General features: G+C 65.1%; 193 protein-coding genes, 1 tRNA gene, 1 pseudogene and 1 riboswitch (1 of these 196 running past the window's edge). Of the genes and pseudogenes, 89 read left to right on the plus strand and 106 right to left on the minus strand.

The window, feature by feature from the left end; genetic code table 11:
• Nucleotides 1-105, minus strand: partial view of a hypothetical protein gene (locus A3E1_RS0128995; protein ID WP_020524308.1) — the 5' portion only. The gene continues 609 nt to the left of window position 1, outside the view; 105 of the gene's 714 nt are visible here — the first part of the coding sequence; it begins with the start codon at nt 103-105; the stop codon falls past the left edge of the window.
• 89 nt (nt 106-194) lie between these two features.
• Here A3E1_RS0128995 and A3E1_RS0129000 point away from each other — a divergent pair, with 89 nt between their 5' ends.
• A complete protein-coding gene (locus A3E1_RS0129000; protein ID WP_026208949.1) occupies nt 195-929 on the plus strand; it encodes an SDR family NAD(P)-dependent oxidoreductase in 735 nt (244 codons plus the stop codon).
• On the opposite strand, the gene A3E1_RS47420 is transcribed toward A3E1_RS0129000, so the two are convergent.
• On the minus strand, nt 926-1,648 hold the full coding sequence (locus A3E1_RS47420; protein ID WP_020524310.1) for a class I SAM-dependent methyltransferase: 723 nt from the start codon (nt 1,646-1,648) through the stop codon (nt 926-928). The two genes, A3E1_RS0129000 and A3E1_RS47420, sit on opposite strands and share 4 nt — an antisense overlap.
• Before the next feature lie 18 nt (nt 1,649-1,666).
• Between A3E1_RS47420 and A3E1_RS47425 the strand changes: the two genes are divergently transcribed.
• Complete coding sequence (locus tag A3E1_RS47425) at nt 1,667-2,314, plus strand: HAD family hydrolase (RefSeq protein ID WP_026208950.1); 648 nt, start codon at nt 1,667-1,669, stop codon at nt 2,312-2,314.
• Entirely contained in the window at nt 2,311-3,102 is a 792-nt protein-coding gene (locus tag A3E1_RS0129015) for a PhzF family phenazine biosynthesis protein (protein WP_020524312.1), read from the plus strand. The genes A3E1_RS47425 and A3E1_RS0129015 overlap by 4 nt, the downstream gene beginning before the upstream one ends.
• Here A3E1_RS0129015 and A3E1_RS0129020 read toward each other — a convergent pair.
• Together A3E1_RS0129020 and A3E1_RS0129025 are read right to left on the minus strand one after the other, a co-directional pair.
• On the minus strand, nt 3,071-3,754 hold the full coding sequence (locus A3E1_RS0129020) for an MOSC domain-containing protein (protein WP_040392123.1): 684 nt from the start codon (nt 3,752-3,754) through the stop codon (nt 3,071-3,073). The two genes, A3E1_RS0129015 and A3E1_RS0129020, sit on opposite strands and share 32 nt — an antisense overlap.
• Entirely contained in the window at nt 3,733-4,692 is a 960-nt protein-coding gene (locus A3E1_RS0129025; RefSeq protein ID WP_020524314.1) for a pyridoxal-phosphate dependent enzyme, read from the minus strand. The genes A3E1_RS0129020 and A3E1_RS0129025 overlap by 22 nt, the downstream gene beginning before the upstream one ends.
• 18 nt (nt 4,693-4,710) lie before the next feature.
• Between A3E1_RS0129025 and A3E1_RS0129030 the strand changes: the two genes are divergently transcribed.
• Both A3E1_RS0129030 and A3E1_RS0129035 read left to right on the plus strand, forming a co-directional pair.
• Complete coding sequence (locus A3E1_RS0129030; protein WP_020524315.1) at nt 4,711-5,187, plus strand: GNAT family N-acetyltransferase; 477 nt, start codon at nt 4,711-4,713, stop codon at nt 5,185-5,187.
• A gap of 84 nt (nt 5,188-5,271) precedes the next feature.
• Nucleotides 5,272-6,084 carry a hypothetical protein gene (locus tag A3E1_RS0129035; RefSeq protein ID WP_020524316.1) on the plus strand — a complete coding sequence of 271 codons (813 nt, stop codon included), beginning with the start codon at nt 5,272-5,274 and terminating at the stop codon, nt 6,082-6,084.
• Here the strand turns inward: A3E1_RS0129035 and A3E1_RS0129040 are convergent.
• From A3E1_RS0129040 to uppS, 3 genes are read right to left on the minus strand one after another with little or no spacing between them, the layout of a single operon-like run.
• Nucleotides 6,081-6,743 carry an SRPBCC family protein gene (locus A3E1_RS0129040; RefSeq protein WP_020524317.1) on the minus strand — a complete coding sequence of 221 codons (663 nt, stop codon included), beginning with the start codon at nt 6,741-6,743 and terminating at the stop codon, nt 6,081-6,083. The two genes, A3E1_RS0129035 and A3E1_RS0129040, sit on opposite strands and share 4 nt — an antisense overlap.
• Nucleotides 6,740-7,321: a winged helix-turn-helix domain-containing protein gene (locus A3E1_RS0129045; protein WP_020524318.1), complete on the minus strand. Its 582-nt coding sequence runs from the start codon at nt 7,319-7,321 to the stop codon at nt 6,740-6,742. Before A3E1_RS0129045 ends, A3E1_RS0129040 begins: the two co-directional genes overlap by 4 nt.
• A gap of 43 nt (nt 7,322-7,364) precedes the next feature.
• Nucleotides 7,365-8,126, minus strand: a complete 762-nt coding sequence (gene uppS / locus A3E1_RS0129050; protein ID WP_026208952.1) for a polyprenyl diphosphate synthase — start codon at nt 8,124-8,126, stop codon at nt 7,365-7,367.
• A 71-nt stretch (nt 8,127-8,197) separates the two neighbouring features.
• Here uppS and A3E1_RS0129055 point away from each other — a divergent pair, with 71 nt between their 5' ends.
• Complete coding sequence (locus A3E1_RS0129055) at nt 8,198-8,527, plus strand: DUF952 domain-containing protein (RefSeq protein ID WP_020524320.1); 330 nt, start codon at nt 8,198-8,200, stop codon at nt 8,525-8,527.
• Here A3E1_RS0129055 and A3E1_RS0129060 read toward each other — a convergent pair.
• The gene (locus A3E1_RS0129060) at nt 8,502-9,251 is read right to left on the minus strand and encodes a hypothetical protein (protein WP_020524321.1); all 750 of its coding nucleotides are present in this window, start codon (nt 9,249-9,251) and stop codon (nt 8,502-8,504) included. The two genes, A3E1_RS0129055 and A3E1_RS0129060, sit on opposite strands and share 26 nt — an antisense overlap.
• Nucleotides 9,252-9,359: 108 nt before the next feature.
• On the opposite strand from A3E1_RS0129060, the gene A3E1_RS0129065 reads away from it, so the two are divergent.
• The 4 genes from A3E1_RS0129065 to A3E1_RS0129080 are packed head-to-tail and all read left to right on the plus strand — an operon-like array spanning nt 9,360 to nt 13,568.
• A complete protein-coding gene (locus tag A3E1_RS0129065) occupies nt 9,360-10,457 on the plus strand; it encodes a phosphotransferase family protein (protein WP_211216015.1) in 1,098 nt (365 codons plus the stop codon).
• A gap of 3 nt (nt 10,458-10,460) precedes the next feature.
• Nucleotides 10,461-11,570 carry a hypothetical protein gene (locus A3E1_RS0129070; protein ID WP_020524323.1) on the plus strand — a complete coding sequence of 370 codons (1,110 nt, stop codon included), beginning with the start codon at nt 10,461-10,463 and terminating at the stop codon, nt 11,568-11,570.
• Between the two features lie 13 nt (nt 11,571-11,583).
• Entirely contained in the window at nt 11,584-13,029 is a 1,446-nt protein-coding gene (locus A3E1_RS0129075; protein WP_020524324.1) for an aldehyde dehydrogenase, read from the plus strand.
• A gap of 8 nt (nt 13,030-13,037) precedes the next feature.
• On the plus strand, nt 13,038-13,568 hold the full coding sequence (locus tag A3E1_RS0129080; protein WP_020524325.1) for a DUF6609 family protein: 531 nt from the start codon (nt 13,038-13,040) through the stop codon (nt 13,566-13,568).
• Nucleotides 13,569-13,611: 43 nt separating this feature from the next.
• On the opposite strand, the gene pepN is transcribed toward A3E1_RS0129080, so the two are convergent.
• Nucleotides 13,612-16,137 (minus strand): aminopeptidase N, encoded by a 2,526-nt coding sequence (gene pepN / locus A3E1_RS0129085; protein WP_026208953.1) that lies wholly within the window; start codon nt 16,135-16,137, stop codon nt 13,612-13,614.
• 108 nt (nt 16,138-16,245) lie between these two features.
• On the opposite strand from pepN, the gene A3E1_RS0129090 reads away from it, so the two are divergent.
• Together A3E1_RS0129090 and A3E1_RS0129100 are read left to right on the plus strand one after the other, a co-directional pair.
• Entirely contained in the window at nt 16,246-17,181 is a 936-nt protein-coding gene (locus tag A3E1_RS0129090) for a sporulation protein (RefSeq protein ID WP_020524327.1), read from the plus strand.
• Nucleotides 17,182-17,323: 142 nt separating this feature from the next.
• The gene (locus A3E1_RS0129100; RefSeq protein WP_020524329.1) at nt 17,324-18,094 is read left to right on the plus strand and encodes a TSUP family transporter; all 771 of its coding nucleotides are present in this window, start codon (nt 17,324-17,326) and stop codon (nt 18,092-18,094) included.
• A 29-nt stretch (nt 18,095-18,123) separates the two neighbouring features.
• Here the strand turns inward: A3E1_RS0129100 and A3E1_RS42665 are convergent, their stop codons facing one another.
• Entirely contained in the window at nt 18,124-19,143 is a 1,020-nt protein-coding gene (locus tag A3E1_RS42665; protein WP_020524330.1) for a winged helix DNA-binding domain-containing protein, read from the minus strand.
• 9 nt (nt 19,144-19,152) lie between these two features.
• On the opposite strand from A3E1_RS42665, the gene A3E1_RS42670 reads away from it, so the two are divergent.
• From A3E1_RS42670 to A3E1_RS0129125, 4 genes are read left to right on the plus strand one after another with little or no spacing between them, the layout of a single operon-like run.
• Nucleotides 19,153-20,742 (plus strand): IucA/IucC family protein, encoded by a 1,590-nt coding sequence (locus A3E1_RS42670; RefSeq protein ID WP_051105184.1) that lies wholly within the window; start codon nt 19,153-19,155, stop codon nt 20,740-20,742.
• Nucleotides 20,739-22,187: an IucA/IucC family protein gene (locus A3E1_RS42675; protein ID WP_020524332.1), complete on the plus strand. Its 1,449-nt coding sequence runs from the start codon at nt 20,739-20,741 to the stop codon at nt 22,185-22,187. Before A3E1_RS42670 ends, A3E1_RS42675 begins: the two co-directional genes overlap by 4 nt.
• Nucleotides 22,180-23,241, plus strand: coding sequence for a type III PLP-dependent enzyme domain-containing protein (locus A3E1_RS42680; RefSeq protein ID WP_020524333.1), 1,062 nt, complete (start codon nt 22,180-22,182; stop codon nt 23,239-23,241). The genes A3E1_RS42675 and A3E1_RS42680 overlap by 8 nt, the downstream gene beginning before the upstream one ends.
• Before the next feature lie 44 nt (nt 23,242-23,285).
• A complete protein-coding gene (locus A3E1_RS0129125) occupies nt 23,286-25,007 on the plus strand; it encodes a substrate-binding and VWA domain-containing protein (RefSeq protein ID WP_020524334.1) in 1,722 nt (573 codons plus the stop codon).
• On the opposite strand, the gene A3E1_RS42685 is transcribed toward A3E1_RS0129125, so the two are convergent.
• Nucleotides 25,000-26,055, minus strand: coding sequence for a chorismate-binding protein (locus tag A3E1_RS42685; RefSeq protein ID WP_407637396.1), 1,056 nt, complete (start codon nt 26,053-26,055; stop codon nt 25,000-25,002). The two genes, A3E1_RS0129125 and A3E1_RS42685, sit on opposite strands and share 8 nt — an antisense overlap.
• A 246-nt stretch (nt 26,056-26,301) precedes the next feature.
• Here A3E1_RS42685 and A3E1_RS46400 point away from each other — a divergent pair, with 246 nt between their 5' ends.
• Nucleotides 26,302-26,502 carry a DUF5999 family protein gene (locus A3E1_RS46400; protein WP_083929689.1) on the plus strand — a complete coding sequence of 67 codons (201 nt, stop codon included), beginning with the start codon at nt 26,302-26,304 and terminating at the stop codon, nt 26,500-26,502.
• A gap of 35 nt (nt 26,503-26,537) precedes the next feature.
• Here A3E1_RS46400 and gcvP read toward each other — a convergent pair whose 3' ends face one another.
• The 14 genes from gcvP to A3E1_RS0129205 form a co-directional block, all read right to left on the minus strand.
• A complete protein-coding gene (gene gcvP, locus A3E1_RS0129140; RefSeq protein WP_020524337.1) occupies nt 26,538-29,312 on the minus strand; it encodes an aminomethyl-transferring glycine dehydrogenase in 2,775 nt (924 codons plus the stop codon).
• Between the two features lie 80 nt (nt 29,313-29,392).
• A riboswitch (glycine riboswitch) is annotated at nt 29,393-29,484 on the minus strand.
• A 28-nt stretch (nt 29,485-29,512) separates the two neighbouring features.
• A complete protein-coding gene (locus A3E1_RS0129145) occupies nt 29,513-30,433 on the minus strand; it encodes an alcohol dehydrogenase catalytic domain-containing protein (protein WP_020524338.1) in 921 nt (306 codons plus the stop codon).
• A 50-nt stretch (nt 30,434-30,483) separates the two neighbouring features.
• Nucleotides 30,484-31,062, minus strand: a complete 579-nt coding sequence (locus A3E1_RS0129150) for a MerR family transcriptional regulator (protein ID WP_020524339.1) — start codon at nt 31,060-31,062, stop codon at nt 30,484-30,486.
• Between the two features lie 146 nt (nt 31,063-31,208).
• Nucleotides 31,209-31,679: a bifunctional nuclease family protein gene (locus A3E1_RS0129155; RefSeq protein ID WP_020524340.1), complete on the minus strand. Its 471-nt coding sequence runs from the start codon at nt 31,677-31,679 to the stop codon at nt 31,209-31,211.
• A gap of 74 nt (nt 31,680-31,753) precedes the next feature.
• On the minus strand, nt 31,754-32,497 hold the full coding sequence (gene ftsR, locus A3E1_RS0129160) for a transcriptional regulator FtsR (protein ID WP_051105185.1): 744 nt from the start codon (nt 32,495-32,497) through the stop codon (nt 31,754-31,756).
• Nucleotides 32,466-32,903, minus strand: coding sequence for an oxoglutarate dehydrogenase inhibitor Odhl (odhI, locus tag A3E1_RS0129165; RefSeq protein ID WP_020524342.1), 438 nt, complete (start codon nt 32,901-32,903; stop codon nt 32,466-32,468). Before odhI ends, ftsR begins: the two co-directional genes overlap by 32 nt.
• A gap of 130 nt (nt 32,904-33,033) precedes the next feature.
• Nucleotides 33,034-33,411: a glycine cleavage system protein GcvH gene (gene gcvH, locus A3E1_RS0129170; RefSeq protein WP_026208955.1), complete on the minus strand. Its 378-nt coding sequence runs from the start codon at nt 33,409-33,411 to the stop codon at nt 33,034-33,036.
• A gap of 16 nt (nt 33,412-33,427) precedes the next feature.
• A complete protein-coding gene (locus A3E1_RS0129175) occupies nt 33,428-34,297 on the minus strand; it encodes a DUF881 domain-containing protein (protein ID WP_020524344.1) in 870 nt (289 codons plus the stop codon).
• 13 nt (nt 34,298-34,310) lie between these two features.
• Nucleotides 34,311-34,643, minus strand: a complete 333-nt coding sequence (locus A3E1_RS0129180; protein ID WP_020524345.1) for a small basic family protein — start codon at nt 34,641-34,643, stop codon at nt 34,311-34,313.
• Nucleotides 34,640-35,515: a DUF881 domain-containing protein gene (locus tag A3E1_RS0129185; RefSeq protein WP_020524346.1), complete on the minus strand. Its 876-nt coding sequence runs from the start codon at nt 35,513-35,515 to the stop codon at nt 34,640-34,642. Before A3E1_RS0129185 ends, A3E1_RS0129180 begins: the two co-directional genes overlap by 4 nt.
• A complete protein-coding gene (locus A3E1_RS0129190) occupies nt 35,512-36,075 on the minus strand; it encodes a CDP-alcohol phosphatidyltransferase family protein (protein ID WP_020524347.1) in 564 nt (187 codons plus the stop codon). Before A3E1_RS0129190 ends, A3E1_RS0129185 begins: the two co-directional genes overlap by 4 nt.
• A 115-nt stretch (nt 36,076-36,190) precedes the next feature.
• A complete protein-coding gene (locus tag A3E1_RS45210; RefSeq protein ID WP_020524348.1) occupies nt 36,191-37,195 on the minus strand; it encodes a tetratricopeptide repeat protein in 1,005 nt (334 codons plus the stop codon).
• Nucleotides 37,196-37,213: 18 nt separating this feature from the next.
• Nucleotides 37,214-38,155 (minus strand): hypothetical protein, encoded by a 942-nt coding sequence (locus A3E1_RS0129200; protein WP_020524349.1) that lies wholly within the window; start codon nt 38,153-38,155, stop codon nt 37,214-37,216.
• Between the two features lie 14 nt (nt 38,156-38,169).
• The gene (locus A3E1_RS0129205; RefSeq protein ID WP_020524350.1) at nt 38,170-38,967 is read right to left on the minus strand and encodes a class I SAM-dependent methyltransferase; all 798 of its coding nucleotides are present in this window, start codon (nt 38,965-38,967) and stop codon (nt 38,170-38,172) included.
• Between the two features lie 68 nt (nt 38,968-39,035).
• Here A3E1_RS0129205 and A3E1_RS0129210 point away from each other — a divergent pair, with 68 nt between their 5' ends.
• Nucleotides 39,036-39,458, plus strand: coding sequence for an OsmC family peroxiredoxin (locus A3E1_RS0129210; RefSeq protein ID WP_020524351.1), 423 nt, complete (start codon nt 39,036-39,038; stop codon nt 39,456-39,458).
• Between the two features lie 61 nt (nt 39,459-39,519).
• Here A3E1_RS0129210 and A3E1_RS0129215 read toward each other — a convergent pair whose 3' ends face one another.
• Both A3E1_RS0129215 and rfbA read right to left on the minus strand, forming a co-directional pair.
• A complete protein-coding gene (locus A3E1_RS0129215) occupies nt 39,520-40,110 on the minus strand; it encodes a dTDP-4-dehydrorhamnose 3,5-epimerase family protein (RefSeq protein ID WP_020524352.1) in 591 nt (196 codons plus the stop codon).
• Nucleotides 40,111-40,116: 6 nt separating this feature from the next.
• Nucleotides 40,117-40,980 carry a glucose-1-phosphate thymidylyltransferase RfbA gene (gene rfbA, locus A3E1_RS0129220; protein WP_026208958.1) on the minus strand — a complete coding sequence of 288 codons (864 nt, stop codon included), beginning with the start codon at nt 40,978-40,980 and terminating at the stop codon, nt 40,117-40,119.
• A 60-nt stretch (nt 40,981-41,040) separates the two neighbouring features.
• Here rfbA and rfbB point away from each other — a divergent pair, with 60 nt between their 5' ends.
• The 8 genes from rfbB (at nt 41,041) to A3E1_RS0129260 (ending at nt 50,296) form a co-directional block, all read left to right on the plus strand.
• Nucleotides 41,041-42,018 carry a dTDP-glucose 4,6-dehydratase gene (rfbB, locus tag A3E1_RS0129225; protein WP_020524354.1) on the plus strand — a complete coding sequence of 326 codons (978 nt, stop codon included), beginning with the start codon at nt 41,041-41,043 and terminating at the stop codon, nt 42,016-42,018.
• A gap of 70 nt (nt 42,019-42,088) precedes the next feature.
• Nucleotides 42,089-42,934, plus strand: a complete 846-nt coding sequence (gene rfbD, locus A3E1_RS0129230) for a dTDP-4-dehydrorhamnose reductase (protein WP_020524355.1) — start codon at nt 42,089-42,091, stop codon at nt 42,932-42,934.
• Between the two features lie 4 nt (nt 42,935-42,938).
• Nucleotides 42,939-44,210 (plus strand): lipopolysaccharide biosynthesis protein, encoded by a 1,272-nt coding sequence (locus tag A3E1_RS0129235; protein WP_020524356.1) that lies wholly within the window; start codon nt 42,939-42,941, stop codon nt 44,208-44,210.
• Nucleotides 44,207-45,235: a glycosyltransferase family 2 protein gene (locus A3E1_RS0129240; protein WP_020524357.1), complete on the plus strand. Its 1,029-nt coding sequence runs from the start codon at nt 44,207-44,209 to the stop codon at nt 45,233-45,235. The genes A3E1_RS0129235 and A3E1_RS0129240 overlap by 4 nt, the downstream gene beginning before the upstream one ends.
• 57 nt (nt 45,236-45,292) lie before the next feature.
• Complete coding sequence (locus A3E1_RS0129245; protein WP_020524358.1) at nt 45,293-45,982, plus strand: glycosyltransferase family 2 protein; 690 nt, start codon at nt 45,293-45,295, stop codon at nt 45,980-45,982.
• Nucleotides 45,982-46,386 (plus strand): DUF2304 domain-containing protein, encoded by a 405-nt coding sequence (locus A3E1_RS42695; protein ID WP_020524359.1) that lies wholly within the window; start codon nt 45,982-45,984, stop codon nt 46,384-46,386. The genes A3E1_RS0129245 and A3E1_RS42695 overlap by 1 nt, the downstream gene beginning before the upstream one ends.
• Complete coding sequence (locus tag A3E1_RS0129255) at nt 46,383-48,263, plus strand: arabinofuranosyltransferase (RefSeq protein ID WP_020524360.1); 1,881 nt, start codon at nt 46,383-46,385, stop codon at nt 48,261-48,263. Before A3E1_RS42695 ends, A3E1_RS0129255 begins: the two co-directional genes overlap by 4 nt.
• The gene (locus A3E1_RS0129260) at nt 48,260-50,296 is read left to right on the plus strand and encodes an arabinofuranosyltransferase (protein WP_020524361.1); all 2,037 of its coding nucleotides are present in this window, start codon (nt 48,260-48,262) and stop codon (nt 50,294-50,296) included. The genes A3E1_RS0129255 and A3E1_RS0129260 overlap by 4 nt, the downstream gene beginning before the upstream one ends.
• Here the strand turns inward: A3E1_RS0129260 and A3E1_RS0129265 are convergent.
• A complete protein-coding gene (locus A3E1_RS0129265; protein WP_245571442.1) occupies nt 50,253-51,500 on the minus strand; it encodes an MFS transporter in 1,248 nt (415 codons plus the stop codon). The genes A3E1_RS0129260 and A3E1_RS0129265 overlap by 44 nt on opposite strands.
• Nucleotides 51,501-51,552: 52 nt before the next feature.
• On the opposite strand from A3E1_RS0129265, the gene A3E1_RS0129270 reads away from it, so the two are divergent.
• The 4 genes from A3E1_RS0129270 to narI are packed head-to-tail and all read left to right on the plus strand — an operon-like array spanning nt 51,553 to nt 57,717.
• Entirely contained in the window at nt 51,553-55,008 is a 3,456-nt protein-coding gene (locus A3E1_RS0129270) for a nitrate reductase subunit alpha (protein ID WP_020524363.1), read from the plus strand.
• Nucleotides 55,009-56,517, plus strand: coding sequence for a nitrate reductase subunit beta (gene narH / locus A3E1_RS0129275; RefSeq protein WP_020524364.1), 1,509 nt, complete (start codon nt 55,009-55,011; stop codon nt 56,515-56,517).
• Nucleotides 56,504-57,007, plus strand: a complete 504-nt coding sequence (gene narJ / locus A3E1_RS0129280; RefSeq protein WP_020524365.1) for a nitrate reductase molybdenum cofactor assembly chaperone — start codon at nt 56,504-56,506, stop codon at nt 57,005-57,007. Before narH ends, narJ begins: the two co-directional genes overlap by 14 nt.
• Complete coding sequence (gene narI, locus A3E1_RS0129285) at nt 57,004-57,717, plus strand: respiratory nitrate reductase subunit gamma (protein WP_020524366.1); 714 nt, start codon at nt 57,004-57,006, stop codon at nt 57,715-57,717. The genes narJ and narI overlap by 4 nt, the downstream gene beginning before the upstream one ends.
• Here narI and A3E1_RS0129290 read toward each other — a convergent pair.
• The 10 genes from A3E1_RS0129290 to A3E1_RS0129335 all read right to left on the minus strand — a co-directional run bounded on the left by A3E1_RS0129290 (nt 57,714) and on the right by A3E1_RS0129335 (nt 65,860).
• Nucleotides 57,714-58,331: a hypothetical protein gene (locus A3E1_RS0129290; RefSeq protein ID WP_020524367.1), complete on the minus strand. Its 618-nt coding sequence runs from the start codon at nt 58,329-58,331 to the stop codon at nt 57,714-57,716. The two genes, narI and A3E1_RS0129290, sit on opposite strands and share 4 nt — an antisense overlap.
• A 41-nt stretch (nt 58,332-58,372) precedes the next feature.
• A complete protein-coding gene (locus A3E1_RS0129295; protein ID WP_020524368.1) occupies nt 58,373-58,585 on the minus strand; it encodes a PspC domain-containing protein in 213 nt (70 codons plus the stop codon).
• A gap of 61 nt (nt 58,586-58,646) precedes the next feature.
• A complete protein-coding gene (locus tag A3E1_RS0129300) occupies nt 58,647-59,441 on the minus strand; it encodes a metallophosphoesterase family protein (RefSeq protein WP_020524369.1) in 795 nt (264 codons plus the stop codon).
• Entirely contained in the window at nt 59,438-60,163 is a 726-nt protein-coding gene (locus A3E1_RS0129305) for a tyrosine-protein phosphatase (protein WP_026208959.1), read from the minus strand. The genes A3E1_RS0129300 and A3E1_RS0129305 overlap by 4 nt, the downstream gene beginning before the upstream one ends.
• A gap of 15 nt (nt 60,164-60,178) precedes the next feature.
• Entirely contained in the window at nt 60,179-62,554 is a 2,376-nt protein-coding gene (locus tag A3E1_RS45215) for a DUF4132 domain-containing protein (RefSeq protein ID WP_020524371.1), read from the minus strand.
• Entirely contained in the window at nt 62,551-62,868 is a 318-nt protein-coding gene (locus tag A3E1_RS0129315; protein WP_026208960.1) for a hypothetical protein, read from the minus strand. Before A3E1_RS0129315 ends, A3E1_RS45215 begins: the two co-directional genes overlap by 4 nt.
• A 39-nt stretch (nt 62,869-62,907) precedes the next feature.
• Nucleotides 62,908-63,621, minus strand: coding sequence for an EcsC family protein (locus tag A3E1_RS0129320; RefSeq protein ID WP_020524373.1), 714 nt, complete (start codon nt 63,619-63,621; stop codon nt 62,908-62,910).
• On the minus strand, nt 63,608-64,318 hold the full coding sequence (locus A3E1_RS0129325; protein WP_026208961.1) for a helical backbone metal receptor: 711 nt from the start codon (nt 64,316-64,318) through the stop codon (nt 63,608-63,610). The genes A3E1_RS0129320 and A3E1_RS0129325 overlap by 14 nt, the downstream gene beginning before the upstream one ends.
• A complete protein-coding gene (locus A3E1_RS42705) occupies nt 64,315-65,256 on the minus strand; it encodes a cation diffusion facilitator family transporter (protein WP_020524375.1) in 942 nt (313 codons plus the stop codon). The genes A3E1_RS0129325 and A3E1_RS42705 overlap by 4 nt, the downstream gene beginning before the upstream one ends.
• Nucleotides 65,257-65,272: 16 nt before the next feature.
• Nucleotides 65,273-65,860 carry a histidine phosphatase family protein gene (locus A3E1_RS0129335; protein ID WP_026208962.1) on the minus strand — a complete coding sequence of 196 codons (588 nt, stop codon included), beginning with the start codon at nt 65,858-65,860 and terminating at the stop codon, nt 65,273-65,275.
• Between the two features lie 32 nt (nt 65,861-65,892).
• On the opposite strand from A3E1_RS0129335, the gene A3E1_RS0129340 reads away from it, so the two are divergent.
• Genes A3E1_RS0129340 through A3E1_RS0129375 form a run of 8 tightly spaced genes read left to right on the plus strand, consistent with a single transcriptional unit; the run spans nt 65,893 to nt 72,081 of the window.
• The gene (locus A3E1_RS0129340) at nt 65,893-66,543 is read left to right on the plus strand and encodes an HAD family hydrolase (protein ID WP_020524377.1); all 651 of its coding nucleotides are present in this window, start codon (nt 65,893-65,895) and stop codon (nt 66,541-66,543) included.
• Nucleotides 66,544-66,585: 42 nt separating this feature from the next.
• A complete protein-coding gene (locus tag A3E1_RS0129345; protein ID WP_020524378.1) occupies nt 66,586-67,125 on the plus strand; it encodes a cysteine hydrolase family protein in 540 nt (179 codons plus the stop codon).
• Nucleotides 67,122-68,042 carry a GlxA family transcriptional regulator gene (locus A3E1_RS0129350; protein WP_020524379.1) on the plus strand — a complete coding sequence of 307 codons (921 nt, stop codon included), beginning with the start codon at nt 67,122-67,124 and terminating at the stop codon, nt 68,040-68,042. Before A3E1_RS0129345 ends, A3E1_RS0129350 begins: the two co-directional genes overlap by 4 nt.
• Before the next feature lie 53 nt (nt 68,043-68,095).
• The gene (locus A3E1_RS0129355; RefSeq protein WP_020524380.1) at nt 68,096-68,875 is read left to right on the plus strand and encodes an ABC transporter ATP-binding protein; all 780 of its coding nucleotides are present in this window, start codon (nt 68,096-68,098) and stop codon (nt 68,873-68,875) included.
• Entirely contained in the window at nt 68,872-69,648 is a 777-nt protein-coding gene (locus A3E1_RS0129360) for an ABC transporter permease (RefSeq protein WP_020524381.1), read from the plus strand. Before A3E1_RS0129355 ends, A3E1_RS0129360 begins: the two co-directional genes overlap by 4 nt.
• Nucleotides 69,606-70,709, plus strand: a complete 1,104-nt coding sequence (locus A3E1_RS0129365) for a sensor histidine kinase (RefSeq protein ID WP_051105186.1) — start codon at nt 69,606-69,608, stop codon at nt 70,707-70,709. The genes A3E1_RS0129360 and A3E1_RS0129365 overlap by 43 nt, the downstream gene beginning before the upstream one ends.
• Nucleotides 70,706-71,326 carry a response regulator transcription factor gene (locus tag A3E1_RS0129370; RefSeq protein WP_020524383.1) on the plus strand — a complete coding sequence of 207 codons (621 nt, stop codon included), beginning with the start codon at nt 70,706-70,708 and terminating at the stop codon, nt 71,324-71,326. Before A3E1_RS0129365 ends, A3E1_RS0129370 begins: the two co-directional genes overlap by 4 nt.
• Before the next feature lie 2 nt (nt 71,327-71,328).
• Nucleotides 71,329-72,081: a GNAT family N-acetyltransferase gene (locus A3E1_RS0129375; protein ID WP_020524384.1), complete on the plus strand. Its 753-nt coding sequence runs from the start codon at nt 71,329-71,331 to the stop codon at nt 72,079-72,081.
• Between the two features lie 42 nt (nt 72,082-72,123).
• On the opposite strand, the gene A3E1_RS0129380 is transcribed toward A3E1_RS0129375, so the two are convergent.
• Nucleotides 72,124-73,302 (minus strand): M23 family metallopeptidase, encoded by a 1,179-nt coding sequence (locus A3E1_RS0129380; protein WP_245571443.1) that lies wholly within the window; start codon nt 73,300-73,302, stop codon nt 72,124-72,126.
• A gap of 97 nt (nt 73,303-73,399) precedes the next feature.
• On the opposite strand from A3E1_RS0129380, the gene A3E1_RS0129385 reads away from it, so the two are divergent.
• Entirely contained in the window at nt 73,400-74,146 is a 747-nt protein-coding gene (locus A3E1_RS0129385) for a FadR/GntR family transcriptional regulator (protein ID WP_020524386.1), read from the plus strand.
• A gap of 159 nt (nt 74,147-74,305) precedes the next feature.
• Nucleotides 74,306-74,719, plus strand: coding sequence for a low affinity iron permease family protein (locus tag A3E1_RS0129390; RefSeq protein ID WP_026208965.1), 414 nt, complete (start codon nt 74,306-74,308; stop codon nt 74,717-74,719).
• A gap of 60 nt (nt 74,720-74,779) precedes the next feature.
• Here A3E1_RS0129390 and A3E1_RS47785 read toward each other — a convergent pair whose 3' ends face one another.
• The 3 genes from A3E1_RS47785 to A3E1_RS0129405 form a co-directional block, all read right to left on the minus strand.
• Entirely contained in the window at nt 74,780-74,923 is a 144-nt protein-coding gene (locus tag A3E1_RS47785) for a GPGG-motif small membrane protein (protein ID WP_020524388.1), read from the minus strand.
• A gap of 61 nt (nt 74,924-74,984) precedes the next feature.
• On the minus strand, nt 74,985-75,410 hold the full coding sequence (locus A3E1_RS0129400) for a CBS domain-containing protein (RefSeq protein WP_020524389.1): 426 nt from the start codon (nt 75,408-75,410) through the stop codon (nt 74,985-74,987).
• A gap of 62 nt (nt 75,411-75,472) precedes the next feature.
• Nucleotides 75,473-76,741, minus strand: a complete 1,269-nt coding sequence (locus A3E1_RS0129405; protein WP_020524390.1) for an MFS transporter — start codon at nt 76,739-76,741, stop codon at nt 75,473-75,475.
• An 88-nt stretch (nt 76,742-76,829) separates the two neighbouring features.
• Here A3E1_RS0129405 and A3E1_RS0129410 point away from each other — a divergent pair, with 88 nt between their 5' ends.
• The 5 genes from A3E1_RS0129410 (at nt 76,830) to A3E1_RS0129430 (ending at nt 81,007) form a co-directional block, all read left to right on the plus strand.
• The gene (locus A3E1_RS0129410) at nt 76,830-77,222 is read left to right on the plus strand and encodes a phage holin family protein (protein ID WP_020524391.1); all 393 of its coding nucleotides are present in this window, start codon (nt 76,830-76,832) and stop codon (nt 77,220-77,222) included.
• A complete protein-coding gene (locus tag A3E1_RS46405) occupies nt 77,215-77,391 on the plus strand; it encodes a DUF3618 domain-containing protein (RefSeq protein ID WP_020524392.1) in 177 nt (58 codons plus the stop codon). Before A3E1_RS0129410 ends, A3E1_RS46405 begins: the two co-directional genes overlap by 8 nt.
• Nucleotides 77,388-77,648, plus strand: a complete 261-nt coding sequence (locus A3E1_RS0129420; RefSeq protein WP_020524393.1) for a DUF4235 domain-containing protein — start codon at nt 77,388-77,390, stop codon at nt 77,646-77,648. Before A3E1_RS46405 ends, A3E1_RS0129420 begins: the two co-directional genes overlap by 4 nt.
• Nucleotides 77,649-77,783: 135 nt before the next feature.
• Complete coding sequence (locus tag A3E1_RS0129425) at nt 77,784-78,899, plus strand: glycosyltransferase family 4 protein (RefSeq protein WP_169454467.1); 1,116 nt, start codon at nt 77,784-77,786, stop codon at nt 78,897-78,899.
• On the plus strand, nt 78,896-81,007 hold the full coding sequence (locus A3E1_RS0129430; RefSeq protein ID WP_020524395.1) for an amylo-alpha-1,6-glucosidase: 2,112 nt from the start codon (nt 78,896-78,898) through the stop codon (nt 81,005-81,007). The genes A3E1_RS0129425 and A3E1_RS0129430 overlap by 4 nt, the downstream gene beginning before the upstream one ends.
• On the opposite strand, the gene A3E1_RS0129435 is transcribed toward A3E1_RS0129430, so the two are convergent.
• The 4 genes from A3E1_RS0129435 to A3E1_RS42715 all read right to left on the minus strand — a co-directional run bounded on the left by A3E1_RS0129435 (nt 81,004) and on the right by A3E1_RS42715 (nt 83,324).
• Nucleotides 81,004-81,777 carry a SigB/SigF/SigG family RNA polymerase sigma factor gene (locus A3E1_RS0129435; RefSeq protein ID WP_020524396.1) on the minus strand — a complete coding sequence of 258 codons (774 nt, stop codon included), beginning with the start codon at nt 81,775-81,777 and terminating at the stop codon, nt 81,004-81,006. The two genes, A3E1_RS0129430 and A3E1_RS0129435, sit on opposite strands and share 4 nt — an antisense overlap.
• A gap of 61 nt (nt 81,778-81,838) precedes the next feature.
• Nucleotides 81,839-82,585 carry an ATP-binding protein gene (locus A3E1_RS45220; RefSeq protein ID WP_020524397.1) on the minus strand — a complete coding sequence of 249 codons (747 nt, stop codon included), beginning with the start codon at nt 82,583-82,585 and terminating at the stop codon, nt 81,839-81,841.
• Nucleotides 82,586-82,612: 27 nt separating this feature from the next.
• Nucleotides 82,613-82,921, minus strand: a complete 309-nt coding sequence (locus tag A3E1_RS0129445) for an STAS domain-containing protein (RefSeq protein WP_020524398.1) — start codon at nt 82,919-82,921, stop codon at nt 82,613-82,615.
• Between the two features lie 4 nt (nt 82,922-82,925).
• Nucleotides 82,926-83,324, minus strand: coding sequence for a YbjQ family protein (locus tag A3E1_RS42715; protein WP_157631799.1), 399 nt, complete (start codon nt 83,322-83,324; stop codon nt 82,926-82,928).
• Nucleotides 83,325-83,423: 99 nt separating this feature from the next.
• On the opposite strand from A3E1_RS42715, the gene A3E1_RS47430 reads away from it, so the two are divergent.
• Nucleotides 83,424-83,834: a hypothetical protein gene (locus A3E1_RS47430; protein ID WP_020524400.1), complete on the plus strand. Its 411-nt coding sequence runs from the start codon at nt 83,424-83,426 to the stop codon at nt 83,832-83,834.
• 46 nt (nt 83,835-83,880) lie between these two features.
• On the opposite strand, the gene A3E1_RS42725 is transcribed toward A3E1_RS47430, so the two are convergent.
• Nucleotides 83,881-84,915, minus strand: coding sequence for a glycosyltransferase (locus A3E1_RS42725; RefSeq protein WP_169454460.1), 1,035 nt, complete (start codon nt 84,913-84,915; stop codon nt 83,881-83,883).
• Between the two features lie 78 nt (nt 84,916-84,993).
• Here A3E1_RS42725 and A3E1_RS45225 point away from each other — a divergent pair, with 78 nt between their 5' ends.
• From A3E1_RS45225 to A3E1_RS42735, 4 genes are all read left to right on the plus strand, one after another.
• Complete coding sequence (locus A3E1_RS45225; protein WP_157631800.1) at nt 84,994-85,713, plus strand: hypothetical protein; 720 nt, start codon at nt 84,994-84,996, stop codon at nt 85,711-85,713.
• Between the two features lie 4 nt (nt 85,714-85,717).
• Nucleotides 85,718-86,845: a glycosyltransferase gene (locus tag A3E1_RS0129470; protein WP_020524403.1), complete on the plus strand. Its 1,128-nt coding sequence runs from the start codon at nt 85,718-85,720 to the stop codon at nt 86,843-86,845.
• A gap of 10 nt (nt 86,846-86,855) precedes the next feature.
• Complete coding sequence (locus A3E1_RS0129475; RefSeq protein ID WP_020524404.1) at nt 86,856-88,166, plus strand: metallopeptidase domain-containing protein; 1,311 nt, start codon at nt 86,856-86,858, stop codon at nt 88,164-88,166.
• A gap of 63 nt (nt 88,167-88,229) precedes the next feature.
• Complete coding sequence (locus A3E1_RS42735) at nt 88,230-89,492, plus strand: choice-of-anchor A family protein (RefSeq protein WP_020524405.1); 1,263 nt, start codon at nt 88,230-88,232, stop codon at nt 89,490-89,492.
• Here the strand turns inward: A3E1_RS42735 and A3E1_RS45230 are convergent.
• Both A3E1_RS45230 and A3E1_RS0129490 read right to left on the minus strand, forming a co-directional pair.
• Nucleotides 89,489-89,956, minus strand: a complete 468-nt coding sequence (locus tag A3E1_RS45230; RefSeq protein ID WP_157631801.1) for an SRPBCC domain-containing protein — start codon at nt 89,954-89,956, stop codon at nt 89,489-89,491. The two genes, A3E1_RS42735 and A3E1_RS45230, sit on opposite strands and share 4 nt — an antisense overlap.
• A gap of 82 nt (nt 89,957-90,038) precedes the next feature.
• Nucleotides 90,039-91,688, minus strand: coding sequence for an Hsp70 family protein (locus A3E1_RS0129490; RefSeq protein ID WP_020524407.1), 1,650 nt, complete (start codon nt 91,686-91,688; stop codon nt 90,039-90,041).
• A gap of 107 nt (nt 91,689-91,795) precedes the next feature.
• On the opposite strand from A3E1_RS0129490, the gene A3E1_RS45235 reads away from it, so the two are divergent.
• On the plus strand, nt 91,796-92,356 hold the full coding sequence (locus tag A3E1_RS45235; RefSeq protein WP_026208969.1) for an EF-hand domain-containing protein: 561 nt from the start codon (nt 91,796-91,798) through the stop codon (nt 92,354-92,356).
• Here the strand turns inward: A3E1_RS45235 and A3E1_RS0129500 are convergent.
• Nucleotides 92,350-94,095 (minus strand): VWA domain-containing protein, encoded by a 1,746-nt coding sequence (locus A3E1_RS0129500; protein WP_051105195.1) that lies wholly within the window; start codon nt 94,093-94,095, stop codon nt 92,350-92,352. The genes A3E1_RS45235 and A3E1_RS0129500 overlap by 7 nt on opposite strands.
• A 111-nt stretch (nt 94,096-94,206) precedes the next feature.
• Here A3E1_RS0129500 and ligD point away from each other — a divergent pair, with 111 nt between their 5' ends.
• Nucleotides 94,207-95,442: a non-homologous end-joining DNA ligase gene (gene ligD, locus A3E1_RS0129505; RefSeq protein ID WP_020524410.1), complete on the plus strand. Its 1,236-nt coding sequence runs from the start codon at nt 94,207-94,209 to the stop codon at nt 95,440-95,442.
• Here the strand turns inward: ligD and A3E1_RS42750 are convergent.
• Nucleotides 95,408-95,974, minus strand: coding sequence for an alpha/beta fold hydrolase (locus tag A3E1_RS42750; protein ID WP_020524411.1), 567 nt, complete (start codon nt 95,972-95,974; stop codon nt 95,408-95,410). The genes ligD and A3E1_RS42750 overlap by 35 nt on opposite strands.
• Nucleotides 95,975-96,043: 69 nt before the next feature.
• On the minus strand, nt 96,044-97,363 hold the full coding sequence (locus A3E1_RS0129515) for a glycoside hydrolase family 18 protein (RefSeq protein ID WP_020524412.1): 1,320 nt from the start codon (nt 97,361-97,363) through the stop codon (nt 96,044-96,046).
• A 94-nt stretch (nt 97,364-97,457) separates the two neighbouring features.
• Here A3E1_RS0129515 and A3E1_RS0129520 point away from each other — a divergent pair, with 94 nt between their 5' ends.
• Nucleotides 97,458-97,949, plus strand: coding sequence for a flavin reductase family protein (locus A3E1_RS0129520; protein ID WP_020524413.1), 492 nt, complete (start codon nt 97,458-97,460; stop codon nt 97,947-97,949).
• A 10-nt stretch (nt 97,950-97,959) separates the two neighbouring features.
• Here the strand turns inward: A3E1_RS0129520 and A3E1_RS0129525 are convergent, their stop codons facing one another.
• The 3 genes from A3E1_RS0129525 to A3E1_RS0129535 are packed head-to-tail and all read right to left on the minus strand — an operon-like array spanning nt 97,960 to nt 100,178.
• A complete protein-coding gene (locus A3E1_RS0129525) occupies nt 97,960-98,358 on the minus strand; it encodes a VOC family protein (RefSeq protein ID WP_020524414.1) in 399 nt (132 codons plus the stop codon).
• 10 nt (nt 98,359-98,368) lie between these two features.
• Entirely contained in the window at nt 98,369-99,346 is a 978-nt protein-coding gene (locus tag A3E1_RS0129530; RefSeq protein ID WP_020524415.1) for a Gfo/Idh/MocA family protein, read from the minus strand.
• A 16-nt stretch (nt 99,347-99,362) separates the two neighbouring features.
• The gene (locus A3E1_RS0129535; protein WP_020524416.1) at nt 99,363-100,178 is read right to left on the minus strand and encodes a MerR family transcriptional regulator; all 816 of its coding nucleotides are present in this window, start codon (nt 100,176-100,178) and stop codon (nt 99,363-99,365) included.
• Between the two features lie 73 nt (nt 100,179-100,251).
• Between A3E1_RS0129535 and A3E1_RS42755 the strand changes: the two genes are divergently transcribed.
• The gene (locus tag A3E1_RS42755; RefSeq protein WP_211216016.1) at nt 100,252-101,463 is read left to right on the plus strand and encodes an MFS transporter; all 1,212 of its coding nucleotides are present in this window, start codon (nt 100,252-100,254) and stop codon (nt 101,461-101,463) included.
• The gene (locus A3E1_RS0129545) at nt 101,460-101,891 is read left to right on the plus strand and encodes a hypothetical protein (RefSeq protein ID WP_020524418.1); all 432 of its coding nucleotides are present in this window, start codon (nt 101,460-101,462) and stop codon (nt 101,889-101,891) included. Before A3E1_RS42755 ends, A3E1_RS0129545 begins: the two co-directional genes overlap by 4 nt.
• Nucleotides 101,892-101,907: 16 nt before the next feature.
• Here A3E1_RS0129545 and A3E1_RS0129550 read toward each other — a convergent pair whose 3' ends face one another.
• The 7 genes from A3E1_RS0129550 to A3E1_RS0129580 all read right to left on the minus strand — a co-directional run bounded on the left by A3E1_RS0129550 (nt 101,908) and on the right by A3E1_RS0129580 (nt 112,139).
• Nucleotides 101,908-105,120: a hypothetical protein gene (locus tag A3E1_RS0129550; RefSeq protein ID WP_020524419.1), complete on the minus strand. Its 3,213-nt coding sequence runs from the start codon at nt 105,118-105,120 to the stop codon at nt 101,908-101,910.
• Between the two features lie 2 nt (nt 105,121-105,122).
• Nucleotides 105,123-106,001 (minus strand): IPT/TIG domain-containing protein, encoded by an 879-nt coding sequence (locus A3E1_RS0129555; RefSeq protein WP_020524420.1) that lies wholly within the window; start codon nt 105,999-106,001, stop codon nt 105,123-105,125.
• An 11-nt stretch (nt 106,002-106,012) separates the two neighbouring features.
• Entirely contained in the window at nt 106,013-109,066 is a 3,054-nt protein-coding gene (locus tag A3E1_RS0129560; protein WP_020524421.1) for a hypothetical protein, read from the minus strand.
• A gap of 82 nt (nt 109,067-109,148) precedes the next feature.
• The gene (locus A3E1_RS42760) at nt 109,149-110,153 is read right to left on the minus strand and encodes a M20/M25/M40 family metallo-hydrolase (RefSeq protein ID WP_020524422.1); all 1,005 of its coding nucleotides are present in this window, start codon (nt 110,151-110,153) and stop codon (nt 109,149-109,151) included.
• Between the two features lie 24 nt (nt 110,154-110,177).
• Nucleotides 110,178-111,086: a phosphotransferase gene (locus A3E1_RS42765; protein ID WP_020524423.1), complete on the minus strand. Its 909-nt coding sequence runs from the start codon at nt 111,084-111,086 to the stop codon at nt 110,178-110,180.
• 40 nt (nt 111,087-111,126) lie between these two features.
• Nucleotides 111,127-111,456 carry an AzlD domain-containing protein gene (locus A3E1_RS0129575; RefSeq protein WP_020524424.1) on the minus strand — a complete coding sequence of 110 codons (330 nt, stop codon included), beginning with the start codon at nt 111,454-111,456 and terminating at the stop codon, nt 111,127-111,129.
• On the minus strand, nt 111,453-112,139 hold the full coding sequence (locus A3E1_RS0129580) for an AzlC family ABC transporter permease (RefSeq protein ID WP_020524425.1): 687 nt from the start codon (nt 112,137-112,139) through the stop codon (nt 111,453-111,455). The genes A3E1_RS0129575 and A3E1_RS0129580 overlap by 4 nt, the downstream gene beginning before the upstream one ends.
• 66 nt (nt 112,140-112,205) lie before the next feature.
• Here A3E1_RS0129580 and A3E1_RS0129585 point away from each other — a divergent pair, with 66 nt between their 5' ends.
• The gene (locus tag A3E1_RS0129585; RefSeq protein ID WP_020524426.1) at nt 112,206-112,754 is read left to right on the plus strand and encodes a helix-turn-helix domain-containing protein; all 549 of its coding nucleotides are present in this window, start codon (nt 112,206-112,208) and stop codon (nt 112,752-112,754) included.
• Here A3E1_RS0129585 and A3E1_RS42770 read toward each other — a convergent pair.
• Genes A3E1_RS42770 through A3E1_RS0129600 form a run of 3 tightly spaced genes read right to left on the minus strand, consistent with a single transcriptional unit; the run spans nt 112,751 to nt 114,354 of the window.
• A complete protein-coding gene (locus tag A3E1_RS42770; RefSeq protein WP_020524427.1) occupies nt 112,751-113,587 on the minus strand; it encodes a carbohydrate kinase family protein in 837 nt (278 codons plus the stop codon). The genes A3E1_RS0129585 and A3E1_RS42770 overlap by 4 nt on opposite strands.
• Complete coding sequence (locus A3E1_RS0129595) at nt 113,577-113,960, minus strand: MmcQ/YjbR family DNA-binding protein (RefSeq protein WP_020524428.1); 384 nt, start codon at nt 113,958-113,960, stop codon at nt 113,577-113,579. Before A3E1_RS0129595 ends, A3E1_RS42770 begins: the two co-directional genes overlap by 11 nt.
• Before the next feature lie 10 nt (nt 113,961-113,970).
• A complete protein-coding gene (locus A3E1_RS0129600; protein WP_020524429.1) occupies nt 113,971-114,354 on the minus strand; it encodes a PPOX class F420-dependent oxidoreductase in 384 nt (127 codons plus the stop codon).
• A gap of 72 nt (nt 114,355-114,426) precedes the next feature.
• On the opposite strand from A3E1_RS0129600, the gene A3E1_RS0129605 reads away from it, so the two are divergent.
• Together A3E1_RS0129605 and A3E1_RS0129610 are read left to right on the plus strand one after the other, a co-directional pair.
• Nucleotides 114,427-115,200 (plus strand): hypothetical protein, encoded by a 774-nt coding sequence (locus A3E1_RS0129605; RefSeq protein WP_020524430.1) that lies wholly within the window; start codon nt 114,427-114,429, stop codon nt 115,198-115,200.
• A 52-nt stretch (nt 115,201-115,252) separates the two neighbouring features.
• Complete coding sequence (locus A3E1_RS0129610) at nt 115,253-115,609, plus strand: hypothetical protein (protein WP_157631802.1); 357 nt, start codon at nt 115,253-115,255, stop codon at nt 115,607-115,609.
• Between the two features lie 4 nt (nt 115,610-115,613).
• Here the strand turns inward: A3E1_RS0129610 and A3E1_RS48870 are convergent, their stop codons facing one another.
• On the minus strand, nt 115,614-117,893 hold the full coding sequence (locus A3E1_RS48870) for a family 20 glycosylhydrolase (RefSeq protein ID WP_157631803.1): 2,280 nt from the start codon (nt 117,891-117,893) through the stop codon (nt 115,614-115,616).
• 260 nt (nt 117,894-118,153) lie between these two features.
• Here A3E1_RS48870 and A3E1_RS42780 point away from each other — a divergent pair, with 260 nt between their 5' ends.
• Together A3E1_RS42780 and A3E1_RS45240 are read left to right on the plus strand one after the other, a co-directional pair.
• Nucleotides 118,154-119,413, plus strand: a complete 1,260-nt coding sequence (locus A3E1_RS42780; protein WP_020524433.1) for a toll/interleukin-1 receptor domain-containing protein — start codon at nt 118,154-118,156, stop codon at nt 119,411-119,413.
• An 8-nt stretch (nt 119,414-119,421) separates the two neighbouring features.
• On the plus strand, nt 119,422-120,735 hold the full coding sequence (locus A3E1_RS45240) for a toll/interleukin-1 receptor domain-containing protein (protein WP_020524434.1): 1,314 nt from the start codon (nt 119,422-119,424) through the stop codon (nt 120,733-120,735).
• Here the strand turns inward: A3E1_RS45240 and A3E1_RS0129630 are convergent.
• On the minus strand, nt 120,732-121,976 hold the full coding sequence (locus A3E1_RS0129630; RefSeq protein WP_020524435.1) for an ATP-grasp domain-containing protein: 1,245 nt from the start codon (nt 121,974-121,976) through the stop codon (nt 120,732-120,734). The two genes, A3E1_RS45240 and A3E1_RS0129630, sit on opposite strands and share 4 nt — an antisense overlap.
• A 132-nt stretch (nt 121,977-122,108) precedes the next feature.
• Here A3E1_RS0129630 and A3E1_RS42790 point away from each other — a divergent pair, with 132 nt between their 5' ends.
• The gene (locus A3E1_RS42790; protein ID WP_020524436.1) at nt 122,109-122,975 is read left to right on the plus strand and encodes an SGNH/GDSL hydrolase family protein; all 867 of its coding nucleotides are present in this window, start codon (nt 122,109-122,111) and stop codon (nt 122,973-122,975) included.
• Nucleotides 122,976-122,997: 22 nt separating this feature from the next.
• Entirely contained in the window at nt 122,998-123,882 is an 885-nt protein-coding gene (locus tag A3E1_RS0129640) for a DMT family transporter (RefSeq protein ID WP_020524437.1), read from the plus strand.
• 58 nt (nt 123,883-123,940) lie between these two features.
• On the opposite strand, the gene A3E1_RS0129645 is transcribed toward A3E1_RS0129640, so the two are convergent.
• Genes A3E1_RS0129645 through A3E1_RS0129665 form a run of 5 tightly spaced genes read right to left on the minus strand, consistent with a single transcriptional unit; the run spans nt 123,941 to nt 127,651 of the window.
• Complete coding sequence (locus A3E1_RS0129645) at nt 123,941-124,651, minus strand: ABC transporter permease subunit (RefSeq protein WP_020524438.1); 711 nt, start codon at nt 124,649-124,651, stop codon at nt 123,941-123,943.
• A 10-nt stretch (nt 124,652-124,661) separates the two neighbouring features.
• On the minus strand, nt 124,662-125,573 hold the full coding sequence (locus A3E1_RS0129650) for an ABC transporter ATP-binding protein (RefSeq protein ID WP_020524439.1): 912 nt from the start codon (nt 125,571-125,573) through the stop codon (nt 124,662-124,664).
• Nucleotides 125,570-126,409: an ABC transporter permease gene (locus A3E1_RS0129655; RefSeq protein WP_020524440.1), complete on the minus strand. Its 840-nt coding sequence runs from the start codon at nt 126,407-126,409 to the stop codon at nt 125,570-125,572. The genes A3E1_RS0129650 and A3E1_RS0129655 overlap by 4 nt, the downstream gene beginning before the upstream one ends.
• A complete protein-coding gene (locus A3E1_RS0129660; RefSeq protein ID WP_020524441.1) occupies nt 126,402-127,319 on the minus strand; it encodes an ABC transporter ATP-binding protein in 918 nt (305 codons plus the stop codon). Before A3E1_RS0129660 ends, A3E1_RS0129655 begins: the two co-directional genes overlap by 8 nt.
• Before the next feature lie 26 nt (nt 127,320-127,345).
• Complete coding sequence (locus A3E1_RS0129665; RefSeq protein WP_040392131.1) at nt 127,346-127,651, minus strand: 4a-hydroxytetrahydrobiopterin dehydratase; 306 nt, start codon at nt 127,649-127,651, stop codon at nt 127,346-127,348.
• Between the two features lie 102 nt (nt 127,652-127,753).
• Between A3E1_RS0129665 and A3E1_RS42795 the strand changes: the two genes are divergently transcribed.
• Genes A3E1_RS42795 through A3E1_RS0129685 form a run of 4 tightly spaced genes read left to right on the plus strand, consistent with a single transcriptional unit; the run spans nt 127,754 to nt 131,366 of the window.
• Nucleotides 127,754-130,018 carry a nitrate- and nitrite sensing domain-containing protein gene (locus A3E1_RS42795; RefSeq protein WP_083929694.1) on the plus strand — a complete coding sequence of 755 codons (2,265 nt, stop codon included), beginning with the start codon at nt 127,754-127,756 and terminating at the stop codon, nt 130,016-130,018.
• The gene (locus A3E1_RS0129675; protein WP_020524444.1) at nt 130,015-130,425 is read left to right on the plus strand and encodes a roadblock/LC7 domain-containing protein; all 411 of its coding nucleotides are present in this window, start codon (nt 130,015-130,017) and stop codon (nt 130,423-130,425) included. The genes A3E1_RS42795 and A3E1_RS0129675 overlap by 4 nt, the downstream gene beginning before the upstream one ends.
• Before the next feature lie 55 nt (nt 130,426-130,480).
• Nucleotides 130,481-130,813, plus strand: coding sequence for a DUF742 domain-containing protein (locus tag A3E1_RS0129680; RefSeq protein WP_245571445.1), 333 nt, complete (start codon nt 130,481-130,483; stop codon nt 130,811-130,813).
• Entirely contained in the window at nt 130,791-131,366 is a 576-nt protein-coding gene (locus A3E1_RS0129685) for a GTP-binding protein (RefSeq protein ID WP_020524446.1), read from the plus strand. Before A3E1_RS0129680 ends, A3E1_RS0129685 begins: the two co-directional genes overlap by 23 nt.
• Here A3E1_RS0129685 and trpD read toward each other — a convergent pair.
• From trpD to A3E1_RS0129700, 3 genes are all read right to left on the minus strand, one after another.
• Nucleotides 131,359-132,345, minus strand: coding sequence for an anthranilate phosphoribosyltransferase (gene trpD, locus A3E1_RS42800; RefSeq protein WP_020524447.1), 987 nt, complete (start codon nt 132,343-132,345; stop codon nt 131,359-131,361). The genes A3E1_RS0129685 and trpD overlap by 8 nt on opposite strands.
• Nucleotides 132,346-132,446: 101 nt before the next feature.
• Nucleotides 132,447-133,289, minus strand: coding sequence for a trypsin-like serine protease (locus A3E1_RS0129695; protein WP_026208974.1), 843 nt, complete (start codon nt 133,287-133,289; stop codon nt 132,447-132,449).
• Nucleotides 133,290-133,364: 75 nt separating this feature from the next.
• Nucleotides 133,365-133,781 (minus strand): organic hydroperoxide resistance protein, encoded by a 417-nt coding sequence (locus A3E1_RS0129700; RefSeq protein WP_020524449.1) that lies wholly within the window; start codon nt 133,779-133,781, stop codon nt 133,365-133,367.
• 79 nt (nt 133,782-133,860) lie between these two features.
• Between A3E1_RS0129700 and A3E1_RS0129705 the strand changes: the two genes are divergently transcribed.
• Nucleotides 133,861-134,418 (plus strand): TetR/AcrR family transcriptional regulator, encoded by a 558-nt coding sequence (locus tag A3E1_RS0129705; protein WP_020524450.1) that lies wholly within the window; start codon nt 133,861-133,863, stop codon nt 134,416-134,418.
• Here A3E1_RS0129705 and A3E1_RS0129710 read toward each other — a convergent pair.
• Genes A3E1_RS0129710 through A3E1_RS47790 form a run of 4 tightly spaced genes read right to left on the minus strand, consistent with a single transcriptional unit; the run spans nt 134,401 to nt 138,991 of the window.
• The gene (locus A3E1_RS0129710; protein WP_245571462.1) at nt 134,401-136,320 is read right to left on the minus strand and encodes an ABC transporter ATP-binding protein; all 1,920 of its coding nucleotides are present in this window, start codon (nt 136,318-136,320) and stop codon (nt 134,401-134,403) included. The two genes, A3E1_RS0129705 and A3E1_RS0129710, sit on opposite strands and share 18 nt — an antisense overlap.
• Nucleotides 136,321-136,322: 2 nt before the next feature.
• Nucleotides 136,323-138,170, minus strand: coding sequence for an ABC transporter ATP-binding protein (locus tag A3E1_RS0129715; protein ID WP_020524452.1), 1,848 nt, complete (start codon nt 138,168-138,170; stop codon nt 136,323-136,325).
• Nucleotides 138,171-138,182: 12 nt separating this feature from the next.
• Nucleotides 138,183-138,689, minus strand: a complete 507-nt coding sequence (locus A3E1_RS0129720; protein ID WP_020524453.1) for a mycothiol transferase — start codon at nt 138,687-138,689, stop codon at nt 138,183-138,185.
• Nucleotides 138,686-138,991: a hypothetical protein gene (locus A3E1_RS47790; RefSeq protein ID WP_020524454.1), complete on the minus strand. Its 306-nt coding sequence runs from the start codon at nt 138,989-138,991 to the stop codon at nt 138,686-138,688. The genes A3E1_RS0129720 and A3E1_RS47790 overlap by 4 nt, the downstream gene beginning before the upstream one ends.
• Nucleotides 138,992-139,197: 206 nt before the next feature.
• On the opposite strand from A3E1_RS47790, the gene A3E1_RS0129735 reads away from it, so the two are divergent.
• Nucleotides 139,198-140,178, plus strand: a complete 981-nt coding sequence (locus A3E1_RS0129735; protein WP_020524456.1) for an aldo/keto reductase — start codon at nt 139,198-139,200, stop codon at nt 140,176-140,178.
• A 9-nt stretch (nt 140,179-140,187) separates the two neighbouring features.
• Nucleotides 140,188-140,583, plus strand: a complete 396-nt coding sequence (locus A3E1_RS0129740; RefSeq protein WP_020524457.1) for a hypothetical protein — start codon at nt 140,188-140,190, stop codon at nt 140,581-140,583.
• Here the strand turns inward: A3E1_RS0129740 and A3E1_RS0129745 are convergent.
• On the minus strand, nt 140,564-141,064 hold the full coding sequence (locus tag A3E1_RS0129745; RefSeq protein WP_020524458.1) for a hypothetical protein: 501 nt from the start codon (nt 141,062-141,064) through the stop codon (nt 140,564-140,566). The two genes, A3E1_RS0129740 and A3E1_RS0129745, sit on opposite strands and share 20 nt — an antisense overlap.
• 114 nt (nt 141,065-141,178) lie before the next feature.
• On the opposite strand from A3E1_RS0129745, the gene A3E1_RS0129750 reads away from it, so the two are divergent.
• Nucleotides 141,179-141,251: transfer RNA gene (locus A3E1_RS0129750), tRNA-Glu, on the plus strand.
• 3 nt (nt 141,252-141,254) lie between these two features.
• On the opposite strand, the gene A3E1_RS0129755 is transcribed toward A3E1_RS0129750, so the two are convergent.
• Entirely contained in the window at nt 141,255-142,427 is a 1,173-nt protein-coding gene (locus tag A3E1_RS0129755; protein ID WP_020524459.1) for a cytochrome P450, read from the minus strand.
• A 76-nt stretch (nt 142,428-142,503) separates the two neighbouring features.
• On the opposite strand from A3E1_RS0129755, the gene A3E1_RS0129760 reads away from it, so the two are divergent.
• Nucleotides 142,504-143,523: a S66 family peptidase gene (locus A3E1_RS0129760; protein WP_020524460.1), complete on the plus strand. Its 1,020-nt coding sequence runs from the start codon at nt 142,504-142,506 to the stop codon at nt 143,521-143,523.
• Between the two features lie 79 nt (nt 143,524-143,602).
• Nucleotides 143,603-144,886, plus strand: a complete 1,284-nt coding sequence (locus tag A3E1_RS0129765) for an HNH endonuclease signature motif containing protein (protein WP_020524461.1) — start codon at nt 143,603-143,605, stop codon at nt 144,884-144,886.
• On the opposite strand, the gene A3E1_RS0129770 is transcribed toward A3E1_RS0129765, so the two are convergent.
• Together A3E1_RS0129770 and A3E1_RS0129775 are read right to left on the minus strand one after the other, a co-directional pair.
• Nucleotides 144,883-145,407 (minus strand): GNAT family N-acetyltransferase, encoded by a 525-nt coding sequence (locus A3E1_RS0129770; RefSeq protein ID WP_020524462.1) that lies wholly within the window; start codon nt 145,405-145,407, stop codon nt 144,883-144,885. The two genes, A3E1_RS0129765 and A3E1_RS0129770, sit on opposite strands and share 4 nt — an antisense overlap.
• 97 nt (nt 145,408-145,504) lie before the next feature.
• Nucleotides 145,505-146,341: an EamA family transporter gene (locus A3E1_RS0129775; protein ID WP_020524463.1), complete on the minus strand. Its 837-nt coding sequence runs from the start codon at nt 146,339-146,341 to the stop codon at nt 145,505-145,507.
• A gap of 162 nt (nt 146,342-146,503) precedes the next feature.
• Here A3E1_RS0129775 and A3E1_RS0129780 point away from each other — a divergent pair, with 162 nt between their 5' ends.
• Together A3E1_RS0129780 and A3E1_RS0129785 are read left to right on the plus strand one after the other, a co-directional pair.
• Nucleotides 146,504-147,475, plus strand: coding sequence for a LysR family transcriptional regulator (locus A3E1_RS0129780; protein WP_020524464.1), 972 nt, complete (start codon nt 146,504-146,506; stop codon nt 147,473-147,475).
• Between the two features lie 43 nt (nt 147,476-147,518).
• Nucleotides 147,519-149,009 (plus strand): S1 family peptidase, encoded by a 1,491-nt coding sequence (locus tag A3E1_RS0129785; RefSeq protein WP_020524465.1) that lies wholly within the window; start codon nt 147,519-147,521, stop codon nt 149,007-149,009.
• Here A3E1_RS0129785 and A3E1_RS0129790 read toward each other — a convergent pair.
• The gene (locus A3E1_RS0129790) at nt 148,994-149,467 is read right to left on the minus strand and encodes an Lrp/AsnC family transcriptional regulator (protein ID WP_020524466.1); all 474 of its coding nucleotides are present in this window, start codon (nt 149,465-149,467) and stop codon (nt 148,994-148,996) included. The genes A3E1_RS0129785 and A3E1_RS0129790 overlap by 16 nt on opposite strands.
• 74 nt (nt 149,468-149,541) lie before the next feature.
• Between A3E1_RS0129790 and A3E1_RS0129795 the strand changes: the two genes are divergently transcribed.
• Both A3E1_RS0129795 and A3E1_RS0129800 read left to right on the plus strand, forming a co-directional pair.
• The gene (locus A3E1_RS0129795; RefSeq protein WP_026208975.1) at nt 149,542-150,735 is read left to right on the plus strand and encodes a trans-sulfuration enzyme family protein; all 1,194 of its coding nucleotides are present in this window, start codon (nt 149,542-149,544) and stop codon (nt 150,733-150,735) included.
• Between the two features lie 13 nt (nt 150,736-150,748).
• Nucleotides 150,749-151,084 carry an MmcQ/YjbR family DNA-binding protein gene (locus A3E1_RS0129800; protein ID WP_020524468.1) on the plus strand — a complete coding sequence of 112 codons (336 nt, stop codon included), beginning with the start codon at nt 150,749-150,751 and terminating at the stop codon, nt 151,082-151,084.
• Here the strand turns inward: A3E1_RS0129800 and A3E1_RS0129805 are convergent.
• Nucleotides 151,081-151,545 (minus strand): hypothetical protein, encoded by a 465-nt coding sequence (locus A3E1_RS0129805; protein ID WP_020524469.1) that lies wholly within the window; start codon nt 151,543-151,545, stop codon nt 151,081-151,083. The genes A3E1_RS0129800 and A3E1_RS0129805 overlap by 4 nt on opposite strands.
• A gap of 10 nt (nt 151,546-151,555) precedes the next feature.
• The gene (locus tag A3E1_RS0129810; RefSeq protein ID WP_020524470.1) at nt 151,556-151,966 is read right to left on the minus strand and encodes a DUF3224 domain-containing protein; all 411 of its coding nucleotides are present in this window, start codon (nt 151,964-151,966) and stop codon (nt 151,556-151,558) included.
• 187 nt (nt 151,967-152,153) lie between these two features.
• On the opposite strand from A3E1_RS0129810, the gene A3E1_RS42805 reads away from it, so the two are divergent.
• Nucleotides 152,154-152,567, plus strand: a complete 414-nt coding sequence (locus A3E1_RS42805) for a winged helix-turn-helix domain-containing protein (protein ID WP_020524471.1) — start codon at nt 152,154-152,156, stop codon at nt 152,565-152,567.
• Here A3E1_RS42805 and A3E1_RS0129820 read toward each other — a convergent pair.
• Entirely contained in the window at nt 152,564-153,913 is a 1,350-nt protein-coding gene (locus A3E1_RS0129820; protein WP_020524472.1) for a condensation domain-containing protein, read from the minus strand. The genes A3E1_RS42805 and A3E1_RS0129820 overlap by 4 nt on opposite strands.
• A gap of 123 nt (nt 153,914-154,036) precedes the next feature.
• Here A3E1_RS0129820 and A3E1_RS48615 point away from each other — a divergent pair, with 123 nt between their 5' ends.
• Both A3E1_RS48615 and A3E1_RS0129830 read left to right on the plus strand, forming a co-directional pair.
• Nucleotides 154,037-156,355 (plus strand): cellulose binding domain-containing protein, encoded by a 2,319-nt coding sequence (locus A3E1_RS48615; protein WP_083929701.1) that lies wholly within the window; start codon nt 154,037-154,039, stop codon nt 156,353-156,355.
• Between the two features lie 45 nt (nt 156,356-156,400).
• Nucleotides 156,401-157,210 carry an NAD-dependent epimerase/dehydratase family protein gene (locus A3E1_RS0129830; RefSeq protein ID WP_020524474.1) on the plus strand — a complete coding sequence of 270 codons (810 nt, stop codon included), beginning with the start codon at nt 156,401-156,403 and terminating at the stop codon, nt 157,208-157,210.
• 54 nt (nt 157,211-157,264) lie between these two features.
• Here the strand turns inward: A3E1_RS0129830 and A3E1_RS0129835 are convergent, their stop codons facing one another.
• Complete coding sequence (locus tag A3E1_RS0129835) at nt 157,265-158,089, minus strand: IclR family transcriptional regulator (protein WP_020524475.1); 825 nt, start codon at nt 158,087-158,089, stop codon at nt 157,265-157,267.
• Nucleotides 158,090-158,170: 81 nt separating this feature from the next.
• Here A3E1_RS0129835 and A3E1_RS0129840 point away from each other — a divergent pair, with 81 nt between their 5' ends.
• The 4 genes from A3E1_RS0129840 to A3E1_RS0129855 all read left to right on the plus strand — a co-directional run bounded on the left by A3E1_RS0129840 (nt 158,171) and on the right by A3E1_RS0129855 (nt 163,863).
• A complete protein-coding gene (locus A3E1_RS0129840) occupies nt 158,171-159,505 on the plus strand; it encodes a sugar ABC transporter substrate-binding protein (RefSeq protein ID WP_020524476.1) in 1,335 nt (444 codons plus the stop codon).
• A gap of 11 nt (nt 159,506-159,516) precedes the next feature.
• Nucleotides 159,517-160,377: a carbohydrate ABC transporter permease gene (locus A3E1_RS42815; RefSeq protein WP_020524477.1), complete on the plus strand. Its 861-nt coding sequence runs from the start codon at nt 159,517-159,519 to the stop codon at nt 160,375-160,377.
• Entirely contained in the window at nt 160,374-161,237 is an 864-nt protein-coding gene (locus A3E1_RS0129850) for a carbohydrate ABC transporter permease (RefSeq protein WP_020524478.1), read from the plus strand. Before A3E1_RS42815 ends, A3E1_RS0129850 begins: the two co-directional genes overlap by 4 nt.
• 64 nt (nt 161,238-161,301) lie before the next feature.
• Nucleotides 161,302-163,863, plus strand: a complete 2,562-nt coding sequence (locus A3E1_RS0129855) for a BTAD domain-containing putative transcriptional regulator (RefSeq protein ID WP_020524479.1) — start codon at nt 161,302-161,304, stop codon at nt 163,861-163,863.
• A gap of 3 nt (nt 163,864-163,866) precedes the next feature.
• On the opposite strand, the gene A3E1_RS0129860 is transcribed toward A3E1_RS0129855, so the two are convergent.
• Nucleotides 163,867-164,670 (minus strand): hypothetical protein, encoded by an 804-nt coding sequence (locus A3E1_RS0129860; protein WP_157631805.1) that lies wholly within the window; start codon nt 164,668-164,670, stop codon nt 163,867-163,869.
• Between the two features lie 97 nt (nt 164,671-164,767).
• Here A3E1_RS0129860 and A3E1_RS0129865 point away from each other — a divergent pair, with 97 nt between their 5' ends.
• Nucleotides 164,768-165,613, plus strand: coding sequence for a hypothetical protein (locus A3E1_RS0129865; RefSeq protein WP_157631806.1), 846 nt, complete (start codon nt 164,768-164,770; stop codon nt 165,611-165,613).
• A gap of 26 nt (nt 165,614-165,639) precedes the next feature.
• Here A3E1_RS0129865 and A3E1_RS0129870 read toward each other — a convergent pair whose 3' ends face one another.
• A complete protein-coding gene (locus tag A3E1_RS0129870) occupies nt 165,640-166,269 on the minus strand; it encodes a M23 family metallopeptidase (protein ID WP_040392236.1) in 630 nt (209 codons plus the stop codon).
• Nucleotides 166,270-166,423: 154 nt separating this feature from the next.
• Between A3E1_RS0129870 and A3E1_RS48620 the strand changes: the two are divergent.
• Nucleotides 166,424-166,966: pseudogene (locus A3E1_RS48620) on the plus strand (M23 family metallopeptidase); the annotation flags it as partial.
• Between the two features lie 323 nt (nt 166,967-167,289).
• Nucleotides 167,290-167,730: a VOC family protein gene (locus tag A3E1_RS0129880; protein WP_020524484.1), complete on the plus strand. Its 441-nt coding sequence runs from the start codon at nt 167,290-167,292 to the stop codon at nt 167,728-167,730.
• 9 nt (nt 167,731-167,739) lie between these two features.
• Here the strand turns inward: A3E1_RS0129880 and A3E1_RS0129885 are convergent, their stop codons facing one another.
• The 4 genes from A3E1_RS0129885 to A3E1_RS0129895 are packed head-to-tail and all read right to left on the minus strand — an operon-like array spanning nt 167,740 to nt 172,518.
• Nucleotides 167,740-168,660 carry a DNA polymerase domain-containing protein gene (locus A3E1_RS0129885; RefSeq protein ID WP_020524485.1) on the minus strand — a complete coding sequence of 307 codons (921 nt, stop codon included), beginning with the start codon at nt 168,658-168,660 and terminating at the stop codon, nt 167,740-167,742.
• A 12-nt stretch (nt 168,661-168,672) separates the two neighbouring features.
• Nucleotides 168,673-171,843 carry a glycosyltransferase gene (locus tag A3E1_RS42820; protein WP_063825175.1) on the minus strand — a complete coding sequence of 1,057 codons (3,171 nt, stop codon included), beginning with the start codon at nt 171,841-171,843 and terminating at the stop codon, nt 168,673-168,675.
• Nucleotides 171,844-171,847: 4 nt separating this feature from the next.
• Nucleotides 171,848-172,009, minus strand: a complete 162-nt coding sequence (locus A3E1_RS47435; RefSeq protein WP_157631807.1) for a hypothetical protein — start codon at nt 172,007-172,009, stop codon at nt 171,848-171,850.
• Between the two features lie 44 nt (nt 172,010-172,053).
• Nucleotides 172,054-172,518, minus strand: a complete 465-nt coding sequence (locus tag A3E1_RS0129895; RefSeq protein ID WP_020524486.1) for a hypothetical protein — start codon at nt 172,516-172,518, stop codon at nt 172,054-172,056.
• A gap of 196 nt (nt 172,519-172,714) precedes the next feature.
• Between A3E1_RS0129895 and A3E1_RS0129900 the strand changes: the two genes are divergently transcribed.
• Complete coding sequence (locus tag A3E1_RS0129900; protein ID WP_020524487.1) at nt 172,715-173,287, plus strand: DUF1684 domain-containing protein; 573 nt, start codon at nt 172,715-172,717, stop codon at nt 173,285-173,287.
• Here the strand turns inward: A3E1_RS0129900 and A3E1_RS0129905 are convergent.
• From A3E1_RS0129905 to A3E1_RS0129940, 8 genes are all read right to left on the minus strand, one after another.
• Nucleotides 173,256-174,347 (minus strand): anhydro-N-acetylmuramic acid kinase, encoded by a 1,092-nt coding sequence (locus A3E1_RS0129905; RefSeq protein ID WP_211216018.1) that lies wholly within the window; start codon nt 174,345-174,347, stop codon nt 173,256-173,258. The genes A3E1_RS0129900 and A3E1_RS0129905 overlap by 32 nt on opposite strands.
• A complete protein-coding gene (locus tag A3E1_RS42825; protein WP_169454462.1) occupies nt 174,347-175,336 on the minus strand; it encodes a serine hydrolase domain-containing protein in 990 nt (329 codons plus the stop codon). Before A3E1_RS42825 ends, A3E1_RS0129905 begins: the two co-directional genes overlap by 1 nt.
• Nucleotides 175,326-176,339, minus strand: a complete 1,014-nt coding sequence (locus A3E1_RS0129915) for an ABC transporter ATP-binding protein (protein WP_020524490.1) — start codon at nt 176,337-176,339, stop codon at nt 175,326-175,328. Before A3E1_RS0129915 ends, A3E1_RS42825 begins: the two co-directional genes overlap by 11 nt.
• The gene (locus A3E1_RS0129920; protein WP_020524491.1) at nt 176,336-177,331 is read right to left on the minus strand and encodes an ABC transporter ATP-binding protein; all 996 of its coding nucleotides are present in this window, start codon (nt 177,329-177,331) and stop codon (nt 176,336-176,338) included. The genes A3E1_RS0129915 and A3E1_RS0129920 overlap by 4 nt, the downstream gene beginning before the upstream one ends.
• On the minus strand, nt 177,331-178,218 hold the full coding sequence (locus tag A3E1_RS0129925; RefSeq protein WP_020524492.1) for an ABC transporter permease: 888 nt from the start codon (nt 178,216-178,218) through the stop codon (nt 177,331-177,333). Before A3E1_RS0129925 ends, A3E1_RS0129920 begins: the two co-directional genes overlap by 1 nt.
• On the minus strand, nt 178,215-179,153 hold the full coding sequence (locus A3E1_RS0129930) for an ABC transporter permease (protein ID WP_211216019.1): 939 nt from the start codon (nt 179,151-179,153) through the stop codon (nt 178,215-178,217). Before A3E1_RS0129930 ends, A3E1_RS0129925 begins: the two co-directional genes overlap by 4 nt.
• Nucleotides 179,154-179,218: 65 nt before the next feature.
• The gene (locus A3E1_RS0129935; protein ID WP_020524494.1) at nt 179,219-181,033 is read right to left on the minus strand and encodes an ABC transporter substrate-binding protein; all 1,815 of its coding nucleotides are present in this window, start codon (nt 181,031-181,033) and stop codon (nt 179,219-179,221) included.
• Between the two features lie 108 nt (nt 181,034-181,141).
• Nucleotides 181,142-182,260: an exo-beta-N-acetylmuramidase NamZ family protein gene (locus A3E1_RS0129940; protein WP_020524495.1), complete on the minus strand. Its 1,119-nt coding sequence runs from the start codon at nt 182,258-182,260 to the stop codon at nt 181,142-181,144.
• A 110-nt stretch (nt 182,261-182,370) separates the two neighbouring features.
• Here A3E1_RS0129940 and A3E1_RS42830 point away from each other — a divergent pair, with 110 nt between their 5' ends.
• Both A3E1_RS42830 and A3E1_RS0129950 read left to right on the plus strand, forming a co-directional pair.
• Entirely contained in the window at nt 182,371-183,792 is a 1,422-nt protein-coding gene (locus A3E1_RS42830) for a serine/threonine-protein kinase (RefSeq protein ID WP_051105188.1), read from the plus strand.
• A gap of 149 nt (nt 183,793-183,941) precedes the next feature.
• Nucleotides 183,942-185,213: a condensation domain-containing protein gene (locus A3E1_RS0129950; protein WP_157631809.1), complete on the plus strand. Its 1,272-nt coding sequence runs from the start codon at nt 183,942-183,944 to the stop codon at nt 185,211-185,213.
• Here A3E1_RS0129950 and A3E1_RS0129955 read toward each other — a convergent pair.
• The 4 genes from A3E1_RS0129955 to A3E1_RS0129970 are packed head-to-tail and all read right to left on the minus strand — an operon-like array spanning nt 185,195 to nt 187,443.
• Entirely contained in the window at nt 185,195-185,611 is a 417-nt protein-coding gene (locus tag A3E1_RS0129955; RefSeq protein WP_020524498.1) for a PRC-barrel domain-containing protein, read from the minus strand. The two genes, A3E1_RS0129950 and A3E1_RS0129955, sit on opposite strands and share 19 nt — an antisense overlap.
• 13 nt (nt 185,612-185,624) lie before the next feature.
• Nucleotides 185,625-186,137 carry a hypothetical protein gene (locus A3E1_RS0129960; RefSeq protein ID WP_020524499.1) on the minus strand — a complete coding sequence of 171 codons (513 nt, stop codon included), beginning with the start codon at nt 186,135-186,137 and terminating at the stop codon, nt 185,625-185,627.
• 23 nt (nt 186,138-186,160) lie between these two features.
• On the minus strand, nt 186,161-187,051 hold the full coding sequence (locus A3E1_RS42835) for a GNAT family N-acetyltransferase (protein WP_020524500.1): 891 nt from the start codon (nt 187,049-187,051) through the stop codon (nt 186,161-186,163).
• Complete coding sequence (locus A3E1_RS0129970) at nt 187,048-187,443, minus strand: NUDIX domain-containing protein (RefSeq protein WP_020524501.1); 396 nt, start codon at nt 187,441-187,443, stop codon at nt 187,048-187,050. The genes A3E1_RS42835 and A3E1_RS0129970 overlap by 4 nt, the downstream gene beginning before the upstream one ends.
• Nucleotides 187,444-187,598: the final 155 nt, after the last annotated feature.

The raw sequence follows: 187,598 nt of genomic DNA on the forward strand, positions 1-187,598 counted from the left end.
CTGGCCCGCGATTTGGCCCGCCGATTCGGTGAACATCACGCGCGGCCGTTTGCCAGCGGCGAGGGTCTCCTTGATCTGCGTAAGCTCTTTGGCGGAGAGTCCCATGACCTCGCCTCCTCCTCCATTATTGATACGCATGTTCTACCAGAGCCCTCCGACAAGGCGGGCAGCGACACTCGTGATCTACTCACCTCATGCGGAAAGTGACTGTAGTGACCGGAGGGTCGCGCGGCATCGGAGCGGCCACCTGCCGCCAGCTGGCCGCGGCGGGTCATGACCTTGTCATCGGCTATCACAGCGAGAAAACAGCCGCTGAGCAAGTCGCCGCCGATGCCGTGTCGCACGGTGTGCGGGCTGTTGTAGCACAGCTGCGGCTGGAAACCACGACATCCGCCGAGGTCAGCGTGTTCTTCGACGCCGCTGCCGAACTCGGCCCCCTCACCGGGTTTGTGAACAACGCCGCAGCGATCAGCCGTCCGGGCCCGTTCACGGAACTGTCCGAAGCCGACCTGCGCCGGGTCATCGACGTGAACGTGACCGGTGCGATCCTGTGCCTGCAGGAAGCGGTCCGCCGGATGAGCGGCGGCGGAGCCATCGTGAACGTCTCCTCCGGTGCCGCCACGCTGGGCTCACCCGGCGAATACATCCACTACGCCGCTTCTAAGGCCGCGCTCGACACGGTGACGCTCGGGCTGTCCAAAGAGGCCGGCCCGGCTGGCATCCGGGTCAACACGGTGCAGCCCGGCACCATCAAGACCGAGATCCACGACCGCTCCGGCATGCCCGGCCGCCCGGAGATCACCGCCCCGGGCACGCCGCTGCGCCGGGCCGGGGAGCCGGAAGAGATCGCGTCAGCGATCGCATGGCTGCTCAGCGACGAAGCCTCCTATGTGACCGGTGCCGTGCTGCGTGTCGCCGGTGGCCGTTAAGGACGCCGCGCGAGGACCAGGGTGGTACGCAGATCCAGCGCCACCGAGCCGCCGAACCCGTCGATAGTGGACTTCAGCACGGCCAGCACAGTCGCCTGCTCCTCGGCCGGGCGGCGCAGGAACGGCGAGAACGTGCCCGTCAGCGTGAGGAATTGCTCGGTCGTCAGTGTCAGGTCCCGGCTGAGCACGTGACACTGCACGCCGGTGAACAGCCCGCTGCCGGTCACGTCGTCGTAGACCCAGAACTGCGGCCGCTCCCGGTGATAGTTGCCGCCCGCGGCATAAGCGGGATCGAGGGCGGCGGACTGGGCCGGGTCAGCGAAGCAATACTTGTGCCCGAACACAGCCAGCGTCCCGCCCGGAGCGAGTGCGTCAAACGCTTGGGCGCATCGCGTTTGCGGGTCGAGCCAGTGCCACGCCATCGCGCACGCGAGCAGGTCGACACCGCCGGGCGGGGGCGTCCAGTCGGTGAAGGTTCCCGTGAACACCGTCGCCGCTGAGGGCAGAAGAGCGCTCATGCGCGGGTCGGGCTCGATGCATGTGACGGGGGCGCCGAGCGGCAGCAGCACTGCTGTGCCCAGGCCCGTGCCGGCTCCGATTTCCGTCACCGACGTCAGCGGGCCGCTGTGATAGGCCTTGATGTAGCTGGTGAGGTTTTCAGAGTACGCGGGGCGGATGTCTTGATATGAGGAAGCGACGTCACCAAAAACCGTTGTCACGACAGCTATCCTGGCACGGTGATCAGAGCTGTGGTGTTCGACGTTGGCGAGACCCTGATTGACGAGACGCGCATTTGGAGCCGGTGGGCTGACCGGCTCGGCGTGCCGCGGCTGGCGTTCCTGGGGGTTCTCGGCGGGATGGCCGCGCTCGACCGGCATCACCGCGACACGTTCGAGATTTTGCGGCCGGGCACCGATGTCGAGGCTGAGATCGTGAAGTGGCGTGAAGAAGACCCTGACGGGCTGCGCGAGAACTTCGACGCCGGCGACCTGTATCCCGACGTCCGCGACGCCCTGGAAAAGCTGCAGCGCAAAGTGACCGTCATCATCGCCGGAAATCAGCCCCCGCAAGCGAAAGCGGCGCTGGAAAAAATGCGGCTTCCCGCAGACGCGATCTTCACGAGCGCCGAGTGGGGCGTGGAGAAACCGGATCAGGCGTTCTATCTCAAGGTGGCCGAGGTCGCCGGGGTCAAGCCGCAGGAGATTCTCTATGTGGGCGACCGGCTCGACAACGATGTGCTCGCCGCCGGGCAGGCCGGGATGCGCACGGCGCTGATCCGCCGGGGCCCGTGGGGTTACCTGCACTCGCAGCGGCCACAGGCCACGAAAGCCGATGTGGTTATCGACAGCCTGCATGAGCTGCCCGATATCGTGGAAACCCTATGAGAATCCGCATTATTGACGCGTTCGCTGATGGCCCGTTCACGGGAAACCCGGCCGGGGTCGTGCTGCTCGACCGCGACGACTGGCCGGACGAGCAGTGGATGCGCGACGTCGCGATGGAGCTCAACCAGGCCGAGACCGCGTTCGCCCATCCGCTGACCCAAGACGACGCCGACTGGGCGCTGCGCTGGCTAACCCCGGTGTCCGAAGTGGACCTGTGCGGGCACGCCACTCTCGCAGCGGCGCACGCGATCGGGGCCGGGACGATCAGGTTCGCGACCCGCAGCGGTGTGCTCACGGCGACGGTCAAAGCCGATGGTTCGATCACGCTCGACTTCCCGGTGAACCGGCCCGTTCCGGCACCCATCGACCCGGAAATCGCCAAAGCGCTGGGCGCGCAGGTGCAAGCCGCCTACACCACCGGTGCCTTGGGCGATCTGCTGGTGGAGCTTGAGGATGAGGAAACGGTCCGGGGGCTAAAACCTGACCTGCTGGCACTATCCAAAGTCGACGTGCGCGGCGTCATCGTCACGGCCCGCTCGACGGCCAACGGCTCCTACCACTTCGTGTCGCGGTTCTTCGGGCCCGCGGTCGGGGTGCCCGAAGACCACGTGACCGGCAGTGCCCACACGGCGCTCATGCCGCTGTGGGCTTCCCGTCTGGGTAAGACGACGCTGACCGGGCTGCAGGCTTCCCCGCGCACGGGGCTGGTCCACTGTGTTCTCACCGGCGAGCGGGTGGAGCTGACCGGCCGGGCGGTTACGGTTCTCGACGGGCAGCTGCTCGCTTAAGCGCGTAGGCTCTGGTTTCTTCGTCGAGCTCGGGGACGGCGGCCAGTTCGTCCAACAGCGACGGTTCGAGTGTCCACGCGCGAAAGAACTTCTCGATGGTCATGTGGTGATCCGGCCGGTGCACTATCTCGACCGGGTCATCCGCTCGCACCTCACCTGCCTGCACGACGCGCAGATAGGCGCCCGGCCGGGCCCCCGCGGTGAACCGCTTGACCCATTGCGGCACGGCCATTTTGGCCTGGAACGTGGCGCACGGGATGCGCGGCGACGTGGCTTGCAGGATCAGCTGCGATCCGATGCGCCACTGCTCACCGACCAGCGCCCCGTTGACATCGACTCCGGCCGTGGTCAGGTTCTCGCCGAACTTGCCGCCCGGGATCTGCTGCCCCACTTCGGTTTCCCACCAGTCGAGGTCTTCGCGGGCGTAGGCGTACACAGCCTGGTCGTCGCCGCCGTGATGCTTGATGTCAAAGATCTGGTCACCGACGAGCCCGGAGTGCAGCCCGGTGGTCTTGGGTCCCGGCGGCCGCACCAGCACGGGATAGTCCACGGGACGTTTGTTGATTCCGGTCATGCCAACGTCTTTGGCGTTGCTGACCTCTGGCACGGCCAGGTTCACCGACAGGATTCTCACAGTTGCCCGCCCATCCATTGCGTGTAGCGGCTGGCCAGCAGCCCGGGCAGCCCACCCGTGTGCACGAAGACGATCCGCTTGCCCGCCAGTTTCCCGTTACGTGCCAGCGTAATCAGGCCCGCCATCGCTTTTCCGGTATAGACCGGGTCCAGCAGCAGCCCTTCGGTGCGGGCCGCCAGCAACAGGGCTTCTTCACACCCCTTTGTGGGTACTCCGTAAGCCTCCCCCACATGGTCATCGTCGATCTGCACCACTCCGGCCGGCGCGTCGTGCCCGAGCGCGGTGGCCGTGTCGGCGGCCAGGTCGGTGATGAACTCAGCGACGCCGTCCTGCGCGCCGACGTTGATGCCGAGCACCCGGCTGTGATCGCCTAGCCCGGCGGCCAGCCCGGCATGGGTGCCGCCTGACCCGATCGCGACCACCGCGAGGTCAAAGTCGAGCTGCTCGTTCAGCTGTGCGCCAACGTGGGCATAGGCTGTCGCGCCGGGCAGTGACGAGCCGCCGATCGGGATCGCGAGCGCCTTACGTGGATGGGCTTTGGCCGCGTCTTCGATGGCCTGGTTGAGTTCGCCGAACGGCAGGGCGCCGACCCAGGTGATGTTCGCGCCGAGCATCCGGTCGAGCAGCAGGTTCCCGCTCGGGTGCACGTCATCGGGCCACCTCGGGTCCGGGCGGCGTAGCACCAGCTCGCACTCCAGGCCCAGCAGCGCGGCCGCGGCGGCGGTGATGCGGGCGTGATTGCTCTGCGGCCCGCCGCCGGTGACGAGCACCTCGTACCCGCCGGAAGTGGCCTGCTCGGCGAAAAGCTCGAGTTTGCGGGCCTTGTTGCCGCCACCGGCCAGCCCGGTCAGGTCTTCGCGCTTGATCCAAAGCTGGTCTTTACCGAGTCCTAGAGCGCTCGCGAGCCGGGGCAGCGGGTGCACCGGGGTATGGGGCACGGCGACGAGTGGATGCATGGGTGGACAATATCTTCTGTGATCAGACCCGCTACCCCGGCCGACGTGCCCGCGATCGTCACCTTCATCAAAGAGCTGGCCGACTACGAACGTGAGCTCGACAAGGCGATCGCGACTGAAGCCCAGCTGCACACAGCGCTATTCGGCCCGTCCCCGGCGCTCTACGGCCACATGGCCTGCGACGGCGAGACCGGTGAGCCCGTCGGGTTCGCGTTGTGGTTCCTCAACTTTTCGACGTGGCGTGGCGTGCACGGCATCTATCTGGAAGACCTCTACGTGCGGCCCACCGCCCGTGGACACGGCTACGGCAAGGCGCTGCTCAAGCAGCTCGCCCAGATCGCGGTCGAGCGGGGTTACTGGGGTGTGGCGTGGTCCGTGCTCGACTGGAACACCCCGTCCATCGACTTCTACAAGTCCCTTGGCGCGCAGGCTCAGGATGACTGGACGACCTACCGCGTGATGGATGACAGCATGCGCGCTTTGGCGTCTTCATAGCTGTACAGGAAACGACAGCACTAGATCCGTTGTGGCTGTAGATTGCGGCAACCCTTATCCCGCATCAGGTTTGCTGAGGCCACAATGGACAGTGCGCGCAAGGTGCTCACCGCCGTGATCATCGCTGGGGCGATGATAATCGGGGTGGCCGCACCAGCGGCCGCCGCGGCCGGAACGCTAACGGTCACCGCCCCGACGGCGCCGATAGCGTTCAACGCCACCTTTTCCATGAACATCAACTACGCGAACAACGGGGCCACCACGATCGTCGACCCCGATATCGCGCTGTACATCATGGCGAAGAACGGCGCCGGGGTGGCGCAGCCGCTCGCCCCGGCCAACGTGACCATCACCGCGCCGAGCATCCCGGTATACAAGTGGGACACCGGTGCTGGCACACAGGTGGGGGTGAAGTTCTTCCCTGACTCTCACGCCAATCTGGCGCCAGGCTGGAACATCAACTACGTCTTCTCCGTGGGTGTGCAGATGCCGCCTGGCACAGCGAGCCTCGGACTGTCCGCGCGGGTGTGGAAGAGCAGCAACTCGGCCACCGTTTACGCGACCTGGGCCGGTCAGGTGACAGTGACACCGTCGCCTGCACCCACGACGGCTTCACCGACGCCGCGGCCGCGCCCGAGCACGCCGGCGCCACCGACCGCATCACCCACGCCCTCGGCTGAAACGTCAGTGACACCAAGCGAACCGGCGCCTAGCGAACCGGTGATCACGGCGGAGCCCACGTTCACCGAACCGATCGTGACGTTGCCAGCCACCAGTTCCAGCTTGAGCATGTGGGTGTGGTTAGCCGCGTTCTTGATCGCCGTGGCGATGGCGATGCTCGTGTGGGTGATCTTCCGGTGGCGCCAAGACGACGACGGGGAGCCCGCCGAAGGTTAGGACCACCAAGCGCGCCAGGACGGTTCGTCAAAGGTGCTGCCGGGGAACGTGGTGGCGATCAGCATCTGCCCACCATCCGGGTGGGTCTGCGACACCGGGACGGTGCCGATGATGAGCAGCCCATCGCCCCAGCCTGACACGGTGAGGCCCAGCTGGTTCGGGGAACGGAACCACACTTCCCCGGCGAGCTGCTCATCCGTGGGAGCCGTTAGCGCATAAGGCTTTCCGGGCTCGATGTCACCGGCGAGCGCGAACAGCTCGCGCACTTTGGCGTCTCCGGCGTCCCCGCTGAGGTAGGCGGTTTCCCGGTCGGCGCCCGGGTGACGTTCGAGCGCGAAGCGCAGCTGCTGCAGGAACGAGGTCCAGCCTTCGTTGACGTCTTCGTAGTAGGCGTCCCACTCGGGGTTGTTGCCCTTAGGCGCGCGCACCATGCGCACCAGCGTCCGTCCATTGTCGTCGGTCAGGGTGAACGTGTCGCCCGTTCCGAGCGTCAGCGTGTGGCCGTCTTCGGTCGCGTGCGTGAAGTAGATGAGGTCGATCTCGGCGTCGAGGCTGTCGAGGTGCCACCCGTGCCAGCGGCGCAACTGGTCCTTGTCGCGAAACGCCTGCCACACCGTGTCGATGTCAGCGTCGACAAAGACCTCATATTCGAACGTCATGATGCTGCTCCTAACGCGGATGCCGCCGGGGCGGGATGCCCACCGGCGATGAGGCGGTAAGGCCGCCCGCCCTCGGTATCGAACGTGGCCACCACCTGGGCGATGGCTTCGGCGAGCGCGTCGGTGAACCGGTGCACGTCGGCAGGCTCGGCGAAACGCACCCGCGCCTCGGCGGCGAAGGTCAGCAGCCGGGTGCCCTGCTGTTCGGCACCGGCTTGCATGCGCGCCACCTGACGGACCGTCTCGGACGCCACGGCCAGCAGTTGTTCTGCCGCGACCCGGTCGCCGGTGTGCGCGTCGGTCATGACCTGCGGGTCAACGACGAAGTCGGCCGCGGTGGTGCGCATGAGCCGCTCCTGGCAGCCGCGGCGCTGGCGCTGGCCGGTCTGCTCGATGAGCCCGGCTTGCTCCAGCAGGCGCAGGTGATAGCCCACGCGCTGACGCGGCAACGACAACTCGGCGGCCAGCTGGGCAGCCGAGCCCGGGGTGCGCAACCGCTCCAGCAACTGCCGGCGCAGCGGTGACAGCGCCAGGCGCACCTTGTCTGGCTGCTCAAGCAGGGAAACGGCGGCACCCATGACCGCAGTTTCCCATTAGACAGAAAAATTTGTCAAATGAGGTTCAGGCTCCCAGCCTGCGATGACGGCTGGAGTAGGAGCGCAGCGCGCGCAAGAAGTCAATCTTGCGGAACCCGGGCCAGTAGACGTCGCAGAAATACAGCTCGCTGTAGGCCGCTTGCCACAGCAGGAACCCGGACAGCCGCTGTTCCCCACTCGTGCGGATGATGAGATCCGGGTCTGGCAGCCCACTGGTGTAGAGATGCGCGGCGATGGCGTCGGCGGAAAGCTGGTCGGCCACGTCCAGGAGCGGAGTGCCGGCGAGAGCGTGAGTGTCCAAAAGCGACCGTACCGCGTCGACGATCTCGTCGCGGCCGTCATAACCGACCGCCACCGTGAGCTTGAAAGGGCCATCGGTTTGCGAGACAGCCCGTTTGAGGGCTTCCCGTGTCGAGTCCGGCAGCGTGTCCAGACGGCCCGCCACGTGGACCTGCCATTGGCCGCCAGGACGGGCCAGCCGCTCCGCGACCACTTCCTCGATGACCCGCATCAGGTAGCTGACTTCTTCAGAGCCGCGCTTGCGCAGGTTATCCGTTGACGCGACGAACACCGTGACGTGACCGATGCCCAGGCTCGCACACCAGCTGAGCACCTCCTCGACATGCTCGGCACCGTAGCGGTGCCCGACGCTGGGATTGCCAAAACCTTGCTGCCGGGCCCAGCGGCGGTTGCCATCCATCACCATCGCGACGTGCCGGGGCAGGGCGGCGTCGCGCAGTGCCCGGGTCAAGCGGCGCGCATAGGCGGCATAGAGCAGCTGAAGCATGCCGCTGAGGTAACCAGCCACTTGCGGAGATCCGGCGCGACCGGAGTGAAGAACCTGTGTAGCCTTCCGCCATGATCTATCACATCGCCCTGCCCGGTGACTGGATGGCGGCTCAGGCCGAAGGCGTTTACACGGTCTCGACGCGCGGCCGGAGCCTGGCCACTGAGGGCTTCATCCACGCCAGCGATTCACTGGAGCAGGTCGAAGCCGTGCGGCAGTTCGTCTATGACGATCTGGAAGACTTGCTGCTGCTGGAGATAGACGAGTCCAAAGTGGACTCCCCCATTGTGCGGGAGATCCCGCCAGGAGCGGATCAGGAGTTCCCGCACATCTACGGGCCGTTGCCGCTGTCGGCCGTCACCGGCGTCCGCAAGCTCACGGCTTTGCCACCACGGCGATAAGCCGGTCGTGTTCGGCCTGGGTGCCGATGGCCGTCCGGTGTTCGGGATGCTCGGCATACCAGCGGATCGCCCCGGCCAGCAACCACGGGTGCACCGGTGTGGAATGCGGAACGTAAGGCCGCTGCGGCGTCCCCGCGCCGAGCACGCCACCGCTTTGCTTGATGAGCGAAGGATCCGTGACAGCCAGTTCGATGGCGTTGATGACCGGCTTGGCGGGTGGCGCAGGCGGCCCGCCTGGGGCGAGCGCGACCCACGGGATGAGCCGGCGAAACGTGGGCAGCCGCTGCTCGATGCCCTCGGGCGTGAGCCGCAACGTCATGCCCCGGGCGGCGAAAACCCCTGCCACAACGGCGAGAGCGCTGACGAGCAGGCCAGCGATGCCGAAGACGGATGCCTCGATGACGTCGCCGCGATACGCCGCACCGCTGACCCTGGCCGCGAGCAGCGCCACGAATAGGAACAGCGCCCCGGCCTTGAACGCGATAGTCGGCATCGGGATATCGAATCCGCCTGGCACCAGCCAGAATCGCCATTGTTTGGAGCGCTTCCAGAACCACACGCCCTGAGCGAGGCCGGCGACGATGACAAGGACGATCGCGACGCACGGGATCGCCTCCGGGCTCATACCCCAACGGATATTGGCGAGCGCCGAGAAGATGGCGATGAGGACGGCGGCGGCCGCCAGTCCAATGACGAGGGTCCGGCTACGCGAGGGCTCGGCCATGCCACAGCATAGAACAAGCTATCAACTCAGCCATGGACAGCCGTTTGAACCACGTGCTCTAATGCGCTAGAACGTGTTTCAGAAATGGCCATGATGGAGGAGGTAGCGGTGCCTGGTGAACACTCAGGAGTAGCGCGTCCGGCCGGCACCCACCGCGACCCTGAGGAGATCGCCGCCCGGCTGCGGCCATGGCTGTCCGGGCACGCCGGCGCCGAAGCCACGATCACGGACCTGCAGATCCCGGAGTCCAACGGCATGTCCTGCGAGACCGTCCTGTTTGACGCGTCGTGGGACGGCGCCAAGCACCAGCTCGTGGCCAAGATCGCGCCCGACCCGGGTGCCGTGCCGGTCTTCCCCACCTACGACATGGGCCGCCAATTCCGCGTCATGCGCGCTGTGGCTGAGCACAGCCAGGTCCCCGTGCCGCAAATGCGCTGGCTCGAAGAGAACACCGGTGTCCTGGGCGTGCCGTTCTTCGTCATGCAGCGTCTCTACGGTGAGGTGCCGCCCGACGTCATGCCCTACAACTTCGGCTCCTGGCTATCGGAGGCCAGCGAGGCAGACCAGCGCCGCCTGCAGGACAACTCCGTCAACGTGCTCGCCGGACTGCACGCCATCGATGTGAACCAGGTCAGTTTCCTTAGCCCCGCTGGACTGTCAGCGCACGTGGCCTCGCAGCGGGCCTTCTATGACTGGGTCTGCGGTGACGGCATTCGCTCCCCGCTGATCGAGCAAGGGTTCGCCTGGCTGATCGAGCACTGGCCCGCCGGCGAGGGTGATAGCGTGCTCAGCTGGGGCGACGCCCGCATCGGCAACATCATGTACCAGGACTTCACGCCCACCGCGGTGCTCGACTGGGAAATGGCCGCGCTCGCGCCACGGGAAGTCGACCTCGGCTGGTTCATCTTCCTGCACCGCTTCTTTGAAGACATCGCCGCGGGCTTCGACCTGCCAGGGATGCCGAACTTTCTACGGCGGCAAGATGTTTGCGCCACCTATGAGCGGCTCACGGCGTACCAGCCGAAGGATCTGGATTTTTATCTGGTCTATGCGGCATTGCGCCACGCGATCATCATGTTCCGGATCCAGGCACGTGCCATCCACTTTGGAGAGGCCGAAGTCCCGGCCGACCCCGACGAAATGATCATGCATCGGGAGACGCTCAAAGCGATGCTCGCCGGCACCTACTGGGACGGGGTGAAGTAGTTCGTGCTGTCGCCGCTTGACGACTATCCGGTGCACCAGGTGCCGGAAGTGATGCGCCATCCCGGCACGTCGGACCGCAACTTCTACGACCGGTACTACTTCAACGCCTACTCCCCCGCCGCCGACCTGTTCCTGCTGGCCGGGCTCGGGCAATACCCGAACCTCGGGGTCATGGACGCGTTCGTGCTCGTGCGGCAAGGCACCGATCATCTCGTGTTGCGCTCCAGCAAGGAACTCGGCGCCGACCGCATGGACCTATCTGTCGGGCCGCTGAAACTTGAAGTGCTGCAAGGACTTTCGACGCTGCGCCTGACAGCTGAAGCAGGTCACGGCCTATCGGCCGACCTGACCTTCAACGGCAACATCCCGGCCACCCTCGAACCCCGGCATTTCAAACGCGAACTCGATCGCGTCATGTTCGACACCGTCCGCTTCGCCCAGACGGGCCACTGGACCGGCACGCTGACCGTCGACGAGGTCACCCACGAGGTGAAGGGCTGGCGCGGAAACCGGGACCGGTCGTGGGGGATCCGCCCGGTCGGTGAGCCAGAACCCATGGGCCGCAAGGCAGGTGGCGGCCGCGACGCCTTCTTCTGGATTTACAGCGTCATGCAGTTCGACGATTTCTCCGTCGTGGTCATCGTCCAGGAAGACGCCCAGGGCCGCCGCGTGATCGAAGAAGGGCTGCGTGTGTGGACTTCGGGTGCCTCCGAATGGCTAGGCCGCCCCGAGCACGTCTTAGGCTTCGCGCCCGAAACCCGTGACGTCACCTCAGCTTCGCTGACCTTCCACAAACCCGGCACCGAGGTCTTGACCATCGACGTGGACCTGCTGCTGCCCGCGCATCTTGGCGTCGCTACCGGCTACGGGCACCTGGAAGACGAGTGGCGCCACGGCATGTGGCAAGGCCCCGACGTGCGAACCCAGACGGTCCGCCGCGACACCGCTGGCTTTGAGTTGCCAGAACGCATGTTCTGCCCCGTGGATGTGCTCAGCCGCTTCGACTTGCACGGCCGCGGCGAAACCGCCACCGGCACCGGACTGTTCGAGGTGGCGGTCATCGGCCCACACCCGGGCTACGGCTTCACCGGATTCCTTGACACCGCTGCCTAAGGGAGGGCATCACATGCGCGAGTACAGCCAGCTTTTCATCGGCGGCACCTGGGTTTCGCCATCGTCAGACGGCTTCGTAGAGGTCTTGTCGCCCGCCGATCAGGCGTTCGTCGGACGGGTTCCCGCCGTCACGACCGAGGACATCGACCGGGGCGTTGCCGCCGCACGCGAAGCCTTCGACAACGGACCGTGGCCACGGATGTCGCCCGCGGAACGGGGCGCGGTCATCGCCCGTGTCTCGGAACTGCTCGCCGAACGCGGCGACGAGCTGGCCCACCTCATCTCCGAGGAGATGGGTGCCCCACTGTCCACGGTGTACACCCTGGGCAACACGCCCTCGCACGCCGTCCTGGACTTCTACGCCGGCCTGGCCGACTCGTTCCCGTGGGAAGAAACCCGCATGGGCCAGTTCGGGCAAACCCGTGTCGTCAAAGAGCCTCTTGGCGTCGTCGCGGCCATCACGGCGTGGAACGTGCCGATGTTCGTGGTGTTCAACAAGCTCGCCCCGGCCTTGCTCGCCGGCTGCACCGTGGTTATCAAGCCAGCACTGGAAACTCCACTGTCAGCCTTCCCGCTCGCGCAAATGTTCGCCGACGCGGGCCTGCCCGAAGGGGTGCTGTCGGTGCTGCCGGGCGGCGCGGCTGTCGGCGAGCACCTGGTGAACCATCCCCTCGTCGACAAGGTCACCTTCACGGGCAGCACCGCTGTGGGCCGGCGCATCGGCGCCCTGTGCGGCGAACGGCTCAAGAGCTGCTCCCTGGAGCTCGGCGGCAAGTCCGCGGCCATCGTGCTGCAGGACGCCGACCTCGACATGTACATGCCGATGCTCACCATGGCCTCGCTCATGAACAGTGGCCAGGCGTGTGTGGGCCAGACCCGCATCCTCGTGCCGCGCTCACGTGCCGCCGAGATCACCGAGGCCTACGTGGCGGCGGTCGCAGAAATGAAGATGGGCCATCCGTCCGAAATGGACACTGAACTCGGCCCGCTGATCTCGGCTCGCCAGCGCGACCGGGTTGAGGGCTACATCGCTTCGGGTAAAGAACAAGGCGCCCGTTTGGCCTTGGGCGGCGGCCGGCCGGCCGGCTTCGACAAAGGCTTCTACGTCGAGGCGACCATCTTCGATCAGGTCGACAACAGCATGAAGATCGCCCAGGAGGAGATCTTCGGTCCCGTGATTTCCATCATCACGTATGACACCGAAGACGAAGCCATCCGCATCGCCAATGACTCTTCCTACGGCCTGGCCGGTTCGGTGTGGACGTCCGATGTGGACCACGGCATCGAGGTGGCAAAGCAGGTGCGCGCAGGCACTTACGGCATCAACTGGTACGCCTTCGACATGGGCTCGCCTTTCGGGGGCTACAAAAACTCTGGCATCGGCCGCGAAAACGGTCCCGAGGGCCTGGACGCCTTCTGCGAAACCAAGTCCATCATCATGCCGATGGGCCACGTATAGTCGCCCGGGTGATCGCCCTTCTCGACACCGCCGCTCTGGATCATCCCTATCCGCTAATCCGGGGCGGCGGCCTGTTCCTCATGTGCGTCGGTGCTGGCTTCCTGCTGTGCTGGATCTTCCCCAAGCACTGGATTCCGTTCGCGATCGGCGGCGGCGTGGCCGGCTTCATCGCCAGCGGGCTCTCAGCGCTGCTGCCCAGAATCGGCACCATCGCCCCGGTGCACATCATCGCCCTCGTCGGCTCGATGGTGCTGGAAATGGGGCTCATCTACCTGGCGATCACCCGGTTCAAAGACGCGGGAACCCGCAAGCTCCTGATGGCCATCCTGTTCGTTGTCGGCCTGCACTTCATCCCGATGGGCCTGGCCCATGGCCCGCTCATCCTGACCCTCGGCGTGCTCTGCTGCCTCAACGCTTTCATCGGCTTCCGCGCTGAGCGCGTCGACTGGCGCGTCTTCGGCGTCATAGACGCGCTTCTCAAGCTGGGCTTCGGGCTCTGGATGTTCCTGGCCTACCCCGCTTTCACGTATCCCTTCTGACACCTACGTTTGGGGCCGCTTTACCAGCGGCCCCAAACGGGCTTTACGCGGCGTCGCGGGCGCGGGCCTTGAGGGCACGGGCGACGCGGTCGCGGCCTTCGGCGACGATGCGGCGCAGCGGCCCCGGATGCCCTTCTTCAGCGAGCCAAGCCTCTGATGCCGCAAGCGTTTCCTCGGTAATCACCAGACGAGGGTAGGCGTGGATGGCGAACGTCCGCTGCGGCTCACCCTCCAGCCGGTCCCACACGCTCGCGACCACGGCGAAATAGCTTGCGGCGTAAGGCGTTAGCAGATCGGCGTGCCCTGGCTGCTGGAATCCGTCCACGAGCGCTTCTTGCAGCCAGTTGGGCAGATCCGGCTCCTCGGTCAGGCGCCGCCACACTTCGGCCTTCACCGCGGCATCGGGCAAGGCAGCGTGCGCGGTCGCGGCTTCGCGACGCCCGCCAGCGGTGTCGTCACCCGCGAGCGCCGCGTCAATGTCAGCCGGGCTTGCCGCGCCGTTTGCCGCTAGCGACTTGACCACCAGCCACCGCAGATCCACGTCAATGTCCAGCCCCGCCGGGACGTCCTGCCCGTCGAGCCAGCCCTTGATCGCGGCGAGTTCAGGGGACGTGCGGGCGGAGACGGCGAACAGCCGGGCCCACTGCAGCTGGCGATCGCTGCCAGGCTCAGCGTCGGCAATAGCCGTGCCTGCGGTCGCGTGCAACAGCCCCCATCCCGTTGCCGCCCAAGCCGGATCGGCGAACTCCGTTAGCGCGCGCTTCGCCGTCGTGAGCGTCCCCTCGACGATGTTGACGTTGCGCTCACCGGCCAGCCCGGCGGCCACCTGAGCGAGATAGGCGCGGGCGGGCAGCTCAGCGTCGCTCACCATGTCCCACGCCGCTGACCACACCAGCGCCCGCTGCAGCGCGCCGGGGAAAGCCGCCACGTGACGCATCACGGTCTGCGCCGAGTGCTCATCGAGGCGCAACTTGGCGAACGTCAGATCGTCGTCGTTGAGCAGCAACACATCAGGACGCCGCTCACCGAGCAGCTCGGGCAGCACCGTCCGGGCACCCGTCACGTCGGCGGCGACGAGCTTACGGCGTACCAACACTTGATCCTGAAGGTCGTAAAGTCCAATGTGGATGCGGTGGTCCCGAAGCGCCGGGTGCGATGCAGGCGCCTCCTGAAGCACAGCCACCTCGGTCAGCAGACCGTCAGCGTCAACCGTTACCTCCGGACGCAGTGTGTTGACCTGAGCCGTGCGCAACCACCGCTCGGCGAAGCCGGAAAGGTCACGGCCACAAGCTTTCTCCAGCGCGCCCAGCAGATCGGCGAACGTCGCGTTGGACCAGGCGTGCGCCGCGAAATACGACCGCAGCCCGGCGAGGAAAGCCTCCTCGCCAACGCTTGCCACGAGCTGCTTGAGCACACTGGCGCCCTTGGCATAGGTGATGCCATCGAAGTTCAGCACTGACGACTCGACGTCGGTCACTTCGGTGTAGACCGGGTGCGTGGAGGACAGCTGGTCCTGCCGGTAGCCCCAGTTCTTCGTGGTGGCAAGGAAAGTCGCCCACGCCTCGGTGTAGCGCGTCGAGCCCTCGGCCGCCCAGTAACACGCCCACTCCGCGAACGCCTCGTTGAGCCACAGGTCATCCCACCAGCGCAACGTCACCAGGTCGCCAAACCACATGTGCGCCATCTCGTGCAAAATAACCGCCGCGCGGTCCTCGTACTGAGCGTCGGTCGCCTTGGCGCGGAACAAGAACCGGTCCTCGGCGAACGTCACGCAGCCGAAGTTCTCCATCGCGCCCATGTTGTACTCGGGCAGGAACAGCTGGTCATACTTCGGCAGCGGATAGGCGATGCCGAACTGGCTGGCATAAAAGTCCAGGCCCTGCTTGGTGACCGTGAGGATGTCGTCAGCGTCCAGATGCGGCGCCATCGAGGCCCGGCAATAGACGCCGAGGTCGACGTCACCGTGCCGGTCCCGCACCACGTGATAAGGCCCCGCGCACACCGCGCCGAGATAGGTGCTCATCCGCGGCGACCGGGCAAAGTGGACGGTCCGCGAACCTTGCTTTTCCTCCGAGTGCGAGGCGGGCATCGTCGAGGCGACCTGCCAGTGCGCGGGCACGGTCACCCGGAACGTGTGCTCAGCCTTGAGGTCAGGCTGATCGAAACACGCGAAGACCGCCTGCGCATGAGCCATGCACAGCTGCGAGTAGAGGTAGACCTCGCCATCGGCCGGGTCGGTCAGCCGGTGCAGCCCCTCACCGGAGGTGCTGTACGGGAAGTCACCCTCAATCACGAGCTGGTTTTCCTCCCGCAGCTCGCTCAATGTCAGCCCCGCGTCCGCCGACCAGCCGGCCAGATCCAGCGGCTCCCCGTTCAGCGTCGCCGACCGCAAGACCACCGGCGCGACTTCGATGAAGGTGACGCCCGACGTTCCGCGATAGGCGAAATCGACCACCGTGCGCGAGGCGAACGTCGCGCCGTCGCCGGTCAAATCAAGCGTGATGTCATAGTGCCGGACCTCGAGGACCGCGGCTCGGTCAACGGCTTCGGACTGGGTGAGGTTACGAATCGCGGCCATAGCCTGGAGATGCTAGCCGTCAATGGCCGCCAGCATTAGGGGGTTTTTCGGGGCCGTGGGGTCACGGAGATAGTGGCAAGAGCCTGCTAAACATGACGCATGGTGTTTAAGAAGATGCTCGCCGCCCTCGGCGTCGGAGGCCCGTCAGTAGATACCGTCCTGGCCAGCCCCAGCGTGCAGCCAGGCGGCAAGCTCACCGGCCAGGTGCACATCAAGGGCGGCGACCGCGATACCCAGATCGAATATGTCTCGCTTGGCCTGGTTACCCGTGTCGAAGTGGAAAGCGGCGACTCCGAATACAGCAAGAACGTCGAGTTCCACCGCATACACGTGGCCGGGGCCTTCACGTTGCCCGCGGGAAGCACCCAAGCGCTGCCGTTCACCCTGGAGATCCCCTGGGAAACTCCCATCACGTCGATCTACGGCCAGCACCTGCACGGCATGACCATGGGTGTGCACACCGAGCTGTCCGTGGCCAAGGCCGTCGACAAGACCGACCTCGACGCCGTGGCCATTCAGCCGCTGCCCATCCACGCGGCCATCCTCGACGCGTTCCTGCGCCTGGGCTTCCGGTTCAGCCGGGCCGACCTTGAGCGCGGCCACATCTACACCGTGCAGCAAACGCTGCCGTTCTACCAGGAGATCGAGTTCTACCCGTCCCCCGCTTACAGCGGGCGTATCCGCCAGCTCGAAGTCACCTTCGTGACCAGCCCCACCGGCGTCGACATCGTCTTGGAGTTCGACAAGCGCGGATTCCTCGGCAGCTCACACGACAGCTTCAGCCGCTACCACGTTCGTCACGACGAAGTCGGCAGCAAAGACTGGACCTCCGTCGTCGACGGCTGGATCCGGCAGGCCGCTGACAAGCACGGCTCCTTTGGCGGGCACGCGCCGCACCAGGGCCACGGCCGCCGCGGCGGCATCGGCATGGGTGGAGTGGCCGCTGGCGTCGCCGGAGGTGTCGTCGGCGGCATGCTGCTCGGCGAGGCTTTCGAAGAGGTCGGCGAAGCCGTCGACATGGACTTCGACTTCTAAGCGCAGTTTTCTGCACGATCACGCCGCCGGCCCCGGGCCGGCGGCGTTGCTATTGTTCACCTCGTGTTCAAGGCCCTCGTCTGCTTCATGCTCGTCTTTATCGCCATCGGCGCGATAGGCATGTTCCTTGCCACCAAGCGCCGTGGACGCGGGTGACTTAGCCCTCCTGCTGATCGCCGCGACCGCCGCCGGGTGGATTGACGCGGTCGTCGGCGGCGGAGGCCTGCTCCTCATTCCGGCCATGTTCGTCGCGGCGCCACAGCTGCCGACCGCGACCGTTCTCGGAACCAACAAACTCACGGCCATCGCGGGTACGACGAGCGCCGCGATCACGTTCGCCCGGCGCACCAAGATCCCTTGGAAGACGGTCTTGCCGGCTATGGCGCTGGCCGTGCCGGTCTCGGGCTCCGGCGCCTGGCTCGCCGGAAGCATTCCCGCCAGCGTCTTTCGGCCCATCGTGCTAGCCGTGCTGGTGTTCGTCGCCGTCTTCGTGACCTTCCGCCCGGCCATGGGCACGATCGCTCATCCGTCGCGCGACACCGTGCCCAGGCGGACCCTCGCCATCGCGGTGGCCGGGGCGGCAATCGCCTTCTACGACGGCATGATCGGCCCTGGCACGGGAACGTTTCTCATCCTGACGTTCGTCAGCACCATCGGCGCCGACTTCCTGCACGCGTCAGCCATGGCCAAACTCATCAACCTCGCCACCAACTTCGGCGCGCTGATTGTCTTCTCCTTCAACGGCCACGTCCTGTGGACGCTCGGCTTGGCTATGGCCGCGGGCAACATCATCGGCGCTCAGCTGGGCGCCCGGCTCGCGATCCGCAAAGGTGCCGGTTTCGTGCGCCTCATCCTGCTGACCGTCGTCTGTGGACTCATCGCCCGCCTCGCCTATGACCAGTGGTTCAGCTAGCGTCACCACCTCTAAGTGATCCTAGGACGCTAGGAGTTAACGAAGGTCAGCAAGCGCTCGCCTTCTTCGTCGACGGCTGCCTGCTCCGCTTTGGACAGGGGCGAAAACGGTTCTACGTAAAAGTTTCCGTCCGTGATGCGCCAGTCGGCCCGGTAGAAGCCATCCACGAGGACGCTGCCGAAGCCCGCCCCGTGGCCAGGTGGCAGCGGCACTCGCCGTCCGTCGGTGATGAATCGCGTGCGCACAGCGTGGGACAGCAGCAGGTTGTCGTACTGCGGGAGAAAGCGCACAGGAGCTGGGGTGTCCTCGGGCGGGCGCGGCGCGTCAGGCAAGTCGTAGTAACCGTCCCCCAAGGACATGAGCGGCAGCCGTTCCACGACTTCACGAAGCCGGGTCAACCCCGACCACTGCTGTGCGTCCTTGACGGTCGCCGGGCCGAAGGCACCGAAGTAGCGCAGGATCAGATCGTCCACAGACGACGGTCCGAGCTCGCGGCCGAGCCAGTCCTGCGCCAGGCTCAGCTTCGCGGGGCCGGACGTGGGCCAGAGACCGCGCGGGGGCACCTGAATCAACGGCACCAAGAACGCGATGGCGTAACCGAGCGCCTTGGGATCGTCGGACGGGAATAGCGGCGCCAGGCCGGCCGACAGTTCAGTCAGCGAGAGCGGCCTTGAGGCAAGCAGCTCCAGCCCGGCGGCGACGACCGCGGCCGGGTCGGCGACCTGTTTGCCGAATGGCCCGTTGGTGAACTGGCGCGCGATCACCGGTGCCGTGAGCGGGCGCCAGCTCACGTAGTCGGCGACGGGAACGAGGTGAACGGTCGAGCGCATCAGCAGTCCCCGTACGACTTGGCGGTCAACCAGAAGTGACGCAAGTGACGTTGGCTCGAAGGCATTCAGCCGCGTCCACAGGCCGACGTAGGGTGACAGTGGCGCCTGCGCCTGGATCCCGCCGAGACGCGAAATCGCTTCTAGCGGGGTTATGTCGTGGCGGCGCAGTAACATCTGCCGGTCCAGGGTGGCCCGGTTGAGGGCTCGAATGGTGATCACCCGTCCATAATGGACCGCAGAAGGAGGAGCCCCATCAACGCCCACGACACGGACCGGGAGTTGCCCGGCGCGAAGGCCGCGGTCCTGGCCCGGCTCTGGGGAGCCCTCGTGCGCGAGCCGATCGCCGGGATAACCGGGCGGCAGCGCTACGGCGAAGACGTCATGGTGACCCTAGCCAGTGGACAGCGGCTCATGGGGCGCGCCGCGATGGCCGAGCCGTTCACTCAGGCAGGCGACGACTTCCGGGTCACGACGGGCGAGGGGCAGTTCGCCGATCCCTCGGCACTCATGCGGTCGTTGACGTTGCCGGGTGAGACCGGGCGGCTGGCTGCCGAGCTAGAGCAGAGTGTGGCGTTCCTGGCCCTGGCGCGAGCGGGGCAACCCGAGCCCACCAACGGCGACTACGCCCTGACATCGCTTTCCGGGCAGGCCGGCGGCCTGGCGTTACTGGAACAGGCTGTCGTGGATGGACATCCGCTGCACCCGTGCTGTCGCACCCGGACGGGCATGTCGGCGCAGGAGGTGCTGGCTTACGCGCCGGAGCACCGGCCGACTGTCGCCCTTGAGATCTATGAAGTCCCCCGTGGCCGCTGGCTGAGCACCGGTGCCGGGCTGGCGCCGCGGCTTCCGGTGCACCCGTGGCAAAGTGAGCACGTGCTCGGCGCGTTTCCGTTCCTCAAGCGCACCGGCAACAAGATCCCGGCCCGGCCGCTGATGTCTTTGCGGACGCTCGCGAGCGTTGCCGACCCGACCCAGCATTACAAGACGGCCCTTGGCGTGCAGATGACGTCAGCGGTGCGGATCGTTTCGCCTGCGGCCGTGCGCAACGCGCCCGTGCTGAGCAGTCTGCTCACCTCGCTCGTCGCTGGCATGGGGCTGACGATCTGGCCCGAGCCCGCGGCCGGTGCGGTCGTTGGCGACGATGGCATGCTGCTCAAGGACCTGGCTGTCGCGACGCGGCGGGCGACACTCCCCCGCGATGGCGAGGTCATCCTGCCTATCGCCGCGCTCGCGGCTCCCTCCCCCGCCAATGGCAGGCCGCTCATCAGGGAAGCGGTCACCCTCGGCTATGGCGGGCACCCGGCGGGCTTCATCGCCGACTTCGCTTCCCTTGTGCTGCAGCCGTTGCTGGTGCTGCTGCACCGTGGGGTGGCGCTGGAAGCCCACGGGCAGAACCTGCTCGTGACCCTGACCCACGGCCGGCCTACGGGACTGTCCTATCGCGACGTTGGCGGCGTGCGGGTGAGCCCGGCAAGGTTGCGCCGCCACCATCAAGACGTGCCGCCGTTGCATGGCGACATCGCGAGCGATGACGATGCGGAGTTGCGGGCCAAGGTGTTCGCCTCAGGGATCGCGGTCGCGCTCGGTGAGCCGATCGCGGTGCTAGCACGCGAATATCACCTCGATCCCGAGCAGCTGTGGCGCATCGTGCGAGACCGGGCCGAACAGGTCTTCGACGCTCTGCCCCCGAGCTCGGGCGCTGACGCGCACGCGTTGTTCCGCACCCCGTTGCCCCTCAAGGCCACCACCGCGATGCGCCTTGCCACCAACCCGATCCAGGACATCTGGGCCACCGTGGATAACCCGCTGGCACGATGAGTCACACGCGCACCGAAGACAGAGCACGCTCCGCCGTCGCCACCAAACTGGCCGAAGCGCTGTGGCGCGAGGACATCGGCACCGCGCGGCAGCGCTTTCACGGTGAGGTGCACGCGTTTGACCGGGTGGTGCTGCCGCCCGTGGACGCCGATCCCATGTCGTTAGTGGACGATCCAGGGTTGCAAGCGGAGCTTGCCAGTGCGGTGACCGGGCTGGCCCTGGCCTACGAGCGCCGTGAACTGGCTGACGAACAGCACCGCCTCTCCGGGCACGCCGACATGCTCAGCTATGCCGCCGCGCTCGGTGCCGACGCTGGCACCGCCAGGCTGGAGCAGCTCGCCACCGAGGGGCACAACCTGCATCCGTGTGGGCGCACGCGACTCGGCTGGACCGTCGCCGACATGATCAGCCACGATCTGGAGACGTCTTATACAAAGATCAAGGCTTTGTGGGTACCAGATGAGCATGTCCTTGGCGATGACCTGAGTGAGCGCCTCGGATTGCCGGCGAAAGACGGCTATGCGGCTTTGCCCGTTCACGCGTGGCAGTTCGGGCACTTGCGGGCCAAATACCCCGAGCTAAAACCGGCTGAGTTCGAGCGAAACGCGATGCCGACCGCGGCCCTGCGCACGCTGCTGCTCGACGACGGCACCTATCTCAAGCTCTCGTTGGACGTGCAGATCACCTCCACCCGGCGCACGATCTCGATCGCGTCGACCCGCAACGGCCCGGTGCTGTCGGCGTGGGTCAGTCAGGTGCTCAAAGGCGAGCCGGTCGTGTTGCTCGCCGAAACCGCGGGGGTCGCCAGCACCGTGGGCACCGGACGGGAACTGAGCACGATCGTGCGTGAGGGGCTGGCCGGGGTGCTGGAGCCCGGCGAGCTGCCGGTGCCGGGCATCGCGTTGACCCAGCTCGATCCGATCACCGGCCGGACCGTCATCGACGGCCTCGTGCGCCGCTGCGGCTTGAGCCCGCTGGAATTCTTCAGCCGCTACGCGGCTTTGCTGCTGGGCCCGGTGCTGCGTGCGGCGGCCGAGCACGGCATCGGCCTGGAGGCACATCTGCAAAACTGCGTGCCCACGTTCCTTGACGGGCACCCGCATCGCATGGGGCTGCGCGATTTCGCGGGCATGCGCGTGTTCACCCCGCTGGGGCCGCGGCTGTATCCGGGTTCGGTTATCGGCACCGATGACCGCACGGTCGTTCTGTCCAAAGTGGCCTATACCGCGTTCCAGGCACACCTCGGGGAATTAGTGCTGCGCATGGGTTTGCCCGCCCGGCAAGCGTGGGCGAGTGTCCGCGCGATCGTCGACGAGGTGCTGCACGGGCATCCAGACCACGCTTTCTACACCGCCCCAACGGTTCCGCACAAAGCCCTGACCCGGATGCGCTTGGCCGGGCAAGGCGATGTCTATGTCCCGGTGAGGAATCCACTGTATGGCTGAGTACACATTGGACACCCGGGTCGCGGTGGCGCGGGCGAAGATGCTCAAGTCCGCTGTCCCCCAGGCCACGATCTTCTATGCGATGAAGGCCAACGGGCACCCGGCGATCGTGTCCGCCCTGGCGACGGTTTGCGACGGCGTCGACGTGGCTTCCGCGGGCGAGCTGGAGATCGCGCTGGCCCATGGGTTTTCACGTGTCGTGTGCAGCGGCCCGGCCAAGTCGCTCACGTTCCTGCGGGCCGCGGCCGCCGCTGGCGCGACGGTCAATGTGGAGAGCATTCAGGAGCTGCACGCCCTTGGCTCCCTTGGGGTCGCGGTGACGGTCTGCTTGCGGGTCAATCGCCGGATCGCGTTACCTGCCGGTATCTCGCACCGGATGAGTTATCAATTTGGTATAGACGAGACGCGGCTTCCCGAGGCGTTCGCCGTCGCGGCGTCGTATCCGCTCATTGACGTGGCCGGTTTCCATCTGCACGCGATGTCCGGAAATCTAGATGTAAATGCGCACAACGTCTTTATTAAAGAGTCGCTAGAGTGGGCGGCTTCCTTCGGGTTGCGGCAGGTCAACCTAGGTGGCGGGTTCGGCGTGGACTACACCGGGCCGTTGCAGTTCGATCCGTTCGGCCTCGACGTTCCCACGCTGCCGGGAGTGGAAGTCCTGTTCGAGCCGGGCCGGTGGCTCGTGGCGGACGCCGGGCACTATTCGGCCGAAGTAGCTGATATCAAGCAGAACCACGATAACTGGTATGTCGTCATCCGGGGTGGTATGCATCAGTTCCGGACTCCAGTCGCATATGGACAATCGTTTCCCTTTTTGGTGGCACCCCGAGAAGAGTGGCCCCATCCCTGGCCCCGCCCAGAGGTCCGTGACTCACGGGTCACCATCGCCGGGGAATTGTGTACTCCCAACGACATTCTGGCTCGTGACGCCCAGGTGAGCCTGGTGCGCGCCGGTGATGTGATCGTGTTCCCAAAAGCTGGCGCCTACGGCTGGGACATTTCCCCTCATCAATACTTACGGCACCCCTCGCCGACGTTTGTGATCTTGTCTTAGACTGTGGCCGATCTGTTGCGCTCCACCACCCCTGGAGGCCCTCAATGCCGACCGGCCGCAGCTCTGCTGTCCGCTCGCACCGGCGTGTCACCCCGCGCCGCAAGGTCCTTCCGTGGGTCATCATCCCGCTCGCGTTAACGCTGGTGGCAGGCGGTTTGACGGCCGGTTACATCTATTTCATCAAAGACCTGTGCTCCGGGTCGGTCACGGCTTCCGTGGTGGCTCCCCCGCGCACCGCTTCGCTTTTGCGCGGTCTGGCCACCCAGTGGGAGCAGACCAAGCCGCAAGTCGAAGGCACCTGCGCCAAGGTGGACATCCGCGACGAGGAAGCTGACGTCACGGCGAAATCGCTTACCCAGGAATGGAATGGCACCGTCACCACGATGCCCGATGTCTGGGTTCCGCAATCCAGCGCCTGGGCTCGCGCGACCGCCGCGAATAGCTCGATCGCCGACAAACTCATGCCCGACCGCCTGCCCAGTGTCGCCCGCACGCCGGTCGTCATCGCGATGCCCCGTGCCCTGGCCGAAACCTATGGCTGGCCACAAGCGACACTCGCCTGGCGGGATCTGCTCGACAAACTGGCCGCTGACGGCAACGTCAAAGTCGGCATCAGCGACCCGGCCACCTCGACCGCTGGCCTCCTAGCGCTGTCGTCGATCATCGACGCCGACGACAACTCCGAAGTGGACTCGGAAGAATTCAAGCGGGTCTACGCTTTCCAGCAGCGCATCGCGGTCTACAAGCCCACAAGCGAAGAGCTGTTCGCCGAATACGTTTCGGGCAAAGGCGAGACGCTGACCGCCTTCCCCGCGTTCGAGCAGGACATCCTCAAGCACAACGAGACCAACGCCTCGCTGCCGCTCGTCGCGGTCTACCCGACGAACGCCACGACGGAAGCCGACTACCCGTTCCTGCAATTGGCTTCCGCCCCGTGGACCGACGCCAAACGGCAAGGCGCCGCCGAGAACTTCCTGTTGTTCGTCAAGGGTGACGCGGGCCGTTCCGCCGTACTGGCCGAAGGTTTCCGCGACTCCAACCGCATGGCCGGGTCGCAGCTGACCCCGGCCAAGGGCGTCGTGAGCAAGCTCAGTGCCCTGCCGCGGCCGCTGCTGCTGCCCGAGGCGATCTCGCGCACCGTGCGCGCGTGGAACGGTCTGACCCGGCCGTCCAATGTGCTGCTGGTGCTCGACACATCGGGCTCGATGGGCAGCATCGTGCCCGGCACCGGCCAGACCAAACTGGACTTGACGAAGGCGGCGGCCGATGGTGCCGTGAACTTCTTCAGCGACCAGTCGTCCGTTGGCCTGTGGAGCTTCTCCTCCGCTGACCGCAACGCCGGTTCCCCGCACAAGGAACTCATCAAGACGGTCAAGCTGAACGAGAACAACCAGCGCGCCAAGCTCAAGAGCGAGCTGGCCAAGCTGGTTCCTGGTGGCAACACGGGCATGTTCGACACCGTCTGGGCCGCGCATCAGCATCTGCAGCAAAACTTCCGGGCCGACGCCGACAACCTCGTCGTGGTGCTCACCGATGGCGCCGACGACGACAAGGTCAGCACGACGAAACTGGCCGACCTCATCGGCAAGCTCAAGGGGGCCGACCCGTCGAAGCCGGTGAAGGTCGTGACGATCGCACTAGGCCGTGACACCGACAGTCAGGCCCTCAGTGAGATCTCCCGCGCCACCGGCACCGAGCCGGAAAGTGCCGCGCGCTCTTTCGACATCAGCAGCGTGCTGCTTGAGGCCATCTTCGATATCAAGTAGCCAGAGCGGCTTTGACCGGGCCGAGTTTCGCGTCAGCTTCAGCGACCTCGGCCCACGGGTCAGAGTCGATGGTGATGCCGCCGCCGGCCCACACGTGCACCCGGTGCTCGTCCACGGCCACGGTGCGGATCGTCAGTCCTAAATCGAGGTAGTCCGCGGCGATCCAGCCGAGCGCGCCCATAGCAGGTCCACGGCCAACGGGCTCGAGTCGCTCTATTTCGGACAGTGCGGCGAGCTTGGGCGCACCCGTGACGGACCCTCCCGGGCAGACAGCGCGTAGCAGCTCCGCCAGCGACGTGCCCGGACGGACCTGTGCCTCCACCTCGGACTCCGCCTGCCACAGCCCGGCCCACCGCCGCACGGCGAACAGCTCGGTCACCTTGACCGAGCCGGTCACGGCGACGTGCGCCAGGTCATTTCGTTCCAAGTCGACGATCATCACGTGCTCGGCCCGCTCTTTGGCGCTCGCCAGGAGCACCTCGCGGCCCTCGGGCGTCGCCGGGGCCGTGCCCTTGATCGGGCGGGTGACGATGCGGCGTCCGCGCTGCTCAAGCAGTGTTTCCGGGGAGGCACACGCGACCGCCCAGCCTGCGCCCGACATGAGGCCGGCGTAACGCGCACCCTGGATGGCGGCTACTCGCTGTAACGCCCGGCGGGGGTCGCCCGCGTACTCGGCTGACGCGTGCCCGACGACGTTCACTTGATAGACATCCCCGCGTGCGATGGCTTCCCGCACTCTCCCGACGGCACGGGCATGCCCTGCGGGCGTCCAGCTGGCCCGCCAAGGCCCTAACTCCCAGTTACCTAGGGTCGCTATAGGCTCGGGCGTCCCGGCGCGGTAAACGACCGCTGCGACGTCTGGAACCGTGGGGGCCGGACTGGGTGCCCCAGTCGCTCCGCCGATCATGGCGGCACCGGCGGCCGCGGAGATCAGAACCGCGGCGCCACACACCGGGTGCCCTGATAACGCTGCGTTACGGTGAAGGAACTCCTCTAGGAGAACCGCTGGATCGCCCGGGTCTCCCTGGTGCCATTCGAAGCGGGCCACCTCGACGGCGTGCGCACGGCAGCTCTCAGGAATCCTTGAGGCGGCGCTAGCTGGATTACGGAGCGCTACTAGGCTGACCGGTTTCAATGGCATCGTCCAAAGGGCTGATTCGTCAGCAAGATACCGAACACTTGCTCGTAATTGACTCGTTTTGATTGGTAGCGTGCGTCACTGTTCATGTGACTAACTCCACACGTAGATCATCCGTGGAGCGAGCCCCTAACCGAACAAGCGGAGAAACCAACAATGTGCCAGCACCAACCCCCGTGCCCCTCGGCTGACGCCATCGACCATGACGCGGCCAAAGTCGTAGCTTCCTTCCCAGAGCAGGGATGGAGCCTCCTGTGCAACGGCGTCATCGTCTTCGAAGACACCGGCGAGCTGCTCCCCGACGGCTCGAGCGTTTCCCCTCACCGCGGTCCTGCCCTGCACGCCCTGGCAGGCTAACTCGATAGCCCACCAGGGACGCGCCAAGCTTTCCCCTAAGCGTAGGCCTCCGGCGGCGGGCAAGAGCACACCAGGTTGCGGTCACCAAACGCGCCATCGATGCGGCGCACCGGTGCCCAGTATTTGCCTACCGGGCTGATCCCGGCCGGGTAGGCGGCGACTGATCGCGCGTAGGCGTGGTCCCAGTTGTCACCACTCACCATCGCCGCTGTGTGCGGCGCGTTGACCAGTGGATTGTCCTCCCCAGGCCACTGGCCCTCTCCCACGGCGGCGATTTCCCGCCGGATCGCGATCATCGCGTCGGCGAAGCGGTCCAGTTCCGCGAGATCTTCACTTTCCGTTGGCTCCACCATGAGCGTCCCGGCGACCGGGAACGACATCGTCGGCGCGTGGAAGCCGTAATCGATGAGCCGCTTGGCCACGTCATCGACCGTGACGCCGGTTTCCTTGGTGATCTGGCGCAGGTCCAAGATGCACTCGTGCGCGACGAGCCCCTTGTTGCCCGTGTAGAGCACCGGGTAGTGCTCGCGCAGCCGGGCCGCGACGTAGTTGGCGGCCAGAACCGCGATTCCCGTCGCTGAGGCCAGGCCGGTCGCGCCCATCATCCGGATGTAGGCCCACGAGATCGGCAGGATGCCGGCGCTGCCGTGCGGTGCCGCGCTGATGGCCTTGGTCGCCTGGGTGCCGGGCAGATAAGGCGCCAGGTGCTCGCGCACGGCCACCGGGCCAACACCAGGGCCACCGCCGCCGTGCGGGATGCAGAACGTCTTGTGCAGGTTCAGGTGCGAGACATCCGCGCCGAACTTGCCCGGCTTGGCGAAGCCGACGAGGGCGTTGAGGTTGGCACCGTCCACATAGACCTGTCCGCCGGCCTCGTGCACCTTCGCGCACAGGGCCGAAATCCCCGTCTCGTAGACACCGTGCGTCGACGGGTAGGTCACCATGATCGCCGCGAGCGCGTCCCGGTGCTGATCGATCTTGGCGTCGAGGTCGACGAGGTCGACGTTGCCGTCGCTGTCGCACGCCACCACGATCACGCGCATGCCGGCCATCACGGCGCTGGCGGCGTTGGTGCCGTGCGCACTCGACGGGATCAGGCACACATCACGGTGCTCGTCGCCGTTAGCCAGGTGGAAGGCGCGAATGGCGAGCAGCCCGGCCAGTTCGCCCTGCGATCCAGCATTCGGCTGCACGCTGACCGCGTCATAACCGGTGATCTCGGCCAGCCAGTCCTCGAGCTGGGCGATGAGCTCTTCGTAACCCTTGGCCTGATCCTTGGGCGCGAACGGGTGCATGTTCGCGAACTCGGGCCACGTGATGGCTTCCATCTCGGCGGTGGCGTTGAGCTTCATCGTGCACGAGCCGAGCGGGATCATGCCCCGGTCGAGCGCGTAGTCCAGATCGGACAGGCGGCGCAGGTAACGCAGCATCGCCGTTTCCGAGTGGTGCGTGCGGAACACTTGGTGGGTAAGGAAATCCGTCGTCCGTTTGAAGGCCGGCGCGCTGTCCACGGCGTCCACTTCGGACACCCCGAACGCTTGCCACACCTTGCGGATGTCGGCCAGCGTCGTCGTCTCGTCGCAGGCGATGCCCACGTGATCGGCGCCGGTCAGGCGCAGGTTGACGCCCAGCTCCTCCGCCTTGCCCACGATCTCGGCCGCGCGCTGCGGCACCACCGCGGTGACGGTATCGAAGAAGTCGTTGTGCTGCAAGGAGATCCCGCCGTCGCGGAGTCCCTTGGCGAGCGTCGCGGCCATGTTGTGCGCCGTCTGGGCTATGCGGCGCAAGCCATCCGGGCCGTGGTAGACGGCATACATGCTCGCCATCACGGCCAGCAGCACCTGCGCGGTGCAGATGTTGCTCGTCGCCTTCTCACGCCGGATGTGCTGTTCACGCGTCTGCAGCGCCAGCCGGTAGGCCCGGTTGCCGTCCGCGTCCTTGGAAACCCCGACAAGCCTTCCCGGCAGCGAGCGCTCCAGGCCCGCGCGCACCGCCAGATATCCGGCGTGCGGGCCGCCATATCCCATGGGTACGCCGAAGCGCTGCGCCGACCCACAAGCGATATCCGCGCCGATCTCGCCCGGTGCGCGCACGAGCGTCAAAGCCAGCAGATCGGCCGCCACGCTCACCAGCGCCCCGCGCTCGTGGGCCTGCTTGATGATCTCCGCGTGGTCGCGCAGCCCGCCCGAGGCTCCGGGGTATTGCAGGTGCACGCCGAAGCAGTCGGCGGGCAGCTCGCCGTCGAACAGCTCGACGGTGATGCCCAGGGGTTCGGCCCGGGTCTTGATCACGTCGATGGTCTGTGGGAACGCGTCGGCGTCCACGGCGTACACACTGGATTTGTTCTTGGACGTGCGGCGCGCGATGGTCATCGCCTCGGCGGCGGCCGTTCCTTCGTCGAGCATCGAAGCATTGGCCGTGGCCAGCCCGGTTAGGTCGCAGACCATGGTCTGGAAGTTCAGCAGCGCCTCCAGGCGGCCCTGGCTGATCTCAGGCTGATACGGGGTGTAGGCGGTGTACCAGGCAGGGCTTTCCAGCACGTTGCGCTTGATGACACCGGGCGTGTGGGTGCCGTAGTAGCCCAGCCCGATCATGCTGGTGAAGACCTTGTTCTTGGCGGCCAGCGCGCGCAGCTCGGCGATGGCTTCCGGCTCGGAGGCGGCCGCAGGCAGCCGCAGCTGCTCGTGCCAGCGGATCACCTCGGGAATGGCGGCATCCATAAGCTCATCGACTGAGCTGTAGCCGATGGTGCCGAGCATGCGCTCAGCATCGGACGCGTTGGGGCCAATGTGACGGTCGGCGAAGGTCATGCGGCGCGCTCCCTGGCTATGAAGGAGAGGACAAAACAGCGTCCTCCCCCTCTGTCGCGTATAGCTCGCTCCAGAGTCGCCAACACACCGCGCTCCGTTTGCCTGAGAGGTTCCGGGGAGGAATTGCCCCTTCGGCGCCGCCCTAAACGGCGGACTCTCGCGCATGTGTTACCAGCGTGAGCAACGCTACCAGCCGCGTGTTACGGGATCAGCACCGTCTTACCGACAGTGGCTCGTGTCTCGATGGCCTCGTGCGCTTGCGCCGCCTTGGCCAGCGGGAACGCTGTCAGTGTGATCTTCCACCGTCCCTGCGCGGCCTCCTGTAGCGCCCGGGTGGCCAGCACCTTCTGGTCGAACGGGCGGCCCAGGGCACCGATGGCCGTGATGCCGAACAGGTCCTCGCCCTTGAGGTCGACCGGTTTGCTGTACATGACGATCCGGCCGGTGGGCTTGAGGAGTTTCAGCGCGGCCCGCCCGATCTGGCCGCCGACGCCGTCGAGCACGACAGTTGGCTTGAGGGTCACGTTTTCGGCCCAGTCCGCAGCCGTGTAGTCGGCCTTCTCGTCAGCGTCGACCGTCGCGAGCTTGGCTGCCCCGCCAGCCGCCGCGATCACCTTAGCTCCGGCGTGCTTGATGGCTTGCACGAAAATCGAGCCCAGCCCGCCCGCGGCTCCCGTCACGAGGACGACGTCGGTTTGGCTGAGCTGAGCCAAGTCAAGAATGCTGATGGCCGTGCGGCCGGTGCCTACCAAGGCGACAGCTTCTGGTTCGGTGATGCCCTCAGGAATCGGCAACAGCGCCTCGGCCGCCGTAACGGCCTGCTCGGCATATCCCCCGCTCGCCATGCCCAGGTGCGCGACGACCCGCTGCCCGAGCCAGCCACTGTCCACATCGGACCCTAGGGCGTCAACGACTCCAGCGACTTCGCGACCGGGTGTCATCGGCAAGTCTGGCCGCGGAAACGGTCCCGGCCCGCCTGAGCGGATAGTCGTGTCGATCATGTGAACCCCAGCGGCGGCAACGGCAATGCGCACCTGACCGGGGGCGGGCGAAAGATCGGGTACCTCTTCGAAACGCAGGACATCTGGTGCGCCAAAAGCGTGCTGGCGGATGAGTCTCATGCCAGGAAACGCTAGGACCTCAAGTTAACTTGAGGTCAACGGTGATGTCGCTAACTGGCTTTACGGCGGGCGCGGCGGGCGGCGAGTTCGTCTTCCACGACGCCTCCCGTTTGCCAGGACTCGGTTTGCGCCGGAAAGGGAGCGGGCTGCAAATCCGGCCCCTCACCTCGCTCGGCCGGCAAGTGCGACAGCGAGCCTTGCACCTCTTTGAAAGCACCACCGATGGCGATGCCGAAGACACCCTGGCCGCCTTGGAGGAGGTCGACTACCTCTTCCGGTGACCGGCACTCGTAGACGGACGTCCCGTCGGAGATGAGGGTGATCGTCGCCAGGTCCTCCGCGCCATAGACCCGCAGCGTCTCAATCGCCCGGCGGATGTTTTGCAGCGAAACCCCGGCGTCTAGCAACCGCTTGACCACCTTGAGCACCACGAGATCGCGGAAGGAATAAAGCCGCTGTGTGCCCGAGCCCGAAGCGTCGCGGATGCTTGGCACCACCAGCCCCGTGCGCGCCCAGTAGTCAAGCTGCCGGTAGCTGATGCCCACCGCGTGACATGAAGTCACACCACGATAGCCAACCGCTCCGTCCACATCGGACGCCGCAGCCACCTGCTCATGGGGCTCGACCATGGAGAACCTCCCGCTGGATTTGCTACGGCAACCCTATAGCTCTGAGCGCACAGATGAGGGGAAGAGAGCCCGCGACACGCCACAATCGTTGCCGCAACCGTCACCCGGTGACGATTCGCTCGTTAGTAGACGCTCCGGGCCAGATGTCAGCTAGCGAAATCCTCTGGGCGAACCTGCTCCAGGAACTCGCGGAACTTCTCGACTTCGTCTTCTTGCTCATCGGGAATGATGATGCCGGCCTCGTCGAGGACTTCGTCGGCACAGCGCACCGGCGCACCCACCCGCAACGCGAGCGCGATGGCGTCACTGGGCCGGGCCGATACCCGGACCGCGCCTGCTTCCCCGAGCAGCAGATCAGCGTAGAAGATGCTTTCCCGCAGCTCCACGATCTCGACCGCTTGCAGGGGCGCTGACAGCGCTTCAAGCAAATCGCGCAGCAAATCGTGCGTCAGCGGGCGAGCAGGCTTAACACCCTGCTGCTCATAGGCGATGGCTGTAGCCTCCACCGCGCCGATCCAAATCGGCAGGTACCTGTCCCCGTCGACCTCTCGCAACAGCACAATCGGCTGGTTGGTCGGCAACTCGACCCGAACACCGATCACGCTCAGCTCGCGCACTTCGCTGCCTCCCTCATTGCCGTGCTCTCTATTGCACGCTACACGCCTCTACCCGCTCAATGCTGCGGCGAGCTTCAGGGACCTAATGTTTCGCTTAGACCCGACCGTAACAAGGCCAGGTGAAGCCGCTGCGAGAGCAACATCAGTTCGCGCAGAGCGTCATCAGCGCGGGCTTCCCGGGCGGGCGACTGCTGATGCAGCAAAGGCGCGACCACCTGGGCGAAAAGCCCGGCTTCCCGGTCGGCGGCCACCTTGTAGGGCCGCAGATGCCGAGCCTGAATCCCATATGCCGCAAGCATTTTGGCCACTTCGGCGACCGTCAGGGCGTCAGCGTCGTACCAGCCGCCGGCCCGCTCGGTAATCAGGCCGTGCCCTTCCAGATCTGCGAGCAGTGCCTCGTCGATTCCCGCCCGTTCACACAGGTCTTCACGGCGAATGCGGGCGTCCTGAGACACCGGGCGGGGAGCCGCGTCGGGAACGGCTACCAGCGCTGGCCGCGCGGGTGGCAGATGCGCTCCGTCGTCGAGCTGCTGGCGAATGACGCGCAGCGGCAGATACTGGTCCCTTTGAGCTGCCAGGACGAAACGCAGGCGCGCGACATCGTCCCTGCTGTACTTGCGGTAGCCCGAAGGCGTGCGCTGCGGCTGAACCAGCCCTTCTGTCTCCAGAAAGCGCAGCTTCGAGATAGTGGTGTCAGGAAACTCGGGCCGCAGCTGAGTCAGCACTTCACCGATGCTCAGCAGTGCCGAATCCTTTACGGCAGGCTCAGCCGCCACCGGCTCGCCCTCACCCCTCCTCGGTGCGCGGCCCTGCGACATAGACCAGGCGGAACTTGCCGATCTGCACCTCGTCACCGTTGTTCAAGGTCGCTGATTCGACCCGCTCACGGTTGACATAAGTCCCGTTGAGGCTGCCGACATCCCGAACCGTGAACGTCGAACCATCACGGTGGAACTCGGCGTGACGGCGGGAAACGGTGACATCGTCAAGGAAGATGTCACTGTCAGGGTGCCGGCCGCTCGTGGTCACGTCGTGATCGAGCAGGAAGCGAGCCCCGGCATTGGGACCCCTCCGCACGACGAGCAACGCCATCCCGGGCGGAAGCTGGCTCGAGACACGGCCCGGCACGACATCAGCGTCAGGACCCTCAGGAATCTCGTCCAAGCCGAGATTCAGGGTAGACGTGACGTCGAGCTGGGGAAACTCGTCGTCTGGACGCGTCATCGGACCACCTCGTGCCTCAAAAGTTCACCTGATAATCGTGGGTAGTAGTCGTTACCGGCCGGGCTCACCTTGCTGGCGAGCCTAGCCATGACCGATTTGAGTGGTCAACCGCAACGCGCGGCGACCAGGGCTAGCCCTTGGTCAGCTCGCCGTAAGCAGCGGCGTCCAGGAGAGCGGACAGCTGCGCGGGGTCATCGACCTGGATCTCTACGAGCCAGCCTTCTTCGTACGGGTCCGTGTTGATCAGATCTGGCGAATCGGACAGTGCTTCGTTGCGCGCCGTGATCTGACCGCTGAGCGGAGCGTAGATCTCCGAGACGCTCTTGGTCGACTCCACCTCACCGAACGAATCTCCAGCGCTAACCTTAGCCCCGATCTCGGGCAGCTGGACGAACACGATGTCGCCAAGGGCGTCCTGAGCGAAGTCGGTGATGCCCACACGCACTTTGCCGCCTTCTTCGCGCACCCACTCGTGCTCAGCGGTGTAGCGCAGGTCCTCAGGAATCATCATCGGTGTTGCCCTTTCAGGAAACTGGTTCCGCGTATACCAAGGACGACGTGGTCCGGGTCGCTTTGATCTCCACCGGGTCCTTGATTTCGACGATCAATTTACCGCCGGTACTCGTCAGCCGCGTCACCACCCCACCGGCAAACTCAACCGCGCCTTTCAGCAGGGCCGGTTCGCCGATGGCGAGCAACGTGTAGGGACCCGTCAGCCGGATGCCATCCACCCGCACCGCGCCGTCAGCGTCCACAAAGGAAGTTCCGGCCACGATCCGGACCTGAGCCTCGCGGCCGTTGATCTGAATCGCTTCCGCGTCACCGATACGCAGCAACTGCACCACGGTCAGCAGGTCGCTCGCGTTCACCGGCTCGCTGCCGGCCACGATGCTGATCTCGACTCCTTGTCCCGTGGCGGGAAGGGTGCCGGCGAGGATCCCCAGCGCGTCGGCTCGTTTGCGTGCTTCAGCCTGAGCCGCGGCCTGGTTCGAGGCACCTGACTGCAATTCGCGCCGGGCGTCCTCAAGCGACTCGATGTCATCGTTGAGCCGGCGTTCGGCCGAGTCCAGATCGGACATGATCTGCACGAGGTCGCTTTCACGCTGTGAGGCGAACGCGGCGTCGGTGGAGTTGCTCTTGACCTGAACGACGAGCGTGAAGCCGAGCACGGCGAGCAGAACCGCGATGGTGATGCCGGCCCCGCTGAAACGGCGCTTCTTGGGCGCGGCCGCGATGAGTTCCGTTGACTCCTCGTCTTCGCTGGCCTCAACGCCTTGGCTGCCGGCGTTCTCTTCCTCTTCCGGCTGCACCTCGTTATCCGCCTCTGGGTTGTACCAGGTCGGTTCGTCGGCGACCTCGGGAAGTTCTTTGTCGTCCTGCGGTTCTTGCGTCATGTGACTCCCCCTGTCACGCCCGGAACAGGTGCCGGCGGATCGCGGCGACGTTTCCGAAGATCCGGACGCCGAGCACGACCACGACGCCCGTGGACAGCTGCGTGCCGACGCCGAGCTGGTCGCCGAGGTAGACGATCAGCGCCGCGACGAGCACGTTGGAAATGAACGAGATGACGAACTGCTTGTCGTCAAAGATTCCGTCGAGTTTCGCGCGCACGCCGCCAAAGACCGCGTCGAGCGCCGCGACGACGGCGATCGGAAGGTAGGGCTGCAGCGCGAGCGGGACGGTCGGTTCCAGGAGCACCCCTGCCACCACTCCGGCGATCAGGGCGAGAACAGCGATCATCTGCCACCTCCGGATGGTGAGGACGACGGCGTTGCCGACGGCGATCCGGCCGGTGCCGGAACTTTGGCGTGGGTCAGCTCCGGCGGCAGCACCGCTGCCGGAAGCGTTAAGTCATCTTTGGCCTCGACGGAGAACCCGAACCGGAATCGCGGGTCGTCGCGATACTGGAGGTAGACCCCGCCGATGACCGATTTAGTAAACCGCCTGTCCAGGTCGGACGGTCCAACCGCGACTATCTCATACGGATTGACGACCAGTTCGGAGCCCACCGAGATGCCGCTGCCGGAACTGATCTGCGTCAGCGAGGTCAGCCGCTGCCCGTTGATGGCGATGCCGTCGGCGCCCAGGGCCCACAGCTGGTTCACGATGATCATCAGGTCGTAGTGGTTGATCTGCTGCTGGCGGACCGTGGCGGCGTGCGGGCCGTCAGAAATCTTGATGACGACACCATCGCCGGTGATCTTGCGTTGTCCCGTGATCGCGTCCAGCTGGCGCAGCGCCTCGATCTGCGCCGGGTCACCGATGGCCGCGTCACGCAGCGCGGCGACTTCGGCCTGAAGCTGCTCGGCGGTTTGGGCCAGCGCACGGGTGCTGTCGCGTTTTTGCAGAATCTGCTCGATGAGGCCCGCACGAACCTTTTCTTTGTCCGGGGCCTCCCGGATCACCTGCTGATAGGCGACGGCGAGCAGCGCACCGATGATGGTCAGCACGATGAACGTGACGGTCTTGCGCACCACCAGCTGTGGCTTTTTGAGCGGGCCGTTGCGTTTGCGGGCTTCGGCCGCCTGCTCGTAGGCGGGGTCCAGCGGATGGCGGAACAGCTCGGTGAGGAAATCCGCCTGGTAGATCCGCGGCTCTTTCTTGACCGTCATGCTGACTTCTCCCGCATGACGGTGGCGAACTGTTGCAGGTAAAGGAAACCGGCGATCCAGTAAAGCGCCAGGCCCCACAGCGCCAGCGCCCACCCGGAGGCGTAGGACAGCGTGTGCAGGGTGCCGGTCGTGGCCCACGCGAGCAGCAGCACGGGGAACGCGAACAACAGGATGAACGTGCCGGTCTTGCCAACGTAATGCACCGGCGGCGGGCCAAACCCGTTGCGCCGCAAGATAATCAGCGTGACGAGCAGCACCGCTTCGCGGGCCAGCAACGCGATGGTGAACCACCACGGCAGCACGCCTTTGAGCGTGAAAGCCAGCAGCGTCGCCAGAATGTAGAGCCGGTCAGCCAGCGGGTCGAGCAACTCCCCCAGCCGGCTCACCTGCCCGAGCTTGCGGGCGAGATAACCGTCGATCCAGTCGGATGTGCCGCCGATGGCCAGCACCGCGACCGCCCAGCCGTAAGACTCGCTGACCAGGAAGAGATAGAGGAACAGAGGCACCCCGGCGAGCCGGGCGAAGCTGATGAGGTTGGGTATGGTGAGCACCCGGCCCATGGCGTTATGTGATGATTCCACCTTCACCGGCCCTCCCCTCCCACAGTGCGCCGGTCATGCGATGCAAGTTCTATCACGCGAAGCACCGCATCCCGCGCTAGGAGCACTTGCGCCTTCACGATGTCTTCGCCGCGGAAACCAGCAACAAGAACAAAACCGTTATGGCAACTATGCCAATAATCGCCGCGACCAGGGCCATCGTCGCGGGTGAGAGGCGCCACGAGGGTTCGGGCGCGTCGTCATCGGTGCGCGGCGACGGCTCCCACGCCACGAGTTCCGGATGAGCGGGCAAATACGACAACGTGCTGAAGGGACGGCCAAACGGGCTTTCGGCCACCGGCATCAGCAACGTATCTTCATCGATCGGCCCGGGGACTTTAAGCACCGCTGGTGGCAGCGGGACCTCGGGCAATGGCTGTCCGCTGCACACATGAGCTTCCGCGGGCGGGGCGGTCTCGACAGCGGAGAGAAGATCGTGGATTTCCGGCGGGAGGCCCGTGGCGAAGGCGCGCGCCTGCGTGAGCAGCGCCTGAGCGTGATCAACCTCACCGCAGTCACGCCACATGGCGGCCAGCCGCGCGATCATGCGGATGCCGACCGGGTGGCGCGTGCCGAACACCTGCTGATGTTGCTGGATCACCATGGACAGCCGGGCCCGCCCCGCCTGGCACTGACCGCGCGCGTGCTCGACGGTCGCGAGGTCCGCCTGCGCGGCGAGGGCACGTTCCGATTGCGGCCCGTCGAGCTCGCTGAACAGCTCGATGAGCTCCTGATAGCGCTGCACCGCCCGGCTGTGCGCCCCAACGCGGGTCAGGACCGCGGCAAGCAGGCCGAGCGAGTGCAGCGTCCGGCGGTCACGATCGCCATAGAGGCGCCGCAAACACGTGTGGCCGTAAGCGGCCCAGCCGCGAGCGGCGTGCGGCTCGCCGAGGCTGAGCAGCACGCCGGTTTGCAGGACTACCGCTTCGGCCTCGGCCGGGCGGGCTTTACGTGGGTCGGCCGGGATCTCCGCCAGAATCTCGCTGAGCAGCTCCTGCGCGCCGGGGAGGTCGCCAGCGTCCACGTGGGACCTAACCCGGGTGAGCACGGCGAGGCCGTGGCGGCGCTGCAGGGGTGACATGGCAACACAGTATGCGCCCTACACGTAGCCATTGCGCACGTAGGTCAGCGCGAAAGTTCCCTCGTTGCCAAAGTAGATCGACACGAGTTTGGCGGGGTCGGTGGCCAGAAGCCCACGTTGCAGATCGGAACCGTCGTTGCCGTCATCCCAACCCCAGGGGGCGTTGGCGGCGTTGTCTTTTCCGTTGTCGCCACGGAACGTGCCCCAGCTGGCGAAGGTCAGGGCGTTGTTGCGGTTGGCCCACAGGCCGCCGCTGGCGAAGACCGGCACCAGACGGTACGCCACGGAACGGTCATTGCCGCTAGACGGAACTTCCCCGGCTCCGCCGGACGGGAAGTAGACCACGCCGTCGCCCAGATCGCCGCCGCCCCAACGGTAAATGCCGTGTCCCTTGGCTTCCTGGAACGTGGTCGGCCGCGAGAAGCCGCCGTAGTTCTGCATGATGATCGTGCCGTCGATGTTCTCGCGCCCGTCGGTGTACGGGCTTCCAGGTGGCGTGTAGGAGTAGAAGTCGCTGTGCGCCACGGTCACCATCGACTCGAGCACGCCGTATTCCGAGCCGTCTTTGCGTACCGTGAGCAGCACGCCTTCCATGTCGTTCTCGTGCGTGAACTGGCTGAACGGGTCCGGGAAGTCTTCCCAGTCGCGCGGGTGATAGAACGCGTAGACCAGGTGCCAGTGCGTGCCCGTCTCCACCACGGAGTAATAGACAGCGCCGGAAAGCCAGGACAGGTTGTCGTCCTGGCGTTCCCAGTTGTTCTTGGCGTCCCAGTCGCTGTCGAAGTTCACTGTGGACAGATAGTCCGCGTCGTAGTCGGAGCTATCGGTGTCCTGGTAGTGCACGGGCGCCCAGCGCAACGCCAAGGCGGCATCGGTGGGCACGGCCGTGGCTGGCGTGGCCACAGCGAGGACGGTCGCCGATACGGCGATGGAGGTAAATATAGCAATGCGAGCGAACATGCCCGCACGTTAACTCAGCCCGGGTTACGGCAGATAGTGAGCAAATGTGAACTGGAGCCAAGCAATCCGGGTTCTTCCTCGACCCGGCGTAGCCACGACAGCAACAGTTCCTCATCGTCGGCGAGCCAGCTGTCGAGGCGGTCCGCCAGCATCCACAATGGACCTTCCACAGACACGACCCGCTTGACCGCGAGCCCCGCGTCGGCGGCTTCCTCGGCCGCCTCGTTGGGCAGGTGGAAGTAGGCCGTGGTGAACCACTCCGGCTTGCCGCCACCGAGATTCTCATGCACGCCCTCAGCGAGGGTGCGCTCCAGCATCTCGCCGAACGCGGGCTCGCGCAGATAACCCTTGACGAAACCATCGAGCATGGAGGCGTACCGGGAAATGGTCGCCGCGACGATCACAGCGCCCGGTTTGGACACTCGCGCCGCCTCCTGCCACGCCCTGACCCGGTCGGCGCGTTCGGTCAGGTGATACAGCGGGCCGAGCATGAGCACCGCATCGGCACTCGCGTCCGGCACGGGCAGATCCCTGGCGTCGCCAAGGGTCGCGGTCGTGCGAACCAAAATGGACGCCATCGCCACGTGTTCGTCCAGTGGGTCGATCAGGTGCACGTCGTAGCCCATCCCACCCAGTGGCGCCGCGTAGACACCCGCGGCACCCCCGACGTCGAGAATCTGGGCCGGTGGTGCGGGCAGTTCCCGCATGAGCACATCCCATGTGCGCAGATACTCCAGCTTCCCCCATGGTGTGGCGCCGAGACGCCCAGGTTCGGCGAGCCGTTCGTAATAAGCCGTGATCTCGCTCCGCATGGGCGGATGTTTGCACAACCCGAGGTGCCACGGCACGCGGTTTAGGCGCGATCCCCTAGGCTTTCGCCATGCCTATTCGCAAAGCATCCGCCCGCTGGCAGGGCACCCTCAAAGAGGGTTCTGGAACCATCCACACTGGTCTCGGTGCCGGAAACTACTCGTTCTCGTCCCGTTTCGAAGAAGGTGAAGGCACCAACCCGGAGGAGATGATCGGCGCGGCTATCGCTAGCTGCTTCTCGATGTTCTTCGCCAATAAGCTTGATGGCGCTGGGTTCACGGCGACGTCGGTGGAGACGACCGCCAACGTTCACCTGGAGAAGACCGACGCCGGGATGACGGTCACCAAGATCGATCTGATCAGCGACGTTGTCGCCCCCGGGATCGACAAAGACGAGTTCGAGAAGCTGGCTCAGGAATCCAAGGCCGGCTGCCCGATCTCACGGCTGCTCTCACCGGGCGCCGAGATCACGGTCGCGGCCACACTCGCGTAACCACTAACGGCCCATGCGAAGAGTTCTTCGCATGGGCCGTTAACGTTTGCCCTAAAGGGACTTAAAGCGAAGCGACGTAGTCCTTGCACACCTGATAGTCAGGCAGCAGGCCCCGCTCAGCAGCCTGTTCCAGCGTGGGAGCCTCGGCATCGCGCGGAGACAGCTGCGGGTTGTCCACCGGCCACTTGATGGCGACCTGAGGGTCGAGCGGGTGCAGCGTGTGTTCCTTAGCCGGGTTATAGACCTCTGAACACAGGTAGAGCAGAGCCGAATCGTCTTCGAGCGCGCAGATCGCATGACCCAGGCCCTCGCCGAGGTAAATCGCCCGCCGGTCGACCTGGTCCAGCAGCACGGAATCCCACTTGCCAAACGTCGGCGAGCCGACGCGCAGGTCCACGACGACGTCGAGGAACGAACCGCGCACACACGTCACGTATTTCGCTTGTCCCGCCGGCACTTCGGCGTAGTGGATGCCCCTGATCACGCCACGCTGCGAAATGGACAGATTCGCCTGACGCAGATCCAGTTTGTGGCCGATCGCCTCGGCGAAGGGCTCAAACCGGTACCACTCCATGAATAGACCTCGTGGATCGCCATGCTGGACCGGAGTGATCTCCCAGGCGCCCTCGATCTCCAACTGCCTGTACTTCATGCGCGCTTAGCCTTCCAGCAGGTCCATCAAGTATGTGCCATATCCGCTCTTGACCAGGGGCTCAGCCAGCCGGCTCAGCTGCTGATCGTCGATGAGCCCGGCTCGCCAGGCGACCTCCTCGATACAGCCAATCTTGAAGCCCTGGCGTTCCTCGATCACGCGGACGTATTCGGAAGCCTGCATCATCGAGTTCACGGTGCCGGTGTCCAGCCACGCCGTGCCGCGGTCAAGCACGGTGACGTGCAAGGTGCCGCGGCGCAGGTATTCGGCGTTGACCGCCGTGATTTCCAGTTCGCCCCGGGCGCTCGGCTTGAGGTCGCGGGCGATGGACACCACGTCATTGTCGTAGAAGTACAGGCCGGGCACGGCATAGCGCGAACGCGGCGCGAGCGGTTTCTCCTCGATCGAGAGGACCTGGCCGCTCGGGGCGAACTCGACGACACCATATTCACGCGGGTTGGCGACCGGGTAGGCGAAGATCCGCCCGCCCTTGAGGTCACTGTGCGTGCTGAGCTGGGTGCCCAGGCCGCCGCCGTGGAAGATGTTGTCGCCCAGGATCAGACCCGCCCCCTGGTCGCCGATGAAGTCGGCACCGATCACGAAAGCCTGGGCGATGCCCTCGGGACGGGGCTGGGTCGCGTATTCGAGCCGAAGCCCGAGTTCCTGCCCGTCGCCGAGCAGCCGTTTGAATTGCGCCTCATCCTCGGGGGTGGTGATGATGAGAATCTCGTGAATCCCCGACATGATCAGCGTCGTGAGGGGGTAGTAGACCATCGGCTTGTCGTAGATCGGCATGAGCTGCTTAGACACAGCTTTCGTTACCGGCCACAACCTCGACCCGGTCCCACCCGCCAGGAGTATTCCGCGCATGGTGGCCTAGCTTAACCAGCAGCTTGGAACTCTCTGGGGTCAGGCTAAACTCCACGTCTTGTGAGGATCCTCGTTACCGGCGGCGCCGGATTCATTGGCTCGGAATACGTAAGAACCGTTCTGAACGACCCCCAGGCGGATGTTTCAGTAACTGTGTTCGATAAGCTGACATACTCCGGCAATTTGGCCAATCTTGATCCGGTCGCCGAGGACTCTCGCTACACCTTCTTTCAGGGCGACATCTGTGATCCGGAGGCTGTCGACGCGGCCGCGGCTGGTCAGGACGCCATCGTTCACTTCGCCGCCGAGTCGCATGTAGACCGCTCGATCGCCGGTGCCGGGCCCTTCGTGGTAACCAATGTTGTCGGTACTCAGGTCCTCCTCGACGCGGCGCACCGCCACGGCACGGGCCGCTTCCTGCACGTGTCGACCGACGAGGTCTACGGCTCGATCGACGAGGGCGAGTGGACCGAGGACTACCCGCTCATGCCGAACTCGCCTTACTCGGCCTCCAAGGCGAGCTCAGACCTGCTCGCGCTGGCCTACCACCGCACGCACAAGCTCGACGTCGTGGTGACCCGCTGCTCCAACAACTACGGTCCGTACCAGTTCCCGGAGAAGGTCATCCCGCTGTTCGTCAGCAACCTGCTCGACGGGCACCAGGTGCCGCTCTACGGCGACGGTGGCAACGTGCGTGACTGGCTGCACGTGGCCGACCACGTGCAGGGCATCTCGCTCGCCCTGGCCAAGGGCCGTGCTGGCGAGGTTTACAACATCGGCGGTGGAACCGAACTGTCCAACAAGCAGCTCACCGAGAAGCTGCTCGAAGCCTGCGGCGTTGGCTGGGAAATGGTGCGTCAGGTGGAAGACCGCAAGGGCCACGACCGCCGTTACGCCATCGACTGCACGAAGATCTCCACGGAACTCGGCTATGAGCCGCGCATGTCCTTTGAGGCCGGCCTCAAGGACACCGTCGCCTGGTACCGGGAAAACCGGGCCTGGTGGGAGCCACTCAAGAAGCGGGCAGCCCTATCATGAACGAGGGCTTGCCCGAGTTCATCACGGGGCACAGTTCTGGCGCCAGTGCCGACCGAAGGGAGGCGCTGGCGTGAAGTGGCTCGTCACCGGCGCGGGAGGCATGCTCGGGCATGACCTGCTGAAGGTGCTGGCGCACGAGGACGTCACGGCGCTGACCCGCTCGCAGCTCGACATCGCCGACCCGGCCGCGGTCAGCCAAGCCGTCGCGGGCCACGACATCGTCATCAACGCGGCCGCGTGGACTGACGTTGACGGTGCCGAGACCGCCGAGGAACAGGCGACGCTGATCAACGGCGTCGCCGTTGGCTATCTCGCGCAGGCGTGCGAAGCCAACGGCGCCAAGCTTCTTCAGGTGTCCACGGACTACGTCCTCAATGGACACGCGACGTCGCCTTATCCGGAAGACGCGCCCACCGGGCCGCTGAACGCTTACGGGCGGGGCAAGCTCGTGGGTGAGACGGCGGCGCTGTCCATCGCGGGCGGTTATGTCATCCGCACCGAGTGGCTCTATGGCGAACACGGCAAGAACTTTGTCTCCACGATGCTGAAACTGTCCGCGCAGCGGGAGTTCCTCGATGTCGTCGACGATCAGCTGGGCCAGCCGACGTGGTCGCTGGCGCTCGCGGAACAGCTTGTGGCCCTTGGGCTTAGCGATGCCCCGCCCGGGGTTTATCACGGCACGGCGGCTGGAGAGGTGACGTGGCACGGCTTGGCGCAGGCGGTGTTCTCGCTCGCTGGCCTTGACCCGCAACGGATCCGGCCGGTCAGCTCCAGTGCGTTTCCCCGCCCCGCGCCACGGCCGTCCTATAGCGTGCTCGGCCACGGCAGGTGGCTAGCGGCCGGGCTGGCGCCCCAAGCGCCGTGGGAGGATCAGCTCAAGGCGGCGCTGCCCGCTCTCCTGAGCCAGGCGAGGTAATCACGTGACGACACAGGCCGCCGAGCCAACGGTGCTGAGCAAGAAAAGCATGACCGGCACCATCTGGGTGGCCGGTGGCTTAGGCATCCTTGGCGCGGCGGGCTACGTGTTCCTCACCGTCACCGCGGGAGTACCAGGCTATGCCGCCGCGTTGGCCAGCCTCTATCTGCTGACCGCGATCGTCGGCCCCGGCGTTTTCGGTGCGCTGGAACTGGAAACCAGCCGTCTCGTCGCCCACAGGGGCGCGACCGCTGCAGGCGCTGGGGCGGTGACCCGGCAACTGGGCCTGCTTTCCGCGAGCGTGCTCGGCGTCGTGCTGATCGTCCTGTTAGCACTGTCGCCTGTGCTCGTTCCCCGGGTCTTCAACGGCAACGTGGCGTTGCTCGGCAGCTTGTGCGCCATCGCGGTCGGCTACGCCGTCATGGCGTTCCCGCGCGGTGTGTTCGCCGGGCAGCAGAAGCTCAACGGTTTCGCGCTGACCTTGGTCGCCGAAGGGTTGCTGCGCCTCATCCCGACGCTTCTGTTTTTCGCCCTCGGGGTGAAGGCCGCCTCAGCGTATGGCTGGGTGTGGGGGCTCGCCCCGCTCGCCGCCGCTTTGGTCAGCCTCAAGTGGGTGTGGCCGGACCGTTCCGGGCCGCGCACGCCGTGGCGTGAGCTCATCAGCGCCGTGGGCTGGCTGATGGCCTCATCGTTCCTCGCCCTCGGCATGGCCAATCTGGGCCCGGTCATCACGACCGCTCTTCTCACCGAAGACGTTCAGCGCGCTGGTGTTTTCGCGTTCGTCTTCGTGCTGTTCCGGATTCCGCACTTCATCTTCGTCAGCCTGCAAACCGTGCTGCTGCCGATGTTCAGCCGGGCCGCCGCCCGCGGTGATGTCGCCGGGCTCCGCAAGGCCATCAAGCAAGCCATTCTCATCGTGGTCGGCTTCGGCCTGCTTTCCGGTGCCGTCATTCTCGTGGCCGCACCGTACATTGTGGACTTTGTCTTTAAGCCCGGGCACAACCTTTCCTTTGGTGTCATGGCTTTGCTCGCCCTGGGGACAGCGGCCTTCATGCTCGTGCAGCAGGTGCTGCAGCAAGGGTTGCTTTCGGTGGCCGGGCACCGCTGGGTGGCTGTCGCCTGGTTCTGCGGGATGATCGCGTTCGGCGCCTCGTTCCTGCTGCCCATCGACCCGGTGGACGCCGCGATAGTGGCGCAGTACACGGGCGTCGCCGTCACTGGCATACTGCTGATCTGCGGGCTTCGCTCGTCATTCAGGAAGGCAAACGGAGCATGACTGAAGGACTCCCCAGGGTCACCGCGATCGTGCTGGCTTACGCCACCGAGCCGTGGCTGCCGCGGTGCGTAGAAGCCTTGCTCGCTTCTGAGAAGGCCGCCGTCGATGTCATCGTCGTCGACAACGGCTGCACCAATGACGACGTGGAGAACCTGCGCGGCGTTCCCGGCGTGACCGTGCTGGATCCGGGAGCCAATCTCGGCTTCGCGGCCGGCTGCAATTACGGGGCGGAACGCGCTACGGGCGATTTCATCGCATTGGTGAACAACGATGCGATTGTTGAGCCGACCACCATCGCGTCCCTCGTGTCCGAGGCGTCCGCTCCTGGCGTCGGCATCGCCGGGGCAAGTGTCCGGCTGTCCGAGGACCCGAATCTGATCAACTCCGCCGGCAACCCGATGCACGTGCTCGGCTTGAGCTGGGCCGGGCGGATGGGGCAGACCGAGCACTTGACGGCGCCGCAAGACGTGACGATCGCCAGCGGCGCGTGCCAGGTCACCTCCAAAGCGCACTGGCAGCGCCTCGGCGGATTCGATCCCGAATACTTCATGTACCACGAGGACGCGGAGCTTTCGATCCGCACGTGGCGTCAGGGTTTGCGCGTGGTTTACGTGCCGGACGCCATCGCGGTGCACCGCTATGAGTTTTCCCGTAACTCGCGCAAGTTCTACTACATCGAGCGCAACCGGCTGCTCCTGCTCGGCACCATCTGGGGTGGACGGTCGCTTCTCGTGCTGTCTCCTGCTCTCCTCAGCCTTGAGGCGGCGATGTTCTTGCTGTCGATCAAGCAGGGCTGGGTGCGGGAGAAGGTGCGCGGCTGGGGCTGGCTCTGGAAGAACCGGGGTCACCTGCGCAGCCGCCGCAAAGCCCTCAAGGCCGAGAAGGCCGTCAGCGACCGCGTATGGATGCGGCAGATCCTGACGTCCCGGCTTGAGGTCGGTGCTGAGCTCGCCCCCGCTGCCCTGGTCAAGCCACTAAATGTGGTGATGTCCGGTTACTGGGGAATCGCACGGCACTTGATTTAGCATCCCATCCGCGAACTGGTTAGCATGGCCGGCGACCCTGAGTGCGAAAGATTGCAGATGACATCAACTAACGACGATACGTGGATACTCATCCCCGTCTACAACGAGGCACCGGTAATCGCCGATGTCGTTGACGAGGTGCTGGCAACGTTTCCTAACGTCGTCTGCGTCGACGACGGAAGCCGCGACGGCTCCTCCGCCCAAGTCCTTCGCACCAAGGCTCATCTGGTGCGCCATCCCATCAACATGGGGCAGGGCGCCGCGTTGCAGACCGCGCTCAAATACGCCCTCAACCGGCAGGGCGCGAAGTACTTCATCACCTTCGACGCCGACGGTCAGCACCGGGTGGAAGACGCCCAGAAGATGCTTGAGGTCGCCCGCAGCGGTGCGGCCCAGATCGTCATCGGCTCACGCTTCCTGGAGCAGGTGAAGAACGTCCCGTGGATTCGCCGCCTGATGCTGCGCACGGTGGCCTGGCTCGATCCGTCATCGCGCAAGCTCGGTCTCACCGATGCCCACAACGGTCTGCGGGTCCTGAGCCGCGAGCCGGCCGAAGGCCTGAAGATCACGATGAACGGCATGGCCCACGGCACCGAAATCATCTCGCTGTTCACCCGCGGCGGCTGGACCGTCAAAGAGGTTCCGGTCACGGTGCTCTACACCGAATACTCCCGGGCCAAGGGTCAGTCCCTGATGAACGGGGTCAACATCCTGTTCGACCTGTTCTTCTCGAAGCGAGGCAAGTGATGGCCCAGATCTGGATCAAGATCCTTCTCATCGCGCTGGTGCTTGTCGCGCTGCTGTTCTTCGTGCGCCGCGAGCACGGTCACAAGCTTCAGGCCAACAAGCGCATCGGCTTCATCCTGTTCATCGGCATGAACATCTACGCGATCGCCCGCCCGCAGGACGTCACCTGGGTGGCCCAGCAACTCGGCGTCGGCCGTGGTGCTGACCTCATCCTCTACCTGCTGGTCATCACGTTCGTCTTCGCGGTGTTCAACTTCTACCTCAAGATGCGCGAGGCCGACCGCCGCGTGACCGAGCTGGCCCGTGCCATCGCGGTCCGTGACGCGGAGTTGGTCAACCGCGAGCGCGGGCTGCTCTTCGAGTGGTCAGCAAACAGCCCGGAACAGGCAAGGAACGCTGAGTGAGCACGATCAGCGCCGGGGTTCCGGCCGCTGATACCGAGGCTTCGCCCGCGCCGCCGAAACGCCCCTCGTGGCTGCTGTCGCCAGCGGTCATGGCGGTCGCGGCGTGGGCCATCGCGACCCCGCTCGCCTTCGCCGTGCCCCGCATGCTCGCCTTCAACGGTGCGGGGCAACGGTCGTGGGCCGGTCCGATCGCGGCTATCCTGGCCGCCGCCGTGGTGCTCTTCGTCATCGTCCGGCGCACGGCACCGGGCTGGCTCGCGGGACTGACCGCCGGGCTGCTCGCCGCCTGGGTGGTGCTGATGCACGGCACGATCACCCGGGGTACGCCCTTCCCGATGTTTGGCCTTCTTGGTGACTCCGGCCGGATAACAGCCATGGCCACGCGGTACTCCGTAGAGGTCGCCAGTTCCGACGCGTGGATCAAGGGACTGCCCGGCGAATATCCTCCGCTGTTCCCGTGGCTCATCGGGCGCACGGCGTCGCTTTTGGACGTTCCCGCGTGGAGCATCGTCGGCGCGGCCGAAGGTCTCGCGACCGGTGGCGCGATCGTGGCCGCTTTCCTGATGTGGCAACGGCTCGTGCCCGCGTGGGCGGCGCTGCTGACGTCGCTGGCCACCTTCATGACGTTCGCCAACTTCGCCAAGTCGTACGAGCTGATCACCTTGCTGGTGCTCATCCCCTGGACTCTGGCTGTATTCGGCCGCCCCGACCGGGGCCGCCTGCACTGGATCCCGGCGGGAATCGTTGGCGGGCTTATCTTCCTGACCTACTACGGCTGGTTCGTCTTCGCCCTCATCGGCGCCGTCGCCTTGCTCGTCGCGACGTGGCGGCAAGAGGCCGCCAAACGAGCCTTCCTGCTCTACCTGGCGAAGGTGGCCGCGGTCGCGCTAGTTCTGTCGTCGTGGTTCATCGTCCCGTATTTCTACGCCCGCTTCACGATGGGCTCGGAGATGCTGGGCGACCTTTACGGCTCGCCCGAGTTGTTCACCGGGTTCTTCCCGTTCCTGGAACTGTCCGTCATCGGTGCGGTTCAGCTCATCGGGCTCGTGGGGATGCTGTGGCTGCGTAACGATGTCTGGTGGGCCAAGGGTCTGCTCTACCTGACCGCCGGTGCCTACATTTACCGCGTCTTTTACCTGCTTTTCTTCGTGGCCACCTGGCACACGGGCCTCGGGCCTTACGCGGCAAGGCTTTCCAACGCCGCCCTGGCCGCCGCGGGTGCGCTGACGCTTTTCCACGTGGTGCCGAGATTGTTCAACGCGATGGCGTGGAAGGCGCCCAGGGACGCGCTGGCGCTCGGGCTCACGGTCGCGGTTTCGTGGGCCGGGCTGACCTTCACCTTGGCCTGGATCCCCGGACTGGAAGGCCGTTGGGCCAACTACACCGAGCGGGCCTACCGGGAACCACTGCCAGACGGCAGGTACAACACCGATTCCATCGCCGAGGAGGAGCGCACCGAATATTTCCCGGTGACGCCGATTCAGCAAGCGGTGGAAAGCGTCTACGGGCCGGGCACACAACGGGTCTCCCTGTCCATTGACGAACGGCTCTACGCCTATCTGCCGTGGCACGGTTACCTCAACAACGACCGCAACGGTTCGTTCGTGCAGTGGGACAAGCGCTATGCCGAGCTGCAGAAGCTAGCCGCCACAACGGATCCCACCGCTTTCGCCCGGCGGTCGGCGAACACCGCATACGGCCCGATCGACATCTTCGTGCTGCGGGAGAAGACCCCTGACCGGTGGTCCTGGACCGCCGCCAGCGGCTTCAACCAGTCCGATGTGGACCTCGACTTCAGCCGTGCGCAATTCGATCCAGCCCACTGGGTCATCTTTGACAGCCTTCCAGAAAACGTCGTAGTAGCGGTCAGGCGATGAGTGCGCTCAAGGACAAACTGAAAAACCCGGGCCTGCTGGCCACTTTGATCTTCGTCATCGGCTGCCCTCTGGGCATCTGGGCGACCCGCCTTCCAAAGTGGACCGGCTTCGGCCTGCGCACATGGGCGGTCCCGCTCACGGCCGGCCTCGGCGCCATGGCCGTCGTCCTCTTCCTCGCCTGGCGCGAACAACGCCGCGTCACTTCCCGCGGTGCCATGCAAGGCGTTGCGGCATCGGGGATCGCTGGCGGATCAGACCACGGCAAGACGGCACTTGCTGCCACTAAGCCCGCCGGCAGCAAGGGGGTTATCGCTTCCGAGGCTGGCGAAGCGGATGCCAGTCACGCGGAACAGGCCGCTGCTCAACCAGTCAGCGCGGCGCGAGCAAGTAACCCAACGGCATGGCGCTCTGGGGATTGGGTCGCCGGGTTGGCGGGCGGGGCGTTCGCCGTCTGGATCTCGATGATTCTGACGGCGGCATTGCGGGGCACACCGTTTCCGTTCAACGGGCTCATCGGCGACGCCGGGCGCCTGGCCGCTATGGCCACGCGCTACAGCACGACCTGGGCTAGCTCGGACACGCTGCTTCCGGGCGTGCCCGCTGAGTACCCCCCGATGTTTCCCTGGAGTATCGGCCGCGTAGCCGCGCTGACCGGGCAAGAGGCCTGGCAGCTCGTCGGGCAGGCCGAAGCCATCTACACCGGGCTGGCTTTGCTCATCGGATTCGTGCTGTGGCAACGGCTTGTCAAGCCGTGGACGGCACTGGCCGTCACGGTCATCGGGTTCATGGCGTTCGCGATCGCGGCCAAGTCCTATGAGCTGCTGACCCTGATGGCTTTCGTCCCTTGGGTTCTGGGCACCTTCGGGCGTCCCGAGCGCGGGCGCCTGCACTGGCTGGTTTCCGGGCTCATCGGTGGCCTGATCGTGCTGACCTATTACGGCTGGGTCATTTTCGGCATCTTCGGCATCCTGGCTCTGCTTGGCCGCAGCTGGTTCCTGGCGGACAACCGCAAGGCCTATCTGCTCTATCTGGCCAAAGTGGCCGGTGTCGCGTTCGTGGTGTCGAGCTGGTTCATCGTGCCGTTCTTTGTGGCACGCCAGCGATACGGCGGCGCGACCCTCGGCGATCTTTATGGCACGGCGAGCATTCTCGACCAGATGTTCCCGTTCCTGGACTTCACGCTCCTCGGCACGGTTCAGCTCATCGGCCTCATCGGGCTGATCTGGTTGCGTGGCAAGCAATGGTGGGCCAGTCCCCTACTCGCGCTTGTGGTCGGCGCCTACCTCTACCGGGCTGTCACCGCGGTCATGTTCGTGGTGACGGATCACACGATGCTCGGCCAGTACGCGCCGCGTCTATACACGACGGTGCTTGTGATGGCAGGCGTGCTGACAGTCATTCATTTCGTGCCGTGGCTCATCGAGAAGCTGGACGTCAAGGCACCCGCCTTCGCCGGCCTGATCGCGCTGACCGTCGCGGTCGCCTTCTCTGGCTTCACGTTCACGAAGAACTGGATGCCGAAGCTGGGCGGGGTTTACGCGTCCTATACCGAGCGTGCCTATCTCGAACCATTGCCAGACGGGCGCTATCTGGTTGACACGACCGGGGAGAACCCGACGCCGTGGTTCCCGGTCAAGCCGATCGAGGACGCGGTCGAGAAGGTCTACGGCGCTGACCCCCAACGGGTCGCGCTGACAGCCGATGAGCGGTTGTTCTCCTACCTGCCGTGGCCGGGTTACCTGGGCACGGACTTGGGCGGAGCCTTGGCCAATACGTTCGAGCGGCACGCCGAGCTCGACAAGCTTGCCGCCACAACGGATCCCGCGGCCTTCAGCCAGGCGTCAGCCAACACGCGCTATGGCCCGATCGACATCTTCGTGCTGAAGAAGAAGGACGGACTGTGGACCTGGACGACCCACATGGGTTACTCCAAGGCACCCAAGACGGTCAGCTTCTCCCCCGCCCAGTTCGACCCGAAGCTATGGGCGGTCACGGATTTGCCGGAAGACTACGTGGTAGCGGTGCGTCTTTAGGGTTGCGGAAGGCTAGCCACGTGAACACCAGCGCGGCGAAGGCCACATCGGACAGCAGCATCAGCCCGATGTCATAGCTGCCCGTGAGGCCATAGATCAGTCCCATGACGAGCGGCGGGAAGTAGCCCCCGAGGCCACCCGCCGCTCCGACCAAACCGGTGACGGTGCCGACGCGGGCGGGCTCGACAAGCTTGGTGATGAAGGCGAAGACCGCTCCGGTGCCCAGGCCCAAACCGAACGCCAGCGGGATGTATACCAGCGCGGTGCCAATGTCGGGCTTGGGTGAGAAGGCGGCCGCGATCGCCAGGACACCGGTGATCGCGAGCGAGGTCATCAGGACCGTACGCGGATGGAACTTGTCAGAAAGCCATCCGCCCACGGGACGGCCGATGACGGCGGCTAAGGCGAAACCTGCCGTGCGCGCGCCAGCGTCGGTGATGGAGAACCCGTACTCAGACTTCAGCAGCGTCGGCAGATAGGTGGAGAAGGCGACGAACCCGCCGAAGGTCACCGCGTAGAGCACCATCATCTGCCACGTGACTTTCAGCTTGAGCGCCGACTTGATCCGCGGCATGGCCGGTTCAGTGGCCGGTTTCCAGGACGCGGCGTTGCGCGCGAACAACAGCGCCAGCACGCCGCAAGCGGCAAGGGCGATGGCCACGATGAGATGGGTTTGGAACCGGCCGAACTCGTTCACTATCCGTGGTGTGAAGAAGGCCGAGAAGGCTGTGCCCGCCATGCCAGCGCCGAAGATGCCGACCGCGGTGCCGCGTGACTCCGGCGGGAACCAGCCGTTGACGAACGGCACACCGGTGGCGAAGACCGTGCCGCCGATCCCGAGGAACAGCCCGCCGATAAGCAGTAGTGGGTAGGAGCTCACCGCGCCGACGAACAGCACAGGGGCGATGGTCGCGAAGAGAACGATCGCGAAGACGAGCCGTCCACCGAGCTTGTCGGTCAGCGCGCCCACCGGGATGCGGCCGAGTGAGCCAACGAGCACGGGCACGGCGACGAGCAGCGAGAGGGCGCCGGGCGAGAGCCCCAGATCGGTGGCATAGGACGGTCCTAACGGGCCGATCAGTGACCATGCCCAAAAGCCAATGAAGAAGAACAGCGTCGCCAACGCCAGCTGAACCCAGGCGGCACCCGGAGTGCGCACCGGCGTGGAGGCGGAACCTGAGCCCGCAGGCCGAGTTCTTTTCACAATTGCTACTGTTTCATGGGGAAGCGGCCGTTATGGTCCAAATGTGGCAGTTGTGGAAGACCTCCTTTTGCAGACCGGGCGTTACTTCACCCGGGACGCCAGTGAGGACCTGCGCGCTGTCTACAAAGTAGGCGGGCGGGAAGGCGACGTCTTCTACCGCGACCGCTGGAGTCATGACAGAGTCGTGCGCTCAACCCACGGCGTCAACTGCACCGGCTCGTGCTCGTGGAAGGTTTACGTCAAGGACGGCATCATCACGTGGGAGACGCAGCAGACCGACTACCCGAGCGTCGGCCCGGACAAGCCCGAGTACGAACCCCGGGGCTGCCCGCGCGGAGCGGCGTTTTCCTGGTACACCTATTCGCCCACGCGCGTGCGCTATCCCTACGTGCGCGGCGTGCTCCTGGAGGCGTATCTAACGGCGCGCAAGACCGCCGACCCAGTGCAAGCGTGGGCCTCCATAAAGAGTGACTACAAGAAGGCCCGCGGCAAGGGCGGTCTCGTGCGCACGGACTGGCAGACCGCTATAGAGATCGTCGCCGCCGCGCACGTGCACACGATCAAGAAGTACGGCCCGGACCGTATCGCCGGCTTCTCCCCCATCCCGGCCATGTCGATGGCGTCGCACGCGGCCGGGGCACGGTTCATCAGTCTCATCGGCGGGGCGATGCTGTCGTTCTACGACTGGTATGCCGACCTTCCGGTCGCGTCACCTCAGGTCTTCGGCGACCAGACCGACGTGCCGGAATCAGCGGACTGGTGGGACGCGGCCTACCTGATGATGTGGGGCTCCAACGTGCCCGTCACCCGTACGCCCGACGCCCACTGGATGGCCGAGGCACGTTATAGGGGGCAGAAAGTCGTTGTCGTGTCCCCTGATTACGCCGACAACGTGAAGTTCGCCGACGAGTGGATGCCGGCCCGCCCGGGCACCGATGGCGCGCTCGCGATGGCGATGGGACACGTGCTCCTCAAACACCATCTCATCAACGAGGACTACCTGAAGAAGTACACCGACGCACCGTTTCTGGTGACCATTGTGGACGGTCAGCCGTCGAAGTTCCTGACCGCCAAGGATCTCGGCGACGCTGGCGAGGGCTCAGCGTTCAAGACGGTGCTGTGGGACAGCAAGGCCGACACAGCGGTGGTGCCTAACGGGTCGCTCGGGTTCCGTTGGGCCGAAACGGGTTTCGGCAAGTGGAACCTGGACTTAAACGGCATCGATCCCTCGTTAACCGGCGGAGAACAGACCGCAATCATCAAACTCCCCCACTTTAGGGAAGACCACGGCGTCAGCGAAACAACGGTTCAGACCCGGCGGGTCGGCCCGCATACCGTCACGACGGTTTTCGAACTGCTGAAGGCTCAATACCGCGACTACACGCCAGACTGGGCACACGGCGTCACGGGAGTCAACGCGAACCAGATCGAGCGGGTCGCCAAGGAGTTCGGCCGCACCGCGCTCAAGTCCGGCGGCCGCTGCATGATTCTGATGGGCGCGGGCACGAACCACTGGTTCCACTCCGACACCATCTATCGCGGATTCCTGGCTCTGCTCACGCTCACCGGTTGCCAGGGCCGCAACGGCGGCGGCTGGGGACACTATGTGGGGCAGGAGAAGTGCCGCCCTGTCACCGGATGGGCAACCATCGCCAGCGCCAGCGACTGGTCCCGCCCGCCCCGGCACATGGCCGGAACACCTTACTGGTACTTGAATACGAGCCAGTGGCGCTACGACTCCACGAGCGTCAGCCAGCTTCGCAGTCCTCTGTCCAAACAGGACACCCGGCACACGGCCGACCTGATCGCCCTGAGCGCCCGCCTGGGCTGGATGCCGTCCTACCCAACCTTCAACCGCAATCCCGTCGACCTCGGCGAGCAGGGCGTAGATCTCACGCTAGAGGGCATCAAGGACGGCACTATCAAGTTCGCCGCCGAAGACCCCGACGCCCCGGAGAACTGGCCCCGTGTGCTGACCGTCTGGCGGGCCAACCTGCTCGGCTCCAGCGCCAAGGGCAACGAATACTTCCTCAAACACCTGCTAGGCACCGATTCCAACCTGCGTGCCACGCCCGCCGAGCCGGGCCACCGGCCACGTGACGTCGCCTGGCGGGAGACGGCACCGGAAGGCAAGCTAGACCTATTGGTAGCACTGGACTTCCGGATGACCAGCACGACGATGTTCGCCGATGTCGTCTTGCCTGCCGCGACGTGGTACGAAAAACACGACCTCTCCAGCACCGACATGCACCCGTTCGTGCACGCGTTCACGCCCGCGATTCCGCCACCGTGGCAGACGCGCACCGACTTCGCCATCTTCCACGACATCGCGGAGAAGTTCAGTGAGCTGGGCGCCCGCCACCTGGGCGTGAAGCAAGACCTTGTCGCCACGCCACTTTTGCACGACTCCCCCGCCGAGATGGCGCAACCCGGCGGCCACGAAAGTGACTGGCGCGCCGGGGCTCCCGCGATTCCGGGCAAGACGATGCCTCTGCTCACGGTTGTTGAGCGCGACTATGGGGCGATCGCTGACAAGATGAAAAGCCTTGGCCCGCTGCCAGACAAGCTGGGCGTCACTACCAAGGGCATCACCTATCACGTCGGCCAGGAGATCGCCGAACTCAAGAGACGCAACGGTGAAGTCAACGGACGGCCGTCCCTGGCGACCGACATCGCGGTGTGCGAAGCGATTCTGGCCTTATCTGGTACCACCAATGGGCGTTTGGCTTTGCAGGGTTTTGAAACCCTCGAAAAGCGCACCGGCACCGGCCTCAAGCACCTCGCGCTCGAAAACGAGGGCAAGCGCATCGTGTTCGCCGACACGCAAGCTCGCCCGACGCCGGTGGTGACGAGTCCGGAGTGGAGTGGCAGCGAGACCGGCGGCCGTCGCTACAGCGCTTTCACCATCAACGTCGAGCACGACAAGCCGTGGCACACGCTCACGGGACGGCAGCACTTCTTCCTCGACCACGACTGGATGCATGAGTACGGCGAGACTTTGCCGACCTATCGCCCGCCGCTAGCCATGGCACGACTGGAAACCGGGCCGGGTGAGCTGCAGGTGCGCTATCTCACGCCGCACTCCAAGTGGTCGATTCACTCGGAGTATCAGGACAACCTGTTCATGCTGACGCTTTCCCGTGGCGGACAGTCGATCTGGATGTCCAACGAGGACGCTGAAAAGCTCGGCATCGAGGACAACGACTGGATAGAAGCCTTGAACCCCAACGGGGTGGTGGCCGCGCGGGCGATCGTCTCGCACAAGATGCCACCCGGAACGGTTTACATGTATCACGCTCAGGACCGCCTCGTCGGCGTCCCGAAGACGGAAACCACCGGCAAACGCGGCGGCATCCACAACTCGCTCACGCGCCTGCTCATCAAGCCGACGCATCTCATTGGCGGTTACGCCCAGCTGAGCTTCGCGTTCAACTACCTTGGCCCGACAGGCAATCAGCGTGACGAGGTCACCATCATCCGCAAACGCCAGCAGGAGGTGACGTACTAAATGCGCATCATGGCTCAGATGGCGATGGTGATGAACCTCGATAAGTGCATTGGCTGCCACACCTGCTCGGTGACATGCAAACAGGTGTGGACCAACCGCACGGGGATGGAATACGTCTGGTTCAACAACGTGGAATCCCGTCCCGGGCAAGGATATCCGCGGCGTTACGAGGATCAGGAAAAGTGGCAGGGCGGCTGGAAGCGCACACGCAACGGTGGGCTGAAACTCAAGGCGGGCGGGCGGTTCAAGAAGCTGCTGACCATCTTCTCCAACCCCACACTGCCGTCGTTAGAGGACTATTACGAACCCTGGACCTACGACTACCGCACGCTGACCGATGCCCCGGCCGGCGACGATGTTCCTGTCGCGCAACCGGTTTCGCAGATCACGGGCCGGCCGATGGCGGTCACGCGCGGCGCGAACTGGGATGACGCGCTCGGCGGGCCGGTCAACCAGGACCCGATGCTGGAAAAGCTGAACGAACAGGTCAAGCTCGAATACGAAGAGGCGTTCCTGTTCTATCTCCCGCGACTTTGTAACCACTGCCTAAACCCGTCTTGCGTCGCGTCCTGCCCGAGCGGAGCGATGTACAAACGCGCCGAGGACGGCATCGTGCTCGTCGACCAGGACCAGTGCCGTGGCTGGCGCATGTGTGTGACGGGCTGCCCCTACAAGAAGGTCTACTTCAACCACTCCACCGGCAAGGCGGAAAAGTGCACGTTCTGCTATCCGCGCATCGAAGTGGGGCTGCCGACGGTGTGCTCCGAGACGTGTGTCGGGCGCCTGCGCTATCTCGGGCTGCTGCTCTATGACGCCGATCGGGTGACCGCCGCGGCATCCGTCGCCGATGAGCAGGATCTGTACCAGGCGCAGCTCGACGTCATCCTCGACCCCAACGACGACGTGATCGCGGCGGCGGCTCTCAACGCCGGGATTCCGCAGGACTGGCTGGACGCCGCGCGCAAATCGCCCGTCTATCAACTCGTCAAGGAGTACCAGGTAGCGCTGCCCCTGCACCCGGAATACCGCACGCTGCCGATGGTCTGGTACATCCCGCCGTTGTCGCCGATGGTCAACGCATTGGCCCAGACGGGTCATGACGGTGAAGCGCAAGGCAATCTGTTCGGGGCGATCGGCTCGCTGCGCATCCCGGTGGAATACCTCGCCTCGCTGTTTTCCGCGGGTGATCCCGCGCCGGTGACCTGGTCGCTGCAAACCCTGGCCGCCATGCGTGCCTACATGTCCAAGAAGAACCTGGGCGAGGCCGCAGACAGCGACCCCGCGATGGACCGGCTCTATCGCCTGCTGGCCCTCGCGAAATACGAAGAGCGGTATGTCATTCCGGCCGCGCACACCGAGCAGGCACACCAGCTGGAAGAGGCGGTGTGCAGCGTCGCCGGTTACGAGGGTGGTGAAGCGGCGTTCGGCAGTGACTCGGGCCGTCCCGTGCCGGTGTCGATCGAAAGCTTCCACCTCACCAAGGAAAGGCAGACCCGTGACCAGCCTTGACCGTCTGCTGTGGCAGGCCGCGTCGGTCTGTCTTCGCTATCCGGTACGCGATGACCTGTCCCTGGTCCGCGATATCCTGCCGTCGTTCGTGGATCTGGCGCTCACATCGGAAAACCTTGAGTGCCACTACGTGGAGACGTTCGACTTCACCAATCGGCACAGTCTCTACCTCACGTGGCACGTCGATGGCGACACCCGGCGGCGGGGCGGCTCCCTTGTCACGCTCAAGCGCGCCTATGCCCAGTCGGGCCTGCTGCTGACCGACGCCGAGTTGCCTGACTTCCTGCCGGCCGTGCTCGAATACTCCGCGCGCACCGGTGACAGCCAGTTCCTGTCGGCCTATCGTCCCGCGATGGAAAACCTGCACCGCGCGTTGCAAAAGGCCGGCACGATCTATGCCGTCCCGGTCGAGGCGGTGATCCGCAGCGTTCCGCCCGGCCCGCCAATGGAACAGCAGCAGCCGCCGCTAGAGATGGTGGGGCTGCGATGAACCTGTTGCTGTGGGGAGTCCTGCCCTACCTCGCCATCGGGCTCCTGGTGGGCGGGGCGATCTGGCGTTACCGCTACGACAAGTTCGGCTGGACGACCCGTTCCTCGCAGCTTTACGAAAGCCGGCTGCTGCGCATCGGCAGCCCGCTATTCCACTTTGGACTTCTCCTCGTGGTCGGCGGGCACATCATGGGCCTGGTGATCCCAGAATCCTGGACCGCCAAGGCCGGCATCAGTGAACACGGCTACCACCTAACAGCGGTTGTCCTCGGCGGAATCGCTGGCGTAGCAACGCTTGCTGGCATCACGATCCTCATCTTCCGCCGCCGGACGGTCCGGTCGGTGTTCGCGGCGACGACCAAGAACGACAAGCTGATGTACGTGGTGCTCGTGCTCGCTCTCGTCGCGGGGCTCGCGACCACGGTGCTAGCCAACGGTTCCGGCGATGGATACAACTACCGGGCGACGGTCGCGCCGTGGTTTCGCAGCCTGTTCATCCTGCAACCCCGGATAGCGGACATGGCCGCGGTGCCGTTCGCGTTCAAACTGCACACCCTGATCGGCATGGCCCTGTTCGCGATCTGGCCGTTCACGCGGCTCATCCACGCCTTCGCCGCCCCCGTGCAATACCTGTTTCGCCCGTACCTCGTCTACCGCAGCCGCGACGACAAGACGGGCCTGCGCCCGGCCCGTCCCGGCTGGGATCGCTAGACGCTGTCGCGCTTGAGTTCCACCGCTTGACGGCGAGCGGCGACAGCCCGGTCCCACTCGTCGTCGGGAGCTGGTTCCGACCTGATGCTCAGGAATTCGCCGACGGCGGGCTGGAAGGTCAGGATGAACGCGGCGATGCCGAGCACTAGCGTCGCTATTTGGGCGGTAAGCAACACACCCAGGTAGGCGGGATGGATGAGCAGCGAGTTGACGAGGTCCGCCCGTGCGCCGTTGTCAACATCATCAACGAAGCGCAGTCCCACATTTTCGCTCATGAGGAGCAGCTGCCCGGTGGCCAGGGAGATGCCGCAGACGGCGGCGATGAAACGGGCCTTCCATCGGGCTGTGTAGACCATCCAGGCCAGGAGCCCACCGCTTAGGCCCAGTATTCCGAGCACCAGCCCGAGCTCCGCGGAGGCGGTCAGCGAGCTGATGGCCCGTTCGGCGTCGGCGAGGCCTTGAGCCGCTTCCCGGGCTGCGGCCAGGTTTGCCGTCAAGTGGGCGCTCTGCGACATCGCCGCCACTGCTTGGGCCGCGCCAGCCAAGCCCACGCCGGCGAGACTGGCCGCCAGCCAGCGGGCCTGGCGTGGCCGCCGGTGTCCTATCTGATCCATGGGCAAGAAGGTAGCGCCTTCCTGCCCATGGCGCCTTCCCGTTACGCGTGGGAGTAGACCTTGTCCTCATTCGGGACGATGATCCACAGGGCGATGTAGATGATGAACTGCGGGCCGGGAAGCAAGCAGGACAGGAGGAACAGCAGCCGCATCATGAACGGTGAGATTCCGAACCTGCGGGCCAGGCCGGCGCAAACGCCAGCGAAGACGCGGCCATGACGTGGGCGGACAAGACGCGGACGATTCGCATTCATGGACTCAACGGTAGAAGGTCCATGCACGCCTGCCCTCAGGATTGCCCCTTAGTGGAACCAGCTAGTCGGAAAACACGAGCCCTTCCGCGTGTGCCGTCACCTCTGCCGAGGTCGGTGGCTTCGTGAGCAACTGCGCGATGGTGTCCGCGCTCGGGTCGCCCGCCTCGTGTGCTCTCGCGACGGATTCACTGACGTCATAGCGTGTTTGGCGCAGCTCCACGTCAGGCCCGAAGAGTGCCCAGTAGGCCGTGCCGGGCGGGCCCTCGTGATAAGGCAGGCCAACGCTTCCCGGGTTGACGCTGCGCCGCCCGGCCACGCGCCGGTCGAACTGAAGGTGGGTGTGCCCGGTGACGATGATCTGCTCACTGACCGACGCCGACAGCTCCTCGAACCGCTCGGCCGGTGTCGCCGGCGTCACACATTCCGTATCACTGCGCGGTGACCCGTGACAGAAACGGACCGCCCCGAGGCCCGTCACCTCGACCACGAGCGTGAACGGCATCTCCGCGAGATAGGCGACGGCCTCCTCGGAATGCTGGCCGGGCATCCACGGGTCACGTGGCCGGTCCCCCGGCTCGCGCAGCCCGCGAGCCAGCTCCACCACGGCCCGGTCAGCGTTGCCACGCACGCACACGGCTGGCAGATCACGCAGGAGCTTGAACGTGCGCTCCGGTTCCGGTCCCCAGGTCAAGTCTCCACAGTGGACGATCAGATCAACGCCCAGAGCGTCGATCTCGGCGAGCACAGCCTCCAGCGCGGGGATGTTGCCGTGCACGTCGGCTATGACGGCCACCTTGGCCAAGGCGCCGTATCGTGGCGCGGCCCCTTCTCCCGGCCACGGGCCGTGCAGCGTCATGACAACAGCCGCGCACGGATCGCGTCGACGTCGGCCTGGGTCAGCCCGACCGTCCGCGTCAGATAGTCCTCCACCGAGCCATGCGCTGCCTTGAGTTTGGCTAAGAAAAGCTCCATCAACGCGGCCGGGGCGGTGCCATAGCCGGGCCACAGATAGGCGCCTTCTCCACGCTTGGCCCGCATCCGCTCCACTAGCCGCTGCGTGGCCAGCTCCGTGAGCGCGAAGTCAGCGATGATGTCCTCTTCGGACACTCCGAGGATCGTCAGCAACAGCGCGCCAATGATGCCCGTGCGGTCCTTGCCAGCGGCGCAGTGGAAGACGAGCGGCCCCGGTGCCGTGGCGATGGCCCGCAGCACCTGCCGGATCTCGGCCACCCCATCTTCGGTGACCTCCAGATACCTTTCCGCCAGATAGGAAACGGCATCGACGTCCTCGGCGAGGTCGCCTTGCATATAGGGCCGGTGCTCAATGCTCAAGTTGTGGTAGGTCAGCCCATCGGCGTGCGGAACGCGGCCATTGCGCTCGATCTCCGACGGGTAACGCAGGTCGATCACCGTGGTGATCCCTAAGTCCTGAAAGCGTTGCAGCCCTTCACCTTCGAGCCGCCCTAAGTTGCCCGAGCGGTAAAGCACACCCCACGGGATCGTGCACCCGTTGTGTCCTGTGTATCCGCCCATATCCCGGAAGTTGATGACCTCACTGAACTCTATGTGCCTCGCCACGCCACCCACCCTAGGTCAGTAGGACAGTTGCCGCAGGATGGTTTGGTCTGTGATCTTGTCATCAGCGGCGAGCAGGAAAGCCTTGGACAGGATCACCGACAGCACCGGATCCTCGTCAAAGGGCAGGTGCAGCTTGGGTCCAGCCTTGCCGGACGGCACAATGCACAGATACACGTCGTTGGGCTCCATCAGGATGTTGCCAGAACCCACATGAATCTTGTACTCCCGGCGCGTTCCCTTGACACGCAAGAACTTTCCCTCGATCGCTGCCACGGCCGCGAGTTTGGTGCGGGGAATGAGCCGTTCCAGCGCGTCGCGGCGGATCTCCGCCGTCGCGGTTAGCTCACCAAAGGTCGTGCTCTGCCAATAGTCGAGGAAGCGGTTCTCGCCCCGGTCTGCCCACTCCGGGTCGCCCGCGATCGACGTCACGCCAACGAAAAGATCGACGTCTCGCATCGCCTCGCTGAACACCAGCGGTGGAACGTCGTTGAGCGGCACCCAATCCCACGCCGCACCGCAGCGGCGGTGAAACCGCACCTGATCGGTGGAGCAGTAGTGCACGGTGTAGTCGTGGCGGTCCTCGTTTTCGACCAGGCTGTGGAAGAAGACCGCGCGCCAGTCACCGCCGCCAAACTCTTTGACCGCTTCACTTTCATAGCCACCGTCCCACGTGCCGAGGTAACCGGCGTGCCAGCCGCGCACGCGCATCAGCGCGTTGGCCTGGCGGTAACGCAAGATGTGTGAGGCGAACCGGTTGGAGTAGCGGCCGGTCTCGACCTCGGCCGGGGTCAGCAGGTAGACCTCGCGGAACGCCTGCTTGAACGGCTGAGCCAGCCCACCCTCGGACACCAGCGCTCGCCAGCGCTCCACCTCGGCGGCCGTCGCGCGGGCCGGATGCCACAGCCGCACACGCCCACCCCTGGCACCGGATAGCTCCCAGCCGTGATCACCGCGGACGGGAACCCCCGCGTGCCACGACACACCGTCCGTTGTGGACTCCCAGATCAGCTGGCGCCCGAAGACGGACGTGACCGGATGGGTCAGATAGCGCTGAACCCATGTTTCCCAGGCCCACTCCCGCTCCTGCGACAGCAGTCCTTCGACGCGCAGCCGTTCGGTGGCCAGTGTCTTGCCGATGTCCTTGACCCGCTCGCGCAACCGCCTGACCGTCGCGTGCTCTTTCACCGCCGCCGGAGCGGACAGTTTCGCCTTGCCGTCCACGATGCTGACCGTGACCACGTGACCATCGGCCTGCTCGGTCAGCGTCGCTTCGGCATCAAGCCCGTGCTCGTCAACGGCGAGCTCCATGACCTCGTCAGCTGACCAGCCCCGCAGCGCCGCTAGCTCGCCCAGCGCGGCCCGGACCCGCGACAGCAAAGCCTTATTGCGCACCACCAATGACGTGCGCGCCATTGCCATCAGCGGCGTGTCCCCACGACGCGGCACCAAGGCGGCCACGGCTGCCGCCGCGGTCTTGGGCGCTCGTGGATAACCCGGTCCTCTCGGTGCTTCAGCCGCCGCGGTGAGCACCTGCGAGAGCAGCTCGGTGGCTTCCTTGCCCTCATCCCCGGCGGCCACCCAGATCATGCCCCGCAGCAGGCAGTCGGTGTCGTCATGCACTCCGCCAGGGAACGTGATGAACTTGCGCAGGATCCCCCGGACCAAGGCGTGCGCGTCCATGCCGGACAGTTCGCGGGCACGTTTGAGCCACTTGGCGGGTGGCACCGGCTTGCTCAGATCGACGCAGTGCTTAAGAAGGTCAACGACCCCAGGGGCGGCCAGCTCGGCGCCGAGATCCTCGCGGACGCCACGCCCGAAACCGTCGCCATCGTGAAACAGCCACGCGGGCAAGCCCGCGCCCTTTGCCGTCGCGATAGCGATGCCGAGCCACGGCGTCAGGCGCCGGTGGGCTTCGGCACTCACGAAATAGTCGTCGTGAATCTCGGCCATCAGCGCCGACAACGCCGGCTCGATCGAAAGTAGCGAAGATGACGAGAGTTTGGAAGCGATCGCGGCCGGCAGCGAATAGTGCAACGTGGCCTGGTCGGACGCCCGCATCCGCGCCGCCCGGTGCAGGGCCCAGATCAAATCCGCCCGGGTCCACGGAAGGTCTAGCCCGCACAGTCCATTGAGGACAGCGCCGTGCTCCGACATTCCCAGCAGGCCGCCGCAGGCCATCTCATGCAAGGCCAGAGCGCAAGCGCGCTGCCGCTGCGCCGGCCAGGCCTCTATCGCTCGCCACACCTTCAGCGAGGAGGCCTTGCCGCCGTAGTGACTCGCCGTGGTGCCCAGGATCTCGACGACGAAGGGCCGTCCCAGCGCCGCTGCCTCATCGATCGGCGCGGCTGCTTCGGCCGATTGGGCCGGAATCAGGTCACTCCAGGAACTCATCCGCCCACCAGCGGCACTAGTTTGATGAACGAGACGGTGTGCTCGACGGTCAGGTCGATCACCTCGTCGAGGCTGTCGATCTGGCGCTGGCCGGCCAGCAGCACGAAAGCGTTGCGGTAGAAGGCTTCGCACGCGGCGTCTGCTTGCTTTTCCCAGCTGAGCGCCGCTCCGGAAACGTTGGCCCGCGCGACTTCTTCCCGGACTCGCAGCCGCACGAGCTCCCGCGCGGTTATCGACTCGGGCAGGTCTGGCAGCACCCACGTGGCCAGCTCCCGCCCACTCATGCTCTCTTCTCGCACCAGCACCTGCGCCATGGCCGGCATCATGGCACCAGGGACCGACAATTTCTGACCCTAAGCCTCTTCTTGCTGGGGCGCTCGCTGCTCCAAGGACGGCCGCTGGACCGGGATCGCGAAGGCCACCTGCCGGTAATGTGCCCGTGCCCGGACAGCCAATTCCTTTGTGGCGGAACGGTTTGCCCAGTGCCCGAGGATGATGCCCAGGCCCGGAATGACTTTTCCGGCGATCCGCTTGACCGCACGCATCCCGGCCATCTTGGCCAGTTTGACGCTGAGCTGGCCGATCAGGGCGGCTTTGCCGGTGCCCTTGCTGGATTTCTGAATCGCCCCGCCGATCGTTTCCCGGCCTCTGGCGACGTCGAGCGCCAGGCGCGCCGACTCGGCGTAGGTGTGAACCCGTTGCAGCACCAGCAGATCCAGTGCCCGGTCGGGGTGTGCCGAATCAATGCCATAGGCGGCCGCGATGTGCAGCACCATCCGCGCTTGCGTCCACGCGAGGAAACCGAAGTCGGCCACCGCTCCTGGCAAACCAGCTGCGCCTGACACAGCGCCACTCAGGCCAGCGATATTCGTGAACTTCTTCTGAGCGATCTCGGCTATCTGTTCGGGGTGCAGGTGTGGCTGACCATTGCGGACATACCTCACCCAATCACCGGCAGCCGGGCCAATCCGCTGAACAGCTTCCAGGGCAAGATGTTCCGGGGCATATTGCGGATCCTGGCGCATCCGCTCCCACAGTCCACTCGGGACGGCATCAGCTTCGGTCACGCACCGAGAGTAGCTGTTCGGCCAAAACCCGCGGTGCCTGCGCCAAGCTCGGCCCGTGCCAGGTCAAGTGCCTTCCAGAAACCAGGACATAGGGTGTACTAGGAAAGCACTCCGGCCCATCGTTCAAAGTAAACAAATACGGCTCATCCGGGAAAACAATCAGCGGTGCCGTCATCTCGCCCAAAGCTGGCCGGGGATAGCGTTCCGGTGACGTCCCAAAGACATTCGTGATGCCCAGCCGGTCAAGCACATCCCCCGCGAAGGTTCCCGAGCCCAGCACGATCCACGGCCGCCGCCACACCGGGATCACGGCCTCACGCCGCGGCAAGTCAGGCAGGTCAGCCCAGGCCCGGCGAGCATCCGCCAGCCACGCCGGATCCGGGTGCCCCAGCAGTTGCATCAGCTCGCTTAACTGCGCTAGTGCCTGGTCGACGGTCAGTGGAAACGTCACGTGCACGGCCACTCCGGCGGCCCGCAACGCTTCGGCGTCGGAAAGCCGGTTCTCTTCCTCGTTCATCAGCACGAGATCGGGCTTGAGGGCGAGCACGGCGGGCAGATCGGGGTATTTGCTGCCACCCACGCGCGGTACATCCAAACCGGCCGGATGCGTGCAATAGTCGGTCGCTCCGGCAAGCAGCGAAGGGGCGGTCAGCGCGACGGCCTCGGTCAGCGACGGAACGATGGACACGACTCTCAATGCGGCCGCACCGGTGGTTTGTTGATTTGCAGCAGTTCCTCGCCCACGTGGTCGACCTGCAGTGTCGTGTGCGTGATGTGGTAGTCGTCGCGCAGCAACGCTTCCAGCTGCACCCGCGCGCCGTGACAGTCCGCGGACGGTTCGACGAGAATGTGTGCTGACAGGGCGGGCTGACTCGATGTGATCACCCAAACGTGCAGGTCGTGAACCTCCACAATGGACGGCTGGGCGAGCAGTTTGTCCGCGAGCGCGTCGGGATCGATCCCGGCCGGTGCGGCCTCCAGGAAGATGCGCCCCGAATCGCGCAGCAGCCCATAGCCCGCCTTGACCATCAGCACCACGACGATGAGTGAGGCGATCGCGTCAGCGCGTGTGAATCCGGTGAACACGATGACGGCACCCGCGACCGCGGTCGCGATGAACCCGTAGAGGTCATTGAGGATGTGCTGATAGGCGCCTTCGACGTTGAGGCTCGAACGGTTCGCTTTGCTGATCGCCCACGCGGCGAGGATGTTGATGCCAATGCCCGCGATGGCCGTCACCACGACGGGCCAGCCGACCACGTCAGCCGGATGGATCAGCCGCTCGATGGCCTCATAGGTCAGCCAGGCCGCCAACAGCAGCAGGGTAAGCCCGTTGGCCTGGGCGGACAGGATCTCGGCCCGCTTGAACCCATAGGTATAGGTCCCGCGCGCGGGCCGTTTCGCCAGCCCGATCGCGATCAGCGCCAGCACGATCGACACGGCGTCGGTCAGCATGTGCGCCGCGTCGGAGATCAGCGCGAGCGACTTGACCGCCACACCGATCACGACTTCGATCGCCATGAAGCCGGTGATCAGGATCAGGGCCAGCCGCAGCCATCGCCGGTCCGCGTCGGCACTCACTCCATGGCTGTGCCCGGCATGTGCGCCTTGCGCGTGCTCGTGATCGTGACCCACTCGAGTGAGCCTACCCTTACTTGTTCTCCACGGAAGCTAAGCCGGGACCGGAAGCCAGGGGAACGCCATCAAGTGCCGTGAACGTCAGCGGATACACCGCTGGCATGGTCATCTGGAGGAAGGAATCCTCGCTAAACGGAATGCCCAGACCACGCAACGCCATCGAGATGAACGTGCCGTGGCTGCCCACCAGGACGGTCCGTCCCTCGTAGGCCGACGCCAGGGAACGGACCGCCGATGACGCACGGGCCGCGAGCGCATCGAGGCTTTCGCCGCCGGGGCGGACCGACGACGGGTCAGCCCAGCTCGCGCGGACGAACGATAGCCAGTGTGGCGACGGCTCAAAACCGTGATCCCACTCACGCAGATCCTCGCGGGTCTCGACGGTCAGCCCGAGGGCATCAGCGACCGGCTGCACGGTCTGGATCGCCCGCAGGTAAGGGCTCGACCAGACCGCGTGGGGCTCCAGCAAGGCCAGCGAGGGCACGAGTTCGGCCGCTTGCGTGAGGCCCAGCGGTGCCAAAGGACGCGTGTATTCATCCGGCCCGCCCACGACCGGAATCACTGACTGCGCATGGCGAACGAGCACGATCCGCGTGTGCATCCGGGTCACGCTAGCCGGCTAGGGTTCGCCGCGTGGACCTGATCATCTTTGACTGCGACGGGGTGCTCGTCGACAGCGAACGCATCGCCATCCGGGCCAACATCGAAGCTCTTGCCCAGCACGGCTTTACGGCCACCGAAGCGGTGGTCATCGAAAACTTCGTCGGCAAGTCAACGCCGTCGATCCTGGCTATCGCCACGGATTGGCTCGGGCCGCAGCGGGCTCCACTTTGGATGGACGACTTCCGGGCGCTCTACTATCGCGTCCTCGCCGAAGAGGTCGTCGCCGTCGACGGCATCGCCGAAGCGCTCGATCAGATCAGCCTTCCCGTTTGTGTGGCCTCATCTGGTACCCACGAAAAAATGAAAATGACCCTGGGCCGCACCGGGTTATATGACCGGTTCCAGGGCCGGATCTTCTCGGCTTCTGAGGTCGAGCATGGCAAGCCCGCACCTGACCTGTTCTTGCACGCGGCCCGCAGCCTCGGCGCGGACCCGGCGCGGTGTGTGGTCGTGGAGGACAGCGCGCCCGGCGTGCAAGCGGCGATCGCGGCTGGCATGCATTGTCTGGCTTACGCGGGCGGAGTGACGCCTGCCAGCGCTCTGGAAGGCTACGGCGCGACCCTGTTCTATGACATGCGTGACTTGCCGAAGCTGACCGGATCGTTCCGCACTGCGGCATGATGGTGCCTGGTGGCAGGTATTCACGGGCGGGAGGATCAGGTCATGAATAGCGCGCTTCTCGTCATTGACGTTCAGGAATCGTTCCGCGCCCGCGCCTCGTGGGCCAACTCGTCCACGCCCGATGTCGCTGATCGCGTCAATCAGCTGGCTGAGGCGACCCGGGCCAAGGGCGGCCAGGTGATCTGGGTGCTGCACATCGAGCCGGGCACGGGCACGGTCTTCGATCCGGAATCCGGTCACGTGCGGCTCATGGACGAGCTGATCGTCAAGGACGGCGAACCGGTGCTGCGCAAGACCGCCCACAATGCCTTCACCACAACGAACTTGCAGCAGTTGCTGGTTTCCCACGGCGTCACCGAAGTCACCGTGTGCGGCATCCGCACCGAGCAGTGCTGTGAGACCACCGCCCGCGTCGCCTCGGATCTGGGCTACAGGGTGAACTTCGTGACCGAGGCGACCGCGACGGAACCCATTGAGCGCAACGGAGTCACACTGTCCACATCGGACATCATCGCCCGCACCGAGTTCGTGCTCGATGGCCGGTTCGCCACGATCCAGACCCTGGCGGAAGCCATCGCATGACCCGCATCGTCTTCCTGCTCCTGCCCGGCGTGCACTTGCTCGACCTGGCCGGTCCCGCTCAGGTGTTTTCCATCGCGGCGAATTACGGCCTGGGCTACGAGCTGCATTACGTGGCGGAGCAGGAAGAGATCCGGTCAGCGCAAGGCCTGCCCGTCAAGGCTTCCGTGGGCATGCCTGCTTTAGACCCACAAGACCTTTTGTGTGTACCAGGCTGGCGCGCGCCAACCCTGAAAACCAGTGGCCCCATGACCAAGGCGACGGCCCGCTGGATCGCGGCGCACCACGACAACGGCGGCACGGTGGCGAGCATCTGCGCGGGTGCCGACGCGCTCGGCCGGGCGGGCCTGCTCGACGGCCGCCGGTGCACGACACACCATGAGCTGCAGGACGAGCTGGCGATCCGCTACCCGAAAGCACACGTGATCCGCGACGTCTTGTTCGTCGTGGATGGACGCATCGTCACCTCGGCCGGGATCGCCAGCGGCATCGACCTCGCGCTGCACCTCATCGCGACCAGGCACGGTCCCGGAGCGGCCGCCCGCATCGCCCGCAACATGGTCGTCTACGCCCGGCGTAATGGCGAGGAGCAACAGGACAGTGTGATGCTGAGGTTCCGTTCGCACCTGTCGGACACGGTGCACCGGGCACAGGACCACATCGACGGCCACTTCACCGGACGGCTCGCCCTGGCTGACATCGCCGCCTTCGCACAGGTCAGCGAGCGCACCCTGACCCGTCAGTTCACCGAGGCGACCGGCCTGACACCGTTGCGCTATCAGCAATTGCTGCGCGTCGAGCGTGCCGAGCATCTCATCGGCCACGGCGCCACGGTCGAGGCGGCGGCCCGCGCGGTCGGTTTCACCGACGCCCGGATGCTGCGCCGGCTGCGCGCTGTCCACCGGTCGGTGGACAGCTGAATTCAGTGACCTGAGCGACGCGGGCTCGATGGCCGCGGCGCCACGATCAACGCATGACCGAAAAAGCTATCCACGTCAAGGGATTGCGCAAGAGTTACGGGGGCAAGGTCGCTGTCGACGGCCTCGATCTGGATGTCGCCTATGGCGAATGCTTCGCCCTGCTCGGCCCGAACGGCGCGGGCAAGACGACCACGGTGGAGATCCTGGAAGGCCATCGCACCAAGGACGCGGGCACCGTCGAGATTGGACCGCGCAAGGATGAGATTGGCATCGTCTTGCAGGAAGTCGCCGACGCCGCTGATCTGACCGTCCTGGAGATGGTGTCGCACTTCGCGAGCTACTACCCGAATCCGCGTCCGCCAGCGGAAGTCATTGGATTCGTTGACCTGCAACCGAAGGCACGCATCCGCACCCTGTCGGGCGGGCAGCGGCGCCGGCTCGATGTCGCGATCGGCATCGTCGGGCGGCCCCGGCTGCTGTTCCTTGACGAACCGACCACGGGATTCGATCCGCAGGCGCGACGGCACTTCTGGGCACTCATCAAGGCGCTTGAGGACACCACGATCGTCCTGACGACGCACTACCTGGAGGAAGCCGAGGCGCTCGCCAGCCGTGTCGCCGTCATCGCGCAGGGCCGCATCGTCGCCGAGGGCGACCCGAAAACCCTTGGGGGAAGGGCGACCGCCAAGGCGACCGTGCGCTGGGACGGCGGCGAAACACAGACCGACGACCCAGCGGCTCTCGTCGCTTCACTCGGTGAGGTCAAAGGCCTCACGGTCACCCGGCCGTCCCTGGAAGACGTTTACCTGCAGCTGATCGGAGAAGGCAAATGAGACGCGGCATCCTCGAGCTGAAGCTCTTCTTCCGCCAGCGTGACGCGGTGGTGTTCACCTTCGCGTTACCTACTGTCCTGCTCTTGTTGCTGGGCAGCATCTTCGACGACGAGATGCGCAACACCGGTGTCACGGGAAGCCAGATGTTCACAGCGAGCATGCTCGCGGCCGGGATCGCGTCGACAACGTTTGTCAATCTGGGCATCGGCATCGCCATGGACCGTGATGACGGCACCATCAAGCGACTGCTCGGGATTCCCATGCCGCGCATCCATTATTTCCTCGGCAAGCTGATCCTCGTGCTGGTCGTGACCCTGGCCGAAGTCGTCATCATGCTGACCGCCGGTGTCCTGCTCTTCGACGTTGACCTGCCAAACGACGTCAGCAAATGGGCGACCTTCGCGTGGGTGTTCCTGCTCGGCGTAACTGGGTGCAGCCTGCTGGGCGTGGCCGCCAGCAGCTTGCCCCGCACGGCACGCAGCGCGCCAGCCGTCATGAACCTGCCCTATCTGGTGCTGTGCTTCATCTCTGGCGTGTTCGTCATCCCGGCCAAGAACCTGCCCGAGTGGCTCGTCGACATTGGAGCGGTGTTTCCGCTCAAGTGGATGGCTCAGGGTTTCCGGTCGGTGTTCATGCCCGACAGCTTGCTGGACCACGAAATCACGGGATCGTGGGAGCATGGTCGCGTCGCTCTGGTCTTGGCGGCCTGGTGCATAGGAGGGCTGGTGCTGTGTCTGGCGACGTTCCGGTGGCGCAGCCGCCAAGCGGGCTAGAAGCCTGGCAGCGCAGCTTGCCCTGGTGGGAGCTGTATTTCGGGGTAGTGGCGGCCGGGACGATGTTCCTGGCCGTCAACCGCCCAGCGGCCATCACCCTGGCGGTGATGGCCGCGTGGTACCTCGTCGTGGGCCGGCGCTGCATTGACGGTGACCACCCGACGGTCCGCTCAGTGGTCTTCTTCGCCGGGGCAGGCGTCATCCTCACCGTCGCGCTGACGTTCGACACGGGTGCCTCGTTCATCCTGTTCGCGTTGTCGCCGCTGGCCCACATGGCCCTCGGGTTCCGGTGGGGCACGGTCGCCACGGTGGTGCTGAATCTGCTGCCGGCCGCGGTCCAAGCGGTGACACGCACGGGACCGTGGATTCATCCGCTGGCCATCGGCGTCCTGGCCATCGTTTTGACAACCACCATTGGGTACTCGTTAGACAAGGTGATCGATCAGGGAATCAAACTGGCGCAAAGCCAGGCGGAGGTCGCGCGGCTGTCCCGCGAAGCCGAGCGGCAGCGCCTCGGCGCCGACCTGCACGACACCATCGCGCAGGGACTGTCCAGTGTGGTCATGCTGGTGCAAGCCGCCGACGCCGCACTCGATCGCGATGCCAGCGAAGCCCGGCGCCACCTCGACCTGGCCGCACTGACCGCTCGCGAGAACCTCAAGGAAATCCGGGCGGTCCTCGATGCCCTCATGCCTTCGGGACAGGATTTGCCTCAAGCCTTGCACCGCCTGGCGGACCGTTATCTGACCACCATGCAGGTGCACGGTCTGCCCCGCCCACTGCCGATTCCGGCCGAGGTCGTGTTGTTGCGGGCCGCTCAGGAGTCGTTCGCCAATGTGCGACGGCATGCTGAAGCGAGCGAGATCAGCGCCTCACTGCAATACACGCCAAGCACTGTCCGGCTCCAAGTGCGGGACAACGGCAAGGGATTTGACCCGTCTTTGGTCACGTCTGGCTACGGCATACCTGCTATGCGATCGCGAGTCACCCAGGCGGGCGGTCACGTGTCGGTGACGTCGGCACCCGGCGAGACCACCGTCACCGTGGAGGTGCCGACATGATTTCCATCCTCATCGTTGACGATCACCCGGTCGTCCGCTCCGGGGTGCGTGGCATGCTCAGCGGCGAAGCCGATATCGCCGTCACCGGCGAAGCCGCCTCTGGAGACGAAGCCGTGACAGCGGTTCAGGCGTTGCGTCCCGACTTGGTGCTGATGGACTTGCGGATGCCCAACGGCGACGGCGTCACCGCGACGGCACGCATCGGCGCCCTGAATCTCGGCACTCGCGTGGTTGTTCTAACGACACACGAGACCGACGCCGACATCCTGCGCGCGGTCGAGGCCGGTGCCGCCGGTTACCTGCTCAAAGACGCGTCCCGGCAAGAATTGCTGACCGCGGTCCGTGCCGCGGCCAAGGGAGAGACCGTGCTCGCCCCCTCCGTCGCGGGAAGGCTGTGGCAGCACCGCACCCGGCCCGGGATTAGCTTGTCAGCACGGGAAACCGAAGTGCTGGCACTGGTCGCGCGCGGGCTGTCCAACGCGGAGATCGGGGCGGCTCTGCACGTGAGCGAGGCGACCGTGAAGACCCACCTCTTACGCACCTTCACCAAACTCGGCGTGTCCGACCGCACAGCCGCCGTAACCACCGCGATGGCACAAGGCCTGCTATCCCTATAGCTATGCGCAGTCTCCACGACCGGGATGAGCTTTCCGCGCTGCTGAGCCGCGATCCGGCCCTGCACGCCTATGAGCTCGGTGACCTCGACGACTTCTTCTGGCCCTTCACCACCTGGTATTCCAGCGGACAGTCGGTCGCGCTCATCTATCACGGCGGTGGTTTCCCGGTGCTGCTGTGCCTGGGTGCGTCGCCATCGTTCGTGGGTGACCTCGCTCCCCTGCTGCCGCGGCGCTTCGAGGCGCACCTGACACCCGGGCTGTCCGCCGCCTTGGAACCGCACTACACGGTGGCCGATAACGGGCTTCACCTGAAAATGAAACTCGCGATGTTGACGGGTTCAGACGGCGAGGGCGAAGTGCTGTCCGGAGCCGACCTGCCCGAGATCCTTCAGCTCTACGCCGAGGCTTATCCAGGCAACTGGTTCGACGCACGGATGCTGCAAACCGGGCAATACATCGGCATCCGCCGTGACGGCATGCTGGCCGCCATCGCCGGAATCCACGTCTACTCGCCTCGCTATCGGGTGGCCGCACTGGGCAATGTGACGACACATCCCCAGTGGCGCGGCCGAGGGCTGGCAGGAGCAGCGGTCACCCAGCTGTGCCGGCGGCTGCTGTCCACTGTGGACACCATCACCCTCAACGTCAAAGCCAGCAACACTTCTGCCATTGGGGTGTACTCGCGGCTCGGCTTCACGCTTGCCGCCGAATACCACGAGTACCACGTGTCGGACCCGCCGAGGCGGTCCGGCTAGCCGGCGTGGCGCAGCTAGCCGGACCGTTACCAGTAAAAGCAGTTAGCAGGGAGGAGCGACGGGATCGCTGGTCCCGGTGTCGACGAAGGCGTCACTGATGTAGCCGCCGTCAGGCATCCGGTCCCACAGATCTGTGGTGCCCAGTGGCCCGGTGACCGTCGAACCCCTTGCGGTGCAAGAGATTTGGATGACGTCACCGTCGTAGGCCTGGCGCACCACGCTATAACTGGTGCCCGGCCCGGACCGCACGTTGACCGAGCTAAACGTCCCCGAATCGACCGTCCCCGTCGCGGTGCCCGGTGGCGTCGTGTCGCCCGAGCCGTAGTTGATGATCGGGCAGCAGTTACTACGGTAGACCTTCACGCCGTTGCGTTCCCCGTAGCCTTGGTAGGCCTGGCTGCCCGCGTACCACGTCCAGCCACCGATCGTCTTGCCGACGACGGTCACCGCCGTGTTTCCTTGCCACAGCGTCCAGTGCACGTGATCGCCATTAGCCGAACCGCCACAGGGCAGCTGTTCGGCGATCATGCCGAGGTATTCACCTTCGGTCACATTGGACCCGTCGCCCTTGGTGGTGGTGTTACGCAGGTGGTAGTAGCCGGTCGTGTAACCGTTGTCGTGCACCACCTTGATGAACGGCCACGTTCCGCTGGTGCAGAACCGGTACATCTTGCCGGCCCGTGAAGCGAGCACGCGACCGTCTCCACCGTAGAAGTCGATGGAGTTGTAGGGCGTCGACGTCCCGGAGTTGCCGTGCACTCCCCAGTGCGCCCAGCCTTGTCCCTGCTTCCAGGGCAAGCCGAGACCGGTCGGGGCAAGGGCGGTCACTTCCTGGTTGCCAAACAACCGCTGTTCGCCCGCGTCGAGCACGGGCGACTGACGCGAAGCCGCTTTGAACCCGGGCGTTCCCTCAAGGTGCACCGTCCACTTAGCACCGGTGCGCTTGGCGAGGAACAAGGCCGTGATGGGGGAACCGTGCACTCCGGATGGCACCTTGATCACGCTGCCGCCGAACGTCCACCCGCCTTCGCTGCGCTTGGGCTCAACGAGGGTTTCCAGAGCCGTGGTGCGAAATGTCTCCCTGGCCTGACTGCCGTGCAGAGCGATCAGCTCGGCGGCGACGGCTTGCGGCAGATCGGGTTCTGCCTGGGCCGGCGCGGCCGGGATCACCAGCGCCGCAACGGTTGCGATAGCCAGGGCTATCCTTCGAGCAAGAGCCACTTTGGACTCCTTCCGGTAAAATGGATTAATGCTCGAACCATTTAGAGTTTTTCGAATAAACACAAATATGTCAATGGATGTTCATTAAGGTGAGGCGATGGTCATTCAGCTGCGCCCCGGACCAGGGTTTTCTGAGTTCAAGGCGAAGACGGCGGCCGAGCAGCTGGTGGACCGGCTGATCACGGCGGTCGCCCTTGGCGAGCTCGTCATAGGACAGAAGCTGCCGCCGGAGCGGGAGTTCGCCGCCCGTCTGTCGGTCAACCGGGCGACCCTGCGCGACGCGCTGCATCAGCTCGCCTCGCTCGGCTACGTGACCATCCGGCGTGGACGGTCGGGCGGAGTGTGGATCAACTCCGCCTGGGGGCCGTCCTCCCCCGGCCACATCCGTGATCTGCTGCTGCCCAGGTGGCAGCAACTGCAGTGGCTGTTCGACCTGGCGAGCACCATTTTGCCGCTGATCGCCCGGATAGCCGCGCAACGCCGCACCGACAGCGACATCCTCGCGATCGAAACCGCAGTCGCGGCCTATGCCAGCGCCATCGAGCGCGACGAGCTGCGCCAGGCCGACCACGCCATCCACTCAGCGATCGCCGAAGCCACACACAACCCCTATTACGTGAGCATGGACAGCCAACTGCGCGATCAGCTCACGTTCGGCACTGGAGCCCTGCCATTCGACCAGAACATCCGGGCACGAGCACTGGAAGATCACCGGGCGCTGGCCGAGTCCATAGTGGATCAAGACGGTGACCGGGCGGCGGCTCTCGCGCGAGCTCACTTCACGGATTTAGCCGAGGTTCCCATGCTTCAGCTGCGGGAAAGGGTGCTCAGCGGGGAAAGCTAAATCAGGTGTTTAGACCATACGGAGCCGGGTACTTGCTGGTTATCCGGCTTGGTTGCTGGTGGGGAATGACCGGGGCCCTAAGGGGTGGCCCCGGCCGTGATAGGGCGGTCAGAGTCGGCAAGGGCTTTGGCCGCCCTTCCAGCTGAGGTGGAGGGCTCGATGAGTACCGGCCATAAAGAAGATATGCCCTCTTCGGTTACCGGGGAGGTTTCCTTTTTCGACAAGTTCGCCAGTGCGGCGAGCAAGTTCGCTTCGCGCCCCTGGTTTTTCGCCATCTGTGTGAGCCTGGTGCTCGTCTGGGCGCCGAGCTATTTCCTCATCCAAGACGTAGACACCTGGCAGCTCATCATCAACACTGCCACCACGATCGTCACCTTCTTGATGGTCGCGCTGCTCCAAAATAGTCAGCGCAGATCCGATGAGGCGACCCAGCACAAGCTCAACGCCATCGCCGATGGCCTGGCCGACTTCATGGAGTCCATGGCCCACCGCAGCCCGAAGTCCACCCTGCTGCGTCAAGACCTCCAGGAACTGCGGCAAGCGATCGGTCTCGAACATCGCGAAAGCGCGTAAAAAACCAGGTGCCGCACGGGAAAGCCTTTCCCGCACGGCACCTGGAGCTTGCGTACAGCATCAATTGAAGATGCTGTAACCGCCCGGGCCAACCGCCAGGCCCAGGATGATGAGCACGATCCCCCACAGCAACTGGCTGCGGAAGAGGGCGACAATGCCGGACACCACGAGGATGACGGCAAGAACCCAGAGCAGCAACGACATCACTAACCTCCAGAATCGATGGGGTACTTACGTGTTGCCCATCCGGTCTGGTTCCTAAACGTCAGTTGTTGGGCGGTGCGGCACTGATGTCGGACAGTGCCGAGGCTGGGTCTCGCTCGGTCGCGAGGTCGCCCAGCGACACCACGCCGACTACCTGATTTCCTTCGGTGCACACGGGAAGCCGGCGCAAAGCGTGCTCCCGCATGAGGCTCACCGCGTCCGAAGCAGACTGTTCGGGTGTTAGGCAGATGGCCCTTGAGGTGGCTATTTCGGACAGTGTGCTGCGTGTGGGATCAAGTCCCATCGCGATCGCGCGAACCACGATGTCGCGGTCGGTGATGATTCCCGCCAGCTCGGTCCCGCGGGTGACGATGACATCGCCGATGTGCTGCGCCCGCATCGCTTCGGCGGCCTGAGTAAGCGTCGCCGAGGGCGGCAGGCAGACCGGGTTAGGCGTCATGACGTCGCGTACCAACAGGTCCTGCATGATGGCATGCCTCCTTGGCTATGAAATTGCTGTCCCCGTGGGGGTACCCGGGAACGCTACGGCTAACCGCGTGGGGCTCCGTGGTATTTGACGAGCACCGGAACCGTGAACGCCAGCACCGCGACGAAGATCATGACGAGCACGCCGCCCCCGGTGACCGCCACGGCCGCTCCCGTCCCCGCCGCCGCTACGCCATGGAAGAGGTCGGCCAGCCGGGGACCGCCTGCCACCACGACCGTATGGACGCCCTGCATCCGGCCGCGCATCTCATCGGTCGCGGACGCTTGCAGGATCGTTCCGCGAAAGACCATCGACACCATGTCGGCTACACCGGCGAGAGCGAGGAAGAAGACCGCGAACCAGATCGAGCGGCTCAGGCCGAAGCCAGCGATGGCGGCTCCCCAGGCACCGACAGCCAGCACGACCATCAGGCCGTGGCGGCGGATGCCGGAGAACAGGCCAGAAAGCAGCCCGCCCACGAGGGCACCGATGGGAACCGCCGCGAAAAGCAGGCCTAGCGCGAAATCGTTGCCGACACCTGGATAACCGGTCGCGGCCAGCTCGGGGAAAAGCGCCCGGGGCATCCCGAAGACCATCGCGATGATGTCGGCGGCGAAGGACGCGAGCAGCAGCCGGTTCATTGCCAGATAACGGAATCCATCGAGGACATCCCGCAAGCGGGCCCGCCGGGTCTCGCCGTTGAGCGGCGCGAGTGAGGGCAGCGCCCAGACCGCCCAGAGCGCGGCGCACAGCGCGAGGGCGTCCACTAGGTACAGCATTGGCAGACCGGCCAGGGGAATCAGCGCTCCCGCGAGCAACGGTCCGCCAATCTGGCCTCCCTGCATCACCGTGGAGTTCAGAGCGACAGCCGCCGGAAGGTCCGCCGCCGGAACAAGCCTCGCCACCGAAGCGGTCCGCGCCGGCATGTTCATCCCGAACAGCGCCTGCTGCACCGCGACGAGCACGAGCAGCAGCGGAATAGAGCCGAAATCGAACGCGGCTTGCAGCCAGAAGACGATGAGCAAAAGCGCGATGCCCGAGTTGGTGAACAGCAGCATCTTGCGCCGGTCAACCGTGTCAGCGATCGCCCCACCCCACAGCGCGAAGACGATGAGCGGCACAAGCCCGGTGACGCTGGCGATGCCGACCCAGGCCGACGAGCCCGTCATGTCATAGATCTGCTTGGGCACAGCGACGGCGGTGAATTGCCCGCCAATCGCGGTGACGATGGTCGACAGCCAAAGGCGGCGGAACGCCACGTGCCGCAGCGGGCGGGTGTCAAGCAGGATGCGCCGGCGGGGCTTGGTGGAACTGGTGTGCGGGGGTGTCACGTGATCAGACTCTACTGGCGGCCGCTCAGGGCGGTTATCAGTGACCTTTGCCGGGTATCAGCCTGTGAGAGCGAGAGGAGCTCAACCGATGACCGATCTCACCGGGCAATCGACGGCGGCGTTGGTACGCCAGGCAGCAGAACAGATTTCCGCGCTCGCCAGGGACGAAATCCGGCTCGCACGGGCGGAAATCACCGAGAAAGGCCGGCACGCGGCACGCGGTGCCGGAATGCTGGGTGGTGCGGGCTTGACCGCTCTTTATGGTGTCGCTGCCCTCATTACGGCGGCGGGATTGGCCTTGGCGCTCGTCATGCCGGGCTGGGCGGCCGCGCTCGTGGTGGCAGCGGTCCTGTTCGTCGTCGCCGCGATCCAGGCGGTGGCGGGGCGCAACCAGCTCAAGCAGGTTCCACCGCTGGCTCCCACGCAAGCGATGGAGAGCATGCAGGCCGACCTTGACACGCTAGGAGGAAAGCATGGGTGATACCGAGGCCCTACGGGCTGAGATCAGCCAGGAACGCGAAGAACTGGGCCGCACGCTTGACGCGCTAACCGTCAAGACACAGGCGACAGCACAGTGGCTATTGCTCGCCGCGGCTGCCGCCGCCGCGGTAGCGATCATCATCGCCGTCACAAGGAGCCGCCGAGCATGACGAAGCTGGTCTATAAGCCGCTCGGAATGGTGGCCGGAGCGCTCGCGGGCATCGCCGCGGGCGTGGTGTTCAAGCAGGTGTGGCGGCTGATCGCCGACGAGGACGACACTCCGAACGCGACAGACGAAGACCGCACCTGGACGGAAATCCTTATAGCGGCTGCGATTCAGGGCGCCATCTTCGCGATCGTGAAAGCCGCGGTCGACCGCGGGGGCGCGACAGGGATCAAGCAGCTTACCGGCAAGTGGCCAGCATAACCGGACAAGCCACGCAAAATAATCCCTCTTTTGGGGCATACCGGACCAGAAATGATTTGAATATCGCCAATCGGGGTAGGTCTAAATCCCGTGAGGAATACAGGCTCCAGAGACCGGGTCTCCGGCTCATCGCATTTGTTTCTGGCCCACGAAGACGAAGAGATACCGTCTAGACCGCTACGTGTAGCGCTGATCGCTCCGCCGTACTTCGACATACCGCCGCAGGCCTATGGAGGGGTCGAAGCAGTCGTGGCCGACCTCGCCAACGGCCTGGTGGCGTTGGGGCACGACGTCACGCTCATCGCGGCCGGGAAGAACGGCACCGCAGCCAGGCACAGGACGGTCTGGGATCGCACGATCCCCGAGCGGCTCGGCGAACCGTTTCCAGAAGGCATGCACGCCATCCTCACCCGCCGCGAAGTCGAACTTCTGATGGCTTCCGGCGAACTCGACGTGATTCATGACCACACGTTCGCCGGGCCGCTCAACGCCTCGCACTACTCGGCTTTAGGCGTGCCGACGGTCGTCACGGTGCACGGGCCGGTCGATTCGGATCTGCGCCGGTTCTATCGCGCTTTGGGCACCGACGTCTCGCTGGTCGCCATCAGCGACCGGCAGCGAAGTCTGGCCCCAGAGCTGAACTGGATCTCAACTGTCCACAATGGACTCGACCCGCAGCACTGGCCGTTCGCCAAACAAAAGCAGGACTACGCGCTCTTCCTCGGGCGGTATCACCCGGACAAGGGCGTGCACCTGGCGGTCGAGGCGGCACACGCCGCTGGGCTGCCGCTGATCCTGGCGGGCAAGTGCGCCGAGCCGGTCGAACAGCGCTATTTCGCGTCCGAAGTGGAACCACGGCTCGGCGCGCAGGACCAGGTTGTCGGGGTGGCTGACGCGAAGTACAAACGCGAACTGCTGGCCAATGCCAGGTGCCTGCTGTTCCCGGTCCAATGGGAAGAACCGTTCGGCATGGTGATGATCGAAGCCATGGTGTGCGGTACGCCAGTCGTCGCCCTGCGTGGCGGTGCGGTAGCCGAAGTCATCACCGACGGTGTCACCGGGTTCATTTGCGACACGCCGGAGGAGCTGCCTGAAGCGATCGCCAAGGTGTCCACATTGGACCCCGAGGCGTGCCGTGCGCACGTGGACCGGCGCTTTAGCGCCAAGCGCATGTCGGCCGGTTATGTTCTGGCGTTTCGTCGCGCGATTGCGGCCCGGACTCGCGCGCATTCGCGCAAGATGAGGGTATGACTACCGGCCCCGCGCCCTTCAATGCCGGAGAACCGGTCCCGCTGGCCCCACCCGGGCGCGATTACGTGACGATGGTGGAAGGCACCACGTTCTGTATCTGCGCGGCCAGCGGCGACATCGAACCCGGCACACCGCAAGGGCTCTTCTTCAGGGATTCGCGGATCATCTCGCGCTGGCAGCTTCGGCTCGACGGGCTGCCCGCACAGGGGCTGTCCGTCGCCAATCCCGATGCCTACCAGGCCCGGTTCGTCTTGCGCCGGGCCCCGGCCGCGGGCCTGGCCGACTCGACCTTGCTGGTCGTGCGCCGCCGGGTCGTCGGTGACGGCATGAAGGAGATCATCACGCTGCGCAATGTCGGCCGTGAGACCACGGTGGTGAAGGTGGAGCTGCAAATCGCGGCCGATTTCGCCGACCTGTTCGCGGTCAAAGAGGGCCGGGCCGGCGCCGGTGAGGGCTATAGCTCATCGGCGCCCGGCACGGAGCTCATCTTCAGCCGCTCTGACGGCCAGCGCGGCATCTTCATCCACGCGACCAGGGAACCGGTGTCCAGTCCAGCTGGCCTGCTCTGGGAGGCCATCATCGGGCCGCGAGAGGAGTGGGAAGCCGAGATCATCACGCAAGCCGTGGTGACTGGGCGCCCGGTCCAGCCCCGGTTCCGTGGCTGGGGCGGGCGCGCGGCGATCGGAAAGTCGCCGTGGCTGACCGGGGTGACGTCGGTCAAGACGCACCATGCTGGGCTCGGCCAAGTGTTGCGGCAAAGTCTGCACGACCTCGACGCGCTGCGCATGGAAAGCGCCGCCGACCCGCGCCGTGTCTTCATGGCCGCCGGTGCCCCTTGGTTCATGACGCTGTTCGGGCGGGACAGTCTGCTCACGGCATGGATGCTGCTGCCCCTGGACACCGGGATCGCCCTAGGCACGCTGCACACCCTCGCGTCACTGCAAGGCACCCAGATCGATCCGCAAACCGAACAGGAGCCAGGCCGGATTCTGCACGAGTCCCGCCTCGGTCCCGACAGCGTCAGCGCGATCGGCGGGCACAACTATTACGGCACCGTTGACGCGACACCGTTGTTCGTGGCTCTGATCGCTGAAGCGTGGCGGTGGGGAGCGCCCGAAGCCGAAATCAAGGAACTCCTTCCGGCGATGGACAAGGCACTGTCCTGGATGGAGCAGTTTGGTGACCGCGATGGCGACGGTTTCCTGGAATACCAGCGCGCCACCGATCGTGGGCTAGCCAACCAGGGCTGGAAAGACAGCTGGGATGGGGTCACCGACTCGTCGGGCCGCCTCGCGGACACCCCTATCGCTTTGGCCGAAGTGCAGGGCTACGCCTACCTGGCGTGGCTGGCTCGTGCCGAACTGGCCGCGCACTTTGGGGATACATCCACGGCGGAGCGTTGCACCGTCAAGGCGGCCGCGTTGCGTAAGCGCTTCGCCGACGCCTTCTGGCTCCCCGAAGACGGCTACGTCGCGCTTGCCCTAGACGGGCACAAACGCCCCGTGGATTCGCTGACGAGTAACGCCGCGCAATGCTTGTGGAGCGGGATTCTCAGCGACGAACATGCCGCACGCCTCATCGCCCGGCTCAGTGCCTCCGATATGGACAGTGGCTTCGGCTTGCGCACGCTCTCTGAAGAAATGGGCGCCTACAACCCGATGAGCTATCACAACGGTTCAGTCTGGCCCCATGACACCGCGATCGCGGTGGCCGGGCTCATGCGCTACGCCCACGTGCCGGGCGCGGTTGAACTCGCTCACCGGCTGGCTCAAGGTTTGCTGCGCGCGGGTCTCGCTTTTGGAGCGCGGCTTCCCGAGCTGTTTTGCGGGTTTCCCTCCGACTCATTTGAATCGCCGGTCCCCTACCCGACGTCATGTTCGCCGCAAGCCTGGGCCAGCGCCGCACCTTTCATGGTGCTGCGCGCCTTCCTCGGCCTCGACCCACACGTCCCGCAACGGACCGTCAAAGTCACGCCGCACCTTCCGCACGAGTGGGGAGCCGTCACGCTCGACCGGCTGACCCTCGGCGGAAACCGAGTCAGAATAACGGCCTGCGCTGGCCAAGCACAGGCCGTCGAGTTGCCACCGGGTTGGGTGGCCGAAAGCTAATCGTCTTGCACCAGCATTTCTTTAAGCTCAGCAAAGGCTTTGGCCAGAAGCCGGGACACGTGCATCTGTGACACGCCAATGAGATCGGCGATGTCGGCCTGGGTCAGGTTGTCTTCAAACCGCAGTTTGAGGATGTGCTGTTCCCGCTCGGGCAGCCGCCCGATCACGCCGCGCAGGGCGAGGCGGTCGGGGACCATTTCGATTTGCTGGTCGAGTTCTCCCATGAGTTCGGCCAGCTGCGTGCTGTCGCTGCCGGGCACGGTGTCACTCAACGACCGCGTGGAATAGGCGCCAGCGCAACGCAGTCCACTTTGGATGTCCTCTTCGGTCTCACCGAGATACTCCGCCAGATCTTCGGCGGATGGCATGCGCTGCAACCGCTGACTCAGCTCCGGCACGGCTTTCGCTATGCGCAGATGCAACTCTTGCAGACGCCGGTTGACCCGCACGGACCATGCACGGTCCCGGAAATGCCGCTTGAGTTCGCCGGTCATCGTCGGGACGGCATAGTGCACGAATTGGATTCCCCGGCTCGGATCGAACCGGTCGACGGCTTTGATGAGGCCAACCAAAGCGACCTGAACGAGGTCGTCGAGTTCTTCGCCACGGTTCTGGAATTTCAGCGCCGCACGGCGCGCGAGCGGAGCGAACGTGGCGATGACTTCGTCTCGTAGCTCCGCATAACCAGGCTCGCCTGGCGTCAGCTCATGCATCCGCTCAAGCTCGGCTTGTGCTTCAAGTTCCGTTAGTGCTGTGTCGTGAAGTTTCACGGCTCACCGCCACGACCAGGGCCGCCTCAACGCACGCCACCGCGCGCCACTATCCGGCCGGTTAGGTCAATTGGCTCAGGCGCCCGCCTTCTGGAGCGCCTTCCTTTGACCCTACGCCGGTCAGCTTCGTCCACACAACCTTTCCGCGGCCTGTCCGGGCGATCCCCCAGTCCTCGGACAACGCTCCCACCAGCTGCAGCCCGAATCCACGCGGGTCGCCGGAGCTATCTGACGGCATGACCGGATTGTCATCGCGGACACTGATTTCGATGCCCGCGTCCTGTCTGCGGACCGTCACGGCAAGCGGAGTCTTGGCATGCATCACGCCGTTGGCGACCAGTTCCGAGACGACCAGTTCCGCCAGGCGGGCCGAACGGCGAACGCCCCACTTAGCGCACGCGGCGGCGACGAATTCGCGGGCGCGCCCGCACGAGGACGGATCTGGGGGCAGGCCAATGTACTCACGGGCGGAAACCACGACACCGGCGAGCGCCTCACGGGCGGCGGCGACGGTCGGCACGCAAATCAGGTAACGCCGGCAGGGCGTGACGTCGAATTCTGGCCCGGCCAGCACCACAGGCACCCCGGGCCACTTCGCTGAGGACTCGGCTAGCTCGCCGAGGCGATCCAGGCCATCGTCAGCGGCGGCCGTGAGCTCGGCCGCGTCCAGGACGAGAGCGGCGGGCATCGCGGCGAGGCTGTCAAGGATGATCTGTTCAGCGTCGCCTAAGTCGTGCGCCGTGAGCTCTCCGGATAGCGATAGCACCGCCACCGGGAAGGTTTCCCGGACCTGCCAGGTCAGCGCCATTTAGTGTTCCCCCAGGGTGGGTGTGGGTCATTCGGCTGGAGCGGACAGCAACGGCCCAACCCCAGTAACATCAAGCACTTTCGCGACCCAGTGCTTAGCTCCGAAGACGTGCAACGAGCCACCCTTGCTCGAGGCCAGCCGGTAAGCCTGCACCAAGGCCCGGATGCCGGTCGAATCGAGGAACGTCACGCCGGATAGGTCGACCCGTACGTTAGCGGAACTTCCCAGGGCCGAGGCAAGGGCGTCGCCGACCTTATCCGCTGTCGCTAAATCGATGTCGCCCGAGATCTTGACCGTTACCGCGCCATTGCCCGAGACCTGCTCCACGCCGAACATTCCCTTAACCTACGCTGCCGGCGGGAGCATCGTTTAGTCTGCTCCGCGGAATTCCTGTCTGGCGTTCGGGTGTCGCGATGACCGCGGTGCCATAGGCACATATTTCATTCCACGATTCCGTCACCGAGCGATGATCAAACCGCATGCCGACGACCGCGTTCCCTCCAATTCGCGCCGCCTGGGCGAGCATGCGTTCCACCGCCTCCGCCCGGTAATTCATGAGCACCTCGATGCGATGTGCTGGATCCACACCGTGTCCATCAGTTAGTGACTTCAGCCCCTCGGAGTAAGGGCTGAACGATCGCGCGGCGATACCAATTACCGGCCCGAGCACCCGGTCGACCCGGAAGCCCGGCAGCCCTTCTGTCGTGGTGACCATCACCTCGGCGGGATACCCAGGCACAACGTTCGGCAAACCTGGGTTTGGCACCGCCCACAGCGGGTACGCCAAAAGCATTAACCCCCGCCAAAAAGGGTTGACCGGGCATGGAAGGAGAACATCGTGTTTGGCAGCAAGCAGGCACACGACGCGCAGCACCATGCGGCAGCTGCCTGGAACGAGCTGGTTGAAGCGCTAGGGTCCACTCGCGACACTGCAACCGAGCGGGCGAAGGGCCTAAGTGGTGAGGCGAGCCGCAGAGCTATCGCTGCCTGGGATGTGCTGGCCGGACGGCCTCAGCGGTCTTCGGTATGGCCAGTGGCCGGCGCTTTGGCGGCCGGTCTGGCAGCGGGCTGGATCGCTTCGGAGATCGCGCGCCGGCGGCGGCCGGAAATTGACCGGGCGGTGTCGGCGGTTAGCAGTGAGCTGAAGCACGCGAAGCAGAATCTCGATGACCGGATCGCACGCGCGAAATCGGTCCAGGCCAGTCCTGTAGAGAAGGCCAAGGCAGCCGTTAATAGTGATCTCAGCTAAACCACGTTAGACCGGTCCCGTGGACACCTGTCCGCCACGCATCGTCTCAGGTGTTCACGGGACTTTTATGTGCCTGCGTGCTGGCGACCGCTGCGCGGTAGACCCGGGTGACCTGCCCGGCGATTCGTGGCCAGCTGAACTGCTCTTCGGCCCGCCTGCGGGCGGCGTTTCCCCAGTGGACCCGGGTCATGCGGTCTGATAGCGCACAGCTGAGAGCCTGTGTCAGCGCGAAGATGTCGCCCGCGGGAGTTAGCAATCCCGTGCGGCCGCTCACGACGGTGCGCTGAGCGTTTTCACTGCTGTAGCCCACGACCGGCACGCCACAGGCCATGGCTTCCTGCATCGCTGAGCTGAATCCACCGCTGGTGCGCACAGTGACCATCGCGTCGGCCGACCGGTAGAGCGCGGGCATGCGGTCGCGAGGAACCTGCCCCAGCATGAGGAGCCGGTTTTCCACCCACAGGTCCTTGGCTAGCGCGATGAGCCGCTGCACGAGCGGGTCGGTGGTGAGCCGTCCCCGCTCCGGGCCACCGGCGATCGTCAGTTCCGCCTCAGGCAGCTGGGGCAGGGCGCGGATCAGACTGAACAGACCGTCTCCGGGCGTGAGCCCTACGGCGAGGATGCGATGCAACGGTCCACTTTGGATGTCCACGTGGCCGGGCTGAAAGCGGTCTGTGTCGACTCCGGACGGGATAATGGAAATCCGGTCCTCTTCCACACCGAGACGGCCGAACCCGTCGGCCTGCCGGCCGTTTTGCACGATGACGTGGTCGGCGGCGCCGCAGACGGCGTCCTGCGGAATGGGATCGACACTGTGAGCGGTCATCACGAGGGGCAGCCGGGTCGCGGCAAGGGCGACGGCGCAGTCCATCCACGAGTGGACGTGCACGACGTCGGGCGCTCCTTCGTCGGCCCAGCGAGCGGCGAGCCGTTTTCCGAACCGGCCCAGGTCGGCGACTTCCGAGGCCCGTGGGGTGTGCCGGGTGGCCTGGTGGCCCAGCCCGGTCAGGGCTCTGGTCAGCTGCGCCACATACTGTTCCTGACGCCCGGCCCGGCCAGCCGAGATCATGGCTATGCGCATGCGGCTGTGGTTACCCGCCCGCATACACATCCAACCCTTCATGTTTGGAATTGATGTCCCGCGGTTATGGCCGTGTGCGTGCAAAGTCAATCTGCCCTGTCGTTGCGGGCCCTCGTCGCGGGCAATGTGACCCGGTTGCGCCAGCAGGCGCACGTCGCCGTCGAGTCAGTCGCGCAAACGGCCCAGCTGGTGGGTATGCCCTGGACCGCGAACTGGGTGTCGTCTATGGAGCACGGCACGCGTTCCCTTAGCGCCGAACAGTTACTGGCGCTGCCGGTTGTGCTGAGCATGGCACTCGGGCACCGCGTTTCGCTGGCGGATCTGCTCGCCGGGGACAGCCCGGTCGCGCTGGCGCCCGATCATGATCCGCTGCCGCCGGGCTACGTGCGCGACATCGTCACCGGCACGCCTTATCACCGTCCATTCGCGACAGTCGGCGCTGACGCGACCACGTTGCTGATGGCTGCCAACGTCGCGGCGGTGGAGAAGATGCGCCAGATCCGGGCGGCGAACCTGGGCGACGTCGACGTTCGCACCCTTGGCACCGCCGAGGCCGGTGCTGGGCAGGCCGAGGCCCGGCTCGCCAAACGGCTGGGGGTGCCGGAAATCATCGTCATCGCCGCGGCGGCGAGTCTTTGGGGGCGGTCGATGTCTGACGAGCGGGACCGTTTGCTGCGCGAGGCCGAGAGCGCCACCGCCGTGAACCGTCAGCTGAGTCACGCCATCGCCGAGCGGATCAAGCAAGCACGGGCCGGATCGGAATCCGCTAGCCAGCCTTCGGACCCCCTGGCAAAGTGATCATGTGCGGATACTGTTCACCTTCTCCGGCGGCAATGGCCACTTTCAGCCACTCGTTCCCCTCGCGCGCGCCGCGGTGGAGGCTGGGCATGAGGTAGCGGTCACTGGACGGCCCAAGGTCATGCCGATGGTGCGGTCAGCTGGGTTCACTGGTTTTCCCAGCGGCGGTGATGGTCGGACCATCACCGAAATCGTCGCGCTCGAAGCGCTTGACCTCGACCGCGAGGAACGAGCGTTTCGCAACGGGTTCGCCGGGCGGATGGCCCGAGAACGGGCCGCTGACGTGACGATCCTGTGCCAGGACTGGCAGCCAGACTTGCTGATCTGCGACGAGACTGACTTCGGGGCGATGATCGCAGCGGTTAAGCTCGGGCTCCCGCACGCCACCGTCATCACGCTCGCGGCCGGATCGTTTGTGCGCCCTGATCTCATCGGCGACACCCTCGACGCGGTCCGTGCCGAGTACGGCCTGCCACCCGACCCACAGCTGCGCATGGTTAGCGAACACGCCGTCCTGGTCCCGTTTCCGCCCGGCTACCGTGATCCGGCGTTCGCGTTGCCCAGCGATGCCCTCTTCTTCCGGCCCGCGACGGCAGCCGTGTCCACGGCGGACACTGCCCGGCCACTCGTCTATCTCACCCTCGGCACCATCTTCAACGTCGAGTCCGGAGACCTTTTCCCGCGCGCGATCGCGGCTGCGAGTTCGCTGCCTGTTGACGTCATCGTGACCACGGGCGCCGATCTGGACCCAGCCGCCCTCGGCGCGTACCCGGCGAACGTCGAGGCACACAGATACGTCGATCAGGCTGAACTCCTGTCCCGCTGCCAGGCGGTCATCTCGCACGCCGGATCGGGCAGTGTGCTCGGGGCGCTGGCGCACGGTGTGCCCATGGTGCTGTTGCCGATGGGTGCCGATCAGCCGTCCAATGCGCATCGATGCCATGACCTGGGTGCCGCGATCGTGCTGGACGCACTGACCGTGACCCCCGGCGCCATCGCCGCGGCCCTGAACGAGGTGCTCACGCGACCGTCCTATCGCGACAGTGCCCGCGCGATGGCCGCCGCGTTCGCCGCTCTTCCCGAAGCGAGTTCTGTCTTGCCCCGGCTCGAAGACCTTCTAAAACTCCGGTAACGTCCCGGGCATGCGCCGTCCCCTCGCCGTCGCGCTAGCCACTGCCGCCCTGCTCGTGCTCACGCCTCTGGCCGGTCCGGCCAGTGCCCAAGCACCCGTCACCAAACGGATCGCCGTCGTCGTCATCCAGAACGGTGATACCGCCAACGAGCGCACGCAGCTGGCTGACACGGCTTACTACCGCAATGTCTTCTTTGGTGGGTCCGATTCCCTGGCGACGTGGATGACAGCGGTGACGCACGGTCAGCTGACGTATGTGCCCGCGGGCGATGGGGTGTTCACGGCGGCGCCCAGCACCGAGCTGGCTAACGCCGACAAAGGCGGCTGCCACACCGGCCTCGCCCGCACGAACGCGGAGAGCCACCTGTCTGCGGCCGGGGTGAGCTGGGACGCGCTCGCGGTCGTCTATGACATCGCGTTGTGCGGCTGGGGCGGGCTCGGCCAGGTGCCCGGAAAGATCACGTGGTACCCGCCGCGGCCCTCGCTATCGGCGATCGTCCACGAGATCGGCCACAACCAGGGCTACCCGCATCAGTCCAAGAAGGACTGCGCCAAAGGCGATCTGGCGGTCTGCAAGGACAGTGGATACAGCGGCAACACCCCGATGGGCTCGGGCGGTTCTGGGCGCGGATACTCCTCTGTCGAGATGCTGCACTCGGGCTGGGCCCAGCCGGGCTGGAAGCAAACGGCGACAAGCCCGGGAACCTTCTCCCTCAAGCCCTTACACGCCGCCGTGAGCGTGACGGGCGTGCGCATTCTGGAATACAAAGCCTCGTCAACGGTCACCTACATCGTGGAGACGCGAGCGCCAGCGTCCGGAGTGGACAGCGCGATCAGCAACCCCGGTGTGCGCGTCTATGTCGTGACGCGAACGGACTACCGCAATGGGTCACTCATCAACCCCGGCACGGCGAGCACACCTTTCGCGCCAGCGGGGACCGTCATCAAGGACATGGCGAACAAAATCAGCATCACGGTCCGCTCATCGTCATCGTCGGGTGCGCAGGTGTCGGTCGAATCCCTGTCCCCCAAGCCTTCCAGCCCTGCCGCGTCCAAGCCGGCCGCACCGTCGCCGTCAGTGACGCCGTCCCCGGAGGAATCACCTTCCAGTTCGGCGAGCGCTGATCCCGTACCAGATAAGGAATCTGATCTTATCGATGCCGCTGGTGCGCCTCCCCGTAAGAGTGGCCTGAGCGCCGGCACCATCTTCCTCATCATTGGTCTCGGGATGGTCTTGGCGCTGGCGACCGTGACCGGATATTTCCTGCGCCCGGGGCGGCGCAAAGCCCGCCATCGTAAGCCACTCTTCGAGCGTCTTTAGCGCGTTGATCACTGGCCGAAGCCGGCCGCAATGCTACCTTTTCCCCGCACCAGAGGGGGAAAAATGGGCACCAAACACATCGTGGCCGGATTGGCGGCCGGGCTCGCGCTCATTCCGGCGGGCGCTGGACTGGCCGCACCTTTGCCGGGAGGTCTTGGGCCCTGCGTTCCGGGCAATTGCGGTCCCTACCCCTATCCGCCGCACAACGGGTCAACCACGTTGCGCGACAACGCCATCAGTGTGTACGCCGGCGGCGACTACCAGGTGCGGGAGAGCGCCGCCGAAGCCGAGGGCCGCATCGTCGTCTTAGGAGACTTCGACCAGAACAAAGCCGCCGTGTCCGGCGGTGCTTACAACGTCGGCATCGTGGGCGTGGGCTCGCAGGTGCGGCCGGAAGCGGGCACCGACTTTCTGGCCGTCGGCGGAAACATCACGGTCGCGCCTACACAGCGCATCATCGCCGAGGGCGGGAAAGTTCGCTACGGCGGCACCGTGACCGGCACGGTCAGCGTGCTCGTCCCCGCGGATCTGATTCAGGATCCCAACGCGACCGCGCCCTACACCTCGCTGCTGACCGAGCTTGAGGAAGCGTCGCAGTGCTATGCCGACGAAGCCCTGGTGCCGGAGACCGGTTCGATCGTCTATCCCAACCCGATGGACCCGTTCGGCGTCATCTTCTCCGGTGACGGCACCTCGGCGCTGCAGGTCTTTTACGTCGACCGGGATCTGGTGGCGCTCAACGGCACCGGCCAGGTCGATCTGCGCTTCGTCGGCATTCCCGCCGGGGCGACCGTTCTCATCAACGTGACGAAGCCGGACTGGCATGCCAACGTCAGCGGCGGCTTCGACGGCACGTGGGAGGCGCTGCGCGAGAAGACGCTGTGGAACATTCCCAGCGCCACCACACCCCGCTTCGGCGGGACGGCGCAGTTTCAGGGAAGTGTCCTGATCGGAGACCCCGCCAGCACGGCGACTGTCACCAACGCGGGCATGAACGGCCGCTTCTTCACGGCAGGAAGCATCGTGCACGGCGGGACCGGTGGGGCGAGCGGCAACGAGTTCCACAGCTATCCGTTCACGGGCGATCTGCCGTCCTGTGACAACGTCGTTCCCACACCGAGCGCGTCTCCTAGCGCCTCTCCCAGCGCATCACCCACTGCCAGCCCGACGGCTACGGCTTCGTCTAGCGAAGACGCGCCAAACCCGGCTCCGCTGCCCACTACGGGAAGCCGGGTAGTCCCGTTGATGGGACTTGGTTTCGGGCTCGTCGTCGCCGGCGTGCTCCTGCTCTTCGGCTCGCTGCGCAGACTGCGCGACAATCCCTAGGCTGACGCTTCCGCCCTCTTCTTGAGGGCGGCGGCGTGCCGTTCGAAACCGTCCTGCACTGAACGCACCGGCGTGTACTTGGCCATCAAGCCATGGAAGCGTTCTTCCGTGCGGTAACGGGTCGCCCCACTGGCGTCTTGTTCCAGCCACTGCGCCCGCCGGCCGCGGATCATCCAGGTGCGGTGCAGGAAGCCGTAGAACTCGTATTCCAGCCGTGCCTTGGTTACGGCGCCATCCAGGGCAGGCGGGTCGATCAGGGTGATGCGTTCCGGGCTGGCCACCAGTTTCCCGCCGCGGAAACGCACGTGCAGCACGAGCTTGTCGCCGACCTTCGCCGGGCCGGCGGCGCGGCGGTCGACACGTTCGATGAACGGGTTCCATTCTTGGTAGGAATCGAGGTCCATCATCACGTCCCAAACCGTCGCGATGGGAGCGTTGATACTGACAGCGGTCTGCGCGAACACCATGTCTCCTCCGGGCCGCCAATTTTAGAACACGTTACAATGTATGACCCGTGTCCCGGCAGTCCGTAGTTTGCGCTAAGCCTCAAATCCGCCAGACATCAAGGCACGAAACGTCCCGTGTGGACCAGTTGCCCAGCAGATATTGCCCATCCGCGCTGAAAGCCGAGCGAGCCGGTTCAGCGGTGCTGAGGTCAGCACGAAACAGCTCCTCATCCGTGTCAGCCTGGTGCAGCCAAATGGCGGCGTGCCCGTTGCGGCAAGTCGAACCAGCTCGCAGCCGGCCATCCGGGCTCCACGCCTCGGCGGCGAAACCCGGTGCCGTGGTGCGCCTGGTGAACCCGGCGAACCGCCGTTGCAGATCGTCACCGTGGATTTCCTCGATCAGCCCGCCGGTCCGCAGATCCCACACGACCGCGACATCGCGGCGGTAGCGGCCGACACTGACTTGCTTGTCCACTTCGGACGCGAGCTGCCACTGGTTCTCGTTCACCACCACCGTCAGCGGGCGGGCCGGTGTGCGGAATTCGGCGAGCTGGCGTCCCGTCGGCACCTCCCAGACCGCGAACTGCCCAGCGTCAGTCCAGGTCACGAGCGCCATCGAGCCTCCGGAACCGACGAACAGCCGCCCGTTGCCCGGGGCGGCACCGTTGGCTGGACGGACCTCCTCGACGATCGACCCGTTGGCGATGGAGCGCACGCGCACGTAGGCACCGGAATCCGCGCACTCGGCGACGTACTGATGGTCTTGCGTGAGCACCCACTCTCCACTGACTTTCATGGCAAGGCGTTTCGTCGGCCGGTCATTCTGAATCAGCTGAGCCGACCGCGCGAAGCCAAGCACCGCACCGGGAACCGCCGGTGAGCCCGGCGCTGTCCGTTGCTCCAGCAGGATTCCCTCCCGGGCGGCGGTGAGGTCGAACACCCGGTCGTCGGCGGTGCGCAGCTGGGCGATGAGCGCACCGTGCCCGAACGACTGTCCTTCTTGGACGGTCCAGCGCAGCAGCCGGGAATCCTCAGGAAATCCGCTCCAGCACAACGGCTCGATCCGCCACGTGGCCGGTTGTGAGACGAGCCGCCGCCGCTGGCCTTGCATCGCCCAGCGGGCAGCGCCCCGGATAACGGCATACTCGGGGTCGAGCGGCACGAGCAGCGGCCGCCCCAGCTCCTGCCGCAACGTCGCGGGCACCTGGGCGATCCGCGCTCCGCCACCGGTCACGAGCACGGCGGTGACGTCAGCCAGACTCACGCCCGCCCGCGCGGCCAAGGCACGGCAGCTCGCCGCTAGCCAGCGCAGGGCCGCGTCGGTGACGCCGTCGCGCGTGAGCGTGTGGCTGGCGCTTTCCTCGGCCAGCGACACCGAACCCTGTGGATCAAGCCGGACGAGCGCGGCCGACCAGGCCTCATTCAAATCGCAGACCAGGACTAGCGCGTCGTCCGGCAGATCCGGCCTGGCCTGCGGATCGGCAGCAGCGGCCACGGGCTGGCTGACCAGCTCCGCGTCCGGGAACCCGGCTGCCGTCGCGGCCGCCAGCAAACCAGCTCTCGCGGTGCCGCTCGGCACCGTGAGCACGAGCTTGCCGATCTGGGCCTGTAATTGCCTTTCCGCGTGAGCGGCCAGCCCACGCAAATCAGCGGCCTGTGTCCAGGTGAGGTAATGGACCTGTTCCGCGGCGACCACTGCCGCGACGGCCGGGCTAGCACCAACGTCAACAACCAGCGAACTGAAAGTCATGGCAGACCCCACTCTCGTGGGCCAGACCATAGATGGCTCTCATTGCGGGCTGATTTCCTGCACTGAACGGGAACGTTTCTTCACTATCCGTGACTACCATGTTTGATATGGTTAGCGACGTTGCTGCCGAAAAACACGGGCAAACATTCGATTTTCTGGATATCAACCGAAACGGATACCTCCAGCGGGGCGACTTCGAGGACATCGCCAAGCGCCTAGCCCGCTCCGCCTCCAACGAAGACATGCATATCGTTGTCTCCGCCTATCTTCAGTTCTGGGAAGACCTGTGCCGCAAGCTAAAGGTCGCCGATGACGGACAGATCAGCCGTGACGAATACATTGAAGGCATTGAGGCGGTAGCCAAATCGTCGCCCCATGGTTTCGACGAGGGAATCGCGCAAATGCCGCGAGCGATTCTGGTCCTGTATGACGCCGACGGCGATGGCCGGTTGAGCGCCAAGGAGTTTCTAGCCTTTCAAACCGCGTTAGGGGTGGCGCCCGAGCAGGCCAGCATAGGCCTGCTCGCGATCGACCGCGACGCTGACGGTTTCGTGACCGCCGAAGACCTCATGCAGGCGTGCCGTGAGTTCGTCTGCAGCGACGACCCACACGCGCCAGGCAACTGGCTCTTCGGCGGCCTCAAACCGCGCCCCATCAGGTACTACTGAGCGGTCCGCAACGAGATCGCCTTGAGGAAGATCTCGCCGATCTTGGCGGGGTCCGGGGTCACGAACACGCCACCACCGGTCTGCTTGGTGATCTCCTCCAGCGGACCGGGAACCACGTCTGGCCCGATGCCGATGAAGATCACCTGGATCGGCTTCTTCGGATCCTGGATCTGCTTGAGCTTGGCGAGCAGGTCGGCATGGGTGATGCCATTGGCGTCGTCGTTACCGATGCCGTCGGTCATGAGCACGAGCGAGTTGACCCGGCCCGGATCCCAGTCCTTTTGCACCGCTTGGTACGCCGCCAGGACCGTGTCGTAAAGACCCGTGTCGCCCTGTGGCTTGGCCTTGATGGTGCTCAGTGCCTGCAACAGTTTCGTGCGCTGCAACGCGAGCGGCTCGATCGGCGAGAGTTCCTTGTAGTCCTTGGCCCCATCGAGCTCGGTGGAGAAGACCCACAGGCCCACCGCCCACGAGTCGTCGAACAGGCCAACACCACGGCGGGCCGCCTCGAGCGTGAGATCGATGCGCGTCATGTTGCCCGCGCTGGGAACCTTGGCGCCCATGGTTCCGGAGATATCAATGACGGCGAGCATGCGAGCGGGCAGCGTCACGGCGATCCACGACGACAGTGCCTTCTCTACGGCAGCGGCGGCGGCGGCACGCTCGGTCGCGGTCGGGGCGGGCGTCGCGGTGGGCATGGGCGCCGCTGACGGCAACGCGAAGCCGTCGGTGGTCCGGCCTTCGGCTGTGCGCAGCCCGTCTGCGGCAAGGCGGTTGCGGAACTCGCCGCCCTGCAGTTCTTCGAGCAACCGGGCAGCCACGTTGCTGCGGCTCTGTTCGATGCCCGGCAGCACGGCGTAGGGATAGTCCAGGGCCAGCGGCGCCGGGTCCAGATAGAGAGCAGCCAGGCGGACCGGCGGCTTAGCGGCGTTGAAGGCGATGACGGACTGCTCCGACAACGCCGCCGCGCTCAGCCCGGAGGCGATCGCGGCTGGTTCCGACGACCGTGGGAAGCGCGCGAGCACATCCTGCTTGAGCGCGGACCGTCCAGCGGCCAAGGCACGCAATGCCCCGGTCGCGGCAGCCTGGCCGTTCGGGTTTGCGCTCATCGCCGCGCCCAGCGCGAGCAGGCCCGACAGGGCTGCCGCGTCACGGGTCGGCTCTACAGTGCCGATCTTCATCTTGGTGTCGGTGGTCATCCGCTGCAGCAGCGCTTGCCACGTCAAAGCATTGGTAGGCCAGCCGAGAGTGGCCGCGACGGGTTCTGGCATCGCCATGACGACAGGGCTGCGCGCGATCGAAGGCGCGTCACCGATCGCGAGCACCGGCGAGGCGCTAGCCAGCCGGGCGAGCCACATGGACGAGTCCGGCACCCAGACATCGGGTACTTCGATGTTCCCGCTCGCCTGACCGACTCCGGCCATCGCCACGTTCTGTTTGCCCGCGAGAGCGGCCGCTATGTCGGCCGGATCGGCCGCGGTGACCTCGATCTGGACACACGCACCGTCCACTTCGACCTTGCGCGCGGCCAACGCTGCGGCCGCCTGCTTGATCGCTGGCGCGATCTCGGCTGCCGCGGCAACCTTCAGTGGGGCGGAGCCGGAGCAACCGGGCTTGGCGACGAACTGGTAGGCGACGACAACAACCCCGGCGATGGCAGCGACGGTTAACGCCACTCCCGCTGCGATGGCTCCAGCGCCGAATGGCTGTTTACGTCTATTACGGTGGCGGCCTGACACGAGTGCCAATACTTCTTTAAGGCAGCCTTGCTTGACCACATACGAACGGCTTAAAGTTACCAATCAGAAACATAGCCAGCGGTGGATCTAGCTGCTGCTTAAGATGCTCTTGTGGCCAAGTCACGAGTTCTGCAAGTCGCGAACCGGGAAGTAACAATCACTAACCCGGACAAGATGGTCTTTCCCGTGCCCGGAATTACCAAGCTTGACCTTGTTAACTACTACCTTGCGGTGTCTGATGGTGCTTTGCGAGGTGTATCCGGCCGGCCGATGATTCTCAAGAGATTCGTCAAAGGAATTGACGAGGAAGCGTTTTTTCAAAAACGCGCGCCGTCGACCCGCCCAGACTGGATTGAAGTAGCCGAGCTGCATTACGCATCGGGCAGATCGGCCGAAGAGGTCGTTGTGCGAGATAGCGCGCAATTGGCATGGGTCATCAACCTCGGGTGCATAGACCTCAACCCCCATCCGGTACGCGCTGAGGACCTCGATCGCCCCGACGAACTGCGCATCGACCTTGATCCCATGCCCGGGATCGAGTGGTCCCAGATCGTTGATGTCGCCTATGTCGCCAAGGCGGTGCTGGAAGACCACGGGCTCGCCGCCTGGCCCAAGACCTCCGGCTCCAAGGGTTTCCACATCATCACCCGGATCGACCCGCGATGGTCCTATCAGGACGTTCGCCTGGCCGCCGAGACAGTGGCCCGCGAAGTGGAGAACCGGGCGCCCGAGCTGGCGACGGCCAAGTGGTGGAAGGAAGAACGCGGCGAGAAGGTCTTCGTCGACTTCAACCAGAACGCCAAAGACAGGACCGTCGCCTCCGCCTACTCCGTGCGTGCCGTGCCGGACGCCCGGGTTTCGGCGCCGCTGGCGTGGGATGAAGTGCGCGACTGTCATCCGGAGAAGTTCACAGCGGTCACCATGTTGCCGCGTTTCGCCGAGATAGGCGATCCGCACCGGGACATCGAAGAGGCGCCCGGCTCACTGACAGCGCTGCTGGAGCTCGCTAAGCAAATGGGTCCCGCGGAGAAACCGCCGAAGGGTCAGGGCAGGCGGCAGCAAACGATGCCGCTGATCGAAGTCGCCCGTACCAAAACCAAGCCTGAAGCCCTGGAAGCACTGGAGCGGTGGAAAGCCAAGCACCCCAAGGCGGTGGAGCACCTGGAGCCGGCCGACGTCCTCGTTGACGGCATGCGTGGCCGCAGCTCGCTGTGGTACCGCATCCGTGTCAACCTGCAGCACGTCCCCGAAGCGGAACGTCCCGCACAGGAACCCTTGGAAGCCAATTATGACCCGTGGCAGGGCTTCGTGCCTAACCCAGGAGCCGGGCCAGCCAAGCCGTCATAGCGCTGGTGTAGACCTCGCTAACGGTCTCGCCGTTAGCGGGCCAATAGGTGCAGCCAGGCAGTTCCACCGACTCCGAGTCGGGCTGGCTGGCGCTTAGCAGCGTCTTGCCCTGAAACTCCAGCACCGGGATCGACAACCGGAAACCCCCGCCGGGCACGGAAACCGCGATGACGAAGTCAACCTCGGCGGGATAGGCGATCGCGGCCGCAGCGGCGGCGAGTGCTCCCGTTCCCAGCCCCCACAGCCCCATCGGGACGTCGCCAGCCTGATCACGCAGAAGCCGGATCGCGGCGACCGCGTCGGCGGCCTGGTGTCCTACGTGGACGGTGCCGTTAGAGCTTGTCCGCCGGTCATACCGCAGCACCGCCACCCCGATAGAGGTCAATGCCTCACTTAAGTGCTGGTAAAGGAAAAAAGACCGTTCGCCTGCTTCCGCCGCGTGCAGCACTACAACCCCGCCACGCGCCGCGCGCGCTGGTTCGTCCAATGTGGCGGGTAGGGAAAGACCGGAAGCGTCGACGGTGAATTCCATGGCGAGATGGTATCGATGCGGCCGCGCTCACCCGAGCGAAAACGCCGGGGCGGCGCGACCGCATCGACGCTAGCTAAGTCCTAAATGGATAGTCTTAGTCAGCGTGGCGTTGCTGTCGTCGCCGTCAAGCGACCACACCATGACGCCGCCTAGCCCCTGTGACCGAGACCAGAGTGTCTTCTGCAGCACGACGAGCGGGTCGTCATAGGTCCAGAAGGTGGTCCCGTTGAAGAGCCATGCGTGGCCGGCCTGCCAGTCCCGGTAAACCGGGTAACCCAGGGTCTTGAGGGCCTTGTAGTCCTCGAAACCAGCCTGGTGCGTGGCGGGCGCGGGCCCGGTCGCGGGCTTGAACAAGCCGTTACCGCCAGCGGTGATCCCGGTCCAGCCTTGGCCGTAATACGGGATACCGATCACGATCTTCTGCCGTGGAGCTCCTCGCTCAATCCACGACTTCACGGTGCGTTCCAGGGTGAAGTCAGGATTGTCCGGTGAGCCAGCGGGACGGCGCAGAGCCGACTGCTGGTTGGTCACCGTCTCCCAAGTGCCGTGGAAGTCGTACCCCTGCACGGTAGCGAAGTCCAGGTACTTGAAGATCTTCTTGCCTTCGAAGCCAGCGTCCATGGCGGCCGGGTTGGCCGGCAGGAACGCGCTCAGCTCGTACTTCTTGGCGTTGCTCTGGCCCAGTGCGTCGAGCTGCTTGCGGAACTCGGCGACCAGCCCGGTGAAGTTGACCTTGTCTTCCGGGCGGATCACGTTGCCTGGTTCACCGTTCCAGTTCGGCCACTCCCAGTCGAGGTCGATGCCATCGAAGACACCGGCCGCGGCTCCTGGTCCCCCGCTGCCACCGTCCAGAATGGGCAGATTCCCCTTGAGGAAAATGTCGATGCAGGAGGACACGAATGCGGCCCGGTTCTCCGGGAGTGCCGCGTTCGAAAAGTAGGTGGACCAGGTCCAGCCGCCGATCGAAATCATCACCTTGAGGTTCGGGTGCTTTTGCTTCAATTTGAGCAGCTGGCCGAAGTTGCCGTTGAGCGGTTCACCCCAGGTGTCACCGACGCCGTCCACCGATTGCTCAGCCGGAACAGTGCGCTGATAGTCAGCCCACGCGTCGCTCTCACCGGGGGTCGCGGACTGGAAGCAGAGCCCTTCGGGGCTCACGTTGGCGAACGCATAGTTAATATGCGTCAGCTTCGCTGCCGCCCCTGAGGTGTCCAGGTCTTTCACATGGAAATTGCGGCCGTAGATACCCCACTGGGTGAAGTAGCCAACCTGGCGCAATTTCGGCCTAGTCGAGCCGGAACTCGCAGCCTGCGCGGCGGGTGCCGCGATCCCTGCCGCCGCCACCGCAGTCGCGGCCGCTAGCAGAGCAATTAGTGGTCGTAGGCGCATTCACACTCCTAATCATCGAACACTAATGATTAGGAAACTTATCTAATAGAATTCCCTTACGCAATGCTCGAAACTTTTCCTTACACTGCACGGCATGACGCAGACGACCGACGCGCCCACTGGCATCGACCCGCACACGTTCCGCGCGGTCCTGCGCAACCAGGCCTCCTCAGTCACCATCGTGACCGCACCCGGCCCAGCCGGCCTGACGGTCACGTCGTTCACCTCGGTATCGCTACGCCCGCAACTGGTTTCGTTCATCATCGGCGACACCGCCTCAGCCCGCCCCGCGATCGAATCAGCCTCCTATGTGGCCATTCACCTGCTGCGCGCGGGCCAGGAAAACGTCGCCCGCGTCTTCGCGACCTCCGGCATCGACCGCTTCGCCGACCAGTCTCTGTGGCGTCCCGGCCCCTACGGCCTGCCCATGCTGCACGACGCCCTGGCCGTCCTGATCTGCTCCGTCACCGGCCGCCTTACCGTCGGCGATCACATCGTCGTCCTCGGCACCCCCGTCAGTGCGAGCCAAACTCCTGGCGAGCCCCTGCTCTACCACCGTGGCAGCTACACCACCCTGACCCCCTGAACCGCCAGCCCTAGCCGGTGTAGAGGCAGAAGGGGTGGCCTGCGGGGTCAAGGAGCACGCGGACGTTTTCTTGCGGTTGATACTCGGCGAGGGTGGCGCCGAGGGCGATGGCGCGGGCGGTTTCGGCGGCGAGATCGGTGACTTCGAAGTCCAGGTGCAGCTGCATTTGCTGCTGCCCGGGCTGCGCCGGCCACGACGGGCGCACGTAACCGGGATTGCGCTGGACGCTGAGGTAGGCGATACCCTCGCCGGCGTCGAGGGACGCGTCGCTCTCGTCTATCTTGTGGATCTTCCAACCGCGCAGTTCAGCGTAGAAATGGGCGAGCTGTGCGACATCAGCGCAGTCGAGCACGACGCCCCACCAGTCGTTACGCTTCCACCGGTCGTTTTCTGCGGCAGGCTCGTTCATGGACAAGATGTTAGCCCCGCACCGGAAGACCAGCGGCCAGGTAGGCGGCGTCAATCAGTTCCATCGTGGCGATCGAGTCCGAGGGCGGGGTCAGGTTGGTGTCCTCGCCACGGACAGCGTCGGCGAAGGCCTGCAGCTGATAGGTGTAAGTCGGCGTCTTGCTGAACCGTTCCCGCCGCGTCGCGCCGCCGGTGCGGACAGTGAAGTGGTGGAAGTATTGTGGCGCAACGAAATTCACCACCCGCACCGAGCCGAGCGTGCCCGTGACGTGTGCGGTCAGTTTGAGCAGCGCCGACGACCACATCGAGGTGGTCACGTGACCGGTGGCTCCGCCCGGAAATGACAGCGAGATTTGCATCGCCCGGTCGACACGAGGGTCGCGGCGCAGGGTTTTCGCCGACGCTGACACGACAGTTGGGGTGCCGGGGCCAGCCAAACGCAAGCAGCGCAAGGCATAACAGCCAGCGTCCATGAGGGCGCCGCCCGCGAGACCGAAGTTGTAACGGATGTCGCCGAAGCGCGGCAGCGGAAAGCACATCGCCGTTTTGACCTGTGTCACGGTGCCGATCTCTCCACTGTGGACGATCTCAGCCAGGCGGCCGGCGAGCGGGTGATAGCGGTAGTGAAACGCCTCCATGACGGTCAGTGAACCGGCGGCGGCCGCCACAGAACGGGCCTCGGACGCGTTGGCCGTGAACGGCTTCTCGCCCAGCACGTGCTTTCCGGCCTGCAATGCGGCGATCGTCCACGACGCGTGCAGGCCGTTGGGCAACGGGTTGTAGATGGCGTCGATGGAAGGGTCCGCGATCAGGGCGGCATAGCTGTCGTGCACGACGGGGATGCCATGCCGGCGGGTGAAAGCCGATGCCCGGGAGCGATCGCGTGCCGCGACGGCCGTCACGGTCACCCCGTCAACGGCGGCCGCGGGTTTGATCAGCGCGGTGGGAGTAATGCGGGCAGCGCCGAGCACGCCGATGCGAAGGGTCACCCGCGAAAGATAGCCCCTACCGCAACGGCTCCTGCAACTCCGTGACCCACGTGGACTTATCGTCGCCCACTTGCAGGTAGAGCTCACGGTTGTAGCCAGCCGACTTGTAGCCACTGGCGTCGATCCAGAGGGCGAGCTCCTGGATCGTTGACATCACGTTGTCCATCGCTCCACGGTGGACGATCGTGGCGGCCCGTTCGATCGCGGGCAGGTCGACGACCTTGAAGTCATAGTCGCCATCTGCCGGGATGTTCACCGGGAAACACGCGTGCACGATGATGCCGTCGCTGTTTGGGGCGTCTTCGTAATATGCGATCGCTGGGCCGGCGACCTGAATGTCGCGCCGATCGAGGCGTACCCACAAATCGTCATATAGCGGGCTGATGGCCGGCCCCACCGATTCCGGCTCGAAGCTGGCCGCCGGGGCGGAAAGTTCGGCGACCCGCACCGCCGGGATCGTCTTCACCTGGATGTCCTGCTGCGGCATGATGCCTTCCTTCTCGATGATCAGGAGCCTCGCCTCAACCTGTCCCAGCCGGGCCGTGTCCTGCGCTATCTGCGTATGCAGGTCGGCCAGGCGCAACCGCAGCATGCCGCGCAGTTCCTCCACGCTGATCTTGTCGTGAAGGATGCTCTGAACCTGTTGTAACGTGAAGCCCAGATCTTTAAGCGCCACAATGCGGTTCAGCAGTGCCAGCTGAGCAGCGTCATATGACCGGTAACCGGTCGCCTCATCGACATAGGCCGGAGGCAGCAAGCCGATCGCGTCATAGTGCCGCAGCATGCGGACCGAGACGCGGCCGTGCCGGGCGAAATCTCCAATACTGAACATGATGCCTCCAGGTGTAGCCCCTCACACTGTGTCAGGGTCAACCCGCGGGCACGAACCGAATCGGGGAAGCTCCTTGGGCTACGGAAGGCCGTTTCTTACTTTTCTTGCGGTACAGACACTTTCCGCCACCGGCAGCTCGTTCTCCCTGATCGCTATTCCCCTGCTCGTGTTGCACACGACGGGTTCCGTGCTGCAGATGGGCCTCATCACCGGTCTCGGCGGGGCGGCCTCGCTCATCATGGGTGTCTTCGCCGGGTTCATCGCCGACCGGGTCAACCGCCGTGCCCTGCTCATCGGCAGCGACGTGGCCCGCTTCGTCTTGCACGCCAGCATTCCGGTGGCCTGGCTGTTCGCTCCGCAGCTGTGGCTGCTGTACCTGGCCGTCCCGCTTTCGGCCGCGTGCGGCATGCTCGCCCGCGTCACGCAGGTGACCGTCGTGCCGGGGCTCGTGCCCAAGGATCAGATCATCAAGGCAAACGGCCATCTATTCGCTTCGACGGCGACCGCTTACCTGGCCGGGCCCGCGCTGGCCGGTCTCGTGTCTGGCTCCCTCGGCCCACAGACCGCTATCGCCGTGGATGCCGCCAGCTTCGCGTTATCCGCTGCCGGGCTCGCGTTCATCAAGCTGCCCCGCCTGCAACGGGAACCCAGCACCGAAAGCAAGACGGCGCAGTTCCTCGCCGGCGCGAAATTCCTTTGGCACCAACCCGTCCTGCGTTCGCTGACGATTTTGCTCGCGGTGTTCACGTCGATCACGATGGGACTGACCGACGTCTTCATCTTCCGGCTCAAACACGACCTGGCTCAGCCGGATCGCGTCATCGGATTCGTCATGGCGGCAAGCTTCGCTGGTACCCTCGTGGCATCTTTGGGAGTGGCGCGGATCAGGCACCGCTTCGCGTTCGGCACCACCTGGATAGGCGCGTGTGTCCTTTGTGGACTCTCGGTCCTCGGCATGGCCTGGTCCACGAGCGCCGCCATGATCGGGCTCATGGCCGCTGGCATGGCGCTCGCGACGGGGATAGCTGGCATCTCCTCGATGTCGCTACGGCAGGAAATCACGCCCAGCGATCTGCTCGGCCGGGTCACGTCTGCGTTCTGGACCCTGCACGGTGCCCTCAATCCCCTCGGCATCGCGCTTCTCGCCGCGGCAGCGGGCAAATATGGCACGACAGCAACACTTTTCGTTTCCGGCGCGGCCTGTGTGCTGATCGCGCTTTCGGCTCTGCTCACACCCGTCTATTCTCACCAGCGAGAACCCCAAAAAGCATTGGCGGAAACATGATTACGCTCGCCCTGGCGCAAGAGAAACTGGCGGAGCTAGAGCCTGCCATCCGTGCCGACTTCACCAAGGTCCTGCAAGCGGTGGTGGACAAGGCCAATCGCGACTTCACGCTGCCGGCGCACATCTTCCTGCACCGCATCGCGCTCGATGGCGACACCGTCCACATTACTTACGACGACTTGTCCGGCGCTGGGCCGCTCTATTTCGACGAGGGTCGCTGGACCGGTCCCCTCCTCGCCCACTGGCGCAAGCAGGATCAGCAGAAATATGCCAAACACCGCACGACGGGGCTTTACAAAGGCACCACCGTCGAACCCGAGCTCAAAGCCTTCCGTTATGACACTGTGCCGTCGGAGCACCTCGTGGTCACCCTGATGCACACCGGTCTGCCTCCGGCTGGGAGCGTCAAGACGTTCTGGCTGTCCTGACACTCCCGAAGGCGAGCTAGATGCGGATGACGTCGGAGTAGATCAGCCTGCCGCCGCCGCTGTTGCGTTCGTGCTCCACGATGACGAGCCGGTGTGGCCGCAGGAGCCGGGAGATGCCCAGATTCAGCGTGCCTGTCCACGTCGTGAAGCCATCAGGTGACACCGTCGCCGTGAGCTCGGTTCCCGTTGCGGGAGCGGAGATCTGCCAGTCGAGGTCGCGCGGGTTGAGGCCAAACGCCGTCTGCACGATCACGGAAACCCGGTTGGGGCTGGTGTTCGCGGCATCGGTGCCGGTGCCGGACTGTCCGGCCACGGTTACCTTGACGCGTGTCAGGTCAAGCATGTCCATCGCGACCGTCGCGGTCCGGTCGGGGGCGAGTTGTGCCCACTCGACGTTGGCGATCGGTGACAGGTGCATCTTCGCGATGGAGTTCGGCTGGAACCGGGCCAGCATCAGGCTGACGAAGGGCTGATAGACCTTTTGCGGTGGCAGCACGAGGTCGCACGCCCACCGCCGCCGTTGCGCGTCCCAGACGACGTCGTGAGCGGCGACCGAGACCAGTGAGGTGTCCAGTTCGGCGGGCACGATGTCTTTGTGCGCCGTGCCAAGCGTGAACTCTGTCGCCACTGGGAACCGTTGCGCCGCATTCGTTTTCACGGTCGGGTCGGCGCCGGCCTGGGTCAGCAGTGCCAGCAGCCGCGGATCCGATGGCGTGCCGCCGTTGCTGAGCACGACGGCCAGCTGCTCGCCGACGCCGGAGGAATACCAGCCGCGCTCGAGGAACACCCGCAGCCCGCCGCCGCTTCGGGTCTTGGACTTCGTCCGGCCGAGGTTGCTGCTGGACTCCTTCCATCCAAACGTCGGTACGATCCAGGAAACCTTGGGCGGCAAGGGCCTTGCCGTGCTGGGCAGGTCGCGCGTGATTGCCGCGGCCGAGACGCGGCTCACCGGCAGCGCGACGATAGCGACGTTAACCGTTGCCCCGTCGGGGATCTCACTCAACGGTGTCCGTGCGATCTTGCCACCGGTCACCGTGTAGTCCTGGTCGCGGCGGAACGTCTTCGTGTCATCGAGAGACTTCACGACATCGCTTCCGGTCGCGATGCCCGACTTGGCCACCTCCACCGCGGCCGTGCCCGTGAGCTTAATCTTGCCCCGCTGCACGAAATATTCCATGTAGCGCGTCGTGCCTTCGATCGTGTAATCCACCTTGTGCCGCTTGGTATCGCCGAACGCGTGCTTGGCTGGGAAATCCATAGTGGGCGCGGTGCCGTAGTCGACCGGCAGGACCAGTGGTGTGGCCTTCGCCGTGACCGTGGACGGACCGTCCTGGGACAGGTCATCAACCGGATCGGTCCACTTGGCGTGCAGGCTAAGCAGACCAGTGCTCTGCTGATGCAAGCTCGTCTTAACGGTCAGTTCCTGTTCCGTGGAGCCTTCGGGGCGCGCCTTCGGCTCTACGGCGGTCAGGGCCGGGGCCGTCACCGGTACGCGGACGGCGTTCACGAGCGTCAGCGTGCGGTACGGCGTGATCTGCCACGCCTGTCCCTTGAGAATGTCAGCCGATGCGGCGTTCAGTTCCGCTTGGGTCGCTCCGCTCTCGGCCAGCCACGCGAGCTGACCGAGCAGCGCGAGGTCAGCGTCGTTGAGATAACTGCTCAAGCGCACAGTGCGCATCTCGCCTGACGGCATGTAGATCGTGAGCATGCGGGTGCCACTGGCCCATTGCGGCGGCTGGTTGCCCGACTGCAGCCGGATTCGCAGCGACTTGCCGTCAGGCCACGTCTCGAAGCCGAATTTCAATAGGCCCGTCGGCAGCCCAGAAAGAGCGGCACCGCGCGAGAGCGGATCGGGCAGCCACGTGACGGGCACGGAGTTGGCCGAGACGTAACGCTGGTTCGGCCGGCCCGGGTCGAGCTGGCCCATCGTTTCCACGCCAGCCGCGTCACGCGTCGCGATCATCTGGTACTTGGCCGGATCGGGTGTCCCGTTAGGACGGTCGAACTTGCCGTGCTCCTCGCACAGCAGCACGGGCACCTTCGGCGGCACGATGTGGCGCATGGGCTGCGCGTTGGGAATCGGCGACAAGTCGCTGCCTTGCGAACCACCGGCCCACGGTTCTGGGCGGTGTACCAGCGTTTCGATCGATTCGCCTTCTGTCATCGGCGCGGCGGCCACGACGATGGGCGACACGACCGGCTCGAACCGGCGGTATTTCACCAGCGGTGTCGCGCGGCTGAAATCGGTGGACGTGGGCACGAGTGGGTCGGCCCGGCCCACGAGATCCATGCGGCGCAGCTGGAACCGGTACCCCACCCCAAACCTCAGTGTGGGAAGCGATCCCGGCACGGGTTCGAACGTTGGCTCGAACCCTGGCAGCGCTGGGTCGCCGGGATCCGGCTCGATCGCGTCATCTTCGGGCACGGGCTTGCCCGGCCGGGGCGCGACAAGGCTCCATCCTGTCCAGCGCACGAGCGACTGGTGCAGGAACATCGTCGAGAAACTGTTGGCGTCCTCTTTCGCCGTCGCGCCAAGGGAAATGGAACCTTCGTCGTCGAGTGTGAAGGTCGCACCACCCGGCAGCTTGTAGGTCCCGCGCCGCGCGCACACCGTGTGCCACCGGCTCGTGCGGTCGTCCCACACATCCAGAACTTGCCCCATATAGCCCTGCTGCGGGTTCGCCAGGGTCTTGGGCCCGATGGCACGGTGGAACGGCTGCCCGTCCACCAGTTGCTGGCGTAGCTCCGACGCCCGGTCCCCTTGCGCGAGCGCGAGCCCCGCGTTGCGCATCGGCGGAAGGGCGAGCTGCTTTGGTTTGTTCATGGGCGGCAGCAAGCCCGCGTCGCTAGCCTCTTCATTGGCCTGCTCCGCGTTGACGACCTGCCGCGCGAGGTCTAGCAAGCGAGCGGCCGCGCTGTCACTGTCCACTTCGGACACTGTGATTTTCGCGGTGGCCAAGTCGATCCGGCTGTCTGGCGTGAGCGCGAACTGCGTCGCCGACAGGTAGGCCGGCGTCGTCATCGGAGCGGGGAAAAGGCGGTCCCCCTCGATCTTCTTTGTCCACGTAGGAGTCGCCGTTATCTTGGCCTCCCCTGCCGTGGCCGGATTGATCTGCGACCCGGCCAGGTCTATTTCCAGCACCCGGATTACCCCGAAGCGGCGCAGCACCGCTGGATAGTCCGCCATCGCCGCGAGGGCGCGCTGCACATCAAATTTTGGCTTGTCCATGGCTACTTCGGATCCGTGTCTGGGGTGTAGGTGAAGGTGACGCCGTTGCTGATCAGGTCGCCCAGGCGGACGAAAACGTTGACCTTGCCGGTCGTGTGCGCCGGTGTCTTGCAGCTGATTTCGTCTTCGCCGGCGCTGATGGAGATATTGGTGGCTTCCAGCCCATCAAAGAGCGGAATGCTGCCGAAGCCGAAGTTGCTGCCGAAGATGGTGACGGTCTCGGCGCCATCGCTCTCACCTGAAGTTGGCGAAATGGAGTCGATGTGCGGGACCGGCGATGACGATTCCGAGCAGGCCCTACTGCCGTGAAATCCGCTGGCAAGCCCAAAGGCGTCCGCGATGCCGCGTTCCGAGTCTGACACGGGGCCGCCGAGCTGAGTGCAGACGACCTCATCGGTGAACCCTTGATTCGCCGCCTGTTTCAGCTCCTGGAAACTGTCAAACGCCTCTAGGGCTTCCAGAGACGGAAACTCCGTCCGGTGTCCTTTGAGGACCTTCGCGTGCAGATCCTTCGCCGTGTCAATGACTTTCTTCACCGGGTACGAGAAGATCGGCGCCTTGGATTTGTCATCCGGCTGATACGGAATCACTTTGCTGGTCCCGGGAAACATCTGCTGCCACGTCGCGAAGTCATACGCGGCGTCTTTGATCTCGGTCGCGTCGAAGACAACCGTCTTGCCCCCGTGCTGAACCTGAACCTTCCACGTAGGACTGATGCTCGGCCAGTCCCGGGCATCGGGCCAGTTGTTCAGATCCGCCTCGGCTGACGCCAGGTCATCGCTGGATAGCCGGGGACTGACCAGCACCGCGATGCGCAGTTTGGTGCCGTCCTTGCCTGCCGGAAGCGGCGTGAACAAGAATGTCTCAGTATAGATTGCCATCGAATTCTCCTCTAGGCCGCCGCGTAGGCGGAGCAGTACTTGGCCCAGTCGCCCGAGGTGATCTGCTGGCCGAACCCTGGGTCCTCGCCGGCCGCGAACTCCTTGCGCATCGTCACGCTGACCGAAGTGCTGAAGAAGAGCACCTCGACGCGAACCGACAGCGTCGCGACACCTTCGACGCGGCTGCGGCCGTCTTGCTTCACGTAGCTCAGGCCGAGGTAGAACTCGAGTGAGACGTGGATGAGCCCGAGCACGGACAGTTTCCCGACCGCGCGCACATAGCCTGTAATGACAAGCGTTTTGCCCGCCGGCCCACTGGGCTGCCCGTTCGGCAGCTGCTTCTGGGCGTACTTGAAGTAAATGCCGGCCATGATTTCGACCGAGCCGCTAGCGACACCCAGGTCGATCGCGACCGCGGCACCGAACTCAATCGACCCCTCGATCTGCTGAACCCCGCGCGTACCAAGTCCAACCGCGAAGAATCCCCCACCGCCCAGGGCGCTGACCGTCACCTGGAACGGATGCTCCCGCGTCGCGAAACTGAACGTGAGCACGGCTTGTTCGCCGGTGAACGGCAAGTCGAGCAGGATCCCGATCGACAAGTTGCGCACCAGCAAGACACCGATGCCGACCGCGGGCACGGCGATGGTCAGGCCAGCCTTGACCCCCGACGGACTCGCGTCGATCTTCACGCCACCCGGCAGCGAGGGAAGGAAACGCTGCAAGTCGGTCAGGAAGCCAAGGTCGCCAACGAATTCGGACTTGCCGAGCTGCAGGTCGATCGAGGGTTTCGCGCCGTTCTGGCTCTCAAAGTGCATCCGCGTGACGTGCTGCGTGATGAAGCGCAGGTCTTTGCCGACGAAGTTGAGCTTGAAGTTGCGCAGGTCGCCTGTGACCTTAGTCGTGGTCTGCCCGGTGCCGAGATCGGTGTGGAAGACCGCCTTGAGGTCAAGACGTTTGTCCGGCTCGGTCGTGGCCGGTTCGAAGAGGCCGTCGAGCGTGTTCTGCAGCTCGGGCTTCCAAGTCACGATGGTCTCGACGTATTGCGGCGTTCGAACCGTGATCACCTTGGGCGCGTCGTCCCCGGTACGCGGGTTGGGAATCTCGGGAACCAGCTTGAGCACTGTCCTGAGGGGAATCCCGCCGAGCAGCGTGATGTCCAGATCTGGGAAGTACTTGGTGGGGTCAAACGTTCCGGCCGCGATGGTGTCGATGTCGGCGACCGGACCGTGTGCCAGCGACAGTCCCGCCAGGTTCAGCGCCGGAGCGGCGAGCCCGCCACCGGTCTGTTGCGGGACGGTCAGTTTGGGCAACGGTCCCGCTTCGGGGGCGATGATTTTCGCCCAGACCTCGCCATGGTTATGTGGAGCGTCGAACTTGTGCGCGACATACTTCGGCTCGATCTGAATGCGCGTCTGGCTTGCCGCCGCACCGCCAACTGTTGCCAGAGCTTCGATGTGCACGTTGGCGTGCCCCATCGCCGGGAAGGCGGCGAGTTCGAGGTCGGCCGCGGTGTTCGCGGTCGCGGGCTGCGCCGTGAGCACTAGGTCGAACACCGGCAGCGAAGAATCCTCGGCCTTCGGTGGCACGAAGGAGAACCGCTGGCCGCCAAAGGCGAACCGGCGCCGTTGCAACGGCAGCCCGTTGTAAAGCCCAATCGTGCCGCCCAGACCTGAAGGATCAAAGGCATCCGCGGCGGGAATGAAGACGAGCGGGATGTGCGCCGAGACCGGCTCGCCACCTTTACCCGTCAGCAACACGTGATACGGCAGGTCCTTCTTCTGCCCTTGAGCGTCGCGGACCTGAACCCAGTAGCCCTTGCCGAGCTTGTCGGCGTCGTCTGGGTGCACGATGGGTGGCGACACGATCGTGGTCGTCTCAGCCGCCGTGAACGGCCACTCCCGGCCTTCGTCTTTCTGCTTGGCCCCGGGGTACGGCGCAAGCGGCACCTTGACGACAATGAACATCCGCTTGCGCAGGTGGGCGACGCCCTCGGTGTGCACACGCTCGGTGATGCTCACCTGAACGGCCGGGAACCGAAGCGGGAAAAGGAATCCGCGCCGCTCCACTTTGACATAGTTCTCGCGGCCAAGGTACATCTTGTGACGCCAGGCGGTCAGGTCGACAGCCTTCTCCCACGAGCCTTTGACGTCAAGCGAAGCGCCCATCGGCGAGACGAGAAGCAAGTCGGCGTTCGCCGGGGCCACGGCATTCGAGCCCGGCCCACCGGTCGTCGCCGCGACGATGTCGGCACGATCCTTTTTAGACAGTGAGACGGTTTTGTCGTCTTCAGCCCACGGCGCGCCCTCGATCGGTGTGCCGCCGGGCAGGTCCGGGCTCCAGATCGCCCGGACCGGAACCGGTGCCGGGTCGAGCACCGGCACGCCTTGGTCGTCACGGATGACAGCACGCGCATGCCACAACTCGGTGCGCCCATTGCGCACAACCGGGGCGGTCAATGCCGTGAACGCCGCATTCGCCTGGGGCGAAAGGAAAAGCCGGTGCGGTGCTTCGATCGCCGTGTCATTCGGCCCCGGCTCGGGCGGAGTGTCCTGACCCGTGCCGTTCTCAGCGGCGTCACTGACCGCGAGCGTGAAGTCATCTAGATCGAGCAGGGTGTCCAGGTCGTAGTCGATGGGATCGCTATTTGCCGCCATCTTCAGCACGATGCGGCTCGGTCCTGAGGCCAGCGCTGGGATCGGCGGCACGGGCGTGGGGAAACCCAGCCCCTCGTCAAAGACGGCCGGTTCAAGCACGCTCTGCGTTTCGAGCGTGATGACCACGTACCCATCGATGGTTTCATCAATGAGGGCGAGCCGCGGCCCGGTGAAAATCCCCCCAGGCCTGATCTCCACGTTGCTCAGCGACAGCGAGAACAGCAGACCATCCTGCGCTCTCGCGACGAGCACCGCGGCGCCCGCCTCCGGCTGCCCGCCGATGACTTCGCCTGCCCAGCCGGCCGCCTGAGCCGGAATCTGATCGAGCGCGCCTGCTTTGCCAGCGGCCGCGACGCCGCCTCCTGCGGCAAGCAGCGCTAAAACCTGCCTGCGGCTTATGTCAGCCATGTATTTTTCCCCCGGTTTACCCCGCCTACGCAGATTTCTACGGGTTCACCAGGGGAAACGTCCTGCCGACACGCACGGCTATTTACGCTCTGAGCTTGGAAAGCTCCAAAGTGGCATGCAGAGCGGCGTTGGCGTGGTGCAGATATACCTTCTCGTTCACGTTCGCGTTCGTGTCGCAAGCCCGGTGATAGCAACGATCGAACGGCACGTTGGCTTGGCCGCCCCATTGCTGGGCGAGGAACTCCGGCATCCACTCACTCGTCCCCGTTAACATCCCGCCCGCGGGAATGCCGACCTTCAAAAACGAGGCGTGGTCGCTACGGCCGCCAAAATCCAGCTCGAACGGCACGATGTTGACCGAGGTGTAGTAGTCGGTCAGCGCCTTTTCGATGCGGTCTGACCCAGCCGGGCCTGGTCCCGCTCCCTCGCGTTTGGAGTCATCGCCGTCATAAATGAAGTAGCCGCCGTTGGGACCGCCGATCATGTCGACGTTGAGATAACCCGTGATGGCCGCTCTCGCTTCTGGCGTAAGGGTTTTGGCGTAGTGATCCGAGCCGCGCAGGCCGACTTCCTCAGCGCCCCACCAAATGAACCGCAGCTTCACCGGCGGGCGGTGCCCGGCTTTCGTTATCGCGAGCGCGATGGCGAGGATCGCCGCGCTGCCCGTCGCGTTGTCGTTGATCCCAGGCCCCGTGCGCACACTGTCCAAATGCGCGCCCACGACGAACACCCGGCCCGGGTCGCCGCCGGGCAGTTCGGCGATGAGATTGGCCGTGACATCGTTGCCGAACACGAAGTCCTGCCGGCCCGTGACCAAGCCCGCTTCCTTCAGCTTGCCTTCGACATAGTCCAGTGACGCGCCATAGCCGGGCGTCCCATGTGCGCGGTTGCCGCCGTTGTCCTTGGCGATCTGCTCGAAGGCCTCAAGGTGTGGCCGCAGGTCGGTCATCGCTAGCTTCGGCACGACCGCCTCACGCGGCAGCAAACCGGTGGAGCCACTCGTTTCCTGTGGCGGAAACAAGAGCACCGCGATGACGACAAGCGATGTCGCTACCCCAACCACACGAAGGTTCCACCCCGTCAGCATCGCTCTATCCTGCCATGCTCAGGCTTACGGGTGTCCATCCAGGAACATGCGCAGCCGGGTCAGCGTCGCCTTGTCATCGCCCGGGATGTGGCCGTTGATGGCCCGGCACACCCAGCCCAGCCGCAGCGCCGGTTTGACGGCGGCGGCGAGGTCGCCACCACCAAACCCCGACAGGTAGGCATCGCGGAACGGTGTGGTGTCAACCGAATCGGCGATGTCATCGAGTCCCCACGACAGGACGCCTTCAAGCGTCACCGATAGCGTGAAGAACGGGTGCGAGATACACGCGTCGCCCCAGTCCAGCACCCGGTACTGTCCATTGTGGAAGAACACCTGCCCGTCGTGCAGGTCGTCGTGCTGAAGCAACTCCGGCAACTCGTAGGACGCGAGTTCGGCGCACAGCTGCGACACCATCGGTGCCGCGTCACGGAAACGCTGCTCCGCCCCGACCTCGTCCAGCAATCGCGAGTAGGCCTCAGGCAAGACAGCCAGCCGCATGTCCGGCACGCCAGCCTGGAGCAGGTCTTCCACGTCCGCGGCGAGGTCGAGCTGCACGCTGGCGTAGAGCGGCAGGACGTCGAGCCAGCGGTCCAGGCTGCGTTCGCGCTCGACCAGCGCACGCAAGCTGTCTCCCGCGTCGTCCAGGAGCATCCAGCCGGTGGCCGCGTCGGAGGCCAGCAGCGGCGGGCCGGCCTCGGGGCGGCGGGCCGCGAGACGCTGCGCGATAAGAGCTTCGTGCCGCAGTGAATCGTCGTTGGCCTTGAACCAGACGTCGCCGCCTTCGGCGGGCACCCGCAGCACGGTCGACCACGGATAGACATGCGGCTGACTGGGCTCGCCGGTGCGGGTTATGCCTAGTTCGCTGAGCCGTTCGTCGATCCACACCTGTGCCGCGGCCAGAAAGCCGGGATCACGCCAACGCTTGTCATCCACGGCGCGAGACTAGTGAGCGGCTGCCCGCCGCGACACCGAATTACTCGACGCCTATGGCACGCAGCCCGGCCGCCGTTACCGCCGCGACGAGCACCACCACGATGAACGGGGCTTTACGCCAGGCCAGCAACGCCCCGGCCAGCACGCCCGCCGGGCGGGCGATCCCGAGTTCCCACTTGTCGCCGTTGGTGAGCACGGCCGTGGCGATCAGCGCCAGCAACATCGTCGTCGCGGCGACGGGCAGCAGGCGCAGGACGCCTTCGGGCAGCTTAAGCTTGTCGCGCAGCATCACCCCGCTTACCCGGATCGCGTAGGTGCCCACGGCGAGGGCCGCGATGACCAGGGCCACCGTCGAGTTGGCGAGCTTCATACCGTCACCGGCTGTCGTGATTGGACGAGCGGGATGAGAAGAAGGCCAAGCAGTGAAGCCAGGATCGGCAACCCGGCGGGCAGCACCGGGGTCGCCAAGACGGCGATCGCGGCTCCTGCCAGAGCGGCCGTTCGCGTGACTTTGTCCTTCAAGGACGGAAGAACCAAGGCCAGCAGCGCCGCCGGGAACATGGCATCCAGGCCGAAGGTCGCCGGGTCACCCACCATGCCACCGACCACGACCCCGAGGACGACGCCCGCGTTCCACGTCACGAACAACAGCGCGCCCACGAGCCAGAACGCCTGGCGCTGGCGCCGTGGATCGGTCTGTGCCATCGCGAACGCCGTGTTCTCGTCGATCAGGACGTGACTGCCCAGGAGCCGGGTCCACGTCTTGTCCCCGATCACGGGACCGACCGCCAAACCGAACGGCAGGTGCCGGGCGTTGATCAGCAGGCCACCGAGCACCGCCGCGAGCGGATTGCCGAGCGCCAGCAGCCCAACGGCGAGGAACTGCGATCCACCAGCGAAAATAAATAGAGACATCGCTATGGGTACCCAGTAAGCCAGCCCAGAAGCGGTCGCGATCGCCCCGAACGACAGGCCAATCACCCCTGCCGCGACACTGAGTGCCGCCGCGTCGCGGATCAGATCCGCGTCGGGTGTTCGCCAAATGCTCCGCATAGTCCACAATAATGAACAGTCCCGTTGGCGTTCGTCAAGCCGAACAGATCGTCGGATGGAGCGAACATGAGTTCCCCATTGGCCACCATCGCTGAAGCACTGCGCCGTGAGCGCGCCCGCACGGGCATCAGCCTCACCGAGCTGGCCCGCCGCGCGGGCATCGCGAAATCCACGCTTTCCCAGCTCGAAGCCGGTTCCGGCAACCCCGGCGTGGAGACGTTGTGGGCGCTGGCAGTGGCGCTGAACGTCCCCTTCAGCCGGCTCATTGAGACGCCGGCCACACCGGTGCGGATCATCAGGGCGGGCGAAGGGGTGCGCTATCCCGCGGAGGAGGCGAACTTCGCCGGTACGCTCCTGGCCAGCAGTCCCCCGGGCGTCAGCCGCGAGATCTACCAGCTGCACATCGAGCCCGGCGCGACACGGCACGCCGAGTCGCACATCCCCGGCAGCGTCGAGCACGTGATCGTCGCGAAAGGACGGTTGCGCACCGGCCCCACGGGCAGCGAAGTGGAACTGGCCGAAGGCGACTACGCGACATTCCCCGGCGACATCCCGCACATCTATGAGGCGCTAGAGCCGCACACCTGGGCCGTCCTGGTGATGGAACACCGCTAACGCACGGTGCAGGCGTGTGCCCCCGCGACGGCACCCGCCCGGGCACTGTCCAAAGCGGACGCTCCGGCGAGCCAAGCGTGCAGGAAACCCGCGACAAACGCGTCGCCAGCGCCGTTTGAGTCAACGGCGGGGCCGGGCAACGGCGCGGCTGGAACATGCACCACCGCCCCGTGCGCACGAGTCAGCACGAAGCACCCGTCGGCACCGGCCGTGGCCACCGCGACCTCGGCCTTGCCGTTGTCGAGGATCCGCCGCAGCACCCTCTCGTGATCGGACAGCCCAGCCGCCGACAGGAACACGATGTCAGCCCGGTAGGCGAACTGCTCGTGATAAGGATTGTGGCCATCCCAGTTGTGCAGATCGGTCGAGACGGTCAGCCCCGTGAGGTGGTCAAGGGCGAACTGGCACGGGTGGGTAATGGAGACGTGCGCGTGCCGGGCTTGCCGCACGAGCGCGGTCAGCTCAGCCTCGGGCAAGCGGTCGTCATCGTTGCCACGGCTGATGTCGTATAACGACAGCCGCTGGCCGCCCGGCCCGACCAGATTGACGGCCCGCTTCGTCCCCGCGCTCGTCAGCACCGGTGTGAACGGCACGCCGTTGGCACGGTGTAACTCACGGAGCAGCTCGCCCTCGTGATCGTCGCCGATCACATCGAGGTGGTGCACGCGCAGGCCAAGCCGGTGCAGCGCAAGAGCGACGTTGTCGCCAGTCTGCCCGGGCCGGGCCTCAATCGCGGGAACCATGTAGCTATCCGCGTAAGGCAACGGAAGCTCCGGCACGTAAACGATCGTGTCGACCCCGCAGCCGCCGAGAACCAGGACGTCAAAGGTCACGGTTGCTCAGGAACTCCTTGGCCACCCGCTTGGGCGCGAGCACAAGCCAAGCATCGGTCACCAGCTCTTCAAGCTCCGCCGCGTCAAGCTTTTCCAACTGGGCCAAAATCGCTGGGTACCCATGAAAGTGTGGCGTGGTGAAGAAGACCTCGGGCTTATCGGCGATGAGCTCGAACTTCACTCCCTCGTTCGCCACGCGGATGCCGACGATCTCGCCCTCGGGCGCGTCATCGCCGAGCACCTTGTAGTCGGCCGCGCGCAACGGCCGCTCCCAGACCAGCAACTTGTCCTTAACCCGCCACTCATGGGAGGACCGTTGCGCTGTTTCTGGCAGCCCCTCGACAATCCGCCCTACATCCACCCACGTCGCCATGGCCTCTACCCTATTCCGCGGCGGCGACGATTTTTATACCTATGACGCCATCCTTGCCCCGCCGGATGCGGCTGCCAAGCAGGGTTAGCCTGCCGACAAGGCCATACTTGCGCCGGATCGCGGCACGCACCTGTTGCGTGCCCGCGAAGTCCAAAAGGGACGCCGTGCCGCTCATCGACGGGCCGGCGTTGTTGCCCCGAAGGTCACAAGTGGCCACGGTGACAGCCGGATTCTTGCGGATGCGCTTGACCTTGCCGAAATGCGGCACCGTCCAGACCCCGAGCCCGTCTTCGAACGGGACGATCCAGACCGGCGTCGGCACCGGGTTCCCGTTCTTCCGAAACGTCGTCACCAGGGCATATGGGCTCTTCGCGATCTCTTCCAGCAGCGTCACGGAGCCAGGTTAGCGCGCCTGCCCGAAAGCTGGCTCTAAAAAATGTCGTACATAGGTTCTATCGTGGTATCCATGGCTATCGAGATGCCGGAGTGGTGCGGCGCGTGTGATCCCCTCACACGCCGCTTCAACCTGGGTGACCTCGAAAAACGCTGCCCAGACTGCCACCCTTACTGGGCCTTCGGGCACTCCTCCATCGATCCCACATGTGTCCCGGCGACCCGCCTTGAGCAGGAACGGGCCGCCCGCTGGCTGATGTATGAAATGGTCAGCTTGCGCGCTCTCGCGGTGGTGGAGTTGCGCCGCCGCACCCGCGCGTTCTTCGAGCAGGGCTGGACGCCCCTCGATGTCATCCACGCCCTCGACTTCGATCCCGACGGCAGCCGGGTGCGGGCGGTTGCGTCCACAAACGACTCCGCCGACCTCCTCGAACGCCGCGTCCTCAATTTGCTGTCGTCCTGGTGCGACGAGCACGGCCGGCCATTGCCGTCTCCTTCGCAGCAAGCGGCTGCCCGCAACCGGCGGCTGCGCGAGCGGCAGCGGCTGACGCGCACCAAACTGGCCGAGATCGCTTCCCGCCCACCAAACCCGCAGGGGTCAGCCCGGTCCGGAGCGCGGCAAGTCGCGGCCGAGGCGATAGCCAAAGGCCGGGCGATCAAGGCCGAAGGCCGGCGGCGCGAGCAAGCCGCGCTCGACCGGCAGCAGTCCGACGACGTGTCCTACGAGCGCCGGGTGCAGCAGACGATGCGACAGCTCGACAAGTTCCGCTTTGGCGTCTTAAGTGGATCGAGCGAGACGGCGCCACGCGCCAAGGGCGACGAACACGATCACCGGGCGGTGGCTTAAACTAAACCGCTCCCGGGGTGCGGCCGGCGTATGAAGGAGTTTGATGAACACCATGGCTTTCACAACGCCAGCACAGCGCATCACGGATCTGGAAAGCGAAGTCTTCCAGGGGACGCATCAGGTCGGCCGGCTGACCGCTGACGTCACCGCCCTCAAAGAGCAGGGCAAACTGCACGCCGAGCTGCTTTCAGAAGCCCTGCAAGACTTGCGCGACCTGCGCATCGACCTCGCCGGTTTCAAAACCGAGGTCCGCGATCGCTTCGACGCCGTCGACAAGCGCTTCGACACCGTGGATGAACGGTTTACGAAGGTGGATGCGACGCTGGCGCGGCAAGGTGCGCAGCTCGACGCGCTCATGGCGCACTTCGGGGTGCAGTTGCCCGCCACGCAGCACGCGGCGAGCAACTGACCGTTCACTGCACTTCGAGGTAGTCGAGGTTCGGGCCGCCGTTCGCGGTTGTCGCGGTGGCCCGGATGAGGTTCGCCCCTGCATTGAGGTTCAGCGTCAACGTTCTAGACGCCCACGTCGACCACGCCCCTGTTCCGGCGAAATCGAGCATGGTGCCATTGACGTTGAGCGGCCGGTTGATCGACGCTCCGTTGGCATAACGCAGCAATATCGTGGCCGGGCCGCTGGCCGTGCGGTTCACGGTGAATTCCACATAGGAGCCGGAGACGTTGTCGTAGTTGACGAATCCGGTGCCGCTGAAGCCAGCGTGATTCGACTCGACGACACCTTGTGAGATGACGGCGTTCTCAGCCTCAGACCGGGTCGTGGGCACGACCGGGTCGACTTCGAGGTAATCCACGTTTGGCCCGCCGTTGGCGGTTGTCGCCGTCGCCCGAATGGTGTTGTTGCCTGCCACCAGGTTCACGGTGAGCGTGCGCGTAGCCCACGTCGTCCATGCCCCGGTTCCCGTGAAGTCATGGACCGTACCGTTGATGTTGAGCGGCCGGTTCGCCGACGTCCCGTTGGCGTAACGCAAGCGGACCGTCGCCGGTCCCGCTACCGCCGAGTTGACGGTCCATTGGATGTATGAACCTGTGACGTTGTTGTAGTCCACGAATCCGGTCCCGCTGAATCCCGCGTGATTGGAGGCGACGACGCCCTGCGAGATCGTGGCGTTTTCCGCCTCGAAACGGTTGCCAGGCCCGGGCGGCGATGCCCAGGGGATCTGTGGCGAGCGGTAGAAGTCGATTCCCATGATCGTCCAACGTGGACCTTGGGCGCCTAGCCGCGTGCGGAACGCGGTCCAGCTGTGCGTCGACCACGGCGACCAGCCGAGCTCGGCGATCGCTGGCAGGCGCGGGAACGCCATGTACTCGATGTGATCGGTGGTAACGATCGTCTCCGCCCACAACGGAGCCTCGACGCCCAGGACGGCTGACTGCGCGACGCCACTGAGATGCGTCCCCGGGTTCCACTCGTAGGCGGTCTGCACCTCGATGTATCCGGCCCAGCTCAGGCCGAGTGGGGTCTGCGCGTTGTACTTCATGTCCAGGTAAGCCTTGTTCGCCGGAGACATGATGACCTTCGCGCCACGGTTTACGGCACTGGTGACGTCGGTGTCGGAGGTGGTCGTTCCCCAGTACTGCACGATTCTGCTGGCGGAATGATTCACCGCCGGATCACCGATTTGGTGCCAGCCCATGACGGTTTTGCCTTGCCCCGTAACGATCGGCTGCACCTGGTTCATGAACGTGGCATATTGCGCCGGGCTCGTGGCGTCGGCCTCATCGCCGCCGAGATGGAAGTAGGGCCCGGGCGTCATCGCGGCGATCTCGCTGACCACGTTCTGCACGAACGTATAGGTCACCGGCAAACTCGTGCACAGTGAGCTGAACCCGACGTTGGTGCCGGTGTAGAGCGGTGGCGCGACGCCGTTGCAGTTGAGGCTGGCATAGGAAGCCAAGGCGGCATTGGTGTGCCCAGGCATGTCGATCTCCGGCACGACGGTGATGAACCTGCTTGTGGCATAGGCCACGAGATCCTGGTACTGCGCTTTGGTGTAGTAACCACCCGGTCCCCCACCGACTTGGGTACTCCCGCCATATGTCGCCAAGCTCGGCCAGCTGTCGATCACGATCCGCCAGCCCTGGTCATCGGACAGGTGCAGGTGCAGATAGTTGATTTTGTACAGCGCCATCTGGTCGATGTGCCGCTTGACCGCGGCGACGGGATGGAAATGCCTTGCCACATCAAGCATCGCGCCCCGGTAGGCGAAGCGCGGATAGTCCACGATCTGCCCGCCGGGAATCAGCCACGGTCCGGGCTGGACAGTCGCGCTCTCGATGTTGGCCGGGACCAGCTGACGCAACGTCTGCACACCGTGGAACAGACCCGCCGCACTCGACGCCTGAATCACGACGCCGCCCGCGGTGATATTCATCGTGTAACCTTCTGCCGGGTCAGACCCGTTGAGCCGCAACGCGATTCCCGTCCCGGCACCTGTGGCCACCGGCAGGGCGTAGCCCGTTGATGGCCGCAGGATCCCGGCAAGATAGTTGCCCACGGCCAGGGAGTCGGTGAAGATCCCGGTTCCGGAGCCCAAGGTGAACGTGACACCGGAGGCCGGAGTCGCGGTGACCGGCACGGGCACGATCTCGCTGAAGCTGGCCGCATTCGCCGGCACGGCTGGCGCGATCGCGGCGAGCCCGCCCGCCAACAGCACCCCCGCCATTAGTCGTCGCATATGGACACTCCCTTCTGTTAGTTAGTTTTCCTAACAGGATCCACCCACAGTCGTCAATAAGACAGAAGAGAAGCGCGTAGGGCATACGCCCTTGCTTTTCACCCGAACGGCACTGAATTCGCGTCCGCTGGACGAGACATCCGGGTATGGCCCACCGGTCCATAATGGACGAATGCTGGCCAGGTGTGTAGCCAGCGAATGACGATGATCGATCAGCGACGCTGGCTGCAGCGCGGGAATCCGCGGGCAAGGAGGCAAAGATGTCCGGGTATGCGTTCATCAGTTACGCCCGTGAGGACGGCGAGTATGTCGAGAAGCTCGCGAAACACCTCCAAGCCGAAGGCGTAAACGTCTGGTTCGACGCCCACCTGATGGCCGGCAGTCGTTATGACGACGAGATCGTAGAAAAGATCGGCCAATGCTCCGCCTTCATTTTGGTCATGAGTCCCGCTGGCAGGAAGTCAAACTTCGTGCGCGACGAGTTCGACTACGCCATGGAGCAAGAGCGGGACTTGATGCCGATCTCCCTGTCTGGCGAGAAATTCTTCGGGCTGGGGCCGATCCAGTTCGAGCTAGTCCAGGACAGCGCGCTTCCCGGCGACGATTACGTCAAGCGGCTGCGACGGCTCGTCGGAGAAGGCGAGCTCCAGCACGAGATGAAGGCACACCAAGGTCACGTGCGCTCAGTGGCGTACCCGTCGGGAAACCCGGCCCTGGTCGCGAGTGCGGGCCCCGAAATGTGCGTGCGGATCTGGAACCCCGGCACCGGAGAGCTAGTACGCGAGATCCAGGGCGCGACCTGGCCTGTCTCATTCAGCCGCGACGGCGACTACATCGCCACCGGCGGCCCTAACCATGCCGTGCATGTATGGAACACCGAGACCGGTGAACTGATCAAACAGGTTGGCGCACATAAGAAAGCGCTCACCTCGGTCGCGGTCTCTCCTGATGGATCCGTGCTCGTGACGGGCAGCGGCGACACCTCGGAACATTTATGGGACCTGCGCACGGGTGAGCTGATCCGCACCCTCACCGGCAGGGTGAAACCAGCCTCACCTCTGGTTATCTCGCCAGACGGCACCTGGCTCGTCGCGCCCACCGAGTCTGGAAGCAGGCTCGGCGCCGGACTTTGGGACATGCAGACCGGCAACAAGATCGGTTCGCTGAAAGGCCACAAAGGACCGGTGCATGACGTGACCGTGTCCTGGGATGGCCGCTTCGCCGCGACCGCGGGTGAAGACCACACCGCACGGATCTGGAACGCCAAGACTGGCGACGAGATATTCGTGCTCGGCGCACATCTCAAGGCGGTTCGCGCGGTTGCCTTCTCCCCCAACGGTTACCGCCTCGCCACGGGCAGCACCGACCAGACTATCCGCTTGTGGGACGCGACCACTGGGGCGCACATCATGTGCATTACCAACCGCGCGGGCGGCATCTACGATCTGGCTTACTCGCCAGACGGGCGGACGCTGGCTTCTGGTCACGGTGATGGCGCGATTCGCATTTGGAAGGCCTGACACATCGCATGAGTGAGCGGCACATCTTCATTAGCTACAGCAGGAAAGACTCGACTTACGTCAAGGAGCTGGCGGCTTTTCTCGCGGGTGCTGGCGTGAGCGTCTGGATGGACGGCGACCTCGATTACGGCGACCGGTGGGCCCGGGTGATTCGCGATCAGATCGACGCGTGCGTGGCTGTCGCGGTGGTGATGACGCCGGATGCCGAAGAGTCCACGTGGGTCGAGCGTGAGCTGGCACGTGCCGAGGCGATGGGTAAGCCGATCTTGCCGTTGCTGCGAAGGGGCGGTGTGTTCTTCCGGCTGTCGCACACGCACCACGAAGATGTCACCGACGGTCGCATGCCGCCACCGCGCTACATCGCGAAGCTGCGCCAGCTGGCGGGAACGGCGCCGGTCGTCGCTGCCGCACCGCCGCAACGGGACGAAAGCCTGTTCGAGGAAACCGATCTCATGCTGCGATTTAGGGGCCATTTACTCCAGGTGATGGACCATCCGGACATGGTGTTAGCCATGGCCTGGACGCCAGACGGTCAGACGCTCGCGACCGGTTGCGCCGATAACGCGGCTCGTTTGTGGAGCCCCGACGGGCAGCTGACGCGCACATTTACCGCGCAGACCGACGATATTCGCGCGATCGCCTGGTCGCCCAACGGCCGGCATTTGCTAACAGCGAGCGGCACAGCGGCCCGGATCTGGACGCCCGGCGGCGAACAAGACCGGTTCCTCACCGGCCACGGCGACACTATCCGTTCCGTGGCCTGGTCGCCCGACGGGCAGTACGCGCTGACAGGCAGCGCGGATGAGACAGCGCGCGTCTGGCTTAGTCACAACACCATCAGTGTCCTCAGCGGACACTCGGGCTGGGTGATGGGCGTGGATTGGTCGTCGCGGAACCTGATCGCGACGGCGAGCGGAGACGGCAAGGCCCGCATCTGGACGGCTGACGGCACGCTCAAGCACGTCCTGAAGGGACACCACGGCAATGTCATGGCCGTCAGCTGGTCCCCCGACGGGCAGTATCTAGCGACAGCGAGCCATGACCGCACCATCCGGATCTGGACCAGAACGGGGCTTCACGTCCGCACGATCACCGGCCACACCCAAGAAGTCATCGACGTCGCCTGGGCGCCAGATGGCGCCCATCTCGCGAGCGCGAGCTGGGACAGGACAGTCAAGATCTGGCATGTCAATGGCGCACAGCTCGCCACCCTGACCCAGCACACCAACAACGTCATCACGGTGGCCTGGTCGCCCGATGGCAGGCGCCTGGCCACCGGCAGCGTCGACAAGACGGCCCGGCTCTGGCAGGCCTTCGTCTAGCTGATCTCCAGATCGGACCGCAGGCGGTCGAGCAGGAACCTGGCTTCGGGCCGCAGCCCGTGACCGTCGGGTGTGGACAGACTTCCCGGCGACTCAAGGCGGGCGAGGATCGCTCCGGGAAGGATGGTCCCGCCGAGCGCGGGCAGTCCGCTCACGCCTTCGAGACCGTCTGGCACGTGACGGATCGTTCCCGCCGGCCCGGTCCAGCGCACGATGAGATGACTGCCGGTCCCCACCGCTGCCGGACCGGTCCGGGTGCTAAGGGGGGCTCCCAGGATGGCCTGCACATGTTCCTCAAGGCAAGCGTCCTGGCCGCTTTCCCGCTGAAGTTTGCTCAGTAGCCAAGACGAGCCCTGGATGCGCGGGTTGACTTCGAGGAAAGCGATCTCGTCACCGTGAACGGCGATGTCAGCGCCGAACAGGCCAAGGTGACCCTGGCCGCGCAGCCACTCGCCGACCACGGCCGCGTGCTGAAGCGCCTGGGCCGTCACACGGTAAGGAAGCTGTTGCGCCGCACCGAAATCGCTGCCGCAGTAGCTGCCAAACGATGCGCCCACTTCGGCTATGCCGCTCGACTGCACGGAGATCGGCAACAGCTGAACGCCGTCGGCGTGCACGACGCCAGCGGCGTTGATGGTGAGCGACCCGGCGAACCGCGACAGCAGCCACTTTTCCACGTGCGGCTGTTCACGCAAGGCCGCGAGCAGTCCGGCTTCGTGCAAAATCAGGTGGGTACCCTGTCCGCCCGCCCCATTCGGCGACTGCATCACGAACGGCACGCCGAGCCGGGTCCCCGTCAGTCCAAAGTGGATCTCGGCCGATGGCAACACCACCGCCTCGGGCACCGGAACGCCAAGGGCGGCAAGCTGTTCGCGTACGAAAATCTTGTCCTCGGCGATGCGGCTGGTCACCACGGCTGGCCGGCCCGCCAGCTTGACCTCGCCCGGCCAGGCGGCCGCGGCGGCCTCCCACGCCATGCTTGAGCGCGGCGGCACGAGCAGCAGCGGACGTTCGTCCGGCGGCGTTTCGGCCAGCAGCTTGGGCACGAAGTCGGCGAGCCGGGCCACGTCACCGAAGCGCCAGCGCCGCCGGACTCCGTCGAGCGACTCCAGCGACAGCGCGCCGGGGGCGGCATCCCCCGACATCACACATACGCACGAAGGATGCCCGGTCAGCGGCGCCATCATGCCGGGATAGGCGCTCGCGGTCACCAAGCGGTAGTCGTGCAGGTCCCACGTCATAGCAAAAGCGTGACGCCACTGCGGTCTTAACGCCGGGTTTGATGGTCATATAGCGGGCGAACAGCAGGTTAATCCTTGGACATTCATCCGCCGTTCAGTCGCCCCTCAAACTGATCTTCGTACCCTGCGGCCATGGCCCGCATCGCCGCGCTCGGCGACTCCATCACGTTCGGCATGGGCGACCCGGCTCCAGTTGGTGGCTGGCGCGGCTGGGCCGCTCTGCTCGCCGCTTCGTATCCGTCCGCCGAGTTTCGCAATTTCGCCGCCTCCGGCGCGCTATCCGGCGATGTCGCCGGACCGCAACTCCATCAGGCATTGGCGTTCCGGCCGGCGCTGACGACCGTTCTCGTTGGCGTCAACGACTGCCTGCGCGGAACGTTCAGCATCAACACCATCGGCGAGCGCCTGCACGCCACGGTCGATGCCCTCTGCGCGTCCGGCAGCCGGGTGGTGCTGGCGTGCCTGCCCGAGCCGGGCCGCATGCTGGGTTTACCGCAAGCTCTCGCGCGCCCCCTGGCCCGCCGGGTGCACGCCATCAACGCGATCATTCATGCCCTCACCAGGGGGTACTCCGTGACGCATGTTCATTTGACGAGTGATGAGATCGTGGCGGACCGCCGGATGTGGAGCATCGATCGCTTGCACCCCAGTGAACGTGGGCATCGCTGGCTCGCCGCCATGGCCTATGACGCGCTCGCGCGCGACGGCTGGCCCGGCCACGTTCGTCCAGGGCTCGAACCGCTGAACCCGGTGCCCAGCCGCCGTGCCCAAGCCTGGTGGATGGCGACGAAAGGCACACAGTGGCTTTACGCGCGGTCGACTGATCTGGTGCCGCAGTTGATGGGACTGGCAGCGCACGAGTGGCGGCTGATGCGGCGCGGGTTAGCTAGCCAGCTCGACCTGCAAATGGCGGCTGAGGTGCGCGCGGTTCTGCAGGCGTTAACGCCGCACGGCAAGGAGATTCCGCCGTCGTTCACGGCCCGGCCAGCTGGAAGCTGATCAGCAGATCCATGCTCAGCGCGTGCTGGCTGGCATCATTCTCGCGCTCGTTTCCGCCCTGTGCTTCGCCGCGGCGGGTGCCTTGCAGCACTCCGTGACCCGTGCCGTAGCCCGGGAACGCGGTGACAGCAAGAGTTTGCTGCCCGTGCTCGGGATGCTGCCGCAGATGCTGAGCCGGCGTGTGTGGTGGGCCGGATTCGCCTGCAACGTGGGCGGTTTCGTGTTCCACTCGATGTCGCTCCACTTGGGATCGATCACCATCGTGCAGGCGTTGCTGTGTGTGCAGTTGCTCTTCGCCCTGCCGTTCGCCACGGCTCGGGCGCGGACCCTCCCGCTCGGGCGCGACTGGACGGGCACGATCGCTGTCTGTGCTGGGGTGGCCATGCTCGTCGCCGCGCGCGGATCGGTGCCGCAGACGCAGTCGCGCCATCACTTAGTACCAGCTATATGTTTGCTGGGTTTGCTTTTGATCGGGATATTGCTGGTGGTGGCCCGGCTATTACGGGCCACAGCCCGAACTGCCCTGATCGGCATAGCCTCCGGGACGGGATTCAGCCTGACCGCCGTTCTGATCATCGTCGTCGCCGATCAGACCGTCCGGCTCGGGCCTGCCGCCGTCTTCACCCACTGGAATGTTTACGGGCTGGCGCTTTCCGGCCTCGTCGCGGCGATCCTGGCGCAGGACGCGTTCGCGAGCGGGTCTTTTCCCGCCGCACTGACAGCGATGACCGTCGCTGACCCGATCGTCAGCTGGCTATGGGGCGCCATCTTGTTCGACCAGATCCCGCCTGAAACCCCTGCCGCTGTGGGCACTTTGGCATTGGCCGGAGGGCTGCTCGCGGTGGGCGTGGGGCTATTGGCCCACTCCCCGACCATGTCTCGGTCTGCGCAGTTCGCTCCACGTTAGCCAGCTGGGTCCCGGGCCGCGAGGCGTGGCGGCAGGCGGCCCGGGGAGTCAGCGTGCGTTAGCTGGTCTCGCCCGCGACCGAGAACGAGCGCAGGCGGGTGATGGCTAGGTAGAGCCCGCCCAGCGTGACCACCACGGTCATGATGATGGCAGCAGGCAGTTTCACCGTGCTCATCAGCAGATCCGTGCCGGCCAGCTTTTGCGCCAGAGTCACGACGTATTGCTGTACCGACAGCACCCGCGTACCACTGACCACATTGGACAGCAGGCCTTCCCAGATCGCGATGTAGAGCAAGCCGATCAGGACGGGACGCCGGGACACCACACTGAGCGCGAGGAACAAGGAGCAGTAGGCGATCGCGCCGATCACCATCGCCGCGGCCAGGGCTAGCCCCAGCTTCGGGCCGTCGGTCATCCATCCCGCGACGAACGCTGAACCGCCGGCCACGAAAGCGGTCACCGCGGAGGCGACCACCATTTTGGACAGTACGATCTTCCAGCGCGGCACCGGTTTGGTGAGGATGTGCACGATCGTGCCGTCGTCGATCTCCGAACCGAGCACGCCCGTGCCCACGATCAAGGCGACGAGCGGCAGGACGACCGCGACCCCGATACCAACGAGCACCGGCGTCGCGAACTCGTCCGCGGTGTCGATGGAGGCGGCGAGTGCCGTTATACCAATGAAAATCAGCGGCAGCGGGAACAGCAGCAGGAACCGGCGGCGGCCGAACAGCCCGCGAGCCGTGATCCAGGCGATTGTTGAATTCATGATGATGCCCCTATGCCGAAACCAGGTAGGAGAACACGCTTTCCAGCGATTCGTCGGATGGGACGAGCTGGCGCACGCGAATCCGCTCCGCCAGCGCGATCCGCGGGAGTTCCCGGGTGAATGTGCCGTAGTCGCTCGCGTGGACGGTCAGCCCGGTGGCGTCGAGGGATACCCCGGCCACGGACGGCGAACCCATCAAGGAAACGGCCAGTTTGCGGTCATCACTGCTGCGGACCGCGAACACGTGTGGCCGGTGGGTCATGAGCCGCCGGATAGTGCGGTAATCCCCAGACGCGGCAAGGCGCCCGGCGACGATGACCTGAACGGTCCCCGACACCTGCTCCACTTCTTCCAGGATGTGTGAGCTGAACAAGACGGTCCGGCCCGCGGCGCCGAGGTCGTGCAGCAACGCCATCATGTGCATGCGCTGCCGTGGGTCCATGCCATTGAACGGCTCGTCGAGCAACAGCACGCTCGGTTCGTGGACGAGTGCCGCCGCGACCCGGATCCGCTGGCGCATGCCTTTGGAATAGGTGCTCAGTTTGCGGTCCTGCGCTGGTGCCATCTCGACGAGCTCGATGGCCTTGCGGGCCGCCGCACGCGGATCGCTCAGGCCGTGCAGTTTCGCACTGGCGTAGACGAACTCCCAGCCCGTCAGGAACCCGTGCGCCGCTTCCCTTTCGCTCACGAGGCCCAAGTGGCGGTAGATCTCCGGGTTGCGCCAGGTGGGCTGTCCGTCTAGGACGACCTCACCCCGGGACGGGGCAAGGAATCCCGCCATCATGTGCAGCAATGTCGTCTTGCCCGCCCCGTTAGGGCCAAGCAAACCCGTCACGCCCGGCCCCAGGCTCACCGTGATGTCGTTTACCGCCACGACATTGCCATACCAGCGGGATACCCCGCGAAGGTCCAAAGTGCTCACAGCGACACCTTCTTGTAACGCAGGATCAGCTGCAGCGCGCACAGCGCTGGCACGAGCACGCCAGCGGCCAGGTAAACCGGGCCGTAATTTCCGATGGGCATGTTGTCGGCCGGGAACAAAGCCTCGCGAACGCCTTCTGGAAGCATCGTCGGCGACGCCAGTGGAGCCAGCGACTCCAACGTCTTGTTGCCCAGAGACATAAGGACTCCCGCGACCGGCAGCGTCACCAGGAAGACCGCCGCGATCGCACCGGCCGCGAAGGCACGACGGCTGGCGAGGGAGGCGATCAGCACGCCGAGGCCGCCAAAAACGAACGCGTAGACGGCGGCGACGAGCCACCCGCCAAGCAGACCGCGCAGTTCCCCGAACACATCGCCCTGGCCGAACGCGCTTGCCGCGAAGATAAGGGTCTGCGGGCCGGCCATCATCAGCCAGATCGCCGAAACCACCGAGAGCAGCTTGGCTCCGGCATAGGCCGCGCGGCTCACCGGGCGGGCGAAGTAGAGCGGGAGCAAGTTGTTGCGCAGATCCCGCGACACCAGCTCGGGGGCGACGATAGCGAGGAAGACCAAGACCACCACGCTCGCGATGGAGGGCAGATCGGCGTACCCGACGTCATCGGAGCCCTGCGACCGGGCGATGGCGATGACCAGGGCGATGACCCCGATGAGCCCGACCGCGATCCACGGGAAGATCTTGGCTTTGGCGCTGCGGCCCAGGCCGAAGGCGGCCCGCAGGCCGTGCACGTATAGCGCGCCAAAGATCGAGCGGGGACCGAGGCGCTGGCCTTGATACCGCTGGTAACCAATATCGTGAATCATCGACTGCTCAGACATGAGCGGCCTCCCGGTCCTGAGCGAACAGCTCCGCCACGCGATGGCGGCGCTGGTCGAGACGGTGCAGAGGAAGATCTAGCTCCGCCACCGTGCGGAGGATCAGGTCATAAGTGTCCTCATCGGACAGCCGGACCAGCAGCGCCCTGCCGTCGGCCTGCACCACAAGCCCTTGCCGTGTCAGCGCTTCGCTGAGCTCGGCCGTGCCTTCGGAGACCTCGATCGCGAGCACATCGATGCCCTGGGTCATCGACTCGATCCGGGCGGCCCGCAACAGCCTGCCGCCTTCGATGGCCACGAGCGAGTCACAGATCCGCTCGACCTCACCCAGCAAGTGGGAGCAGACGACCACGGAAATGCCGAACTCGGTGCCAATGCGGTGAATGAGGCTCAGCATGGCGTCACGGCCAGCCGGGTCAAGCCCGTTCGTCGGCTCGTCGAGCAGCAGCAGATCCGGGTCATGCACGAGCGCTTGCGCCAGCTTGACCCGTTGCTTCATGCCCGTCGAGTACCCACCGATCTGGCGGTAGCGCTCTTCGTAGAGCCCGACGTGACGCAGCGCCTCAGAGGCCCGCTCGCGGGCGACCGTTCGCGGCAGGCCGGTCATCCGGCCCATGTGCGTCACGAACTCTGCCGCGATCATGTCGGGCGGCAGGCAATCGTGCTCCGGCATGTAGCCGACCCTGGCTCGCACCGCGTTTCCGTCGCTAACCGGGTTGAGGCCGAGCACGCTGATCTCGCCGCTCGTCGGCTCAAGCAGGCCCAGCAATGTCTTGATCATGGTGGATTTCCCGGCGCCGTTAGCGCCCACGAGCCCGATCACGCCCGGCTCGACCTCTAGCGTGAGGTCTTGCAAAGCGGTCACTCCACCTGGGTAGGTCTTCGTCAGCGACCTGGTCGAAATGAGTGCCACGACGTCACGCTAGACGTCTGACCGGCTCAGTTGCCTCCGGTGAAACCCTTAATAATCTCGTCGATGCGGGTGGCGAGCCGGAAATCACGGGCGGTCACACCGCCCGCCGAGTGCGTGACGCAGCTAAACGTGACGGTCCGCCAGCGAATGTCCATGTCGGGATGGTGGTCCAGCTCTTCCGCGACCACGGCCACCCGGTCCACCAACGTGATCGCGTCCGGGAAGCCGCGCATCTCAACGGTCCTGGTGATCGCCCCGTTAGCCAAAACCCAGCCGTCCAGTTCGGACAGCCGCTGGCCGATTTCGCTTGCCCCCATTACCTCAGCAACCATGTCGCCAGCTTACATTTTGTTCCACATTGGGGCTTCGTGCCTCGCGAAAGGCAAGATACTATCCCCTGCGAGCGGGGGCGTAGGCGTTGCAGAAGAGGACAGATGAAGAAACGAAGCTGGTCCATACGTACCCGGATTCTCGTGCTGCTCCTCGCACCATTGCTGCCTCTAATCGGCATCTGGGTGTTCAGCACGGCAGGTTCCTTCGACTCTGCGGTGAGCCTGCTCAATGCCAAGGTGGAAGCGGATAACGCCGGAACTCCCTCGAACCCTGTCGTGGTCGAGATCCAGGCGGAACGCAAGCTGTCGATGGTCGCCGTCGGCACCCCTAAGGGCGGCGGGCCAGACCTTAAGGTGCAGCGCGGCCGGACCGATGCCGCGATCAAAGAATTCCGCCGGCTGTCGGCCACCGACTCGCTCCAGGACACCATCAGCGACCTCACGCGCCACCACCTGACCCGGCTCAACGAGGCGCTAGACCAGCTTCAGGTCGGCCGCGACGCCGTCGATGACCGCAAGTTCACGCGCCTTGACGCCATGAACTTCTACTCCGACATCGTCGACCGGACCTACGTCATGTACACCACGATCTCCACGATCGACAATCGCGAGCTGACCCGCCAGGTCGACGCGGTCATGGGGCTCACCTGGGCGCGCGAAATTATGAACCGCGAAGACGCCCTGATCAACGCGATCCTCAACGGGCCCAAGCCAACCGGCCCCGAGCTGGTGCGCCTGACCGAATACATCGGCCTTAACCGCCATATGCTCAACGATGTCGTACGCAGTCTCACGCCCGAAGAAGCCGCCAGTTACCGCGCGCTGCAAGGCACGACCGCCTACTCAAATCTGCGGGCCATCGAGGACAAAGTCCAGCACGAAGGTGTCGCGGGAGCCCCGCTGCCGGTGGATGGGCTGTGGTGGAAGGACACCTTCACCGAGGTCGACAACGCCCTGTTCAAAATCGGTGACGAGGGTGCGCAGCGAGCCCTGGGCGCGGCCACTCCGATCGCCGTGGGTGTCATGCTGCGGCTCGGGATCGCGGGTGGTCTCGGCCTGATCATCATCATCATGCTCATCTGGGTGTCGAGCCGCATCGCCCGCTCGCTTATCCGGCGCATCAACGACGTGCGGCAAAAGGCGCTCAACCTGGCGCACGAGCAGTTGCCGATGACGGTCGCCAAGCTGCGCCGCGGTGAAGACGTCGAGATCCCGCCGCCACCGGCCGCCGAAACGCAGACCGATGAGCTAAGCCAGCTCAGCAGCGCGTTCAGCGCCGTGCAGCAGACCGCTATCGAGTCCGCGGTGCAGGAAGCGGCGCTGCGCAGCGGGCTGAACCAAGTCTTCCTTAACATCGGGCGGCGCAGCCAGACACTGGTGCACCGTCAGCTGTCGCTTTTGGAGACGATGGAACGGCGCATCAGCGACCCGCACCACCTCGAGGAAATCTTCAAGGTCGACCACCTCGCGGTGCGCATGCGCCGTTACGCCGAAGACCTTGTCATCCTCGCTGGCGCCGTGCCCGGCCGCGGCTGGCGCAACCCGGTGCCGCTGGCCGACGTGCTGCGCTCGGCGATGTCCGAAGTAGAGGACTACACCCGGATCACGGTCGTGCCCGCCCCACCCGCGTCATTGGCGGGCCGGGCGGTCAGCGACGTCATCCACCTCGTGGCCGAACTGCTGGAAAACGCCACCGCGTTCTCACCACGCGACACCCGTGTCAGGCTCGCTGGCCAGGTCGTACCAAACGGATTCGCCATCGAGATCGAAGACCGGGGTGTGGGCTTGCCGGCCGAAGCGCTCGCTGAAGCCAACGAGCGCCTCAACAACCCGCCCGACTTCGACCCGGCGCAAAGCGCACGGCTCGGCCTGTTCGTGGTGGCGCGGCTCGCGGCCCGGCATGGCATCAAGGTGACGCTGCAAGCCTCGCCCTATGGCGGCGTGACCGCGGTGGCCTTGCTGCCCAACGACATCATCGTTTCGTCCAGCGAACAGTCCAAACTGGACAGCACCGCGCCGAAGGCGATCGCTCCGGCTCCGGTGCATGCTCAGGTCACCACGCCCGCACAGGCGCGGGCCTTGAGCCCGGCAGAAACCCCGACTCTGGCCACACCCGTGCTGGCCCGCCGGGAACCAGCGCCGTCAGCGGCACTTGATGGGCTTCCGGTGCGTGCCCGTCAGGCCAGCCTGGCGCCGCAGTTGCGTGAGCCGCTAACAGAACCAGCCGCCGAGCCCATCCCGGCACCACGCGCACCCTCGCAAAGCAGGGCACTGCTGTCCTCCCTGCAAGAGGGGGTCAACCGGGGCCGGCAGGCCTCAGAACACATCACCGCACCGGACCACAGCAATGGGGAGGAGGGCCAATGACAGCCCGGCAAAGCCAGGATTGGCTGCTAAGTGACTTCGTTCAGCGGGTGCCGTCGGTCAAACGGGCCGTCCTGCTTTCCGTCGACGGCATCTTGATGGCTGCCTCGGCCGGCATGGAACAGGCCTCCGCCGAGCACATGGCCGCCGTGGCGGCAGGGTTCGCCAGCCTTGCCCGCAGCGCCGGCCGCCATTTCGAAGCAGGCCCGGCCCGGCAGTCGATTATCGAGCTGGAGTCAGCTTTTCTGCTCGTCACCCCGGCAGGCGCTGGGGCCTGCCTGGCCGTCCTCAGCGCCGCGGACTCTGACATCGGCATGGTCGCCTACGAAATGGCGCTGCTCATCGAGCGGATCGGGCACAACCTGACCACGCCACCCCGGCCCGTCCCCCAGCCGGCCGATGTCCACTGAGGACAGAGGCGAAGCGAACGCACACAACTGGATGGATCAGGACGCTGGTCCTCTGGTGCGTTCCTTCGCGCTCACCGGAGGCCGGGCAAGCCCTGGCTCGGAATCATTTGAGTTGCTGACTTACGTGGTGACTGTGCCGTGGTCGTCGGGATACTCCGGGCTGCACCTGCAGCCGGAGCATCTCAGCATTCTTGAGCACGCGGAGCGGCCCGCTTCCGTGGCCGAAATCGCGTCGCACCTCTCCCGGCCACTTGGTGTGGTGCGGGTGTTACTCAACGACCTACAGGAGATGGGTGCCATCACGAAATACTCCCCCACTCCGACGGCGAATCGTCCCGACGACCGGATTCTTCAGGCGGTGATCGATGGCCTCCGAGCAGCAGGCTAGGCCCGTTGTTGTTCCCACAACAGTCAAGATCTTGATTGCAGGCGGGTTTGGCGCTGGCAAGACCACCATGGTCGGGTCGGTCAGCGAGATCATGCCATTGCACACCGAAGAAGTGCTCACCTCGGCGAGCATGGACTCCGATGATGTGTCCGGAGTGGAGGGAAAGACGTCAACGACCATCGCGATGGACTTTGGCCGCATCTATCTTCGCGATGACCTCGTGCTCTACCTGTTTGGCACGCCTGGACAGGACCGGTTCTGGTTCTTGTGGGACGAGCTGGCGCTCGGCGCTTTGGGCGCTGTCGTGCTCGCGGACTCCCGCAGACTGGCCGATTGCTTTCCGTCCATTGACTATTTCGAGCAACGGGGCACACCGTTCCTCGTGGCGGTCAACAAGTTCCACGGCGAAGAGCCGTTCGGTGTCAACGCGGTGCGCACGGCACTCAACTTGGACCCGGGCGTGCCCGTTATCTCGTGCGACGCCCGGGATAGCATGTCGGGCCGGGAAGTGCTGATCTCACTGATCGAGCACGTGCGCTCCCGGGTTAACTGACAAGACTTTGGTGGAAGGTCCTGGTGGCCTGGAACCACGGCGCGATCCCAGCACTGACGAGGGGGAGCGCGGTGGCCCAGGCCTCGGCCAGGGTCGCCTCCAGCCCTCTGGTGTAGCGAGCCAAAGCCACGTTCGCGGCGAGTGTCTCGCGGTAGGGCGACTCGCACGTCCCCGCGATGACCTGCTCAGCGAGCTTGAGGTTCCAGTCGGTGTCCCCGCCGACCGGTTCCGAGGTGAAGACGATGCCGAACTCGGCGGCCGGGTCGATGATGCGCTCGGTGACCGACTTGGCGTGCCCGTCGACCTCAAAGATCACCGACGGGGAAACGACGGACAGTTCATCGAGCCCGTTCGGTCCACAAACGACGGTCGCCCGCACGACGTCTAGCTCCAGCAGCGTTCCGGCCATCAGCCGGGCCAAATCAACATCGTGCGTACCAAGAAGCACGTAACGCGGCCGGGCCGGGTTGGCCAGCGGCGCCATCCAGTTGATGAGCGTCGGGTGCCCCAGAGCGCGCCGGATCGGGGCTATCTTGCCCAGCCCAGGGTGGAAGCGTGGCGCGAAGCAGTAGCCGAATCCGGTCTGCAGCACGCATTCCTTGACTTCTTCGGGCCCGAGGCCGATCGGAATGCCCAGCGCCTCAAGGAGATCCGAGGATCCACTCGTCGACGTGGCCTTGCGGTTGCCCTGTTTGCACACGGCGACACCGGATGACGCGACGATCAGCGACGACAATGTCGAGATGTTCAGTGCGCCAACGCGGCGGAAGTGGCCGCCACCGGTGCCCACGATGTCCAATGTGGACTCCGTCTCGGGCACCTGAATCGCCCGCTCGCGAAGATAGCGGACCCCGGCGGCCAGTGCTGGCCCGTCGAGGTGTTCGATCAACACCCCGGCCAGGCGCGATGCGAGCACGTCCTGCTCGCCCTCGCCCGTCAGCAGGTCGTCGAGCAGCGAGGTGACGTCGGATGGATTCATCTGCACAAGTGCGCATTGTGCCACACAGATGAGTTCCGGCCGGTTCCCCGCGAAGGCGGAACCGGCCGGGCGCTAGCTCAAGGGAACCTATCTATTACCTCCTAGAAGGAGGCCAGCCATTCCTCGACCACCGGGATCTCGATGCGCTGATAGCCACCGAGGTAACGGCAGTTCTGGGTGTAGCCGTAGCTGGTGACGGCGACCAGCAGCCCGTTGAGGAACACGGGACCGCCGGAGTCACCAAAGCAGGTGCCACCGCCACCACGGGTGTCATTGGGGTTTCCGTTCATTTGCAGCACCTGCGGCGTCAGCTTCTGCCCGGGTGAGGTCGTGTAACGACGGATCAGCGGGTAGCTCATCGGCTGCGGGTTCTGCGGTCCAGCATCTGCCTTGCGCACCTCGGTGCCGTAGCCCACCACATCGAAAACGGTGCTGTTCAGCGTGGGCTGGGCGAATTGATCGAGGTAGTTTCCGGTGGCCAGCGTCGCGGGAGCGATGGTGGTCACCGGCTTGTCCAGCACCACGATGCCGACGTCGTTCCAGTTGTCGAGATCGGTGAAGTTGGAGTATTGCGGGTGCGTGTAGGCGGTTCCGGCGAGGAAGCCGGCCGCTTCCAGCTCAGCGGAGGTGTAACCCACGCTGGGGTCGGCCGCCACCGGCAGGCCGCTGGGCGGCTGCTCGGCGATGACCGAGTTGAAGGTGACGAGGGTCTTTCCGAGCGTTCCGGCCGTGCAGTGCGCGGCCGTGATGAGCACCGTTGGCGAGACCAGTGTCGCGGAGCAGCGGAAGCGCCCCTCCGCGTCGTAGAACAGGATCAAGCCAACGTTGGGGTGACGGTTGCCGTCAGGCTCGCCGCCCGTGATCGCGGCGGCCGGGTGCGCGGAGGCCGCCAGGGTCACGGCGGCCAGGACGGCAGCCATTGCGGAGCGAATTAGGATCTTCATGCGTAAAAGGCGAACCCTTCTGAGCGAAGTTGTTCCCCGGTGCCAGCTCTCGGCACTTTACGCAGTTAGACGTGCCTACTCAATGACGATGTCGACAGGGATGTTGCCCCGAGTGGCGTTGGAGTATGGGCACACCTGGTGCGTCGCTTCGACCAAAGCGCGGCCGGTCTCGCCGTCGAGGTGAGCGGGAAGCTCAGCTCGCAGGACGACCGACAGGCTGAATCCACCCTTGACGTCTGGGCCGTGCAGTCCCACTTCGGCCGTCACCGAAGCGTCGTCGGCGTCGATGCGCATCCGCTTGGCGACGAGCTTCATCGCGCTGGCGAAACAGGCCGCGTAGCCAGCGGCGAACAGCTGCTCGGGGTTGGTGCCTTCGCCCGTGCCGCCGGTGGCTTTGGGCATCGCGAGGGTCAGGTCGAGCTGGCCGTCGGAGGTGATGGCACGGCCATCGCGGCCACTTGCGGTAGCTACAGCGGTGTAGAGAGCACTCACGGGGGCAACCCTTCTAGGTAGACAGGTCTGTCTAGCAGACTACCCGACACTAGACAGACCTGTCTGGTACTGTCAAGTGATGGCTGACACCCGCCCGGCCCGGCGCCGCATCCTCGACACGGCAGGCATCTTGTTCTATGCCGAAGGCATTCGCGCTGTTGGCATCGACCGCATCATCGCCGAGTCGGCAGTGGCGAAAGCAACCTTCTACCACCACTTTCCGTCCAAAGACGACCTCGTGGCGGCCTACGTGCAGGAGCGAATCGACCAGCAGCAAGTGGCGATTGCCGCGCTGCCAGAGCGCGAACCGCTGGAGATGCTCCATCTGATCTTCACCAAGATGGGCGAGATCGGCGCCTCACCGAGCTTCCGGGGCTGCCCGTTCATCAACGCGGCCGCCGAACACCCGAACCCGGCACACCCTGTGCGTCTGGTCATCGACCGTTACCGGTCGTGGTTTCACGCCATGATGCTGCACTACCTCACCGAAGCCAGGCATCCCGACCCGGAACGGACCGCTGACTTGCTCATGATTCTGCGGGACGGGCTGGCCGTCGGCGGGCAGCTGGACAACCCAGCCGCCCTAACCGCCGTCGTTGATGTCGCCCTCGACCGCCTGCTAGTGGGAGTGCGCTGACCACGTCGCGAAAAGCTCGGCGTAGCGCCCCTCGGCGGCCACAAGTTCAGCGTGTGAACCGGTTTCGGCGATGCCGTGCTCGTCGACAACGATGATGCGGTCCGCGCGCATGGCGGTGGATAAGCGGTGGGCGATCAGCAGGGCCGTCCGCCCATCGAGCAGCCGGTCGAGGGCCTGCTCGACGAGAAGCTCCGAGTGCAGGTCCAAATTGGACGTCGCCTCGTCCAGCACGACAACCCGTGGCTGGGCAAGGAAAGCACGCGCCAGGGCGAGCAACTGCCGCTGACCCGACGACACCGACTGCCCGCGTTCGTGCAGCGGTGCGTCCAGGCCGAGTTCGGTGCGCTCGATGAGGGACCGCAAGCCGACCGCGTCCACGGCGGCCCAGATCTCCTCTTCCGGCGCGGATGGCCGTGCGAAAGCGATGTTGTCCCGCAACGTTCCGGCAAACATGAACGGTTCCTGTGGCACGACGCCGATCTGGCGCCGAAGGCTCGCCAGCGTCACGTCCCGCAGATCGTGCCCGTCAATGAGAATGCGTCCCGCTGACGGATCGTGCAGCCGCGTCACGAGTTTGGCCAACGTGGACTTTCCCGCCCCGGTCGGCCCGACCACGGCGACGGTCTCCCCCGGCGCGATCGTCAGCGTGACGTCCCGCAGAACCGGTACCCCTGGCTTGTAGCCGAAAGACACGTTCTCAAACGTCAAAGCACCCGAGACCGGCGGTAAGTCCACGGCGGACGGTGACTCGGGCACTGAGGGCGCGAGCGAAAGCAGCTCCCCGAGTTTGGTCACGGCGGCCCGTGCTTGCTGATAGTTCGTATAGAGCTGAACGAGCTGCTGCACAGGAGCGAAGAAAGCGTTGAGGTACAACACAAACGCGGTCAGAACGCCGAGGCTCAGTGTGCCGTTGACGACCCGCGTGCCACCGATCAGCAACAACGCGGCCATAGCCGCCATGCCAATGACGGAAGTCGCCGGGCCATAAATAGCCGAGATGTGCCCGGCGAAGTCGCTCGCGTCGCGGTAGCGCCCCGTGAACCTGCGGTGGGCGACGATGTTGCGGTCCTGCCGGTTGTGCGCCGTGACGACCCGGGTGCCGGAAAGGCTTTCGGACAGATCAGAGAACATGGCCGCGATGGTGTCGCGCTGACGTCCGTAACCGACGTCTGACTGAACGCGGAACCACCACGTCAGCCCGGCCAGCAGCGGCAGCACGAGCAGCAACGTGATGGCGGCCAGCGACGGGTCGTAGGTGAACAGCACGGCTGTCACCACGATCATCGTCAGCCCCTGTATCGCGAACTGCGCCAGACCTTCCTGGAAAAGTTGTTGCAGCGCTTCGATATCCGACGACATGCGGGTCATGATGACGCCCGCCTTCTCGTCGGTGTAGTAGTCCATCGACAGCCGCTGCAGATGCCCGAACACGCGCACCCGCATGTCGCGCATCGTGTCTGCGGCGAGCCTGCCGCACTGCTGAATCCGGGCCGAGGTGGCCACCCAGCCCAGCGCGACCGTCACGAGGAACGCGCCCGCAGCGAGGAACAACACGTTCAGGTCGCGGGGCACGATGCCGTCGTCGATGCCGAGCTGCACCAGCAACGGGCCCGCTTGCAACAGCACCGTTTCGACGACCACGAGGACAGCCGCGGCGAGGAACGAGCCGCGGCGCGTGAACGCCAGGCGCCACATGCTCAGTTTGCCGTCGCTCGCCGCCGCCTGCTCGAACCGCACGTAAGGGTCTCCGTGATCGGGCTCCCCCGCTTCAAGCTTTTCCACCGCGGCGACGAGATCCAGCGGAATGCCCGCGAACGGCTGCCCGCCTTGCTGTGCCTTGCGTGCCCCGAGCCCGCCAATCCCCGGCGCGTTACCGGGCCCGCCGAACCCACCCCCATACATGCTCACGCTGTGTTCCCCCGTTCAGCGCCGCGCAGACCCGAGGCCAAAACCCCAGTCTGCGGATCACTACCGCGCGCAAGCGGCACTGAAGCCACCTCGTCGTCCTGAAGCGAGGACGCGAGCACTGAGCCGTATTCAGGTGACGTCTCCAGCAACGACGCGTGGGTCCCGTCCGCGATGACGCGACCTTCAGACACCAGCAAAACGCGATGAGCCAACGCGATGGTGGACAGCCGGTGCGCCACGATGAGCGTTGTCCGTCCGTCCAAAAGGGACTTCAGTGATGAGTGGATGCGCTGCTCCACCGAGACGTCGATGGCACTTGTCGCATCGTCGAGCACCAGGATCGGCGGGTTCACGAGCAAGGCGCGCGCGATGGCGATCCGTTGCCGCTGACCGCCGGACAGCGTATATCCGCGTTCGCCGACCTTCGTCGAGTACCCATGAGAAAGCTCTTGAATGAAATCATGTGCCCCAGCGGCCTTGGCCGCCTTGATGACTTCTTCCATGGACGCGTCTGGGCGGCCGTAGGCGATGTTGTCGCGAATGGACACGGAGAATAGGAACGGTTCGTCGGGCACGATGCCGACCTGGTCCCGCAGTCCCGCGAGCGCAAAGGAACGCACATCGCGCCCGTCAATCAATACCCGGCCCGATGTCACGTCGTAGTACCGCGCGAGCAGCCGCCCGATCGTTGACTTGCCGCTGCCGGTTCTGCCCACGATTGCGATCGTCTCGCCCGGCTTGACGGTGAACGACATGCCCGAAATAGCGGAAGTCCCCAGCGGATAGTTGAAGCTGACGTTCTCAAAGGAGATCTGCCCGCGCAGCCGGGCCGAAACCGTGCCGTCAGCGATGTCGGAGTGCGTGTCGAGCACCTCATAGATGCGGCGTGCCGAGGCCGCGGCGCGCTGGCTCAGCATGATGAGCATGCCCAGCATCCGAAACGGTGGCTGCAGCATGAGCACGTAGGCGTTGAACGCCACGATCGTGCCGATGGAAGCCTTGCCCTGTATGGCCATCCAGCCGCCGAGCAGCAGCACGAGCCCTAACCCGATGCGCGGCAAGTTTTCCAGCGTCGGCGACCACCAGCTGCGGATGGAGGCCTCACGGCGGTAAGCCCAGCGGACTTTGTCGGCCTCGCGGGCGAGGGTCTCGAGTTGCTGTTGCTCGGCGGCGAACGCCTTGACGATCCGCACGCCGTTGGTGTTCTCGTCGACGACGGTGGCGACCTGGGCGAGGCGGCTCTGGATCAGCCACGACACCGGGAAGATGGACCGTCTGGCATAGATGCCAAGCACCCCAACGACCGGCAGCGCCGCCATGGCGACCAGTGCCAGCGGCACATTCACCGACAACATGAGCGCGAAGGCGAACACCGCGATCGTGCACTGCACGAGAATCGACGGGCCGAACGTCAGGTACATCTGCACGGCACGAATGTCCGAACTGGACCGTGACATGAGTTCACCCGACTGCACCCGGTCGTAGAAGCCGAACGGCATGCGCACGAGGTGCTGGTACATGATGTTGCGCAGGTCGTATTCCACCGCGTAGGCGGTCTTGAGCAGATAGCGGCGCGCCAAGTAGTTGACGATGCCCTGCCCCACCGCGAACAAGGCGATCAGCCAGAAGTACTTCTGCAGACTCGCCGCGCGCGCGACAAGCGCGTCGTCGATCCCTAACCGCACCAGGTTGGGGATCTGCACCTGGATGAGCAAGCCTGCCAGAGAAAGCGCGAGTGAGGTCAGCAGCAGCCAGCGGTGGGCCAGCGCCACGGGCAGGGCGCGGCGCAGCCAAGACTTGCTGGTATCTGGGTCGATATTCGCCTTAGGCTCTCGGTAATTCACCAAGGCTTCAGTTTAAGCGCCCGTCACGCCATCCACACCTTGGCGAATTAAGTCAGCATGGCCGTTATGCCGGGCATACTCGCCGATCATGTGCACGTGAATGAACCGGAGCGAGTACTCCCCTGCCATGTCGTCCATCGACGCACCAGCGGCAGCGAGACGGGCCGCTTCCTGTTCCTCAAGCAACACCGCGTAGTCGCGGGAAGCGAGCGCCGGGTCCAGCACCTCGAAGTCGGCATCCTTGTGCTCCACAGTGGAGTGAAGCCGCTCGATGGGCTCGCCACGGAACCGTTCACGGAACCAGATCCGCTCGACCTTCGACAGGTGCCGGATCAGCCCGAGCAGCGACAGATTCGACTCACCGACCGATGCCAATGCGAGCTGCGAGCCGGTCAGCCCGGCGCACTTGAACAGAAAAGTGGAGCGGTGCCAGTCGAGCAGGCTCGGCAAGAGTTCGGACTCCGGCGCGGATAACGATCCGGAGGGGCGGGTTACGGCAGGGGCGGTCCAGGTGGTCACGCAGTCGATCTTAGTTCGGTGAGCGTGACGTCTGGCGCGGCACCCACACGCACGGGCGGCCCGAGCGCGGTTTCCGCTCCAAATGCGACAGTCGATCCGGCGATCAGCCCCGCGGCGACAGCCGTCCCGCGCGCTAACAGCAACCGGCGGCCTTCGTCCGGCACACGCCTCCGCACGAAGAACCGCGGCACCTCCAGCACGGCCAGCATTAGCACTAGGTAGAGCATCACGGCGACCCACAGGTAGCCAGGAAGCTTTGGCGCCCAAGGCAAGTAGTCGCGCACCCGGGCACTGAACGCCATCAGGAGTGCCGGTCAACACGAGCAAGATCACCGTGCCAACGATACGCCCGTTCCGTGAGCGGACCGGAATCGCGGACGAGACGCACCCAGAGGTAGAAGGTGCACGGCCCCAGCACGACCGCCAAAAGCGCTAAGAACGCCCATCCGCTCACATAAACTCCCGGGGTGCTTGACTTGGAGTGCACTCTAAACGCAAGGGTGGAGGCATGAAGTACCGTCAACTCGGGGCCGGTGGCCCCTCCGTTTCAGAACTCGGTCTCGGCTGCATGGGCATGAGCGCGTTCTACGGTGAGCGTGACGACACGCGATCTGCCGAAACACTCCTGCGGGCACTCGACCTCGGCATCACCCACTTCGACACGTCCTACATGTACGGCTGGGGACACAACGAAGAACTCATCAGCCGCAGCCTGGGCGCCCGCCGCGACGAGTTCGTGTTCGCGACGAAGTTCGCCCATCGCATGGCCGCGGACGGTTCGCGCTACGTCGATTCCTCAGGCGCGTGGGCGATTGAGTCGTGCGATGCCGCTCTGCGGCGCACTGGCTTTGATCACCTCGACCTGTTCTATATGCACCGCCGCAACCCGGGCACGCCGATCGAGGAAACCGTCCAGGCGATGGCTTCGCTTGTGGAGCAAGGAAAAATCCGGCTGATCGGGCTCTCGGAAGTCAGCCCGGCCACCTTGCGAAAAGCTCACGCGGTCCATCCGATCGCGGCGGTGCAGATGGAGTACTCGCTGTTCACACGCGACGTCGAAGACGAGATGCTCAGCACCTGCCGTGAACTGGGCGTCGCACTGGTCGCCTACTCGCCAGTGGGCCGTGGCCTGCTGACCGGCAAAGTCAACGTGAACGAGCTGTCCAAAGACGACTTCCGCCGGGTCCTGCCGCGGTTCACGGGCGACAACCTCGACCACAACGAGGCTCTCGTCGCCGCGCTAACGCAGGTGGCTGCCGAGATCGGCTGCACTCCGGCGCAGGCCGCCCTGGCTTGGGTGCTGGCCCAGGGCGACGACATCCTGCCGATCCCGGGCACGAAGCGCGTTACCTATCTCGAGGAGAACACAGCGGCGGCCGGCATAACGCTGACCTCCGCGCACCTGCTGGCCCTGGAAACCGCGGTCCCGGCCGCGGCGGTCGCCGGAACCCGTTACACGGCTGAAGGAATGCTGACCACGGGGCACTAGATTCATGCCATGGCGATACAGGTAGCGGAAGTAACTCCGAACGCGGTGCTGAGCCTGGGCACGGCCGTCACTGTCCACAGTGGAACAGCCCAGCTGGGCGGCAGTCAGGGGGCGGTCGTCGTCGTGCGCTCTGGCGGCGCACCTGAGGAGTTTGGGTTCTATGTCCCCGACGCCACGCCCTTGGCCGAAGGTGAGGCCGAGCCGGTCGCGGTCGCCGAGGTTTCCCTGATGGCCCTCACCTCGCTGGGCACCAGCACGTTGCACGTGCAGGGAGTTGACCGGGTCACCGCGGCGTTCGTGCCAGACCCGCGCGGCGGCACCGCCAGGTGGCTTTACCTGAGCGGTGCCGCGCACGCGGCCGCGGCGATGCGCATCGGCTATCGCGTCACCCTCGTGAAAGGCTGACACCGCTTCCGGTGCCAGCCTCGTTGGAAGTGAATCCGTGTGCCTCAGCGCCGTGGTTCTTGAGGCGCACCTCACCACCGCCGGTCACGGCGATGGCTGCCGACGCCGCGAACACGCCGGTGCTCGTCGCCTGGTGCACGACCGTGCCGTTCTTACGAAAGCTCAGCACGTTGTCCGCGGTGACGTCGCCGCTTCCGGCGCAGAGCTGCTCCGCGAGCCAGCTCAGTTCGGCTATGCCGCCGGCCGGATCGACGTCAACGTCTGGCGCCGGGTCAGGGGCGCACGTGACTCCCTCGGCGGGCGTGACGGTGGACATGAACTCCACTGTCACCTTCGGACAGGCGAACGACACGTCGAAGCGGACCGCCGCATCGATCTGTGTGTTGCTGACGGTGGCCGCGCAAGGCTCCGCGGCATGAGCCGCCGGCGCTCCAAAGACGACAGAGGTGGCCAGCACGGCCAAGGCAAGAAGTTGCTTCACAAATGATCATTATATGCCCCATTGTGGACAAACAGCAGACGCCGACATCGGCCTTTTACCTGCCCAGAGCCTCTGCGACGACCAATGGGGGCGTCGGGTAGGCTGCGTCGCGGCGAGGCCGTAGCGCAGAGGTCGACGCACCGCCCTCTCAAGGCGGGGGACGCTGGTTCGATTCCAGCCGGTCTTGCCCCTAAAGCAGCACGCGCAGCTCTTCTGACCCGTGCTGCACGAACCCTCGCGCACCGTAGAAGAACGACGGTTCGGCGGCCGGGTCGAGCCTCAGCTCCGGGAACATAGCGAGCAGAGCGGCTAGAGCCGCTCTCGCTTCGATGCGCGCCAGCGGTGCCCCGACGCAGTAGTGCGGGCCGAGGCCGAATCCAAGATGCGTTCCGGGCCTGCCGAGCGTGAACGCGGCCGGGTCGGCGTAGACGTCGCCGTCGAAGTGAGCGGCCGCGATGCACAGGTAGACCATGCTGCCGCTCTTGACCGCGGTGCCACCGATCTCGGTGTCGCGCAGCACCAGCCGGTAGAGCCCCGCTGACGGGCTCGCCCAGCGGAACGCCTCGTCGAGCGCGGCGTCATAAAGCGACGCATCCGCCCGGACCCGTTGCAGCGCTTCATCATTCAGGAGCAGGGCGGCGATAGTACCGGTGAGCATTTGAATGGTGGTCTCAAATCCACCCAGCAGCAGGCTCACCACGGCGACGGTCACCGCCTCCGGCGTGTATTCACCTTCATCGACATGCGCTTTAACGATCTCGCCGAGCATGTTGTCGCTGGGATGCGCGCGCTCGTGCTCGACCAGTCTCGTGGTGTATTCGCTGATCTCCGCGAACGCCTTAAGCCCGGGAGCGGTCAGGCTCTCGTCCATGGGCGAGCCGAGCCAGCTGATGATCGCCCGCACCCACGCCAGCCCCTGATCTCCGACGTCATCCCTCACGCCAAGAAGTTCCAAGAAGACCTTCATCGGGTACGCCGCGAGCACGTCCCCGATCAACTCGGACTCCCTCTTGCCGGACAGCCCGCCAAACGCTTGCTGCGCAATAGGTCGCACGATCTCGGCATAGCGCGCGCTCGCCGAAGCACTGAAGAACCTGTTGTGGATACGCCGTTGGCGGGCGTGCTCCACCCCGTCGTGCGCGATCATCGCGGTGGCCATGGGGCCCATCCCGTAGAACTGTGTGCTGAACGTTTTCGTGTCGCGCAGCGCGGCCGAAACATCCTTGTGCCGCAACACCAGCGGCGCACCCATCAATTCGTCGAACACCACCGGCCGTTCGCGCCCATGTTCAGCGAGCGTGCTGCCCAGCCCTGTCGGAGAGACGGACCGGACCAGGAACGGGCTCTCAGCGCGGGGAATCATGCCTTATATTCTCTTCAGGCAGCGCTAACTATCCATCCATGCCGACAAATACCTGACACTATGGCATGATTTCGGCGTGATTCGCTATCCTGCCCTGCTCCAGCCCGGCGACCGCATCGGCGTGACGTCCCCATCCAGTGGTGTGCCCGCTGACCTGACGCCGCGCTTTGAGTTTTGCGTGTCCTATCTGCGCTCGCGTGGCTATGACGTCGTGGTCGGCTCATGCATGGACGGGTCAGGTGTCGTGAGCGCACCGGCGGCGGACCGCGCGGCCGAGCTGACCGCCATGATGACGGACCCCACGATCCGGGCCATCATTCCGCCGTGGGGTGGCGAGCTGGCGATCGAGTTGTTCCCGCACTTGGACTTTTCCGCCCTCGCGACGGACAGTCCTCCGTGGCTCATCGGCTACTCCGACCTGTCCACGCTATTGCTGCCGTTGACATGTCTCACGGGCGTCGCGACCCTGCACGGGCAGAACCTCATGGACACACCGTTACAGGTGCCCTCTCCCCTGCTGCCGTGGCTTTCCGTGGTCACGGGCGCGCCCTTGGTCCAAGGACCGTCCACTTTGCACAAACCCCAGGGTTTCCTTGACTGGGTTGGCGATCCCGAGCTGACCGAGTATCCGCTGACGTTGCCCGGCACGTGGTCACTGCTCGACCCGTCCACTGGCCCGCTGGGCGCCCGCGGCCGGCTCATCGGCGGCTGCATCGAGACGGTCTCGATCCTGGCTGGTACACCTTTCGGCTCGCTGTCTTCCTTTGCCGCCGCGCACGCGCCCGAGGGCCTCATCGTCTATCTCGAAGCCGCCGAAGACAACGCGCTCAACATCGCACGCTCACTGTGGCGCCTGCGCCTGGCAGGCTGGTTCGACCACGCCAACGCCATCCTCATCGGACGCACCAACGCTCCCGCCTCGGGCAGTTTCACCCAAGTCGACGCCGTCCGTAGCGCCCTGGGCGACCTCGGCCTGCCCATCGTCCTCGACGTCGACTGCGGCCACGTCGCACCCCACCTAGCCCTCGTCAACGGCGCCCTCACCGAAGTCGTCGTGGACGGCTCGTTGAAGGAGATCCGCCAGACCCTCGCCTGATCCCGTTGCGGGTTTCCGCAACCGGGATCCTGATGGGGTGCTTGGGTTTTTGTCGGTGGTGGAGCTTAGATTTGTTGCTGTGGGAAGGGTTGGTGATGCGGCCGTTGAGGAGCTGATCGCTGCCGTCCGCTCCGCCGCGATAGCCGATGCTCGGGTGCTCAAGGCGGTCACAGCAGTCGAGGACGCTTTACCGGCTCGCGAGTTTGCCCCCATGGAGATCGCCGCTGCCGTCGCATGGTCCCGTCAGGCCGCCGCTTCGCGTCTTGCCTTCGCACACGAATTGTTTCGCCTGCCCAACGTTTTCGGCGCTCTCGCGGGCGGGGACATCGACCTGCCCAAGGCTCGTGTCTTCTGCGAAGAGACCAGCGTCCTGCCGTCGGCCAAGGCCGAGCAGGTCTGCGCTGTGCTTCTCCCCCAAGCACCGTCGTTGACGACCGGACAGTTGCGCGCCAAGCTCATGCGCCTCGTCCTCGGCGAAGACCCCGATGCGGCAACATCGCGGCACAATGAGAAAGTCGCGTCACGACGGTTCATATTCGAGCCCGATCGCGACGGCTGCGCAAATCTGCTTGGCCTCGACCTGCCGGCCGACAAAGCCCGCGCGGCCGCCAATGTCGTGCACGCTCACGCTCGGCTTGCCAGTGCCTTTGGCGACAAGCGCACGATGGACCAACTGCGGGCGGATGCCTTCCTCAACCTGTTGACGGGCAAGCCTTCCGGCGGCCGAGGCGGCAGCGTCGAGCTGACGGCGTCCGTGCAGACCCTCGCGAAGCTTGCTGAAACTCCAGGCGAGTTAGCGGGTTACGGCCCGGTGATCGCCGAGATCGCCCGCAAAGTCGCCGCGCAGCAACAGAAAGCATCGTGGACTTATACCGTGCACGACCCCGAATCAGGCGAAGTCTTCGACGGCACGACCCGCGCCCGACCCTCCACATCAGACCCTCACCCAACCGCGCGACCATCCAGTCCGCCAGTCGCGCAACCGCCGGCCAACACCGAGCACAGTGAGACGGCATCGGCGAGTGCGGTGCCACCGGCCGGAAGTTACGAGCAGCCGGAAGAGTCGCGCGGTGCCGGCAAGCGGCGGGCGACGGCGGAGGTGACGCGGGTCGTGCGGGCGAGGGACAGGCGATGCCGGGCACCTGGTTGCCGGGTGCCCGCGTCACGGTGCGATTTGGACCATCGTGTCGACTGGGCTCGCGGCGGGCGCACCAACGCAAGCAATATGGTTCCGTTGTGCCGCTTCCATCATCGGGCCAAACACCAAGGCGGCTGGCGTTATTGGCGCACCAAACGCGGCGGATATGTCTGGCGCGGCCCGCTTGGCCGCCTCTACCAGGTCGAGCCGGAACCGCCGCCCTAGACGGAGTCGAGTTTGGCGTTCAGCATTTCAAACTCGGTGATCGACGGGTCGTGTGGATAGGGCATCGTGTTTCCGGTGCGGGTGAAGCCAAGCCGGGCATAGAAGGCTTCCGCGCGCCCGTTTACTTCGGTGACATAAAGCCTGACCTGGCTAGCCTCGATGGCATCGCGCGCCCAGCGCATGACCGCTGTCACGACTCCGGCTGACACGCCAATGCCGGCGCCGCGAAACGCCGGCTGCACATAAACACCCACAAGGTGGACCGTTGGTTCGGTCATCTCGTTGTCGACGAAACCGCTTGCCTTGCCGATCATTTGCCCATCGTGAATGGCGACGAAGGTCGCGAAGGCCGGATCGGTAGCGCCTTTCAGCACCCGGGACTGCCAAAACTCGTCGGGCTCCAGCACCGACTTGGCGTATTGCTCGACGAAAGCCAGGGGCTCGGCTTCCAATGCCTCAAGCCGCAGGTTTCGATAGTCACGCCACTCACCGGGCTTGAGTCGCCGCACAGAAAAATCCATGCCGTGATCATGCCCTGCCGCCGTGGCGACAGCACCGGAATTTGCCGTGCCGCCGGGGCGATGGGTCTGGCGGCACGGCAAACAGGGCACGTCGGGGTTATGTCACGGCTGGCCGCCGTGGGTTAAGCGCTGCTAGGCCGACTGCTGCCACCAGCAGTGTCGCGCCCACGAGGCCAAATACCGTGAGCCGGTCGCCCAGCAACGTGGCCGCCAGGACGGCACCGGTTAGCGGTTCGAGCAGCGCCATCAAGGCGGCGGTTGTGGCCGGAGCGGACCGCAGCCCACGGAAGTACAGCGAATACGCCAGTGCCGTGGGAACGATGCCAAGGAACAGCAGCAAGCTCACGGAACCCACGCCCGGGTTGAAGCGAAGGTCAGCGAAGCAAGCCAGGAGCAGACCGCCCAAAGTAAAAGCGAAACCTGTCGCGGCTAGATCGTCCAATCCGGACACTGGGCGGGCGCTGACCAGTGTCATGAGGGCGAATCCGGCGGCGGCCGCCAGGGCCAGGCCGATGCCGGGAACCGACATCGTGCCTGTCGGAGCACCGGACAACAGCACGAATCCGGTGAGCGCCAAGCACACCGTGCCCACCGCGCGCCGGTCGAACGTGCCCGAACCAAGCAGCACGAAAACAGGTGCGGCACCGATCGTGATCAGGGTGGCGACGCTGACTGAAGTGAACGAGATCGACGCGAAGAAGCAGGCCTGGAAGACCGCGGCTAACACGCCAATGAGGACGATCCGGCGCCAAGCGGCCACGCCTCGTGGCAGAGGCAGGCGCCGGAAGACAAAGACGGACAGTAAAAGCAGGCCGCCCACACACAGGCGGTAGGCCGCGATCGCTAACGGGGAAAGGCCGGCCGATTCGCGTAGGAGGTCACCCGCGATACCGCCGGTGCCCCAAAGAATGCCGGATATGACAAGGGAAAACAAAGGAATCGCTCCTGCGACGAGATGGAAAGGAGGTCGCGGAAGCGGGGCGTGCACGCACCAAGCAGGCCCCGCTAGAAGCGGGGTGGTGGAGTTACTGGAAACCACTGGTGCACAGAAGGAGTATAACCGCGTAAAATCCACCCGGGATCGCCCGGGAGGCATATGAACCTTGAGCTGCGTCATCTCAGGGTGGTTTGCGCCATCGCCGACACGGGCAGTGTCACCAAGGCGGCGGCGCTGCTCGGGCTCGCCCAGCCCGCGCTAACCGCACAATTGCAGCGCATTGAACGCACTCTTGGCGGCCCGTTGTTCGAACGCAATCGTCGCGGCACGACCCCTACGGCGCTCGGTGAACTCGTGCTGGCACGAGCCCGCGTGGTGTTGCCGGCGATGAAAGGGCTGCAAGACGATGCGGCGCGGTTCGCTGGCGCGAACGAGACGCCGAGCCGTTACCGCATTGGCGCCTCAAACGGTCCCATCCTCGGCGGGATGATGACACGGCTGGCCGAGGAGCACCCCACCGCGATGATTTCGCCTTACTCATCGTGGTCAGTGGACGAACTCAGTGACATGGTGCTGGCCGGGCGGCTCGATTTCTGTGTCGCTGGCTCATGCGGGGACACCGTCCCCGGTACGCCCAATGATGGTTTGATCTGGAAAGAAATCGGCATCGATCCGGTCTTCATCATTTTGCCGTCGTGGCACGAGTTCGCGGACCGGGAAGAGATCCGGCTCGGCGAGCTGGCCGACGCGTTGTGGGTGGCCACACCAGGCGATGGGTGTTTCGGCGACTGCTTCGCCGCGGCTTGCGCGCGAGAGGGTTTCGCCCCTAAGACGCTCTATGAAGTGGATGTCAGCGGCTGCATCGACATCGTCCAAAGTGGACACGCGCTCGGGCTGTGCCAAGGAACGTTCCGCCAGGTCAACGGGCTGGTGACCGTCCCGATCACGGGCACTCCGCTACGCTGGCGGCATTTGCTGGGCTGGCATCCATCCGGTCCGGCCGCTAGCTTCGCATCGATAGCCGTGGCTCATGCCGTCGCCGCCTACCGGGACACCGCCGGGCGCAATCCGGTCTACAGCCAGTGGCTGAAGCGCAACCCAGGGTTTGGCCCGCCGGATGATATGACCTAAACGGTATCTATGAACATCGCTTTAACATCGATACTTTCCCGGCATGGATCGACAAATTCGAATTGCGACGCTGGTCGCGGTCACCACCGCCGGACTAGTCGCCGCGGTGACGATTCCGGCGCTGGCAGGGCAGCGCCCGGGCGGATCCGCTCAGCCGGGGATCCCGGCCGACATTTCGCCCCAGGTTGTTGAGGCGCTGAAACGTGATCTGAAGCTGGACGGAGCAGCTGTGGCCGCTCGCCTCGCCAGCGAGGCCAAGGCAGCCAAAGCGGATCACCAACTGCGCAAGACTCTCAAGGACAGCTATGGTGGAGCCTGGCTTTCGCCGGACGCTACCAAGTTCACCATCGCTGTCACCGACGCCGCTCAAGCCGCCGAAGTGGCCAAGACGGGTGCCGAGGCCAAGGTAGTTTCACGCAGCCTCGCCCAGCTCGACGCCATCAAGGACGGCCTGGATGGGCTGGCGGCCAAGGCCCCCAAGACCATTCCTGGCTGGTACGTCGACGTTGCCAGTAACCAGGTCGTGGTGCTGGCCCGCTCGAAGACCGACGCGGCAGAGTTCGTCAAGCTCGCCAAGGCCGACCCGTCGGCTGTCCGGATTGAACAGTCGAACGAAGACCCACGCCCGTTCATCGATGTCATCGGCGGCAACGCTTATTACATCGGCAGTGGCACCCGGTGTTCGGTTGGCTTCTCGGTCAACGGTGGCTTCGTCACGGCCGGTCACTGTGGCAGCAACGGTGCCACCACGACGCAGCCCAGTGGTCAGTTCGCCGGATCCTCCTTCCCCGGCAACGACTACGCGTGGGTGCGCGTTAACGCTGGCAACACGCCACGCGGCCTGGTGAACAACTACGCCGGTGGCACCGTTGCCGTCGCGGGTTCGACCGACGCCGCGATTGGCGCCTCGGTTTGCCGCTCCGGTTCGACGACCGGCTGGCACTGCGGGACGATTCAGGCCCGCAACGCCTCCGTCACCTATCCACAAGGGACGGTCAGCGGCCTCATCCGCACCAACGTTTGCGCCGAGCCAGGCGACTCGGGTGGTTCGCTCATCGCGGGCAACCAGGCTCAGGGGGTCACCTCCGGTGGATCGGGCAACTGCTCCTCAGGGGGTACTACGTACTTCCAGCCCGTCAACGAAATCCTTCAGGTCTACAGCCTGACGCTGGTGACCAGTGGCGGAACACCGCCCACGACCCCGCCGACCACGCCACCGACCGGGTGCTCGGGCCACGAGTTCACGGTTGGCGGATCCCTGTCCAGTGGCGGCAGCGCTTACCAGCCGAACAACAGCTACTACTACTCGTCCGCCTCCGGCACCCACCGCGCTTGCGTGGTCGGCCCCTCCGGCACGGACTTCGACCTGTACCTGCAAAAGTGGAACGGCAGCGCCTGGGCGAACGTCGCCTCTGGCACGACACCGTCCAACCAGGAAACGGTTAGCTACAACGGAACGGCCGGTTACTACCGCTACCGCGTGCTCGCCTACAGCGGCGGCGGCAACTACACGCTCGGCTACTCCAACCCGTAAGGCCCATAGGGCTCTGTCGCCCACTTGTGAACGTGACTGAAGATCAGGTGCGTTTGCAGGTGGGCGACTTCGCGCCGTGAGGTGAAGCCGTCGAGCAGCAGCCGCTGCAGATGCGCGGCATCGCGGACCGCCACCTGAACGAGAAAGTCATCCGGCCCCGCGACGTGCGACAGTGCCACTGTCTCCGGCAGCTTCAGGGTGTAGGCGATGAACGGATCGACCACTTCACGGGTGTGCGGCCGGATGCGGACCGCGATGAACGCGAGCAACGGCCGGCCCAGCGAGCCCAGGTCCACATCAGCGTGAAACCCGCGCAGGACACCACGGGCTTTCAGCGAGCGGACCCGTTCGAGGCACGTCGATGGCGCGAGATTGACCTTGGACGCTAGGTCTTTGTTGGAGATCCGTGCGTCGTTCTGTAACTCGCGCACGATGGCGGCGTCCACCGAATCGAGCATGTGATTCTCCCTTCCAGCCCGAATTATATGCGGATCATGAACCTGGATCCGGAATGATGACCGATGCTGCCGCCATGACGCACGCATTCGCGACGCAGGCCGTGCACGCCGGCCGGGCCGATCTGGCTTTCCTCGGGATACACGCTCCGCCGCTGGACTTGTCGACCACGTACCCGATCCCGGATCAGGCACTGGGCGGCCAGGCGCTCGCGGAGTTCGCCGATGGCGCGGCGACGGCGGCTTCTCCTGTTTACTCCCGTCTGCACAACCCGACCGTTGCCCGGTTCGAGGACGCTTTGGCCCAGCTTGAGCAGTGCGAAGCGGCGGTCGCGTTCTCCTCTGGCATGGCCGCGATCACGGCTGTGTTCCAGGCCGCGTGCATGATGACGGGCAAGCGGCACGTGGTCGCGGTTAGGCCTATCTATGGCGGAACCGACCACCTGCTCGCGTCCGGATTGCTTGGCCTGGAAGTCACCTGGGCCGGGCAAGACGAAGTCGCGGCCGCGATCCGGCCGGACACCGGGCTGGTTTTCATCGAGAGCCCGGGCAACCCGACCCTGACCCTGACCGACATCGCGACCGTCGTCATTCAGGCCGGCCAGGTGCCCGTCGCCGTCGACAACACTTTCGCCACACCGGTGTTGCAGAACCCGGCTCAGCTCGGCGCCGCCTATGTGATTCACTCGGGCACGAAATACCTTGGCGGGCATGGCGATGTGCTTGCCGGTGTGGTCGCGTGTGTCGAACACCGCGCGGCACCGTTGCGGCAGTTGCGCATCCTGACCGGTGCTGTGCTCCACCCGCTGTCCGGCTATCTGCTGCACCGCGGGCTGCCGACGCTGGCATTGCGGGTCAACGCGGCACAGGCCACGGCCGCAAGCCTGGCTGTTCGCCTGGCGGTCCACTCGGCAGTGTCCAAAGTTCACTATCCCGGCCTGCCTGGTGCCGACGCGCGTGGACTCGTTGGGCGCCAGATGCGCGGGCCAGGGGCGATGATCGCCTTCGAGGTACTCGGGGACCCGGCCGTGATGGTCAAGGCGCTGGAGCTGATCACTCCGGCGGTCAGTCTCGGGTCGGTGGACAGTTTGATAGAGCACCCGGCCGGTCTGACGCACCGTCTCGTGGACGAGGCGGGCAAGGACACGGGTGGCATCACGCCTAACCTGCTGCGCATGTCGGTCGGGCTGGAGGACGTAAGCGACCTGTGGCGCGATCTCGATCAGGCCCTGCTGGCCTCGCGCGTGCGGGAGAGTGTCGTAGCCGTGTGAGAGGGTGCCCGGCATGGGGATGAAGATGGCGGCCTTTATCAAGCTGGCTGAGTCTTTGCCGGAGACGCAACTGCGGGTCGCGGGGGAATACCGGTCTTTGCGCGTGCGTGGCAAGGCGTTCTGTTATCTGTCCGATGACGACACTCGCGTGACCCTCAAGGCCACCAGGGAAGAGCAAGAGGCCACGGTGGCAAGCGATCCCGCGACGTTCAGCCCAGCCTGGGCCGGTGGCCAGTTCGCCTGGATCCGGGTCAACCTCGCGAAAGTCGACCGGGGCGAGCTCGAAGAACTGCTCGACGCCGCCTGGCGGCTGTCGGCTCCGAAACGTCTGGCAGCCGCCCACCGCTAGGGCGGCTCCTTCAGGCCCATCTCGGCGAGCAGTGCTTTGACGGTTTGCGCCCGTTGCAGAAACGGCCAGTTGTCCCACTGCTCGTGCGACAACGGCGGCACGTCAGCCATCCACTCCTCGCCGGTGAACTTCGGCGCTGCGGTCCGTTTCTTGCCGCACTCCGGGCACCCCGGCAGACCGTCAAGCACGAACGGCTCGCCGTGCGGGTCCTTGTCACTGATCGCCGAAATCACCTGACGGACTACGACTCCCCGCTCATAGGTCTCCTGCGGGCCAAGGTAGTTGCTGACCAGCATGCTGACTTCGTCGAAGACCGGATCGCTGAAGGAGTCGAGCACCGCGACTTCGCCACGCCTCGTGACGCCGAGGAACGTTCCATAGAAGAAGGAGAGGTCGGCCCACGGCAGGAAGTATTCGGTTTGGCATGACCTGCACCGGTGCCGGTACCGCTGCAAACGCATAAGGGCGAGTCTATGAGCCGGCGCGGATTCTCAGGGTGACGCGAGCACCGTGCTCGTCGTGGGCATAGGTGATTTCGCCTGAAAGGCCTGCTAGCCCTGCCGTTCCCGTCCCGGCGACGATGCGGCCGAAGGTGAATGGCTCGGAGGTTCCGTCGTCAATGCCGCCGTGCTGAAAGACGATCGTCCCGGCGCGACCGTTGATGGTTCCACTAAATCGTTCTGAGGCAACGTATCCCCGCCCCTCAGCTGAACCCGCTGTGAGGACTTCCGCTACGCTCGTGCCTTCGAGGTCGCCGTGAAACGCTTTGCTCACCGTCGCTCTGGCCATCGGTGGGCTGCTTTCTGGTGCGTCATAGACGGTTTCGTCCCAGGCCGTGATGTCAAAAGTGCCCGTGAGCACGTGTTCAGTCATGTCCGTCATGCCAAAGAGCGTATGAATCCTATGTAAGGCTGTATTGAACATTTACGCCTGGGGAGAGCGGGCGCGCACACTATCTGTTTATGATCGGTAGCGGGGAGCGATATACATCACCCGGAAGTTACCGCGAAGTATGTGCAATTATGAATTAAGGTGATAACTCTCCAGAAAGGAGAGTTCGTTGCGTTCTGTGACCCTCAGCGTGACCGTGACCGGCCCCGAAGAGGCTCTGGCTCAGCTAGCCAGAAGTCTTGGGGCAACTACGCTCGATGTCGTTGCCCAACCGGGCGCCGAGCAGATTTCTAAGGCGGAGTGTCCAATCCGGATAAACACCGGCAGCAGGACAGTCGAAGCCGACGGGGACGAAATCGTCACGACGAAACGCGAATTCGACCTGCTCCTGTTCTTGGCCCGGCACCCGGGCAAGGCGTTCACGCGCCAGCAGATCATGGACAGCGTCTGGGGCCATCAGCGCAGCGGCGAGCGGACGGTCGACGTGCACATCCGGCGGCTCAGGACCAAGCTAGGCGACTGGCAGCACCACGTCGAAACGGTCCACGGCTTCGGCTATCGCCTGGCCGTGGGATCCGTCAGCATCGGTTAGGCGTCAAGAGCCGCCTCGACCGTCACCGCTTCTAGTTCCCGCGCACAGGACTCAATGTGGGCCGGGGACAGATAACGCGTGTCCGCCCACAGGGCGAAGTAGACGGCGGGCTGCTCTCGCTCGGCCTCATTTAGCCGCCCCGGGACATTCGCGTCCGGAGCGGAGTCGACCTGCAGGTAGAAGCGTCCATCGAAGGTGGGCTGCTTACGGTCCCAGCGCACGACGGTGCGGCTCATCGCGTCCCGGATCTCCGTCACGGCCGGCAACACCGGTGGCAACGGTTCGGGAGTCCTGCGGTCGTTGATGAAACACGAGATATCGAACTCGCCTCCGTTGTCCTGAGCCAGCTTGGCGAGCAGCGCCGCGCGGGCATAGGGGTCGTGGTATCCGTGCAGGGTTCCGGCTGTGGCCGCTTTCCATGAACGGGCAACTACTTCGTTGAACCTACATCCACTCGTGTCAATGACGCAAACGCCGGGTTGTGATAACTGCGCCACAGCGTCACGGAATCCGGGCCGGAACCTGTTGCTCACCACCACTTGCAGCACACTGATGTCCTGGCCGGTGACCCGGGCCAGCGCGACCGCGCAAGCGGCCAGCAGCACGTGGGAGGTGTCGGTTCCGGTGCGGGCGGCGATGACCTGAAGCGCAAGGTGCATGGCCGGTGAGTAGCAGAAGATCTCCCAGAACCGTTGCTCTTGCTCATCTCCGGTGGCACGGGCGGGCTCATGGCGTACCCGCTGAAGCTGATTTTCCCAATAGCGCAAGGACTTCTGGCTCTGACGGTGCCCGGCCGGGCTGGCCTGGACCGCGGCAAGGCTGAGCGGCCGGGTGCCCTGCGCGGGCTGACCGCTGCCTAACAACGCCAGATCCCTGACGAGAGCGGCGATGCCGAACCCATCCACCATCACATGGCTGTACTGAACGGCCAGATGCGTCAGCACACCATCGCGCCGGACCACACCCCAGCGCACGGGCCAGTCGCTCGAAAGCGAAAACGGGGCCGTCTCGAATCCGGACCGCATCGCCTCAGCGGCCGCCGCTGGATCGTCCTCGGCGTCCACTATCCAAAGCGGAACCTCGCCCGAAGCGGCGACCTCTTGCTGAGGCAGCGCCGCCTCAGCAGAAAACCGTAGCCTGGTCCGCAACGCCTGATGGCGGCTCACGAGGAACCGCAGCATGCCCGTGACCTCGTCGAGCCGCAGTCCGGCGGAAAGCTCCACCGCGCCACCGATATTCAGCGTTCGTCCTGTTCGCTGCATGGTCCACCAGATTTCCTTTTGCCCCCACGTCATGTCGCTGACGCCTGAGCCTTCCCCGTGAAACGGCACCAGAATCTCGTTCACGCCATGAGTGTCCTATCGCGATGGTGATCTTCCGGAAGCGCTCCCACCATTCACATATATAGACGCCGTGTCAGTTTGAAGACGGCTATTGACCAGATGGACGGGTGTCAGCAAACTGGCGGCATGACAACGCCCTTCCGTCCCCTCCGGCTGATAAGTGGTGTTACGGCAGCACTTGTCGTGGCTGGAGCGTTAACCGTCGCGAGCCAGGGATCAGCGCCTGTCATCGCGCCCGCGGCGGCACTGACCACATTGGACCTTTCCGCCGCCAACCGCCGCGCCCCGGTCGCTGGCCTCTACGACTGGTCCAAGGCTGGTTTCCGTGGCGGAGCCAATCTGCCCGGGGCCAGCGACGTGAATCCCAACGCGGCCTGCCAGATCACCGCCGCTGAACTGGCCAGCCAATTTGGAGTCACCGCCAACGACGGCGCCGACGACTCCACTGGCCTGCAATCCGCGATCGACAACATCCGTACGAACTGCTCCCCCAGCGCTAGCTACACCAAGCTTTCCCTGATCACGTTCCCCGCTGGGACGCTGAATGTCTCGCGGCAGCTCGGTGTGGACGCCGATTACCTGATCCTGCGTGGAGCGGGCAACGGGGCCGGCGGCACGCAGATCGTGTTCCGCCCTGACGCGAACACCCGCTACGACGCCCTGACTCCCGATGGCTCCGATTGGGACGAAGACGGCATGACCTCGGGTTCGGCCAAGGGCGGCTGGATCTGGCCCGGCCGTGGACTGTTCCGCGTGCAGTCGCGCGGTGTGCACACGAGCTACGCCAGTGAATACGCGGCGGCTCCGGCCAACCGCAAGGACCTGTTCGAAGGCACCGTGAACGTGCACTGGAAAGCCGGGCTGAAGCTGCGCGGCAAGCCCGGCGACACCGCTTTCGCGGCCCGCACCGGGGACACTGTCGTCCACTTGGCGACCAGTGGATCGCTGGCCAACTTCACCGTCGGCGGCCTGGTGAACATCCGTGGGGCCAACTCGCTGAACTTCTACGCCACGCAGGACATCACGCCGGCTGACGGGACGTTGCAGAACATCCATATGCGGCAACAGATCTTCACCATCGCGGCCGTTGACGCCACCAACCGCACCGTGACGCTCGACAAGCCGCTGGAATTCGACGTTCCGGTCACGTCCACTTCGGACGGCTCGGCGGCGATCGACGGGGTGGTCTACGACTCCAAGGCCTCCCCGCTCGTGGACCCCGTGCTGGGCGTGGGTTTTGAGAACTTCGCTTTCACGCAAGACATGCCAGGGCTCAGCCGGCCCTTGTCGGTCAACAACTACGGCAACATGTCACCGGCCGACGAGATGCACGGGATCGTGTTCAAGTGGGCCGCCAATTCGTGGGTACGCGGGATCCGCGCCGAGATGACAGGATCACATCCGATCGTGACCGAGGAGGCCTACCGCCTCCAGATCGTCGACAATTACCTCGACGGCTCGTGGAACAAAGGCAAGGGCGGCAACGGCTACTTCCGCGGTTCCCGGGTCTGGGATTCGCTCTATGCCGGAAACGTCAGCCGCAACCTGCGTCACTTCACGTTCCAGTGGTCGGCCAGCGGCAATGTCGTGATTGGCAATGACTTCGACTCCGACCTCAACCTGCACGGGGGCTGGGAGCGGCACAACCTGTTCGAGAACAACACGGTGACCGTCCCGTTCGCTCACCGTTCCGGCAACTGCCTGTCGAACTGTGGCGAGGAAGGCGGCGGTGCCCCGGACAGCTCGACGTGGTTCCCCATCTGGTGGGGCGCGGGTAAGAAGGCCGTGAAGTGGTCGGGATCGAGCGGCCCGCGCAACGTCTTCTTCCGCAACACCATGACCAAGCAGGTGACCGCGGGCGCGGCCTATACCCCTTACTACGCCGACCTTCAGCGGATCTACCAGTTCGGCTGGAACGGCACGGGGTGGAAACACCTTGATGTCAACGGAACCCCGATCCCCGACTGGGCGAGCCGGGAGCAACTGAACTACACCGGCGGGCACGGCGTGGACGCGACGCGCACAGACGCGGCACCATCCTTGTTCCTCAAGACGCTGACGCCCGGGTCGCCTTCTCCGACACCGACAGTTACCGCCACCGCGTCGCCATCGGCTTCGCCGTCGGTATCACCGAGTCCGACGGGCAGCGGGTGCTTGAGCGTGCGCACGGTTCAGACTTCAGCGTGGAGCAGTGGGTATGGCATGGATGTGTTCATCAAGAACAACTGCGCCACGAAGACGCTCACGTGGACGGTCCAATTTGACCTGCCCGCTGGCACCACGGTGTCGAGCAGTTGGTCGTCGGTGCGAACCGTTGCGGGACAGCACTATACGTTCAAGAACGTCTCGTACAACGGCGACATCAATCCTGGGCAGGAAGAGGACTTCGGGTTCAACGCTTCCGGGCTGGGGCAGCCGATCGCCATCCACGTATCTGGACAATAAACTTCATCTTGGCTAGATGACGGGCATGTGACTAAGCTCAGACGCATGCAGCGAATCTTGGTGACCGGCGGGGCAGGGAAAGTGGCGACCCTGCTCCGCTCCGGTCTTGCCCGGCCGGACCGGGTTCTGCGGCTCCTCGACGTCGTAGAGCCCAAACCCCTGGAAAACGCAGGCACCGAAGAGACCGTCATTGGTTCTCTCACCGACGCGGCGACGCTCGCCAAGGCGCTCGAAGGGGTGGACGCGATCGTCCACTTAGGTGGGCAGAGCCGCGAGTCCGACGCGCGCGATGTGCTGGAAGCCAACATGTTTGGCACCTACCTGTTGCTCGAAGCGGCCCGGGTGGCGGGCATCAACCGCATGGTGCTGGCGTCGTCGAATCACGCGGCCGGTTTCCACACGCGCGGCGACGAGCCGCTTCCCGCAGGTTTGCCGGGCCGCCCGGACACGATCTATGGCTGGAGCAAAGTGGCCATGGAAGCGTGCGGCCAGCTTTATGCCGACCGGTTCGGCATGGACATCATCTGCCTGCGGATCGGTCTGTGGTTTCCCAAGCCCCCAGGGCTGCGGGGCCTGGCGATGTGGCTGTCCCCCGCTGATGGCAACCGTCTCGTCGAGGCCTGCCTGTCGGCACCCTCGCCCGGGTTCCGGATCGTCTGGGGTATCAGCCGCAACACCCGCCGCTGGTGGTCGCTGGCCGAAGGCGAGGCGATCGGCTACTACCCGCAAGACGACGCGGAAGGTTTCGCCGACGAGCTGATTGCCGAGCACGGGGAGCCCGACTTCCGGGCCGATCCCGTGCTCACGCGCGTGGGCGGGCAGTGGTGCGACATTCCGCTTGGTGTCCCGTATTAACCGGCCGGCGGCGCGCCGCGTGCGATGCCGCCGGGTCCGTGCCGCGAAACGTCGCTAGCGAATCCCGTTGCGGCGCAGCGTGCTGGCCAGAGCGGTCGTGTGATCGACGACCGCTTTGGCGACGCGGGCGATCTCGGCTTCGGTGGCCGCGGCGACCGGCATGGAGCAGCTGATCGCGTCGGTCGCGGGAATCCGGTAGTGCACGGATGCCGCGACACAGGCCACGCCTTCAGTGCCTTGCTCCCGCTCCAGTGACCAGCCGCGGTCGCGGATCACGGCCAGCTCTTTGTGCAGCTTGGCCTTGTCCGTAATCGTATGCGGGGTAAAGGATTCCAGCTTCGATGGCAGGATCTTGTCGACCTCTTCGGTAGTCAGCTCCGCCAGCATCGCCTGGCCCAGGGCCGTCAGGTGCGCGGGCAGCCGCCGCCCGACCCGGGAAACGACTCGCACCGCGTCGCGCGATTCACGGCTCGCTAGATAGAGGACATGCGCGTCGTCGCGGCGGGCGAAGTGGACGGTGTACCCGGTTTCCGCGCGCAAGTCTTCCAGTGCTTCCAAAGCATGAGGGATGGCCGGATCCCGGTCCAGATAAGCCGTTCCCGAGAGCAGCGCGTGCGGCCCGAGCCCAAAGGCCGAACCACTCTCATCGGCCTCCACCCACTTGAGTTCCCGCAACGTGCGGACTAGCGCATGCAGACTGCTGCGCGGATAGCCCATACGTTCTTGAAGCTCAGACAGCGTTAGCCGGGTCGGCGACGCGGCGAGCGTCTCCAGGATCCGCACGGTCCGTTCGGCTGACTTAACCGGCGAGATGTCCGCCTGCGTTTCGCGCATGGGTTCACCGTCCACGAGAAGTGTTTCGGGAGTGTTGACGGCCATGATAGCGGACGCTACTTTGTCGTTGCACCGCTGTCACATTAGAAGATTTCGTCCACATACGTAGACAGGAGGCAGCAACCGATGCTCAGTCGACCAGCGGCCAAGCTCGCAGCTGCACTGGTGACCGCCCTCGCGCTCGCAGGCACGTCCGCCTGTGGCTCCGACCCGGCCGCCCCGGCCGGTGACCCAACCGCACCGATCGAGATCTGGGTGCGCAAACCTCCCGGCTCCAACACCGAGAAGACACACGTCGCGCTAGCCGCCAAGTTCACCGAGAAGACCGGCATCAAGGCCAACGTGACGGCGCTCTTCGATGACTTTGAGACCAAGCTCCAGCAGGCCGCGGCGCAGAAGAAACTGCCTGACATCGTCGTCAACGACACGGCTCAGCTGGGTACCCTCGTGAAACAGGGTTTGGTGCGCGATGTGGAACAGTCCAAAATCGACGGTTCCGGCGATCTGACGCCTGCCGCCTGGGACGCGGCGAAGGGTGCTGACGGCAAGTTCTATGCCGTGCCCTTCTCGGCGCAATCGTTCGCCTTGTTCATCCGCAAGGACTGGCGCGAGAAGCTGGGGGCTCCGCTGCCGTCCACGTGGGACCAGCTCGACGAGCTGGCCACCTCCTTTACTACCAAGGACCCTGACGGCAACGGCAAACCCGACACCTATGGGTACGTGATTCCCGGCTCCACCAAGCGGGGATACCTCGACTGGTACTTCTCCAGCTTCCTGTGGGCAGCCGGAGGCGACTACTTCAGCGGCAAGACGGGCAGTCTCAGCCCGGCGATCAGCTCCACGCCGTCAGTGGCGGCGGCACAGTGGCTCAAAGACCAGTTCTGCACGGACAAGAGTGTCGTGCCTGGAGCGATCACGTCAGAGACCACTCAGGCGCACCCCATGTTCGAGACCGGCAAGGGCGGCATCTACTTCACCGGCCCCTACAACATGGCGCGGTTCGACAAGAGCCTCGGCAAGGACAAGTACGAGGTTGTCGCGCTGCCCGCGGGCCCCGGCGGCAAGTCAGCGTCACTGGCCGAAGGCGAGAACGTCTACCTGATGGCAGGGTCGAAAAACCCTGAGGGACAAGAGAAATTCGCCGAGTACCTGATTGGCGTCGACGGGCAGACGATCGGCATGGCGGCTGACACCGACGGCAACGTGGTGCGGCTGCCCGTGAACAAGAACGTCGACTTGGCGAAGGTCCGCGCGGACAAGCGCTGGCTCGTGTTCGACAAGGTTTACAAGGACGCTGGGCGCTACAACCCGGTCGTTCCGGAGTGGACGCCGTTCCGCCAGGCCTCGGCCGAGGCCCTGAGCGCCATCGTCGCCAATTGCGGCTCAGACACCAAGGGCGAGCTGACGAAACTCGCTGACAAATTCGCCGCCGAGCTCAAGAAGCAAGGCACGGGTTCTTGAAATCCAAACTCATGACGCGCACCACGCCGTGGCTGTTCCTGGCCCCGGCGCTGGTGCTCTTCGCCGCTTTCAAGTTCACGCCGATGTGGCGTGCGATCGAGATGAGTTTCCACGAGGTCCGGCCCTACCTCGGTGACCGCTGGGTCGGCTGGGCGAATTACCAGCAGGTCGCGACCGACGAGGACTTCCTCGCCGCGATCGGGCAGACCATCGTCCTGGCTCTGGGGCAGACCGCGGGGTCAATCATCATCGGCCTCGCCTTGGCTCTGCTGCTCGAAGGCAGCGCCCGGCAGCTCTGGATCGTGCGCACAGCGGTCTTCCTGCCCACGGTGGCCGCGATGGCTGTCGTGGCTGAGGTGTGGCGCATCCTTTACTACCCCGCGCCCGACGGGACGATGAACACCATCCTCGGCTGGCTCGGCGCGGGACCGTCGCAGTTCCTCAACGGTGAGGACAGCTCACTGCTTTCCGTTATGGCCGTTGGCATTTGGCGGGGCGCTCCGTACGACATGATGATCTTCCTGGCGGGCCTGGCGGGCGTGGACCGCACCCTTTACGAGGCCTCGGCTGCCGACGGGGCTGGAATCTTCCGGCGGATTTGGCACGTGACCCTGCCGTCGCTGCGGCCGGTGTTCGCGATCCTGTTCACGCTCGCGGCCATTCGTGGCTTGCGGGTGTTCACTGAAGTCTTCCTGCTCACCAACGGCGGGCCGAACGGATCGACCGAAGTGCTGATGACGCTGATCTACAAGCTCGGGCTGGAACGCGGTGAGCTGGGTGTCGCGGCCGCCGGGTCGATGATCCTGTTGCTAGCCACCGTTTTGCTGACGCTCGCGGTGCAGTTCAGCCGCGCGAGAGGACAGAAGCGATGAGAGCTGGTCGCGCTGAAGCGCTGGAAACCGCCCTGGGGCTGCACACGTTACGGTCGCGGTGGGCGCGGCTGGGCAAGTGGGTCCTTTATGGACTGCTGGTCATGGTGTTCGCCGGGCCGTTGCTGGCGCTGCTGGTCAGCTCGTTCACCCGGGTTACCGACCCGACGTCGCTGACTCTGTGGCCTTCAGAGCCCACTTTGGACAACTTCCGGGCCGCGTTCGAACGCGATGTGCTGCTGTATCTGGGCAACTCCTTCATCGTCGTGGGTGGAGGGTTGCTGCTGCAGATCGCGGTCAGCATCTCGGCCGCCTATGCCTTGGCACGCAAGAAGTTTCCCGGACTGCGGCTGGTCTTCCTGCTCATCCTGAGCACCATGATGCTGCCCGAAGAGGTCTTGGCGATCCCGCTATCGCTGGTGCTCTCGGATCTCAATCTGGTCGGCTCCCTGTTCGGCATGATCATCCCGGTGGGGGCCTGGGCGTTTTCCGTCCTCGTCATGGCGGAATTCATGAAGGAGATCCCGATGGAGCTGGAAGAGGCCGCCCGGCTGGACGGCGCGGGAGATCTGCGCATCTTCTGGTCGGTCGTGCTTCCCTTGTGCCGCCCCGCTCTTGGCGTCATCGGCATCTTCGGCTTCACGATGATCTGGGATCAGTACCTGCTGCCCCTGCTCGTGGCCACCGATGCCCAGCAGTTCACGCTGCCGCTGGCGCTGCGCACGCTGCGCTCCGATGAGGAAGTCGGCATTGGCGTGCTGCTCGCCTCGGCCTTGCTCGCCATGCTGCCCAGCGTCATCGCGTTCATCGCCATGCAGCGGCAGTTCATGCGCGGCCTGACGTCAGGAGCCGTCAAGGGCTGAGCCCGCCCTGTCGGCTTTCCAGTGTTCCGTTGTCCCCACGCGGGCCGGCACCCACGCTTAACGCATGGTGCCGGCCCTCCCCCCTGATCTAGCCGACCAAGTGCAAGAACTAACCGCGGACTGGCCTGAACTCGCCGAGATCGCCTCCGGCTTGCTGACCGCGCACGAGACGCCGCTGCCGCTGCTGGCCTGGCTCACCGCCGCTGACAGCCCGGTAACGGCCTATGTGGACCAGCACGTGCTCGCCTGCCTGTCACCGTCGGCCCGGCGCCTGCTCGACGATGTGGCCGGCTTATCGCCCATCAGCCCCGGCCTCGCTGAGGCACTCGGCCACGAGGGCGCGCTCGTTCAGGAACTGATCACGGCTGGAGTGCTGCGCCGTGGCGCGGTGGTTCCGGTGATCGCGCGCCTTTGCCAGGACCGATGTCAGGCGAGCCCGCCGCTATCGCTCGCGGCTTCGTGGTACCAGCAAAGGGGTTTGACCGCCCCGGCTTTGAGAACCTTCGCGCTGGCCGGCGACCTCGTCCAATGTGGACAGCTGCTCGACACACATGGCGCCAAGCTGCTGTCCCAAGGGCACGCGGCGCTGGTGGCCGAAACCCTGGCCCGTCTGGCCCCTGGCGACCGCACGCGCGCCAGGCAATTGCTCCTCGGCGACGCGCTGCGCACGTTAGGCGCTCCGTTGAAAGCCGCACAGGCCTATGCCGTCGTGGCCGACGCCGAGCCGGTGTGGGACATGGCTCTGGCCTGGCGAATGGGGCAGATTCACTATCATCGGGGCGACTCGCTGGCGGCGCTTGAGGCCTTCGGCCGCGCACCGGACAACGTCGCGGCCACCGCGGACTCGGCCATGCTGCTGGCGTGGAAAGCCTCAGCCCAGCTGCAGTTAGGCAGGGTGGCCGAGGCGACGCGAAGCGCGACTATCGCTTGTGGACACGCGGTGACCTCGGGAGAGCCCGCAGCGGAAGCGACCGCTTACATCAGTTTGGCGTTGTGTCACAGTGTCGCGGGCAATGCCGCCGACGCTGACGAATTGCTGGGCCAGGCGTTCGCTATCGCCGAAGAGTCCGGCGACATCGTCATCAGGTCGCGGGTGCTGACGACCCAAACATTCCGGCTCATCGGGCAGGCCCGGTTTCCGGAAGCCCTTGAGTCCGCCCGGCGGACACGGCAATGCGCGACGGCGGCTGGCCATTCCAACATGCGCCTCGTGGCTGTACACAACGAGGCCGACATCTTGATGATGCTCGGCCGCTTCGATGACGCGATCCGTGAATACCAGCGGGCGCAAGCGTTTTCAGCCCGCATGGGCTCGCGCCGCAACGCTGCCGCGCAAGCTGGGCTCGCCGAGGTCTACCGCCAGCGCGGCTGGACGCAGCAGGCCCGGTCCGCGTTCGAAGCGGCGATCGCGCTAGCCGAGCAGACCGGCCAGCGGGATATCCACATTGGAGCGCTCGCCGGGCTAGCACGAGCGCACCTGGCCGAAGATCTCACCGCCGCGGCGACGGTGGCGGAGCAGGCGGTCGAGCTCGCCTCCGGCCGCCTTCTGGTACAGGCTCTGGTCGCCAAGGGCTGGGTCGCCCTGCGAGCAGGAGACCCGGCCGCGGCGGCCGCGATCGCCGAGGAAAGCACCACGATCGCGCGCGACGAGGGTTACGCCGTCGGGCTAGCCGAGTGTCTGGAGTTGCGGGCCGCGAGCGAGACCGAGGTGAAGCGCGCACGGTCAGCTTTGCGGGAAGCACTGGCTATATGGACCGCTGCCGGATGCGCCGTGCACGCCGCCCGCGTGCAGTCCAGCATGGGTGCGCTCGCGTACGCCAGCGCCGACGAGCGATTCGCGTCCTTGATGGCCGCGGAAGTGCTGGCGACGGCCGGAATCCCCGGGCACGACAAGGACGCGAGCACCGTCGAGATTAGAGCGTTCGGGCGCTTCGAAGTCTGGCTGAGCGGAGAGGTGGTGCCGCCGGCACAGTGGCAGTCCCGCAAGGCACGCGACCTGCTGCGCATACTGGTCGCCCGCCGTGGACGGCCGGTGCCGCGCGGCGAGCTATCGGAGCTGCTGTGGCCAGATGACGATCCGTCGCGTACGGGGCACCGGCTGTCCGTGCTGCTATCGATCATTCGCGGGGTGCTCGATCCGTCCCGCGCCTACCCGGCCGACCACTTCCTGGCCGCGGATCAGTCGTGCCTGCGGCTGCAGATCGCTCACCTGCACATCGATGTCGAGAACTTTCTCGGCGACACCGCGCACGGCCGGCGGCTGTGGGACAAAGGCTTGCCCGGTGAGGCGACCCGGCTGCTGTCTGTCGCCGTTCAGGCCTACCGGGCCGATGTGTTCGATGACGACCCTTACGCGGAGTGGGCGAGCGCGCTACGGGAGGAGGCCCGTGCCGCCTACCTGTCGGCGTTGCGGTTGCTGGCCTGGGGAGAACGTAAGCAGGGCAACGTCGCCGCCACGGTCGGGCATCTCCTGCGACTGCTGGCCATGGACCCCTATGACGAGGCCGCACATCTTGACCTCATCGACGCCCTCGCGGCCAGCGGTCAGCACGGGGAAGCCAAACGCGCGCAAGGCCGCTATGAGCAAGCCATGCGCGCGATTGGGGTCCAGCCGTCGCTGGCCTGACGTTTAGTACCAGTGGCCGATGCAGGTGCTGAAGACGACCGTGTCCCAGTCATCGGCTGACTCCACCCGCAGCGCGATGCCTTGCGGCAGCACAGGTTTGAAGGCGCGGGCCTGGAAGGCGTCGAGAGTCGCGTTTGGGGTGAAGCCGTCAACGAATGCGGTGTCGTCGCGGATGAGAATGCCGCCGCCGAAGATGGCACTGCCCCAGTCGTAGTTGATGTCGCTTGGCTTACCGGCGATGGCCAGTTTGCTCTGGCTAGCGTCCAAAGCGGACACAGCCGGGGTTCGCTGCTGGCTCTGCATCCGCTCACCGCAGATCGCGAACGCCGCGACGTCGGCCGTCGCGCTCACCTCAGTGGCCGCCAGGGTCGGCACGATGCCACGCACAACGCCCGCGCTCAGCATCTGGAACCCGGAACTGTAAACGATGTCAGTGCCTTCGCAGCCAACGGACGCTGACCCGGAACCCATGGCGGCACGGCGGTAGGGTCCGGCCGGCCCGCAAACCGCACGGGCGCCCAGGACCCAGTCCCCGCTGCCACCCGGCCGTTGCCGCGCCGACACGGTTACCGATGACAGATCCGCGCTCGGCACCACTCCCATGAGGATCTGCCCACCCGGATAGGTCCAGCCACCGGCCCCGTAAACCACTCTGTCGCCGGGGCACAAGGCGGTCACTGTCTTGTTTAGCTGCGCGTTAGCGAGACTGGTCTCGTCTTGGACCCAGGACGGCAGCGGAGCCGCCTGCGCTGGTGCGGGCACGACTAGGAGGGCCAAGAAGGCGGCTGCCGCGGTCAGTATTCGCATGTGCCCGATCATCGGCCCACCCGTCACGGTGGCGTCATGGTGAGCGCGCTGACCGTTCCGTGATGGCGCCATGACCACCTCACGGACCCTTCGCGGCATGACACACAAACTCGCCGCCCGGTTCGCCGCGCTGCTTGCCCTCGCCAGTTCGGCGGTCGTGATCAGCACGGTGACGCCGGCACACGCCCTCGTTGGCCTCTACCGGGTCGACAACATCAGTGCCGCGAATGGCACCTCTCCGAAGAACGTCTCCGTCAGCTGCACCGCCGGCGACGACATGCTCAGCGTCGGCGGGCGCATCAACAACGGCGCCGGCGACGTGGTGCTCACGCGCGCCTACTTCGATCCAACCGGGACAGTGGCGACCGCTTCGGGCATCGAAGCGATAGCGACCGCCGCCGCGTGGAGTGTGGAAGTGTTCGCCGTGTGCGCACCTGCCGGCGCCTTGACGAACCGCAGCATCGTGCAAATCACGTCCGCCTTCAACAACAGCGACAAGACCGAAACCGCGGTCTGCCCGGCCGGGGACAACATCGTCGGTGGCGGATACCTCCTCGACAACGCGTTCGGCAATGTTTCCATCGATGAGGTGGAATACAATGCGGCGCTCACCTCGCTCAGCGTGACAGCCTACGACAACGCCGCCGTGGGCAACTACACGCTGACCGTGCAGGCCGTTTGCGCCGACCCTTTGACACGGTCGCTGCAGACGTCGCTGTCGGCGAGCAATTCCATCTCACCCAAGACGATGACGACCCCGGCGTGCCCTGCCGGAACTGAGGTTTCCGCGGTAGGCACCGAGATCAACGGGGCGCTGGGCGCGGCATCGATCGCGACCCTGAACCCACGGCCACAGCTGACAGCGGGCGAGTCAGTCGTCCGGGAAGTCGGCAACTTCGGCGGCAACTGGACCTCAAGGGTGATGGCGATCTGCGTCGGCTAACAGATGGCCACTGCCCCGGCCGGTGCTCACTTACGGGCGCCGGCCGGGCAGTTGTTGCTCTTCAGCTTGAGGGTGTACTCGCGATCGTCAGTCGTGATGCCCGATGGCTGACCGTCGAAATAGGTCTCCATCTTTTCCCAGCCGCGGCGCTGTTCGTAATGCAAGTGCGGAAACCCGGAGTTACCGGTGCTGCCGAGGCGGCCGATCTGCTGACCCTGAACGACTTTCTGCCCCTCCGTCACCAGCGGCGGTTCCAGGAGATGCAGGTACTGCGTCTGCCACTTGCCGCCGTGGTCGATCTTCACCAGGTAACCACCGCCGCGTCCCTTTGGGCCGTTCGGGTTGTCAGGCGTGCGGCCGCCAACCGAGCCGTTGACTCCCGCTTCCGACACCGTGCCATCGAAGGAAGCCAGCACGGGCCGGCCCCAGCCTTCCCCTTCGGTGGGATAGAAGTCCACGTCGAAGTCATCGTGGCCGGGATAGGTGCTCAGCTGCCAGGTCTCGCCACAGGCGACCGGGAGCTGAAACAGCGGCCGCGGGCCGGGCGGCAGCAACATCGGCACGACGATGAACGCGGCCGTGATCACGACGGCGGCGGTGGCAAATGCCAGCACGAGAAGGATGGCGCGCTTGCGGGTGGTCACCCGCCCGAGCATGGCAGACGCTGTCAACCACGCTCCCACCACCAGGCTCTCCAAATAGGAGGACGGGGCATGTTTCACCCATAGCCGAAGCTGTCCGGCATCGATATGTGTGCACCCTTAGGTTGTCGCCAAGCGCAAACGCTCCAGTTATGGAAAGGACACCCCCATGCGCGCTTGGCGAAGTTTTGCCGCCGTCCTTCTGTCGGTCGCCGCCTCCGCGGTGGCGGTCGTGGTCAGCCCACCGGCGGCCATGGCGGCACCCAACTTCAAAGCCCCGTTCGCTTGCGGACAACGCTGGACCTACAGCCATCACAGCGCTGAAGTGCGGCTGGCCCTCGACTTTGTCCGCAACGACGGTGGCACCACCAATCTGAGCCCGGTGCTCGCGTCCGCTTCCGGGACGGCATACCGGTACTACCAGGCTGGTGGCGCGGGGAACTACATCGTCATCGAGCACGGCGGCGGCTGGAAGACGTACTACTTCCATCTCGCCGGCTACTCGGTTGGGCACGGCCAGGCCGTGTCGCAGGGGCAGCAGATCGGCACGACTGGGTCCACTGGAAACTCCAGCGGACCGCACATCCACTACGAGCAGCTCTACAACGGGGTCGGCCAGACCATCCACATCAATGGCGTGTCGCTGGCTCCCTATCCCGGTTCCTACGGCCAGAAGGCGATCACCAGTGACAACGGTTGTGGTGGTGGCACCAACTTCTGGACTTGGGGAAGTGGCGTGCGCGTGCGCTCCGACGCCCGGCTGGCCGCGCCTGTGGTCGCCACGCTAGCGGGGCCGACCTATGTACGCGTGATCTGCCAGAAGCAAGGTGACTGGGTCAACGCCGAGGGTTACAGCAACAACTGGTGGTCCAAGCTCGCCTCACCGGCAGGCTTCATCACCAACATCTACATCGACCATCCGGCGGCGCAGCTCCCGGGCGTTCCCCTCTGCTAGAAATATTCTTTGGCCGGGTTGTCGAATCCCGTCTCGCTCGTTCGACGAAGGTATAGGAAGCCCTAGAAGAGGAGCATGAGATGTCCAAGGTGAAGCCATTCCTGTGGTTCGACAACCAGGCCGAAGAAGCAGCGAACCTGTACGTGACGCTGATCAAGAACTCTCGTGTCACCAGCGCCAACCCCATGGTGGTCACGTTCGAACTCGACGGCGTGGAATACATGGCCCTCAATGGCGGGCCGCACTACCAGCCCAATGAGGCCTTCTCGCTATTCGTCGACTGCACGGGACAGGAAGAAGTCGACGAGCTATGGGACCGTCTCACCGCCGACGGCGGTCAGCCTGGTGAATGTGGCTGGCTAAAGGACAAATTTGGCGTGTCGTGGCAGATCATTCCGCGCCAGCTGATGGAACTAATGAACGACCCCGATCCCGCCAAGGCCGGCGCCGTGCAGCAGGCCATGCTGAAAATGAGCAAGATCGACGTCAAGGCGCTGGAGGACGCGCACGCCTCAGCGTGACGATTCGGATCAGGTGCGGCGGGCACGCGCCCGCCGCTTCCCTTCGTGCATGGCGGCCACCCGCGCGATCGGGATCGTGTGGCCTTCGGCGACTAGGTCGGCCGGAAGACGTTGTGGCTCAGGCATTTGCTCCGCCCACGGATCCTTGCCGTCAAGAAGGGCGGGGACATTGCGGACGGTGAAATCCGCTGGCGTGATGCCGTCGAGGTTGTCCCACCCGGCCGGGAACGAGACCGGCAACCCTGGCCGCAACCGTGGGCTGTAGGCGGCGATCACAGTGTTGCCCGCCGCCCGCGTCGAATCCAGGAACACCTTGCCGTGCCGGTCTTCCAGCAGGAACGCGGTCGTGGCCACTTCGGGGTCAAGCCGCTCGGCACGCGCGCCGACGGCACGGGTCGCGGCGGCGACGTCTTCGATGGGGGCGGGCTCAATGGGTACGAAGATGTGAAGTCCTTTGGCACCACTGGTTTTCACCGCGCCGTCGAGCCCGCACTGCCGCAAGGCTTCGCGCACGAGCCGGGCCCCGGCCACCGCGACCGAGAAATCGCCGCCTTCCGGCGGGTCGATATCCATGATCAGGTGCGTTTGGTGCCCACTTAGCGGGATCAATGCCGTGTGGTATTCCACCGCCCGCTGATTGGCGAACCACAGCAGGGTCCGGTGATCGTTGCAAAGGGCGTAACGGACCTCACGCTGGGAACTGTCAGCCCACAGTTTCACCGAAGCCACCCACTCGGGCGTGTATTTCGGCAAGTTCTTCTGCATGAAGGGACCCTGCCCCCGCAGGATCCGCACCACCGTCAGCGGCCTGTCACGCAGGACCGGCAACAGCTGCGGGTGCATGGCGTCGAGGTATTCGACGAGATCGCGTTTGGTGGCCCCTTCGAATAGTGGCTGATCGAGATTCGTCAGGGTGACGTCTTCGCTCACTCTGCCACCCTCTCACGAAGGTGCGACGAGTTCCGGGTGCGCGGCAAGATAACCGGGCAACTCCCCCGTCCGCAGCGCCGCGAACAGGCCCTTGGCGTCGTCCGTGAGCTGCTCCCCCAGGTAGCGCTGCTGGCTGTCCGTTTCAGGGACGCCTGGCATGCGGATCATCGAGATGGCTTCACCGCTGATCGCCCGCAACTCCAGCGCGAACGAGACCGGGCTCACCGGGCCGGTGCTCACGGTCATCGAACTGCCCGCCGAACGCACGATCTGGTCCAGCCGGGCGGGATCGGTCAGCACACTGGACTTCGTCGCCTCGTTCACGATCGCCTTGATGAACTGCTGCTGATGCCGCTGCCGCGCGTAATCACCATCGTTGAGGGACTTGCGCTGGCGCACATAGTCCAATGCCGACGTCGCGTCCATGCGCGTGCAGCCCGGCTGATAGACCACTCCCGTGTGAATAGAGGTGGTCTGCGCGTCCACGCAGATGTCCACGCCGTCGAACGCCTTGATGACTTCCATGAACCCGTAAAAATCAATGAGCAAAGCGCCGTCGAACCCGGGCAGGCCGGTCAGGTCACGCACTCGTTCGGCCAGATAACGCATTCCGTGTACTCGGCTGAGCTCCGGCCCCGCCCCAATGGCGAACGCCGCGTTCAGTCTGGTGCGGCCACCCGGGAAATTCAGCCGTGGCGCGGGCGGTGCCTCAACGAGCGTGTCCCGCGGCAGCGAGAGCAGGTAGGCACGATCGCGCTCACGCGGAATGTGCATGACCATGATGCTGTCCGCCCGGATCGGGCCTGGCTCATCCTTGCGCCAGTCCAGTCCAGCGATCAGAACGTTAAGCGGCGCACCGGTTTGCAGGCCACCCGATCCTCCATTGTGGAAGGTCGCCGCCGACCCCAGCAGGTCGGCCTGGTTGACCGCGCCTTCCAGCCCGGCGATCAGTGCCTGCGCGCTGACGATGGTGCCGCCGCTGATCGCCATGAGCAGTGTTCCCACCCACACCGACGCCCGGGCCCATCGTGGTGACCGTTTGCGTTTGCGCCGCAGTTGCTGCTTTCTGACCTGATCGGCCAGATCGGAACTGTCAGCCAGGGCCGCGGCGTGCCCGCTGCGAGCAGGCTGGTGCCACCCGACCCGCGAGCCCACCAGAGCGACCACCACGGACTGAATGACGACCAGGTAAATGAGCTGCCGGTAAAGGATCTGCTGCAGCACGAGGGTCCACAGTGGACCGGGGCGTTCGTGATCGAGCCGGAAGGCGTAGATCGCGATAGCCAGCTGCAGCACGGTCAGCCCCGCCCACATCAGCACGATCCAGCTGAACGGCTCGAAAGCGAGGTTGTAAACGAGATAGACGTCAGCGATGGGAGCCAGCAACGGTTGCAGGATCTGGAACACCAGCAGATACAGCAGCCCCCGGCGGCCCAGTTTGCCACTGGCTCCACGCTCCAGCACCGCCGCCCGGTGCTTCCACATCGCCTGCATCGTGCCGTAGCTCCAGCGCGATCGCTGCCGCCACAGGGAACGCCACGTGCCCGGAGCTTCCGTCCAGGCGCAAGCGTCGTCTTTGTAAACGATGCGCCAGCCCGCCCGGCAGACGGCCATCGTGAGATCGGTGTCCTCGGCGAGGGTCGCTGTGCTGATGCCACCGGCGTCCTGCAAAGCCTTGCGGCGGAAGGCTCCTAGTGCCCCGGGGACGGTCGGCATGCAGTCGCCGATCTCGAAGACCCGCCGCTCCAGGTTGAACGCGACGACATATTCGACGTGCTGCAGCCTGCCGATGAGCCCGGCCCGGTTGGCGACCTTCGCGTTGCCGGCGACGCTGCCGACCGCTGGATCCTGGAACGGCTGCACGAGCAAGTGCAGTGTTTCGCGCTCAACGATGGTGTCACCGTCGATGAGTACCAGCAGATCATTGCTGGCATTGGCGATGCCGGTCGTTAACGCTACGGGCTTTCCCGCATTGTCTTGCCGGATCAGGCGCACTCCCGGCAATCCAAGGCGCGCGACGATATCGGCCGTGTCGTCGGCCGAACCGTCGTCGACCACGATTACTTCGAGCCCCGGATAACGGGTCGCCACCAAGGACATGACCGTCGCGGCGATGTTAGCTGACTCGTTGTAGGCGGGCACGATGACCGACAGCGGCGGGGTGAAATCACGGTCAGCGGCTTTGGGGCGCCGGCGTTTGTGCAGCCACGCACAGCCAAACTGGATCGCCACCCGGACCGCGATCAGGATCGCGGCGGCGACCAGCAGCACGAAAAGCACGTCCGCCACGACGGTCGAGACCGATTGCACGATCGCGGCCGCCTCACCGCGGGCTCGCTGGCTGTCCGTCGCCTGGCCCGTGACCGGCCCGCCACTGACCGCACCGGACACGGTGGTGAAGCTGTACCCCCGCTTTTGCAGCGCCGGCACCAGCGTTTCTAGCGCCCACACCGTTTGCTGACGGCTGCCGCCGCCGTCGTGCATGAGCACCACGGCGCCGTTGTCAGCCAGCGGTGCCGCCGACACGACAATCAGGTTGGTACCAGGCTGTTGCGCGTCCATCGAGTCGAGATCAGCGAGCACGACCCGGTAGCCCCAGCCACCGATTTCCTTAACCGCGGCAAGGGAATCGCGGTCAAGCGTGGCCGGCGTGGACGAGAACGGCAGCCGCACGAGCCGCACATCCACGCCGGCCGCCCGTGCCACGGCGTCGCGATTGAGCGCGAGTTGCAAACGGCGCTGCCAGGAAGACATGCGGGCGAAGTCAGCGTGGTTATAGGAATGCAGCCCTAGCTCGTGACCTTCAGCGGCGATGCGCCTAACCAGCTCCGGGTGCTGGCTCGCCCTGCTTCCCACCACGAAAAAGGTCGCCTTGATGCCATGTTTGGCAAGGAAGTCAAGGATTCTTGGCGTCCACTCAGGATCGGGACCGTCCTCGAACGTCAGCGCGACCGTGCGCGGCGGCAAACGCTGGGCGGTAACCTGCGTGCCGGTGACGTCAACAACCGGGCCGGCCAGTGCCTCTGCGGCGCTGTTGATGGTGAACAGACCCGTCGCGCTGGTGCCGCTCTCGCGCGGCCGGGAGAAACCTGCCGCCACGAGCGCCAGGATGAGGCTGAGCACGCTGAGCACGAGCAGCAGCCAATGCGCACGCGGACGCAGCGAACGATGCCGCTGAACCATATCGCTAGATACCGGCCGGCCCGCTTACAGCTCCTGCCAAGCCGACAACGACAGCGACCAGCCACGCGACTAGCGCACCGGCGGCCAATACCCCGAAGGTGATGACAACATGACGGCGGCGCCCACCCGGATCAGCGAAAATCCGGGCACTGGACTGATGTTTCAAAGCTCTACCCAACCCCGTGTCCCCAGTAGCAAAGCCTGTGCAGCCTACAACATGTCTGTCGGCGCCACATGCAGCACAAGCAGGCACCCGGGCGGCAACGCGGCGATCTGCTCACACAGCAACGTCACGGCATCGCGAGCGGCCAGTCTCGCTTCGGCACTGCGTACACCCCTTGCTACCAGGCCTTTCGCCAGCTCGGAACTGTCCTGAAGGGACGGTTGCAGCCGCGGCAGCAGTTCGCGATGTTCCTCACCAATGAGAAACGTCACGCGAGCGTCATCGTTGAGCGCCCGCTCCTCCTGCGGGTAGAGCGAGGAGAAGAACGAGACCTGGTCGCGGTTCCACAACTGCTGGATCACGAACAGGAGGTGCTCGCCGGGCCAGAAATACTCATCGTCGGCTTCCGCGCCTATATCTCGCAGCATGGCCAGCAGACCGGACGGTCCCGCTGCCACCACAATGGGCAAATCGGGCGTCCGGAGGAGGTGAAGCGTAGCGACCGAGGACACGGTTCCCAATGCTAATGTTCGCACGGGAGCCAGGGCCTTTCACTCACCCCGCCGGTGCACTACCCCCGAGGGGAAGTCTCATGGCAAGGCGATGAAGATCCTAACGGAGTACCCCAGCAAATCTCTTGTTCTAGATCCTAACGGCGCGGCCGGCGGTGGCACCTTTGCCCCGGCCGGTCCCGGTAGGATCGGCTAAATGGCGACGCAGGCGGTGCTGGAGCTGGCGGACTGGCGGCAGAAGGTCGCGGCACTCTATCTGTCCGATGTGGACATAGACGGCTTCCGTGCCGGGCGTGAGCAGCTGTTCCACACCCATCCACAGTCGCCTACGCGGGAAAGCCCGCGCTATTTCGCGCCCGATCCGGCGTTCATCGTCGAGGCCACGATCGAGGCGGCCGAAGGCAGCCTGACGATCGGCACGGGCGACACCGACGGTGACGTGACATACGAGCGGGTGGCCATCCTGCGCACACCGTTCGGCCCGCTCACCCTGTGGTGGATAATGGCTTACGGCGGCGGCCTGTTCCTGCCGTTTCGCGACAGCACGTGTGGCGCCGAGACCTATGGCGGCGGGCGTTACCTGACCGACACGGTCAAGGGAACGTTCGGCCGCGGGCTGACGATCGTGAATCCAGGCGTGGCCCGGCTGGATTTCAACTACGCCTACAACCCCTCGTGTGCCTATAGCGACGCGTGGGTTTGCCCTTTGGCGCCAAGGGAAAACTGGCTTGACGCACCTATCCGCGCAGGCGAAGCTGGCTCGGCATAAGAGCGTCACGCAGCGGCAGGCGGCCGGTTACCGATCCGAGGATCACCGGGCGTGTGGCGCCCGTGCAGGACGGTACATTGCCCGGCAGCCCGTGAGCCGTCATCCACCCCAGCAACGCGAACGCGATGGCCTCCTTGAAGTTCTCGGGCGCACCGAGCTGGCTCGATGGCACCAAGGCCACGCCGGGCATACGGTCACGGAGCATCGCCATCAGGGCCGGGTTGGCACAGCCCCCGCCCGAGACGACAAGCGTGTCGACGTCGTGGCGCAACACTTGCCCGGCAACGGTTTCCGCCGTCAGGGCGGTCAGTGTCGGGACGAGATTGTCCAAGGGCAAGTCGGCCAAGTAGGCCTCGTTGAACAGTTCCTTGCCGGTGGACTTCGGCGGGTCCAGAGCGTAAAACGGCTCGTTCAGCAGGTGTTTGAGCAGTCCTTCGTCGACCGTGCCCGCTAGTGCCAGCCGTCCGTCAGCGTCATAGGACTCGCCGGTGATGCGGTAGACAGCGGCGTCGATGAGCGCGTTGGCCGGCCCCGTGTCATAGGCGACGGGCGGGTCACCGCTGACCGTGATGTTGGCGATCCCGCCAAGGTTCAAGGCGGCAGCCCGGCCGGGAATCCCCCGCAATAGCAAGGTGTCCATGAGCGCCACCAGCGGCGCACCTTGTCCCCCCGCCGCGACGTCGCCTGAACGCAGGTCGGACACGACGGGCAGCCCGGTCGCTGCGGCGATCCAGGCGGGCTGTCCGATCTGGAGCGTTCCGAGCACGGAGGTGCCGCAAACCCAGTGATAGACGGTCTGCCCGTGTGAACAGATGAGGTCGGCGTCGATGCCACGGGCCGCCTCACCGAACGCTTGCCCGATCAGCGTGTCCAGCGCGCAGACTTCCGCGAAACTGACCGCCGCGGGCGGTAGGGCGCTGCGCAGCCGCGCACGCAGCTCACGCGAGTAGGGCACGCAGCCGGTGTGGACAACCGATCCGTGCAGCAGCGTGCCGTCAAGCGTGAAGTCCACGACCGCGACGTCGATCCCGTCGTGCGACGTTCCTGAGATCATCCCCATCACACGCATCGGCTGGCCCATTCCGCCACGTCGATGCGCAGCTGCGAGACGTCGGACAGGTCCCGGTGCGGGTGCACCCGGTTGGTGAGCAACGCGATAGTCAGCTCGTGTTCCTCAGAGACGAGCAAGGACGTCCCGGTGAAACCGGTGTGGCCAAAGCCTTTGAGCGGCCCCATGAACGGTGCGTTTAGCCGGACGCCCAGTCCATGCCGGAAACCTGGGTCGACGTGCGCGGGCAGCTGGTCGCGGGTCATCTCGGCCATGACGTTCTCAGGCAACAGCTCGCCATCGCGCAGTGCCTCGCCAAAGCGGGCCAGCTCGCCGACAGTGCCGAAGATGCCCGCGTTTCCGGCCACTCCCCCGAGCGACCAGGCCGTCTCGTCGTGCACGATGCCGCTGACGAGCCCACGCCCGAGCGTCGGCTGGTACTCCGTCGCCGCGAACGCGTGCGCCTCGTCCGGCAGATAGCCCGTGCTGCACAAGCCCAGGGGCGCGATGACCTCTTCGTGCACGAGGGAGGCCAGTCCCGTTCCCGTCGCTCGTTCCAGCAGCAGTCCTAAGACGATGAACCCGACGCACGAATAGTCGAACGGCGCCGTGCTCAACGGCGTATCGAACAGTGCCGCTAGCCGGGACTCCTTGTCCGGCAGCGAAACCAGGTCGATCACGGGCGGCAGGCCTGACGTGTGCGTCAGCAGCTGCCGGGGTGTGATCTGCTCGCCCGCCTTCAGCGACGGCAGCCAGCGGGCGACCGGTTCGTCGAGGTCCACCGTGGACGGTCCGACGCGCAACGCCGCCACCGTCACGAACATCTTCGTCAGCGACGCCAAGTCGAACAATGTCGCCGGGGTGACCGGGAAACCATGCGAGAACGCGGTTTGCCCGGTCACCGCGGAAGCCACCGTCTCACCACGGTGCACGACAACCGCCGCGGCGGCGCTGTAACCGCCGCTATGCGCGAGCAGAATCCGCCGTAGCTCAGTGTCCATGACCGGCGGGGACAGCCACCACATGACGGGTAGCCGGGTAGAGGCACGCGTGATCCTGGATGGTGTCGCCCAGCCGGCCAAGCTGTGGCGGGCGTTGCGCGCACGCGGCGGTCGCGAAGGGGCAACGGGGTTCGAACAGGCAGCCCGGTGGCTCTTTGCGTTCGTCGAGCGGCTCATTGGGTACGAGCCGGTCTGGTCCCGGTTTTTCGAGCCCGTGCAGGACCGGGATCGCCGACAGCAGACATTGGGTGTACGGGTGAACCGGCCCGGCGAGCACCGTTTCCGCCGCCCCGCGCTCCACCACGGACCCCCGGTAGAGCACGTAAAGCTCACCGTCCGAGCCGATGTAGCGGGCCGTGGCGACGTCGTGGGTGATGAAAAGCACTGACACGCCAAGGGTTTCGCGCAGTGAGCGCAGCAGCGCCAGGATGCCCAGGCGCAGCGACACGTCAATCATCGACACGGCTTCGTCAGCGACGAGCACTTCGGGCTCGACCGTTAGCGCACGGGCGATGACGACCCGCTGGCGCATGCCGCCCGAGAGCTGATGCGGATAGCGCGGCAGCACATAGCCGGGGTTGAGCCCGACCAGCGACAGCAGGTGTTCGGTTTGCTCGTTCACCCACGACTCGGGCCGCCCGGTCTGGGCTGCCCGCAACCGCAACGGGTCACGCAACGTCGACTCGATGGTGCGCGTCGGGTTGAGCGCCGAATATGGATCCTGGTGAATCAGCTGGATTTTGCGGAAGTAGGGCTCACGTGCCTTCGGCTTGAGCGCGCTGACATCCACATTGTCGATGATCAGGCTGCCGCCTTCGAGCGGTTCGAGCCCGGCCAGGATGCGGCCCAAAGTCGTTTTGCCGCAACCGGATTCGCCGATGAACGAGACCGCTCCACCGCGCGGGATGGCGAAATCCACTCCCCGCAACGCGGTCACCGTTTTACTGGCCAGCATTCCACCCCTGGTGTGGAACGTCTTCGTGATTCCCCGGCCCTCGATCATGCCGCGCCTTCCTTCACCGCGTGACACGCGACCGTGCGCCCGTCAAGCATCCTCTGAGCCGGTGGCTCAACGGTTTCGCACACTTCCATGCGCAGCGCGCACCGTTCCCGGAACACGCAGCCCTGCTTGGGAATCGTGCCCAGGGTCGGCGGCGTGCCCGGAAGTGCTTTCGCCGCACTGATATCGCCGGTCAGCCGTGGAATCGCGTGGATAAGACCGCGGGTGTACGGATGCCGTGGTTCGGCGAGCACCTGTGTCACCGGCCCGTGCTCGACGATCCGCCCGCCGTACATGACAGCGATCTTGTGGGCGACCTCGGCCACGACCCCGACATCGTGTGTGACGACGAGCGTGGTCAAGCCTTGTTCCTTGTGGACGTCGCGCACGATCTGCAGGATGTTCGCCTGCGTGATCATGTCGAGAGCCGTGGTCGGCTCGTCGAGCACGAGCACGTGGGCGTTGAGCACCAAGGCGAACATGATGCCCACGCGCTGGCGCATGCCGCCCGACAGCTCGTGCTGATAGGCGTCGAGCACGCGGTCGGCGTTGAGCCCCATCCGGTCGAGCAGATCCTTGGCGTGCCTCAGCAGTCCCTTGAGATCACGGACTTTATGCGCCTTACCGAGATCGAGCAGCTGCTTGCCCACCGTCTTGAGCGGGTTTAGCGAGTTCTGCGCGGCCTGGAAGACGTAGCCAATCTTGGCACCCCGGACGGTGCGCAGCTCTTCGCCGGCCAGTTTCGCCATGTCACCGATGCCGTCCACGACAACGGATCCAGCCGTGACGCGGCCCGGCTTTTGCACCGCGCCCAGCAACGACAAGGCGAGCGTTGACTTGCCCGACCCTGACTCGCCCACCAGTCCCGTGATCGTGCCCGCCGCGAGCTCCAGGTCGACCTGGGACACCGCTGGCAGCTCACCAGCATCGGTCTTGTAGGCCACCGTGAGGCCACTGATGGAAACCGCGGGCGCTTTGACCATCGTTATCGTCATCAGCTCTCCCGCAGCCGTGGGTTGAAGATCTCCTCCAGCGCGTCGACGATGAGCACCACGCCGAGTGTCAGCAAGAGGATCGCCCCGAGTGGAGCGAGCAGATACGGCAGCGCGTCAGGTGAGATCAGGGCACCGGACTGGAACACGGCCGCGTTGAGCATGACGCCCCAGTTCGAGGTGTCGATCGGCAGCACACCCAGGAAGTAGAGACCGACCTGGGCGTAGATGTATCCGGTGACGGCCATCAGCAGGTTCGTCGCGATGAACGGTGCCACGTTAGGCAGCAATTCCTTCGTGACGATGTGCCGGGTCGGCAATCCCAGCCCGCGTGCGGCCTCGATGAATCCGCGCTCTCGCAAGGAAAGCGTCTGTGACCGGACCGCCCGTGCGAGCGAGCCCCAGCCGATCAGTCCTAAGACGAGCGACATCTTCCACCACGAGCCGAGACTGATCGTCGTCGTGAGCACGATCAGCAACGGGAATCCCGGAATCGTCAGCACGAAGTCGGCGATGCGCATCAGGATGGAATCGCCTATGCCCCGGTTGTAGCCGGAGTACAGACCCACGGCGGTACCGATGAGCATCGTGAGCAGTCCGGCCGCGCCGGCGACGAGGAGGACTCCCTGAGTACCGGTAATGACAAGAGCGAGCACATCGACGCCCTCGAAGTCCGTCGAGAGTGGATGCTCCCAGCTGATCGGGGCATAGATGTTCTCGGCGTCATAGGGCAGGCGTTCTGGATAGAACCATGAGCCAGCGATGGCCATGAAGATGAACAGCAGCACGATGAACAGCCCGATGAGCCGGCTCGGACGGCGCCGCAGCGCACGCCACACCCCGCGCCAGAACTGTTTGCGCACACTAACTCTCGCGACCCGCTCGGTCATGCCTGCCTCCTGACCCGGGGATCGATGGCCGAGTAGAGCAAATCGGCCAGGATGTTCGCCACGATTACCGCGACCGTGATCATCAAGAACGCGCCGCTCATCATCGAGTAGTCCCGGGAACCGATGCTGGAGAACAAAAGCATGCCCAGACCGGGATAGTTGAAGATCCGCTCGATGAAGATCGACCCGCCGAACACGAGGCCGAACGAGATCGCCAGCACCGTGAACAAGGGCAGGATCGCGTTCCTTGCCAGATAACGGAACCGGGTCAGCGACGTCAGCCCACGCAACTCAGCCGCGAGCAAGAAGTCGTCGCCGAGCACACTGGCCACGGACGAGCGCATCGCCAGCAGCCAGCCGCCATAGGTCGCCAGGGCATAGGCGGCAGCGGGCAGCGCCGCGTGATAGAGCACGTTGCCGATGAAGTCGAAATACAGTCCTGGGGCGACTTCGTCGGCGTTGTAGACCCCGCCACTGGGGAACAGGCGCCATTGCCTGGTGAACAACGCGGCGAGGATGATGCCGATGACGAACGGTGGCACGCCGTGCAGCAGCGATCCAGCGATCGACAGGCTGTGACCGACCACGGTGGACCGCTTGATCGCCGCGATCACGCCGAGGACCACGCCGATCAGGAAGCTCACGAGGATGCCCGTGAGCACGAGCACCACGGTCCACGGCATCGCGCCGAGCACCCGGTCCGCCACGGGAACACCTTGTGACTCAACGGAAACCCCGAGATCGAAGCGCAGGATGCCGCCCATGTATTCGAGGTACTGCTTCCACATAGGCCCGTGCGGGACGAAACCATAGGTGACCGCCGCCGCCGCTTCCGCTTGGTCGGGCGGCATGCCCATCGCGATGTTCCGCTCGATTTGCACCTGGACCGGATCGCCAGGCATCAAGCGGATGAGAACAAAGGTGAAGGTGGTCACTACCCAGATCATGACGAGCCCGCGGGTCAAGTGACCCGCGAGCCGTCGTGCGAAACCCGTCATCATTACTTCGGCTGGATATACCCGAGCTGCATCCACACGCCATGGGACAGGCGCAGGCATTCGCAGTTGGCCTCGGGCCAGTTGGTGTAACGGGATTCGTTGATGAACTGAACGTTGACGTAGTTCCAGATCTGAATCATCGGAACCTGGTCGTTGGTGTACTTGGCCAGTTTCAGGATGGTGTCCTTGGCCTGGTCCACCGGCAGTTGGCTGAGCTGATAGGTCAGCTCGCCCGGGTTGACGGTGCCGGCACCCTCGATCGTGGCGGTCTCCGGTGAGCCGATCCAGTTGCCCTTCTCGCCAGGCGCGGCGTGGGTGAGCTTGCCACCGAACGCGGTCCACCCGTTGGCAGCACCGTATAGGCGGGCGTAGGCGTTGTAGGTGGATGGCCCGAGGGCGATCAGCCAGAAGCCAACGGCGTACTTGCCTTCGGCCATTTCCTTTTGGTAGACGGCGAAGTCAGCACTCGTCTGCACCTCGACGGCGATGCCGGCTTCGGTGAGCTGCTTGGCGATGTTGCTGCCGGTCGCGATCCAGTCGGAGAATCCGTTGGGGGCCTGAATCTTGAAGGAGAACGGCTGGCCGTTGGCCAGCATCCACTTGCCGTCCTTCTTCGTCATCCCGGCTTGCGTCAGCAGCGTCTCGGCCTTGGCCTTGTCCAGGTTGTACTGGTTGAGCTTGGCCAGCTCGGCCTCACCGATCCACGACTTGGCGGCTTCCTGAATCATGCCGTGCGTCGTCTCGGCGGCCTTGCCGCTGTCGGGCGAGCCAACCTTCGTCGCCTGAGCCCGGTCGATGAGGTAAGCCAGGGCGCGGCGCACTTCGACCTTGTTGAACGGCTCGAACTTCTGGTTGAACGCGAGCGCGCCGCTGACGTGCGACAGGCCCTTGAGTTGCTTGCTGCCGTTGACTTTGAGGATCTGCTCCACGACGTTGGTCGGCGTCGCGGTGAACGGCGCCGAGTCAAGCTCGCCAGCGGTCAGGTAGTTCCAGATCTGCTCGTTGCCGGTGTAGTTGCGCAGGCGCACCTTCTCCGGGCCGATCTTCGAAGCGTTGAAGTAGTGCGTGTTCTTGACCAGGATCGCCTCGCTGGCGTTGACGCTCTCGAGCACGAACGGGCCCGCGGTCACGTCCTTGGCCGGGCCAAACGCGATCAGCTTCTTACCCAGAGCCGAAATCTCGTCGCGGGCGGCCTTCGCGGCGTCAGCCTTGGCCGGGTCCGCGGATCCACCGAGCTTCACCTTGTCCCAGAAATCGGCTGGCAACTGTGGGCCCCACACCGACTTGGGAAGCACCCACAGGGAAAGCACGCTGAACAGGAAGGTGTTGTTGCGGGCGCCTGCCGCCTGCGTGAACTTGACGGTCTTCTTGTCCACGATGGTCAGTTCGCCCAGGGCGCCGGTGGTGCCTGGGGTGACCTGGAAAACGCCACCGCCCTGTGTGAACGCGACGGCTGCCGACACCTGAATGTCGTCGGCGGTCACGTCGGTGCCATCCGACCACTTGGCGTTCGGCTGGATCTTGATCGTAATCTCGGACTGGTCCGCGTTGACCTGCCAGCTCTCAGCGATCGCCGGGTAGTGCTGGTTGTGGTCGGTCATGTGGTTCTTACGGAACCCCAGCGGAATCGCGTTGTAGCCGTTGAACGCGTTGCCCTTGCCTGCATATGGGTTGATCGGCGCCTGTGCGTCGATCGCGTGGTTACCGTCGATGGTCGTGTAGGTGCCACCGCCTTTTTGCGGTTTGCTGTCACCACATGCGCTGGCCGTGAGCACCAGCGACAGTGCGGTTGCGACAGCAATGACTGACCTCTTCACAACACCTCCTGAGGGAAAAGTTGGCGTGAGGTTATGCCTCCCGCGGCTGGCTCGTCAATAAGTTACGAACAACGACTCCGTTTCGTTAAAAAATTCCTCCTAGATCCACTATGGATGCCGCAGGTACGGTTGTCGCCGCAGCTCGAAGGCGGTCAATTCGTCCGACCACGACTCAGTTATCTCAGTTTCATCAGCGCCGGCGTCAACCATGTCACGCAACCGCGATGAGCCGCTGAGCTTGTCGATCCACTGCTCTTTCCACGCGAAGCCTTCATATTTGCGTGCGCCGATGAGCATCGCGACAGCGGTCTCGATAGCGTCAAAACCGTTGTGTGGCTTGACTTCCACGCCCGCACAGGATTCACCGCTGAACTTCGAGAGCACGGGCACGAAATAAGCCTCGCGGAAGTCCACTCCGGACACATCCAGCCCGTCTGCCCACCGGTAGTCCAGGAACGGGGCGCCGATCAATTCGAACGGCCGTGTCGTGCCCCTGCCCTCGGAAAGATTCGTGCCCTCGAAAAGGCAGGTCCCCGGGTACACCAAAGCGGTTTCAGGCGTAGGCAGGTTCGGGCTCGGTGCCACCCACGGCACCCCCTCCAGCCGCCCGGTCATCTCCCGCTCCCACCCGAGGCATGGCACCACTTCCAGGTCGAGCTCGCGTGGCAGGAACTCTCCGTTGTAGAACCCCGCGAGTTCGCCCGTTGTCATCCCGTGCTGCTGTGCGATCGCCTTGCGCCCGACGAACGTCTCGAATCCCGGCTGCATCACCGGGCCGGAAGCCTTGCCACCACAGGGGTTCGGTCGTTCCAGCACAATGAACCGCAAACCCAGCTTCGCCGCCGCGCTCATCGCATCGTAGAGCGTCCATATATAGGTGTAGAACCGCGCTCCCGCATCCTGGATATCGAAGACGATCACCTCGGCCGACGAGTCGGCGAACATCTGCGCCCACTTGTCCTCGTCGGCCCCATACGCGTCGAAGACCGTTATCCCGGTCCGGGGATCGATCGCGGTGCCCTCACTCGCCCCGTCTTGGGCACTGCCACGAAACCCATGTTCGGGACCAAAAATCCCCTTCACCGGTACGCCGTGAGCATGCAGCAAATCGACCAGATGCCGATAACGACGGTCCACACCGGAGGGGTTGGAGATGACCCCTACCCGCTGGCCGAGCAGGGACTTGAAGCCGTTTTCGGCAAGGTGATCAAGGCCGGTCGTTATCACGCCGCCATTGTGCTCAGGCGGCCCTACAAGCCAGCCACAATTTCGCCGGACGCCAAATACGGACACAGGCGGCAACGTTTAGCTTCAGCGACAAAGGGAACCTCGATGTCATGGCCGGAAATCTCCTTGGTGGCCGTTACCGTCTAGTCGAGAAATTGGGCTCAGGCGGCATGGCGGTGGTGTGGCGGGGCTATGACGAGGTCTTGGGACGTCAGGTGGCGATCAAAGTCCCTGCTCCCGGGCTCGCGGCGGACGCCGCGTTCCGGCAGCGGCTGCGAGCCGAGGCTCAAGCGGCCGCCCGCTTGTCGCATCCTCACTTGACGACAGTGCATGACTACGGTCCGTCGTATGTGGTGATGGAACTCGTGGAGGGAACGACTCTTAGTTCGGTCCTGGGTGATGGGCAGACGTTGCCGTGGCAGCAGGCCGCCGCGATCTGCGCCGAGGTCGCCATGGCGCTAGCCGCCGCCCATGAGCGCGGCATCGTGCACCGTGACGTCACTGCCAACAACGTCATGCTCACGTCCTCAGGCGTCAAGGTTCTCGACTTCGGCATCTCGGCGCTAGCTGGCGAACCCGAGCCGGAAGACCCCGGGCAGATGCTCGGTACCCCTGCCTTTGTGGCACCGGAACGGCTGCGGCAAGCCGACGTGACACCAGCCGTAGACGTATACGCGGTCGGCATCTTGCTCTATCGCTGCCTTCGCGGCGCCTTGCCCTGGGCGGCCGGGGACACCGAAGAACTGTTCACGGCTCACCTTTGGCTGACGCCCACGGAACTGCCGGACGATCCAGACCTTCCCGATGAGCTGCGGCAGCTGTGTTATGAGTGCCTGGCCAAGGAGCCAGCCGACCGCCCCGACAGTGCTGAGCTGGCAACACGTCTGTCCACGTTGGCCGGATCAGCCGTCATCTCGGTGCTTCCAGCCACAAGCGCCGCCCGCGAGGAAACCAAGACGAACGTGCTCGCCTGGCAAGGCACGCAGGCAGAACGCCCTAAGCGCAAGCGCCGCACCGCTTTGGTCGCCATCGCTGGCACCGCTGCCGTGCTCGCCGCTTCAGGAGCCGCGATGTCGTCCGCGGACCGCCCGCGACCGCAGTGGCACGAACCCGTGGCAGCCGCCGAACCTCCCCCGGCGGCCTGCCACGTCACGTTTCAGGTGACCCGTGACGATGGCGCGAACTTCGCCGCCAACGTCACGGTGCAGAGCACGGAAACTGGCCCCGCGTCGCAACTGCGGTTCCCGTGGCCGGGTGATCAGCACATGACCCAGGCGGCCGCGGCGCACTGGGACCAGAGCGGGCGCGAGGTCGTGGTCCAGCCGAACCCAGGCCAGCAGCGGATCGAGCTGTCGGGCACCTACAGCGCGCTCAACGCCCTTCCGGCCAGCTTCGCCTGGAACGGCTCGTCATGCACGTCCACTTTGGTCGGCGCCCCGGCCGTGGTGCTCGTCGCTGAAGAAAGCGACTCCAGCGGCAAGGGCAAAGGTAAGGGCAAAGGCCGCGGCGACGACCATGAGGATGACGACTAGCCAACGGCCGATCCATCTATGAAGGCGCCTATTCCTATGGAACCATGTCGCGCATGGTTGAACGGATCGTCGTATCCTTCTCAGATTTAAGCTCTGCCGCTGGCCCCTTGACCTGGGGTCAGCAGCAGTTATGGCGGGCCATGGTCGAAATGGACTCGTCCTTAGGCATTGGCGGCGTGGTTCCCATGCCGGCCGGGCACACACCGCAAGACAAAGCCGAGGAACTGCGGTTCTTCTTGCACCGCTACCAGGCGCTGCGCACCCGCCTGGCATTCGGGCCCGACGGTGAGGTCACGCAAGTGGTCGCCGGTTCCGGTGAAACGTGGGTCGAGGTCCACGACACCGATGATGATCCGCAGAAAGCGGCCGAAGCCCTCTTCGCGCAATGGCGCGCGACGAAGTACGACTACGAGCACGAGTTCCCGATGCGGCTGGCGGTGATGCGCAAAGACGGCGTGGCTACGCACGTGATCGCGATGCTCTGCCACATCGCCGCCGACGCTGTTGGTGTCGGCACCATGTTGCGCGAACTGCACGAGCGCGACCCGGTGACCCTTGAGCCCAAAGCCCCGCACATGGGCATCCAGCCGCTGGAACTCGCTTCGTGGCAGCAAAGCCCGGCCGCCAAACGCCACACCGACTCGGCGATGCGCTACTGGGACACCCACTTGCGGGCCATTCCCACTATCCGCTTCCCCGCTGTCGCCAGCCCTCCCGCGAGCGGGCGCTTCCAGCAGATATGCTGGAAATCGCGCGCTATGTTGCTTGCGCTGCAAGCGATTTCAGTCCGCGACCAGGTCGACACCGGCCCCGTGCTCCTTGCCGCCGCGGCGGTCGGGCTCGCGCGGCTGACGGGAGCGAACCCCTATGTCGCGCAAACGATCGTGAACAACCGGTTCCGGCCGGGACTGTCCGATATGGTCAGTCCGCTCAATCAGAACGGGCTGTGCGTCATCGACGTCGCTGACATCACGCTGGGTTCGGCAATCGACCGGGCACGTAAGGCGTCGATCAACTCCGCTAAGTTCGCCTATTACGACCCGCGCGCCCGAGACGAACTGCTCAACCGCATCAACGCGGAGCGTGGTGAGCGGCTAGACCTCGCACACTTCGTCAACGACCGGCGTGGCATGGCACCGAGCGCACCACTCGATCTGCCGCCAGCACCGGAGGAAATCATTGCGGCCCTTGGCGAAACGAGCCTGCTCTGGGAAGCCGAGCTGCGGCTGTTCAACGAGAAGCTGATGGTGAATTTCGACGAGATCAATGGCGAGATCCAGGTGACGGCTGAGGCCGACACCCACTATTTCGCCCTCGACGATCTCAAGGAACTCATGTCCAAAATGGAGGCCGTGACGGTGGAGGCCGCCCTTGATCCGGCCGCCTCCACCGCTGTCAGCCGTCACATGGCTGGCGGATAGTTACGGTAGGTCTCTTCGTAATAGGAGCCAACCTCGGAGCGGTAGTCGGGCTTGCCGAAGGTCTCCGGGTCATAAGGTGGCGAGTCCTTGATCTGATCCTTCGTCCGGTCCACATAGACCTTGCGGTCCGTGTGGTCGACACGCTCGATCGTGCCAGCGGGCAGAATCACCTTCCGCCCAAAGATCCACGGGCCAGTGTCAACCACGAGATAGGCACTGCCCGTTTCGTGGTTGGCCTCGTCGATCTCGCCGATCGAACCATCGGTCGCTTCAACTTCGTATCCGGTGAGATCCGCGTGCCCACGGCGGGCCGTTTCGGTCAGCTCCGGTTCGTCCACAGGCGGGATGCCCATGAACCACGCCGGATCACGCCAGGCCCAGGGAGTGAACGGTTGCATCGTTTTCCTCCAGTCAATCGTTGACTTCGCCGGATTTGGTCTGGGGGGAGCTAATCAGTTTGGCGGGTTCCGCGACCCGCCCATAGCTGCTGTGCCGGTACACCTCTTCGGCCCTGGCCTGTGCCTGGGTGCCAGGTTTGGTGTACATGCCAGCGAGCAACAGGAAGCTTCCGGCAAGGAAAGCGGCGATACAGCCAGCGACGCCGACGCCGAGAAAAGAGGGCAACGTGAGCCCAGCCATGCCGAGCACGATCACGAACGCGCCAGCGCCCTCCGTCAGGAAGTGCTGACGGCCCCGGCCGAGCAGCATGCTCACGAGCACGACTCCGGCCGCGAGGCCGGCCAGCAGGAACATGCCCAGGCCAGCCCTGAGACCGAGCACCGTGGCGCCTTCGTCCCGGAACAAGGCCTGGCCCCTCGTCTGCGCCACGCCGATCACGGCCCACACCAGCATCAGCAACGACACCGCCACGGTCAGCACGCGATAGGTTCCGCTCAGGCGATGGTTAATCGGATAGTGCGGCATCCTCAGGGCGTACCCCCTGGGGTCTATTCAAAACGCAGAGCCTTGCTGAAATGCGTGGCGGTGGTACGCACGGTCATACCAACGTGTTCGTAGAGCGCTACCGCACCGGTCTCGGAGTGCGTATACAGGTAGCAGGTTTGCTTGCCGGCCTCGTAGTAGGACCGGAAAGCTTGCCGCAGCAACAACTGGGCGATGCCCTGGCGCCTGTGGTCTCGGTGAACGGCCACCCGCTCGATATAGCCCTCGGGCTGAGCCGGATCGTCGAGCGACAGCACGGCACCGACGAGCTGGCCCTCGCGGAAAGCCAACGGGGACAAGGCAGGCGCGAAATCCGGCCGGCGAATCGTCTCGTGCGACCACTCTTCGAAGTCGCGGCGGCGTTGCTGCCAATCGCTAAACGCTTCCTCGACCATCTCGTAAACGGCATACTCATCGCCCACTTGAAACGAACGGACCGTGATGGCATCGAGTGCTGGCAGCGTTGGCGGTTCGCTGGACGTGATTTCCAGACGCCATTGGGTCGCTTTCGGCTCGTAGCCACGCGAGCTCAGAAGCGCGGCGGCACCGTGATCGGCGTCGGAGATGGTCTGGCCGAGCCGCTCACTGCCCACGTCTACCGCGCGTTTCTCCACCCAGGCGAGCAGGTCTGACCCGAGCCCCTGGCCCCGGTTGGCCGGGTGAACCGTGACCTCGGCCCGCCTTCCCCGGTGCACCCACGCGCGGGCGATAAGGCGGCCGTCGTGGTCGTGCACGAGCAAGGTGTCCTTGTCCAGCTGAATCGCCGGCCTTTGCAGGTCGCTGATGACACGCTCAAGCGTCACCTCCACCATCCCGTCAAGGTCCCGTGAACTCGCCCCCATCAACTGGTGAATCGCTGATGCGTCATCCAGCCGCGCCGCCCGCTGCGATCTCATGTTGGCCATTCGATGAGCATGGCAGGCAGGACACCCTTGTCTAGCAGTGGCATCCAATCCAGGCCGATCATCCGCGGGCAGTCGCAAGGAAGATCGTCGGCACCAAGCCGGGGTTCGCCATCGGCGACCGTCACCGCGAAGACGGCGGTCATCCCAGAGGGATAGTGCGCGTCCCGGATGTACGTGGCGGAGATGATGGTGAGGCCCACTTCCTCAGCCACCTCACGGCGAACGGCCTGTTCGTCGGTCTCGCCTTCTTGAGCACCGCCGCCCGGAAGCGTCCAGTAAACCGGTCCGTCGTGGCGGCCCGTGCCGCTCTTTGAACGTTCCCGCACCATCAGCACTTTGCCGTCGCGAATAATCGCCGCAGCCGCACGCCTTCGTTCTGTCATCTGACGATCATGCCTTGCGAATATCCGCAGTGTTGTTGTCGTACTTGTGTTCTAGGCTTTGGTTTGTGGATGTGGCTGAGCGGATTGTCGCGGAAGGGCGTATCGCTTCTGCCGCTTTGGGCCGTCAGCTTGCCCTGATTCACGAGATGAGCCGT

The organism is Catelliglobosispora koreensis DSM 44566 (assembly GCF_000379685.1).
In the GTDB taxonomy this organism is placed as follows: domain Bacteria; phylum Actinomycetota; class Actinomycetes; order Mycobacteriales; family Micromonosporaceae; genus Catelliglobosispora; species Catelliglobosispora koreensis.

Excerpts from the sequence above, each read along its gene's own strand:
- A3E1_RS0129545 (WP_020524418.1), top strand. The coding sequence starts at position 101,460 with ATGATTACGCTCGCCCTGGCGCAAGAGAAACTGGCGGAGCTAGAGCCT.
- A3E1_RS0129840 (WP_020524476.1), top strand. The coding sequence starts at position 158,171 with ATGCTCAGTCGACCAGCGGCCAAGCTCGCAGCTGCACTGGTGACCGCC.
- A3E1_RS0129740 (WP_020524457.1), top strand. The coding sequence starts at position 140,188 with ATGGCGATACAGGTAGCGGAAGTAACTCCGAACGCGGTGCTGAGCCTG.
- A3E1_RS0129735 (WP_020524456.1), top strand. The coding sequence starts at position 139,198 with ATGAAGTACCGTCAACTCGGGGCCGGTGGCCCCTCCGTTTCAGAACTC.
- A3E1_RS0129040 (WP_020524317.1), bottom strand. The coding sequence starts at position 6,743 with ATGACGTTCGAATATGAGGTCTTTGTCGACGCTGACATCGACACGGTG.
- A3E1_RS0129960 (WP_020524499.1), bottom strand. The coding sequence starts at position 186,137 with ATGCCGCACTATCCGATTAACCATCGCCTGAGCGGAACCTATCGCGTG.
- A3E1_RS0129770 (WP_020524462.1), bottom strand. The coding sequence starts at position 145,407 with ATGGATTTTTCTGTGCGGCGACTCAAGCCCGGTGAGTGGCGTGACTAT.
- A3E1_RS0129205 (WP_020524350.1), bottom strand. The coding sequence starts at position 38,967 with ATGCGGAGCGAGATCACGGCTTATTACGAACGGCTCGCCGAACCTGGG.
- A3E1_RS0129920 (WP_020524491.1), bottom strand. The coding sequence starts at position 177,331 with ATGACGATAACGATGGTCAAAGCGCCCGCGGTTTCCATCAGTGGCCTC.
- A3E1_RS0129145 (WP_020524338.1), bottom strand. The coding sequence starts at position 30,433 with ATGAGACTCATCCGCCAGCACGCTTTTGGCGCACCAGATGTCCTGCGT.
- A3E1_RS47785 (WP_020524388.1), bottom strand. The coding sequence starts at position 74,923 with ATGTCGTTGCTGCTCTGGGTTCTTGCCGTCATCCTCGTGGTGTCCGGC.
- A3E1_RS0129860 (WP_157631805.1), bottom strand. The coding sequence starts at position 164,670 with ATGCGAATACTGACCGCGGCAGCCGCCTTCTTGGCCCTCCTAGTCGTG.
- A3E1_RS0129090 (WP_020524327.1), top strand. The coding sequence starts at position 16,246 with ATGGTGTTTAAGAAGATGCTCGCCGCCCTCGGCGTCGGAGGCCCGTCA.
- A3E1_RS47790 (WP_020524454.1), bottom strand. The coding sequence starts at position 138,991 with ATGGCGTTCAGTGCCCGGGTGCGCGACTACTTGCCTTGGGCGCCAAAG.
- A3E1_RS45210 (WP_020524348.1), bottom strand. The coding sequence starts at position 37,195 with ATGTCACCCCTGCAGCGCCGCCACGGCCTCGCCGTGCTCACCCGGGTT.
- A3E1_RS0129855 (WP_020524479.1), top strand. The coding sequence starts at position 161,302 with ATGGTGCCGGCCCTCCCCCCTGATCTAGCCGACCAAGTGCAAGAACTA.
- A3E1_RS0129400 (WP_020524389.1), bottom strand. The coding sequence starts at position 75,410 with ATGCAGGACCTGTTGGTACGCGACGTCATGACGCCTAACCCGGTCTGC.
- A3E1_RS42815 (WP_020524477.1), top strand. The coding sequence starts at position 159,517 with ATGACGCGCACCACGCCGTGGCTGTTCCTGGCCCCGGCGCTGGTGCTC.
- A3E1_RS0129390 (WP_026208965.1), top strand. The coding sequence starts at position 74,306 with ATGAGTACCGGCCATAAAGAAGATATGCCCTCTTCGGTTACCGGGGAG.
- A3E1_RS0129200 (WP_020524349.1), bottom strand. The coding sequence starts at position 38,155 with ATGTTCGCTCGCATTGCTATATTTACCTCCATCGCCGTATCGGCGACC.
- A3E1_RS0129015 (WP_020524312.1), top strand. The coding sequence starts at position 2,311 with ATGAGAATCCGCATTATTGACGCGTTCGCTGATGGCCCGTTCACGGGA.
- A3E1_RS0129705 (WP_020524450.1), top strand. The coding sequence starts at position 133,861 with ATGGCTGACACCCGCCCGGCCCGGCGCCGCATCCTCGACACGGCAGGC.
- A3E1_RS0129430 (WP_020524395.1), top strand. The coding sequence starts at position 78,896 with ATGACTACCGGCCCCGCGCCCTTCAATGCCGGAGAACCGGTCCCGCTG.
- A3E1_RS0129240 (WP_020524357.1), top strand. The coding sequence starts at position 44,207 with ATGACTGAAGGACTCCCCAGGGTCACCGCGATCGTGCTGGCTTACGCC.
- A3E1_RS0129375 (WP_020524384.1), top strand. The coding sequence starts at position 71,329 with ATGCGCAGTCTCCACGACCGGGATGAGCTTTCCGCGCTGCTGAGCCGC.
- A3E1_RS0129420 (WP_020524393.1), top strand. The coding sequence starts at position 77,388 with ATGACGAAGCTGGTCTATAAGCCGCTCGGAATGGTGGCCGGAGCGCTC.
- A3E1_RS0129215 (WP_020524352.1), bottom strand. The coding sequence starts at position 40,110 with ATGAAGTACAGGCAGTTGGAGATCGAGGGCGCCTGGGAGATCACTCCG.
- A3E1_RS0129335 (WP_026208962.1), bottom strand. The coding sequence starts at position 65,860 with ATGCACACGCGGATCGTGCTCGTTCGCCATGCGCAGTCAGTGATTCCG.
- A3E1_RS0129685 (WP_020524446.1), top strand. The coding sequence starts at position 130,791 with ATGGCCTCCGAGCAGCAGGCTAGGCCCGTTGTTGTTCCCACAACAGTC.
- narH (WP_020524364.1), top strand. The coding sequence starts at position 55,009 with ATGCGCATCATGGCTCAGATGGCGATGGTGATGAACCTCGATAAGTGC.
- A3E1_RS0129045 (WP_020524318.1), bottom strand. The coding sequence starts at position 7,321 with ATGGGTGCCGCCGTTTCCCTGCTTGAGCAGCCAGACAAGGTGCGCCTG.
- A3E1_RS0129710 (WP_245571462.1), bottom strand. The coding sequence starts at position 136,320 with ATGTATGGGGGTGGGTTCGGCGGGCCCGGTAACGCGCCGGGGATTGGC.
- A3E1_RS0129630 (WP_020524435.1), bottom strand. The coding sequence starts at position 121,976 with ATGACGTGGGACCTGCACGACTACCGCTTGGTGACCGCGAGCGCCTAT.
- gcvP (WP_020524337.1), bottom strand. The coding sequence starts at position 29,312 with ATGACCTTCGCCGACCGTCACATTGGCCCCAACGCGTCCGATGCTGAG.
- A3E1_RS0129795 (WP_026208975.1), top strand. The coding sequence starts at position 149,542 with ATGACGCACGCATTCGCGACGCAGGCCGTGCACGCCGGCCGGGCCGAT.
- A3E1_RS42790 (WP_020524436.1), top strand. The coding sequence starts at position 122,109 with ATGGCCCGCATCGCCGCGCTCGGCGACTCCATCACGTTCGGCATGGGC.
- A3E1_RS0129785 (WP_020524465.1), top strand. The coding sequence starts at position 147,519 with ATGGATCGACAAATTCGAATTGCGACGCTGGTCGCGGTCACCACCGCC.
- A3E1_RS0129185 (WP_020524346.1), bottom strand. The coding sequence starts at position 35,515 with ATGACGGTCAAGAAAGAGCCGCGGATCTACCAGGCGGATTTCCTCACC.
- A3E1_RS0129800 (WP_020524468.1), top strand. The coding sequence starts at position 150,749 with ATGGGGATGAAGATGGCGGCCTTTATCAAGCTGGCTGAGTCTTTGCCG.
- trpD (WP_020524447.1), bottom strand. The coding sequence starts at position 132,345 with ATGAATCCATCCGACGTCACCTCGCTGCTCGACGACCTGCTGACGGGC.
- A3E1_RS48870 (WP_157631803.1), bottom strand. The coding sequence starts at position 117,893 with ATGCGACGACTAATGGCGGGGGTGCTGTTGGCGGGCGGGCTCGCCGCG.
- A3E1_RS0129695 (WP_026208974.1), bottom strand. The coding sequence starts at position 133,289 with ATGAAGATCCTAATTCGCTCCGCAATGGCTGCCGTCCTGGCCGCCGTG.
- A3E1_RS0129585 (WP_020524426.1), top strand. The coding sequence starts at position 112,206 with ATGAGTTCCCCATTGGCCACCATCGCTGAAGCACTGCGCCGTGAGCGC.
- A3E1_RS0129870 (WP_040392236.1), bottom strand. The coding sequence starts at position 166,269 with ATGCTCGGGCGGGTGACCACCCGCAAGCGCGCCATCCTTCTCGTGCTG.
- A3E1_RS45240 (WP_020524434.1), top strand. The coding sequence starts at position 119,422 with ATGAGTGAGCGGCACATCTTCATTAGCTACAGCAGGAAAGACTCGACT.
- A3E1_RS0129655 (WP_020524440.1), bottom strand. The coding sequence starts at position 126,409 with ATGTCTGAGCAGTCGATGATTCACGATATTGGTTACCAGCGGTATCAA.
- A3E1_RS42695 (WP_020524359.1), top strand. The coding sequence starts at position 45,982 with ATGGCCCAGATCTGGATCAAGATCCTTCTCATCGCGCTGGTGCTTGTC.
- A3E1_RS45235 (WP_026208969.1), top strand. The coding sequence starts at position 91,796 with ATGGTTAGCGACGTTGCTGCCGAAAAACACGGGCAAACATTCGATTTT.
- A3E1_RS0129805 (WP_020524469.1), bottom strand. The coding sequence starts at position 151,545 with ATGCGTTTGCAGCGGTACCGGCACCGGTGCAGGTCATGCCAAACCGAA.
- A3E1_RS42750 (WP_020524411.1), bottom strand. The coding sequence starts at position 95,974 with ATGGAATTCACCGTCGACGCTTCCGGTCTTTCCCTACCCGCCACATTG.
- A3E1_RS0129060 (WP_020524321.1), bottom strand. The coding sequence starts at position 9,251 with ATGGCCGAGCCCTCGCGTAGCCGGACCCTCGTCATTGGACTGGCGGCC.
- A3E1_RS0129020 (WP_040392123.1), bottom strand. The coding sequence starts at position 3,754 with ATGGATGGGCGGGCAACTGTGAGAATCCTGTCGGTGAACCTGGCCGTG.
- A3E1_RS42670 (WP_051105184.1), top strand. The coding sequence starts at position 19,153 with ATGGACCGCAGAAGGAGGAGCCCCATCAACGCCCACGACACGGACCGG.
- A3E1_RS0129880 (WP_020524484.1), top strand. The coding sequence starts at position 167,290 with ATGTCCAAGGTGAAGCCATTCCTGTGGTTCGACAACCAGGCCGAAGAA.
- ftsR (WP_051105185.1), bottom strand. The coding sequence starts at position 32,497 with ATGTCGCAGGGCCGCGCACCGAGGAGGGGTGAGGGCGAGCCGGTGGCG.
- A3E1_RS0129410 (WP_020524391.1), top strand. The coding sequence starts at position 76,830 with ATGACCGATCTCACCGGGCAATCGACGGCGGCGTTGGTACGCCAGGCA.
- A3E1_RS0129035 (WP_020524316.1), top strand. The coding sequence starts at position 5,272 with ATGGACAGTGCGCGCAAGGTGCTCACCGCCGTGATCATCGCTGGGGCG.
- A3E1_RS42830 (WP_051105188.1), top strand. The coding sequence starts at position 182,371 with ATGGCCGGAAATCTCCTTGGTGGCCGTTACCGTCTAGTCGAGAAATTG.
- A3E1_RS46405 (WP_020524392.1), top strand. The coding sequence starts at position 77,215 with ATGGGTGATACCGAGGCCCTACGGGCTGAGATCAGCCAGGAACGCGAA.
- A3E1_RS0129955 (WP_020524498.1), bottom strand. The coding sequence starts at position 185,611 with ATGCAACCGTTCACTCCCTGGGCCTGGCGTGATCCGGCGTGGTTCATG.
- A3E1_RS0129315 (WP_026208960.1), bottom strand. The coding sequence starts at position 62,868 with ATGGCGCAGGTGCTGGTGCGAGAAGAGAGCATGAGTGGGCGGGAGCTG.
- A3E1_RS0129675 (WP_020524444.1), top strand. The coding sequence starts at position 130,015 with ATGACAGCCCGGCAAAGCCAGGATTGGCTGCTAAGTGACTTCGTTCAG.
- A3E1_RS0129355 (WP_020524380.1), top strand. The coding sequence starts at position 68,096 with ATGACCGAAAAAGCTATCCACGTCAAGGGATTGCGCAAGAGTTACGGG.
- A3E1_RS0129850 (WP_020524478.1), top strand. The coding sequence starts at position 160,374 with ATGAGAGCTGGTCGCGCTGAAGCGCTGGAAACCGCCCTGGGGCTGCAC.
- A3E1_RS0129830 (WP_020524474.1), top strand. The coding sequence starts at position 156,401 with ATGCAGCGAATCTTGGTGACCGGCGGGGCAGGGAAAGTGGCGACCCTG.
- A3E1_RS45215 (WP_020524371.1), bottom strand. The coding sequence starts at position 62,554 with ATGAGTTCCTGGAGTGACCTGATTCCGGCCCAATCGGCCGAAGCAGCC.
- A3E1_RS0129915 (WP_020524490.1), bottom strand. The coding sequence starts at position 176,339 with ATGATCGAGGGCCGGGGAATCACGAAGACGTTCCACACCAGGGGTGGA.
- A3E1_RS45220 (WP_020524397.1), bottom strand. The coding sequence starts at position 82,585 with ATGGCGCTGACCTGGCAGGTCCGGGAAACCTTCCCGGTGGCGGTGCTA.
- A3E1_RS0129900 (WP_020524487.1), top strand. The coding sequence starts at position 172,715 with ATGGCGACGCAGGCGGTGCTGGAGCTGGCGGACTGGCGGCAGAAGGTC.
- A3E1_RS0129810 (WP_020524470.1), bottom strand. The coding sequence starts at position 151,966 with ATGACGGACATGACTGAACACGTGCTCACGGGCACTTTTGACATCACG.
- A3E1_RS0129970 (WP_020524501.1), bottom strand. The coding sequence starts at position 187,443 with ATGACAGAACGAAGGCGTGCGGCTGCGGCGATTATTCGCGACGGCAAA.
- A3E1_RS0129555 (WP_020524420.1), bottom strand. The coding sequence starts at position 106,001 with ATGGCAATCTATACTGAGACATTCTTGTTCACGCCGCTTCCGGCAGGC.
- A3E1_RS0129490 (WP_020524407.1), bottom strand. The coding sequence starts at position 91,688 with ATGACTTTCAGTTCGCTGGTTGTTGACGTTGGTGCTAGCCCGGCCGTC.
- A3E1_RS0129385 (WP_020524386.1), top strand. The coding sequence starts at position 73,400 with ATGGTCATTCAGCTGCGCCCCGGACCAGGGTTTTCTGAGTTCAAGGCG.
- A3E1_RS0129520 (WP_020524413.1), top strand. The coding sequence starts at position 97,458 with ATGACGCAGACGACCGACGCGCCCACTGGCATCGACCCGCACACGTTC.
- A3E1_RS42835 (WP_020524500.1), bottom strand. The coding sequence starts at position 187,051 with ATGAGATCGCAGCGGGCGGCGCGGCTGGATGACGCATCAGCGATTCAC.
- A3E1_RS0129210 (WP_020524351.1), top strand. The coding sequence starts at position 39,036 with ATGCCTATTCGCAAAGCATCCGCCCGCTGGCAGGGCACCCTCAAAGAG.
- A3E1_RS0129595 (WP_020524428.1), bottom strand. The coding sequence starts at position 113,960 with ATGGCGACGTGGGTGGATGTAGGGCGGATTGTCGAGGGGCTGCCAGAA.
- A3E1_RS0129905 (WP_211216018.1), bottom strand. The coding sequence starts at position 174,347 with ATGGGGATGATCTCAGGAACGTCGCACGACGGGATCGACGTCGCGGTC.
- A3E1_RS0129790 (WP_020524466.1), bottom strand. The coding sequence starts at position 149,467 with ATGCTCGATTCGGTGGACGCCGCCATCGTGCGCGAGTTACAGAACGAC.
- A3E1_RS42680 (WP_020524333.1), top strand. The coding sequence starts at position 22,180 with ATGGCTGAGTACACATTGGACACCCGGGTCGCGGTGGCGCGGGCGAAG.
- odhI (WP_020524342.1), bottom strand. The coding sequence starts at position 32,903 with ATGACGCGTCCAGACGACGAGTTTCCCCAGCTCGACGTCACGTCTACC.
- A3E1_RS0129645 (WP_020524438.1), bottom strand. The coding sequence starts at position 124,651 with ATGAATTCAACAATCGCCTGGATCACGGCTCGCGGGCTGTTCGGCCGC.
- A3E1_RS0129515 (WP_020524412.1), bottom strand. The coding sequence starts at position 97,363 with ATGCGCCTACGACCACTAATTGCTCTGCTAGCGGCCGCGACTGCGGTG.
- A3E1_RS0129125 (WP_020524334.1), top strand. The coding sequence starts at position 23,286 with ATGCCGACCGGCCGCAGCTCTGCTGTCCGCTCGCACCGGCGTGTCACC.
- A3E1_RS0129665 (WP_040392131.1), bottom strand. The coding sequence starts at position 127,651 with ATGGTTGCTGAGGTAATGGGGGCAAGCGAAATCGGCCAGCGGCTGTCC.
- A3E1_RS0129025 (WP_020524314.1), bottom strand. The coding sequence starts at position 4,692 with ATGCATCCACTCGTCGCCGTGCCCCATACCCCGGTGCACCCGCTGCCC.
- gcvH (WP_026208955.1), bottom strand. The coding sequence starts at position 33,411 with ATGATTCCTGAGGACCTGCGCTACACCGCTGAGCACGAGTGGGTGCGC.
- A3E1_RS48615 (WP_083929701.1), top strand. The coding sequence starts at position 154,037 with ATGACAACGCCCTTCCGTCCCCTCCGGCTGATAAGTGGTGTTACGGCA.
- A3E1_RS0129550 (WP_020524419.1), bottom strand. The coding sequence starts at position 105,120 with ATGGACAAGCCAAAATTTGATGTGCAGCGCGCCCTCGCGGCGATGGCG.
- A3E1_RS42760 (WP_020524422.1), bottom strand. The coding sequence starts at position 110,153 with ATGCTGACGGGGTGGAACCTTCGTGTGGTTGGGGTAGCGACATCGCTT.
- A3E1_RS0129075 (WP_020524324.1), top strand. The coding sequence starts at position 11,584 with ATGCGCGAGTACAGCCAGCTTTTCATCGGCGGCACCTGGGTTTCGCCA.
- A3E1_RS0129925 (WP_020524492.1), bottom strand. The coding sequence starts at position 178,218 with ATGACCGAGCGGGTCGCGAGAGTTAGTGTGCGCAAACAGTTCTGGCGC.
- A3E1_RS0129260 (WP_020524361.1), top strand. The coding sequence starts at position 48,260 with ATGAGTGCGCTCAAGGACAAACTGAAAAACCCGGGCCTGCTGGCCACT.
- A3E1_RS0129370 (WP_020524383.1), top strand. The coding sequence starts at position 70,706 with ATGATTTCCATCCTCATCGTTGACGATCACCCGGTCGTCCGCTCCGGG.
- A3E1_RS0129865 (WP_157631806.1), top strand. The coding sequence starts at position 164,768 with ATGACACACAAACTCGCCGCCCGGTTCGCCGCGCTGCTTGCCCTCGCC.
- A3E1_RS46400 (WP_083929689.1), top strand. The coding sequence starts at position 26,302 with ATGTGCCAGCACCAACCCCCGTGCCCCTCGGCTGACGCCATCGACCAT.
- A3E1_RS0129290 (WP_020524367.1), bottom strand. The coding sequence starts at position 58,331 with ATGGATCAGATAGGACACCGGCGGCCACGCCAGGCCCGCTGGCTGGCG.
- A3E1_RS0129535 (WP_020524416.1), bottom strand. The coding sequence starts at position 100,178 with ATGTTCAGTATTGGAGATTTCGCCCGGCACGGCCGCGTCTCGGTCCGC.
- A3E1_RS0129835 (WP_020524475.1), bottom strand. The coding sequence starts at position 158,089 with ATGGCCGTCAACACTCCCGAAACACTTCTCGTGGACGGTGAACCCATG.
- A3E1_RS0129350 (WP_020524379.1), top strand. The coding sequence starts at position 67,122 with ATGACCCGCATCGTCTTCCTGCTCCTGCCCGGCGTGCACTTGCTCGAC.
- A3E1_RS0129950 (WP_157631809.1), top strand. The coding sequence starts at position 183,942 with ATGGACTCGTCCTTAGGCATTGGCGGCGTGGTTCCCATGCCGGCCGGG.
- A3E1_RS0129755 (WP_020524459.1), bottom strand. The coding sequence starts at position 142,427 with ATGATTCCCCGCGCTGAGAGCCCGTTCCTGGTCCGGTCCGTCTCTCCG.
- A3E1_RS0129245 (WP_020524358.1), top strand. The coding sequence starts at position 45,293 with ATGACATCAACTAACGACGATACGTGGATACTCATCCCCGTCTACAAC.
- A3E1_RS0129345 (WP_020524378.1), top strand. The coding sequence starts at position 66,586 with ATGAATAGCGCGCTTCTCGTCATTGACGTTCAGGAATCGTTCCGCGCC.
- A3E1_RS0129175 (WP_020524344.1), bottom strand. The coding sequence starts at position 34,297 with ATGACGCAAGAACCGCAGGACGACAAAGAACTTCCCGAGGTCGCCGAC.
- A3E1_RS42725 (WP_169454460.1), bottom strand. The coding sequence starts at position 84,915 with ATGCGCATAGCCATGATCTCGGCTGGCCGGGCCGGGCGTCAGGAACAG.
- A3E1_RS0129055 (WP_020524320.1), top strand. The coding sequence starts at position 8,198 with ATGATCTATCACATCGCCCTGCCCGGTGACTGGATGGCGGCTCAGGCC.
- A3E1_RS0129360 (WP_020524381.1), top strand. The coding sequence starts at position 68,872 with ATGAGACGCGGCATCCTCGAGCTGAAGCTCTTCTTCCGCCAGCGTGAC.
- A3E1_RS0129560 (WP_020524421.1), bottom strand. The coding sequence starts at position 109,066 with ATGGCTGACATAAGCCGCAGGCAGGTTTTAGCGCTGCTTGCCGCAGGA.
- A3E1_RS0129300 (WP_020524369.1), bottom strand. The coding sequence starts at position 59,441 with ATGACGCTGCACGGCCCGTGGCCGGGAGAAGGGGCCGCGCCACGATAC.
- A3E1_RS0129180 (WP_020524345.1), bottom strand. The coding sequence starts at position 34,643 with ATGATCGCTGTTCTCGCCCTGATCGCCGGAGTGGTGGCAGGGGTGCTC.
- A3E1_RS42735 (WP_020524405.1), top strand. The coding sequence starts at position 88,230 with ATGGGCACCAAACACATCGTGGCCGGATTGGCGGCCGGGCTCGCGCTC.
- A3E1_RS0129575 (WP_020524424.1), bottom strand. The coding sequence starts at position 111,456 with ATGAAGCTCGCCAACTCGACGGTGGCCCTGGTCATCGCGGCCCTCGCC.
- narI (WP_020524366.1), top strand. The coding sequence starts at position 57,004 with ATGAACCTGTTGCTGTGGGGAGTCCTGCCCTACCTCGCCATCGGGCTC.
- A3E1_RS0129000 (WP_026208949.1), top strand. The coding sequence starts at position 195 with ATGCGGAAAGTGACTGTAGTGACCGGAGGGTCGCGCGGCATCGGAGCG.
- A3E1_RS42675 (WP_020524332.1), top strand. The coding sequence starts at position 20,739 with ATGAGTCACACGCGCACCGAAGACAGAGCACGCTCCGCCGTCGCCACC.
- A3E1_RS0129190 (WP_020524347.1), bottom strand. The coding sequence starts at position 36,075 with ATGGGCCGGGTGCTCACCATACCCAACCTCATCAGCTTCGCCCGGCTC.
- A3E1_RS0129445 (WP_020524398.1), bottom strand. The coding sequence starts at position 82,921 with ATGTTCGGCGTGGAGCAGGTCTCGGGCAATGGCGCGGTAACGGTCAAG.
- uppS (WP_026208952.1), bottom strand. The coding sequence starts at position 8,126 with ATGCTTCAGCTGCTCTATGCCGCCTATGCGCGCCGCTTGACCCGGGCA.
- A3E1_RS0129295 (WP_020524368.1), bottom strand. The coding sequence starts at position 58,585 with ATGAATGCGAATCGTCCGCGTCTTGTCCGCCCACGTCATGGCCGCGTC.
- A3E1_RS0129525 (WP_020524414.1), bottom strand. The coding sequence starts at position 98,358 with ATGAACGAGCCTGCCGCAGAAAACGACCGGTGGAAGCGTAACGACTGG.
- A3E1_RS0129580 (WP_020524425.1), bottom strand. The coding sequence starts at position 112,139 with ATGCGGAGCATTTGGCGAACACCCGACGCGGATCTGATCCGCGACGCG.
- A3E1_RS0129150 (WP_020524339.1), bottom strand. The coding sequence starts at position 31,062 with ATGGTCGAGCCCCATGAGCAGGTGGCTGCGGCGTCCGATGTGGACGGA.
- A3E1_RS42780 (WP_020524433.1), top strand. The coding sequence starts at position 118,154 with ATGTCCGGGTATGCGTTCATCAGTTACGCCCGTGAGGACGGCGAGTAT.
- A3E1_RS0129605 (WP_020524430.1), top strand. The coding sequence starts at position 114,427 with ATGGCTATCGAGATGCCGGAGTGGTGCGGCGCGTGTGATCCCCTCACA.
- A3E1_RS0129610 (WP_157631802.1), top strand. The coding sequence starts at position 115,253 with ATGGCTTTCACAACGCCAGCACAGCGCATCACGGATCTGGAAAGCGAA.
- A3E1_RS0129780 (WP_020524464.1), top strand. The coding sequence starts at position 146,504 with ATGAACCTTGAGCTGCGTCATCTCAGGGTGGTTTGCGCCATCGCCGAC.
- A3E1_RS42820 (WP_063825175.1), bottom strand. The coding sequence starts at position 171,843 with ATGGTTCAGCGGCATCGTTCGCTGCGTCCGCGTGCGCATTGGCTGCTG.
- A3E1_RS0129475 (WP_020524404.1), top strand. The coding sequence starts at position 86,856 with ATGCGCCGTCCCCTCGCCGTCGCGCTAGCCACTGCCGCCCTGCTCGTG.
- rfbA (WP_026208958.1), bottom strand. The coding sequence starts at position 40,980 with ATGCGCGGAATACTCCTGGCGGGTGGGACCGGGTCGAGGTTGTGGCCG.
- A3E1_RS42795 (WP_083929694.1), top strand. The coding sequence starts at position 127,754 with ATGAAGAAACGAAGCTGGTCCATACGTACCCGGATTCTCGTGCTGCTC.
- A3E1_RS42825 (WP_169454462.1), bottom strand. The coding sequence starts at position 175,336 with ATGGACACTGAGCTACGGCGGATTCTGCTCGCGCATAGCGGCGGTTAC.